Source organism: Agromyces sp. NPDC029043, from assembly GCF_055564615.1.
Genome location: NZ_JBVHVX010000001.1, coordinates 1 through 226,659, shown reverse-complemented (window position 1 = coordinate 226,659; position 226,659 = coordinate 1). Strand labels below are relative to the sequence as shown.

Annotated in this window: 208 protein-coding genes (1 of these 208 only partly in view); 145 read left to right on the top strand and 63 right to left on the bottom strand. The window is 72.4% G+C overall.

Features of this window, described 5'->3' with window-relative positions; all coding sequences use genetic code 11:
* From ACZ4TW_RS01040 to ACZ4TW_RS01020, 5 genes are all read right to left on the bottom strand, one after another.
* On the bottom strand, positions 1 to 16 hold the 5' end (the start) of the coding sequence (locus ACZ4TW_RS01040) for an NYN domain-containing protein (protein WP_465539300.1). Its footprint begins 1,070 nt before the window's first position; the window shows 16 of its 1,086 coding nt (coding positions 1–16); it begins with the start codon at positions 14 to 16; its stop codon lies beyond the left edge, outside the window.
* A 69-nt stretch (positions 17 to 85) separates the two neighbouring features.
* Positions 86 to 2,110, bottom strand: coding sequence for a CHAT domain-containing protein (locus tag ACZ4TW_RS01035; RefSeq protein ID WP_465539298.1), 2,025 nt, complete (start codon positions 2,108 to 2,110; stop codon positions 86 to 88).
* Positions 2,111 to 2,221: 111 nt separating this feature from the next.
* Entirely contained in the window at positions 2,222 to 3,916 is a 1,695-nt protein-coding gene (locus tag ACZ4TW_RS01030; protein WP_465539296.1) for a CHAT domain-containing protein, read from the bottom strand.
* 173 nt (positions 3,917 to 4,089) lie between these two features.
* Positions 4,090 to 5,061 carry a serine hydrolase domain-containing protein gene (locus ACZ4TW_RS01025; protein ID WP_465539295.1) on the bottom strand — a complete coding sequence of 324 codons (972 nt, stop codon included), beginning with the start codon at positions 5,059 to 5,061 and terminating at the stop codon, positions 4,090 to 4,092.
* Positions 5,062 to 5,082: 21 nt separating this feature from the next.
* Complete coding sequence (locus ACZ4TW_RS01020; RefSeq protein ID WP_465539293.1) at positions 5,083 to 6,039, bottom strand: 2-hydroxyacid dehydrogenase; 957 nt, start codon at positions 6,037 to 6,039, stop codon at positions 5,083 to 5,085.
* Positions 6,040 to 6,098: 59 nt separating this feature from the next.
* Between ACZ4TW_RS01020 and ACZ4TW_RS01015 the strand changes: the two genes are divergently transcribed.
* On the top strand, positions 6,099 to 6,653 hold the full coding sequence (locus ACZ4TW_RS01015; RefSeq protein ID WP_465539291.1) for a hypothetical protein: 555 nt from the start codon (positions 6,099 to 6,101) through the stop codon (positions 6,651 to 6,653).
* 15 nt (positions 6,654 to 6,668) lie between these two features.
* Here ACZ4TW_RS01015 and ACZ4TW_RS01010 read toward each other — a convergent pair whose 3' ends face one another.
* The 7 genes from ACZ4TW_RS01010 to ACZ4TW_RS00980 form a co-directional block, all read right to left on the bottom strand.
* Positions 6,669 to 8,099, bottom strand: coding sequence for a rhamnulokinase (locus tag ACZ4TW_RS01010; protein ID WP_465539289.1), 1,431 nt, complete (start codon positions 8,097 to 8,099; stop codon positions 6,669 to 6,671).
* Between the two features lie 106 nt (positions 8,100 to 8,205).
* Entirely contained in the window at positions 8,206 to 10,242 is a 2,037-nt protein-coding gene (locus ACZ4TW_RS01005) for a bifunctional aldolase/short-chain dehydrogenase (protein ID WP_465539287.1), read from the bottom strand.
* On the bottom strand, positions 10,239 to 11,183 hold the full coding sequence (locus tag ACZ4TW_RS01000; RefSeq protein WP_465539285.1) for an alpha/beta hydrolase: 945 nt from the start codon (positions 11,181 to 11,183) through the stop codon (positions 10,239 to 10,241). Before ACZ4TW_RS01000 ends, ACZ4TW_RS01005 begins: the two co-directional genes overlap by 4 nt.
* Before the next feature lie 117 nt (positions 11,184 to 11,300).
* Entirely contained in the window at positions 11,301 to 12,467 is a 1,167-nt protein-coding gene (rhaI, locus tag ACZ4TW_RS00995; protein WP_465539283.1) for an L-rhamnose isomerase, read from the bottom strand.
* Positions 12,464 to 12,862 carry an L-rhamnose mutarotase gene (locus tag ACZ4TW_RS00990; RefSeq protein WP_465539281.1) on the bottom strand — a complete coding sequence of 133 codons (399 nt, stop codon included), beginning with the start codon at positions 12,860 to 12,862 and terminating at the stop codon, positions 12,464 to 12,466. The genes rhaI and ACZ4TW_RS00990 overlap by 4 nt, the downstream gene beginning before the upstream one ends.
* Before the next feature lie 85 nt (positions 12,863 to 12,947).
* A complete protein-coding gene (locus ACZ4TW_RS00985) occupies positions 12,948 to 15,614 on the bottom strand; it encodes an alpha-L-rhamnosidase (RefSeq protein ID WP_465539280.1) in 2,667 nt (888 codons plus the stop codon).
* A 54-nt stretch (positions 15,615 to 15,668) separates the two neighbouring features.
* On the bottom strand, positions 15,669 to 16,697 hold the full coding sequence (locus tag ACZ4TW_RS00980; protein WP_465539278.1) for a LacI family DNA-binding transcriptional regulator: 1,029 nt from the start codon (positions 16,695 to 16,697) through the stop codon (positions 15,669 to 15,671).
* Positions 16,698 to 16,935: 238 nt separating this feature from the next.
* On the opposite strand from ACZ4TW_RS00980, the gene ACZ4TW_RS00975 reads away from it, so the two are divergent.
* Positions 16,936 to 18,258, top strand: coding sequence for an ABC transporter substrate-binding protein (locus ACZ4TW_RS00975; protein ID WP_465539276.1), 1,323 nt, complete (start codon positions 16,936 to 16,938; stop codon positions 18,256 to 18,258).
* 184 nt (positions 18,259 to 18,442) lie between these two features.
* On the opposite strand, the gene ACZ4TW_RS00970 is transcribed toward ACZ4TW_RS00975, so the two are convergent.
* Both ACZ4TW_RS00970 and ACZ4TW_RS00965 read right to left on the bottom strand, forming a co-directional pair.
* Complete coding sequence (locus ACZ4TW_RS00970; RefSeq protein ID WP_465539275.1) at positions 18,443 to 19,696, bottom strand: low temperature requirement protein A; 1,254 nt, start codon at positions 19,694 to 19,696, stop codon at positions 18,443 to 18,445.
* A 5-nt stretch (positions 19,697 to 19,701) separates the two neighbouring features.
* Positions 19,702 to 20,886 (bottom strand): acetyl-CoA C-acetyltransferase, encoded by a 1,185-nt coding sequence (locus ACZ4TW_RS00965; RefSeq protein WP_465539273.1) that lies wholly within the window; start codon positions 20,884 to 20,886, stop codon positions 19,702 to 19,704.
* A 153-nt stretch (positions 20,887 to 21,039) separates the two neighbouring features.
* On the opposite strand from ACZ4TW_RS00965, the gene ACZ4TW_RS00960 reads away from it, so the two are divergent.
* The 15 genes from ACZ4TW_RS00960 (at position 21,040) to ACZ4TW_RS00890 (ending at position 36,489) form a co-directional block, all read left to right on the top strand.
* Entirely contained in the window at positions 21,040 to 22,245 is a 1,206-nt protein-coding gene (locus ACZ4TW_RS00960; RefSeq protein ID WP_465539271.1) for a substrate-binding domain-containing protein, read from the top strand.
* 36 nt (positions 22,246 to 22,281) lie between these two features.
* Entirely contained in the window at positions 22,282 to 23,037 is a 756-nt protein-coding gene (locus tag ACZ4TW_RS00955; RefSeq protein ID WP_465539269.1) for an ABC transporter ATP-binding protein, read from the top strand.
* Positions 23,034 to 23,768, top strand: a complete 735-nt coding sequence (locus tag ACZ4TW_RS00950) for an ABC transporter ATP-binding protein (RefSeq protein ID WP_465539267.1) — start codon at positions 23,034 to 23,036, stop codon at positions 23,766 to 23,768. The genes ACZ4TW_RS00955 and ACZ4TW_RS00950 overlap by 4 nt, the downstream gene beginning before the upstream one ends.
* Positions 23,768 to 24,643, top strand: coding sequence for a branched-chain amino acid ABC transporter permease (locus ACZ4TW_RS00945; RefSeq protein WP_465539265.1), 876 nt, complete (start codon positions 23,768 to 23,770; stop codon positions 24,641 to 24,643). Before ACZ4TW_RS00950 ends, ACZ4TW_RS00945 begins: the two co-directional genes overlap by 1 nt.
* A gap of 8 nt (positions 24,644 to 24,651) precedes the next feature.
* Positions 24,652 to 25,740 (top strand): branched-chain amino acid ABC transporter permease, encoded by a 1,089-nt coding sequence (locus ACZ4TW_RS00940; RefSeq protein WP_465539263.1) that lies wholly within the window; start codon positions 24,652 to 24,654, stop codon positions 25,738 to 25,740.
* The gene (locus tag ACZ4TW_RS00935) at positions 25,733 to 27,313 is read left to right on the top strand and encodes a class I adenylate-forming enzyme family protein (protein ID WP_465539261.1); all 1,581 of its coding nucleotides are present in this window, start codon (positions 25,733 to 25,735) and stop codon (positions 27,311 to 27,313) included. Before ACZ4TW_RS00940 ends, ACZ4TW_RS00935 begins: the two co-directional genes overlap by 8 nt.
* Positions 27,310 to 27,972: a TetR/AcrR family transcriptional regulator gene (locus ACZ4TW_RS00930; RefSeq protein ID WP_465539259.1), complete on the top strand. Its 663-nt coding sequence runs from the start codon at positions 27,310 to 27,312 to the stop codon at positions 27,970 to 27,972. The genes ACZ4TW_RS00935 and ACZ4TW_RS00930 overlap by 4 nt, the downstream gene beginning before the upstream one ends.
* Positions 27,969 to 28,742: a 3-hydroxybutyrate dehydrogenase gene (locus tag ACZ4TW_RS00925; protein WP_465539257.1), complete on the top strand. Its 774-nt coding sequence runs from the start codon at positions 27,969 to 27,971 to the stop codon at positions 28,740 to 28,742. The genes ACZ4TW_RS00930 and ACZ4TW_RS00925 overlap by 4 nt, the downstream gene beginning before the upstream one ends.
* The gene (locus ACZ4TW_RS00920) at positions 28,739 to 29,671 is read left to right on the top strand and encodes an alpha/beta fold hydrolase (RefSeq protein WP_465539255.1); all 933 of its coding nucleotides are present in this window, start codon (positions 28,739 to 28,741) and stop codon (positions 29,669 to 29,671) included. The genes ACZ4TW_RS00925 and ACZ4TW_RS00920 overlap by 4 nt, the downstream gene beginning before the upstream one ends.
* Positions 29,668 to 30,441, top strand: coding sequence for a CoA transferase subunit A (locus ACZ4TW_RS00915; protein ID WP_465539254.1), 774 nt, complete (start codon positions 29,668 to 29,670; stop codon positions 30,439 to 30,441). Before ACZ4TW_RS00920 ends, ACZ4TW_RS00915 begins: the two co-directional genes overlap by 4 nt.
* Before the next feature lies 1 nt (position 30,442).
* The gene (locus tag ACZ4TW_RS00910) at positions 30,443 to 31,093 is read left to right on the top strand and encodes a CoA transferase subunit B (RefSeq protein WP_465539252.1); all 651 of its coding nucleotides are present in this window, start codon (positions 30,443 to 30,445) and stop codon (positions 31,091 to 31,093) included.
* Entirely contained in the window at positions 31,090 to 32,169 is a 1,080-nt protein-coding gene (locus ACZ4TW_RS00905; RefSeq protein ID WP_465539250.1) for an alpha/beta fold hydrolase, read from the top strand. The genes ACZ4TW_RS00910 and ACZ4TW_RS00905 overlap by 4 nt, the downstream gene beginning before the upstream one ends.
* 109 nt (positions 32,170 to 32,278) lie before the next feature.
* Positions 32,279 to 33,370, top strand: a complete 1,092-nt coding sequence (locus ACZ4TW_RS00900; protein WP_465539249.1) for a YihY/virulence factor BrkB family protein — start codon at positions 32,279 to 32,281, stop codon at positions 33,368 to 33,370.
* An 85-nt stretch (positions 33,371 to 33,455) separates the two neighbouring features.
* Positions 33,456 to 34,586 carry a flavodoxin-dependent (E)-4-hydroxy-3-methylbut-2-enyl-diphosphate synthase gene (gene ispG, locus ACZ4TW_RS00895; protein ID WP_465540235.1) on the top strand — a complete coding sequence of 377 codons (1,131 nt, stop codon included), beginning with the start codon at positions 33,456 to 33,458 and terminating at the stop codon, positions 34,584 to 34,586.
* A gap of 136 nt (positions 34,587 to 34,722) precedes the next feature.
* The gene (locus ACZ4TW_RS00890; RefSeq protein WP_465539247.1) at positions 34,723 to 36,489 is read left to right on the top strand and encodes a proline--tRNA ligase; all 1,767 of its coding nucleotides are present in this window, start codon (positions 34,723 to 34,725) and stop codon (positions 36,487 to 36,489) included.
* A gap of 54 nt (positions 36,490 to 36,543) precedes the next feature.
* On the opposite strand, the gene ACZ4TW_RS00885 is transcribed toward ACZ4TW_RS00890, so the two are convergent.
* A complete protein-coding gene (locus ACZ4TW_RS00885) occupies positions 36,544 to 37,353 on the bottom strand; it encodes a DUF1206 domain-containing protein (RefSeq protein WP_465539245.1) in 810 nt (269 codons plus the stop codon).
* A 233-nt stretch (positions 37,354 to 37,586) separates the two neighbouring features.
* Here ACZ4TW_RS00885 and ACZ4TW_RS00880 point away from each other — a divergent pair, with 233 nt between their 5' ends.
* Positions 37,587 to 39,632: a PhoX family protein gene (locus tag ACZ4TW_RS00880; RefSeq protein WP_465539244.1), complete on the top strand. Its 2,046-nt coding sequence runs from the start codon at positions 37,587 to 37,589 to the stop codon at positions 39,630 to 39,632.
* A 56-nt stretch (positions 39,633 to 39,688) separates the two neighbouring features.
* Here ACZ4TW_RS00880 and ACZ4TW_RS00875 read toward each other — a convergent pair whose 3' ends face one another.
* Entirely contained in the window at positions 39,689 to 41,194 is a 1,506-nt protein-coding gene (locus tag ACZ4TW_RS00875) for an alanine/glycine:cation symporter family protein (protein ID WP_465539242.1), read from the bottom strand.
* A gap of 172 nt (positions 41,195 to 41,366) precedes the next feature.
* On the opposite strand from ACZ4TW_RS00875, the gene nusA reads away from it, so the two are divergent.
* From nusA to rbfA, 4 genes are all read left to right on the top strand, one after another.
* The gene (gene nusA / locus ACZ4TW_RS00870) at positions 41,367 to 42,365 is read left to right on the top strand and encodes a transcription termination factor NusA (protein ID WP_465539240.1); all 999 of its coding nucleotides are present in this window, start codon (positions 41,367 to 41,369) and stop codon (positions 42,363 to 42,365) included.
* 57 nt (positions 42,366 to 42,422) lie between these two features.
* Entirely contained in the window at positions 42,423 to 42,668 is a 246-nt protein-coding gene (locus tag ACZ4TW_RS00865) for a YlxR family protein (RefSeq protein WP_376952336.1), read from the top strand.
* Between the two features lie 85 nt (positions 42,669 to 42,753).
* The gene (infB, locus tag ACZ4TW_RS00860) at positions 42,754 to 45,531 is read left to right on the top strand and encodes a translation initiation factor IF-2 (RefSeq protein WP_465539238.1); all 2,778 of its coding nucleotides are present in this window, start codon (positions 42,754 to 42,756) and stop codon (positions 45,529 to 45,531) included.
* An 81-nt stretch (positions 45,532 to 45,612) separates the two neighbouring features.
* On the top strand, positions 45,613 to 46,077 hold the full coding sequence (rbfA, locus tag ACZ4TW_RS00855; RefSeq protein WP_465539237.1) for a 30S ribosome-binding factor RbfA: 465 nt from the start codon (positions 45,613 to 45,615) through the stop codon (positions 46,075 to 46,077).
* A gap of 33 nt (positions 46,078 to 46,110) precedes the next feature.
* Here the strand turns inward: rbfA and ACZ4TW_RS00850 are convergent, their stop codons facing one another.
* Positions 46,111 to 47,040, bottom strand: a complete 930-nt coding sequence (locus tag ACZ4TW_RS00850) for a LysR family transcriptional regulator (protein WP_465539235.1) — start codon at positions 47,038 to 47,040, stop codon at positions 46,111 to 46,113.
* Positions 47,041 to 47,171: 131 nt separating this feature from the next.
* Between ACZ4TW_RS00850 and ACZ4TW_RS00845 the strand changes: the two genes are divergently transcribed.
* The 3 genes from ACZ4TW_RS00845 (at position 47,172) to ACZ4TW_RS00835 (ending at position 51,816) form a co-directional block, all read left to right on the top strand.
* A complete protein-coding gene (locus tag ACZ4TW_RS00845) occupies positions 47,172 to 48,542 on the top strand; it encodes an MFS transporter (protein WP_465539234.1) in 1,371 nt (456 codons plus the stop codon).
* Between the two features lie 134 nt (positions 48,543 to 48,676).
* Positions 48,677 to 50,407, top strand: a complete 1,731-nt coding sequence (locus ACZ4TW_RS00840; RefSeq protein WP_465539232.1) for an NAD(P)/FAD-dependent oxidoreductase — start codon at positions 48,677 to 48,679, stop codon at positions 50,405 to 50,407.
* Positions 50,404 to 51,816: an adenylate/guanylate cyclase domain-containing protein gene (locus ACZ4TW_RS00835; protein WP_465539230.1), complete on the top strand. Its 1,413-nt coding sequence runs from the start codon at positions 50,404 to 50,406 to the stop codon at positions 51,814 to 51,816. The genes ACZ4TW_RS00840 and ACZ4TW_RS00835 overlap by 4 nt, the downstream gene beginning before the upstream one ends.
* A gap of 13 nt (positions 51,817 to 51,829) precedes the next feature.
* On the opposite strand, the gene ACZ4TW_RS00830 is transcribed toward ACZ4TW_RS00835, so the two are convergent.
* Positions 51,830 to 52,723 (bottom strand): HhH-GPD family protein, encoded by an 894-nt coding sequence (locus ACZ4TW_RS00830; RefSeq protein WP_465539228.1) that lies wholly within the window; start codon positions 52,721 to 52,723, stop codon positions 51,830 to 51,832.
* A 57-nt stretch (positions 52,724 to 52,780) separates the two neighbouring features.
* Here ACZ4TW_RS00830 and ACZ4TW_RS00825 point away from each other — a divergent pair, with 57 nt between their 5' ends.
* Positions 52,781 to 53,374, top strand: a complete 594-nt coding sequence (locus ACZ4TW_RS00825) for a nucleoside/nucleotide kinase family protein (RefSeq protein WP_465539226.1) — start codon at positions 52,781 to 52,783, stop codon at positions 53,372 to 53,374.
* 21 nt (positions 53,375 to 53,395) lie between these two features.
* On the opposite strand, the gene ACZ4TW_RS00820 is transcribed toward ACZ4TW_RS00825, so the two are convergent.
* Positions 53,396 to 54,391 (bottom strand): ketopantoate reductase family protein, encoded by a 996-nt coding sequence (locus ACZ4TW_RS00820; RefSeq protein WP_465539224.1) that lies wholly within the window; start codon positions 54,389 to 54,391, stop codon positions 53,396 to 53,398.
* 96 nt (positions 54,392 to 54,487) lie between these two features.
* Between ACZ4TW_RS00820 and truB the strand changes: the two genes are divergently transcribed.
* Genes truB through ACZ4TW_RS00800 form a run of 4 tightly spaced genes read left to right on the top strand, consistent with a single transcriptional unit; the run spans position 54,488 to position 57,178 of the window.
* The gene (truB, locus tag ACZ4TW_RS00815) at positions 54,488 to 55,354 is read left to right on the top strand and encodes a tRNA pseudouridine(55) synthase TruB (RefSeq protein ID WP_465540233.1); all 867 of its coding nucleotides are present in this window, start codon (positions 54,488 to 54,490) and stop codon (positions 55,352 to 55,354) included.
* Entirely contained in the window at positions 55,351 to 55,719 is a 369-nt protein-coding gene (locus ACZ4TW_RS00810; RefSeq protein WP_465539223.1) for a hypothetical protein, read from the top strand. The genes truB and ACZ4TW_RS00810 overlap by 4 nt, the downstream gene beginning before the upstream one ends.
* Before the next feature lie 26 nt (positions 55,720 to 55,745).
* Positions 55,746 to 56,252: a hypothetical protein gene (locus ACZ4TW_RS00805; RefSeq protein ID WP_465539221.1), complete on the top strand. Its 507-nt coding sequence runs from the start codon at positions 55,746 to 55,748 to the stop codon at positions 56,250 to 56,252.
* Complete coding sequence (locus tag ACZ4TW_RS00800) at positions 56,249 to 57,178, top strand: bifunctional riboflavin kinase/FAD synthetase (protein ID WP_465539219.1); 930 nt, start codon at positions 56,249 to 56,251, stop codon at positions 57,176 to 57,178. The genes ACZ4TW_RS00805 and ACZ4TW_RS00800 overlap by 4 nt, the downstream gene beginning before the upstream one ends.
* Before the next feature lie 12 nt (positions 57,179 to 57,190).
* Here the strand turns inward: ACZ4TW_RS00800 and ACZ4TW_RS00795 are convergent, their stop codons facing one another.
* The gene (locus ACZ4TW_RS00795; RefSeq protein WP_465539217.1) at positions 57,191 to 57,871 is read right to left on the bottom strand and encodes a hypothetical protein; all 681 of its coding nucleotides are present in this window, start codon (positions 57,869 to 57,871) and stop codon (positions 57,191 to 57,193) included.
* A 22-nt stretch (positions 57,872 to 57,893) separates the two neighbouring features.
* Here ACZ4TW_RS00795 and ACZ4TW_RS00790 point away from each other — a divergent pair, with 22 nt between their 5' ends.
* The 8 genes from ACZ4TW_RS00790 (at position 57,894) to ACZ4TW_RS00755 (ending at position 66,683) form a co-directional block, all read left to right on the top strand.
* The gene (locus ACZ4TW_RS00790; protein ID WP_465539215.1) at positions 57,894 to 59,108 is read left to right on the top strand and encodes an MFS transporter; all 1,215 of its coding nucleotides are present in this window, start codon (positions 57,894 to 57,896) and stop codon (positions 59,106 to 59,108) included.
* A 62-nt stretch (positions 59,109 to 59,170) separates the two neighbouring features.
* The gene (locus ACZ4TW_RS00785; RefSeq protein ID WP_465539213.1) at positions 59,171 to 59,557 is read left to right on the top strand and encodes a hypothetical protein; all 387 of its coding nucleotides are present in this window, start codon (positions 59,171 to 59,173) and stop codon (positions 59,555 to 59,557) included.
* Between the two features lie 126 nt (positions 59,558 to 59,683).
* Entirely contained in the window at positions 59,684 to 60,628 is a 945-nt protein-coding gene (locus ACZ4TW_RS00780) for a sugar-binding transcriptional regulator (protein WP_465539211.1), read from the top strand.
* Between the two features lie 32 nt (positions 60,629 to 60,660).
* A complete protein-coding gene (gene deoC / locus ACZ4TW_RS00775; protein WP_465539209.1) occupies positions 60,661 to 61,668 on the top strand; it encodes a deoxyribose-phosphate aldolase in 1,008 nt (335 codons plus the stop codon).
* A 19-nt stretch (positions 61,669 to 61,687) separates the two neighbouring features.
* Positions 61,688 to 63,250 carry an aldehyde dehydrogenase family protein gene (locus tag ACZ4TW_RS00770; protein ID WP_465539207.1) on the top strand — a complete coding sequence of 521 codons (1,563 nt, stop codon included), beginning with the start codon at positions 61,688 to 61,690 and terminating at the stop codon, positions 63,248 to 63,250.
* The gene (locus ACZ4TW_RS00765) at positions 63,247 to 64,107 is read left to right on the top strand and encodes an aldehyde dehydrogenase family protein (protein ID WP_465539205.1); all 861 of its coding nucleotides are present in this window, start codon (positions 63,247 to 63,249) and stop codon (positions 64,105 to 64,107) included. Before ACZ4TW_RS00770 ends, ACZ4TW_RS00765 begins: the two co-directional genes overlap by 4 nt.
* A gap of 74 nt (positions 64,108 to 64,181) precedes the next feature.
* Positions 64,182 to 65,654 (top strand): SDR family oxidoreductase, encoded by a 1,473-nt coding sequence (locus tag ACZ4TW_RS00760; protein ID WP_465539203.1) that lies wholly within the window; start codon positions 64,182 to 64,184, stop codon positions 65,652 to 65,654.
* Between the two features lie 78 nt (positions 65,655 to 65,732).
* A complete protein-coding gene (locus ACZ4TW_RS00755) occupies positions 65,733 to 66,683 on the top strand; it encodes a glycerophosphodiester phosphodiesterase (protein WP_465539201.1) in 951 nt (316 codons plus the stop codon).
* A 13-nt stretch (positions 66,684 to 66,696) separates the two neighbouring features.
* On the opposite strand, the gene ACZ4TW_RS00750 is transcribed toward ACZ4TW_RS00755, so the two are convergent.
* Complete coding sequence (locus tag ACZ4TW_RS00750; RefSeq protein WP_465539199.1) at positions 66,697 to 67,266, bottom strand: O-acetyl-ADP-ribose deacetylase; 570 nt, start codon at positions 67,264 to 67,266, stop codon at positions 66,697 to 66,699.
* 4 nt (positions 67,267 to 67,270) lie between these two features.
* Complete coding sequence (locus ACZ4TW_RS00745; RefSeq protein ID WP_465539197.1) at positions 67,271 to 67,552, bottom strand: metal-sensitive transcriptional regulator; 282 nt, start codon at positions 67,550 to 67,552, stop codon at positions 67,271 to 67,273.
* Positions 67,553 to 67,662: 110 nt separating this feature from the next.
* On the opposite strand from ACZ4TW_RS00745, the gene ACZ4TW_RS00740 reads away from it, so the two are divergent.
* Complete coding sequence (locus ACZ4TW_RS00740) at positions 67,663 to 69,576, top strand: DUF2207 domain-containing protein (protein ID WP_465539195.1); 1,914 nt, start codon at positions 67,663 to 67,665, stop codon at positions 69,574 to 69,576.
* A 41-nt stretch (positions 69,577 to 69,617) separates the two neighbouring features.
* Here ACZ4TW_RS00740 and ACZ4TW_RS00735 read toward each other — a convergent pair whose 3' ends face one another.
* Positions 69,618 to 69,824: a hypothetical protein gene (locus ACZ4TW_RS00735; RefSeq protein WP_465539193.1), complete on the bottom strand. Its 207-nt coding sequence runs from the start codon at positions 69,822 to 69,824 to the stop codon at positions 69,618 to 69,620.
* Positions 69,825 to 70,100: 276 nt separating this feature from the next.
* Here ACZ4TW_RS00735 and ACZ4TW_RS00730 point away from each other — a divergent pair, with 276 nt between their 5' ends.
* The 6 genes from ACZ4TW_RS00730 (at position 70,101) to ACZ4TW_RS00705 (ending at position 77,107) form a co-directional block, all read left to right on the top strand.
* Positions 70,101 to 72,224: a DEAD/DEAH box helicase gene (locus tag ACZ4TW_RS00730; protein ID WP_465539191.1), complete on the top strand. Its 2,124-nt coding sequence runs from the start codon at positions 70,101 to 70,103 to the stop codon at positions 72,222 to 72,224.
* A 123-nt stretch (positions 72,225 to 72,347) separates the two neighbouring features.
* Positions 72,348 to 73,379, top strand: a complete 1,032-nt coding sequence (locus ACZ4TW_RS00725) for a 6-phosphofructokinase (RefSeq protein ID WP_465539189.1) — start codon at positions 72,348 to 72,350, stop codon at positions 73,377 to 73,379.
* Between the two features lie 4 nt (positions 73,380 to 73,383).
* Positions 73,384 to 73,881, top strand: a complete 498-nt coding sequence (locus tag ACZ4TW_RS00720; RefSeq protein WP_465539187.1) for an 8-oxo-dGTP diphosphatase — start codon at positions 73,384 to 73,386, stop codon at positions 73,879 to 73,881.
* 91 nt (positions 73,882 to 73,972) lie between these two features.
* Positions 73,973 to 75,151, top strand: coding sequence for an inorganic phosphate transporter (locus ACZ4TW_RS00715; RefSeq protein ID WP_465539185.1), 1,179 nt, complete (start codon positions 73,973 to 73,975; stop codon positions 75,149 to 75,151).
* Entirely contained in the window at positions 75,148 to 75,489 is a 342-nt protein-coding gene (locus tag ACZ4TW_RS00710; protein WP_465539183.1) for a peptidase, read from the top strand. The genes ACZ4TW_RS00715 and ACZ4TW_RS00710 overlap by 4 nt, the downstream gene beginning before the upstream one ends.
* 106 nt (positions 75,490 to 75,595) lie before the next feature.
* A complete protein-coding gene (locus tag ACZ4TW_RS00705) occupies positions 75,596 to 77,107 on the top strand; it encodes an NCS2 family permease (protein ID WP_465539181.1) in 1,512 nt (503 codons plus the stop codon).
* Here the strand turns inward: ACZ4TW_RS00705 and ACZ4TW_RS00700 are convergent.
* Positions 77,065 to 78,393, bottom strand: coding sequence for a uracil-xanthine permease family protein (locus tag ACZ4TW_RS00700; protein WP_465539179.1), 1,329 nt, complete (start codon positions 78,391 to 78,393; stop codon positions 77,065 to 77,067). The genes ACZ4TW_RS00705 and ACZ4TW_RS00700 overlap by 43 nt on opposite strands.
* Before the next feature lie 158 nt (positions 78,394 to 78,551).
* Between ACZ4TW_RS00700 and ACZ4TW_RS00695 the strand changes: the two genes are divergently transcribed.
* A complete protein-coding gene (locus ACZ4TW_RS00695; RefSeq protein WP_465539177.1) occupies positions 78,552 to 78,845 on the top strand; it encodes a hypothetical protein in 294 nt (97 codons plus the stop codon).
* Positions 78,846 to 78,932: 87 nt separating this feature from the next.
* On the opposite strand, the gene ACZ4TW_RS00690 is transcribed toward ACZ4TW_RS00695, so the two are convergent.
* From ACZ4TW_RS00690 to ACZ4TW_RS00670, 5 genes are read right to left on the bottom strand one after another with little or no spacing between them, the layout of a single operon-like run.
* A complete protein-coding gene (locus ACZ4TW_RS00690; RefSeq protein ID WP_465539175.1) occupies positions 78,933 to 79,754 on the bottom strand; it encodes a FadR/GntR family transcriptional regulator in 822 nt (273 codons plus the stop codon).
* A gap of 9 nt (positions 79,755 to 79,763) precedes the next feature.
* Positions 79,764 to 80,555, bottom strand: a complete 792-nt coding sequence (locus ACZ4TW_RS00685; protein ID WP_465539173.1) for a 3-oxoacyl-ACP reductase — start codon at positions 80,553 to 80,555, stop codon at positions 79,764 to 79,766.
* Between the two features lie 38 nt (positions 80,556 to 80,593).
* Complete coding sequence (locus tag ACZ4TW_RS00680) at positions 80,594 to 81,964, bottom strand: aldehyde dehydrogenase family protein (protein ID WP_465539172.1); 1,371 nt, start codon at positions 81,962 to 81,964, stop codon at positions 80,594 to 80,596.
* Entirely contained in the window at positions 81,961 to 82,752 is a 792-nt protein-coding gene (locus tag ACZ4TW_RS00675) for a gamma-glutamyl-gamma-aminobutyrate hydrolase family protein (RefSeq protein WP_465539170.1), read from the bottom strand. The genes ACZ4TW_RS00680 and ACZ4TW_RS00675 overlap by 4 nt, the downstream gene beginning before the upstream one ends.
* On the bottom strand, positions 82,733 to 84,100 hold the full coding sequence (locus ACZ4TW_RS00670) for a glutamine synthetase family protein (protein ID WP_465539168.1): 1,368 nt from the start codon (positions 84,098 to 84,100) through the stop codon (positions 82,733 to 82,735). Before ACZ4TW_RS00670 ends, ACZ4TW_RS00675 begins: the two co-directional genes overlap by 20 nt.
* 222 nt (positions 84,101 to 84,322) lie before the next feature.
* Here ACZ4TW_RS00670 and ACZ4TW_RS00665 point away from each other — a divergent pair, with 222 nt between their 5' ends.
* The 3 genes from ACZ4TW_RS00665 (at position 84,323) to ACZ4TW_RS00655 (ending at position 89,045) form a co-directional block, all read left to right on the top strand.
* Positions 84,323 to 85,891 carry an amino acid permease gene (locus tag ACZ4TW_RS00665; RefSeq protein ID WP_465539165.1) on the top strand — a complete coding sequence of 523 codons (1,569 nt, stop codon included), beginning with the start codon at positions 84,323 to 84,325 and terminating at the stop codon, positions 85,889 to 85,891.
* A gap of 98 nt (positions 85,892 to 85,989) precedes the next feature.
* The gene (locus tag ACZ4TW_RS00660) at positions 85,990 to 87,366 is read left to right on the top strand and encodes an adenylate/guanylate cyclase domain-containing protein (RefSeq protein ID WP_465539164.1); all 1,377 of its coding nucleotides are present in this window, start codon (positions 85,990 to 85,992) and stop codon (positions 87,364 to 87,366) included.
* A gap of 245 nt (positions 87,367 to 87,611) precedes the next feature.
* The gene (locus tag ACZ4TW_RS00655; protein WP_465540231.1) at positions 87,612 to 89,045 is read left to right on the top strand and encodes an aspartate ammonia-lyase; all 1,434 of its coding nucleotides are present in this window, start codon (positions 87,612 to 87,614) and stop codon (positions 89,043 to 89,045) included.
* A gap of 24 nt (positions 89,046 to 89,069) precedes the next feature.
* Here the strand turns inward: ACZ4TW_RS00655 and ACZ4TW_RS00650 are convergent, their stop codons facing one another.
* On the bottom strand, positions 89,070 to 89,945 hold the full coding sequence (locus tag ACZ4TW_RS00650) for a fumarylacetoacetate hydrolase family protein (RefSeq protein ID WP_465539162.1): 876 nt from the start codon (positions 89,943 to 89,945) through the stop codon (positions 89,070 to 89,072).
* Positions 89,946 to 90,040: 95 nt separating this feature from the next.
* Positions 90,041 to 91,489, bottom strand: coding sequence for an AlkA N-terminal domain-containing protein (locus ACZ4TW_RS00645; protein WP_465540228.1), 1,449 nt, complete (start codon positions 91,487 to 91,489; stop codon positions 90,041 to 90,043).
* A gap of 130 nt (positions 91,490 to 91,619) precedes the next feature.
* On the opposite strand from ACZ4TW_RS00645, the gene ACZ4TW_RS00640 reads away from it, so the two are divergent.
* From ACZ4TW_RS00640 to ACZ4TW_RS00600, 9 genes are all read left to right on the top strand, one after another.
* Positions 91,620 to 93,041, top strand: a complete 1,422-nt coding sequence (locus tag ACZ4TW_RS00640; RefSeq protein ID WP_465539159.1) for an FAD-binding oxidoreductase — start codon at positions 91,620 to 91,622, stop codon at positions 93,039 to 93,041.
* Positions 93,042 to 93,050: 9 nt separating this feature from the next.
* A complete protein-coding gene (locus ACZ4TW_RS00635) occupies positions 93,051 to 94,205 on the top strand; it encodes a PrsW family intramembrane metalloprotease (protein ID WP_465539158.1) in 1,155 nt (384 codons plus the stop codon).
* Positions 94,206 to 94,283: 78 nt separating this feature from the next.
* Positions 94,284 to 95,573, top strand: a complete 1,290-nt coding sequence (locus ACZ4TW_RS00630) for a GAF domain-containing protein (protein WP_465539157.1) — start codon at positions 94,284 to 94,286, stop codon at positions 95,571 to 95,573.
* Positions 95,574 to 95,680: 107 nt separating this feature from the next.
* On the top strand, positions 95,681 to 97,204 hold the full coding sequence (gene exaC, locus ACZ4TW_RS00625; RefSeq protein ID WP_465539155.1) for an acetaldehyde dehydrogenase ExaC: 1,524 nt from the start codon (positions 95,681 to 95,683) through the stop codon (positions 97,202 to 97,204).
* 215 nt (positions 97,205 to 97,419) lie between these two features.
* Complete coding sequence (locus ACZ4TW_RS00620) at positions 97,420 to 97,791, top strand: FKBP-type peptidyl-prolyl cis-trans isomerase (RefSeq protein WP_465539153.1); 372 nt, start codon at positions 97,420 to 97,422, stop codon at positions 97,789 to 97,791.
* 170 nt (positions 97,792 to 97,961) lie between these two features.
* Entirely contained in the window at positions 97,962 to 98,795 is an 834-nt protein-coding gene (locus ACZ4TW_RS00615) for a DUF4397 domain-containing protein (protein WP_465539150.1), read from the top strand.
* 5 nt (positions 98,796 to 98,800) lie between these two features.
* Positions 98,801 to 99,472, top strand: coding sequence for a class F sortase (locus tag ACZ4TW_RS00610; protein WP_465539148.1), 672 nt, complete (start codon positions 98,801 to 98,803; stop codon positions 99,470 to 99,472).
* A gap of 119 nt (positions 99,473 to 99,591) precedes the next feature.
* A complete protein-coding gene (locus ACZ4TW_RS00605) occupies positions 99,592 to 100,161 on the top strand; it encodes an RNA polymerase sigma factor (protein ID WP_465539146.1) in 570 nt (189 codons plus the stop codon).
* Positions 100,142 to 100,966, top strand: a complete 825-nt coding sequence (locus ACZ4TW_RS00600) for an anti-sigma factor (RefSeq protein ID WP_465539144.1) — start codon at positions 100,142 to 100,144, stop codon at positions 100,964 to 100,966. The genes ACZ4TW_RS00605 and ACZ4TW_RS00600 overlap by 20 nt, the downstream gene beginning before the upstream one ends.
* Here the strand turns inward: ACZ4TW_RS00600 and ACZ4TW_RS00595 are convergent.
* Entirely contained in the window at positions 100,953 to 101,303 is a 351-nt protein-coding gene (locus ACZ4TW_RS00595) for a protealysin inhibitor emfourin (RefSeq protein ID WP_465539141.1), read from the bottom strand. The two genes, ACZ4TW_RS00600 and ACZ4TW_RS00595, sit on opposite strands and share 14 nt — an antisense overlap.
* Before the next feature lie 55 nt (positions 101,304 to 101,358).
* On the opposite strand from ACZ4TW_RS00595, the gene fdhD reads away from it, so the two are divergent.
* Positions 101,359 to 102,195 (top strand): formate dehydrogenase accessory sulfurtransferase FdhD, encoded by an 837-nt coding sequence (gene fdhD, locus ACZ4TW_RS00590; RefSeq protein WP_465539139.1) that lies wholly within the window; start codon positions 101,359 to 101,361, stop codon positions 102,193 to 102,195.
* Positions 102,192 to 104,480, top strand: a complete 2,289-nt coding sequence (locus tag ACZ4TW_RS00585) for an FdhF/YdeP family oxidoreductase (RefSeq protein ID WP_465539137.1) — start codon at positions 102,192 to 102,194, stop codon at positions 104,478 to 104,480. The genes fdhD and ACZ4TW_RS00585 overlap by 4 nt, the downstream gene beginning before the upstream one ends.
* Positions 104,481 to 104,487: 7 nt before the next feature.
* On the opposite strand, the gene ACZ4TW_RS00580 is transcribed toward ACZ4TW_RS00585, so the two are convergent.
* Positions 104,488 to 105,636 (bottom strand): M4 family metallopeptidase, encoded by a 1,149-nt coding sequence (locus ACZ4TW_RS00580; RefSeq protein ID WP_465539135.1) that lies wholly within the window; start codon positions 105,634 to 105,636, stop codon positions 104,488 to 104,490.
* A 102-nt stretch (positions 105,637 to 105,738) separates the two neighbouring features.
* On the opposite strand from ACZ4TW_RS00580, the gene ACZ4TW_RS00575 reads away from it, so the two are divergent.
* Together ACZ4TW_RS00575 and ACZ4TW_RS00570 are read left to right on the top strand one after the other, a co-directional pair.
* Positions 105,739 to 106,584 carry a CPBP family intramembrane glutamic endopeptidase gene (locus ACZ4TW_RS00575; protein WP_465539133.1) on the top strand — a complete coding sequence of 282 codons (846 nt, stop codon included), beginning with the start codon at positions 105,739 to 105,741 and terminating at the stop codon, positions 106,582 to 106,584.
* Positions 106,581 to 107,585, top strand: coding sequence for an NAD(P)-dependent alcohol dehydrogenase (locus tag ACZ4TW_RS00570; RefSeq protein ID WP_465539131.1), 1,005 nt, complete (start codon positions 106,581 to 106,583; stop codon positions 107,583 to 107,585). The genes ACZ4TW_RS00575 and ACZ4TW_RS00570 overlap by 4 nt, the downstream gene beginning before the upstream one ends.
* Positions 107,586 to 107,689: 104 nt before the next feature.
* Here ACZ4TW_RS00570 and ACZ4TW_RS00565 read toward each other — a convergent pair whose 3' ends face one another.
* The 3 genes from ACZ4TW_RS00565 to ACZ4TW_RS00555 all read right to left on the bottom strand — a co-directional run bounded on the left by ACZ4TW_RS00565 (position 107,690) and on the right by ACZ4TW_RS00555 (position 109,854).
* Positions 107,690 to 108,049: a DUF488 domain-containing protein gene (locus ACZ4TW_RS00565; protein WP_465539129.1), complete on the bottom strand. Its 360-nt coding sequence runs from the start codon at positions 108,047 to 108,049 to the stop codon at positions 107,690 to 107,692.
* Positions 108,050 to 108,060: 11 nt separating this feature from the next.
* Entirely contained in the window at positions 108,061 to 108,816 is a 756-nt protein-coding gene (locus ACZ4TW_RS00560) for an SDR family NAD(P)-dependent oxidoreductase (RefSeq protein ID WP_465539127.1), read from the bottom strand.
* Positions 108,817 to 109,017: 201 nt separating this feature from the next.
* A complete protein-coding gene (locus ACZ4TW_RS00555) occupies positions 109,018 to 109,854 on the bottom strand; it encodes a hypothetical protein (RefSeq protein WP_465539125.1) in 837 nt (278 codons plus the stop codon).
* A 208-nt stretch (positions 109,855 to 110,062) separates the two neighbouring features.
* On the opposite strand from ACZ4TW_RS00555, the gene rpsO reads away from it, so the two are divergent.
* Together rpsO and ACZ4TW_RS00545 are read left to right on the top strand one after the other, a co-directional pair.
* Entirely contained in the window at positions 110,063 to 110,332 is a 270-nt protein-coding gene (gene rpsO, locus ACZ4TW_RS00550; protein WP_243556714.1) for a 30S ribosomal protein S15, read from the top strand.
* 173 nt (positions 110,333 to 110,505) lie between these two features.
* Positions 110,506 to 111,069, top strand: coding sequence for a type 1 glutamine amidotransferase domain-containing protein (locus tag ACZ4TW_RS00545; protein WP_465539123.1), 564 nt, complete (start codon positions 110,506 to 110,508; stop codon positions 111,067 to 111,069).
* An 84-nt stretch (positions 111,070 to 111,153) separates the two neighbouring features.
* Here the strand turns inward: ACZ4TW_RS00545 and ACZ4TW_RS00540 are convergent, their stop codons facing one another.
* Positions 111,154 to 111,714: a CGNR zinc finger domain-containing protein gene (locus ACZ4TW_RS00540; RefSeq protein ID WP_465539121.1), complete on the bottom strand. Its 561-nt coding sequence runs from the start codon at positions 111,712 to 111,714 to the stop codon at positions 111,154 to 111,156.
* A 93-nt stretch (positions 111,715 to 111,807) separates the two neighbouring features.
* Here ACZ4TW_RS00540 and ACZ4TW_RS00535 point away from each other — a divergent pair, with 93 nt between their 5' ends.
* The 7 genes from ACZ4TW_RS00535 (at position 111,808) to ACZ4TW_RS00505 (ending at position 118,907) form a co-directional block, all read left to right on the top strand.
* Positions 111,808 to 112,818 (top strand): EamA family transporter, encoded by a 1,011-nt coding sequence (locus ACZ4TW_RS00535; RefSeq protein ID WP_465539118.1) that lies wholly within the window; start codon positions 111,808 to 111,810, stop codon positions 112,816 to 112,818.
* A gap of 10 nt (positions 112,819 to 112,828) precedes the next feature.
* Complete coding sequence (locus tag ACZ4TW_RS00530; protein WP_465539117.1) at positions 112,829 to 113,716, top strand: LLM class flavin-dependent oxidoreductase; 888 nt, start codon at positions 112,829 to 112,831, stop codon at positions 113,714 to 113,716.
* Positions 113,717 to 113,748: 32 nt separating this feature from the next.
* Complete coding sequence (locus ACZ4TW_RS00525) at positions 113,749 to 114,363, top strand: hypothetical protein (RefSeq protein WP_465539115.1); 615 nt, start codon at positions 113,749 to 113,751, stop codon at positions 114,361 to 114,363.
* A 134-nt stretch (positions 114,364 to 114,497) separates the two neighbouring features.
* Positions 114,498 to 116,129: a M28 family peptidase gene (locus tag ACZ4TW_RS00520; protein WP_465539113.1), complete on the top strand. Its 1,632-nt coding sequence runs from the start codon at positions 114,498 to 114,500 to the stop codon at positions 116,127 to 116,129.
* A 51-nt stretch (positions 116,130 to 116,180) separates the two neighbouring features.
* Positions 116,181 to 116,981: a fructosamine kinase family protein gene (locus ACZ4TW_RS00515; RefSeq protein WP_465539111.1), complete on the top strand. Its 801-nt coding sequence runs from the start codon at positions 116,181 to 116,183 to the stop codon at positions 116,979 to 116,981.
* 73 nt (positions 116,982 to 117,054) lie between these two features.
* A complete protein-coding gene (locus tag ACZ4TW_RS00510; RefSeq protein WP_465539110.1) occupies positions 117,055 to 118,281 on the top strand; it encodes an LLM class flavin-dependent oxidoreductase in 1,227 nt (408 codons plus the stop codon).
* A complete protein-coding gene (locus tag ACZ4TW_RS00505; RefSeq protein ID WP_465539109.1) occupies positions 118,278 to 118,907 on the top strand; it encodes a CE1759 family FMN reductase in 630 nt (209 codons plus the stop codon). Before ACZ4TW_RS00510 ends, ACZ4TW_RS00505 begins: the two co-directional genes overlap by 4 nt.
* Before the next feature lie 28 nt (positions 118,908 to 118,935).
* On the opposite strand, the gene ACZ4TW_RS00500 is transcribed toward ACZ4TW_RS00505, so the two are convergent.
* Both ACZ4TW_RS00500 and ACZ4TW_RS00495 read right to left on the bottom strand, forming a co-directional pair.
* A complete protein-coding gene (locus ACZ4TW_RS00500) occupies positions 118,936 to 119,256 on the bottom strand; it encodes a YciI family protein (protein ID WP_465539107.1) in 321 nt (106 codons plus the stop codon).
* Between the two features lie 197 nt (positions 119,257 to 119,453).
* Positions 119,454 to 119,660, bottom strand: a complete 207-nt coding sequence (locus tag ACZ4TW_RS00495; RefSeq protein ID WP_465539105.1) for a dodecin family protein — start codon at positions 119,658 to 119,660, stop codon at positions 119,454 to 119,456.
* 213 nt (positions 119,661 to 119,873) lie between these two features.
* Here ACZ4TW_RS00495 and ACZ4TW_RS00490 point away from each other — a divergent pair, with 213 nt between their 5' ends.
* Both ACZ4TW_RS00490 and ACZ4TW_RS00485 read left to right on the top strand, forming a co-directional pair.
* Entirely contained in the window at positions 119,874 to 121,910 is a 2,037-nt protein-coding gene (locus tag ACZ4TW_RS00490; RefSeq protein WP_465539103.1) for a glycosyltransferase, read from the top strand.
* Between the two features lie 272 nt (positions 121,911 to 122,182).
* Positions 122,183 to 124,465 (top strand): polyribonucleotide nucleotidyltransferase, encoded by a 2,283-nt coding sequence (locus ACZ4TW_RS00485; protein WP_465539101.1) that lies wholly within the window; start codon positions 122,183 to 122,185, stop codon positions 124,463 to 124,465.
* A gap of 63 nt (positions 124,466 to 124,528) precedes the next feature.
* Here the strand turns inward: ACZ4TW_RS00485 and ACZ4TW_RS00480 are convergent, their stop codons facing one another.
* Positions 124,529 to 124,987, bottom strand: a complete 459-nt coding sequence (locus tag ACZ4TW_RS00480; RefSeq protein WP_465539099.1) for an Lrp/AsnC family transcriptional regulator — start codon at positions 124,985 to 124,987, stop codon at positions 124,529 to 124,531.
* Between the two features lie 166 nt (positions 124,988 to 125,153).
* Here ACZ4TW_RS00480 and pdhA point away from each other — a divergent pair, with 166 nt between their 5' ends.
* The 5 genes from pdhA (at position 125,154) to ACZ4TW_RS00455 (ending at position 129,538) form a co-directional block, all read left to right on the top strand.
* Entirely contained in the window at positions 125,154 to 126,278 is a 1,125-nt protein-coding gene (pdhA, locus tag ACZ4TW_RS00475) for a pyruvate dehydrogenase (acetyl-transferring) E1 component subunit alpha (RefSeq protein ID WP_465539097.1), read from the top strand.
* A complete protein-coding gene (locus ACZ4TW_RS00470; RefSeq protein WP_465539095.1) occupies positions 126,275 to 127,294 on the top strand; it encodes an alpha-ketoacid dehydrogenase subunit beta in 1,020 nt (339 codons plus the stop codon). Before pdhA ends, ACZ4TW_RS00470 begins: the two co-directional genes overlap by 4 nt.
* Entirely contained in the window at positions 127,291 to 128,709 is a 1,419-nt protein-coding gene (locus tag ACZ4TW_RS00465; protein WP_465539093.1) for a dihydrolipoamide acetyltransferase family protein, read from the top strand. The genes ACZ4TW_RS00470 and ACZ4TW_RS00465 overlap by 4 nt, the downstream gene beginning before the upstream one ends.
* A gap of 51 nt (positions 128,710 to 128,760) precedes the next feature.
* Positions 128,761 to 129,069 (top strand): 4a-hydroxytetrahydrobiopterin dehydratase, encoded by a 309-nt coding sequence (locus ACZ4TW_RS00460; protein WP_465539091.1) that lies wholly within the window; start codon positions 128,761 to 128,763, stop codon positions 129,067 to 129,069.
* Between the two features lie 142 nt (positions 129,070 to 129,211).
* Positions 129,212 to 129,538 (top strand): histone-like nucleoid-structuring protein Lsr2, encoded by a 327-nt coding sequence (locus ACZ4TW_RS00455; protein ID WP_465539089.1) that lies wholly within the window; start codon positions 129,212 to 129,214, stop codon positions 129,536 to 129,538.
* A gap of 7 nt (positions 129,539 to 129,545) precedes the next feature.
* Here ACZ4TW_RS00455 and ACZ4TW_RS00450 read toward each other — a convergent pair whose 3' ends face one another.
* The 3 genes from ACZ4TW_RS00450 to ACZ4TW_RS00440 all read right to left on the bottom strand — a co-directional run bounded on the left by ACZ4TW_RS00450 (position 129,546) and on the right by ACZ4TW_RS00440 (position 131,417).
* Complete coding sequence (locus ACZ4TW_RS00450) at positions 129,546 to 130,031, bottom strand: GNAT family N-acetyltransferase (RefSeq protein WP_465539087.1); 486 nt, start codon at positions 130,029 to 130,031, stop codon at positions 129,546 to 129,548.
* Positions 130,010 to 130,624: a TetR/AcrR family transcriptional regulator gene (locus ACZ4TW_RS00445; RefSeq protein ID WP_465539086.1), complete on the bottom strand. Its 615-nt coding sequence runs from the start codon at positions 130,622 to 130,624 to the stop codon at positions 130,010 to 130,012. Before ACZ4TW_RS00445 ends, ACZ4TW_RS00450 begins: the two co-directional genes overlap by 22 nt.
* A gap of 61 nt (positions 130,625 to 130,685) precedes the next feature.
* On the bottom strand, positions 130,686 to 131,417 hold the full coding sequence (locus ACZ4TW_RS00440; protein WP_465539085.1) for an MBL fold metallo-hydrolase: 732 nt from the start codon (positions 131,415 to 131,417) through the stop codon (positions 130,686 to 130,688).
* 57 nt (positions 131,418 to 131,474) lie between these two features.
* Here ACZ4TW_RS00440 and ACZ4TW_RS00435 point away from each other — a divergent pair, with 57 nt between their 5' ends.
* The 9 genes from ACZ4TW_RS00435 to ACZ4TW_RS00395 all read left to right on the top strand — a co-directional run bounded on the left by ACZ4TW_RS00435 (position 131,475) and on the right by ACZ4TW_RS00395 (position 141,884).
* Positions 131,475 to 132,038: a TetR/AcrR family transcriptional regulator gene (locus ACZ4TW_RS00435; protein ID WP_465539083.1), complete on the top strand. Its 564-nt coding sequence runs from the start codon at positions 131,475 to 131,477 to the stop codon at positions 132,036 to 132,038.
* Between the two features lie 128 nt (positions 132,039 to 132,166).
* Positions 132,167 to 133,774, top strand: coding sequence for a carboxyl transferase domain-containing protein (locus ACZ4TW_RS00430; protein ID WP_465539081.1), 1,608 nt, complete (start codon positions 132,167 to 132,169; stop codon positions 133,772 to 133,774).
* 5 nt (positions 133,775 to 133,779) lie between these two features.
* Positions 133,780 to 135,774: an acetyl/propionyl/methylcrotonyl-CoA carboxylase subunit alpha gene (locus tag ACZ4TW_RS00425; protein ID WP_465539079.1), complete on the top strand. Its 1,995-nt coding sequence runs from the start codon at positions 133,780 to 133,782 to the stop codon at positions 135,772 to 135,774.
* Positions 135,775 to 135,782: 8 nt separating this feature from the next.
* The gene (locus ACZ4TW_RS00420) at positions 135,783 to 136,943 is read left to right on the top strand and encodes an acyl-CoA dehydrogenase family protein (protein ID WP_465539077.1); all 1,161 of its coding nucleotides are present in this window, start codon (positions 135,783 to 135,785) and stop codon (positions 136,941 to 136,943) included.
* 10 nt (positions 136,944 to 136,953) lie between these two features.
* A complete protein-coding gene (locus tag ACZ4TW_RS00415) occupies positions 136,954 to 137,475 on the top strand; it encodes a MaoC family dehydratase (protein WP_465539075.1) in 522 nt (173 codons plus the stop codon).
* Complete coding sequence (locus ACZ4TW_RS00410; RefSeq protein WP_465539074.1) at positions 137,472 to 138,308, top strand: HpcH/HpaI aldolase/citrate lyase family protein; 837 nt, start codon at positions 137,472 to 137,474, stop codon at positions 138,306 to 138,308. The genes ACZ4TW_RS00415 and ACZ4TW_RS00410 overlap by 4 nt, the downstream gene beginning before the upstream one ends.
* A gap of 17 nt (positions 138,309 to 138,325) precedes the next feature.
* The gene (locus ACZ4TW_RS00405) at positions 138,326 to 139,102 is read left to right on the top strand and encodes an electron transfer flavoprotein subunit beta/FixA family protein (RefSeq protein WP_465539072.1); all 777 of its coding nucleotides are present in this window, start codon (positions 138,326 to 138,328) and stop codon (positions 139,100 to 139,102) included.
* A gap of 10 nt (positions 139,103 to 139,112) precedes the next feature.
* Positions 139,113 to 140,099, top strand: a complete 987-nt coding sequence (locus tag ACZ4TW_RS00400; RefSeq protein WP_465539070.1) for an electron transfer flavoprotein subunit alpha/FixB family protein — start codon at positions 139,113 to 139,115, stop codon at positions 140,097 to 140,099.
* A 3-nt stretch (positions 140,100 to 140,102) separates the two neighbouring features.
* A complete protein-coding gene (locus tag ACZ4TW_RS00395; protein WP_465539068.1) occupies positions 140,103 to 141,884 on the top strand; it encodes a cytochrome b/b6 domain-containing protein in 1,782 nt (593 codons plus the stop codon).
* Between the two features lie 104 nt (positions 141,885 to 141,988).
* Here ACZ4TW_RS00395 and ACZ4TW_RS00390 read toward each other — a convergent pair whose 3' ends face one another.
* The 3 genes from ACZ4TW_RS00390 to ACZ4TW_RS00380 are packed head-to-tail and all read right to left on the bottom strand — an operon-like array spanning position 141,989 to position 144,573.
* Positions 141,989 to 142,786, bottom strand: a complete 798-nt coding sequence (locus tag ACZ4TW_RS00390; RefSeq protein WP_465539066.1) for an ABC transporter permease subunit — start codon at positions 142,784 to 142,786, stop codon at positions 141,989 to 141,991.
* Positions 142,783 to 143,769, bottom strand: a complete 987-nt coding sequence (locus ACZ4TW_RS00385; RefSeq protein ID WP_465539064.1) for an ABC transporter ATP-binding protein — start codon at positions 143,767 to 143,769, stop codon at positions 142,783 to 142,785. Before ACZ4TW_RS00385 ends, ACZ4TW_RS00390 begins: the two co-directional genes overlap by 4 nt.
* Positions 143,770 to 143,817: 48 nt before the next feature.
* Positions 143,818 to 144,573, bottom strand: coding sequence for a TetR/AcrR family transcriptional regulator (locus tag ACZ4TW_RS00380; protein WP_465539062.1), 756 nt, complete (start codon positions 144,571 to 144,573; stop codon positions 143,818 to 143,820).
* A gap of 160 nt (positions 144,574 to 144,733) precedes the next feature.
* Here ACZ4TW_RS00380 and ACZ4TW_RS00375 point away from each other — a divergent pair, with 160 nt between their 5' ends.
* From ACZ4TW_RS00375 to ACZ4TW_RS00365, 3 genes are all read left to right on the top strand, one after another.
* The gene (locus tag ACZ4TW_RS00375; RefSeq protein WP_465539060.1) at positions 144,734 to 145,867 is read left to right on the top strand and encodes an aldo/keto reductase; all 1,134 of its coding nucleotides are present in this window, start codon (positions 144,734 to 144,736) and stop codon (positions 145,865 to 145,867) included.
* A gap of 78 nt (positions 145,868 to 145,945) precedes the next feature.
* Positions 145,946 to 147,331, top strand: a complete 1,386-nt coding sequence (locus ACZ4TW_RS00370) for a M16 family metallopeptidase (RefSeq protein ID WP_465539058.1) — start codon at positions 145,946 to 145,948, stop codon at positions 147,329 to 147,331.
* Positions 147,332 to 147,359: 28 nt separating this feature from the next.
* A complete protein-coding gene (locus ACZ4TW_RS00365; protein WP_465539057.1) occupies positions 147,360 to 147,965 on the top strand; it encodes a histidine phosphatase family protein in 606 nt (201 codons plus the stop codon).
* Positions 147,966 to 147,981: 16 nt separating this feature from the next.
* On the opposite strand, the gene ACZ4TW_RS00360 is transcribed toward ACZ4TW_RS00365, so the two are convergent.
* Positions 147,982 to 148,458, bottom strand: a complete 477-nt coding sequence (locus ACZ4TW_RS00360; RefSeq protein ID WP_465539055.1) for a GNAT family N-acetyltransferase — start codon at positions 148,456 to 148,458, stop codon at positions 147,982 to 147,984.
* 59 nt (positions 148,459 to 148,517) lie between these two features.
* Here ACZ4TW_RS00360 and dapB point away from each other — a divergent pair, with 59 nt between their 5' ends.
* Together dapB and ACZ4TW_RS00350 are read left to right on the top strand one after the other, a co-directional pair.
* Positions 148,518 to 149,267, top strand: a complete 750-nt coding sequence (dapB, locus tag ACZ4TW_RS00355) for a 4-hydroxy-tetrahydrodipicolinate reductase (RefSeq protein WP_465539053.1) — start codon at positions 148,518 to 148,520, stop codon at positions 149,265 to 149,267.
* Positions 149,264 to 149,707: a hypothetical protein gene (locus ACZ4TW_RS00350; RefSeq protein WP_465539051.1), complete on the top strand. Its 444-nt coding sequence runs from the start codon at positions 149,264 to 149,266 to the stop codon at positions 149,705 to 149,707. The genes dapB and ACZ4TW_RS00350 overlap by 4 nt, the downstream gene beginning before the upstream one ends.
* On the opposite strand, the gene ACZ4TW_RS00345 is transcribed toward ACZ4TW_RS00350, so the two are convergent.
* The 4 genes from ACZ4TW_RS00345 to ACZ4TW_RS00330 form a co-directional block, all read right to left on the bottom strand.
* Positions 149,679 to 150,584 carry a TIGR01777 family oxidoreductase gene (locus tag ACZ4TW_RS00345; protein ID WP_465539048.1) on the bottom strand — a complete coding sequence of 302 codons (906 nt, stop codon included), beginning with the start codon at positions 150,582 to 150,584 and terminating at the stop codon, positions 149,679 to 149,681. The genes ACZ4TW_RS00350 and ACZ4TW_RS00345 overlap by 29 nt on opposite strands.
* 2 nt (positions 150,585 to 150,586) lie before the next feature.
* A complete protein-coding gene (locus ACZ4TW_RS00340; RefSeq protein WP_465539046.1) occupies positions 150,587 to 151,012 on the bottom strand; it encodes an OsmC family peroxiredoxin in 426 nt (141 codons plus the stop codon).
* Positions 151,013 to 151,114: 102 nt separating this feature from the next.
* Positions 151,115 to 151,612, bottom strand: a complete 498-nt coding sequence (locus ACZ4TW_RS00335) for a DUF4395 domain-containing protein (RefSeq protein WP_465539044.1) — start codon at positions 151,610 to 151,612, stop codon at positions 151,115 to 151,117.
* Complete coding sequence (locus ACZ4TW_RS00330; protein ID WP_465539042.1) at positions 151,593 to 152,054, bottom strand: thioredoxin family protein; 462 nt, start codon at positions 152,052 to 152,054, stop codon at positions 151,593 to 151,595. The genes ACZ4TW_RS00335 and ACZ4TW_RS00330 overlap by 20 nt, the downstream gene beginning before the upstream one ends.
* A gap of 134 nt (positions 152,055 to 152,188) precedes the next feature.
* Between ACZ4TW_RS00330 and ACZ4TW_RS00325 the strand changes: the two genes are divergently transcribed.
* The 9 genes from ACZ4TW_RS00325 to ACZ4TW_RS00285 all read left to right on the top strand — a co-directional run bounded on the left by ACZ4TW_RS00325 (position 152,189) and on the right by ACZ4TW_RS00285 (position 161,892).
* Positions 152,189 to 152,998, top strand: coding sequence for a thymidylate synthase (locus tag ACZ4TW_RS00325; RefSeq protein ID WP_465539040.1), 810 nt, complete (start codon positions 152,189 to 152,191; stop codon positions 152,996 to 152,998).
* A complete protein-coding gene (locus ACZ4TW_RS00320) occupies positions 152,995 to 153,525 on the top strand; it encodes a dihydrofolate reductase (RefSeq protein WP_465539038.1) in 531 nt (176 codons plus the stop codon). The genes ACZ4TW_RS00325 and ACZ4TW_RS00320 overlap by 4 nt, the downstream gene beginning before the upstream one ends.
* 226 nt (positions 153,526 to 153,751) lie before the next feature.
* Positions 153,752 to 154,135, top strand: a complete 384-nt coding sequence (locus tag ACZ4TW_RS00315) for an endonuclease domain-containing protein (protein ID WP_465539036.1) — start codon at positions 153,752 to 153,754, stop codon at positions 154,133 to 154,135.
* Between the two features lie 195 nt (positions 154,136 to 154,330).
* Complete coding sequence (gene dapA, locus ACZ4TW_RS00310; RefSeq protein WP_465539034.1) at positions 154,331 to 155,305, top strand: 4-hydroxy-tetrahydrodipicolinate synthase; 975 nt, start codon at positions 154,331 to 154,333, stop codon at positions 155,303 to 155,305.
* Positions 155,306 to 155,425: 120 nt separating this feature from the next.
* Positions 155,426 to 157,102 (top strand): ribonuclease J, encoded by a 1,677-nt coding sequence (locus ACZ4TW_RS00305; RefSeq protein WP_465539033.1) that lies wholly within the window; start codon positions 155,426 to 155,428, stop codon positions 157,100 to 157,102.
* An 87-nt stretch (positions 157,103 to 157,189) separates the two neighbouring features.
* A complete protein-coding gene (locus tag ACZ4TW_RS00300; protein ID WP_465539030.1) occupies positions 157,190 to 157,681 on the top strand; it encodes a GNAT family N-acetyltransferase in 492 nt (163 codons plus the stop codon).
* Between the two features lie 105 nt (positions 157,682 to 157,786).
* Entirely contained in the window at positions 157,787 to 160,675 is a 2,889-nt protein-coding gene (locus ACZ4TW_RS00295) for an FtsK/SpoIIIE family DNA translocase (RefSeq protein ID WP_465539029.1), read from the top strand.
* 54 nt (positions 160,676 to 160,729) lie between these two features.
* Positions 160,730 to 161,335: a CDP-diacylglycerol--glycerol-3-phosphate 3-phosphatidyltransferase gene (gene pgsA / locus ACZ4TW_RS00290; protein WP_465539027.1), complete on the top strand. Its 606-nt coding sequence runs from the start codon at positions 160,730 to 160,732 to the stop codon at positions 161,333 to 161,335.
* Between the two features lie 11 nt (positions 161,336 to 161,346).
* Complete coding sequence (locus ACZ4TW_RS00285; protein WP_465540226.1) at positions 161,347 to 161,892, top strand: CinA family protein; 546 nt, start codon at positions 161,347 to 161,349, stop codon at positions 161,890 to 161,892.
* Here ACZ4TW_RS00285 and ACZ4TW_RS00280 read toward each other — a convergent pair.
* Both ACZ4TW_RS00280 and ACZ4TW_RS00275 read right to left on the bottom strand, forming a co-directional pair.
* Positions 161,878 to 162,561, bottom strand: a complete 684-nt coding sequence (locus ACZ4TW_RS00280; RefSeq protein ID WP_465539025.1) for a response regulator — start codon at positions 162,559 to 162,561, stop codon at positions 161,878 to 161,880. The two genes, ACZ4TW_RS00285 and ACZ4TW_RS00280, sit on opposite strands and share 15 nt — an antisense overlap.
* Positions 162,558 to 164,216, bottom strand: a complete 1,659-nt coding sequence (locus ACZ4TW_RS00275) for an ATP-binding protein (RefSeq protein ID WP_465539023.1) — start codon at positions 164,214 to 164,216, stop codon at positions 162,558 to 162,560. The genes ACZ4TW_RS00280 and ACZ4TW_RS00275 overlap by 4 nt, the downstream gene beginning before the upstream one ends.
* 188 nt (positions 164,217 to 164,404) lie before the next feature.
* Between ACZ4TW_RS00275 and ACZ4TW_RS00270 the strand changes: the two genes are divergently transcribed.
* From ACZ4TW_RS00270 to dapF, 10 genes are all read left to right on the top strand, one after another.
* On the top strand, positions 164,405 to 165,469 hold the full coding sequence (locus ACZ4TW_RS00270; RefSeq protein ID WP_465539021.1) for a Bug family tripartite tricarboxylate transporter substrate binding protein: 1,065 nt from the start codon (positions 164,405 to 164,407) through the stop codon (positions 165,467 to 165,469).
* Positions 165,466 to 166,056 (top strand): tripartite tricarboxylate transporter TctB family protein, encoded by a 591-nt coding sequence (locus ACZ4TW_RS00265; RefSeq protein ID WP_465539019.1) that lies wholly within the window; start codon positions 165,466 to 165,468, stop codon positions 166,054 to 166,056. Before ACZ4TW_RS00270 ends, ACZ4TW_RS00265 begins: the two co-directional genes overlap by 4 nt.
* On the top strand, positions 166,049 to 167,650 hold the full coding sequence (locus tag ACZ4TW_RS00260; protein WP_465539017.1) for a tripartite tricarboxylate transporter permease: 1,602 nt from the start codon (positions 166,049 to 166,051) through the stop codon (positions 167,648 to 167,650). The genes ACZ4TW_RS00265 and ACZ4TW_RS00260 overlap by 8 nt, the downstream gene beginning before the upstream one ends.
* Before the next feature lie 147 nt (positions 167,651 to 167,797).
* Complete coding sequence (locus ACZ4TW_RS00255; RefSeq protein WP_204393770.1) at positions 167,798 to 168,112, top strand: helix-turn-helix domain-containing protein; 315 nt, start codon at positions 167,798 to 167,800, stop codon at positions 168,110 to 168,112.
* Between the two features lie 64 nt (positions 168,113 to 168,176).
* Entirely contained in the window at positions 168,177 to 168,413 is a 237-nt protein-coding gene (locus tag ACZ4TW_RS00250; RefSeq protein WP_465539014.1) for a DUF3046 domain-containing protein, read from the top strand.
* Positions 168,414 to 168,686: 273 nt separating this feature from the next.
* Complete coding sequence (gene recA / locus ACZ4TW_RS00245; protein WP_465539012.1) at positions 168,687 to 169,757, top strand: recombinase RecA; 1,071 nt, start codon at positions 168,687 to 168,689, stop codon at positions 169,755 to 169,757.
* A 17-nt stretch (positions 169,758 to 169,774) separates the two neighbouring features.
* Positions 169,775 to 170,503, top strand: a complete 729-nt coding sequence (locus ACZ4TW_RS00240; RefSeq protein WP_465539010.1) for a regulatory protein RecX — start codon at positions 169,775 to 169,777, stop codon at positions 170,501 to 170,503.
* 41 nt (positions 170,504 to 170,544) lie between these two features.
* Positions 170,545 to 172,152: a tRNA (N6-isopentenyl adenosine(37)-C2)-methylthiotransferase MiaB gene (gene miaB, locus ACZ4TW_RS00235; RefSeq protein WP_465539008.1), complete on the top strand. Its 1,608-nt coding sequence runs from the start codon at positions 170,545 to 170,547 to the stop codon at positions 172,150 to 172,152.
* A 1-nt stretch (position 172,153) separates the two neighbouring features.
* Positions 172,154 to 173,074, top strand: coding sequence for a tRNA (adenosine(37)-N6)-dimethylallyltransferase MiaA (gene miaA, locus ACZ4TW_RS00230; RefSeq protein ID WP_465539006.1), 921 nt, complete (start codon positions 172,154 to 172,156; stop codon positions 173,072 to 173,074).
* Positions 173,075 to 173,119: 45 nt separating this feature from the next.
* On the top strand, positions 173,120 to 174,004 hold the full coding sequence (gene dapF / locus ACZ4TW_RS00225; RefSeq protein WP_465539004.1) for a diaminopimelate epimerase: 885 nt from the start codon (positions 173,120 to 173,122) through the stop codon (positions 174,002 to 174,004).
* A 36-nt stretch (positions 174,005 to 174,040) separates the two neighbouring features.
* Here dapF and ACZ4TW_RS00220 read toward each other — a convergent pair whose 3' ends face one another.
* Entirely contained in the window at positions 174,041 to 174,652 is a 612-nt protein-coding gene (locus tag ACZ4TW_RS00220; RefSeq protein ID WP_465539002.1) for a class I SAM-dependent methyltransferase, read from the bottom strand.
* Between the two features lie 41 nt (positions 174,653 to 174,693).
* On the opposite strand from ACZ4TW_RS00220, the gene hflX reads away from it, so the two are divergent.
* The 3 genes from hflX to metE all read left to right on the top strand — a co-directional run bounded on the left by hflX (position 174,694) and on the right by metE (position 179,825).
* Positions 174,694 to 176,223 carry a GTPase HflX gene (gene hflX, locus ACZ4TW_RS00215; protein WP_465539000.1) on the top strand — a complete coding sequence of 510 codons (1,530 nt, stop codon included), beginning with the start codon at positions 174,694 to 174,696 and terminating at the stop codon, positions 176,221 to 176,223.
* Between the two features lie 270 nt (positions 176,224 to 176,493).
* Positions 176,494 to 177,483, top strand: coding sequence for a methylenetetrahydrofolate reductase (locus ACZ4TW_RS00210; RefSeq protein ID WP_465538998.1), 990 nt, complete (start codon positions 176,494 to 176,496; stop codon positions 177,481 to 177,483).
* Positions 177,480 to 179,825: a 5-methyltetrahydropteroyltriglutamate--homocysteine S-methyltransferase gene (metE, locus tag ACZ4TW_RS00205; RefSeq protein ID WP_465538996.1), complete on the top strand. Its 2,346-nt coding sequence runs from the start codon at positions 177,480 to 177,482 to the stop codon at positions 179,823 to 179,825. Before ACZ4TW_RS00210 ends, metE begins: the two co-directional genes overlap by 4 nt.
* A gap of 109 nt (positions 179,826 to 179,934) precedes the next feature.
* On the opposite strand, the gene lexA is transcribed toward metE, so the two are convergent.
* Entirely contained in the window at positions 179,935 to 180,612 is a 678-nt protein-coding gene (lexA, locus tag ACZ4TW_RS00200; RefSeq protein ID WP_465540224.1) for a transcriptional repressor LexA, read from the bottom strand.
* A 272-nt stretch (positions 180,613 to 180,884) separates the two neighbouring features.
* Here lexA and ACZ4TW_RS00195 point away from each other — a divergent pair, with 272 nt between their 5' ends.
* The 6 genes from ACZ4TW_RS00195 (at position 180,885) to ACZ4TW_RS00170 (ending at position 185,376) form a co-directional block, all read left to right on the top strand.
* On the top strand, positions 180,885 to 181,265 hold the full coding sequence (locus ACZ4TW_RS00195; protein ID WP_465538994.1) for a LysM peptidoglycan-binding domain-containing protein: 381 nt from the start codon (positions 180,885 to 180,887) through the stop codon (positions 181,263 to 181,265).
* A gap of 97 nt (positions 181,266 to 181,362) precedes the next feature.
* On the top strand, positions 181,363 to 182,457 hold the full coding sequence (locus ACZ4TW_RS00190) for a histidinol-phosphate transaminase (RefSeq protein WP_465538992.1): 1,095 nt from the start codon (positions 181,363 to 181,365) through the stop codon (positions 182,455 to 182,457).
* Positions 182,458 to 182,491: 34 nt separating this feature from the next.
* On the top strand, positions 182,492 to 183,106 hold the full coding sequence (gene hisB, locus ACZ4TW_RS00185) for an imidazoleglycerol-phosphate dehydratase HisB (RefSeq protein ID WP_465538990.1): 615 nt from the start codon (positions 182,492 to 182,494) through the stop codon (positions 183,104 to 183,106).
* Complete coding sequence (hisH, locus tag ACZ4TW_RS00180) at positions 183,103 to 183,741, top strand: imidazole glycerol phosphate synthase subunit HisH (RefSeq protein ID WP_465538988.1); 639 nt, start codon at positions 183,103 to 183,105, stop codon at positions 183,739 to 183,741. The genes hisB and hisH overlap by 4 nt, the downstream gene beginning before the upstream one ends.
* 110 nt (positions 183,742 to 183,851) lie before the next feature.
* Positions 183,852 to 184,598 (top strand): bifunctional 1-(5-phosphoribosyl)-5-((5-phosphoribosylamino)methylideneamino)imidazole-4-carboxamide isomerase/phosphoribosylanthranilate isomerase PriA, encoded by a 747-nt coding sequence (gene priA, locus ACZ4TW_RS00175; protein ID WP_465538986.1) that lies wholly within the window; start codon positions 183,852 to 183,854, stop codon positions 184,596 to 184,598.
* Complete coding sequence (locus ACZ4TW_RS00170) at positions 184,582 to 185,376, top strand: SseB family protein (protein WP_465538984.1); 795 nt, start codon at positions 184,582 to 184,584, stop codon at positions 185,374 to 185,376. The genes priA and ACZ4TW_RS00170 overlap by 17 nt, the downstream gene beginning before the upstream one ends.
* A gap of 391 nt (positions 185,377 to 185,767) precedes the next feature.
* Here ACZ4TW_RS00170 and ACZ4TW_RS00165 read toward each other — a convergent pair whose 3' ends face one another.
* From ACZ4TW_RS00165 to ACZ4TW_RS00145, 5 genes are all read right to left on the bottom strand, one after another.
* Positions 185,768 to 187,483, bottom strand: coding sequence for a dynamin family protein (locus tag ACZ4TW_RS00165; RefSeq protein ID WP_465538983.1), 1,716 nt, complete (start codon positions 187,481 to 187,483; stop codon positions 185,768 to 185,770).
* On the bottom strand, positions 187,480 to 189,354 hold the full coding sequence (locus tag ACZ4TW_RS00160) for a dynamin family protein (protein ID WP_465538981.1): 1,875 nt from the start codon (positions 189,352 to 189,354) through the stop codon (positions 187,480 to 187,482). The genes ACZ4TW_RS00165 and ACZ4TW_RS00160 overlap by 4 nt, the downstream gene beginning before the upstream one ends.
* 104 nt (positions 189,355 to 189,458) lie before the next feature.
* Complete coding sequence (locus tag ACZ4TW_RS00155) at positions 189,459 to 190,619, bottom strand: IniB N-terminal domain-containing protein (RefSeq protein ID WP_465538979.1); 1,161 nt, start codon at positions 190,617 to 190,619, stop codon at positions 189,459 to 189,461.
* Positions 190,620 to 190,741: 122 nt separating this feature from the next.
* A complete protein-coding gene (locus ACZ4TW_RS00150) occupies positions 190,742 to 193,327 on the bottom strand; it encodes a LuxR C-terminal-related transcriptional regulator (protein ID WP_465538978.1) in 2,586 nt (861 codons plus the stop codon).
* Positions 193,328 to 193,368: 41 nt separating this feature from the next.
* A complete protein-coding gene (locus tag ACZ4TW_RS00145; protein ID WP_465538976.1) occupies positions 193,369 to 195,240 on the bottom strand; it encodes an Hsp70 family protein in 1,872 nt (623 codons plus the stop codon).
* A 327-nt stretch (positions 195,241 to 195,567) separates the two neighbouring features.
* Here ACZ4TW_RS00145 and ACZ4TW_RS00140 point away from each other — a divergent pair, with 327 nt between their 5' ends.
* The 4 genes from ACZ4TW_RS00140 (at position 195,568) to ACZ4TW_RS00125 (ending at position 203,923) form a co-directional block, all read left to right on the top strand.
* Positions 195,568 to 197,025: an alpha/beta hydrolase gene (locus ACZ4TW_RS00140; RefSeq protein WP_465538974.1), complete on the top strand. Its 1,458-nt coding sequence runs from the start codon at positions 195,568 to 195,570 to the stop codon at positions 197,023 to 197,025.
* Positions 197,026 to 197,098: 73 nt separating this feature from the next.
* A complete protein-coding gene (locus ACZ4TW_RS00135; RefSeq protein ID WP_465538973.1) occupies positions 197,099 to 198,520 on the top strand; it encodes a pyridoxal phosphate-dependent decarboxylase family protein in 1,422 nt (473 codons plus the stop codon).
* Positions 198,521 to 198,581: 61 nt separating this feature from the next.
* Positions 198,582 to 203,141 (top strand): ATP-dependent helicase, encoded by a 4,560-nt coding sequence (locus ACZ4TW_RS00130; RefSeq protein WP_465538971.1) that lies wholly within the window; start codon positions 198,582 to 198,584, stop codon positions 203,139 to 203,141.
* Positions 203,142 to 203,146: 5 nt separating this feature from the next.
* Positions 203,147 to 203,923, top strand: a complete 777-nt coding sequence (locus ACZ4TW_RS00125; protein WP_465538969.1) for a DNA-formamidopyrimidine glycosylase family protein — start codon at positions 203,147 to 203,149, stop codon at positions 203,921 to 203,923.
* Between the two features lie 7 nt (positions 203,924 to 203,930).
* On the opposite strand, the gene ACZ4TW_RS00120 is transcribed toward ACZ4TW_RS00125, so the two are convergent.
* Positions 203,931 to 204,302, bottom strand: coding sequence for a DUF1844 domain-containing protein (locus ACZ4TW_RS00120; protein ID WP_465540222.1), 372 nt, complete (start codon positions 204,300 to 204,302; stop codon positions 203,931 to 203,933).
* 293 nt (positions 204,303 to 204,595) lie between these two features.
* Between ACZ4TW_RS00120 and infC the strand changes: the two genes are divergently transcribed.
* From infC to ACZ4TW_RS00030, 18 genes are all read left to right on the top strand, one after another.
* Positions 204,596 to 205,213, top strand: a complete 618-nt coding sequence (gene infC, locus ACZ4TW_RS00115; RefSeq protein WP_465540220.1) for a translation initiation factor IF-3 — start codon at positions 204,596 to 204,598, stop codon at positions 205,211 to 205,213.
* A 53-nt stretch (positions 205,214 to 205,266) separates the two neighbouring features.
* Positions 205,267 to 205,461: a 50S ribosomal protein L35 gene (gene rpmI, locus ACZ4TW_RS00110; protein WP_067949205.1), complete on the top strand. Its 195-nt coding sequence runs from the start codon at positions 205,267 to 205,269 to the stop codon at positions 205,459 to 205,461.
* Positions 205,462 to 205,493: 32 nt separating this feature from the next.
* On the top strand, positions 205,494 to 205,880 hold the full coding sequence (gene rplT / locus ACZ4TW_RS00105) for a 50S ribosomal protein L20 (protein WP_465538966.1): 387 nt from the start codon (positions 205,494 to 205,496) through the stop codon (positions 205,878 to 205,880).
* A gap of 82 nt (positions 205,881 to 205,962) precedes the next feature.
* Positions 205,963 to 206,763: a TrmH family RNA methyltransferase gene (locus ACZ4TW_RS00100; RefSeq protein WP_465538964.1), complete on the top strand. Its 801-nt coding sequence runs from the start codon at positions 205,963 to 205,965 to the stop codon at positions 206,761 to 206,763.
* 70 nt (positions 206,764 to 206,833) lie between these two features.
* Positions 206,834 to 207,622, top strand: coding sequence for an amino acid ABC transporter ATP-binding protein (locus ACZ4TW_RS00095; protein WP_465538962.1), 789 nt, complete (start codon positions 206,834 to 206,836; stop codon positions 207,620 to 207,622).
* A 59-nt stretch (positions 207,623 to 207,681) separates the two neighbouring features.
* Entirely contained in the window at positions 207,682 to 208,557 is an 876-nt protein-coding gene (locus ACZ4TW_RS00090) for a glutamate ABC transporter substrate-binding protein (RefSeq protein ID WP_465538960.1), read from the top strand.
* An 87-nt stretch (positions 208,558 to 208,644) separates the two neighbouring features.
* Positions 208,645 to 209,292, top strand: coding sequence for an amino acid ABC transporter permease (locus tag ACZ4TW_RS00085; RefSeq protein ID WP_465538959.1), 648 nt, complete (start codon positions 208,645 to 208,647; stop codon positions 209,290 to 209,292).
* Positions 209,289 to 210,203: an amino acid ABC transporter permease gene (locus tag ACZ4TW_RS00080; protein WP_465538957.1), complete on the top strand. Its 915-nt coding sequence runs from the start codon at positions 209,289 to 209,291 to the stop codon at positions 210,201 to 210,203. Before ACZ4TW_RS00085 ends, ACZ4TW_RS00080 begins: the two co-directional genes overlap by 4 nt.
* A gap of 40 nt (positions 210,204 to 210,243) precedes the next feature.
* On the top strand, positions 210,244 to 211,284 hold the full coding sequence (pheS, locus tag ACZ4TW_RS00075; RefSeq protein ID WP_465538955.1) for a phenylalanine--tRNA ligase subunit alpha: 1,041 nt from the start codon (positions 210,244 to 210,246) through the stop codon (positions 211,282 to 211,284).
* A 4-nt stretch (positions 211,285 to 211,288) separates the two neighbouring features.
* Entirely contained in the window at positions 211,289 to 213,814 is a 2,526-nt protein-coding gene (pheT, locus tag ACZ4TW_RS00070; RefSeq protein ID WP_465538953.1) for a phenylalanine--tRNA ligase subunit beta, read from the top strand.
* Between the two features lie 47 nt (positions 213,815 to 213,861).
* Positions 213,862 to 214,275, top strand: a complete 414-nt coding sequence (locus ACZ4TW_RS00065; RefSeq protein ID WP_465538951.1) for a DUF1801 domain-containing protein — start codon at positions 213,862 to 213,864, stop codon at positions 214,273 to 214,275.
* 234 nt (positions 214,276 to 214,509) lie between these two features.
* Positions 214,510 to 215,553, top strand: coding sequence for an N-acetyl-gamma-glutamyl-phosphate reductase (argC, locus tag ACZ4TW_RS00060; RefSeq protein WP_465538949.1), 1,044 nt, complete (start codon positions 214,510 to 214,512; stop codon positions 215,551 to 215,553).
* Positions 215,550 to 216,707, top strand: coding sequence for a bifunctional glutamate N-acetyltransferase/amino-acid acetyltransferase ArgJ (gene argJ, locus ACZ4TW_RS00055; RefSeq protein ID WP_465538947.1), 1,158 nt, complete (start codon positions 215,550 to 215,552; stop codon positions 216,705 to 216,707). The genes argC and argJ overlap by 4 nt, the downstream gene beginning before the upstream one ends.
* A 17-nt stretch (positions 216,708 to 216,724) precedes the next feature.
* Positions 216,725 to 217,675, top strand: coding sequence for an acetylglutamate kinase (gene argB, locus ACZ4TW_RS00050; RefSeq protein ID WP_465538945.1), 951 nt, complete (start codon positions 216,725 to 216,727; stop codon positions 217,673 to 217,675).
* Entirely contained in the window at positions 217,672 to 218,868 is a 1,197-nt protein-coding gene (locus ACZ4TW_RS00045) for an acetylornithine transaminase (protein WP_465538944.1), read from the top strand. Before argB ends, ACZ4TW_RS00045 begins: the two co-directional genes overlap by 4 nt.
* Before the next feature lie 55 nt (positions 218,869 to 218,923).
* Positions 218,924 to 219,853 (top strand): ornithine carbamoyltransferase, encoded by a 930-nt coding sequence (gene argF / locus ACZ4TW_RS00040; RefSeq protein ID WP_465538942.1) that lies wholly within the window; start codon positions 218,924 to 218,926, stop codon positions 219,851 to 219,853.
* Positions 219,854 to 219,855: 2 nt separating this feature from the next.
* Positions 219,856 to 221,298 (top strand): argininosuccinate lyase, encoded by a 1,443-nt coding sequence (argH, locus tag ACZ4TW_RS00035; RefSeq protein ID WP_465538940.1) that lies wholly within the window; start codon positions 219,856 to 219,858, stop codon positions 221,296 to 221,298.
* Positions 221,299 to 221,327: 29 nt separating this feature from the next.
* Positions 221,328 to 221,981: a DNA-3-methyladenine glycosylase gene (locus tag ACZ4TW_RS00030; protein WP_465540217.1), complete on the top strand. Its 654-nt coding sequence runs from the start codon at positions 221,328 to 221,330 to the stop codon at positions 221,979 to 221,981.
* 42 nt (positions 221,982 to 222,023) lie between these two features.
* On the opposite strand, the gene ACZ4TW_RS00025 is transcribed toward ACZ4TW_RS00030, so the two are convergent.
* Positions 222,024 to 222,620 carry a hypothetical protein gene (locus ACZ4TW_RS00025; protein WP_465538939.1) on the bottom strand — a complete coding sequence of 199 codons (597 nt, stop codon included), beginning with the start codon at positions 222,618 to 222,620 and terminating at the stop codon, positions 222,024 to 222,026.
* Between the two features lie 67 nt (positions 222,621 to 222,687).
* The gene (locus ACZ4TW_RS00020) at positions 222,688 to 223,425 is read right to left on the bottom strand and encodes a DNA-binding protein (RefSeq protein WP_465538937.1); all 738 of its coding nucleotides are present in this window, start codon (positions 223,423 to 223,425) and stop codon (positions 222,688 to 222,690) included.
* Positions 223,426 to 223,550: 125 nt separating this feature from the next.
* Between ACZ4TW_RS00020 and tyrS the strand changes: the two genes are divergently transcribed.
* The 3 genes from tyrS to ACZ4TW_RS00005 form a co-directional block, all read left to right on the top strand.
* The gene (gene tyrS, locus ACZ4TW_RS00015) at positions 223,551 to 224,852 is read left to right on the top strand and encodes a tyrosine--tRNA ligase (RefSeq protein ID WP_465538935.1); all 1,302 of its coding nucleotides are present in this window, start codon (positions 223,551 to 223,553) and stop codon (positions 224,850 to 224,852) included.
* 9 nt (positions 224,853 to 224,861) lie between these two features.
* Positions 224,862 to 226,235, top strand: a complete 1,374-nt coding sequence (locus tag ACZ4TW_RS00010; protein WP_465538933.1) for a CoA transferase — start codon at positions 224,862 to 224,864, stop codon at positions 226,233 to 226,235.
* A 237-nt stretch (positions 226,236 to 226,472) separates the two neighbouring features.
* Positions 226,473 to 226,659, top strand: a 187-nt coding sequence (locus ACZ4TW_RS00005) for a hypothetical protein (RefSeq protein WP_465538931.1), incomplete at its 3' end; no start/stop codon positions are given.

Sequence of the window (226,659 nt, the reverse complement as noted above, 5' to 3'; positions counted from 1 at the left end):
CTGCCGAAGCGGGCATGAGGACCTTCCGTCGGGGTTCGACTCGATCGTAGGCCCGCGCCCGGCCGCGGCGACAGCGTCCCCGCCGTCACTGCGCGGGAACCACGGGATGCTTCCAGATCCGGACGGTGAACCCGCCCTCGTTGTCGGCCACGTTCGCCTCGTTGATGCCGAGCCAGAGGGTGCCCGCGTTCGGGCAGGTGTAGATCGACTGGGAACCGACCGCGTGGCGCTGATCGGCCTCGAAGCGCAGCCCGGCGAAGAGGGCGGCATTCCCGATCCCCGGCCTCGGACCCTGCTCACCGGCGACCCCGTCGGTACCGACCGGGGCAGAGCCCGGGCCTGCAGGGCGGACCTGCCCCTCGGCCGCGAACTCGAAACGGTCGTCGCCGACGCATGAGAGCCCGGTCGCCGTCCATTCCTCGTTGCCTGCGACCGAGACGGTCGCGTCGGGCGCGCGGGCCGGAAGGCCGGACTCGTCGCCCCCGTCGTCGCCGCCACCGCCGAGCGGCCCGGGCAAGGGGAGCGTGATGCCGGAGTCCTCGCCCACTCCGGTCAACCGCGGGATCACGATCGAGGCCGCCACGGCCGTGACCGCCGCCGCGATGAGGAGCACGACGGTCCAGGCCACCCATGCGGGCGTGCGTCGACGCCGCGGTGCCGAAGCCGGTTTCGCGGGCGGCCGTGATGTCGTCGACGTCGCCGGCGGACCCGTCGGTGGCACGGTCGCCGCGCGGGATGCCGACGAGCCGCTCGGTGGGGGCGCGGGCGGGCGCGCACTCGTGTGGGCGTCCATCGCGGAGGGCGCGGGCGCAGCTCGGAGCGGGGCTGCCGGCTGAGCCGTCGCCTTGTTCGTCACGACGGGAACGGCGTGCGGCGACATCCTGGCCGGTGCCGATGCAGCGAACGGCTGCGGTCTCGCGGCGGGTTCCGGCTTCGCGGCAGGAAGCTCCGCCTTGGCGCGCGGTGCCGGCATCGCTGGCGCGCCTGCCTCCGACGTGCTCGTGCTCGGCCCGATCTCGAACAGCCGCGTGTCCTCACCCCGCAGGTAGAGCACGGGCGTGACCCACTCGAGCGTCCCGCGACCCGTGCCGAGGATGCCGATGCGTCCGCTCCGCACGGCCTCGTCGATGCCTCGTCCACGTGCCAGGGCCGAGTAGAACCCGCGGGAGAACTGGATGGCCGCGGTGTCGCTGATCGAGAACTGCATCGCGGCGACCGCATGGATGCCGCTGTGCGCGAGGGCCGCCGCGGTGCCCGAGAAGAGGTCCTCGGTGCCCCCTGCACCGGACCGGCAGGAGTTCAGCAGCACGAGCCTCGGCGTCGGCTCGGCTTCGTCGAGGAGGTCGGCGAGGCTCGATGCGGGCACGTAGTCGGGACGTCCGTGGTCGTCGACGAAGGCCAGCACGCCCTCGTCGGTCTGGGTGTCGTAGTTGCCGTGGCCGATGAAGTGCAGGACGTGCCATTCGTGGTCGAGCAGCTTATCGTGGACGGCGGCCCACGTGACATCCGTCAGCCAGTCGATCTCGACGCGACCCGCGTCGATGTGCGATCGCAGGGCGTCGTTCAGGAGGTCCCGCTCGCGCTCGGCGTCGAGCGGCGGCAGTCCGCGCGGCGACGACACCATGGCCAGCACGCGGAGCGGCGGTTGGATCGCGAGTGCCGGCGGCGAGTACGTCGACGGCACGTGGCGCACGAGGGGGTCCTTGCGGCAGAGGTAGGCGCCCTGATGCGGGTCGAACAGCGCCTCCCACGGCAGGGCGGCAAGCCCGGGCGCGGTGAGCCGCAGGGTGACCTGCACGTCCTTGCCCCGGTCGGAGGCCACGGCGACGCTCGTCCGGTAGGCGTTGCGCACCTCGCCGACGAAGGTCGACTCGAAGAGCGCGCGGCCGACCTTCTGGATGGCCGCCTCGGTGTCGGTCATGACGCGACGAGCTGCGACCGCGGAGGCGAGCACGCTCGCCTCGAAGTCGGCCCTGCGGTCGACGAGGCCCTCCAGGTCGAGCGTGATCGTCTCCTCGGGCTCGCCTCCGCCGACGGACCGCAGCACTCGCACGGCGTACGTGCCCGGATCCGGCCCGGGCCCGATCTCCAATTCCAGCACCGTCTCCATGCGCGCATCCTTGCGCCGGCGGGCGCGCGAGCCCAGCGTGCCAGCACTGATCTTCGTCCCCGAGGCAGCCCTGATCTGAGGAATACGGGGGCGCGTCCGTCGTTGCCGGTGCTAGCCCTTCGGCCGGTGCGTGATCTCGGCCCAGAACTCGCCTTCGTTGCCATCAAGGCTGTTGTCGTTGACGCCGAGCGAGAGCCGGCCGGCGTCCGGACAGACGTACGTGGCCGCGTACCCGACGTAGAACGGCTCGTCGACCGTGTCGAGGGTGCCGATGAGCGCCAGGGTGTACTCCGAGGCGGCGACACGCGACTCTGCGTAGATGCCGGAAACCAACCCGTCGGGGCCCGAATCCCTTCCCTCGTAGTGGAAGTACGCTCGCCCACTCGCCTTGATGTTGAACGTGTCGCCGGCAGCGCACGAGACACCGGTGTCCGTCCAGGCTTCGTCGACCCGGATGGTGACCTCCGTCACGGTGACGCTTCCGCCCGCTTCCGAACCGCCGCTGGTGCCGTCGCCGCCCGGGCGCAGGAGGAACGATGCGGCGACGCCCGCGCCCATCGCGAGCACGGCCATCGCCCCCGCGACCAGCCACGGCTTCCCACGCGCGCGGGGCGCTCGCGGCTGCGGCGGCGAGGCCGCCGAGGGGGCCCGTCGCCGTCGCGCCGATGCGGGCGCGGCATCCGCGGTCGCGCCGCCAGGCGTCGGCGTCACGTCGAACAGGTGCGCGTCCTCACCGCGGAGGTAGAGCACGGGCGTGATCCACTCGAGCGTTCCGCGACTCAGGCCGAGGATACCGATGCGACCGCTGCGCACCGCCTCGTCGATGCCTCGCCCGTGCGCCAGCGCCATGTAGAAGCCACGGGCGAACGCGATCGCAGCGTCGTCGCTGATCGCGTACTGCATGGCCGCGACGGCATGGATGCCGCTGTGGGCGAGCGCCGCCGCGGTGCCCGAGAACAGGTCCAGCGTGCCCGTCGCACCCGACTGGCAGGAGTTCAGCACCACGAGGCGCGGCGTGGGTTCCGCTTCGTCGAGCAGGTCGGCGAGCCTCGAGGCAGGGACGAGATCCGCGCGGCCGTTGCGTCCGACGAATGCGAGCACGCCCTCGTCGGTCTCGGTGTCGTACCCGCCGTGGCCGATGAAGTGCAGGACGTGCCACTCCTGCTCGAGGAGCTTGTCGTGCACGCCCGCCCAGGTCACGTCGTCGAGCCAGGTCAGCTCCACCCGCCCGGCGTCGAGGTGGGGGCGGAGCGCCTGCTCGAGCCGATCGCGTTCGGCCTCGACGTCGAGCGCGGGCAGCCCGCCCGGCGAGGAGATCATGCCCAGGACCTTGAGCGGGGGCGCGAGCGTGAGCGCCGGCGGTGAGTGGGGCGCCGGGATGTGGCGGACGAGCGGCTCCTTGAGGCAGAGGTACGCCTGCGTCTCGGGGTCGAAGAGCGCCTCCCACGGCAGCGCGGCGAGGCCCGGAGCATTCAGTCGCAGCGCGAGCTGCACGCCCTTCCCTCGCTCGGCGGCGACGGCCGCGCTCGTTCGGTAGGCGGTGCGGATGTCTCCCGAGAACACCGCCTCGAACATCCGGACTCCCACCGCCTGCACCGCGGCCTCGGTCTCCGATACGACGCGCCGAGTGGACACGGAGGACGACAGGATGCTTGCCTCGACGAGCGGTCTCCGTGCGACGAGCTCCTCGACATCGAGCGAGACGGTCTCGATCGGTTCGCCGCCGCCGACGGAGTGGAGCACGCGCACCACGTAGGTGCCGGGCTCAGGGCCGGGCCCGACCTCCAATTCCATCGTCGTGTCCATGTGCATGTCATCCGCGTCGGGACATCCGCCGCATGGGGTGAATCATGGCTCCGAAGGCGCCTCCATCCCTACCGGGCCATCCCTGATCTCGGGGCGGGGGCGCCGCCGCAGAGGCCCCCGCAGACGTTCGATCGATTCTCAGCGTACGCCCGACCAGGGATCCCGGACAGACGTCAGGCCGCGGCCGCGGCCACCGCGTTGTGCAGCTCGTCGGCGTCGAGGTCGAACCGGCCGATGCCGCCGCCGACGTTCGTGAGGAAGACGAAGCAGACCCCGAGCGACGGCGTCATCCAGAACTCGGTGCCGGCCCATCCGCCGTGGCCGAACGTGTCGCTCGCGAGCAGGCCCGGCGCCGAGTGCCGCACGTTCCACGCGAAGCCCCAGTCCTGCCCGCGCGTCTCGATGTACGGCTCGAGCTTCGGCAGTCCGGCGGTCAGCGGGCGTCGCATCGCCTCGAACGTGAGTGGCGACACGGCCGACCCGTCGTTGCGCAGGAGCGCCGACCCGAGGCCGAGCAGGTCGGCCGCCCGGCCGAAGAGCCCCGCACCCGGATGGCGCAGCGCCGCGAACCGCGGCCAGTCCAGGTCGTGCTCCGCCGCGTCGAGCGGCGGATGGGGCGACACGTCGTCGAACGTGAGGCCGGAGGCATCCGCTCGCTCACTCACCTCGGCGACCGCGCTCTCCCAGGGTGCGCTTGAGGCGTCCTCGATCAGCGCGGCGATGCCCTCGAAGGCGATCGTCGAGTAGCGCGAAACCGTGCCCGCCACGAAGTCGCGACCCGGCGCGAGCAGCGACGCGCGGAGCCCGCGGGGCGTGTCGAGCGGCGGCTCCACGATGCCGGACGTGTGGCTCGCGAGGTGACGGAGCCGCACGACGTCGTCGCGGTCGGCGCCGAAGGCCGGGATGGCGCGGTTCAGCGGCGTCTCGGGCGTGAGGCGACCCTGCTCGATGAGGCGCAGGGCGGCGAGCCCGACGATCGGCTTCGTGATCGAGAACAGCGGGTAGTGGTCGTCGACCGATGCGGCGCCGAACGCGTCGAGCGCGACCACCCCGTCGGCCGTCGCGACGCCGAGCACGGCGGTCGGCAGCAGCCCGTCGGCGACGTGGCGGCGCACCCAGTCGAAGGCGTGGTCGAACTGCGGCATGCGGATGTTCCTCTCGGGTGGTCAGGTGCGGAGCACCACGTTGCGCGGTTCGTCGCCGCGCGACATCCGCTCGATCTGGTCTCGGAGGAGCCGCGCCATCCGCGGCATCATCGCGCTCGTGGCACCGCCGACGTGCGGCGAGACGAGCACGTTCGGCAGCGCGAACAACGGGTGGCCGTCGGGCAGCGGCTCGGGGTCTGTCACGTCGAGCGCGAAGCGCAGGCGGCCGGATGTCGCCTCAGCGACGATCGCGTCGGTGTCGGCCACCGGTCCGCGCGCCACGTTCACGACGAGCGCGCCGTCGGACAGCGCGGCGAGGAATGCGGCGTCCACGAGGCGCGTGGTCGCGTCGGTCAATGGCACGCCCACGACCACGATCTCGGCCTCGGGCAGCAGCCCCGGCAGCTCGTCGATGCCGTGGATGCGCCCGCGCTCGTCGTTGCGTGCCCGGCTGGCGACGCGCGTCAGCTCGACTTCGAACGGCGCGAGACGTGCCTCGATCGCCCGGCCGACGCCGCCGTAGCCGAGCAGCAGGACGCGGCGGTCGGCGAGGCTGTCGTGGCGGGCAGGCGCCCACCGGCCGTCGGCGGCCGCGCGCACGAAGTCGGGGATGCCGCGTTGCGCCGCGATCGCGAGGCCGACCGCGAGCTCGGCCGTCGAGGTCTCGTGCACCGAGGCGGCGTTCGCGAACACGTGCCCCGCCGGCAGCACGTCGGGGATGTCGTCGTAGCCGATCGACTGGGACTGCACGAGCCCGACCTCGACGCCCTCGAGCACGCCGAGACGCTGGGCCGCGCCCATGTACGGCGGCACGACGATGTCGATGCGCCGACCGGATGCCGCGGCCGGCGGCGGCCCGGCGAGATCCCACTCGACGGGCTCGACGCCGTCGGGAACGCCGCCCTTCGTGTTCTCGAGCGCGCGACGGAGCGTCGCGCCGGGAACGGTCACGAGGAGGGGGCGGGTCTGGTCGGTCATGCGTCGATCCTCGCAGAGCGGATGTCGCGGCGGCGCGGGGCGCTGCTAGCGTGACGCGCATGGAGGCTCCCGCGCCCGGCGCGGCCGAACCCCGGTCGCGCGTGCATCGTCGTTGTCAGGACCATCCGGTCGAGGAGCGGTCCGAGGCGCTCAAGGAGCGCGTCTACGCGACCTTCACGGGCCTCGCGATCGTGCTGGTGCAACAGGAGAACGTCGAGCACGTCACCGCGACGCGGGCGACGCTCACGCTGCTGGTCGGCATCGTCGCGATCACCGCCGCCGGGTTCGTCGCAGGGGTGGTCGCGCATGTCGCCTACCACTCCTCGTTTCCCCACCGCGAGGAGCTCGGACGCATGCTCCGCGTCTCCGGCTCGGCGATCGCGTCGGCGGCCGCGCCGCTGATCGTCCTCGGGCTCGCGGTGTTCGGCGTGCTCGAACTCGAGCCCGCGCTGGTCACCGCGTCGATCCTGTACCTCGCGGCGCTCGTCGTGGTCGGCTTGGTCGCGGTGCGGCGCACCAAGGCGGCCTGGTGGAAGCAGCTGGTGGCGCTCGGCATCCTGCTGGCGCTCGGCCTCGCCGTCGTCGTGCTGCAGCAGCTCGCGCACGGGCACTGACCCCTCCCGCTCCGCTCAGCGCCCCGACGGCTCGTACCGCACCGGCGCGAACGCCCGCGCGAGGAGCGCCCGCAGCGACTCGAGGTCGCCGTCGACGAGGCCCTGCGCCCGTGCCTGCACGAGCACGTTCCCGATCGCGGTGGCTTCGACCGGGCCGGCGAGCACGGGCAGGCCCGATCGGTCGCCGATGCGCCGGCAGAGCAGCTCGTTGAGCGCACCGCCGCCGACGACGTGGATCGTCGTGACATCCACGCCCGAGAGCACCGACGCGGTGCGCACCGTCTCCGCGAACGCCTCGGCGAGGCTCTCCACGATCGACCGGGCGAACTCGGCGCGCGTCTGCGGCACGGGCCGGTCGTGCTCGCGGCACCACTCGGCGATGCGACCGGGCAGGTCGCCGGGCGCGAGGAACCGCGGGTCGTTCGCGTCGAACACGGTGACGGGTGCAGTGACGGATGCCGCGGCCGCGAGCAGCGCGGGCAGGTCGATGGTCTCGCCGTCCCGCTCCCACCAGCGCACCGACTCGCTCAGCAGCCAGAGTCCCATGACGTTGTGCAGGAACCGCACGCGGCCGTCGACGCCGCCCTCGTTCGTGAAGTTCGCCGCGCGCGCGGCATCCGTGGTCACCGGCTGCTCGAGCTCGACGCCCACGAGGCCCCAGGTGCCGCACGAGATGTACGCGGCGGACTCCGCCCGCATCGGCACGGCGACCACGGCCGACGCCGTGTCGTGCGAGCCGACCGCGACGACCTCGAGGCCCTCGGGCGCGCCGAGGTCGGCCGCCACGTCGGCCCGCAGGCCACCGAGCGAGTCGCCGGGTGAGACGAGCGGGGCGAAGACGGATGGCGCGAAGCCGAGCCGGTCGATGAGCTCGTCGTCCCACTCGCCGGTTTCCACGGCGACCAGCCCGGTCGTGGACGCGTTGGTGCGTTCGGCGACCTTCATACCCGTGAGCAGGAACCCGATCAGGTCGGGCACCAGCAGCAGCGAGTCGGCGAGGTCGAGCCATCCGCCCGCCTGCTCGGCGGCCAGCTGGTAGAGGGTGTTGAACGGCAGGAACTGCAGGCCGTTGCGACGGTAGAGCTCGGCGAACGGCACCTTCGCGTGCACGGCCTCGACCGCGGCGTCGTTGCGGGCGTCGCGGTAGTGGAACGGCTCGCCCAGCAGGCGGTCGCCGCGGAGCAGGCCGTAGTCGACGGCCCACGAGTCCACGCCGACCGATCCCACGACGGGCTCGCGACGGAACGCGTCGGCGAGCCCGCGCGTGAGGTCGCGGTACAGGCCGGTGAAGTCCCAGTGCAGGCCGGACGCGAGCCGCACGGGCCCGTTCGGGAACCGTGCGACGTGGTCGAGCTCGAGCCGCCCGGCTGCCTGGTCGACGTGCCCGACGATCACCCGCCCGCTCGTCGCGCCGAGGTCGACGGCCGCGACGGCGCCCGCCCTCATCGCGCGCCGCCGTCGCGCTCGGCCGCGAGGGGTCGCGGAACGCCGTCGCGCGCATGGTCCACGCGGCGTGTTGCGACACCTCGCAAGCTGAGGAGGGCTACTCCGCTCATCGGAGGAACGCCGCCGCGACGCCGGAGTCGACCGGGATGTGCAGGCCCGTCGTGCGGCTGAGCTCGGGACCGGTCAGCACGTACACCGCGTCGGCGACGTTCTCGGGCACGACCTCGCGCTTGAGGATCGTGCGGTTCGCGTAGAACTGGCCGAGGTCCTCCTCCTTCACCCCGTACGTGGCCGCGCGGTTCGCGCCCCAGCCCGACGAGAAGATGCCCGAGCCGCGCACGACACCGTCGGGGTTGATGCCGTTCACGCGCACGCCGTGCTCGCCGAGCTCGACCGCGAGCAGGCGCACCTGGTGGGCCTGGTCGGCCTTGGTGGCCGAGTACGCGATGTTGTTGGGGCCGGCGAAGAGCGAGTTCTTGGAGGCGATGTAGATGATGTCGCCGCCGAGCTTCTGCTCGATGAGCGCCTTCGCAGCGGCCTTGGCGACGAGGAAGGAGCCCTTCGCCATGACGTCGTGCTGCAGGTCCCAGTCCTGCTCGGTGGTCTCGAGCAGCGGCTTCGACAGCGACAGCCCGGCGTTGTTCACCACGAGGTCGATGCCGCCGAACGCGAGTACCGTCGCGTCGATCGCGGCCTGCACGCCGTCGGCGTCGGCGACGTTCGCGGCGACGCCGATCGCGACGTCCGCATCGCCCAGCTCTGCCGCGGCGGCCTGCGCCTTCTCGAGGTCGAGGTCGGCGACGACCACGCACGCGCCCTCGGCCGCGAGGCGGGTCGCGATGGCCTTGCCGATCCCGGATGCCGCGCCGGTCACGAACGCGATGCGGCCCTGGTGGGTCTTCGGCTTCGGCATCCGCTGCAGCTTCGCCTCTTCCAACGCCCAGTACTCGATGCGGAACTTCTCCGCGTCGGAGATCGGCGTGTAGGTCGAGAGCGCCTCGGCGCCGCGCATGACATTGATGGCGTTGACGTAGAACTCGCCGGCGACGCGGGCGGTCTGCTTGTTCGCGCCGTAGCTGAACATGCCGACGCCCGGGACGAGCACGATGAGCGGGTCGGCACCGCGGATGGCCGGGCTCTCCTCGGTCGCGTGCGCGTCGTAGTACGCCTGGTAGTCGGCGCGGTACGCCTCGTGCAGCTCGTGCAGGCGCGCGAGCTGGTCCTCCACGGTCGCCGTCGACGGCAGGTCGAGGATCATCGGCTTGACCTTGGTGCGCAGGAAGTGGTCGGGGCAGCTCGTCCCGAGCTCGGCCAGGGCCGGCGCCTTCTCCGAGGCCAGGAACTCCAGCACCACGTCGGCGTCGGTGTAGTGGCCGACCATCGGCTTGTCGGTCGACGCGAGGCCGCGGATGGTGGGCGCGAGCGCCGCCGCCCGGGCTCGGCGCTCGGCCTCCGGGAGCGCCTCGAACCCGGTGCGGCGAGCGCCGAACGGCTCGGCCTTCCCGTGCTCGGCGATGTACGCGGCGGCCGTGTCGATGATCCACAGCGAGTTCGCCTCGGCCTCCTCGGACGTGTCGCCCCACGCGGTGATGCCGTGGCCGCCGAGGATCGTGCCGATCGCCTGCGGGTTCTTCGCCTTGATCTCGGCGATGTCGAGGCCGAGCTGGAAGCCGGGGCGCCGCCACGGCACCCACACGACCTTGTCGCCGAAGATCGTCGCGGTGAGCTCCTCGCCGTCGGCTGCGGTCGCGATCGCGATGCCCGAGTCGGGGTGCAGGTGGTCGACGTGGGCGGCGTCGACGAGGCCGTGCATGGCGGTGTCGATGGATGGCGCGGCACCGCCCTTGCCGTGCAGGCAGTAGTCGAACGCGGCGACCATCTCGTCCTCGCGGTCGACGCCCGGGTAGACGTCGACGAGCGCGCGCATGCGATCGAGCCGGAGCACTGCCAGACCCGATTCCTTCAGCGTGCCGAGGTCGCCGCCCGAGCCCTTCACCCAGAGCAGCTCGACGGGCTCGCCCGTGACCGGGTCGGTCTCGGAGCCCTTCGCCGAGGTGTTGCCGCCGGCGTAGTTCGTGTTCTTGGGATCGGCGCCGAGGCGGTTCGACCGCGCGATGAGGTCGGCAGCTGCCTGGTTCGTCATGAGGGGATTCCTTCGGTGGTGGAAACGGTGGTCTGTTGGTGGATGGCGTCGAGCCAGTCGACGACGCGGTCGACGGTGACGGATGCCGCGGGCTCGCCGGGTCGGTTGAGGTGCCCGTGCTCGGTTCCGGGTTCGGTCACCACCTCGACGGGTACGGATGCCTCGGCGAGCGTCGCGGCGAAGACCTCACCCGACACGCGGAGCTCGTCGGCCTCGCCGTTCACCATGAGCACGGGCGGGAAGCCCGCGACGTCGGCCGTCGTCGCGAGGCCGGGCACTGCCGCAAGCGGGGCGTCCTCGACGGGTCCGCCGACGTAGTTCTCGTACATGGCGCGCACGACGTCGGGTCCGAACCGGTCGGCGACGGGGTTCGCGTCGAGCATCGCCCGCAGCGCGGCATCCGGTGCCGGCTGCACGGCGAGCAGCGTGGGGTACGCGAGGAACACGCCCGAAGGGAGCGCCGCGTCCGCAGGCTCAGGAGCCGACGGAGTCGGCGCCGCGGAACCGGCTTCCCGTGACTCCGGGTCTCGAGACGGCGCGTCGCTCCTCGGCGCTCGAGCCCGCTCGAGGAGGCGGAGCACGGCGCCGGTCACGAGGTTGGCGCCGGCGCTCGCCCCGCCCATCGCGAGGCGGGCGGGGTCGACGCCGAGCTCGTCGGCGTGCGCCAGCGTCCAGCGCCAGGCGGCGAGCACGTCGTCGGAGGCGGCCGGGTAGCGCCCGCCCGCCGGTCCGGCGAGCCGGTAGTCGATCGAGACGACCGTGACGCCGCGGCCGGCGAACGCGCGGGCGACCCAGTCGGCCTCGGGCATGTCGAGGTCGCCCGCGGCGAAGCCGCCGCCGTGCGCCCAGACGAGTCCGGCCGTCGGGCGCGCGGTCGCGAGATCCGCGGGATACACCCGCACGAGCCCGTCGACCGCACCGTACGGCGCCTGTTGCGTCATCCGTCTGCCTCTCTCGGGTCGTCTCGGGTCGTCTCGGTCGTCAGGTGGGATCGAGAGGTCGCGGATGGCGAACGGCACCCGCCGAACGCGACGTCTCGGAGGAGGGATACGAGCGGCTCAGGCGCCCCAGCCGGCCTGGACACCGCCGACGCGCTCCTCGGCGATCCTGGCGAGATAGCCCGACTCGGCGAAGGCCCTCATCGGGTCGGCGGCGAGGCCACGCGACTCGCGCCACTCGGCGAGGGCGGGCCGCACGTCGGTGTAGAACGCGTCCATGAAGATGCGGTTCGCCTCGAGCACGTCGCCCGAGACCTGCGCGGCGCGCAGCGCGTCGGTGTCGACGAGCAGGGCGCGGGCGGTCATCTCCTGCACGTTCAGCACGGAGCGGATCTGGCCCGGCACCTTGTCTTCCACGTTGTGGCACTGGTCGAGCATGAACGCGACATCCGGGTGGTTCAGCCCGCCGCCCCGCGCGACCTCGAAGAGGATGCGGAACAGCTGGAACGGATCGGCCGCGCCCACGATGAGGTCGTCGTCGGCGTAGAAGCGCGAGTTGAAGTCGAACGAGCCGAGCTTGCCGAGGCGCAGCAGCTGCATGACGATGAACTCGATGTTCGTGCCGGGCGCGTGGTGGCCCGTGTCGAGGCAGACCATCGCCTTGTTGCCGAGCGCCGCGACCTGGGCGTACGACGTGCCCCAGTCGGGCACGTCGGTGTGGTAGAACGCCGGCTCGAAGAACTTGTACTCGAGCACGAGGCGCTGCTCGTCGCCGAGCCGCTCGTAGATGGTCGCGAGCGACTCGTGCAGCCGGTCCTGACGCCCGCGCAGGTCGGCCTGGCCGGGATAGTTCGAGCCCTCGGCGAGCCAGATCTTCAGGTCGCGGCTGCCGGTCGCATGCATGATGTCGATGCACTCGAAGTGGTGGTCGATCGCCTTCTGCCGGACGGCGGCGTCTTCGTGGGTGAGCGCGCCGAACTTGTAGTCGTCGTCCTGGAACGTGTTCGAGTTGATCGTGCCGAGCGAGACGCCCAGGACTTCCGCGTGGCGGCGGAGGTCGTCGTAGGAGTCGACCTTGTCCCACGGGATGTGCAGCGCGACGGTCGGCGCGAGCTTCGTGTAGGCGTGCACCTGCGCGGCATCCGCGATCTTCTCGTACGGGTCGCGCGGCGTGCCCGGCGTCGCGAACACCTTGAAGCGGGTGCCCGAGTTGCCGAATGCCCAGCTGGGCAGTTCGATCGACTGCAGCTCGAGCTGGTCGAGGACGGTCTGCGGAATGGTGCTCACGAGTCGCTTCCTTCTGTGTGGGTGACGGATGCCGCGTCGGCGCCGAGCGCGGCGAGCTGGTCTTCGAGGTGGAACACCTCGGGGATCCTGGGGGCGCCCTGGTCGGGTCGGGCGCCGTCGAGCGCGATGAAGAACTCGGCCATCTCGGCCTCCCACGGCGCGGTGCGCGGGTCGTTCGCGAGCGACGCCTGCGCAGCCTCGTCGTCGTCGACCTCGTAGTAGCCGATGAGGAGGCCGTCCTCGCGGAGGAAGAGCGAGTAGTTGCGGCGGCCGGATGCCGCGATCGCGCGCAGCATGTCGGGCCAGACCGCGACGTGGCGCTCGCGGTACTCGTCGAGTCGAGCGGGGTCGACCTGCAGCTGGAAGCAGACCCGCTGCGTGGTTCCTGTGCTCATCGTCGAGCTCTCCATTCTGTTGTGAATCGTTTCAAGAGTAAATGGCCGGATGCGTCCGCGCAAGTGCGGAATACGATTTCCGAATCTATGCCTCGATCAGCGCCAAGGGGTCGGCCACGCGGGCGTCCGTCACGAGGATGCGGTGCGCGCCGGGCGCGACCGTCGCCGGGCTCGCAGCATCCGTCACCCGGCCGTCGATGGTGATCGTCGACGTCGCCGTCGAGGGGAGGTCGAGCACCGCCTCCGCACCGTGGGGCACGCGCAGCTCGATCGCGAGGTCGCGCTCCTCCAACCGCCAGTCGATCGCGACCTCGCCCAGCCGCGACTCGACGCTCGCGCGCGCCCACGGGATGGTCGCCGTGGGCCGGGGCGCCACGACGATGCGGCGGTAGCCGGGGCGCTCCACGGTGGGAGCGATGCCGGCGACATGCCGGTAGATCCAGTCGACGACGGCACCGTACGCGTAGTGGTTGAACGACAGCATCCCGTTGCCCTCGGACATGTCGCCGGAGTGGATGGTGCCGTCGGGCGCGATCGCGTCCCAGCGCTCCCACACGGTGGTCGCGCCCATCTCCACCTGGTAGAGCCACGACGGCGGCGCCTGGCGCAGCAGCATGAGGTACGCCTCGTCGACGTGCCCCGAGTGCACGAGCGCGAACAGCACGAGCGGCGTGCCGAGGAAGCCGGTCGCGATGCGGCCGTGCTCGTCGCGCACGTTCCGGGCGAGCGCCTCGCCAATGCGGTCGCGCTCGGCGTCGGGCGCGATCCCGAACTCGAGGGCGATCGCGGCGCCGGTCTGCGTCGCGACGGCGGCCTCGCCCCACGCGGCCCAGGTGTCGCGCGCGACGCGCTCGGCGAGGGCGTCGGCCCGCCCGGCCCGGTCGGGGTCGCCGACCAGCCGCTCGGCGTCGGCGAGCAGCCGCGCGCTGCGGGCGAAGAACGCGTTCGCGACGAAGTCCGACGAGACCTTCGCCTCCCAGGGCTTCTCGCCGGGCGCGTCGGGATCGAGCCAGTCACCGAACTGGAACTCGGTCGGCAGCAGCCCTCGCTCGCCCGCGCGACGTTCGAGATGGTCGACCCACCGGCGCATCGAGTCGAGCTGGCGCTCGAGCACCTCGGTGCTGCCGTACGCCTCGTACACGGCCCACGGCACGATGGTCGCGGCATCCGCCCAGCCGGCCCGGCCCATGAGGACCCAGCCGCCGGGCATCGCCGTGTCCTGCGTGAGGATGTTCGGCACCACCGCGGCGACCGCGCCGTCGGCGTCCTGGTCGAGCTCGACGTCGCGCAGCCACGACATCCAGAAGGCCTCGACGTCGAACAGCGTCGACGCGGTCGGCGCGAACGCCTGCGCGTCGCCCGTCCAGCCGAGGCGCTCGTCGCGCTGCGGGCAGTCCGTGGGGAGCGAGACGAAGTTGTCGCGTTGCGACCAGGCCACGTTGGAGTGCAGGCGCTCGAGCCGCGGGTCGGCGCATGCGAAGGAGGAGCGCGGGCGGTCGGCGCTCGACACTGCGACGGCCGTCGCCGAGAGCACCTCGGCGCCGGTCACCTCGGCGTACTGGAAGCCGTGGAAGGTGAAGGTCGGCTCGAGCGTCGTCTCGCCGTCGTGCGCGAGCACGTAGCCGTCGGTCGCGCGCGCCGTGCGCAGTGCCTTGGTGTGGATGGAGCCGTCGAGCTCGAGTACCTCGGCGTGGCGCACCTCGACGCGATCGCCGGCCTTGCCGCGCACGACCAGCCGGAGCCATCCGGCGATGTTCTGCCCGGCGTCGAGGAACGTGCAGTGGCGACGCGGCTCCGGGTGGATCGCCCATTCCCCCACCGTGTGCACGCCGCCCGCGATGCGCGGTTCGACGACGGTGACGTCGACGTCGATCTCGCGGGCTGCGGCCCATGACGAGTCGTCGAAGCCGGGGGCGTCCCAGCCCTCGGGCTCGGCTCGGAGATCGATCTCCACGCCGTCGTAGAGACCCGCCGAGCGGATGGCGCCGGTCGAGGTCGTCCACTCCGGCGAGGTCGCGGCGCGAACGTGCGAGCCGTCGGCGCATTCGACGTCGAGCTGCACGAGGGCGGCGAGCTCGGCTCCGTACTGCTCGATGCCGTCCTCCCAGCCGAGGCGGCCGCGGAACCAGCCGTCGCCGAGCAGTGCGCCGAGGGCGTTGTCGCCGACGTGGAGCAGGTCGGTCACGTCCCACGTGCCGAGCACGACGCGGTCGTGGTACGCGGTCCAGCCGGGCGTGAGGTGCTCGTCGACGGCGCGGCGACCGTTGATCCGAAGCTCGCCGACGCCCCAGAAGGTGGCGCGGAGTCGTGCTCGGACGGGCTCGGCCGGCAGCGCGACATCCGTGCGCAGCAGCATGACCGGACCGTCGACGCGCTCGGACCCGCCGATGGGACGCGCCTCGAGCTCGGCCGGGTCGACGGACGCCTCGATCACGAGGTCGTCGCTCCATGCCGACCAGCCGGCCGCGGTGGCGATGCGCACGGCGTACCGGCGCTCCTCACCCGGCTCCAGCGCCGGGCCGGGGACGACCACGCCGATCGAGGCGTCGGAGGCGACCGGGTCGGCGAGTCCGGAGTGCGCGCCGGACCAGCGGACCTGGTAGCCGAGCTGCGGCGCCTCGGCGGAGCTGCGCCACGTGAGGCGCAGGCCGGTGCGGGGCACGCCGAGGAGACCGTCGGGATACTGCGAGGCGAGCGCAGCGACCCGGGCGGCCGGGTCGGTGGTCGTTGGCTTGGGCAGGTTCGTGGACATCCGCGTCCTTCCGTGGTGGTGCCGGCCGGCGGCCGGACGGGCCGCGCGGGGGAATCAGTGGGTGGGTTCGATCGGCGGCCTGGTGGAGCCGCGGGCCTTCAGGGTGGGCGTGACGGCGAAGTGGATGGGGTCGGTGCGGCCGGCGATGCGCTCGAGGAGCAGCTGGATCGCGCGCTCGCCCATGGCCTCGCCCGACTGGTCGACGCTCGTGAGCGAGATGGCCGGATGGCTCGCGATGTCGACGTCGTCGTAGCCGACCACCGAGACGCGATCGGGTGAGAGCCCGTACTCGCCGATCGCGCGGAGGGTGCCGAGCGCGAGTTCGTCGTTGCCCACGAAGATCGCCGTCGGCACCTCCTCGTCGAGGAGGGCGAGCGTGTCGAGGCGGGCGGATTCCTCGGTCATGCCGGTTCGTACGACCCGGATGTCGTCGGAGAACCCGGCGCCCCGCATGCTCGCGAGGTACTGCTCGAGCCGGACCGCGTGCGGGGTGCCCGAACCGGGCTGCGTGACATCCGCGCTGCGCGTGAGGTGCACGATGCGACGATGACCGAGCTCGAACAGGTGCTGCATCGCCAGTCGGGTGCCCTCGAGGTCGTCGCCGGTGACCGTGTCGTACGCCACGGACTCGTCGTGGCGACCGATCATCACGACGGGCACGCGCGCGGCGAGGCGCTCGAGCCATTCGGGGGAGACGAGCGGCGAGATCGCGACGATGCCGTCGACCTGGCGGTCGGCGAGGGCGCCGAGCGCGCGCACGCCCTCCTCGCCGTCGAAATCGGCGGGCGCGATGATGAGCTGGTACTCGGTGCCGTGGAGGGCGGCCGTGGCCCCGGCGACGATCTTCGTGAAGAAGGGGTTGCCGATGTGCGGCAGCTCGATGCCGAGCGTGAAGCTCGCGCCGCGCATGGCGCGGGCGGCGACCCGCGGGCGGTAGTCGAGGGTCTCGATCGCGGCGTTCACGCGCTCGCGCATGCCGGGGCTCACGCCGTACGCGTTGCGGATCACCTTGGAGACCGCGGCGCGCGACACTCCGGCTTCGCGCGCGACATCCTCGATGGTCGCTGCCCTGGCTCTGGTCACGGTCCCCCCTTTCGCCGTCGTTGGTTCATGGCGTCGCCTCGGTGTCACCATACACGCTGGAACGATCTGGGATAGACCGATCTACGAATGGACTCGCCGTCGAATATAAATCGTTTCAAAGAAATTGTGTAGATCGGTTGACAAACGGCGTCGGCACTCGTAACGTGGGCCCCGCCACAGCACCGAGCACCCGTCGGAGCATCCAACAGCGCAGTTGCTTTACATGGAGGTAAAGAGCATGGTCCCCCGTACCACACGACGCTCGATCGTCGCCCTCGGCGCAGGCGGTCTCGCCCTGTCGCTGGCCCTCGCCGGCTGTTCCGCCGGCGACTCCGGTTCCGCCGACGGCACGGTCGAGCTCACGTTCCTCGTCGACAACGGCGACGCGACGGTCGGCACGGCCGAGGCCCTCGCCGAGGCGTTCACGGCCGAGAACCCCGACATCACCATCGAAGTCGAGACCCGGCCGCAGGGCGCCGACGGCGACAACGTCGTGAAAACGCGTCTCTCGACCGGCGAGATGGCCGACCTGTTCCAGTACAACTCCGGCTCGCTGCTGCAGGCCCTCAACCCCGACCAGACCCTGGTCAACCTCGACGACCAGCCGTACATCGACAAGTTCGACGAGAACTTCATCGCGAGCGTCTCGACCGACAACGGCGTCTACGGCGTTCCGATGGGCCAGTCGATGGCCGGCGCGGTGCTGTACAACAAGGACATCTACGCCGAGCTCGGCCTCGAGATCCCCACCACCTGGGACGAGTTCATCGCCAACAGCGAGGCGATCAAGCAGGCGGGCGTCGCCGCCCCGATCATCCAGACCTACGGCGACACGTGGACGTCGCAGCTCTTCGTTCTGGGCGACTTCAACAACGTGCTCGCCGAGGACCCGGACTGGGCCGAGAAGTACACGAACAACGAGGCCAAGTACGTCGACCAGCCCGCGTTCGCCGGATTCGAGCACCTGCAGGAGGCCTTCGAGAAGGACCTCTTCAACGAGGACTTCGCCTCGGCGCTCTACGCCGACGGCGTCTCGATGGTCGCGACCGGCGAGGGCGCGCACTACCCGATGCTGACGTTCGCTGCCTCTCAGCTCGCGACCACCAACCCCGAGGCCGCCGACGTGGTGGGCACCTTCCCGCTGCCCGGACCGGACGCCGAGTCGAACGGCCTCACGGTGTGGATGCCGACCAACACGATCTACGTGCCGAAGTCGACCGAGGGCGAGAAGCTCGAGGCCGCGCAGAAGTTCCTGGAGTGGGTGACCACGCCCGAGGCCTGCGACATCCAGGCCGAGTCCAACTCGCCGCAGGGGCCGTTCGTGGTCGAGGGCTGCGAGCTGCCCGAGGACGTGCCGGCCATGGTCGCCGACCTCCAGCCCTACTTCGACGAGGGCAAGACCAGCCTCGCCCTCGAGTTCCTCTCGCCCATCAAGGGACCGGCGCTTGAGCAGATCACCGTCGCAGTGGGCTCCGGCATCACCTCGGCCGCTGACGGCGCTGCGCAGTACGACGAGGATGTCAAGAAGCAGGCACAGCAGCTCGGCATCGAGGGCTGGTAGGCCGCACTCCGTCGAAAGGCACGCCGCGGGGGGGGGGGTTTTTCCCCCCCCCCCCCCCCCCCCCCCCCCGAACACCCCCCCCCCCCCCCCCCCCCCCCCCCCCCCCCCCCCCCCCCCCCCCCCCCCCACCCCGCCCCCCCCCCCCCCCCCCCCCCCCCCCCCCCCCCCCCCCCCCCAACGCCGGTCAATCGGCGAGCGCCCGCTCCAGCGCGGCGGCCTGGTGCCGGTGGCCGACGGTCTCGTAGCCGACGACCACCACGATCGGCGAGAGCGCCGCGATCACGATGCCGGTGCCCATGCTCGCGCCGGCGGCGACCACCTGGACGGCCGCGACCAGCGGGATGATGCTCCCGATGAACAGCAGGACGTGGAACGGGTCGAACTCGCGGAGCAGGAGCGTGTAGAGCGTGAACAGCGCGATCGAGAACACGCCGACCGGCACGACGACGGTGAGCAGTGCGAGCGTGTCGTCGATGTGCGCGACGCCCTCGATCACGTATGCGGCCACGTGCAGGCCGGCGCCGGTCGCCGCGAGGGCGCCGAACAGCACGATGTGGCCGTAGCCCCACACCCAGCCCCGGCTGCGATGCCGGGCGAGCACCGTCGCGGAGGGCATGATGAAGTACACCCACCACAGCCCGAACGCGAGCATCGTGCCCCCGACGGTGACGAGCACCGCCTCGACGTCCCATCCCTGTTCCTCGACGACGGCCGAGATCGCGAGGATCGTGCCGAGCACGATCTCGCCGAGCGTGATGATCACGAGCAGGCCGTACCGTTCCGCGATGTGGTGCGGATGCCACGGGGTGGGGCCGCCGACGCGCTCGGCGATGATCGGACCGGCCATCTCGAACGAGACGAGCGCCAGCCAGGCCACCACCGCTGCCTGGAGCGGCGGGTTCACCATGAGCAACGTGACCCAGCCGACCTGCGCGATCGACACGAGCACGGCGTACGCGAGCGCGGTGCGGCGGTGCGCGGGGTCGTGCCGCGCCGCCCGCAGCCAGAGCGCGACGACGGCGACGCGCATGATCACGTAGCCGATCACGACGACCCGGTTCTCGAGCTCGCCGCCCTCGTCGATCGAGTGGAAGGTCTGCGGCAGGCCGAGGGCCAGCACGATGACGCCGATCATCTGCATCATCGTCGCGACGCGGAAGAAGACGTCGTCGTTGTCGTAGGCCGAGGCGAACCACGCGTAGTTGATCCACGCCCACGCGATCGCGAACACCGCGAACACGAAACCGAACGTCGCGGGCACGAAGTGGCCGAGCTCGAGCAGGTGCGCGGTCTGGCTGCCGGCCTGGCTGAACGCGGCCACGAAGACGAGGTCGAAGAACAGCTCGAGCGGTGTCGCCGAGCGGTGCGGCTCGGCGGGGTCGCGCGCCGTCATCCGGCGCAGCCGGTGGTCCAGTCCGGTGACGGCGCGCTCGCTCATGGTGTCTATCGTGACAGCAGCAGTGCCTCGCCCTGTCCTCCGCCGCCGCACAGCGCGACCGCGGCCTTCCCGCCGCCGCGGCGCGAGAGCTCGAGCGCGGCGTGCAGCGCGAGCCGGGCGCCCGAGGCGCCGATGGGGTGGCCGAGTGCGATCGCGCCGCCGTGCACGTTGACCTTCTCGTGGTCGAGCGCGAGGTCCTTCATCGACTGCAGCGAGACCGCGGCGAACGCCTCGTTGATCTCGACGAGGTCGAGGTCGGCGGCCTGCCACCCGTCGCGCTCGAGGGCCGCGGCGATCGCGTTCGAGGGCTGGGAGTGCAGCGAGTTGTCGGGTCCGGCGACCTGGCCGGACGCCCCGACCAGCGCGAGCCACGGCAGGCCGCGCTCCTCGGCCCACGCACGACTCGCGACGACGACCGCGGCGGCGCCGTCGGAGATCGGCGAGGAGTTGCCCGCCGTGATGCTGCCGCCCTCGGCGAACGCGGGGCGGAGCTTGCCGAGGACCTCGGGCGTCGAGTCGGGGCGGACGCCCTCGTCGGTCGAGACGACGACCGGGTCGCCCTTGCGCTGCGGGATCTCGACGGGAACGATCTCGTCGTCGAAGAGCCCGTCGGACTGCGCCCTGCCCGCGCGCACGTGCGACGCCGCCGCGACCTCGTCCTGTTCGGCGCGGCCGAGGCCGTAGCGCTCGTTGAAGCGCTCGGTCGACGCGCCCATCGACTCCCGGTCGAACGCGTCGGTGAGTCCGTCGTTGGCGGTGACGTCGATGAGCTCCATCGAGCCGTAGAGGTGACCCTTCCGCGACGCGGGGAGCACGTGGGGGGCGTTGGTCATGGACTCCTGGCCGCCCGCCACCACGACCTGCGCCTCGCCGAGGCGGATCAGCCGCGCGGCATCGGCGATCGCCACGAGGCCCGAGAGGCAGACCTTGTTGAGGGTGATCGCGGGCACCCGCCACGGGATGCCGGCCGCGACGGCGGACTGCTTCGCAGGGTTCTGCCCGGCCCCGGCCTGCAGCACCTGGCCCATGATCACGGCGTCGACGTCGTCGGGGGAGACGCCGGCCTTGTCGAGTGCGCCGCGGATGGCCGCCGTGCCGAGCTCGACGGCCGAGCGGCCTGCGAGGTTGCCCATGATGCGGCCGAACGGGGTGCGGGCGCCGGCGACGATGACGACGTCGGGGAAGCTCATTTCGGTCGGACTCCTTCGTCTCGGGGTGCGCGAGGGTGGGCGCACCCGCTTCGGGTTGCGCGTCGTGCGCGATCGACTCTAGTGTACGTTCCTGAGACCTGAACCACCTGTCAGGTTTCCACGACACCGACGTCATCCTGAGAGGCACACAGCATGCGAGTTACACCGAAGTACCTCGCGCCGGCGCTCGTCGCCGCCGCGGCCACCGCCATCACGCTGGCCGGTTGCGCACCGACCACCGCCGCCGGCGGGGGCGACTCCGAGGGCGCCGAGGCCGCCCCGGTCGCGATCGGCATGATCACCTCGCAGACCGGTCCGCTCGCAGCCTATGGCGAGGCCTACACCGCCGGCTTCGAGGCCGGGCTCGACTACGCCACCGAAGGCACCGGCGAGGTCGACGGCCGCGAGCTCGAGATCACCTGGGAGGACGACCAGGGCAACCCCGACACCGCGGTCGCCAAGGCCAAGGACCTCATCGGCCAGGGCACGAAGGTCATCGCCGGCACCGTCGTGTCGGGCATCGCGACCTCGCTCGCCGAGCAGGCCGAGCAGAACGAGATCCTGTACATCTCGGGCCCCGCCGCCACCGACGCGATCACCGGCGTCAACGACTACACGTTCCGCTCCGGCCGTCAGACGTACCAGGATGTCGCGACCGCGGGCACGTTCATCGGCGACGCCGAGGGCAAGAAGGTCGTCGTGTTCGCGCAGGACACCGCGTTCGGCCAGGGCAACCTCGCGGGCGTGCAGGCCGTGCTCGGCGGCCAGGGCGCCACGGTCGAGGGCGTGCTCGTCGCCGAGGACGCGACCGAGTTCACCCCGTTCGCGCAGCAGCTCGTCGCCGCGCAGCCCGACCTCGTCTTCGTCGCGTGGGCCGGCGCCTCCTCGGGCGCGATGTGGACCGCGCTGCAGCAGCAGGGGGTGTTCGACGCCGCACCGGTCGTCACGGGCCTCGGCGACGTGGCGACCTACCAGGCCTACGGCGACGCGTCGGGGAACATCTCGTTCCTCAACCACTACTTCGGCGGCGCCGGCGGCACCGACATCGAGGAGGCGATGATCGCGCACCTCGAGGAGAACGGCGCCGAGCCCGACCTCTTCTCGGTCGACGGGTTCGTCGCCGCGCAGATGATCGTGCAGGCCGTGCGCGAGGGCGGCGACGACGTCGCGGCCATGATCGACGCGCTCGAGGGCTGGACCTTCGAGTCCGTCAAGGGCGAGGTCACCGTGCGCGAGGAGGACCACGCACTCATCCAGCCCATGTACCAGGTCGCGCTCGTCGAGGGCGACGCCGGCTGGGAGCCCGAGCTCGTCGAGACCGTCGACGCCGAGACCGTCGCCCCGCCGGTCGCCGAGTAGCCGCCTCCGCATCGACGACCGGGAAGACCCACGCGAATGACCGACCACGTCGCGCTCGAACTCGAGCACGTCACCCTCCGCATCGGCGGCGCGCTCCTGCTGAAGGACGTCTCCCTCGCGGTGCCCGAGGGCGAGATGCTCGGGGTCATCGGCCCGAACGGCGCCGGCAAGACGACCCTGTTCAACGTCGCCTCGGGCGTGCTGCGCCCCACGGGGGGCGTCGTGCGCCTCGCGGGCGCCGACGTGACCGGGCATCCCGTGCACCGTCGCGCGGCCGCCGGGCTGGGCCGCACGTTCCAGACCTCGAGCCTGTTCCCGGCGCTCGACGTGCTCGAGAACGTGCGGCTCGCCGCCCAGGCACGCGAGGGCCGCGCGGCATCCGTGTTCCGCACCCCGCGGCGCACGGATGCCGCGACCCGGCGTGCGGCCGCGGCGCTCGAGGAGGTCGGCATGGCCCATCGGGCCGGCGCGACCGCCGCGGGCCTCGCGCACGGCGAGAAGCGCAAGGTCGAGATCGCCATGCTCATCGCGATGGAACCCCGCGTGATCCTCCTCGACGAGCCCATGGCGGGCGTCGGTTCGGCCGACGTCCCCGCCCTCACCGAGGTGATCCGCGGGCTCCACCGCGGTGGGCGCACGGTGCTCATGGTCGAGCACCACATGGACGTCGTGCTCGGCCTCGCCGACCGGGTCGCCGTCATGCACCACGGCGAGCTGCTCGCCGTCGACTCACCGGAGGCCGTCATGGCGAACCCCACCGTGCAGTCCGCATACCTGGGCAGCGCCGCATGAGCGCGAGCGCCCCCGTCGCGGCCGAGCCGATCCTCAGCGTCCGCAACCTGTACGGCCGGATCGCCGGCCAGCAGGTGGTCGAGGATGTCTCGTTCGACGTGCCCGCGACCGGCGTGACCGCGCTCCTCGGCCGCAACGGCGTCGGCAAGACCTCCACGATCAGGTCCGTCCTCGGACTCATCGACCGATCCGGCGAGGTGCGGCTGGCCGGCGAGCGCATCGACCGACTGCCCACGCACCGCATCGTGCAGCGCGGCGTCGCCTACGTGCCGGAGGACCGCGAGGTGTTCGGATCGCTCACGGTCGCGGAGAACCTGCGGCTCGCCGAGCGCGACCGGATGCCGCGGCGCGAGCTCGTGGCATCCCTGTTCCCCGACCTCCAGGCGCGACTCGAGCAGCGCGCCGGCACGCTCTCGGGCGGACAGCAGCAGATGGTCTCGCTCGCCCGCGCACTCGTCAACGAGAACCGGCTGCTGCTCGTCGACGAGCCCACCAAGGGACTCGCGCCGCGCATCGTCGACGAGGTCGCCGATGCGCTCGCCGAGGCCGCGCGCACCGCGCCGATCCTGCTCGTCGAGCAGAACCTGCTCGTCGTGCGGCGTCTGGCCGAGCGCGTCGTCGTGCTCTCCTCGGGTCGTGTGGTGTTCACCGGCTCGGCCGCCGAGCTGCTCGACGACCACGATCGCGTCCAGCGATTCCTCGGCGTGCACGACGAGCGGGAGGCCGCCTGATGGACACGCTCGTCCTGCTGCTCGTCACGGGCCTCGGCCTCGGCGCGCTGTACTTCCTGGTCGCCAGCGGCCTCTCCCTCATCTACGGGCTCATGGGCGTGCTGAACTTCGCCCACGGCGCGTTCCTCACGATCGCCGCGTTCCTCGGCTGGGAGGCCGGGCGCCGCATCTCCGACGGCACATGGACCGGGCTCGCGATCTCCGCGGTGGTCGGCATCCTCGTCGGCGCGACCGTCGCGGTGCTGACGGAGGTGCTCGTCATCCGCCGGCTCTACGAACGGCACATCGAGCAGGCGCTCGTGACCGTCGGGATCTCGCTCGCGGCCGTGGCGCTGTTCGAGGGCATCTGGGGGACCGACCCGATCTACACCGACCGGCCCGAGTGGCTCACGCAGACGACCGTGATCCTGGGGGCGCGCATCCCGAACGACCGCTTCCTGCTCATCGCGTGCGCGGCGCTCGTGCTCGGCGGCATCGTGCTCTTCCTCCGACGCACCCGGTACGGCCTGATCATCCGGGCGGGCGTCGAGAACCGCCACATGGTCACCGCGCTCGGCATCGACGTACGCCGTTCGTTCACGCTCGTGTTCGCGATCGGCGGCGCCGCGGCCGGCCTCGGCGGCGTGCTCGCCTCGGTCTACTACGGATACGTGTCGGCCCACCTCGGATCGGTGCTGCTCATCTTCGCGTTCATCGTCACCGTGATCGGCGGGCTCGGCTCGTTCACGGGCGCCGCGATCGCCTCGGTGCTCGTCGCCGTCCTGCAGCAGTTCGCGAACTTCTTCCTCGGCGGCACCGGCGATCTCGTGGTCGTCGTGCTCCTGGCCGCCGTGCTGCTCATCCGCCCGAGGGGACTCATGGGGAAGGCCGCATGAACCGTCGCATGACCGCCACGTCGCTCCGCCTGCTCGTCGGCGGCATCCTGCTCGTCGTCGTGCTCGCGGTGCTCCCGCTGTTCGCGATCGACATCCCGGGCGTGCTGCCCGGCCCGACGTACACGCCGGGCACCCTCCAGTTGCTCGCGTTCGCGCTGCTCATCGCGGCGCTCGCACTCAGCTACCGGATGATGTTCGGCCTGGCCGGGCTGCTCTCGTTCGGCCACGCGCTGTTCTTCGCCGCGGGCGCCTACGGCCTCGCGATGACGCTCGAGGCGTTCGGACCATCCGACTGGCCGAGCCCGGTGATCTTCGTGGCATCCATCGGCGCGACGCTCGTGCTCGGGTTCGTCCTCGCCGCGACCGTCGGCTCACTCGCGCTGCGCGTGACCGGCATCTCGTTCGCGATGGTCACGCTCGCCTTCGCGCAGGCCGGGTCGGTGCTCATCCGGCGCAACCCGGGCAGCGCCACGGGCGGCGACGAGGGCATCCCGCTCGACACCACGCACGTGCCCGCCGAGCTCGTCGGGGTGGTCGACACCCGCAACCTCTACTGGATGGCACTCGGTATCCTGGTCGTCGTCTACCTGGTCGTGCTCTGGGTCGAGCGGAGCCGCGCCGGCCACGTCGCCGAGGCGATCCGCGAGAACGAGCTGCGCGTCCGGGTCATCGGCCTGCGCCCCTACGACGTCAAGCTGCTCGTCTTCATCGTCGCGTCGGTGCTCGCGGCGGTGGCGGGCATGGGCTACCTGCTGCTGCAGTCGGGCGCCGCGCCGCGCATCGCCACCGCCGACTTCACCCTGACGCTCCTCGTGATCGTGGTGCTCGGCGGTGTGGGGGCGCGCTGGGGCGCCGTGGTCGGCGGTATCGTCTACACACTGCTCGACCAGCGCCTCACGGCGCTCGCCGGATCCGACGCGGTCGCCGCGCTGCCCGACGTGCTCCGGGTTCCGCTGTCCGAGCCCCTGTTCATCCTGGGCACGCTGTTCGTGCTCGTGGTGCTGTTCCTGCCCGGGGGCATCGCCGGGCTCCCCGGCCGCATCGCCTCCGGGCGGAAGCAGCACCCGGTGGAGCCGGAGGAGGCCGTCGATGCCTGACGGACTGAGGAGCGCCGACGGACCCGGCACGCTGGGGCGCTGGACCGCCGACCGCGCCCGCACCGCCCCCCACGCCGTCGCGATCGACGACCGCGGCGTGGTCGTCACGTATCGCGAGCTCGACGAACGAGCGGCGCGGCTGGCCGCGGCGTTCCGCGACGCGGGCTACGCGATCGGCGACCGCGTGGCGACGGTCACGGGCAACAGCGCCGACCACGTCGTGCTGTTCTTCGCGTGCGCCAAGGCCGGCCTCGCGCTCGTCCCGCTGTCGTGGCGGCTGTCACCGCGCGAGCTGGCCGAGCAGCTCGAGATCGCCGAGCCGGCGCTCCTGCTCGTCGAGGAGGAGTTCCAGTCGCCGGCTCGGGCCACGCTCGACCGGCTCGCGCGGCGGCTGCCGGTCGCGGCCCTCGGCGCGCACGGCGTCGAGCAGCGCGTGCCGCATCCGGCCGGTCGCGCGGAGGCCCCCGGAACGCGACTCGACGTGCGGGACGACGACGCCCTGCTCATCGTGTTCACCTCGGGCACCACGTCGCGGCCGAAGGGCGCCGTGCTCACCCACGCGAACTGCTTCTGGACGAACCTGTCGCTTTCCAAGACGATCCCGATCGCCGAGCACGACGTCGTGCTCGCCGTCATGCCCCAGTTCCACGTCGGCGGCTGGAACATCCAGCCCCTGCTGGCCTGGTGGGCGGGCGCGACGGTCGTGCTCGAGCGCACGTTCGACCCGGGCCGCGTGCTGCACCTCATCGCCGAGCGCCGCATCACGACCATGATGGGCGTGCCCGCGAACTACCTGTTCCTCGCGCAGCACCCCGACTTCGAGCGCACCGACCTGTCGAGCCTCGGCCACGCCGTGGTCGGCGGCGCGCCGATGCCGCCGGCGCTGCTGCGCACGTGGCACCGCCGGGGCGTGGCGCTCACCCAGGGGTACGGGCTCACCGAGGCGTCCCCGAACGTGCTCTGCCTGCCCGACCGCGAGGCCACCTCGCGCGTGGGCTCCGCGGGCCTGCCGTACGCGCACGTCGACGTCGCCGTCGCCGACCCGGCCACCGGCGAGCTCCTCGACGGCCCGGCCGAGGGCGAGCTGCTGGTCTCGGGTCCCGGTGTGTTCGCGGGCTACTTCCGCGACCCCGACGCCACGGCGGCCGCGCTCAACGGCGGATGGCTGCACACGGGCGACCTCGTCCGCCGCGATGCCGACGGCTACTTCACCGTCGTCGACCGGCTCACCGACGTCTACATCTCCGGGGGCGAGGGCGTCTCGCCGGCCGAGGTGGAGTCGGTGCTCATCGCCCACCCCGCGGTCGCGGATGTCGCGGTCGTCGGCGTGCCCGACGAGCGCTGGGGCGAGGCGGGCTCGGCGTGGGTGGTGCTGCGGCCCGGTGCGATCACGGATGCCGCGGAGCTGACGGAGTTCGCGCGCGGCTCGCTCGCCGGCTACAAGGTGCCGCGCGACATCCACTTCATCGACGAGATCCCGCGCGGTGCGGCGACCAAGACGCTGCGGCGGGTCCTCGCCGAGCGAGCCGCGCGGCTCGACGAGGCATCCCGGCCCGAGGGGATCGACGCATGAGCGCGGCACCGCGCACCGCCCGCGGCGAGAAGACCCGGCGCCGGCTGCTCGAGGCCGCCGAGCACGTGTTCTCCGAGCACGGCTACACGGAGGCATCCGTCTCGCGCATCACCGACCGCGCCGGCGTCGGCCAGGGCACGTTCTACCTGTACTTCGACTCCAAGCTCGAGCTGTTCGAGGAACTCGTCGAGGACCTGAACCACCGCGTGCGCCAGGCGATGAGCGAGGGCGCCGCGGGTGCGACGACCCGCCTCGAGGCAGAACGCGCCGGCTTCGCCGCGTTCTTCCGCTTCACGGCCGAGCATCCGGCGCTGTACCGGATCGTGCGCGAGGCCGAGTTCGTGTCGCCCGAGGCGCTGCGCCTGCACTACACGCGGATCGTGGAGGGCTACATCGACGGGCTCCGCCTGGCGCAGCTCGACGACGAGATCGGCGACATCGACCCGACCGTGGCCGCGTGGGCGCTCATGGGCATCGGCGAGATGATCGGCATGCGGTGGGTGCTCTGGGGCGACGGCGCGAACGGGAGCGGCGACGCCGCCGACCCGCTCGCCTCGGGTACCAGCGCGGTGCCCGACCACGTGCTCGACGAGATGATGCGGTTCATCGGCGGCGCCCTGGGGAGGGGCGCGCGCCGCGGCGATGAGGAGGATTCATGACCGAACCGACCGGATCGAGGGGGCCGGGCGGCCTGGCCGGACGCCGGGCGATCGTAACCGGCGGCGCGAGCGGCATCGGGCTCGCGTGCGCCGAGGCGCTCGCCGACGCGGGCGCGCACGTGACGATCGCCGACCTCGACGGCGAGGCCGCGGCGTCCGTCGCCGACCGGATCGGCGGCGAGGCCTGGACGGTCGACCTCGGTGACACCGCGGCGCTCGCCGAGCTGTCGCTCGAGGCCGACATCCTCGTCAACAACGCCGGGCTCCAACACGTGCGCCCCATCGACGAGTTCGAGCCCGAGCGCTTCTCGCTCCTCCTGCGCGTCATGCTCGAGGCGCCGTTCCTGCTCATCCGCGCGGCGCTGCCGGGCATGTACGACCGCGGCTTCGGCCGGATCGTCAACGTCTCGAGCGTGCACGGGCTGCGCGCCTCGCCGTACAAGGCCGCCTACGTGTCGGCCAAGCACGGCCTCGAGGGCCTGTCGAAGGTGACCGCGCTCGAGGGCGGTCCGCACGGCGTCACCTCGAACTGCGTCAATCCGGGGTACGTGCGCACGCCGCTCGTCGAGAAGCAGATCGCCGACCAGGCGAAGGTGCACGGCATCCCCGAGGAGGACGTCGTGGAGAAGGTCATGCTCACCGAGTCGGCCATCAAGCGCCTCGTCGAGCCGGGCGAGGTCGCGAGCCTCGTGCGCTGGCTCGCGAGCGACGACGCCCGCATGGTCACGGGAGCGAGCTACACCATGGACGGCGGATGGAGCGCCCGATGACCGACCCTTCTCCGTTCGTCGCATCCGTCCGGGGCGGCGAACTCGTCGGCGGCCAGTGGCGGGCGGATGGCGCGGGCACGCCCATCCTCGCCCTTCACGGCATCACCGCGACCCACCGGGCCTGGCACCACGTCGCCGATGCGCTGCCGGAACGCCGCATCGTCGCACCCGACCTCAGAGGTCGCGGACGCTCGAACGGGCTGCCCGGCCCGTGGTCGCTGCGCGACCACGCCGACGACCAGGCGCGCGTGCTCGACGCGCTCGGCATCGACCGGGCGTTCGTGCTGGGTCATTCGATGGGTGCGTTCGTCACCGTGCGCTTCGCCGCCGCGCATCCCGACCGGGTCGCGGGCCTCGTGCTCGTCGACGGCGGCCTGCCGATCCCGCACCCCGACGGGCTCGCACCCGACGAGGTGGCCGCGGCGGTGCTCGGCCCCGCGCTGGCGCGCCTCGAGATGCGGTTCGCCGATCCGGCCGCGTACGTCGACTTCTGGAAGGCGCACCCCGCGATCGGTCCCGCCTGGGACGACCATCTCGCCGACTACGTCGCGTACGACCTCGTCGGCACGCCGCCCGAGCTCCGCTCGTCGTCGGTGGCGGAGGCGGTCGCGCAGAACGTGCTCGAGCTCGACGGCAGCGACGGGTACGCCGACGAGCTCGCGTCGCTGGCCGCGCCGGTCGACTTCCTGCGCGCCGAGCGGGGGCTGCTCGACCAGCCCGAAGCCCTGTACCCTCGCGATCGGGTGGCGGCGTTCGCAGAACGGATGCCGGCGCTCCGCGTCACCGAGGTCGCGGGGTGCAACCACTACACGATCGTCATGACGGAGGCCGGGGCGGCGCAGGTCGCCGCGGTCGTCGCGCGGCGCCTGGCCGAGGCCGACGCCGCGACATCCGTCACCGCCGTCGCTGACAAGGAGGTCACACGATGACATTGGACAAGACCGTCGGATCCGCCGCCGAGGCGGTGGCCGACATCCCGGATGGCGCGTCGCTCGCCGTCGGCGGATTCGGGCTCTGCGGCATCCCCATGGTGCTGATCCAGGCGCTGCTCGAGCGCGGTGTCGGGGGGCTCTCGGTCGTCTCGAACAACTGCGGCGTCGACGACTGGGGACTCGGCGTGCTTCTGGCCGAGGGCCGCATCCGCAAGATGACCTCGTCGTACGTCGGCGAGAACAAGGAGTTCGAGCGGCAGTACCTCTCTGGTGAGCTCGAGCTCGAGCTCACCCCCCAGGGCACGCTGGCCGAGAAGCTCCGCGCGGGCGGCGCGGGCATCGCCGCGTTCTTCACGCAGACCGGCGTCGGCACGCAGGTCGCCGAGGGCGGCCTGCCGCAGAAGTACGCCGCCGACGGGTCCATCGCGGTCGCGTCGAAGCCGAAGCCCGTGCAGACCTTCACGGTGCGCGGCGAGGAGGCCGAGTTCGTGCTCGAGGAGGCCATCACGACCGACTTCGCGCTCGTGCACGCGCTGAAGGGCGACCGGCACGGCAACCTGGTGTTCGACAAGTCGGCCCGCAACTTCTCACCGCTGGCCGCGATGGCCGGCCGGGTGTGCATCGCGCAGGTCGAGGAGCTCGTCGAGCCGGGCGGGATCGACGCCGACGCGGTGCACCTGCCCGGCATCTTCGTCGACCGCATCGTCGAGGTCGGCAGGGGCATCGAGAAGCGGATCGAACGCCGCACGGTTCGAGAGGGGAACTGACATGGCGCTCACCCGCCTCGAGATGGCCGCGCGTGCGGCGAAGGAGCTCGCCGACGGCTCGTACGTGAACCTCGGCATCGGCCTGCCGACGCTCGTGCCGAACTACGTGCCCGACGGCGTCACCGTCGTGCTGCAGTCCGAGAACGGCATCCTCGGCGTCGGCCCGTACCCGACCGAGGACCAGGTCGACCCCGACCTCATCAACGCCGGGAAGGAGACCGTCACGGTGCTGCCGGGTGCGGCCTACTTCGACTCGGCCACGAGCTTCGGCATGATCCGCGGCGGCAAGGTCGACGCGGCCATCCTCGGCGCCATGCAGGTGTCGAAGGACGGCGACCTGGCCAACTGGATGATCCCCGGCAAGATGGTCAAGGGTCCCGGCGGCGCGATGGACCTCGTGCACGGCGCCCGCCGCCGCATCGTGCTCATGGAGCACGTCGCGAAGGACGGCTCGCCGAAGATCGTCGACGCGTGCTCGCTGCCCCTCACCGGCAGGGGCGTCGTCGACCGCATCATCACCGACCTGGCCGTGATCGACGTCACGCCCGACGGATTGAAGCTCGTCGAGGTGGCGCCCGGCGTCAGCGTCGACGAGGTCGTGGAGAAGACCCAGCCGCCGCTCGACACCTCCTCGGTGGAGGTGCTCGCATGACCGCGACGATCCTGCCGGGCATCACCGCGCACCGGGTGGCCACGCCCCGCTACACCGCCCAGGTGCTCGAACGCCCGGCGGATGCCGCGGCCGGCGCGCCGCGGACCGTGCTCTTCGTGCACGGCAACGTGTCGTCGTCGCTGTTCTGGCAGCCGACGATGCTCGCCCTGCCCGACGACGTGCGCGCGCTCGCGGTCGACCTGCGCGGCTTCGGCGGCAGCGACATCCTGCCCGTCGATGCGACCCGCGGGCTCGGCGACTACGCCGAGGACCTCGCGTCGGTGATCGGCGAGCTCGACCTCGACGACGTGCACCTCGTCGGCTGGAGCATGGGCGGCGGGGTCGTGCTGCAGGCCCTGCTCGAGCACGAGCCGCCCGTGGCATCCGTCACGCTCGTGAACCCCGTCTCGCCCTACGGCTTCGGGGCGACGGATGCCGCGGGGCGGCCGCTCACCGACGACGCCGCCGGCTCGGGCGGCGGGGGAGCGAACCCCGACTTCATCGCGCGCATCCAGGCCGGGGACCGCACGGATGAGGCGCCGGCCTCGCCGCGCTCGGTGTACCTGCAGACGTACGTGGCGCCGGGATTCAGCTCGGAGCACGACGACGTGTGGGTCGAGTCGATGCTCACCACGGCGATCGGCGAGCACAACTACCCGGGCGACTCCCGCACCTCCGACAACTGGCCGGGCTTCGCGCCGGGCGACCGCGGCGTGCTCAACACCATGGCCCCGACCAACTTCGACGTGAGCGGCGTCGCCGATCTCGAGCGCAAGCCGCCGATCCTGTGGATCCGCGGCGCCCAGGACGTCATCGTGTCGGACACGTCGCTGTTCGACCTCAACCACCTCGGCGCGCTCGGGGTCATCCCGGGCTGGCCGGGGGCGGAAGTCGCCCCGCCGCAGCCGATGATCGCGCAGACCCGGGCGGTGCTCGACCGCTACGCCGCGCGCGGCGGCGCGTACCGCGAGGTCGTCTTCGAGGCGTGCGGGCATTCGCCGCACCTCGAGGACCAGGCGCGATTCGTGGCCGAGCTCGTCGCCCAGCTGTCGGGAGAGGAGTCCGCCGCGGCGTGAACCCCGCAGGATAGGCGTCGCGCTCCGATGACGCCAGTCCCTCGCGCGGATCCGGCACCGCCTCGGAAGATGGGATGGCGACTGGGGGACGGGTGCCGGAGGAGGCATCATGACCGACCGCGCCGTCCGCGACGACCGCATCGCCCCCGACCCGGAGGATGCCCGGAAGCCGGATTCGCCGCCGGAGGTGTCCAAGCGGTCGTGGAAGTACGTGTTCCGCAAGACCTTCCGCGAGTTCATCGACGACGAATGCCAGGACAGCGCCGCGGCGCTGACGTACTACGGCGTGCTCGCGCTGTTCCCCGGCCTGCTCGCGCTCACCTCCCTGCTCGCGCTGGTCGGGCAGGGCGGCGGCGGGACGAACGCGCTGCTCGGCGTGCTCGAGGGCATCGCGCCGCCGCAGGTGCTCGACGTCCTGAGCGAGCCGCTGCAACGGTTCGCCGACTCGCCCGCGGCCGGCCTCGGGTTCATCACGGGTCTGGTCATCGCGCTGTGGTCGGCGTCCGGCTACGTCGGCGCCTTCGGCCGGGCCATGAACCGGATCTACGAGATCAAGGAGGGGCGGCCGTTCTGGAAGCTGCGGCCGATCCAGCTTGGGGTCACCGTGGCCTCGGTCCTCCTGCTCGCAATCGTCGCCGTGATCCTCGTGGTCTCGGGTCCGATCACGAATGCCATCGGCGACGCCCTCGGGCTCGGCGAGGCGGTCCGGACGGTCTGGGAGATTGCGAAGTGGCCGCTGCTGGCGTTCGTCGTGATCCTCATCGTCGCGCTGCTCTACCACGCGACGCCCAACGCGAAGCAGCCCAAGTTCCGCTGGGTGAGCCTCGGCGCCCTGCTCGCGATCCTCGTGCTGGTGATCGCGTCGGCGGGATTCGCGCTCTACGTCGCGAACTTCTCCAACTACGACCGCACGTACGGCTCGCTGGCGGGCGCGATCGTCTTCCTCCTCTGGCTCTGGATCGCCAACAACGCCCTGCTGTTCGGGGCCGAGTTCGACGCCGAGCTCGAGCGCGGCCGCGAACTGCAGGCCGGCATCCCCGCCGAGGAGCGCATCCAGCTGCCGCCGCGCGACACGCGCAAGATCGACAAGGCCGAGGAGAAGGAGCGGGAGGACATCGAGCTCGGCCGGAAGATCCGCGAGGCGCACGCCGATGACGCCGAACGCGAGGCCGCCGAGGAGTCCGGGCGCCGCGACCGCTGAGGCGACCGCCGAAGCATCCGTTCGATTGAGGAGGTCTCCAGCGGCCCGGTCCTAGACTGACACGGTGCCTGCAGTGAATCTCGGAATGCCCAAGGTCCCCGAAGTCCTCGCGCCCCGGCGCAAGTCCCGGCAGATCAAGGTGGGCAAGGTCCTCGTCGGCGGCGACGCCCCGGTGAGCGTGCAGTCGATGACCACGACGCCGACGCCGAACATCAACGCGACCCTGCAGCAGATCGCCGAGCTCACCGCGTCGGGCTGCGACATCGTCCGCGTGGCGGTTCCGAGCCGCGACGACGCCGAGGCGCTGCCGATCATCGCCAAGAAGAGCCAGATCCCGGTCATCGCCGACATCCACTTCCAGCCGAACTACGTCTACGCGGCGATCGACGCCGGGTGCGCGGCCGTCCGCGTGAACCCCGGCAACATCCGCAAGTTCGACGACCAGGTGGCCGAGATCGCGCGTCGCGCCAAGGCGGCCGATGTCTCGATCCGCATCGGCGTCAACGCGGGTTCCCTCGATCCGCGGCTCCTGCAGAAGTACGGCAAGGCGACCCCCGAGGCGCTCGTCGAGTCGGCCGTCTGGGAGGCGAGCCTCTTCGAAGAGCACGACTTCCACGACTTCAAGATCTCGGTCAAGCACAACGACCCGATCGTGATGGTCAAGGCCTACCGCCTCCTCGCCGAACGCGGCGACTGGCCCCTGCACCTCGGCGTGACCGAGGCCGGGCCCGCGTTCCAGGGCACGATCAAGTCGGCGACCGCGTTCGGCATCCTGCTCTCCGAGGGCATCGGCGACACCATCCGCGTCTCGCTCTCGGCTCCGCCGGTCGAAGAGGTGAAGGTCGGGCTGCAGATCCTGCAGTCGCTGAACCTGCGCGAGCGCAAGCTCGAGATCGTGTCGTGCCCCTCGTGCGGGCGAGCACAGGTCGACGTGTACAAGCTCGCGAACGACGTGACCGACGGGCTCGAGGGCATGAGCGTGCCGCTGCGCGTCGCCGTCATGGGCTGCGTGGTGAACGGCCCGGGCGAGGCGCGCGAGGCCGACCTCGGCGTGGCATCCGGCAACGGCAAGGGCCAGATCTTCGTCAAGGGCGAGGTCATCAAGACCGTGCCCGAGGCCGAGATCGTCGAGACCCTCATCGCCGAGGCCAACCGCATCGCCGACGAGATGGGCGTCGACGCGCCCGTGGGCACGCCGCAGGTGGTCACCTCCTAGTCCATCGTTGGCCGCCGGCCCTGCCGCGAGCAAGGTGAGCGGATCCGACCACTTCGCCATGGAGGACGAGGAGGACGACGACGAGGGCGTCTGAGCGGCGCGCGGGCGCGGCATCCGTCGTCAGTAGAATTCTCGGGTGCCCACACGCCTGACGAACTTCTTCCTCCGCACGCTCCGCGAAGACCCTGCCGACGCCGAGGTCACGAGCCACAAGCTGCTCGTGCGCGCCGGCTACATCCGGCGCCAGGCGCCGGGCGTGTTCGCGTGGCTGCCGCTGGGCCTGCGCGTGAAGGCGAAGATCGAGCGCGTCATCCGCGAGGAGATGGAGGCCGCGGGAGCGCACGAGGTGCACTTCCCGGCGCTGCTGCCGCGCGAGCCCTATGAGCAGACCGGCCGCTGGACCGAGTACGGCGACGCGCTGTTCCGCCTGAAGGACCGGAAGGAGGCCGACTACCTGCTCGCGCCGACGCACGAGGAGGTCTTCACGCTGCTCGTGAAGGACCTCTACTCGTCGTACAAGGAACTGCCCCTGACGATCTACCAGATCCAGGACAAGTACCGCGACGAGGCTCGGCCGCGTGCGGGCCTGCTCCGGGGCCGCGAGTTCACCATGAAGGATGCCTACTCGTTCGACGTGACCGACGCCGGGCTCGACGCGAGCTACCAGGCGCAGCGCGACGCCTACGAGCGTATCTTCGCCCGGCTCGGGCTCGACTACGTCATCGTGCAGGCCGACGCGGGCGCTATGGGCGGCTCGAAGAGCGAGGAGTTCCTGCACCCCACCCCCGTCGGCGAGGACTCGTTCGTCCGCACGGCGGGCGGCTACGCCGCGAACGTCGAGGCCTTCGTCACGCTCGCGCCCGAGCCGATCCCGTTCGACGGGCTGCCGCCGGCCGTTATCCTCGACTCCCCGAACACGCCCACGATCGCGACGCTCGTCGACCTCGCGAACGCCGAGTACCCGCGTCCCGACGGCCGATCCTGGACCGCCGCCGACACGCTGAAGAACGTCGTGCTCGCCCTCACGCACGTCGACGGCGCGCGCGAGGTCGTCGTCGTCGGCCTGCCCGGCGACCGCGAGGTCGACATGAAGCGCGTCGAGGTCGCGTTCGCGCCCGCCGAGGTCGAGGCCGCGACCGAGGAGGACTTCGCGAGGCACCCCGGGTTGGTCAAGGGGTACATCGGTCCGTGGTCGCCCGAGGGCGCGGTGCTCGGGGCGGAGTCCTCGACCGGCATCCGCTTCCTCGTCGACCCGCGCGTGGTCGACGGCACCGAGTGGATCACGGGTGCCAACCTCGACGAGAAGCACGTGTTCGGGCTCGTGGCCGGCCGCGACTTCATCGCCGACGGCACGATCGAGGCGGCGAACGTCCGCGACGGCGACCCGGCGCCCGACGGCTCGGGCCCGGTCGAGATCGCGCGCGGCATGGAGATCGGCCACGTGTTCCAGCTCGGCCGCAAGTACGCCGACGCGCTCGGCCTCAAGGTGCTCGACGAGAACGGCAAGCTCGCGACGGTCACCATGGGCTCGTACGGCATCGGCGTGACCCGCATCCTCGCGATCATCGCCGAGCTGCACAACGACGAGAAGGGCCTCGTGTGGCCCGCCGCGGTCGCGCCGTTCGACGTGCACGTGCTGGCCACCGGCAAGGATGCCGCGGCGTTCGACGCCGCCGAGCGCGTCGTCGCCGACCTCGAGGCGTCGGGCCTCGAGGTGCTCTACGACGACCGCCCCAAGCTCTCGCCGGGTGTCAAGTTCGCCGACGCCGAGCTGATCGGCGTGCCGAAGATCGTCATCGCGGGGCGTGGCGTCGCCGACGGCGTCGTCGAGGTCTGGGACCGCGAGTCGGGGGAGCGCACGAGCGTGCCGATCGACGGCGTCCGTGCAGCGCTCGGCCGCTGAGACACGAGAACGCCCCCGGCGCCCATCGGGCGACCGGGGGCGTTCTGCGCGAGATCACATCTTGGCGTAGCGCGCCCGCGCGAAGCAGAAGACGCCGTAGACGATGAGTCCGGCACCGACGAGCCAGAGGATGACGACGCCGAAGGGCAGTTCGGCGAGGCTCTTCAGGGCGTCGTCGAGCCCGCCGGCGGCCTCCGGATCGGCCGTGACCGCGGCGACGACGAAGAGCACGCCGACGATCGCCACGGCGATGCCCTTGGCGATGTAGCCGACCATGCCGAACGTGATGATGCCCTTGCGGGCCGGCCCACTGCCGGGCAGCAGGAGGCGCTTCTCGAACGCCCGCGTCGCTCCGCGGTACACGAACGCGATGCCGACGCCGAGGATGATCAGCCCGATGAGCACGAGCAGGACCACGCCGCCGGGAGCGGCCAGCAGCTGGGCGCTCAGGGTCTGCGTCGACTGGTCGGAGTCGGAACGCCCGCCGAGTGCGTAGACGAGCGCCGTGATCGCGATGGCGATGTACGCGATGGCCGTGCCGACGTACTTGACGCGGTAGCCCCACTTCTTCTTGTCGTCGGCCTCGCGGACGAGGAACGCCTCCGCGATCTGCCACAGCCCGAGCGCGAACAGGCCGATCGCGATGACCCAGAGGAGGAACAGGCCGAAGGGCCAGCTGGCGACCTGCTGCATCGCGCCGCCCTGGTCGGCCTCGCCACCGGCGCCCTGGGCGACGGAGATCGCGATCGCCCCGATCACGATGTGGACGATGCCGAGCACGACGAAGCCGATGCGGGCCAGCATCTCGAGGACGCGCGAGTTCTGCGCCGCGCTCGCGGCGGACTTGCCGGTTGCCGATGTCATGCCGCCAGCGTACTGAGGAAGCGCGCTCGGGAGGCAGACCGGTGCTCCTCCTTGCGCGGGGGTCTCCGGCGGTGCTAGGCCCCGGCCGCGCCGGAGGCCGTTCGCCCAGCGGTCCGCCCGCGTTCACCCGGCGGACGCCTGCGTGCCGCCATCGCGACACCCGCTCCCGAGAGGCTCGGCGCGTCCCTCCGGCCCGACGCGCGGCTGCCCCGCGCACTGAACGAGGAGCTGCCATGACCATCCCCGAACTCCGCCTCACCCCGGTCGCGCACGCGATCGGCAAGCGCTCGCCGGTGACCTGCCGGCTGAAGTGCGCCGACGCCTGCCTCGGTCCCGAGTGCAACACGTCCGACAACGCCCACTTCCGCGACATCGCGTCGCAGGCGATCTCGCGCCGGTCCGTGCTCGGCCTCGGCGTGGCCGGAGCGATCGGCCTCGTGCTCGGCGGCGCGGCGGGCGGCGGCGATGTCAGCCCCGCCTTCGCCGCGAAGCCCGGCACCGCCGGCCTCGCGTTCGATCCGATCGATCCCGTCGGCCGCCTGGTCGACGAGTTCACCGTTCCCGCCGGGTACCGCTGGCAGCCGATCATCCGCTGGGGCGACCCGCTGTTCGCATCGGTCCCGTCGTTCGACTTCGAGCACCAGACCGCTGAGGCCCAGGCCGGGCAGTTCGGGTACAACAACGACTACCTCGACATCATCGCCGACCCCAGCGGCAAGAGCGGCGTGCTCGTCACGAACCACGAGTACGTGAACCCGAACCTCATGTTCCCCGCGACGAGCGACCCCGACGAGCTGCGTCGCCGTGGCGAGATCTACAAGGCGGCGATGGGAATGGCCGTCGTGGAGGTGCAGCGCCGCCGCGTCGGCGACCCGTGGACGTACGTGGTCGACGGGAAGCGCAATCGCCGCCTCACGGTCGAGTCCGTCTTCGAGCTCACGGGCCCCGCCGCCGGCTCCGACCTCGTGAAGACCGCCGACGACCCCGAGGGCCGCTGGGTCAAGGGCACGCTGGGCAACTGCGCCGGCGGCACGACGCCGTGGGGCACGGTGCTCTCGGGCGAGGAGAACTTCAACGGCTACTTCGCCTGGGCTGCCGACACCGCCGAGCAGAAGCGGTACAGCGCCTCCTCGACCTCGACGACCTCGACGGGCTGGGAGCAGTACGACCCGCGCTTCGACGCGCACGACCCCGCGTTCGTCAACGAGCCGAACCGCTTCGGCTACATCGTCGAGATCGACCCGGGCGACCCGACGTCGACGCCGAGGAAGCACACCGCGATGGGCCGCTTCAAGCACGAGGGCGCGAACGTCACGATCGCCGAGGACGGCCGCGTCGTGGCCTACATGGGCGACGACGAGCGCAACGACTACCTCTACAAGTTCGTCTCGAAGGGTCGCTACACCGCCGCGACCTCGACCGGGGCGCGCAGTAAGAACATGCAGCTGCTGAGCGAGGGCGACCTGTTCGTCGCGCGCTTCGCGGGCAACTCGCCGGCCGGCGAGATCACCGGTGCGGGCACCCTGCCGTCCGACGGCGCCTTCGACGGCAGCGGCGAGTGGATCGCCCTGACCCGCGACGGCGAGAGCGTCGTGCCCGGCATGTCGACCGAGCAGGTGCTCGTCTACACGCGCCTGGCCGCCGACCTCATGGGTGCGACCAAGATGGACCGCCCGGAGGACGTCGAGCCGAACCCCCGCACGGGCAAGGTCTACCTCGCGCTGACCAACAACAGCAACCGCGGCCGCGCCGCGGCGCCCGTCGACGAGGTCAACCCGATCACGGGCAACCGCTACGGCCACGTCGTCGAGATCACCGAGACGGCCGGCCAGGCGGGTGAGACGTACGGCTGGAGCATCCTGCTGCTCTGCGGCGACCCGTCGACCACGGCGTACACGTACTTCGCCGGCTTCCCGAAGGAGCTGGTGTCGCCGATCTCGTGCCCCGACAACGTCGCGTTCGACTCCGAGGGCAACCTGTGGATCTCGACCGATGGAGCGCCGAGCACCATCGGCTACAACGACGGCCTGTTCCGGGTGCCGCTCGAGGGACCCGAGCGCGGGAACGTGCAGCAGTTCCTCTCGGTGCCCCGCGACGCGGAGACCTGCGGCCCCGTGATCCACGACCGCGAGGGCCTGGTGTTCGTCGCGGTGCAGCACCCGGGGGAGGACGGCTCCTACGACGAGCAGGTCTCGTTCTTCCCCGACTACGTCCAGCAGCACGGCGAGGGCACGGCGGCCGCGCCGCGCCCGTCGGTCGTGCAGGTCTGGAAGGGCTGAGCGCGGCGAACTCAGGGGGTGACGGATGCCGCGGCATCCGTCACCCCCTGAGTCGTTCACTCCTCGTGGTGCAGGTGGTCGCGGTGCTTGTCGGCCTGGTGCGCCGCGGTCGCCAGGTCGATCGGGCCCGTGACGGAGCGCTCGTCGACCCAGCACTCGATGCCCGTGACGTCGGGCAGCAGCGCGCGCGTGAACACGGGGTCGCGTCCCTGCCGGCGCTGGTGCGTGTAGTCGCGCAGCAGGCGGAACGCGACGCCCGAGAGCAGGGCGATCGCGATGAGGTTCACGAGCGCCATGAGGCCCATCATGCCGTCGGCGGTGTTCCAGACGAGGTCGGCGCCGGCGATCGAGCCGACGAAGATCGCCACCACCACGAGCGAGCGGTAGGTCGTGAGCAGCCAGGGCTTGGGCGAGATGAACTCGATGTTCGACTCGCCGTAGTAGTAGTTGCCGAGGATGGAGCTGAACGCGAGCAGGAACACGATGAGCGTGAGGAGCAGGCTCGCCCACGAGCCGAGGTTCGCGACCATCGCGGCCTGGGTCAGGCCGATGCCGCGCTCGGCGTTCGCGAGGTCGGGATTCGACACCAGGATGATGAACGCCGTGATCGAGCAGACGAGGAAGGTGTCGAAGTAGACGCCGAGGGTCTGCACGAGGCCCTGCTTGACCGGGTGGGTGACCGCCGCGCTCGCGCCGGCGTTCGGCGCGGAGCCGAGCCCCGCCTCGTTCGAGAACATGCCGCGCTTGACGCCGGTGAGGATGATCGTGCCGAGCGTGGCGCCGACGACCTCGTTGAACCCGAACGCCTCCGTGAAGATGGAGGCGAACACCTCGGGCAGGCGGGTGATGTTCAGGGCGACGATGACGAGGCCGACCACCAGGTAGATCAGCGCCATGAGCGGGACGACCGCCTGCGTGACGTGCGCGATGCGGCGCACGCCACCGAAGACGACGAGCCCGGTGAGCAGCGCGAGCACCGCGCCGACCATCCAGGCGATCCACTCGCCGCCTCCGTCGGGCGCGACGGCCCCGGTGAGCGAGGCGCTGATCGTGTTCGCCTGGAGCGACGAGAACGCGAACGGGAAGCACAGGATGAGGATGACCGCGAACAGGATCCCGGCCCACCTGGCCTTCAGGCCGCGCTCGATGTAGTACGCCGGACCGCCGCGGAACCCGTCCTTGTCGCGCACCTTGAAGAGCTGGCCGAGGCTCGACTCCACGAACGCCGAGGCGCCGCCGACGAACGCCATGAGCCACATCCAGAACACGGCGCCGGGCCCGCCGATCGCGATCGCCGTGCCGACACCCGCGATGTTGCCGACGCCGACTCGCGATGCCGCCGAGATGGTGAACGCCTGGAACGCCGACACCGACTGCGGACGGCCGCTCTCATCACGTGGCGTCTTGTCGGTGAGCGTACGGAACATCTCCGGGATCAGCCGGAACTGCACGACGCCCGAGCGCAGAGTGAAGTAGAGGCCGAGCACCACCACGACGGGCAGCACGATCCAGGTCCAGAGGGTGTCGCCCGCGGCGAGCACGAGGTCGTTGACGGCGTCCATCCGGCCAGCATGGCAGCAGAGCCGAGCGGGACTCGGCAACCACGCGGTCGGATGCGCGACCCGGGCTGGAGCGGGGCGGCCGCGCGGATGACCCGACGCCGCGTCATCCGCTACGCTTGAGTGTTCCGCCGACGAGGGGACGCGGAAGAAGAGCTGAATAGAGGAGGCCGGAATGGACATCGACCTCAGCGTGCTCCGCATGATGGAGCGCGAGAAGGAGATCCCGTTCGACGAACTGGTGCAGATCATCGAGCAGGCGATCCTGATGGCCTACCTCAAGCACACCAACCCCTCGCAGCACGGTCACGCGAACCCCAAGGGCGCCCGCGCGCACCTCGACCGCAAGACCGGTCACGTCTCGATCTACGTCCCGGAGTACGACGAGAACGGCGACGTCATCGGCGAGGCCGAGGACAGCCCGAGCGACTTCGGGCGCATCGCGGCGTTCGCCGCCAAGCAGGTCATCAACCAGCGCCTGCGCGACCTCGCCGACGACGCCGTGCTCGGCGAGTTCCGCGGGCGCGAGGGCGACATCGTCGCGGGCGTCATCCAGCAGGGGCCGAATCCGCGGATGGTGCACATCGACCTGGGCGCCGTCGAGGCGATCCTCCCGCCCGAGGAGCAGGTGCCGGGCGAGGAGTACCCGCACGGCCAGCGCATCCGCGTGTACGTCACGAGCGTCGCCAAGGGCGCGAAGGGCCCCTCGATCACGGTGTCGCGCACCCATCCCGCGCTCGTGCGCAAGCTGTTCGCGCTCGAGGTGCCCGAGATCGCCTCGGGCGTCGTCGAGATCGTCTCGCTCGCCCGCGAGGCGGGTCACCGCACCAAGATCGCGGTGCGCGCGAACCAGCCGGGCGTGAACGCCAAGGGCGCCTGCATCGGCGAGCTCGGACAGCGCGTGCGCGCCGTGACCTCCGAGCTCGGCAACGAGAAGATCGACATCGTCGACTGGAATGAGGACCTCGCGACGTTCGTCGCCAGCGCCCTCTCGCCGGCCAAGGTCACCAGCGCCTACGTCATCGACGAGAACACGCGTGCCGTGCGCGCGCTCGTGCCCGACTACCAGCTCTCGCTCGCGATCGGCAAGGAGGGTCAGAACGCGCGCCTCGCCGCCAAGCTCACGGGAGCGAAGATCGACATCCAGCCCGACTCGATCCTCGACCAGGCGTGAGGCCGGCCCGGGCCCCGCTAGGGCGGTGCGGCGGGGCGTCCGGGCCGGAGGTGTAGGATGGAACCCGTCAGAACGTGCATCGGATGCCGTTCGCGCGCTCCGCGGTCCTCGCTTCTGAGGGTCGTCGCCCAGCAATCCCGAGTCCTCGCCGATGAATCGGCGGTGCTCGACGGGCGTGGCGCATGGCTGCATCCGACGCTCGAGTGCTTCCGACTCGCCCAGCGACGGCGCGCCTTCGGGCGCGCACTCCGCGTGCAGGGCGAGCTGGACACATCCGATCTGGAAAAAAGGTTGAACGGCTAATGGACAACTCATGAGCGGCTCGAAATGAGACCCGTCCGCCATTGATGGTCCCCCTGTTTCGGGGCGGACCCGGAACAGGAGAGAAGTGGCTGCCAAACCACGCGTACACGAGATCGCCAGCGAGCTCGGCGTCGACAGCAAGGTCGCGCTCGAGAAGCTGAAGGAGATGGGCGAATACGTCAAGGGCCCGTCGTCCTCGATCGAACCCCCCGTCGCACGACGCCTTCGTGCCGCCCTCGAGGCGGCCGGCGGTGCGGCGAAGGCCGCCGAGGCACCCAAGCCCGCGGCCGCGAAGCCGGGCCCCAAGCCCGGACCGAAGCCTCCGGCCCCCGCGCCGGCGACGCCGGCCGACGCTCCCATGAGCGTCGCCGAGCGCCAGGCGCAGGCCGAGCAGAAGGCCGCCCAGGCGGCCGCCGAGAAGGCGTCCGCCGGCACCTCGGAGCAGCCCGCGCCGGCGGCGCCCGCCGCGCCCAAGCCCGCGGCCGCCGGCCCCAAGCCCGGCGACGTCGCTCGTCCCGCCGGTCCCAAGCCCGGCCAGGCCATCCCGCGTCCCGCGCCGCGACCCGGTGCGCCGCGACCCGGCAACAACCCCTACTCGAGCTCGCAGGGCATGGGGCAGCGCCCCGGCCAGCCGCGCCCGGGCAACAACCCGTTCGCCAGCTCGCAGGGCATGGGCCAGCGCCCGAGCCCGGGCAACATCCCGCGGCCCCAGCCGCCGCGTCCCGGCGCCCCGCGTCCGGGTGCGCCGCGTCCGGCCGGCGCGGGCGGTCGCCCCGGCGGCGGCGGCTTCCAGCGCCCCGGCGGCGGTGGCGGCGGTCCCCGTCCCGGCGGTGCCGGCGGCGGCTTCCGTCCCGGTGGTGCGCCTGGCGGCGGCTTCGGCGGCCCGCGTCCCGCGGGCGGCGGCGGCCGTGGTCGCGGCCCCGGCGGCGGCACGGCCGGCGCGTTCGGCCGTGGTGGCGGCAAGAGCAAGGCCCGCAAGTCGAAGCGCACGAAGCGGCAGGAATTCGAGATGCGGGAGGCCCCGTCGCTGGGCGGCGTGAGCGTTCCCCGCGGCGACGGCAACACCGTCATCCGACTGCGTCGCGGTGCCTCGATCTCCGACTTCGCCGACAAGATCGACGCGAACCCCGGTTCGCTCGTCACGGTGCTGTTCCACCTCGGTGAGATGGCCACCGCGACCGAGTCGCTCGACGAGGCGACGTTCGAGGTGCTCGGCGCCGAGCTCGGCTACAAGATCCAGGTCGTCTCGCCCGAAGACGAGGACCGCGAGCTCCTCGAGGGCTTCGACATCGACCTCGACCAGGAGCTCGAGGACGAGACCGACGAAGACCTCCAGGCCCGTCCGCCGGTCGTGACCGTCATGGGCCACGTCGACCACGGTAAGACGCGACTGCTCGACGCCATCCGCAACGCGAACGTGGTCGCGGGCGAGGCCGGCGGCATCACGCAGCACATCGGTGCGTACCAGGTGCACACCGAGCACGAGGGCATCGACCGGGCGATCACCTTCATCGACACCCCGGGTCACGAGGCGTTCACCGCCATGCGTGCCCGCGGTGCGCAGGTCACCGACATCGCGATCCTCGTCGTCGCGGCCGACGACGGCATCATGCCGCAGACGATCGAGGCGCTGAACCACGCCCAGTCGGCCAACGTGCCGATCGTGGTCGCGGTGAACAAGATCGACAAGCCCGACGCCAACCCCGGCAAGGTGCGCCAGCAGCTCACCGAGTTCGGCCTGGTCGCCGAGGAGTACGGCGGCGACGTCATGTTCGTCGACGTGTCGGCACGCGAGAACATCGGCATCCAGGAGCTGCTCGACGCGGTGCTCCTCACCGCCGACGCCGGGCTCGACCTGCGCGCGAACCCCGACAAGGATGCGCGCGGCGTCGCCATCGAGGCCAAGCTCGACAAGGGCCGCGGCGCCGTGGCGACCGTGCTCATCCAGTCGGGCACGCTCCGCGTCGGCGACGCGATCGTCGCCGGCACGGCGTACGGCCGAGTCCGGGCGATGAGCGACGAGAACGGCGAGCCCGTGGCCGCCGCGACGCCGTCGCGCCCGGTGCAGGTGCAGGGTCTCTCGAGCGTCCCGCGCGCCGGCGACACCTTCCTCGTCACCGAGGAGGACCGCACGGCCCGCCAGATCGCCGAGAAGCGCGAGGCCGCCGAGCGCAACGCGCAGCTGGCGAAGGCCCGCAAGCGCATCTCGCTCGAGGACTTCACGCGTGCGCTCGAGGAGGGCAAGGTCGAGGCGCTCAACCTCATCATCAAGGGCGACGTGTCGGGTGCCGTCGAGGCGCTCGAGGAGTCGCTCATGAAGATCGAGGTCGACGAGTCGGTGCAGCTGCGCATCCTCCACCGCGGTGTGGGTGCCGTCACCGAGAGCGACATCGACCTGGCGACGATCGACAACGCGATCGTGATCGGCTTCAACGTGCGACCCGATGTGAAGGCGCGCGAGCGCGCCGCCCGCGAGGGCGTCGACGTGCGCTTCTACAACGTCATCTACAACGCGATCGACGACATCGAGGCCTCGCTCAAGGGCATGCTCAAGCCCGAGTACGAAGAGGTCCAGTCGGGTGTCGCCGAGATCCGCGAGGTGTTCCGCTCCTCCAAGTTCGGCAACATCGCCGGTGTCATCGTGCGGTCGGGAACGATTACGCGCAACGCCAAGGCACGCGTCATCCGCGATGGCGTCGTCGTCGGCGACAACCTCGCGATCGAGTCGCTGCGCCGGTTCAAGGACGACGTCACCGAGGTCCGCACGGACTTCGAGGCGGGCATCGGCCTCGGCAAGTACAACGACATCCAGGTCGGCGACGAGATCGAGACCATCGAGATGCGCGAGAAGCCGCGGGCGTAGCAGCCACGGCACGGGGCCCCGTTCGTCCACCGCGATGAGCGGGGCCCCGACGCCTCACACACCACGGAAAGGCAGGCCACCATGGCCGATCCGCAGCGGGCCAGGAAGCTGGCCGACCGCATCAAGGAGATCGTCGCGCGGCGCCTCGACAAGGGCCTGCGCGACCCGCGGCTCGGGTTCGTGACGATCACCGACGTCCGCGTGACGGGCGACCTGCAGCACGCGAGCATCTTCTACACCGTCTACGGTACCGACGAGGAGCGGCGCGACTCCGCGCTCGCCCTGCAGGCCGCGACGGGCATGCTGCGCAGCGAGGTGGGTCGCAACATCACGGCCCGACTCACGCCGAGCCTCGAGTTCATCGCCGACGCGATCCCCGAGAACGCACAGCACATCGAGGAGCTCCTGCGCGAGGCGCGCCAACGCGACGCCGAGACCTCCGCGGTCGCCGCGACCGCGGAGTACGCCGGCGACGCCGACCCGTACGTCAAGCCGCGCGAGGCCGAGGAGGCCGAGGCCGAGTCCGACGAGGCCGAGCGGGCCTGAACCCCGCCGGGCTCGCGGTCGGCGCGGGCAAAGCTATCCGACCGGCCGCGCCGGGCCGCGCCCGAGCAGGGCGTCGGCGGCCTCCGCCATGCGTGCGCGCAGCGCGGCGATGAACGCGAGCGCCGTCGGCTGGCGCAGCGCCTCGGGCCGGCAGACGAGCCAGTACGGCAGCCGTTCCTCGACTTCGTCGGGCAGCAGCCTGACGAGGTCGTCGTGCGCGTCGGCGAGGAACGCGGGCAGGAGGCCGTAGCCGGCTCCGGCCCGCGTCGCCTCGACGTGCACGTACACGTTGGTGCTCGCCACGGCGTCGACCATGCCGCGCGTCGAGCGCCGCGCCTCGTCGAGCGCATCGACCTGCAGCATCGACTCGATGAAGTACACGAGCGGGGCGCCCTCGAGGTCGGTCATCGAGCGCGGCACGCCGTTCCGCTCCAGCAGGCTCCGGCTCGCGTAGAGGCCCAGCACGTAGTCGCCGAGGTGGATCGCCTCCGCGCGCTGCACGTGCGGACGACCGACGACGACCTCCAGGTCGACGCCCACCCGCTGCTGGGCAGCCCGGCGCTGGGCCGTCACGATCTCGAGCGAGACATCCGGATGCCGCTCCCGCAGCGCCGCCATCGCGGGCGCCGCGATGAACCCGCTGAAGCCGTCGGTGGCCGAGAGGCGCACGATGCCCGCCAAGGCGGGCGCGCCGTCGGGGGAGAGTCGGCGCAGTGCGCGCTCGACGTCCTCCGCGGCGGCGAGGGCGTGCTCGCCGAGCGGGGTGAGCACCCACCCGGCCGCGCCGCGGGCGAGCACGCGCCCGCCGAGCGACTGCTCGAGCGCCTCGACGCGACGCGCGATCGTGGTGTGATTCAGGCCGAGCCGCTCGGCGGCGCTCGTATAGCGGCCCTCACGGGCGACGGCCAGCAGCACGATCAGGTCGTCCGCGCTCGGGGCGCGGCGGGGCGGGGTCGGCGACACGATGTGCAGTTTCGCACATCGCAGTCGCACATCTCGCCATTGGAATGCAGAAGGATGCACGACAGACTCGGGCGTTGACGCGAGAGCGTCCGACATCCCCCTACGTCGAATTCCATGCAAAGGAGCATCGAATGACCCAGGCATCCGTCCGGGAGACGACCGCGGCCTCCGAGACCTCGGGGCTCCGCCGCGTCGTCACCGCGTCGATGGCCGGCACCGTCGTCGAGTGGTACGAGTTCTTCCTCTACGCCTCGGCCGCGACCCTCGTGTTCGGCACGGTCTTCTTCCCGCCGTCCGACGACCCGTACGCGGGCATCATCGCCGCGTTCCTGACCTACGCGGTCGGCTTCATCGCTCGCCCGCTCGGCGGGATCGTCTTCGGGCACCTGGGCGACAAGTACGGGCGCAAGAAGCTGCTGCAGTTCAGCATCATCCTGATCGGCGTCGCGACGTTCCTGATCGGCTGCCTGCCGACGTACGCGCAGATCGGCCTGCTCGCGCCGGCGCTGCTCGTGCTGCTGCGCTTCCTCCAGGGCTTCGCGCTCGGCGGGGAGTGGGGCGGTGCCGTGCTGCTGGTCGCGGAGCACAGCCCGTCGAAGAGCCGCGGCTTCTGGGCCAGCTGGCCGCAGGCGGCCGTCCCGGTCGGCAACCTCCTCGCCACGCTGGTGCTGTTCGTGCTGTCGTCCACGCTCTCCGACGAGGCGTTCCTCAGCTGGGGCTGGCGCGTGGCCTTCTGGCTCTCGGCCGTGATCGTGCTCATCGGCTGGTACATCCGCACCAAGGTCACCGACGCGCCGATCTTCCTCGAGATGCAGGCCGAGCGCGAGTCGGCCAAGGCCACCAGCTACGGCGTGCTCGAGGTCATCAAGCGCTACCCGCGCGGCGTCGTCACCGCCATGGGCCTGCGCGTCGCCGAGAACATCCTCTACTACGTGGTCGTCACGTTCTCGATCGTCTACCTCACGCAGGTCGTGCAGGAGGGCACCGCGAACACGCTGCTCATCCTCGTCGGCGCCCACGCCGTGCACTTCGCCGTCATCCCGGTCGCCGGTCGCCTCTCCGACCGCCTCGGACGCAAGCCCGTGTACGCGGCCGGCGCGATCCTCGGCGCCACCTGGGCCTTCTTCGCGTTCCCGCTCATGGACACGGCGAACCCGTTCGTGATCTGGCTCGCGATCGCCCTCGGCCTGGTCTTCCACGCGCTCATGTACGCGGCGCAGCCGGCCATCATGGCCGAGATGTTCCCGACGCGGATGCGCTACTCGGGCGTCTCGCTCGGCTACCAGGTCACGTCGATCTTCGCGGGCTCGCTCGCTCCCATCATCGCCACGAGCCTGCTCGGAGAGTTCGGCTCGAGCGTGCCGATCGCGATCTACGTCGCGGTCGCGTGCGTGATCACCCTCGTCGCCGTGGCCGCGGCGCGGGAGACGCGCGGCCTCGACCTCCGCGCCGTCGACGAGGCCGACCGCGAGCGGGCTGCGGCCGACGCGACCGCGAGCTGAGCACGACGGCATGACGGATGCCCCGGGGCGATCGGCCCCGGGGCATCCCCGTGCCTGTCGTCGGCCCGCCGGCCGGGAGTACTGTGTCCCCTGAGCGGCGGGGGAAGACCGTGTCCTGCCGGGGAGGAGTGGGCATGTCGAACGCGTCGCCACCGGTCATCCTCGTGGTCGAGCACGACCCCGAGGCGCGGTCCTCGATCGTCGCGGAGCTCTCGCGTCGCTACGCGTCCGACTACCGTATCGACGAGGCGACCGACGAGCTCGACGCCGCCCGGCGCATCGAGGCGCTCGCCGACGCAGGCGGCCTGCTCGCGCTCCTGCTCGCCGACCGGGCGGGCGAGGTCGAGGGCCGGTCGGTGTTCGCGGTCGCGCGGCGGGCCTTCCCCGACGTGCGCCGCGGGCGCCTCATCGAGTGGGGCCAGTGGGGCGACGCCGCCGTGCGCGCCGAGATCCTCTCGCTCATGGCCGCGGGCGAGCTGGAGTACTACGTCATCCGGCCGTGGCACTCGCCCGACGAGTACTTCCACCGCACGATCACGGAGTTCCTGCTCGAGTGGGAGCGTTCGATCGGCCTGCGGCCCCGCGAGGTCGCCGTGGTCGGCCGCGAGGGATCGCCCCGGACGCACGAGATCCGCAGCCTGCTCGCCAGGGGCGGCGTGCCGCACGAGTGGCTCGATCCGGCGTCGGATGCCGCGCGGGAACGGCTTGCTCGGGCGGGCATCACCGACGTGCCGGATGAACCGGTCGTGCTGCTGCTGGACGGCCGCGCCCTTCGCGACCCCGACAACGCCACGCTCGCGGCCGCGTACGGGTTGACGACGGCGCTCGACGCCGGCGGCGTGGCCGATGTCGTGGTCGTCGGCGCCGGCCCGGGCGGGCTCGCCGCCGCGGTGTACGCCGCGTCGGAGGGGCTCGACGTGCTCGTCATCGAGCGCGAGTCGATCGGCGGGCAGGCGGGGTCGAGCTCGCTGATCCGCAACTACCTCGGGTTCTCGCGGGGCATCTCCGGGTCCGAGCTCGCTCAGCGCGCCTACCAGCAGGCCTGGGTGTTCGGCGCGCGCTTCGCGCACGCGCGCGAGGCCACGGGCATCGAGCGGCGCGACGGGGGATTCGTGGTGGGCGTGGCTCCCGGCGACGAGATCCGGTGCCGGTCGGTCGTGCTCGCGACCGGCGTGTCGTACCGGCGGATCGACGTGCCGGAGCTCGAGCGGTTCGAGGGCGCCGGCGTGTTCTACGGCGCCTCCGCCATCGAGGCGCAGGGCATGGCGGGCAAGCCCGTGTTCGTGGTCGGCGGCGGCAACTCCGCGGGGCAGGCCGCGTTGCACCTGGCGCGGTACGCGTCATCCGTCACGCTGCTCGTCCGAGGAGCCGGCCTCGCCGAGAGCATGTCGCAGTACCTCATCGACCAGCTCGACGCCCAGGGCGTCGTCGTGCGCACGGCGTCCGAGGTGGTCGGGGGCGGCGGCGAGGATTCGCTCGAGCGCATCCTCGTGCGCGATCGCGGAACGGGCGTGGTGCGCGAAGAGGCCTGCCGCGGCCTGTTCGTGCTGATCGGCGCGTCGCCCCGGACCGATTGGCTGCCGCCGGAGATCCTGCGCGACCGCTGGGGCTACGTGCTGACCGGCCCCGCGGTGGTCGAGGAGGGCGGGCGCCGGGCGTGGCCGCTCGAGCGGGCGCCCTTCCCGCACGAGACGAGCGTGCCCGGCGTGTTCGCGGTGGGCGACGCGCGTCGCGACTCGGTCAAGCGCGTCGCGTCGGCCGTCGGCGAGGGGTCGGTCGTGGTGTCGTCGGTGCACCGCCACCTCGCCGACTCGGAGGCCGCCGCCGGGACCGCGGCCGGCACCGGGTCCGGGTCCGCGCGATGAGCGAGATCGCGCCGGGAACGGGCCCGGTGGCCCCGCCGCCGGCCCGGGGTTCCACGGCGCTCGTGGTCGTGGCGCTGGCGCTGCCGATGATCGGGCTCGCGATGCTCATCCTGCGCCCGGTGCTCGACCTCGAATGGGAGCATCAGCCGACGCACTTCTGGCTCGTGCTGGCGGTGGGCGCGATCAACGCGGCGCTCGCCTGGGCGGTCGGCGCGGCGGCCCGGCTGCGCCGGGATGCGCGACTGGTGCTCGTGTCGCTGTCGTTCCTGGCCGCGGCGGGCTTCCTCGCGCTGCACGCGCTCGCGACGCCGGGCGTGCTGCTCGCCGAGAGCAACACCGGGTTCGCGCTCGCGACGCCCGCCGGCCTCACGGTCGCCGCGGTGTTCGCGGCGTGGTCGAGCCTCGACCTCGACGGCGAGCGCGGCGCGAGGGTGGTGCGGCTCGCGCCCTGGCTCGTCGGCGGACTGGTCGCGCTCATGCTGCTCTGGGGGCTCGTGTCGCTGCTGCGGCTCGGTCCGCTCGACGCGGCCGCGCCGCCCGAGCGCACGACCGTGCCGTTCGCCGTGCTCGCCACGATCGGGCTCGCCTGCTACGCGTTCGCGGTCGTGCGGTACCTGCGGATGCCGCGGCACGCCGCATCGCCGCTCCCGCTGGCCTTCGCCGCCGCCTTCGCGCTCCTCGCCGAGGCCGAGATCGCGGTGGTCGTCGGCCGGAACTGGCACCTGTCGTGGTGGGAGTGGCACGTGCTCATGCTCGCCGCATTCGTGATCATCGCGATCGCGGCGCAGCGATCGTGGCGTGAGGAGCGCTGGGCCGGCCTGTACACGCGCGACACGGCGGCGGGCGAACGCGACGTCTCGGTGCTGTTCGCCGACCTCGCGGGGTTCACGCGCTTCTCGGAGTCGCACGAGCCGGCCGAGGTGACGGCGATGCTCAACACGTACTTCACCGACGCGATCCCGCCGCTCGTCGAGCGCTTCGGCGGCCGCATCGACCGGCTGATCGGCGATGCCGTCATGGCCGTGTTCGAATCGGATGCCGCGTCGGACGCCTCACACGCCCACCGCGCCGCGGGCGCGGCGCTCGCGTTGCAGCAGGCCACGGGCGCGGTCGCGGCGGCGCACCCGGACTGGCCGCGCTTCCGCGTCGGGGTGAACTCCGGGCGCGCGAACGTGGGGATCCTCGGCACCGGCGGAGGTCGGACGTACACCGTCATCGGCGACACGGTGAACGTGGCGTCGCGCATCGAGCACCGCGCGCCGGTCGGCGGCGTCGCGATCGCGGCCGGCACGCGGGATCGGCTCGGGGCGACGGCCATCACCGAGCCCCTCGGCGAGCTCGAGGTCGCGGGGCGTGCGGCACCCGTGGAGGCGCACCTGCTCGTGGGTCTCGTGGGCTCCGCCGGGTGAGCACGGCCGGCCGCTACGCGTCGGGCAGCGCGTAGCCTCCCTCGGAGACGACGGCGAGCCCGTCGGCGACGAGTCCGTCGAGTGCCCGCGCGAGCCGGGGGTCGTCGGCGAGCACGCGAGCGAGCTCCTCACGCGCGACGGGGTGGTGGGCCGTGCGGAGCTCGCGCATGACCATGCCCCGCGCCTGGCGGTCGCTGCCCTCGAATCGCGCCTGCCGGGTACGGCGGGGCCCGTCGTACTCGGGGTAGCCGGCGGCGCGCCACGCGCACCGATCGGCGATGGGGCACGCGTCGCATCGGGGTGCGCGAGCGGTGCACACCGTCGCGCCGAGCTCCATTGCGCCCGCGTTGAACCGGTGCGCCGCCTCGCGGTCCTCCGGAAGCAGCGCCTCCATCGAGGCGAGGTCGCGCACGGTCGCGGGCGGCCCGGCCTCGGCGTTCCCGTCGACGGCACGCGCGATGACCCGGCGCGTGTTGGTGTCGACGACGGGGTGCCGGTCGCCGAACGCGAACGCGGCGATGGCGCGCGCGGTGTACGGCCCGATGCCCTGGAGCGCGAGGAGGGCATCGAGGTCGCGGGGCACCTCGCCGCCGTGCCGCTCGACGATTTCGGTCGCGGCACGGTGCAGCCAAAGCGCACGCCTCGGGTAGCCGAGGCGGTCCCACGCGCGCACGGCCTCGGACGGCGGCTCGGCCGCGAGGGCCGCCGGCGTCGGCCAACGCCGCACCCATTCCTCCCAGCGCGGCTGCACCCGGCTGACCTGCGTCTGCTGCAGCATGAACTCGCTGACGAGCACCGCCCACGGCGACACGTCGGCCGCCCGCCACGGCAGCGGACGCGCCGCATCGGCGAACCATTCGACCACAGCCGGCGCGATCCCGTCGCGGACCTCGACGTGCACTGGCATCCGCCCAGCCTATTCGGACCCATCGACCCGGACGCCCGTCCGGCCTACGCTCGGATCATGCGACTGGTCACGACCCCGCGTACGACCTTCCTCCGCGAAACGGCCGACGAGCTGCTGTCGCGCACCGGGCGGGGCCGCGTGATCGTCGCGATCGACGGCCCGGTCCGCAGCGGCAAGACGCAGCTCGGCGACGACCTGGCCGACGTGCTCCGCGAGCGCGACCTCGACGTGTTCCGCGCGAGCGTCGAGGACTTCCACCGCTCGCGGGAGGCGCAGGCCGACTATGGACCCGACACGCCGGCCCGCTACTACGGCTACGGCATCGACGAGTCGGCGCTGAAGCGCACGCTCGTCGAGCCGTTCCGGATGGCGGGGTCCACGGCGTTCGTGACGCGCGCGTTCGACCTCGCCCGCGATGCCTGGATCGAGCCGAAGTGGCGCACCGGTCCGGCCGACGCCATCCTCGTGCTCGACGGCCGCTTCCTGCTGCGCGAACGGCTGCGCGACCTCTGGGACTTCGCGATCGCCGTCGACGGCGACCCGCTGGATGCCGCCGACCGCGTCGCCTATGCGACATCCGACCCGCGAGACGTCGCCTCGATCGTCGTCGACCTCGCCGACCCGGCGCACCCGCGCCGCAGCGCCGCCTGAGCGCGGTCGACCGTCTCGCCGTCAGCGCCGGAGCACCGCCAGCACGCGCTCGGCGGGCAGGTGCGCTCGGGTGCGCTCGACCTCGTGCACGAGCTCGGTGAGGGCGCGGTTGACCGGCGCCGTGAGCCCCGCGCGTGCCGCCTCGCGCACCACGGCGCCGTTCAGGAAGTCGATCTCGGTGGGCTGCCCGCGCCGCAGGCTCTGCTGCGTCGAGCCGAGGTTGGGGACGTCACCCATGCGCACTCGCATCGACCAGGGGAGCAGCTGGCCGAGCCCCAGCGGCAGTCGGGCGAAGAACCGCAGCCGCCGGTCGCCGAGGCCCTGCAACGACCCGAAGCGGATGCCGCGGGCCACGCCCACCCGGACCGTCTCGCGCATCGACGCGGCCACGACGCGCCGCAGGCCGCGATCGTCCACGACCTCCTGCACGCTCCGGCCGACGATGGCCGGGACGGCGTTCAGCATGTTGACGACGAGCTTGGTCCACTGCGCGCCGCGGAAGCCCGCGATCGCGACGACCGGCACCGCCTCGGAGAGCAGCGCGGCCACGCGCCGCACCTCGTCGTCGGGCTCGCCGTCGCCGCGGCCCAGGTAGCTGGCCGCGGTCGTCGTGACCCGCACGGCGCCGTGCTCGGTGTAGTTCGCCGCGATGATCGAGAGCATCCCCATGCACGACGAGGCGGGCAGGATCCGCTCGGCGGTCGCGACGCCGTCGAGCCCGTTCTGCACGACGACCACCGGCACGCCGTCGATGAGGGCCGCATTCGCGGCGAGGGCCTCCGCGGCATCCTGCGCCTTGGTGCACACGAGCACGAGGTCGGGGCGCACCGCCAGCCGCTCGCCCGCCGCGGGCCGCGCGTGCGCGTCGCCGTATCCGCCCGAGAGCCGGATGCCGCCCTCGCGGATCGCCGCGAGGCCGGCGCCGCGCGCGGTGACCTCGACCTCGTGGCCGGCCCGTGCGAGGAGCGCCGCGAACGTCCCGCCGAGCGCGCCCGCGCCGATGATGCCGATCCTCACCGAACCAGCGTAGGCCGCCGGAGGGTGCCATCCGCTCGCGCTGTTAGCCTGTACGGCGTGAACAGCGGCATCCTCCTCGTCGACAAGCCGCAGGGGATGACCAGCCACGACGTGGTCGCACGCATCCGCCGTCTCGCGGGGACGCGCAAGGTCGGGCACGCCGGCACCCTCGACCCGATGGCGACGGGCCTGCTGCTGCTCGGCGTCGAGTCGTCCACCCGCCTGCTGCACCACCTCGTCGGCCTCGACAAGGAGTACCTCGCGACCGTGCGGCTCGGCTGGGCCACCACGACCGACGACGTCGAGGGCGAGCCCCTCGACGCGGCCCCGCCCGAGGCGGTCGCCGCGATCACGCGCGAGGCCGTCCTCGAGCCGATGGCGCGCCTCACGGGCACCATCGAGCAGGTGCCGAGCGCGGTGAGCGCCGTCAAGGTCGACGGCAGGCGCGCATACCAGCGGGTCCGCGCGGGCGAGGCCGTCGAGCTCGCCGCGCGCACCGTCACGGTGTCGGCGTTCGACCTGCTCGACGTCCGGCAGGGCGACGGATGGCTCGACCTCGACGTGCGCGTCGCGTGCTCGTCGGGCACGTACGTGCGAGCGCTCGCACGCGACCTCGGCGCCGACCTCGGCGTCGGCGGCCACCTCACGGCGCTCCGCCGCACCCGGATCGGCCGCTTCGACGTCGCCGAGGCCGGCGCACTCGAGGGACTCGACGTCGCCGCCGCCCGGGTGGGCCCCGCGGAGGCCGCCCGACGGGCGCTGCCCGCCGTCGCGGTCGACGCCGCCGCCGTGCGCGACCTGCGGCACGGCAAGCGGGTGGATGCGCCTGCGGCTGCCGTCGAGGCCGCCGCCGGAACCCCGATCGCCGCGATCGGACCGGGCGACGTGCTCGTCGCGATCGTCGAGCGGCGCGGGCCGCAGCTCAAGGTGGTCACCGGGTTCCCGGCCGAGGAGGGCGCATGATCGAGTGGTTCGCGTGGACGCAGGTCGCGGTCGCGGTGGTCGCCGGGCTGCTCTGCGTCGTGCTCGGCTTCGCCGGGCGCGTGCCGAACGACCTCGTGCTCGGCTCGCTGGCGCTCGTCGAGGTGCTGCTCGTGGTCCAGGTGGTCGTCGCGCTCGTCGCGCCCGCGGCCGGCAACCCGCCGACCGGCAGCCTGCTCGAGTTCTGGGTCTACCTCGTGAGCGCCGTGCTGCTGCCACCGGCCGCCGCGTTCTGGGCGCTCGTCGACCGCGGTCGCTGGGCGACGGTGGTGTGCGGCGTGGCCGCGCTCGCCGTCGCGGTCATGGTGTACCGGATGCTCCAGATATGGACGGTGCAGCAGGCGTGATACGGCTTCTGGGAGAATCGACGGACATGAGCACGCCCACATCCGAACCGACCCGAACGACGCGTCCCGGGCGCCTGAGCGGCGTCGGCCGCGTGCTCGTCGCCGTCTACGGGGTCCTCGCGCTCGCCGCGACCGGCCGCTCGCTCGTGCAGATCGTCGAGAAGTTCGACGAGGCGCCGCTCGCGTACTCGCTCTCGGCGCTCGCCGCGGTCGTCTACATCGTCGCGACCATCGCCCTCGTGCGACCGGGCCGCACCTGGTATCGCATCGCGTGGGCGACCATCGTGTTCGAGTTCACGGGCGTCGTCGTGATCGGCGCGCTCAGCGTCATCCGCCCCGACCTGTTCCCGCACGACACGGTGTGGTCGGGCTTCGGGCGCGGGTACCTGTTCATCCCGCTCGTGCTGCCGCTGCTCGGCATGTGGTGGCTCGCCCGGCACCGGCCCGCTCCGGCCGATGCGGGCGGCATGGCCGGCGCGGCCGGTGCCGGCGACGCGGCCGTCGCGCCCGATGCGCGCGAGGGTGCCGCGTGAGGACCTTCACGGGGATAGAGGCGGTGCCGGCCGGCTTCGGGCCCTCCGCCGTCACGATCGGCAAGTTCGACGGAGTCCACCAGGGTCACCGTGCGGTCATCGCGAAGCTGCGCGAGATCGCCGAGGCCCGCCGGCTCGAGGCGGTCGCCATCACCTTCGACCGGCATCCCGCGGCGTTCCACGCCCCCGACCGGTGCCCGCCGCAGCTGGTCAGCACGCGGCAGAAGCTCGAGCTGCTCGCCACGACCGGGCTCGACGCGACCGTGCTGCTGCACTACGACGCCGGCCTCGCGTCGAACACGGCCGACGCCTTCGTGCGGCGCTACCTGGTCGAGGCGCTCGGCGCGCGCGTGCTGCTCGTCGGCCACGACTTCCGGTACGGCGCCGGGAACGAGGGCGACGTCGACCTCCTGCGACGCCAGGGCGAGGAGCTCGGCTTCGAGGTCGTCGTCGTCGAGGATGTGGTGCCCGAGGGCGGGCGACGCGTGTCGTCGACGTGGATCCGGGAGCTGCTCGACGCCGGCGACGTCGAGCACGCAGCCGAGCTGCTCGGCCACGTCCCGACCGTGAGCGGACTCGTCGTGCACGGTGCCAAGCGCGGTCGCGAACTCGGCTACCCGACGGCGAACCTCGCGCCCGACGCCGACGGGTTCATCCCCGGCGACGGCGTGTACGCGGGGTGGCTCGTCGACGGCGGCGTGCGGTACCCGGCGGCGATCTCGGTCGGGAACAACCCGACGTTCGAGGGCGTGCCGCGCAAGCAGGTCGAGGCGTACGTGCTCGACCGCGACCTCGACCTGTACGACCACATGGTGGCGGTCGAGTTCGCGAACCGGATCCGCGGCATGGAGAAGTTCGAGGGCATCGAGCCGCTCATCGCCCAGATGGCCCGCGACGTCGAGCGGGCCCGCGAGCTCGTCGGCTGAGCCCGAGCGCGCCTAGCCTCGCGACGCGGGGCCTGCGGCCTCGCCGGGCCCGGGCGGGTGCGGCGCGACCGAGCCGATCCCGGTGAGGAAGCGGAGCAGCCCGGCGGCCGTGTCGACGAGCGGGGCGCCGTGCCCGAACTCCCACCCGGCATCGGTCGCCCGCAGCGTGTGGCCCGAGATGACCGCTCGGATCTCGGTGGGCGCTGCCGCGGCGCGGCGCAGCGCCACGGCGCCCGACGCGACCGGCGACATGGGCACGTCGACGGATGCCGCATCGCCCACGAGCAGCGCGGCCACCACCACGTCGTCGAGCTCGACGACGCCTGTCGGGCGCCCGCGATCGCGGACGGCCCGCGCCCTGGCCTCGAGGGCGTCGGCCGCCTCGGCAGGACCGGAGAGCTTCGGCAGCTCGGCGAGGCGGCGCGCCTCGCCGCCGCGCACGAGGCGCTCGGCCGCATCGAGCGCACGGCGCGTGCGGGTGCGGTCGAACCCCTGCACGAGCTCGGCGACCACGTCGGCCACGCGCCATCCGGACCGCGTGGTCTGCGCCGACCACAGCTCGCCGCCGGTGCGCAGCACGCGCGCGAGCCCCGTCAGCACGTCGGCCGTCTCGGCGCGCCGGTCGGCCGTGACGCCCGACTCGTCGACGTCGGGCCGGCGGCTGAGCGGCAGGTAGCGGGAGAGGTCGGCCACGCGACCAGCCTAGACTTCGCAGGTGACGACCGAGCCCGCTCGCCCGCTCTGGACCGGACGAGCCCTCGCGCTCGTCGGGATCGTGCTCGTCGCGTTCACGCTGCGCACCGCGGTGGCCTCGCTCTCGCCCATCCTCGACCGGGTCGAGGAGGAGATCCCGCTGTCGACCGCCTTCGTGGGCCTGCTCGGCATGCTGCCGCCGCTCTGCTACGCGGTGTTCGGCATCCTCACGCCGGTCGTCTCGCGCCGGGCCGGACTCGAGCCGCTGCTGCTCGGCGCGCTCGTCGCGCTCGCGATCGGCCTCGCCGGGCGCGGCCTCGCCCCGTCGGCGGGATGGCTGCTGGCCGCGAGCGCACTCACGTTCGCGGCGGTCGGCGTCGGCAACGTGCTGCTGCCGCCGCTCGTCAAGCGCTACTTCCCCGACCGGGTGGGGCAGCTGACGAGCCTGTACGTCACGGCGCTGGGAGTGAGCACCTTCGTGCCGCCGCTCGTCGCGGTGCCGGTCGCGGAGGAGGCGGGGTGGCGCGCGTCGCTGGCGATGTGGGCGGTGTTCGCGGTGCTCGCGCTCGTGCCGTGGGCGGCGCTGCTGCTGCATCCGCGACGCACCGACCCGGCCGAGCTGCCCGAGGAGGCGGAGCCCGGGATGCTGCGGCGCGCCGTGCGGTCACCGCTGGCGTGGTCGTTGGCGCTCGTGTTCTCCGTGCCCGGATTCAACGCGTACGCGATCTTCGCCTGGCTCCCCGCGATGCTCGCCGACACCGCGGGCACCTCGCCGGCCGAGGCGGGCGCCCTGCTCGCCCTGTACGCGGCGGTCGGCGTGCCCGCCGCGTTCGTCGTGCCCGTCATCGCCGAGCGGCACGGTCGCATCCGCACGCTCATCGCCGTGGGCGTGGCCTCCCTCGTGCTCGGCTACCTCGGGCTGCTGATCGTGCCGGGTACGGCGACCTGGGTGTGGGTCGCGCTCGCCGGCACGGGCCCACTGCTCTTCCCGCTCTCGCTCGTACTCGTCAACCTGCGGACGAGGACGCACGCCGGGGCGGTCGCGCTCAGCGGATTCACGCAGTCGGCCGGGTACCTCATCGTGGCGGTCGCGCCGCTGGCGGTCGGCCTGCTGCACGAGTGGACCGGCGGGTGGACCGCCCCGCTGCTGCTCCTGCTCGCGTCGGCGATCCCCGCGGCGATCGCCGGGCTCGTCGTGGCGCGACCCGCCCACCTCGAGGACGAGCGGTGCGGCTGAAGGCGCAGCGCAGCGGCATCCCGCCCCTGTCGCGCCGGGCGTCGTCGCCCTAGACTGCGCGCATGGAGGGCGTGCTGGTGCTCGCCGAGGAAGCGAGCGGATCGGGCGGACCCAACCTCTGGGGCGCATTGGGCTGCGCCCTCGCCTACGCCGCGGCGCTGTTCGCGACGGTCGACGCCTTCGCCGACCTGCTGCTGACCCAGGCCGACACCCCCGACGGGCGGCTCAGCCCCGCCCTCCGGCTGAAGGCGGGCTCGAAGATCTCGGCGGGCGCCATCGCCGCCGTCTCGGCGGGCATCGTGCTCGCGCTCGACGACAACTGGTTCGCCTTCACCGCGCTGACGATCGCATTCGTCGTCCTCGTCGGATTGAGCGCGCTCGTGCTCGTCCGCCAGCGTGCGCTGGTCGCGCGGTGGGCGGCCGAGCAGTCCGAGCGTCGGGTCGCCTGATCGGTTCACCCGAGTGCGCGCACCGGTGCGCCGTACGTCCACCCGTTGCTCATATGAGCAGAAGTGCCTGCGCATGTTGCCGCCGTCACCGTGCGTGCCTACGCTGGATACGTCGGAAGGGGGCCAATGGACGAGACCGACGAACTCCTCTCGATCCGGGCTGCGGAGCTCTACTACGAAGAGAACAAGACGCAGGACGAGATCGGCCAGGCGCTCCGGCTCACCCGCTGGAAGGTCGGGCGCCTGCTCGCGCAGGCCAAGCAGCGCGGCTTCATCCGGATCGAGATCCTGCATCCGCGAGCCCGTCGCCTGCCGATCGAGCGCCGGCTCCGCGAGGAGCGCGGGCTCGACGACGCGATCGTCGTCTCCTCGGCCGGCGTGGTCTCGCCCGACGAGCTGCAGTCCCGTACCGCCCAGGCCGCGGCCGACTACCTCACGGCGCTCCGCCCCGTGCCGCGCACCCTCGGCGTGAGCTGGGGACGCACCCTGTTCGAGATCTCGCAGCACCTGCGCAACGGCTGGGCCACTGGCGTCAACGTCGTGCAGATCAACGGCGGAGTCAGCCTCAACCGGCGTCCCGGCACTGCGGCGGCCACCGCCGTCGCGATGGCGCAGAAGGGGGGCGGCAGCGCCACCCTGCTGCCGAGCCCCGCCATCCTCGAGCACCTCGCCACCAAGCAGGCGATCGAGTCCGACCGCGTCGTCGCCGGCGTCATCGACCTCGCCCGGTCGGCCGACGCCTACCTGTTCAGCGCCGGGCCCGCCGATCACACGTCCGTGCACATCGAGAGCGGCTACCTCACCGACGCCGACGTCGACCTCCTCGTGCAGAAGGGCGCCGTGGGCGACGTCGTCGGCCGCTACATCGACTCCGACGGCAACATCGTCGACCCCGCGCTCGACGCGCGCACGGTCGGGCTGACGCTCGACGACCTGCGGGCCGGGCAGCTGCGCATCGCGGTGATCGCCGGCCGCGCCAAGCACGCCGTCGCCGACGCCGTCGTGCGCTCCAGCCTCTGCTCGGTGCTCGTCACCGACGAGGCCACCGCACTCCACCTCCTCGACGGCTGATCCGCCGACACACGAAAGCCAGGTCACCACCCATGTCAGGCACCTCCCTCGTCACCGCGCGCGAGCGCGCGCTCGCCGTGCTGGGCGGCGAGCCCGACGACGCCACGCTGCGGCGATACCTCCACGGCATCGCCGGCGTCGACGCCGTCGGCCTCGAGCAGCGCGCCGCCGCGCTCGGCACCCGGTCCATCAAGACCACGTCGAAGCAGTGGGCCCTCGACCGCATCATCTCGCTGGTCGACCTGACGACCCTCGAGGGAGCCGACACGCCCGGCAAGGTGCGCTCGCTCGTCGCCAAGGCCGTGAACCCCGACCCGACGGATGCCTCGACCCCGCGCGTCGCGGCCGTGTGCGTCTACGGCGACATGGTCCCGTACGCGGTCGACGCGCTCGGCCCGCTCCACGGCGACCCCGACGACGGGCGGATCTCGGTGGCCGCCGTGGCCACGGCGTTCCCCTCGGGGCGCTCGTCGCTCGAGATCAAGCTCGCCGACACCGCCGACGCCGTCGCGGCCGGCGCCGACGAGATCGACATGGTCATCGACCGCGGCGCGTTCCTCGCGGGCCGCTACGGCCTGGTGTTCGACCAGATCGCCGCGGTCAAGGAGGCGTGCCGCCGGCCCGACGGCACGAGCGCCTCCCTCAAGGTGATCCTCGAGACCGGCGAGCTCGTGACCTACGACAACGTCCGCCGCGCGTCGTGGCTGTCCATCCTCGCCGGGGGCGACTTCATCAAGACCTCCACGGGCAAGGTGCAGCCGGCCGCGACCCTCCCGGTGACCCTGCTCATGCTCGAGGTGGTGCGCGACTGGCATCGCATGACCGGCCAGCGCATCGGCGTGAAGCCGGCCGGCGGCATCCGCGCATCCAAGGACGCCATCAAGTACCTCGTCACCGTCGCCGAGACCGTCGGCGAGGAGTGGCTGGTGCCGCACCTGTTCCGATTCGGCGCCTCGAGCCTGCTCAACGACGTGCTGCTGCAGCGCCAGAAGCTGGCGACCGGGCACTACTCCGGCCCCGACTACGTGACGATCGACTAGAACGAGAGCACCGAACACCATGAGCTTCCTCGAATACGCCCCCGCACCCGAGTCGCGGGCGATCCTGTCGCTCCGCGACAGCTACGGCCTGTTCATCGACGGCGAGTTCGTCGACGGCCGCGGCACCCCCTTCCAGAGCATCTCCCCGGCGACCGAGGAGCGCATCGCGATGATCGCGAGCGCGAACGCCGCCGACGTCGACGACGCCGTCGCGGCCGCGCGCCGCGCGTACGCCAACGTGTGGTCCCGCATGCCGGGCCGCGACCGCGGCAAGTACCTCTTCCGCATCGCGCGGCTCGTCCAGGAGCGGGCGCGCGAGCTCGCGGTCGCCGAGGCGCTCGACAACGGCAAGCCCATCAAGGAGGCCCGCGACGTCGACGTGCCGCTCGTCGCCGCGTGGTTCTTCTACTACGCGGGGTGGGCCGACAAGCTCGACTACGCCGGCCTCGGCGCCGATCCGCGCTCGCTGGGCGTGGCCGCGCAGGTGATCCCGTGGAACTTCCCGCTGCTCATGCTCGCCTGGAAGATCGCGCCGGCGCTCGCCGCGGGCAACACCGTGGTGCTCAAGCCCGCCGAGACCACGCCGCTCACGGCGCTGATCTTCGCCGAGATCGTCCAGCAGGCCGACCTGCCGCCCGGCGTCGTCAACATCATCACGGGCGCGGGCGACACGGGCGCTGCGCTCGTCGCGCACGACGGCGTCGACAAGGTGGCGTTCACCGGCTCGACCGCGGTCGGCCGGGCGATCGCGAAGCAGGTCGCCGGCACCGACAAGAAGGTCACGCTCGAGCTCGGCGGCAAGGCCGCGAACATCGTCTTCGACGACGCACCCATCGACCAGGCCATCGAGGGCATCGTCAACGGCATCTTCTTCAACCAGGGGCACGTGTGCTGCGCGGGCTCGCGACTGCTGGTGCAGGAGTCCATCCACGACGAGGTCGTCGAGCGGCTGAAGGACCGCCTCTCGACGCTCCGCCTCGGCGACCCGCTCGACAAGAACACCGACATCGGCGCGATCAACTCGGCCGAGCAGCTCGCGCGCATCACCGAGCTGTCCCAGGCCGGCGTCGACGAGGGCGCCGAGCGCTGGAGCGTGCCGTGCGAGATCCCCGAGAACGGGTTCTGGTACGCCCCGACGATCTTCACCAACGTGCAGACCTCCCACCGCGTCGCGCGCGAGGAGATCTTCGGGCCGGTGCTCTCGGTGCTCACGTTCCGCACGCCGCAGGAGGCGATCGCCAAGGCGAACAACACCCCGTACGGCCTCTCGGCGGGCATCTGGACCGACAAGGGCAGCAGAATCCTCGCGGTCGCCGACCAGCTTCGCGCCGGCGTGATCTGGGCGAACACGTTCAACCGGTTCGACCCTGCGAGCCCGTTCGGCGGCTACAAGGAGTCGGGCTACGGGCGCGAGGGCGGCCGGCACGGACTCGGCGCGTACCTCGCGCCGGCGAGTTCCGCTGCGGGTCGAGGAGTCGCGCAGCGCCGTCTCCAGGCCGCCGCCGCGGCATCCGCCGACGAGAAGCCGGCCCGCCGCGCCCGCCGAACCGCCCGCCCTGCGAAGAAGGGAGCCGCGCAGTGAGCCGCCTCGCCGTGCCCAAGACGTACAAGCTGTTCATCGGCGGCGCGTTCCCGCGCAGCGAGTCCGGCCGCACGTACGAGGTCGTGAAGGCCGACGGCAGTTTCCTCGCCAATGCCGCGAAGGCCTCGCGCAAGGATGCCCGCGACGCGGTCGTCGCCGCGCGCGCCGCCGTCGGCGGCTGGGCCCAGGCGACCGCCTACAACCGCGGTCAGGTGCTGTATCGCATCGCCGAGCTGCTCGAGGGCCGCCGCGCCCAGTTCGTCGCCGAGATCGAGGATGCCGAGGGCGTCTCGCGTGCGCAGGCGATGGTGCAGGTCGACGAGGCCATCGACCGGTGGGTCTGGTACGCCGGCTGGACCGACAAGTTCGCGCAGGTCGCCGGGGGCGCCAACCCGGTGGCCGGCCCGTACTTCAACATCTCGGTGCCCGAGCCGACCGGCGTCGTCGCGATCATCGCTCCCCAGGAGTCCTCGCTCCTCGGCCTGGTCTCGGCGATCGCACCGGCGCTCGTCGCCGGCAACTCGGTGATCGTGGTCGCGAGCGAGCGGTACCCGCTGTCCGCGATCTCCCTCGCCGAGGTGCTCGCCACGAGTGATGTGCCCAAGGGCGTCGTCAACGTGCTGACCGGGTCGCCCGCCGAGATCGCGCCGTGGCTCGCGAGCCACGCCGACGTGAACGCGCTCGACCTCGTCGGCGCCGGCGCGCTCGACTGGATCGACCTCGAGCTCGCGGCCGCCGACACGCTGAAGCGCGTGCTTCGTCCCGAGCAGGGCCCGGATGCCGCGGCCCCGACGCTCGACCGCATCTCGGCGTTCACCGAGACGAAGACGGTCTGGCACACCAAGAGCCTGCGCTGACCGGCCGGGCGCGCTCGGGGCATTCACAGCCGCAGTCCGGCCCGGCTCGCGAGCGCGCGGGCTAGGGTCGGGCCATGCGCATCCTCGTGACCGGTGCGACCGGCTACATCGGCGGGCGGCTGGTCCCGCGGCTCGCCGAGGCGGGCCACGACGTCCGCGTCATCGTCCGCCGGCCCGAGCGCCTGCGCGACATCCCGTGGGCCGGTCAGGTCGAGGTCGTCGAGGGCGACCTGACCGATGCCGAGGCGGTCGATCGAGCGATGCGCGAGGTCGATGTCGTGTACTACCTCGTCCACTCGATGGGCGGCCGGGGCGACTTCGCCGACGTCGAGGAGCGGATCGCGCGGAACGTCGCGCAGGCGGCGCGCGCGAACGGGGCGCGGCGCATCGTCTACCTGGGCGGCCTGCATCCGGCGGGCGCCGACCTGTCGCGGCACCTACGCTCTCGCGTGCGCGTCGGCGAGATCCTGCTCGCCTCGGGCGTGCCGACGATCGTGCTGCAGGCCGGGGTGATCATCGGGTCGGGCTCGACGTCGTTCGAGATGATCCGCCACCTCACCGAGGTGCTGCCGTACATGCCGGCGCCGCGCTGGGTGCGCAACCTCATCCAGCCGATCGCGGTCCGCGACGTGCTGCACTACCTGATCGAGGCGGCCGACGTGCCGCCCCAGGTGAACCGCGCGTTCGACATCGGCGGGCCCGATGTGCTTCGGTACGGCCAGCTCATGAACGGCTACGCGGTCGAGGCGGGACTGCGGCAACGGCCGATCGCCGCGTTGCCGGTGCTCACGCCGTGGCTCGCGGGGCAGTGGGTCAACCTCGTGACGCCGATCCCGCGCCGGCTCGCGGTGCCGATCATCGAGTCGCTGCAGTTCGACTGCGTGATGCGCGAGCACGACATCGATGCCGTCATCCCGCCGCCGCCCGAGGGGCTGGTCGGCTACCGCCGGTCGGTGCGCCTCGCGCTCGAGAAGGAGCGCCTGGGCGAGGTCGAGACGAGCTGGCGCAACGCGGAGGTCGCGGGGGCCCCGAGCGATCCGCTTCCGAGCGATCCCGACTGGGCCGGCCACACCGTGTACGAGGACCGCCGCGAGCGTCGGTCGGCGGCTCCGGTCGAGGCGCTGTGGTCGGTGATCGAGGGGGTCGGCGGTGAGAACGGATGGTACTCGTTCCCCCTCGCCTGGGCCATCCGCGGATGGCTCGACAAGCTGTTCGGCGGCGTGGGCCTGCGTCGGGGGCGCCGCGACCCCGACACGCTGCATCCGGGCGACGCGGTCGACTTCTGGCGGGTGGAGGCGATCGAGCGTCCGAGCTTCCTGCGGCTGCGCGCCGAGATGCGGGTGCCCGGCCGGGCCTGGCTCGAGATGTCGGCCGAGCCCGACGGCTCGGGCTCGACCTACCGGCAGCGCGCCGTCTTCTTCCCCAAGGGGCTCGCCGGCAGGCTCTACTGGTGGGCCGTGTTCCCGTTCCACGGCATCGTGTTCGCGGGCATGGCCAACCGCATCACCGCGGAGGCGGAGGCGGCGGAGTCCGACCCGGAAAGATAACGGAACGGTAACGCTCGTTGCTAGAGTGACCTGCACGGTCCGCGCGACGGCGCGCGGGGCCGGAGGAAGGTCCAACCCGTGCGTCATGCCCCCGACGCGGTCGACCCGGCGACCGCGCCCGCCCGAGCGCCCCTCGTCCCCACCGGCCTGATCCGCCCGCCCCGTCCGGCAGTGCGCATCGGACTGGCCGCGATCGGCGCCGCCGCGACCGCCGCGATGCTCTGGACCGTCTCGACGCCGACCGACGTGTACGCGATCGACGTGTTCGGCGCCCTGCGCCGGCCGGGGGAGGCCGCCGCCATCATCGGGCACCGCGGCGACCGGTCGATGGCCCCCGAGAACACGATGCCCGCGCTCGAGCTCGCCATGGACGACCTGGCGTACGTCGAGACCGACGTGCGGTTGACGCGCGACGGCGTGCCGGTGCTGTTCCACGACGTCGACCTCGAGCGCGTCGCCGGACGCGACGGGCGCATCGAGGACCTCGATCACGACGACGTCCGGCGCCTCGACGTCGGCGCCTGGTACTCCCGCGACTGGGCGGGGGAGCGCGTGCCGACCCTCGACGCGTTCCTCGACGCGCTCGCCGATCGCAATGGGGCTCGTGCCCTCGTCGAACTCAAGGCCGCGTGGACGCCCGACGAGGTGCGGCGCGTCGTCGACCTCGTCGAGCGCCACGGCCTCCGCGGCCGCGTCGTGCTCCAGAGCTTCAGCATCGAGACGCTCCAGTCCGTCCAGCGCGTCTCGCCCACCACGCCGCGGATCATGCTCATCCGCGAGCTGCCCGCCGATCCCGTGCCGCTCGCCGACCAGCTCGGAGTCATCGGGTTCGGCACCACCGCGACGTCCGTCACCGCCGCGCCCGGCGCGGTCGACCTCGCGCATGCGGCGGGCATCGCGGTGCTCTGCTACACCCTCAACAGTCAGGACACGTGGGAGCAGGTGCGCGCGCTCGGCGTCGACGGCATCATCACCGACCAGCCGAGCGACCTCGACGCGTGGATCGCGACGACCGCGCCGGGCACCTGATCGGCCGCCCCGGTCAGTCCACGATGTCGGCGTCGACGCCGAGCCGCCGAGCCGCGTCGGCGAACGTGCGGTGCATGTCGGCCGAGAAGAGCACGAAGCGGACGAGCGCGGGTGCGTCGGCCGCCTCCGCCGAGGTGCCGAGGGCGACCTCGGCGGCATCGTCGGCCGGCCAGCCGTAGATGCCCGCCGACACCGCGGGAAGCGACACGGATGCCGCGCCGAGCATCGCCGCGAGCTCCAGCGAGTTCCGGTACGCGTCCTCGAGCAGGGCGCGCCGCCGCGCCAGCTCGGGCCCGTGACCGGGCCACACGGGCCCGACCGTGTGCACGACCCAGCGGGCGGCGAGCCGCCCGGCCGTGGTCGCGACCGCCTGGCCGGTCGGCAGCCCATCGCGCAGCGTGGTCGCCCGCAGCTCGCGGCACGCCGCCAGGATCTCGGGCCCGCCCGCGCGGTGGATGGCGCCGTCGACCCCGCCGCCGCCGAGCAGCGACGAGTTCGCCGCGTTCACGATCGCGTCGACGCGCTCGCGAGTGAGGTCGCCGCGGACGAGCTCGATGCGGGTGGCCGACGCGGGTCGCGCCATCGGCTCAGCCCCGGTTGTTCGAGAGCTCGAAGATGCGCACCAGCTCGGCGACCGCCTCGTCGCGGCGGTCTCCGCCCTCCTCGTACATGTGCGAGACGTGCGTGCGCAGGTGGTTCTCGACGAGGAGCTTGTTCAGCGAACCGAGTGACTTCTGCACCGCGAGCGACAGCGTGATGATGTCGACGCAGTAGTCCTCGTTCTCGATCATCTTCTCGATGCCGCGCAGCTGGCCCTCGATGATCTTCGTACGGTGCAGGGCGCGCTTCTTGATGTCGTCGATCACCATGTCAGGATACGCCCGGCTCGCGATACCCGGCCCCGTATCGGTCGGGCCCCTCTCAGGGGTCGGGGCAGCCACGGATGACGCGGACGGGCCCGGTTCGCTACGGTGATCGCATGGCCGCCCCGCGCCCCATCCCGCGCCGTCCGATGCTGCGCCCGCTCGCCGTCGCCGGGGCCGCGGTCGCGCTGCTGGTCGGCCTGGGCGCGCCCGCCGCCGCGGCCGGCGTCACGACCGCCACGCCGGCCGCGGCCGCCCGCATCGCACCGGTCCAGGCGGTGCCCGCCGACGTCGACGACTTCACGTTCGCGCGGTTCGACGCCGTGTACGAGCTCGGTCGCGACGCCGACCGGCGCTCCGAGCTGCTGACCACCGAGACGCTCGTCGCGGTGTTCCCCGAGCACGACCAGAACCGCGGCATCCGTCGCGCAATCCCGCGCGACTACGACGGCCACCCGACCGACATCCGCATCGAGTCGGTGACGGACGGCGCGGGCACGCCCCGCCCGTACGAGACCGAGCGCAGCGAGGACGGCGCGTTCGAGCTCGTGACCATCGCCGCCGACGACTACGTGCATGGCGAGCAGACGTACGTCATCACCTACCACCAGCGGAACGTGACGTTGCAGCCCGACGACGGGCCCCAGCAGGAGTTCTACTGGGACGTCAACGGCACGGGGTGGGCGCAGCCGTTCGGGCGGGTCCGCGGCGAGGTCCGCCTCGAGACGGGACTCGCCGACGCCCTCACGGGCGAAGCCGCCTGCTACCGGGGATACGAGGGCTCCGACACGCCGTGCGAGCTGCTCACCATGGACCCCGGGGCCGACCCCGCGCTCGTCGCCCAGGCCACCACCCTCGGACCGTACGAGAACCTCACGCTCGCCATGGGCTTCCGGCCCGGTACGTTCGAACCCCGCGACGAGCGGTTCACGTCCTCGCCCGCGGCGATGACCTCAGCGGTCGCGGCGCTGCTCGCGTTCGGCATCGCCCTCGCCGCGGCGATCACGCGGGCATCCCGGTGGCGCGACCACCCCGGCCGCGGCATCATCGTCGCCGAGTACGAGCCCCCCGAGCGCCTCACGCTCATGGAGGCCGCCGACCTCGTCGGCGCGCCGTCGAAGGGCATCACGGCCACGATCCTCGCGGAGGCCGTCGCCGGACGGCTGCGCGTGGTCGAGACCGGGCGGAAGAAGTACGCGGTCGAGGTGGCCGGCCCCGTCGAGCCGGCCGACCGCGACGCGCAGTCGGTGCTGCGGGCGTTGTTCGGCCCGGTGCCCGTGCTCGGCACGCGGCGGGACCTGAAGTCGCGCGACACCTCGCTCGGCACCAAGTTGATGAACCTCCGGCGCAAGGTGCACACGCGCGTCGCGCGGGAGGGCCTGCGCCGGCGGCCAGACGCCCTGCTCCGCGTGCTGTTCGCGCTGCTCGCCATCGTCGCCGCAGTGATCGCGATCGTCTTCGGCTTCATCGCGCTCGACGACCGCATGGGCGGTGGGTGGCCGTGGCTGCCCATCCTGGGTGCTGGCGTCGCCGCCTTCGCGACCGTCTGGATCGTCTCGAGAGTGCGACCGCTGACCGAGCGCGGACGAGCGCTCCACGACCACCTCGAAGGCCTCCGCGAGTACATCCGTCTCGCCGAGGCCGACCGCATCCGCATGCTGCAGAGTCCGACCGGAGCCGAGCGGGTGCCCCTCGCCGACGCGTCCTCGGCCGGCGCCCCGGCCCGCCCCGACCCCGAGCTCGTGCTGCGCGTCACGGAGCGGCTGCTGCCCTACGCCGTGCTCTTCGGGCACGAGCGGAAGTGGAGCGACGAGCTCGCCGCGTTGTACGCCGCGCGGGGCGAGCAGCCGGGCTGGTACTCGGGCCGCGACGGCTTCAACGCGGTCGCGTTCTCGTCGGGCGTCAGCTCGTTCACGAGTGCGTCGAGCTCGAGCTGGTCGGGGTCGTCGTCGAGCTCCTCGTCGGGCGGGTCGGGCGGAGGCGGCTCGTCGGGCGGCGGTGGAGGCGGCGGAGGCGGCGGCGGCGTCTGACCGCCGGTCGTCGAGCGCCGGCGCGCGGGCGCCGCTGCGGCTCAGGACTCCTCGGCCGCGCCGCGCTCGTCGGGCAGGTTGACGCGGCGCTCCTCGTCGATGCCGGGCACGTCGTCGACCGGCTCCTCGCCCACGGCGCGCGCGTCGTCGTCGGCAGCCTCGGACTCGGGCGGTAGCTCGCCATCCTGTGCGATCTGGAACTCGTGGTCGTCGGCGATCTCGCCGCCGACCCCCGTCGACTCGTCCATGGATCGAGCCTAGCGCGAAGCCTCCGGCCGCGCCCGGGCGGATCCGCGCCACGTCCATTCGCGTCCGGGCCGCTACCGCGCGTAGAATGTCGTCGGCGCTCGACGAATCCGTTCTTCGGTCCGACGGCAGGGGATCTCCGCTCCGCCATGCTCGGCTCCCGGATTCGGCGCACCGCGACGACGGCTTCGACGAACGATCCCGTCCGGCGGTGCCGGCCACTGCACGCCGGTGGATCGGGGAGCCGATTCGCATCGGGCCCAGACAGGGGAGGACCATTGGCCCAGACGAGGCAGCGGCAGCGCACGCGCTCGCGTGACGACGACGCGCCCATCATCCCGATCCTCGCGCGCAAGGTCCGCGAGGTCGAGCAGAAGGCCCAGAAGAACAAGCTGGGCCCCACGAACCGCACGAAGTTCCAGGTCATCGCGCTGCTCATGCGGGAGGAGCGCGCCCGCGTGAAGGCCGACGCCGAGCTCGGCGACGCCGCGCGCGCCGAGCTGCTGAAGCGCCTCGACGGCATCGCGCAGATCCTCGCCAAGACCGCGGCGCGCGACACCAGCCTGATCAGCCTTCTCGAGCCGGATGCCTCGATCTCGACGGTCGCGCAGCGATTCCGGCGCGACTGGCTGCTCGAGTCCGGCGCGGACCTGAGCGACGACGAGCTCATCATCGTCCGCGAGCCCGAGCCCAAGCCCGAGCTCGCGGTGAACCAGGTGATCCCGCCGTCCGTGAAGTCGCGGCAGCTGGCGAACCCGTTCCTCGCGCCCGACTTCAGCCGCGGCGCCCAGCCCGTCGTGCCTATCCGCCGGCTCGCCAACTGGGAGCTGCTCGGGCCGCTGTTCAAGTCGTTCGAGTCGGGCTCCGGCGGCCAGGCCGCCTCCATGGACCTGCCCGAGGCGCCGAAGCTCGATCGGCTGTCGCCGCGAGGACTCGAGCTCATGCCTCACCAGGTGCGCTTCATCGAGTCCGCCCGGCAGGGCCACCGCACCTTCCTACTCGCCGACGAACCCGGGCTCGGCAAGACCGCGCAGTCGGTCCTCGCCGCCTCCGTCGCCGACGCCTACCCGCTGCTGGCCGTGGTGCCGAACGTCGTGAAGATGAACTGGGCGCGCGAGGTCGAGCGCTGGACCCCGCACCGTCGTGCGACCGTCATCCACGGCGACGGCGACAGCGTCGACGCGTTCGCCGACGTCGTGGTCGTCAACTACGACGTGCTCGACCGGCACATGGCATGGCTGTCGACGATGGGCTTCCGCGGCATGGTCGTCGACGAGGCGCACTTCATCAAGAACCTGCAGTCGCAGCGCTCGCGCAACGTGCTCGCGCTCGCCGACCGGATCCGCCGCAACACGCCCGGCGGCGACCCGCTGCTGCTCGCCCTCACCGGCACGCCGCTGATCAACGACGTCGACGACTTCCGGGCGATCTGGCAGTTCCTCGGCTGGATCGTCGGCGACCGCCCGTCGCCCGAGCTGCTCGGCAAGCTCGAGGAGACCGGTCTGACGCCCGCCGAACCGGGCTTCTACGCCGAGGCGCGCCGCACCGTCATCGACCTCGGCATCGTGCGCCGCCGCAAGAAGGACGTCGCGGCCGACCTGCCCGACAAGCGCATCGCCGACCTGCCCGTCGAGCTCGACGACGAGCTCGGCCGCTCGATCCGGGCCGCCGAACGCGAACTGGGCCACCGCCTCGCGAGCCGGTTCCGCGCGCTCGTCGAATCCCGGAAGCTGCGCGTGGGCGACCTCGACGAGCTCGAGCGCGACCAGTACATCCGCGCCGTGGCGCTCTCCGAGCTCGAGGAGTCGAAGTCGGCGAAGTCCGGCGAGAACGTCTTCACGATGGTCCGCCGCATCGGCCAGGCGAAGGCCGGCCTCGCGGCCGACTACGCCGCGCAGCTGGCGCGGTCGGCGGGCAAGGTGGTGTTCTTCGCCAAGCACATCGACGTCATGGACCAGGCCGAGGCCTCGTTCGAGGCGCGCGAGCTGCGCACGGTCTCCATCCGCGGCGACCAGAACGCGATCGCGCGCCAGCAGGCGATCGACGCGTTCAACACCGACCCCGAGGTGTCGGTGGCGGTCTGCTCGCTCACCGCGGCGGGCGTGGGGGTGAACCTGCAGTCCGCGTCGAACGTGGTGCTCGCCGAGCTCAGCTGGACGGCGGCCGAGCAGACGCAGGCGATCGACCGCGTGCACCGGATCGGCCAGGACGAGCCGGTGACCGCGTGGCGGATCATCGCGGCGCACACGGTCGACGCGCGCATCGCCGAGCTGATCGACCAGAAGCAGGGGCTCGCGCTCCGGGCGCTGGACGGCAGCGACATCGAGCCCGGCTCGGCCGACTCGGTCCAGCTCGACGCGCTCCAGCACCTGCTCCGCCAGGCGCTCGACGGCGCGCTGTAGGCGGTGGTCGCGGTCTCCGGCCTGCGCGACGTATGCCGCGACCCCGCTAGACTCCCCACGTTCGCGCCTCGATGAAGCGGCCCCCCGCGAACGTCCACCTCACGAGGAGTCAACCCAGTGGTCATGAAGATCGGCATTCTCACGAGCGGCGGCGACTGCCCGGGCCTCAACGCGGTCATCCGCGGCGCGGTGCTCAAGGGCGTCATCTCGCACGAAGCGGAGTTCGTGGGCTTCCGGTGGGGATGGAAGGGCGTCGTCGAGGGCGACATCATGCCCATCACCCGCCACGACGTGCGCGGCCTCTCCAAGCAGGGCGGCACGATCCTCGGCTCGAGCCGGACCAACCCGTTCGAGGGCGAGCAGGGCGGACCTGACAACATCCGCCGCATGCTCGAGGCCGAGGGCATCGACGCCATCGTCGCGATCGGCGGCGAGGGCACGCTCACGGCGGCCCGCCGGCTGGTCGACGAGGGTGGGCTGCCCGTCATCGGCGTGCCGAAGACCATCGACAACGACCTCGCCGCGACCGACTACTCGTTCGGCTTCGACACCGCCGTCGAGATCGCGACCGAGGCCATCGACCGGCTCCGCACGACCGCCGAGTCGCACAACCGCTGCATGGTGCTCGAGGTCATGGGCCGGCACGTCGGCTGGATCGCGCTGCACTCCGGCATGGCCGGGGGCGCGCACGCCATCCTGATCCCCGAGCAGCCCATGAGCATCGAGGAGATCTGCCACTACGTCGACTCGGTGCGCGAGCGCGGCCGTGCGCCCCTCATCGTGGTCGCCGAGGGCTTCAAGCTCGACACCATGGAGGAGGCGCACTCGCACCTCGGCCTCGACGCCTTCAACCGGCCGCGCCTCGGCGGCATCGCCGAGAAGCTCGCACCGATCATCGAGGAGCGCACGGGCATCGAGTCGCGCCACACGGTGCTCGGCCACATCCAGCGCGGCGGCGCGCCGTCGGCGTACGATCGGGTGCTCGCCACGCGACTCGGCATGGCGGCGGTCGATGCGGCCATCGACGGCGCGTGGGGCAGCATGGTCACGCTGCGCGGCACCGACATCGCGCGCGTCTCCATCGCCGAGGCGACGGGCGGCCTGAACCGCGTGCCGCAGTCGCGCTACGACGAGGCGCGGATCCTCTTCGGCTGAGCAGATGAGCGGTCTCCGGATGCCGCTGCCGCAGGTGTGCGTCTGCTACCTGCTGCGCGAGGCCGACGGACGGCTCGAGGTGCTGCTGGGGCGCAAGAAGCACGGCCTCGGGCAGGGCTATTTCGTCGGGCTCGGCGGCAAGCTCGAACCGGGGGAGACCGCCGTCGAGGCCGCGGTGCGCGAGGTGCACGAGGAGTCCGGCGTCACCGTGCGCGCCGCCGACCTCGAGGCGCGCGGGCGGCTGACGTACCTGTTCCCGCACCGCGAGGCGTGGAGCCAGGAGTCGAGCGTGTTCGTCGCGCGCAGGTTCACGGGCGAGCCCGCGCCGTCCGACGAGCTCGATCCCCAGTGGTTCGCGCTCGACGCGGTGCCGCTCGGCGAGATGTGGGACGACGCGCGGCGCTGGCTGCCGGGCGTGCTCGGCGGCGGCCGGGTCCGGAGAACGTACGTCTTCGGCGAGGATCTGGCAAGCGTGGTGCACGAGCAGGATCACGTCGCGTAGGATCGACGGGTCTCGGCGCCTGCCGAATTCCACAACCCGCCATCCGTGAACATCCGGCGAATCTCGTCGCCGATCGCACAGAAAGACGCCGGTGGATCTCACCCTCATCGTCGTGCTGGTCATCGCACTGGCGCTCTTCTTCGACTTCACGAACGGTTTCCACGACACCGCGAACGCGATGGCGACGCCCATCGCGACCGGCGCGCTGCGTCCGAAAGTGGCCGTCGCGCTCGCCGCGGTCCTGAACCTCATCGGCGCGTTCCTGTCGACCGAGGTGGCCAAGACCATCTCGGGCGGGCTCATCCGCGAGGGCGAGAGCGGCGTGCTCATCACGCCCGAGCTCATCTTCGCGGGGCTCATCGGCGCGATCACGTGGAACATGGTCACCTGGCTCCTCGGCCTGCCGTCGTCGTCGAGCCACGCGCTCTTCGGCGGGCTCATCGGCGCCGCGATCGTCGGGTTCGGCGTCCAGGCGATCGACGGCGCGGTGGTGATGTCGAAGATCATCCTGCCCGCCCTGCTGGCACCGCTGACGGCCGGCCTCGTCGCGTTCACGGCGACGAAGCTCGCCTACGCGATCACGCGCCGGTACGACGGCAAGCCCGACGGCCGCGACGGCTTCCGGCACGCGCAGATCTTCTCCAGCTCGCTCGTCGCGCTCGCGCACGGCACCAACGACGCGCAGAAGACCATGGGCGTGATCACCCTCACGCTCATCTCCGTCGGCGCGCAGCCGGTCGGCTCGGGCCCCGAGACGTGGGTCGTCGTCACCTGCGCGATCGCCATCGCGCTCGGTACCTACATGGGCGGATGGCGCATCATCAAGACCCTCGGAACGGGCCTGACCGACGTCAAGCCCGCGCAGGGCTTCGCGTCGGAGACGGCGACGGCGGCGACCATCCTCGCGTCGAGCCACCTCGGATTCGCGCTCTCGACGACGCAGGTCGCCTCCGGTTCGGTCATCGGCTCCGGACTCGGTCGGCGCGGCTCGAAGGTGCGGTGGCGCACCGCAGGCCGGATCGGCGTCGGCTGGCTGCTCACGCTGCCGGCCGCGGGCGGCGTGGGCGCGCTCGCCGCCGTGATCGCACTGACCGGCACCGCCGGGGTCATCATCGCGGCGATCGGCGCCGCGGCGGTGATCGGCGGCATCTTCCTCTGGTCGCGACGCGAGGAGGTCTCGCACCGCAACGTGCTGAGCGAGGTCGCCGACTCGGGTCGTGCCGTGAAGATCAAGCGCAACCCGAAGCCGAAGAAGAAGGTGGCCTCGTGATCGACTGGTTCTCCTTCGTGATCGTGCTCGTCGCCTCGCTGGTGGGTGCCGGCGTGGTCGTCAGCCTGTACTCGCTCGGCATCCGCCTGCTCACCGTCGCCGGCCGCACCCCGGTCGTGGCCCCGGCGGAGTTCACGGACGCGATCACGGTGATCACGCCCGAGGAGGCGGCGAAGGCCGCCAAGCGCGCCGAGAAGGCCGCCCGCAAGAGCCCGCTCACCGACGGGCAGAAGCGCCTGGCCCGCGTCGGCGCGTGGGCCTGCTTCGGCCTCACCGGGGTGGCGGTGCTCTACGGAATCTTCCTGATCGTCCCGGCGTTGCACGCCTTCGTGGCCTGATCCGGGCCGCTTCCGACACGGGCCGTCGTCGTCCCACCCGACCTCCCCGCTCAGTGCGAGCGGATCCGACCGGGTGCGCGCGCACCCCAGAGCTCCCGTGGATGAGATGACCCGCACCCGACCCGAGACCGAGACCGACCTGCGCGCCGAGGCGGCGCCCGACCCGGCAGCGCCCGCCCAGGCGGCCGCGCGCCCGGCATCGCTCCTCGACCGCGTGTTCGAGATCACCGCGCGCGGGTCGACCGTCGCCGCAGAGCTCCGCGGCGGTCTCGTCACCTTCGTCACGATGGCCTACATCGTCATCCTGAACCCGATCATCCTGTCGAGCGGCACGGATGTCTCGGGCGAGAACCTCGGCTTCGCCCAGGTCGCGGCGGTGACCGCGCTCACGGCGGGGGTCATGACCATCCTCTTCGGCCTCGTCGCCCGCCTGCCGTTCGCGTTCGCCGCAGGCCTCGGCATCAACTCGTTCCTCGCGGTGTCGGTCGTCGGCCAGGTCACCTGGCCCGAGGCGATGGGCCTCGTGCTGGTGAACGGGCTCGTCATCGTGCTGCTCGCCGCGACGGGCCTGCGCCGGCTCATCTTCAACGCCGTCCCGATCGAGCTGAAGCTCGCGATCACGGTCGGCATCGGCGTGTTCATCGCGTTCATCGGCTTCGTCGACGCCGGCTTCGTGACCGCGACCGGCGCCGCCTCACCGCCCGTCGGCCTCGGGCTCGACGGCTCGGTCTCGACGGTGCCGACGCTCGTGTTCGTCGCGACGCTGCTCGTCACGGGCGTGCTCGTGGCCCGCAAGGTCAAGGGCGGCATCCTCATCGGCCTGCTCGCTGGCACGGTGCTGGCGCTGGTGCTCGAGGCGGTCCTCGACCTCGGCCCGAAGGTCGGCGCCGATGGCGAGGTGAACCCGCAGGGCTGGGGCCTGTCCGTGCCCGAGTTGCCCGCGCAGTGGGTGAGCCTGCCCGACCTCTCGCTCGTCGGCCAGGTGAGCTTCGGCAGCTTCGAGCGCATCGGCGTGCTCGCCGCCCTCATGCTCGTGTTCACGCTCGTCTTCACGAACTTCTTCGACGCGCTCGGCACCATGACGGGGCTGTCGTCGCGCGCCGGCCTCGCCGACGCGAAGGGCGAGTTCCCGCGCCTGCGCTCGGCGCTGGTGGTCGAGGGCGTCGGCGCCGTCGCGGGCGGGTTCACCTCGAGTTCGTCGAACACCGTCTTCATCGAGTCCGGATCCGGCATCGGCGAGGGCGCGCGCACGGGCCTCGCGAACCTGGTCACGGGCGCGCTGTTCCTGCTCGCGATGTTCCTCACCCCCCTGACCTCGATCGTGCCGTCCGAGGTCGCGGCTGCCGCGCTCGTGATCGTCGGCGCCCTGATGATGTCGCAGATCCGCGACATCGACCTGTCCGACTTCTCGGTGCTGCTGCCCGTCTTCCTGACGGTCACCGTGATGCCGCTGACCTACTCGATCGCGAACGGCATCGGCGCGGGCTTCATCGGCTGGGTCGCCATCCGCTCGCTCGCCGGCCGTGCGCGCGAGATCAGCCCGCTGCTCTGGGTCGTCGCCGCGGGCTTCCTCGTCTACTTCGCGCGCGGCCCGGTCGAGGCGCTGATCGCGGGCTGATCGGCCGTGCCGCGGAGCCGTGCGATGCCTCGCATGAGGTGGTAGATCACGATCGCGGCGATCGTGCCCAGCGCGATGCCGTTGAACACGACGTCGCCGGCCGTGAACGTGAAGTCGGCCACGCCGATCACGAGCGCCGTCGCGGCCGTGAACTGGTTCACGGGGTTGGTGAAGTCCACGCGGTTGTCGACCCAGATCTTCACGCCGATGATCCCGATGAGGCCGTAGAGCGCCGTCGTGACGCCGCCCAGCACGCCCGGCGGGATGGTGTTGATGACGGCCCCGACCTTCGGTGAGAGGCCGAGCAGCACCGCGAACGAGCCCGCGACCCAGTACGCGGCCGTGGAGTACACACGAGTGGCCGCCATGACCCCGATGTTCTCGCCGTACGTGGTCGTGCCCGAGCCGCCGAAGAAGCCCGCGATCGTGGTGGCGAGGCCGTCCGCGAACAACGCGCGGCCCGTGAAGGCGTTGACGGACGGGTCGGTCATCTGCGCGACACCCCGGATGTGCCCGACGTTCTCGGCGACGAGCACGAGCACGACCGGGAGGAAGGCGGGCAGCAGACCCCACACCGCGGCGTCGGCGACCGGGTTCGCGGGCAGGTGGAACTGGGGCAGCCCGATCCAGTCGGCCTCGCCCACCGCGGCGAAGTCGACCTCGCCCAGCAGCACCGCGACGATGTAGCCGATGACGACGCCGAGCAGGATCGACATCCGGCCGAGGATGCCCCGGAAGGCGACGCTCGCGACGATCACCGCGAGGAGCGTGACGAGAGCCGTGAGCGGCGCCTCCTGGAAGTTCGACTTCGCGACGGGCGCCAGGTTCAGCCCGATGAGCGCCACGATCGCGCCCGCGACGACCGGCGGCATGAGCGCGTCGATCCAGCGCGATCCGGCGAACTGCACGACGAGGCCGACGATCGCGAGCAGCACGCCCACGACGACGATGCCGAAGAGCGCGGCGCCCATCGGGTCGGCGACGCCGTCGGCCGCCAGCGCCGCGGTGATCGGCGCGATGAACGCGAACGACGAGCCGAGGTAGCTGGGCACGCGGTTGCGCGTGAGGAGCAGGAACAGGATGGTGCCCACCCCGGAGAAGAACAGGGTGGTCGCGGGCGGGAAGCCCGTGATGATCGGCACGAGGAAGGTCGCACCGAACATCGCGACGACGTGCTGCGCGCCGAGTCCGACGGTTCTCGGCCACGACAGGCGTTCGCCGGGCGCGACCACCTCGCCGGGGGCGACGTGGGAGCCGTCGCCGTGCAGGGTCCAGGGCAGTGGCATGGGGTCTTCCGATCGTTCCGGGTGCGGGGGTCGGACGGATGCTACCGGTCGGCGGACGGTGGCGTCAGCCGCCCCGCCGATCGGGGGGTTCGCCCCATACCGGCGCGCTCCGGCGGTCCATAGCGTGGAGTCATCCTCACGAACAGGAGATCCAGACCATGACCACCGTCACCCCCGCACCCGCCGCGACCGAGGTCGAGCAGCGCGGATTCGCCGTGTCGAGCCTCGTGCTCGGCCTCGTCTCGATCGTCGCCGGCTTCACCTTCGTGGTGCCGGTGGCGGGCCTCGTCCTCGGCATCCTCGCGCTGCGTCGCGAGCCGTCGGCGAGGACCATGGCGATCTGGGGCATCGCGCTCAACGGCGTGATGCTCGCCGGAATCGTCATCGCGGGCATCGCGGCGGCTGCCTTCGGGCTCGCGATGCTGCCGCTGCTGCCGTTCGCCTTCGCCTGACCCGCGACCGGCGACCGCCCCGCCCCCGGCCTCCTCCGGCCGGGGGCGTCGCCGCGCCCCGCTCCGTCGTGACCGCCGCACGGGCGTTCAGCCGTAGAAGCCGCGCAGCAGCGCCTCCGTGCCCTCGAGGTGCTCCGCCATCGCGCGCGCGGCGTCGTCGCCCGATCCCCGCAGGATCGCGCCGACGATCGCGCGGTGCTGCTCGTCGGAGTGCGCGATGTTCGGCGCGAGCAGGGGGATGCCGTCGAGGAACGCGTTCACCCGCATCCGCACGTCGGCCATGAGCGGGATCACGCTCGGCGCGCCGAGCAGCTCGGCGATCAGCAGGTGGAAGCGCGAGTCGGCGACGCGGTACTGCTCGGGTCCGGCGTCGTGGCACTCGCGGTAGGCCTGCCAGAGGCGTTCGCGGTCGGATGCCGCGAGCGGGCGTTCCGCGGCCCGTCGCGCCGAACCGACCTCGATCACCGCGCGCAGCGCCAGCGTGTCCTCGAGCTCGGCCGCGAGCGCGACGGGATCGGCGGGCGGCGCGGGGGAGTGGGGCGTGGTGCGCTGCGGCGGCGTGTCGGCGACGAACGTGCCGCCGTACCTGCCGCGGCGGGCGACGACCCAGCCGGCCTCGGCGAGCGAGCCGATCGCCTCGCGCAGCGTGTCGCGGCTGACCTCGAGCATGCCGGCGAGCTCGCGCTCGGGCGGCAGCCGCTCCCCGGGCGCGATCAGGCCGAGCCGGATCGACTGCAGCAGCCGTTGCACCGTCTCCTCGAACGCGTTCGCGGGACGCGCGGGGGTGAGCAGCAGTCCCGCGCTCAGCACCTCGGCCGGCTCCGGGGCGGACCGCGGCACGGCCGCGGGCGTCGGCGGTCCGGCCGCGGCATCCGCCACCGCCCGCTCGTCGCCCGCGCCCGCTCGCATCATCCGAGCCTAGAGCGGCGTGACGTAGGCCGAGCTGATGCCGCCGTCCACGAGGAAGGTCGATCCCGTGATGAACGACGCGTCGTCGCTCGCGAGGAACGCCACCGCCGCCGCGAGCTCCTGCGGCTCGGCGAACCGGCCGACCGGAACGTGCACCAGGCGCCGCTGCGCGCGCTCCGGGTCCTTCGCGAACAGCTCCTGCAGCAGCGGGGTGTTCACGGGACCGGGGCACAGCGCGTTCACGCGGATGCCCTGACGCGCGAACTGCACGCCGAGCTCGCGGCTCATGGCGAGCACGCCGCCCTTCGAGGCCGTGTACGAGATCTGCGAGGTCGCCGAGCCGAGCACCGCCACGAACGAGGCGGTGTTGATGATGGACCCGCGACCCTGCGGGACCATGTGCCGCAGCGCCGCGCGCGAGCACAGGTAGACCGACGTGAGGTTGACGTCCTGGACCTTCTGCCACGCGGGCAGCTCGGTCGTCTCGATGGAGTCGTCGTCGGGCGGCGAGATGCCGGCGTTGTTGAACGCGATGTCGACCGAGCCGTAGACGCGCGCGGCCTCGTCGAAGAGGTGGTCGACCTGCTCCTGGTCGGTGACGTCGACCTGCACGAACAGGCCGTCGACCGCGGATGCCGCGGCCTCGCCCGAGGCGCGGTCGACGTCGCCGATCACGACCTTCGCGCCCTCGGCGGCGAGCCGCTTCGCGGTCGCGAGCCCGATGCCCGACGCGCCGCCGGTGATCACGGCGACGCGACCGGCGAGGCGCTGGGTGAGGTCGATCGGGGTGAGATCTGCCATGGTGCTCCTTTGTGCGTGGGTTCGATGCGCGCTTCGCACTACTCGACGATCGCTGGGTCGACGGCGAAGAAGACGTTCTTGGTCTCGGTGAAGGCGAGCGGCGCGTCGGGCCCGAGCTCGCGCCCGAGCCCCGACTGCTTGAACCCGCCGAAGGGCGTGCTGTAGCGCACCGACGAGTGCGAGTTGACCGAGAGGTTGCCCGACTCGACGGCACGGGCGACGCGGATGCCGCGGCTGAGGTCGCGCGTCCAGATCGAGCCCGACAGGCCGTACTCGGTGGCGTTGGCGAAGCGGATGGCGTCGCCCTCGTCGTCGAACGGGAAGACGGAGACGACGGGTCCGAAGATCTCCTCGCGAGCGGTGCGCGAGTCGCGCGACGGCTCGAGCACCGTGGGCGGGAACCAGAACCCCGGCCCGCTCGGGGCGCTGCCGCGGAACGCGACCTCCGTGTCATCCGGGACGAATCCGGCCACGCGCTCGAGGTGCGCGCGGGCCACGAGGGGACCCATCTCGGTGGTGGCGTCAGCCGGATCGCCGACCTTCACGCCCCGGACGGCCGGCTCGAGCAGCTCCATGAAGCGGTCGTAGGCGCTGCGCTCGACGAGGATGCGGCTGCGGGCGCAGCAGTCCTGCCCCGCGTTCTCGAAGACGCCGTACGGCGCCGTGGCCGCCGCCTGCTCGAGGTCGGCGTCGGCGAACACGATGTTGGCGCTCTTGCCGCCGAGCTCGAGGGTCACGCGCTTCACCTGCGCGGCGCATCCGGCCATGATGCGCTTGCCGACCTCGGTCGAACCCGTGAAGACCACCTTCCGGACCGTCTCGTTCGTGACGAACCGCTCGCCGACGACCGATCCCTTGCCTGCGATCACCTGGAACACGCCCTCGGGCAGGCCCGCCTCGACGCCGAGCTCGGCGAGCCTGAGGCTCGTGAGGGGCGTCCACTCGGCGGGCTTCAGCACCACCGCGTTGCCCGCGGCGAGCGCGGGCGCGAAGCCCCACGACGCGATGGTCATCGGGAAGTTCCACGGCGTGATCACGCCGACCACGCCGAGCGGCTCGTGGAAGGTCACGTCGAGCCCGCCGGCCACGGGGATCTGGCGGCCGGAGAGTCGCTCGGGAGCGCCGGCCGAGTACTCGAGCACGTCGCGCACGTGGCCGGCCTCCCATCGCGCCTGGCCGATCGGGTGGCCGGAGTTCGCGACCTCGATCGCGGCGAGTTCCTCGACGGCTCCGTCGACCGCGTCGGCGAAGCGCCGGAGCAGCCGGGCCCGGTCGGCCGGGGCGAGTCGGGCCCAGTCGCGTTGCGCGCGTGCGGCGCGCTCGATCGCGACATCCGTCTCGTCGATCGTGGCCGACGCGACGGTCGTGACGACGCTCTCGTCGGCCGGGTTGACGATGGTGTGGCTCATGCCATGCTCCTCTCCGCGCGCTGGGCGCGCGCGGCCTCGACGAGTCCGGCGAACAGCCGACGGTCGGCGGCGTCCTCCTCGGGGTGCCACTGCACGGCGAGGCCGAAGGCCGCGCCGTCGAGCTCGACGGCCTCGACGACGCCCTCGTCGGTGCGCGCGGTCACGCGCAGGCCGTCGGCCACCCGATCGATCGCCTGGTGGTGGTACACGTGCACGGGCAGCGTGCCGCGCGGCTCGTCGGCGTCGCCGAGGACCGCGTCGAGCCGGCTGCCGCGCTCGACGATCACCCGAGCCTCGCCGAAGACGGCGGGTGCGGGCTGGTAGCCCTCGTGGCCCACGACGTCGGGCAGGTGCTGCACGAGCGTGCCGCCGAGCGCGACGTTGAGCATCTGGGCGCCGCGGCAGATGCCGAGGAAGGGCACCTCGAGCTCGATCGCCGCGGTGAGCAGCGCATCCTCCCAGGCGTCGCGGTCGGTGCGCGGGGCGCCCGTGCGCTCGTGCGCCTCCTGGCCGTAGCGGCGCGGGTCGACGTCGGCCCCGCCCGAGACGATGAGCCCGTCGACCGACGCGAGGACGCGGCGCGCGACCTCGGGCGTCACCGGCTGCGGCGGCAGCAGCACCGCGATGCCGCCCGCGTCGGTCACCGCGTCGAGGTACACCTTCGGCAGGAACGACGCGGGCAGGTCCCACACGCCGGTCTGCGAGCGCTCGAGGTAGGTCGTCACGCCGATGACGGGCGCCGCGCCATCCGACGCGCGGGAACCCGCCTCAGAAGCGTTCGAAGCCACGGACCCGCTCCCAGTCGGTGACGGCGGCCTCGTACGCGGCGAGCTCGACGCGCGCGTTGTTGAGGTAGTGCTCGACGACCTCGTCGCCGAACGCCGCGCGCGCGATGTCCGACGCCGCGAACAGCTCGGCCGACTCGCGCAGCGTCGCCGGCACTCGCGCGACGTCGCTCTCGTACGCGTTGCCCACGAACACGTCGCCCGGATCGAGCTCGTGGTCGATGCCGTGCAGGCCGGCGGCGATGAGCGCCGCCACCGCGAGGTACTGGTTGACGTCGCCGCCCGGAACCCGGTTCTCGACGCGCATCCCGTGGCCGTGGCCCACGACGCGGAGTGCGCAGGTGCGGTTGTCGAGGCCCCACGCGATCGCCGTCGGCGCGAAGCTGCCGGCGACGTAGCGCTTGTACGAGTTGATGTTCGGCGCCGAGAACAGGGTGAGTTCGCGCATCGCCGCGATCTGCCCGCCGAGGAAGTGCTTGAACAGCGTCGACATGCCGCGCTCGTCGCCGGAGTCGGCGAACACCGCGCTGCCGCCCTCGCCGCGCAGCGAGATGTGGATGTGGCAGCTGTTGCCCTCGCGCTCGTTGAACTTCGCCATGAAGGTGAGCGCCTTGCCGTGCCGGTCGGCGATCTCCTTCGCGCCGTTCTTGTAGATCGAGTGGTTGTCGCACGTGCCGAGCGCGTCGGTGTAGCGGAACGCGATCTCCTGCTGGCCGAGGTTGCACTCGCCCTTCACGCCCTCGCAGTACATGCCGGCGCCGTCCATGGCGTTGCGGATGTCGCGCAGGAGCGGCTCCATGCGGGTCGAGGCGAGCAGCGCGTAGTCGATGTTGTAGTCGCTCGCGGGCGTCAGGTCGCGGTAGCCCTTGCGCCAGGCCTCGCGGTAGGAGTCGTCGAACACGATGAACTCGAGCTCGGTGCCGACGTGGGCGGTGAGGCCGCGCTCGGCGAGCCGTTCGAGCTGGCGCTGCAGGATGCGTCGGGGCGAGGCCTCGACGGGGTTCCCGTCGAGCCACTCGAGGTCGGCGGTCACGAGCGCGGTCGCCTCGAGCCAGGGCGCCATGCGCAGGGTCGAGAGGTCGGGCACGAGCGCCATGTCGCCGTAGCCGCGCTCCCAGCTCGACATCTCGTAGCCGTCGACGGTGTTCATCTCGACGTCGACCGCGAGGAGGTAGTTGCACGCCTCGGCGCCGTGCAGGGCGACCTCCTCGAGGAACAGGCGTGCCGAGGCGCGCTTGCCGACGAGTCGGCCCTGCATGTCGGTGAAGGCCACGATGACCGTGTCGACGTGCCCGTCGGCGACCGCGGAGCGGAGCCCGTCGAGCGTGAGGAAACCGGTGGGTGCCGCCATGTCGGCGCCTCCTCGCGTGGTGAATGGTCGGGTTCGGCGACCATTACACCACGTCGCCCCATTCGCGACCAGCAGTCCCGCGCCCTGTTTCCGCACGAGCGGGATCATGGCCCCCGGAAAAAGGTCTGTACGGGCGACCATTACGCCCATATCATGTGGCGCATCAGCATCGCACCCCGCGCCCGCCCCCCAGAGGCCCGCGCGATGACGAACAGGAGCGCCATGGCGAAAGACACCCTCAAGGTCTCGGGCGTGACGTACACGACCGCCGACCAGGGATACTTCGAGAAACGCAAGCTCACCCGCTCGGCGGGCGTGTGGGGCCTGTGGGGCCTCGCCGTCGCCGCGGTCATCTCCGGCGACTTCTCCGGCTGGAACTTCGGCATCGACTTCGCCGGCTTCGGCGGCATGCTCATCGCCTTCGCGATCCTCGTGGTCATGTACTACGGCCTGATCTTCTCGATCGGCGAGATGTCCTCGGCCATGCCGCACACGGGCGGGGCGTACTCGTTCTCGCGTGCGGCGATGGGCCCGTGGGGCGGGTTCGTGACGGGCCTCGCCGAGACGATCGAGTACGTCGCGACGACCGCGGTCATCGTCTTCTTCTCGGCGTCCTACGCCGACGCGATCACGAGCGAGCTGCTCGGGTTCTCGATGCCCGGATGGCTGTGGTGGATCATCCTCTACGCGGTCTTCATCGGCATCAACGCCGCCGGCGCGAACATCTCGTTCAAGTTCGCGATCGTGGTGTCCATCATCTCGATCGCGATCCTGCTCGTCTTCAGCGTCATGGCGATCTTCTCGGGCCAGTTCTCGTGGGACAAGCTCTTCGACATCGCACCCGATGCCGGCCAGACCGCGTTCCTGCCGCACGGCGTGCTGCCGATCCTCTTCGCGCTGCCGTTCGCGATGTGGTTCTTCCTCGGCATCGAGGAGCTCCCGCTCGCGGCGGAGGAGTCGCACAACCCGGTCAAGGACATCCCGCGGGCCGGCATCATCGCGCGCGCCACCCTGATCGTGACGGGCCTGCTCGTGCTCTTCCTCAACACGGGCGTGCTCGGTGCGGAGGCGACCGGCGTGGCCGGCGAGCCGCTGCTCGACGGGTTCCGCGCGATCGTCGGCGACGAGCTCGCCGCGGTGCTCGCCCTCTTCGCGCTCATCGGGCTGCTCGCCTCGTTGCAGGGCATCATGTTCGCCTACGGCCGCAACATGTACTCGCTCTCGCGCGCCGGCTACTACCCGAAGTTCCTCTCGCTCACCGGAAAGCGGCAGACGCCCTGGGTCGCGCTGGTGGCCGGCGCCGTGATCGGCTTCATCGCGCTCGTGGTCCTCGACGTGCTCGCGCAGGTCGACGCCGAGGGCGCTGGGGCTGTGGCGGGGGCGATCGTGCTCAACATCGCGGTCTGGGGCGCGGTGCTCGCCTACCTGCTGCAGATGGTGGCCTACGTGATCCTCAGGCGGAAGTACCCGAACGCCAGCCGGCCCTACCGCAGCCCGTGGGGCGTGCCCGGCGCGATCATCGCGGCGGCGATCTCGGCGCTCATCTTCCTCGGCTTCCTGCTCAACCCGACCTTCGTCCCGGCGATCATCGCGATCGCGGTCGTCTACGCCGTGATGCTCATCGGTTTCGGCGTCTACGGGCGCAACCACCTCGTGCTCTCGCCCGAGGAGGAGTACGCGGTCTCGGGCGGGCTCCACGGCGATCCGCAGGCCGAGGGCTACGGCGGCAAGGTCGAGGAGGAGATCCTCGCCTCCGACGGCGTCGACGCAACCGACGAGTCGAAGGGCTGAGCACACCATCGGGCGGTGGGACGTGGGGGCGTCCCACCGCGCGATGACGCCATGGCCGGCATCGCGGGATTACGCTGACGTTCGGGGGAGGGGACGCCATGGACCCGAGCGGACCGCGGGCACCGTCGTGGACGGCCGTCGCGCCCGAACCTGCGTACGCGAAGAGCGAGGACGGCTACGTCGCCTACCAGGTGTTCGGCCGCGGCGATCACGACCTCCTGCTCATCGGGAACTGGGCCAGCAACATCGAGGTGATGTGGGAGCACCCGTCGATGGCGCGGTACCTCGACCGCCTGGGCAGGTTCGCGCGCGTCATCTGCTTCGACAAACGGGGCGCCGGCATCTCGGACCCGGTCTCGATGGGGGCCCTGCCGACCCTCGAGCACTGGATGGACGACGCGCGCGTCGTCCTCGAGGCCGCGGGCTCCGAGGGCGCCGCGCTGCTGGGCGACGCGGAGGGCGGCCCGATGGCGATGATGTTCGCCGCGACGTACCCGCAGCGCACGCGCGCCCTCGTCCTGGTGAACACCTTCGCCCGGATGCTGCGCGCCGACGACTATCCGATCGGCATGCCCGAGTCGGTGGCCGAGCGCCTGCTCGTCTCGTGGAAGGAGGGCTGGGCCACCGACGCGGCACTGGGGCTCTCGGCCCCGAGCGTCGCCGACGATCCGCACCTGCAGCGCTGGGCCCGGCATTACATGCGGCTCTCGGCGACCCCGGCCACGGCGGCCCGGATCTACGGCTGGGTGCTCCAGGTCGACGTGCGGTCGGTGCTGCCGAGCATCCAGGTCCCGACGCTCGTGCTCCACAAGGCGGGGAACCGGCATTACCGGACGGCGATGGGGCGCTACCTCGCGGAGCACATCCCCGGCGCGCGGTACGTCGAGGTCGAGGGAGCCGACTGGTACCCGCCGTTCGTCGACGCCGAGGGAGTGCTCGACGAGGTCGAGGAGTTCCTGACCGGGGACCGGCCGGCGCCGCCCGACGACCGCATCCTCGCCACCGTCCTGTTCACCGACATCGTCGGGTCGACCGACTTCGCCGCGCGCGTCGGCGACCAACGCTGGCTCGACCTCAAGTCCGCCCACGACGAACTGGTCCGCGCGCACCTCGACCGGTATCGCGGCAGGGAGATCGCGACGACGGGCGATGGGTTCCTGGCGATCTTCGACGGTCCGGCGCGCGCGGTGCGGTGCGCGACCGAGATCGCCGCGGCGGTCCGCTCGCTCGGGATCGAGATCCGTGCGGGGCTGCACAGCGGCGAGGTGGAGCTCCAGGGCAGCCAGGTCGCCGGCATCGCCGTCCACATCGCGGCACGGGTCATGGCGCTCGCCGTCGGCGGGGAGGTGCTCGTCTCCGGGACGGTCAAGGACCTGGTGGTCGGCTCGGGCATCCGCTTCGCCGACCGCGGGTCGCACGCGCTCAAGGGCGTGCCCGACGAGTGGCGGCTGTTCGCGGTCGGGGGTCTGCCCTAACGCGACGCCGCCGCCGTGCACCGCGCGCACGATTCGTGCGAGCCGGTCGCGCTTCACGCACGAACCGTCCGCCCGCCGGCCGACGCCGCCGCGACCCCCGGCGGTAGGCTCGGAGGAAGATCCGCGCGGTGATCCCGCGCATCCCCGAGGCGATGGAGCCACCCGTGTCGATGACCCGACCACATGACCGCAGCGTCGAGACTCAGCGATCGGAGGACGAGGTGATCTCGCACCAGCAGGGGCCCATGCGCACCGAGACCGATTCGCTCGGCACGGTCGAGGTGCCCGCCGACGCGTACTGGGGCGTGCACACCAAGCGCGCACTCGAGAACTTCCCGATCTCCAAGCGCCCGATCTCGGTGTACCCCGAGCTCGTCGCCGCACTCGCGCAGGTCAAGCAGGCCGCCTCGCGCGCGAACAAGGAGCTCGGCGCCCTCGAGCCGCAGAAGCAGGTCTGGATCGACGAGGCCTGCCAGCGCATCATCGACGGCGAGTTCCACGACCAGTTCGTGGTCGGCGTGATCCAGGGCGGCGCGGGCACGTCGACGAACATGAACGCGAACGAGGTCATCGCCAACGTCGCGCTCGAGATCGCCGGCTACCCCAAGGCGCGCTACGACATCGTCCACCCGATCGACGACGTCAACCGCAGCCAGTCGACCAACGACACCTACCCGACCGCGATCAAGCTCTCGATGACCGCGTCGCTCACCACGATGCTCACCGAGCTCGACCAGCTGCGCATCTCGTTCGGCCGCAAGGGCCGGGAGTTCCACGAGGTCCTCAAGGTCGGCCGCACGCAGTTGCAGGATGCCGTGCCGATGACGCTCGGCCAGGAGTTCCACGGCTACGCCACCACGCTCGGCGAGGACATCGCGCGCCTCCGCGAGACGATCAAGCTCCTCTCCGAGGTCAACCTCGGCGGCACCGCGGTCGGAACCGGCATCACGGCCGACCCGGGTTACGCGGCCGCGGTCGTGCGGCACCTCAGCGAGATCACCGGCCAGCCGTTCGAGACCGCGCCCGACCTCGTCGAGGCCACGAGCGACACCGGCGTCTTCATGACCTTCTCGAGTGCGCTCAAGCGCAGCGCCATCAAGCTCTCGAAGATCTGCAACGACCTCCGCCTGCTCTCGTCGGGGCCGCAGGCCGGCCTCGCCGAGATCAACCTGCCCCCGCGCCAGGCGGGCTCGAGCATCATGCCCGGCAAGGTGAACCCGGTGATCCCCGAGGCCGTGAGCCAGGTGGCCTACGCCGTCGCCGGCGCCGATGTCACGGTCATGATGGCGGCCGAGGGCGGGCAGCTGCAGCTGAACGCGTTCGAGCCGGTCATCGCGCACTCGCTGCTGCAGTCGATCACGTGGATGCGCCAGGCGTGCTGGACCCTGCGCGTCAACTGCGTCGACGGGATCACCGCGAACACCGACCGCCTCGAGGCGCAGGTCGCGTCGAGCGTCGGGGTCATCACCGCGCTCATCCCGTTCATCGGATACACCGAGGCCGCGAAGCTCGCGAAGGTCGCGCTCTCGACGGGGCGCCCGGTGGCCGACCTCGTCGTGGAGTCGGGCCTCATGACCCGCGAGGACGTCACCCGCGAGCTCTCGCCGTCGCGCCTGTCGGGCGTCGCGCCGATCACGCAGGCGATCCGGATCGTCGAGCGCCACGCCGAGCCCGACTGATCCGAGCGGGCGGCGTCGGCTCGCTCAGACCACGCGGCAGTGCGTGGTCAGCGAGCCGATGCCCTCGATCGTGACCGTGACGGTCGAGCCGTCGTGCAGGAACACCTGCGGGTTCCGCGAGTAGCCGGCGCCGCCCGGGCTGCCGGTCGAGATGAGCGTGCCGGGCGGCAGCGTCGCGGTCTTCGAGAGGTACGAGATGATCTCGGCGACGCTGCGCACCATCTCGTTCGTCGAGGCATCCTGCAGGATGCGCCCGTCGACGTTGGTCGTGAGCCACAGGTCCTGCGGGTCGGCGACCTCGTCGGCCGTGACGACGACCGGGCCGGTGGGCGTGAACCCGTCGAACGACTTGCACCGCGACCACTGGGCCTCGCTGAACTGGATGTCGCGGGCCGTGATGTCGTTGACGACCGTGTAGCCCCACACGTAGTCGAGGGCGTCGCGCACGGGCACGTCCTTCGCGGGGCGGCCGATGATGACGCCCAACTCGGCCTCGTAGTCGACCTGGGTGGCGACGTCGCCGGCCCAGGTCGTGGTCATGCCGTGCCCGGAGAGCGAGTTGGGCCAGAGCGAGAAGATCGTCATGGCCGACTCGGAGCGCAGCTTCAGCTCGGAGGCGTGCGCGGCGTAGTTGGCGCCGATCGCGAGCACCTGCGCCGGCCGGAGCACCGCCGAGGAGTGCCGCAGCGTGGCGACCGGCGTCGCGGGCGTGCCGTTCGCGACCGCCGTATCGACGGCGGCGCGCACGTCGCCGAGCGCATCGGCGCCGCGCTCGATGAGGCACTGCAGGTCGGCGGGCGCATCGCCCATGACCTGGTCGAGGAAGATCGCGTTCTCGCCGATCACCGCCGCGAGTCGTGGGGTCGTCTGGCCTTCGACTCGGAGGTGTGCGAACTTCACCCGTCTAGGCTATCGGGCGCACCGCGCCGGTCGCTGTGCGCGGCGTACAACGAAACCGGCGGAACGCTCCCCACGGGCGACAAGGCGGCGGGTGGTCAGGCGGATGCCGCGGCGCGCCACAGGTGCATCGACGCGTAGCTGCGCCACGGTGCCCAGGCCTCGCCGCGCGCGGCGAGCGCCCTCGCCTCGCCCGGGAGCCCCAGCCGCACCGCGCCGTTGCGGAGCGCGAGGTCGGAGACGAGCAGTTCGTCGGGCTCGCGGGTCACGCGCATCGCCAGGTAGCCGGCGGTCCACGGCCCGATGCCGGGCACCGCGAGCAGGTCGGCCCGGAGTTCCGTGCGCTCCCGCTCGGGTGCCACGAGGAGCTCGCCCGCGGCGAGCCGCGTGCACACGTCGACGATCGTCCGGATGCGCGACGCCGGCCCGCGCAGCACGGCGTGGCCCTGCGCGGCGATCGCCTCGGGAGTGGGGAAGAGCGTGCGGGTGCGTCCGTCGAACTCGACCCGGTCGCCGAGCGCGTCGGCCAGCCGCGTCAGCGATGTGCGCGCGGATGCCACGGACACCTGCTGCCCGACGAGCGCGCGGACCACGAGCTCGTGCGGGTCGAGCGTCCCGGGCATGCGGATGCCCGGGACGGCGGCGACGGAAGGCGCCAGGACGGGGTCGGCGGCGAGCGCGGCGTCGATCGCGACGGCGTCGGCGTCGAGGTCGAAGAGCCGACGGACGCGCGCCACGAGCGGCGCGAGGTCGGCGAGGCTCGCCAGGCGCGCCTCGACGTCGAGCGCGGGGGAGTCGGGTGCCGCCGCGAGGCGCACGAGCGCCGGGCCGGTCGGCAGCGCGAGCGTGCGCTCGTAATGGCCGGGTCGGGCCTCTTCGACGCCCGGGAGCGCGCGGTCGGCGAGCCAGGCGAACACGCCCGCCGCGTCGAACGGGGGTCGCGCCGGCAGGCGAAGCCGCACGACGCCGGCGTCGGGCGCGCCCACCGCGGGCGGCTCGGCCGCTCGCGCCGACCGGGTTCGCGACGTCGCGCGCAGCTCGAGGGGGCTGCGCTCGTACACGGCGCGGATGGTGTCGTTGAACTGGCGGATGCTGCCGAAGCCCGACGCGAACGCGACGTCGGAGACGCGCATCGAGGTCGAGGTGAGCAGCGCCCGGGCGGTCTGCGCGCGGTGCGCGCGGGCGAGCGCGAGCGGACCGGCGCCGAGCTCGGAGGCGAGTACGCGGGTGAGGTGGCGGGGCGTGTAGCCGAGGCGTCCGGCCAGGCCGGGCACGCCCTCGCGCTCGACCACGCCGTCGGCGATGAGCCGCATGGCGCGGGCCGCGAGGTCGTCGTCGAGGTCCCACTCGGGCGAGCCGGGCACGGCGTCGGGCAGGCAGCGCTTGCACGCGCGCAGGCCCGCCTCGTGCGCCGCGGCGGCCGTGCGGTAGAAGGTCACGTTCGTCGGCTTCGGCGGAGCGGCCGGGCAGCTCGGGCGGCAGTAGATGCCCGTCGAGTGCACGCCAGTGATGAACTGCCCGTCGAAGCGGGCGTCGCGCGCGAGCATCGCGCGGTAGCGTTCGGCGAAGGCCGGGTCGGCGAGCGGGTCGGCGGTCGTGGTCACGCGTCCAGCGTCGCATGCGCCGACGACGAGCGGTAGCGGGAATCGGACATGGCTGCGCGGGTACGCTGGCGGCATGACCCATGACGCCGTCGGCCAGCTCAGCTCCCTCCTCGGCGACCGGGTCGTCGTCGACGGACCGGTGATCGACGCCGTCCGCGAGGACCGGTCGGGCTGGCGGAGCGCGCACCCGCCGCTCGCGGTCGTGCACGCGACATCCGTCGCCGACGTGCAGGCGGTCATGCGCGTCGCGAGCGCGACCGGAACGCCGGTCGTCCCGCGCGGCACGGGCACCGGGCTCGCGGGCGGGGCGATCTCGAGCGACGGCTCGATCGTGCTCGACCTCTCGCGCATGGACCGCATCCGCGAGCTGTCCGAGGTCGACGAGCTCGCCGTCGTCGAGGCCGGCGTGCTCAACGGCGACCTCGACCGCGCGGCACGCGAGCGCGGGCTCTGGTTCGCCCCCGATCCCGCGAGCCGCGCCATCTCCTCGATCGGCGGCAACATCGCGACGAACGCCGGCGGACTGCTGTGCGCGAAGTACGGCGTCACCCGCGAGTCGGTGCTCGGACTCGCCGCGGTGCTCGCCGACGGCACGCTGCTGCGCACCGGGCACCGCACCGTCAAGGGCGTGACGGGCTACGACCTGACGGCGCTCCTGACCGGGTCGGAGGGCACGCTCGCGGTCATCGTCGAGGCGACCGTGCGCCTGCGTCCGCTCGTGCGCGGCGACACCCACACCGTGGCCGCCGCATTCCCCGACGTGGAGGCCGCGGGCGCTGCGGTCGGCGGCGTCGCGGCCGCGCGCATCCGCCCCGCGCTGCTCGAGCTCATCGACCCGGTCGGCCTGGCCAGGGTGACCGAGCACCTCGGCGCCGCGGCGCTCGCCGGCACGCCACTGGCCGACTTCGCGCCGGGCGAGACCTTCCTCCTCGCCCAGTGCGACGCGGGCGACGCCGCCCACGAGGCCAGGGCGATCGCGCGCGTCTTCGAGGCCGCGGGGGGTCGCGTGACCCGGTCGACGGATGCCGCGACGGGCGAGCGCCTGCTCGACATCCGTCGCGCCATGCACCCGGCGCTCGCGGCGCGCGGCAACGTGCTCATCGAGGACGTGGCCGTGCCGCGGTCGCGACTGCCCGAGATGTTCCGGGCGATCGCCGAGATCGGCGCCCGCTACGGCGTTGAGATCCCCACCCTCGCGCACGCCGGCGACGGCAACCTGCACCCGAACTTCGTGTTCGAGGGCGACGAGGTGCCCGAGCGCATCTGGGCCGCGGCCGACGAGCTGTTCCGCACGGGCGTGCGGCTCGGCGGCACGCTGACGGGCGAGCACGGCGTGGGGCTGCTCAAGCGGAGGTGGCTCGCCGAGGAGGTGGGCGACGCCTCGGTCGACCTGCAACGGCGCATCAAGCAGGTGTTCGATCCGCGCGGCATCCTCAACCCGGGCGTGATGTTCGATCCCGCGGGGCGCGGCGGCGATGACGCCGGCGCTCGCTAGGCTGCGGGCGTGAGCCTCACGCCGCCGCCCGCCCCCGGACCCCAGTCGCACGTGCCCGCATGGCAGCCGGCCGCGCCGCCCCGCCGCGGCGTCGGGGCCGGCTGGGTCGTGGCGTTCGCGATCGCGCTGCTCGTCGGCCTCCTCGTGCTCGGCTACCTGGCGGTCTCGCTCGGCGTCTCGGTCGTGGCGACCGGAACGCTGCTCGCCCTGGTGCCGCTCGCGATCGTGCTGCTCGCGGTGCGCTGGGTCGACCGATGGGAGCCCGAGCCGCGCTGGGCCCTCTGGTTCGCCTTCCTGTGGGGCGCAGCCGTCTCGGTCGCCGTCGCCCTGGTCGTCGACCTCGGGGTGCAGCTGTTCAGCGCGCTCACGAGCCCGCAGGGCGTGACCGGCAGCGAGGTGATGGGCGCCGTCGTGCAGGCGCCGATCGTCGAAGAGCTCGCGAAGGGCGTCGGCGTGCTGCTGATCTACGCGTTCTCGCGCTCGCACTTCGACGGCCCGGTCGACGGGCTCGTCTACGCGGCTACGGTGGCGGCCGGGTTCGCGTTCACCGAGAACATCCTCTACTTCGGCGTCGCACTCATCGAGGGCGGGGCGGGCGAGCTCGGCATGACCTTCCTCCTGCGCGGCATCTTCTCGCCGTTCGCGCACGTGCTCTTCACGGCGTGCACCGGCATCGCGATCGGCATCGCCGCCCGGAGGGGCGGCGGAGCCGGCGTGATCGGCTGGTTCCTGCTCGGCCTGGCGGCCGCCATCCTGCTCCACGCGTTCTGGAACGGCTCGCTCGCCTTCGCCGACGCGTTCGCGCTCTACTTCACCGTGCAGGTGCCGATCTTCATCGCCGCGATCGTCGTGACGCTCCTGCTGCGCCGCGAGGAACAGCGCGTCACCCGGACCCGGCTGGCCGAGTACGCCGCCGCCGGATGGTTCAACCCCGACGAGGTCGAAGGGCTCTCGTCGCCGTCGGGCCGGCGCGCCGCGCTCGAGTGGGCGCGCGCGCAGCGGCCTCCTCGCACGGCCGAGGTGAAGCGGTTCATCGCGGATGCCACGCGCCTGGCGTTCACGCGGAACGCGCTCGCGACCGGTCGCGCCGACGTGCGGCGCTTCGAGGACGAGCGCGTGCTGCTCGACGCGGTCGCGCGCGACCGGCGCGCGATCTCGGCCTGATCCGACGCTCGGGCGAGCGCGCGCGCCGGTCTATGCTTGCGGCATCCGGAATCGAGGGCGATCGGAGACGGCGTGCGCGTGCCGAGCGATCCAGCGCGACGACGCGGGTCTGAAGACCTGCGCGAACGGCTGCTGCGCGCCCAGGAGGATGCGCTCGCGACGGGCGTCGTGCCGCTGAGCCTCCGCCCGGTCGTCCGGGAGTCCTGGGAACGGGCCATCCGCGGGGCCATCGACCCCGAACGCGCGCTGCCCGCCTTCGAGCTCGACGACGGCGCGTTCCGCGAGTATCGCGCCTCGCATGCGCTGGCGCCCGTCATGCCCGTCATCCGCCGGCTGCTCGTCGACGGAGCCGATGACGCCGGGCTGGTCGTCGCGGTCGGCGACGCGCAGGGCCGGCTGCTCTGGGTCGAGGGCGACCCGCACCTGCGGCGTCGCGCGGAGGACATGCTGTTCGTCGCAGGGGCCGACTGGTCGGAGGCGCGCATCGGCACGAGCGCTCCGGGCACCGCGCTCGAGCTCGACCGCGCGGTCCAGATCCGGGGCGCCGAGCACTACAACCGCATCGTGCACCCGTGGAGCTGCACGGCCGCGCCCGTGCACGACCCGGCGACCGGGGCGCTGCTCGGCGTCATCGACATCACGGGCACCGACCTCGCGGTCGCTCCACACGCGCTCTCGCTCGTGTCGGCCACGGTCGCCGCGGTCGAGGCCGAGCTGCGGATCGCGAGCCTCGAGACGGCCGTGCGCGCCACCATCCGCCGGTCGCGCATCCGTGCGGTGCCCGCGTCCGAGCGCACGCAGCTCACGGTGCTCGGCGAGCGACGTCCACGGCTCGGCGAGCACGAGCTCAGCCCGCGCCATGCCGAGATACTCACGCTGCTCGCGTCGGACCCGCGCGGCATCGGCGCCGAGCGCCTCGCGGCCCAGCTCTACGAACGCGATGCCTCGCCCGTGACCCTGCGTGCCGAGATCGCACGGCTGCGTCGCGTCCTCGAAGCGGCGGGTGAGCCGCCGCTCGAGTCGCGCCCCTACCGGCTCGGCCGCGAGCTCGATCTCGACGCCGCCCGGGTGGCCAAGCTCATCGGGCAGGGCGCCCTGCGCAAGGCGCTCGAGCGCTATCCCGGCCCGATCCTGCCCGCCTCGACCGCACCCGGCATCGTGGAACTGCGCGACGAGCTGGCCGGCCGGCTGCGCGAGTCGATGCTCGCCGATGCCTCACCCGACCTCCTGCTCGCTTTCGCCGAGCGCGACGAGCACCGCTACGACGCCGAGCTCTGGCGATCCCTGCTCGAGGTGCTGCCCGCGCGCTCGCCGCGGCGCGCGTCGGTCGTCGCCCATCTCGAGCGGATCGAGTCGGCCCTGCGCTGAGTGCAACCTCCCTGCAACCCTCGGGCAACCGGGGCGCAACGCCCACACGCCTAGCGTGGCGGACGCCCCACTCCGAGGGCATGACGACGACGTCACGAGGAGACACGATGACCGTGTACGCCGCGCCCGGCACCGCCGGCGCACTGATCGAGTTCAAGCCGCGATACGAGCACTTCATCGGCGGCGAGTGGGTGAAGCCCGTCGAGGGCGCCTACTTCGAGGACATCTCGCCCGTGAACGGCAAGCCGTTCGCCGAGGTCGCCCGCGGCACCGCGGCCGACATCGAGGCCGCGCTCGACGCCGCGCACCGCGCTGCGCCGGCATGGGGCCGGACGAGCGCCGCGCACCGCGCCGGCATCCTGAACGCCATCGCCGATCGCATCGACGCCAACCTCGAGCGGCTCGCGGTGGCTGAGACGTGGGACAACGGCAAGTCGATCCGCGAGCCCCTGAACGCCGACCTGCCGCTCGCGAGCGACCACTTCCGCTACTTCGCGAGCCTCATCCGCGCGCAGGAGGGCAGCTTCACCCAGCTCGACGAGGACACCGTCGCGTACCACTTCGACGAGCCGCTCGGCGTGGTCGGCCAGATCATCCCCTGGAACTTCCCGCTGCTCATGGCCGTGTGGAAGCTCGCGCCGGCGCTCGCCGCGGGCAACGCCGTCGTGCTCAAGCCCGCCGAGCAGACGCCGGTGTCGATCCTCGTGCTCATGGAACTCATCGCCGACCTGCTGCCGCCGGGTGTCGTCAACGTCGTCAACGGCTTCGGCGTCGAGGCGGGCAAGCCGCTCGCGTCATCGAACCGGATCCGGAAGATCGCGTTCACCGGCGAGACCACGACGGGCCGGCTGATCCTGCAGTACGCGTCGAACAACATCATCCCGTCGACCGTCGAACTCGGCGGCAAGAGCCCGAACATCGTGTTCGAGTCCGTCGCGGACCGTCGCGACTCGTTCTACGACAAGGCGCTCGAGGGCTTCAGCCTCTTCGCGTTCAACCAGGGCGAGGTGTGCACCTGCCCGAGCCGCTCGCTCATCCAGCGCTCGATCTACGACACGTTCCTCGACGACGCGATCGAGCGGACGAAGCAGGCCCGCCAGGGCAACCCGCTCGACACCGAGACGCAGGTGGGCGCGCAGGCCTCGAACGACCAGCTGCAGAAGATCCTCGGCTACATCGACATCGGCAAGCAGGAGGGCGCGAGGCTGCTGCTCGGCGGCGAGCGCGTCGACCTGGGGGGCGACCTCAGCGAGGGCTACTACGTCGCCCCGACGATCTTCGAGGGCGAGAACCGCATGCGGCTCTTCCAGGAGGAGATCTTCGGGCCGGTCGTCGCGGTCACGAGCTTCCGCAACTACGACGACGCGATCCGCATCGCGAACGACACGCTGTACGGCCTCGGCGCGGGCGTGTGGAGCCGCAACGGCAACGAGGCGTACCGCGCGGGGCGCGACATCCAGGCCGGCCGGGTGTGGGTGAACAACTACCACGCCTACCCGGCGGGAGCGGCGTTCGGCGGCTACAAGTCCTCCGGCATCGGCCGCGAGAACAACAAGCAGGCGCTGGCCCACTACCAGCAGACGAAGAACCTGCTCGTCAGCTACAGCGAGAACCCGCTCGGGTTCTTCTGATCCGGTCGGCGCGGGCCGCCGCCGCAGAGACCCCGCCACAGGGCGGCGTTCCACGCCTGCCGCACGAAAAAACTCGTCGCCCTGTGGTGTGGCAATGCCGACATCTCTACGGGGCGACGAGTCTTTAGGGCTTCAGACTGCAAGATGTTCGCCGTTGGCGCAAGTGCCGGGTGGACGGTTGTCCGCTCGGCCCGACTTCCGTTTGGATGGAGCCCATGACTGACACCAACAGCAAGCCCGAGGTCGACGCTCCCGAGGGTCCGGCCCCCGCCGACCTGGTCATCGAGGACATCGTCGTGGGCGACGGCGCCGAGGCCACGCCCGGCTCGACGGTCGACGTGCACTACCTCGGCGTCGAGTACGAGACCGGCGAGGAGTTCGACTCGTCGTGGAGCCGCGGGCAGTCCATCAACTTCCCGCTGCAGGCCCTCATCGCCGGCTGGCAGGAGGGCATCCCCGGCATGAAGGTCGGCGGGCGCCGCAAGCTCACCGTCCCGCCGCAGAAGGCGTACGGCCCGGCCGGCGGCGGCCACCAGCTCTCGGGCAAGACCCTGATCTTCGTGATCGACCTGCTCGGCGTGAGCTGACGCGTCGCGGCATTCACCCGGAAGGCCGGTGGACCCATGGTCCGCCGGCCTTCTGCATGTCTTCGGAAGAGATTTCCATTCAGGTGCATCCGATTCGCCGGGCCCCGCGGAAGTAGGTGGTGACAGGCAATCTCGACGCTCCGCCCCGCGGAGCCGACCTGGAGGGAACCATGAACAAGATCCTCGTCGCCGGGATCGGTGCGGGCGCGCTCATCGCGCTCGGCGCCGTCGCTCCGGCCAACGCGTCGGAGGACGCCGCGATGCTGTCCGTGCTGCACGGCGTTCCCGACCTGACCGTCGACGTCTACGTGAACGACGATCTCACGCTCGACGACTTCGAACCGGGCGACCTCGCGGGGCCGCTCGAACTGCCCGCGGGCACCTACTCGGTGGCGATCACCGCATCGGATGCCGCCGACGCCTCCGCGCCCGCGATCGGCCCCGTCGACCTGCCTCTCGAGGCCGGCGGCAACTACACCGCCGTCGCGCACCTCGACGCCGAGGGCAACCCGACGGCGACGCTCTACACCAACGACGTGTCCTCGATCCCGGCAGGGCAGGGTCGTCTGACGGTCCGCCACGATGCCGCCGCACCGGCTGTGGACGTGCTCGCCGGCGGCCAGGCGGTCATCACGAACCTGGCCAACCCCGACGAGCAGACGCTCGACCTCGCGCCCGGGACCATCTCGGCGGCGGTCGCCGCGACCGGCACCACCGAACCGGTCATCGGACCGGCCGATGTGACGGTCTCGGAAGGCACGCTCACGATCGTGTACGCGTGGGGCAGCCTCGAGGACGGCAACCTCGCGCTCGCGGTGCAGAACGTGACGGGCATGCACTCGAGCCCCGACGGCGTCCCGGCGGGAGCGGCGGGACTCGTGGCGACGAACTCGCCCGAGCAGCAGATGCGCGGGTGGGCCGCGGTCGGCCTCGCCGCGCTCGCGGCCATCGCGCTCGCGGCCGCCGTGGTCCGCAAGGTCACGACCGCGAAGGCGGAGCGCTGATCCGCATGGGGGAGAAGGAGGTCGCAACCGGGGTGTTCGGGTCCCTGGTCGCGGCCTCCGCCGTGGTCGGCCTGATGGCCGGGTGCGCCGCGTCGCCGCAGGGGATCGGCGGCGCGGCGACATCCGCCCCGCCGGAGGAGCCGTCCCGACCGGCCGCCGTCGCGCCGCCGGTGGCGGTGCCCGACGTCCCGCGCCAGTCGGCCGCCCTGAAGGACCAGCCCGTCGCCCCGCCGGCGCCGACCCGCCTGGAGGTGCCCGCACTCGGGATCGACGTGACCGTGCAGCCCGCCGGGCTCGATGGACAGGGCCGCATGGGCCTGTTCGACGATCCGGCGATCGCCGCGTGGTACCAGTGGGGCCCGGCGCCGGCGAGCGAGGCCGGGTCGACGGTCATCGCCGCGCACGTCGACTCGCTCACGTACGACGTGCTGCCGTTCGCCCGGCTGCGCGACGCCGGACCCGGCACCGAGGTCTTCGTGACGGATGCCGCGGGCACGCGCCACGCGTACGCCGTGGAGTCCCAGCAGGTGATCGAGAAGGCCGACGTCGACTGGGACGCCGCCTTCGACCGCTCGGGCGCACCGCGCCTGACCCTCGTGACCTGCGGCGGCGAGTTCGACTACGAGAACCGCCGCTACCTGTCGAATCTCGTCGTCACCGCCGTCCCACTCGGCTGACCGGATGGAGCGTCGATATGCTGATGCCGGTGCCGCACGCGACCGTCGTCGCACCGCTCCCGCCGGTCTCCACCGGTGAGGGCCTCCGGATCGGTCGGCGAAGGGGTGAGCGTCGCGCGGTGACCACGACCTCCTTCGCCGAGATCGACGACCAGGCGCTCGGGCGCGAGTTCGCCGCCGGCGACGAGCGCGCGCTCCGCGAGGCGTATGCCCGCTGGTCGCCGCTCGTCTTCCGGCTCGCGCTGCGTTCGCTCGGCGATCGCACCGACGCCGAGGATGTGACGCAGCAGGTCTACATCTCCGCCTGGCGCGGACGGCACACGTTCGACCTCGCCCGTTCGACGCTCAGCGCGTGGCTCGTCGGCATCACGCGGCACCGCATCGCCGACGCGCACGAGGCGCGCTCGCGCGCGCGGCGGCTCGAGGAGACGCTCGTCTCCGAGGCGTCGACCGCCTCCGAGGCCGTCGACGACGACCTCGCCGAGCGGGTCATGGTGGCCGAGGAGCTCGAGCGCCTCGAGCCCGTCCCGAGGCGCGTGATGCAGCTCGCGTTCTACGACCAGCTCAGCCACTCGCAGATCGCCGACGCGCTCGGCATCCCGATCGGCACCGTGAAGAGCCATGTCCGTCGCAGCCTGGCCAGGCTGCGAGCACGATGGGAGGTGGATGATGGACCATATCGAGCCTGATGAACTCGCCGTGCTCGCGCTCGACGGACGCGAACCAGACGACGCGGTCCGCGCCCACCTCGCCGAGTGCGCCGAGTGCCTCGCCGAGTACGACGCGCTGGCGCGCACGGTCGCGCTCGGGCGGGGCGGCGCCGACGTCGGCCTGCTCGAGCCTCCGCCGTCGTCGGTGTGGGCGGGCATCCACGCGGAACTGGGGCTCGCGCCCGAGCTCTCGGGCGATCCGCTCGCCGAGCGTCCGGTGGCCGAATCGCCCGCTGCCGAGCGGGCCCCCGCGCCACCGGTCGCGCCGGCCGCCACGCCGGCTCCGTCCGACGAGCCGCGACCCGTGGTCGAGCTCGCGTCGCGCCGACGTGCGTGGTGGCCGGTCGCCGCGGCCGCGGCGGTCGGCGGCATCCTCGCCGGCGTCGGCATCGGCGTCGCGATCGGCGGCCTCGCCGGCGATGGCGCACCCAGCCCGTCGCCCGCGGTCGTGCTCGCGAGCGCCGACCTGGCCGCGTTCCCCGGCTGGGAGGACGCGAGCGGCCACGCGAGCGTCGAGGAGGACGCCGACGGCGTCCGCTCGATCGTCGTCGACGTCGACGCCACGGTGCCCGAGGGCGACGTGCGCGAGGTCTGGCTGATCCGATCCGATGCCTCGGGCCTGGTGAGCCTCGGGCTCCTCGACGGCGACTCGGGCCGGTTCGTCGTGCCCGCGGGCGTCGACCTCGCCGAGTTCACGCTCGTCGACGTCTCGGCCGAGCCCGTCGACGGCGACCCCGCGCACTCGGGCGACTCGATCGTGCGCGGCGAGCTCAGCGCGACCTGAGGTCGGGGCGGCCCTCGTCGCGGCCGGGCGACGCCGGACGCCGACCGTCGGCGGGCCGGGGTCGGGCGCGCTCGGGCTCCGCGACATCGCGCACCCGGTCGACGAGGTCGCGCCACGGCCCCGTGACCTGCCGCTCGGCCAGGGTGGCCTCGTGCGGCTCGCAGCGGATCCGGTACGTGTAGCGGTCGGGCTCGGGCGGCGCGGGCGGCGTCTCGCTCCAGGGGAGCCGTTCGATGAGCAGCACCCATTCCTCGGGGTCGGGCTGGTCCTCGACGTTGACCGTCCACGAGATCCGCAGCCCCGCGATCCCACCGCTGCGCACGACCTCGACGTCCATGCCGCCGATGCTACTCCCGGTCGCCGGACCGAGCCGGGATGAGAGGATGGCGGGCATGGGCCGGATCACGGCGCGACGACGCGTCACCCGATACACGTTCGGCGAGCGGATCTCGCGACGCGAGGACGAGCTGACCGCCGAGGAGCCGCTCGAGGTCCGCGTCGGCGGGCGCGCGCTCGCCGTGACCATGCGCACGCCCGGGCACGACGTCGAGCTCGCGCTCGGGCTGCTCGTCTCGGAGGGCGTGGTACGCGGGCGCGACGACGTGCTGGCGGCACGGCACTGCGCGGGAGAGCCGACGGGCGAGGGCGAGTTCAACGTGGTCGACGTGACCGTCGCGGCGGGCGTCGTCCTGCCCGACGGCGCGCGGCACGCGCTGACCATGACGAGCGCGTGCGGGTTGTGCGGAAAGGACTCGATCGACGCGGTGCGCGCCCGCTCGATGCATCCGGTCGCCGACGACCCGGTCGAGGTCGATGCGGCATGGCTGGCCGCACTGCCCGAGCGCATGCGCGGTGCCCAGCCCGTGTTCGAGCGCACGGGCGGGCTGCATGCGGCCGCGCTCGTCGACGTCGACCGCGACGAGGTGCTCGTCGTCCGCGAGGACGTGGGCCGGCACAACGCCGTCGACAAGGTCGTCGGCTGGGCGGTCCATGAGGGGCGCCTGCCGCTCGCGGGAACCGCGCTGGTGCTGTCGGGGCGCGCGGGCTTCGAGCTCGCGCAGAAGGCGTCGATGGCCGGCATCCCCGTGGTCGCGGCTGTCTCGGCCCCCTCGTCGCTCGCCGTCGACCTCGCGAACGAGGTCGGGCTGACGCTCGCCGGATTCGTGCGGGGCGGCTCGATGGTCGTCTACTCGGGCGACCACCGCATCCGGCACGAGGCCGCCGCGTGAGTCGGCCGGTCCCCGAGCGCGCGGAGTATCCCGACCTCGAGGTGGGCCCGCCGAAGCGCGAGGCGGTCGGCGCCGAGGCGGTCGTGCGCACGCTGCAGTCGACCATCCGGGAGCTCGGGCCGGTGCGCGCGGCGCGCCTGCTCCTCGATGTCAACCAGACGGACGGCTTCGACTGCATGAGCTGCGCCTGGCCCGACCCGGGCCACCGCAACGCCCTGGAATTCTGCGAGAACGGCGCGAAGGCGATCACGTGGGAGGCGACGCCGCTCACGATTCCGCACGAGTTCTGGGCGAGCCATCCGCTCTCGTCGCTGCAGGATGCCACGGAGCACTGGCTCGGACGGCAGGGCCGCCTCGTCGAACCCGTGTACAAGCCCGCGGGCGGCGACCGCTACGAGACGATCACGTGGCAGCGCGCGTTCGAGCTCATCGGCGACCGGCTGAACGCGCTCGACTCGCCCGACGAGGCCGCGTTCTACACGAGCGGGCGCACCGCGAACGAGACGGCGTTCCTGTACCAGCTGTTCGTGCGGGCCTTCGGCACGAACAACCTGCCGGACTGCTCGAACCTGTGCCACGAGTCGACGGGCACCGCGCTGAACGAGGTCATCGGCGTCGGGAAGTCGACGATCGCGTACGACGACTTCGGGAAGGCCGACCTCGTCATCGTGATGGGGCAGAACCCGGGCACGAACCACCCCCGCATGCTGACGGCGCTCGAGGAGACCAAGCGGAACGGCGGCTCGGTCGTCTCGGTGAACCCGCTGCCCGAGGCCGGGCTCGTGCGCTACCGGAACCCGCAGAAGGCGCGCGGCCTCGTCGGTCGGGGCACCCCGATCGCCGACCGGCTGTACCAGATCCGCTCGGGCGGCGACCAGGCGTTGCTGCAGGCGGTGTCCCGGCGCGTGCTCGCCGCCGAGGAGGCCGCGCCCGGCACCGTCCTCGACCACGCGTTCCTCGCCGAGCACACCACGGGGCTCGAGGCGTTCGCCGCGCACCTCGCCGACCTCGACGAGGGCGAGGTGCTGCGGGCGACGGGTCTCACGGCCGAGGAGATCGACGACCTCGCGGCGCGCTACCTCGCCGCCGATCGCGTCATCGTCACGTGGGCGATGGGGCTCACGCAGCAGCGCCGCGCGGTCGACACCATCAAGGAGATCGTGAACCTGCTGCTGCTGCGCGGCAACATGGGCCGGCCCGGCGCCGGGGCGTCCCCCATCCGCGGGCACAGCAACGTGCAGGGCGACCGCACCATGGGCATCTGGGAGAAGATGCCCGATGCCTTCCTCGACGCGCTCGGCCGCGAGTTCGGCTTCGAGCCGCCGCGCACGCACGGGCTCGACGCGGTCGACACGCTCCGCGCGCTGCGCGACGGACGCGTGAAGGTCTTCGTCGCACTCGGCGGCAACTTCGTCGGCGCCATCTCCGACACGGTCGCGGCGGAGGCCGCGATGCGCGGCGCGCGCCTCACGGTGCAGGTCTCGACGAAGCTCAACCGGTCGCACGTCGTCACGGGCGAGGAGGCGCTCATCCTGCCCGCACTGGGGCGCACCGAGGTCGACCTGCAGGAGACCGGTGCGCAGTTCGTCTCGGTCGAGGACACCGTGTGCGCAGTGCACGCCTCGCACGGCTCGATCCCGCCCGTCGGCGACGACGTGCGCAGCGAGATCGCCATCGTGGCCGGAATGGCACGGGCGACGCTCGGCGATCGCCACGGCATCGACTGGGAGGGGATGGTGCGCGACTACGACGTCATCCGCGACCGCATCAGTCGCGTCGTGCCGGGGTTCGAGCACTTCAACGAGGACGTGCGCCGCTCGGGCGGGTTCGTGCTGCCGAACGGGCCGCGGGACTCGCGCACCTGGCGCACCGCGACGGGCAGGGCCCATCTGACCGTCAATCCGCTCGAGGCGATCGAGGTGCCGCCCGGCCGGCTGATCCTGCAGACGCTGCGGTCGCACGACCAGTTCAACACGACCGTGTACAGCCTGGACGACCGCTATCGCGGGATCCGTCGCGGGCGGGACGTCGTGTTCGTGCATCCCGACGACCTCGCCGAACGGGGCCTCGCCGACGGCGACCGCGTCGACGTGGTGAGCGAATGGCCGGGGGAGCCCGATCGAGTGCTGCCTGGGCAGCGCGTCGTCGCCTATCCGACCGCGCGGGGATGCGCGGCGGCGTACTTCCCCGAGGCGAACGTGCTGGTGCCGCTCGGCAGCACCGCGCTCGGCAGCAACACGCCCGTGTCGAAGGCGGTCATCGTGCGTCTGGAACGCGTGGGCTGAGCCGCGCTCAGTCGGGCTCGAGGCCCACCGCGCGCCATGCGCCCGCCACCGCCCGCGCCTCGCGCGAGGCGTCGCCGAAGCGCGCCTTCGCGGCCGCGAGCGTCGCCGGCGCGAACACCGCGAAGCCGTCGTCGGGCCCGAGCACGCCGCCGGTGAGCGTCTCGTACCAGACGCGGCCCACGTGCTCCCACGCGAAGCCGCCCAGCTCGACGGCCGCGAGCGCGAACGCGCGGTTCGGGATGCCGGAGTTCAGGTGCACGCCGCCGTTGTCGTCGCGCGTGCGCACGAAGTCGCGCATGTGCGCCGGCTGCGGGTCGCGGCCGAGCACGTCGTCGTCGTAGGCGGTGCCGGGCTCGATCAACGATCGCAGTGCGCGCCCCTGCACGAGGTCGGTGAAGACGCCCTCGCCGATGAGCCAGCTCGCGGCGTCGGCATCCTGGCCCATTGCGTACTGCTCGACGAGCGCGCCGAACACGTCGGACACGTGCTCGTTGAGCGCACCCGACTGATCGCGGTACCGCAGCCGCGCGGTCGCCTCGGTGACGCCGTGGGTCAGCTCGTGCCCGATGACGCTCAGCGAGTGCGTGAACCCGCGGAACACCTCGCCGTCGCCGTCGCCGAAGACCATGCGCTCGCCATCCCAGAACGCGTTGTCGTAGCGGTCGCCGAAGTGCACGGTCGCCTCGAGGGACGCACCACCGCCGTCGATCGCGTCGCGCCCGTACACTCGGTGGAAGAGGCGGTACACCTCGCCGAGCCCGTCGTACGCCTGGTCGACCGACGTGTCGCCGGTGTCGGGGTCGCCCTCGCGGCGCACCAGCCGGCCGGGGAGCGTCTCGAGGTGCTCGGCGTCGGAGATGCGCCGGTCGGGCGACGTCGGCGCGATGCCGGCCGCAGCCCCGGGCCTGGCCTCGGTCGTCGCGTGCACCGACGGCCACCGCTCGCGCTCGGGCTCGTGCGCCACGAGCGGCGGGTGCGCATCCTCCGCCCGGAGGTCGCGCAGCGGGCGATCGCGCACCAGCGACCGGCGCGCCGCGTCGGCTGCGACGTCGAAGCGGTCGGTCGCCTCGGCGACGCGCAGCAGCAGCCAGGGCGGCACGATGCCGCGGAACGGCGCAGGTTCGGGGGCAGGGGCGGCCGGCGGCATCCGGGTCATGGGTCGATCGTGTCATGCGCCGCCGACAGGGTCGCGCGCCCGCCGCCGCGAGTCGGCTCCGAGTCCGCCGCGACATCCGGCCCCGCATGGCAGGCTGGTCATGTGCCCGTGACCGCTCCCGCCCAGTACGAGGTGCGCACGCATCCCATCGCCGTCGTGCCCGCCCTCGTCGTGTGCTCGGCCGCGATCCTGCTGTTCGGGTTCCAGCTGAAGCTGCCCGGCTACGCGCTGCTGGTCGTCGGCCTCGCGATCGCGTGGCTCGTCGACCGCTCGGGGCGCACCGAGCGCCTCGCACCCGACCTGGCGCTCATCGCGATCGGCCAGGCGATCATCTCGACGATGCCGCTCGAGGCCGACATCTCGTTCCCGGCGATGGTGCGCTTCGCGCTCGTGCTGGGCCTCGCGGTCGTGGTGCCGTACGTGATCTCGCGCTACCTCTACGGCGACCGCGTGATCCGGTTCCCGTGGCGCACGGGCCGCCGGTGGACCCGCACGCAGTGGCTCTACCTCGTCGGCGTGACGGTGGCCGGATGGCTCATCCTGCCGTTCTACTTCATCACCTCGGGCGTCTACCGGAACTGGCCCACCGTGACCGAGCCGGGCGAGATCGCGCGCCTGTTCGTCGGCGTCAACGCGGTCGGCACGTGGGACGAGCTGTTCTTCATCTGCACCGTCTTCGCGCTGCTCCGCCGGCACTTCCCGACGTGGCAGGCGAATCTCCTGCAGGCGATCGTGTTCGTCTCGTTCCTGTGGGAGCTGGGCTACCAGGCGTGGGGGCCGCTGCTCACCATTCCGTTCGCGCTCATCCAGGGCTACACGTTCAAGCTCACCAAGTCGCTCACGTACGTGCTCGTCGTGCACCTCATCTTCGACGCGGTCGTGTTCTGCGTCATCGTGTACGCGCACAACGGGTGGCCCGCGATCTTCCCGCTGGTGCCGGGCGGGTGACCGGGGCATCGGCGCGTCCGTCCCGCATGCGGGCGGTGCGCTACGACCGGTACGGGGGTCCGGAGGAGCTGCGGCTCGTCGAGGCCGCCGTGCCGAGTCCGGGGCCCGGGCAGGTGCTCGTGCGCGTGCGGGCGTCGTCGGTGAACTCGTGGGACTGGGACCTGCTGCGCGGACGGCCGTGGTTCGTGCGCGTCGGCGCCCTCTCGCGCCCGGCGCACCCGGTGCTCGGGGCCGACCTGGTCGGCGAGGTCGTCGAGGCGGGGCCGGGCGTCGCGGCGTTCGCGGTCGGCGACGAGGTGTGGGGCGATGCCTCCGCGGCGGGCTGGGGCGGCTTCGCCGAGTTCGCGGCGGTGGATGCCTCGGCGCTCCGGTCGCGTCCGTCCGACATCGATCCGGTGGTCGCCGCCGCGGTGCCGCAGGCGGGCGGGCTCGCGTGGCAGGCGCTCGTCGACGTCGGGCGCGTGCAGTCCGGCGAGCGGGTGCTCGTCGTCGGAGCGGGCGGCGGCGCTGGGACCATCGCGGTCCAGCTCGGCCGGCATCTCGGGGCCGAGGTCGTCGCGGTCGATCGAGCGGCCAAGCTCGACCTGCTCCGTGGGCTCGGCGCGAGCGCGGCGGTCGACGCCGACGATCCGATCGTCGATCCGTTCGCCGACGGCGCGGATGCCGCGGCGTACGACGTGATCGTCGACCTGGTCGCGTCGCGCTCGCGCACGGCCTATCGGCGCGCCCTGCGGCCCGCGGGGCGGCTCGTCGTGGTCGGCGGCACGACACGGACGATCGGAGCGGTCGCCGCCACACGCGGCCGCGCCGACGACGAGGGTCGCACCCTGCACCTGCTGGCCGCCAAGCCGAACGGCGGACTCGACGAGCTCGGCGCGCTCGTGGCATCCGGTGCCGTCACGCCGGTGGTCGAGGAGGTGCTGCCGCTCGAGCGCGTTTCCGAGGCATTCGCGCGCCTCGGGGCGGGCGAGGTGCGTGGCAAGCTCGTGATCGTGCCATAGGGCCGTCGCACCGACTCGGCGGGGTCGCGCTGCGAGTCCGGTTCGCGGTCGCGGATTCGTCGATCGGCGGTCGTCATCGCAGTGTCACCTTCTCGGTGCGCTCGTCACCGCTCGACGGCCGCCCCGTGCGCGCCGAGCCACTCGAGCAGCACGGTCACGTGGTTCACCCGCTCGTCGCGCGCGCCGAACACCAGCGTGACGCGATCGTGGGTGCGCCCGGTCTCGAGCAGCGCCTCGGCCGCCGGGTTGGCGTCGAGCTCGTCGCGGTAGCGCCCCGCGAACTCGTCGAAGCGCGACGCATCGTCGCTGCGGTGCCACTCGGTGCGCAGGTCGGGGGAGGGCGCGACCTCCTTCGCCCAGTCGTCGAGCTCGGCCCGCTCCTTCGACACGCCGCGCGGCCAGAGCCGGTCGACGAGCACGCGGTACCCGTCGGAGGCCTCGGGGGCGTCGTAGACCCGCTTCATCGCGAACGCCATCAGATGGCCGACCACCCGCCGTCGGAGGCGAGCACCACGCCCGTCACATTCGCGGAGTCGTCGCTCGCGAGCCAGGTGATCGCGGCCGCCAGCTGCTCGGCGGTCGCGACGCCCGGGATGATCACCTGCATGAGCGGCCCGAGGCGTCCCTGCGCCCATTCCGAGCTCCACGGCGCCTCGATGTTCGTGGCGGTGGCGCCCGGCGCGACCGCGTTCACGCGGATCCCCTTCGGCGCGTACATGAACGCGGTGTTCTTCGTGTAGCCGATCACCGCGTGCTTCGACGTCGTGTAGGCGACGCCCGCCGCCGAGCCGCGCAGGCCCGCCTCGCTCGTGACGTTGACGATCGCACCGCTGCCCGCCTCGATCATCCGCGGAAGGACGGCCCTCGTCAGGCGCATGATGGCCGTCACGTTGACATCCATGACGCGCTCCCACGTCGCGTCGTCGACCTCGGCGGCGGGCAGGAAGGCGTCCATGATGCCGGCGTTGTTCACGAGCACGTCGATGCGCTCGCCGGCGGCCGCGACGAGCGCCTGTGCGGTCTCCTCGCTCGCGATGTCGCCCGCGACCGCGCCGACGTCGAGACCGGGATGCTCGGCCGTGAGCGCGTCGAGCCGCTCCTGCGAGACGTCGGTCGCGACCACTCGGGCGCCTTCGTCGGCGAGGCGCAGCGTCGTCGCCAGCCCGATCCCGGATCCCGCTCCCGTCACGATCGCCGTGCGCCCCCCGAAACGTGCGCTTGATGCTGCCATGTCGTGTCACTCCTCATCGTCGCGGGTCGCGCAGCACGCTACGAGGCGGGGAACGCGGCGGGTAGGGCACAAGGTACCGCCGCGATCATCGCCGAGTGGGGGCGAGCGGATGCCGCGTGCATGAGAGCGCGGCACCCGCCCGGGTCATCCGGCACGCTACGCCCGCTCCGCGCGCGCGGCAACCCCGCACGAGCCGCGTCGTCAGCCGAGGGTGCGCGTGATCTCGAAGGTTCCGTCCGCGTTCCATTCGACGACGAGCAGGTCGGAGCGCGACGCGTCCCCGGCGATGCCGTCGCCGTCGCCGTCGCGGCCCTCGCCGAGTCCGGCCGGAATCGGCGAGCGCAGCGACATCCCATCGCCCACGAGGCGCTCGACCGACGTGCAGTTCCAGACCATGCCGTTGGCCTCGAGGCGCACGATGAGGCACGCGATCGCGTCGTGCGAGACCGCGGCGTACACGCCCGCGCCGCGGATCGGAGCCTCCGGCCCCACGAGCTGGGCGACCCTCGCGACGGGGAAGATCTCGTTCAGCCATCCGGGCAACGATCCGTTGACCCGTGCCGGGTCGCGGAAGACGTCGAGCGCTTCCCCCGGCGGGAGGTCCTCGGCGCCCTCGATGCCATGCGTCGGCCGCGGCGAGAGCTCCACGCGCACCTCGGGCGTGCGGGCGGCGACATCGCCGATGGACGACCACGCGGCCGCGAGCCCGGCGCCGGCGAGCACGCCCGCGAGGGCGACGGCCGGTGCCGACCATCGCACGCGGTGCGCCCGCGCCGTCCAGCGCTCCGCCGCGGGCGCGCCGGGTTCGGGTGACCCCACCGACTCGAGCGGCTCGGACGGCTCGGACGGCTCGGATGTCGCGACCCCCGCCGTCTGCGGCGCACGGTCGCGCTCGGCCTGCAGCAGCCGCCACTCGCTGTCGGTGACGGAGACGACCCGCCCGGTGCGCGGATCCAGGCGATCGACGCGCGGGTCATCCGCCCCGGCGCGGGAGTAGACTCGCGCCTCGAGCTCCGACCGATCCACGTCGTCAGCCATGCTCGAACGCCCTCGGTCGGAGGCTACACCTGCCGCGACCCCGCAGGTAGGCCGCGAAGTGGGGGCGGCGCCCGGTCGTCGAGGATCGTCCGAGCCGCGGCATCCGCTCTGCTAGTATCGTGAGGTTGCCGTGAATCGGCCGCGCATCAAGAGAGCCCAGGCAGACGGCCCCGGGCAGCGCGCAACGAGAAGGAAGGGGATCCCATCTATGGCACTGGATGCAGAGACCAAGAAGGCGATCATCGAAGAGTACGCGACGCACCCCGGTGACACTGGATCCCCCGAGGTCCAGATCGCGATCCTCACCAAGCGGATCAAGGACCTCACCGAGCACCTCAAGGAGCACAAGCACGACCACCACTCGCGTCGTGGCCTGCTGCTCCTCGTCGGTCAGCGTCGTCGTCTGCTCGGCTACCTCGCCGACGTCGACATCAACCGCTACCGGGCGCTCATCGAGCGTCTCGGGCTGCGCCGCTAGGCGTCAGACCCGACGCGGCTCTCGCTGACACCGCGAACTTCTTGCGAAGGCCCCCCGCCCTGCTGAAGCAGGCCCGGGGGGCCTTCGTCATTCCCCGATACTGTCAACCCCCTGACGGGCGACCGCGGGCGCTGCCTAGCGTGGACACCGTTCCCGAGGGAAGGAGACACCGCATGACCGACCGACTGACCGGGAAGAAGGTCGCGTTCCTCATGACCGACGGATTCGAGCAGGTCGAGTTCACCGAGCCGTTCGAGGCGATCCGCGCCGCGGGTGCCGAAGTGGACGTGATCGCACCGAAGGCCGGCACCGTGCAGGGCATGAACCACGTCGAGGAAGCCGACACGTTCGACGTCGACCACGCCGCCGGCGATGTCGCCGCCGACCTCTACGACGCGCTCGTGCTGCCGGGCGGCGTCGTGAACGCCGACCACCTGCGCATGGACGGCGCCGCCGTCGCGTTCGCGCGCGGTTTCTTCGAGCAGCACAAGCCGGTGGCGGTGATCTGCCACGGAGCGTGGATCCTCACCGAGGCCGACGTGCTGCGCGGGCGCATCGTCACGTCGTACCCCTCGCTCAGGACCGACCTGCGCAACGCCGGCGCCCAGTGGGTCGACGAGGAGGTCGTCGTCGACCAGGGGCTCGTGTCGAGCCGCAATCCCGACGACCTGCCGGCCTTCATCGAGAAGGCGATCGAGGAGATCTCCGAGGGGGAGCACGCGGGGCAGGTCGCCTGAGGCGAGGCGCCGCGGGGGACGCAGACGGGATGCCGCGGGCGTGGGGTTCGCCCGCGGCATCCGCCCTGGTCAGACTGATCGGGCTCAGGCCGCGGGTGCGTCGCCGGCGCGCGCCCGGTGCGCACGAGCGGCCATGCGGTTGCCGCAGCGCACGCTGCAGTAGCGCTTCGACGCGTTCTTCGACAGGTCGACGAACACGCCCGTGCAGTCGTCGGCGTCGCACTGCGCCAGCCGGCGGGTCTCGTCGGCGCGGATGACGTCGACGAGCGCCATCGCGCCCTCGACGAGCATGCGCTCGGCGAGCGGCGACTCCTGCGAGACGGCGTGGATGTGCCAGTCGAGGTCGTCGTGTCGCATGAGCTTCGGCGTCGCGTTGGTCTCCTCGAGGATCGCGTTGACGACCTCGGCCATCTCGTCGCGCTCGAGGGTCCAGATCCCGCGCAGGCGGGCGCGGACGGCGCGCACCTCGTCGAGCTCGCGCCGGTCGCCGTCGCGCCGGCCCGAGAAGCCCCAGGCGTCGAGGAGGGAGGCGAGCTGCGCCGTCGTGGCGAGCTCGTCCTCGCCCGATTCGGACGCGCCGGGCACGGTGTCGGCGACCGCCGCCATGAACCCGAGGGCCGCCACCGTGTCATCGGTGAAAATCATTTGACTCCTGACATCCTGCAGAGTACTGTCACGAGCATAACGTCGTTCGCCCCTGACGGGGCGATGACATCCCGAACTCGGAGGGAGGCGGCCGTGCGCGCATCACGGGGACTCGTCGGCATCGCGCTCGGCCTCGGCGCCGGCCTCGCCTTCGGCGCCGGCGGCGTATTCGTCAAGCCGCTCCTCGAGAGCGGCTGGTCGCCCGGCGCCGCGGTGCTCGCACGTATCTCGATCGCGGCCGTGCTGCTCGCCGTCCCGGGCCTCATCGCCCTGCGGTTCGACCTCCGCCCGCTCTGGCGCGCACGATGGACGGTCCTGCTCTACGGCACGGTCGCGGTCGCCGGCGTGCAGTTCGCGTTCTACGCGTCGCTCGAGCGCATCCCCGTGTCGACGACGCTGCTCATCGAGTACCTCGCGCCCATCGCGCTCGTCCTCTTCGCCTGGGCGCGCACGCGACGGATGCCGCAGCTCATCGTGCTCGGCGGTTCGGTGCTGGCCATCGCCGGCCTCGTGCTCGTGATCGGGCCGGGCGGCGGCGACCTCGACCCGCTCGGCCTGGCCTTCGCCGCGGCCGCCATGGTCGGCGTCTGCGTCTACTATGCGATCGGCGAGTCGGCGACCGAGCAGGTTCCGCCGCTCGCGCTCATCGCCGCCGGCTTCGTGATCGGCGCGATCGCCCTCGCGATCGCCGGCGCGGTCGGGCTGCTGCCGATGGAGGCGACCTTCACCGACGTGCCGTTCCTGGGCGGCACTGCGCCGTGGTGGGTGCTGCTGCTGACCGTCGGCGCCGTGTCGACGGCCTTCGCCTACGTGGCGGGCATCGCCGCGATCCGCATGCTCGGCGCGCGGCTCTCGTCGTTCCTCGGCCTTTCCGAGGTCGTCTTCGCGGGCGTCGTCGGCTGGATCCTCCTCGGCGAGGCGCTCGGGCCGCTGCAGATCCTCGGCGGCGCCCTGATCCTCGGCGGGATCGTGCTCGTCCGACTGGAGCGCCGGCCCGCCGATGCGGCATCCGTCGCGCTCGACTTCGACCTCGTGCCCGTCGCCGTCGAGCCGTCACCGACCCGGCCCTCGCCGACCGGGCCGACCCCCGCGCGCACCCCGTAGGCTCGGCGCCATGCGCTTCGGACTCGTCATCCTGCCCCAGTACGAGTGGCCCGAGGCGGCCCGGCTCTGGCGCGACGCCGAGCGACTCGGCTTCGACCACGCCTGGACGTACGACCACCTCTCGTGGCGCGGCCTCGCGGGGGAGCGGTGGCACGCGACCGTCCCGACGCTCACGGCCGCGGCCATGGCGACCGAGCGGATCCGGCTCGGCACGTTCGTCGCGAGTCCGAACTATCGGCATCCGGTGCCGTTCGCGAAGGATGTCGCGACCCTCGACCAGATCTCGGGGGGCCGCGTCGTGCTCGGGCTCGGGTCGGGCGGTACCGGGTTCGACGCGTTCGTGCTCGGGCAGGGCGAGCTGACCGCGCGCGAGCGGCACGAGCGGTTCCGCGAGTTCGTCGAGGCGCTCGATCTGCTGCTGCGCTTCGAACGCGGGTCGGGGCAGGGGATCTCGTACTCGGGCGACTGGTTCTCGGCCGCCGCGGCACGCATGGTCGGCGATCCCGCCCAGGAGCCGCGCATGCCGTTCCTCATCGCCGCGAACGGGCCGAGGTCGATGCGGCTCGCCGCGCGGACCGGCTCGGGCTGGGTGACGACCGGTCCCCAGGCCGACACGGATGCCGCATGGTGGGCCGGCGTCGCCGAGCTCGTCGACCGGCTCGACGACGCGTGCGCCGCCGAGGGGCGCGACCCGGCCGACGTCGATCGCGTGCTCTCGCTCGACGACGAGCAGCGCTACTCGATGGTGAGCGTGGACGCGTTCGAGGACGCCGTCGGGCGGGCTCGCGAGCTCGGCTTCACCGACGTGGTCGCCCACCGCCCGCGCGAGCACGGCATCTACGCGGGCAGTGAGGCCGTGCTCGAGGCGATCGGGTCGCGGCTCGACGCGCTGCGCTGATCGGCCGCCCGGGCGACGGGTAGCCTGTCGTGGTGTCCGCGCCCCGCTTCGTGTCGCCGCTCCGCTGGGAGCCGCTGCCCTACCTCGTCCTCGTCGTGCTGCTGGTCCTGACGGGCGCCGTGCGACCCGAGTCGGGGCTCGGCTACGTCCTCCTGCTGGCGGGGATCGCGCTCGCGGCGGCGTGGCTCGTGGCGGGCTTCCTGCGGGAGCGCCGCATGCGGAACCCCGATCCGATGGGCGACCTGTCGACGTTGGACGACCTGCAGGTCGTCGACGCATCGTCGGCCCGCGCCGAGGTTCGCACGGTCGTGCCCGTGGCCGACGCGTACCGCCACCAGGCCGCGATCGAGATCGCACGCGTGAGCGGGGGCACCGACCAGTACGCGGTGCTCGTGCCGCGCGCGCGGCGCTGGCTGTCGCCGCGCTACCGCATCGGCGTGCAACTCATCGACAGCGGCCGCCCCCGCCACGCGGGCTTCCTGCCGGATGGCGCGGACGCGCGCTGGCGCGACCGCCTCGACGCGCTCCGCGCCGACGGCGTCTACGTGCGCGTGCCCGCGCGGATCGAGGGCGCGTCGCGGCCGTTCCGCGTCGACCTCGACCTCAGCGGGCTGCCCGCGGTGCTCGAGGCCGATCGTCCCGACTGAGCCCGTCCGTCCAGCCGAACGTCCCCCATATGCGGGACGTGCGTGGAAGTCAAGACTGTTTCTTCGTGTTGCGGCGGGGCTAGGGTCTCGCCTCAGGGGCTGTCGACGAGGACGCTCCTGAAAAAGGAGAGACGATGTATCGAACTGCAAGGCTTTCCCGCCGCGCAACGGTGCTGGCGACCGCGACATCCGTGGTCGGTGCACTCGCGCTGGCACCCGCAGGGGCCGCACTGGCGGCCCCGCCGGCGAAGGGCTGCGACGCCCGCACGAACAACACCTACGAGAAGTTGCTCGAATGCGTGAGCGTCGAGGGCATCATGGAGCACCAGCGGGCGTTCCAGGCCATCGCCGACGCGAACGGCGGCATTCGGGCCGCCGGAACCACGGGCTACGACGAGAGCGTCGAGTACGTCGTCGATCGACTCGAGGCGGCCGGATGGAACGTCGAGCTCGACGAGTTCCCGTTCACGTACGTGCCGCCGGCTGAACTCGAGGCCATCGTGCCCGACCTCGGGACGCTCGAGACCGGCATCTTCACCGGCACGGGGTACGGAGAGATCACCGGCAATGTGATACCCGTCGACATCGTGCTGGACCTGCCGCGCGATCCGGTCAACAGCGGGTGCGAGGCGGCCGACTTCGCCGGCATCGACTGGTCGGGCGACAGCGACATCGCGCTGATCCAGCGTGGAACCTGCGAGTTCGGCATCAAGGCCATCAACGCCCAGACCGCCGGCGCCGAGGCCGTCATCATCTTCAACCAGGGCAACACCGAAGCTCGCTCCGGGCTCATCACCGGGACGCTGTTCGGCGCGAACCAGACTCCGCTGTCGATTCCGGTCGTCGGCGCGAGCTTCGCCGATGGCGCCGCGCTCGCGGTCGACGGTGCGACCGCGCGGATCAAGGTGGATGAGCCGTCGCAGCGCCCCCAGCTGAACGTGATCGCGGAGCTGCCGGGAGCCAGCGGCGACTCCAACGTGGTCATGGCCGGCGCCCACCTCGACTCCGTCCAGCGCGGCCCCGGCATCAACGACAACGGAAGCGGCTCGTCCGCGCTCATCGAACTGGCGGAGCAGCTCTCGAAGCTCAAGCCGCAGAACACGCTCCGGTTCGCATGGTGGGGTGCAGAGGAAGCCGGCCTGCTCGGCTCGCGGGCCTACGTCGCCGAACAGCTCGAGCTCGGCACCCTCGATGAGGTCGGCCTCTACCTCAACTTCGACATGGTGGCTTCGCCGAACTACATCTACATGGTGTACGACGGCGACGAGTCGAGCTGGCCCGCCCCGGTCGTCGTCCCCGAGGGCTCGATCCAGATCGAGGACGTCTTCGAGAGCTACTTCACGAAGATGGGGATTCCCTACGACGACGCCGAGTTCAGCGGCCGGAGCGACTACCAGGCCTTCATTCAGAACGGCATTCCCGCCGGCGGCCTGTTCACAGGCGCCGAGGTCGTCAAGACCGAGGAGCAGGAGGCGATCTGGGGCGGAGAGGCCGGGGAGCAGTACGACCCCTGCTACCACCTCGCCTGCGACGACATCGACAACCTGGCGCTCGACGCCCTGGGCGTCAACGCAGATGCGATCGCGACCGCGGTGCTCACCTTCGCCTACTCGACCGAGTCGGTGAACGGCGTGGTCGGGAAGACGGTGCCGGGCGGATTCACCCTGCCCGCGCCGGTCGGCCCCGAGAAGACCGTGAACAACCCCGGTGGCGGAGGTCTCGCCCCCGACCACGATCACGATCACGAGCCGCACGAGGTGGACTGAGTCCAGCCCGGATCCGTCCCAGCGGGGCCCGTCGCGTCTGCGGCGGGCCCCGTGCTCGTACAGAAGACTGGGGCGGTGCAGACGATCGTGAAGCGCCGCGCCGACGCACCCGAGGGCTTCTTCGAGGCCGAGGCCGCGGGGCTGGCCTGGCTCGCGGCAGCGGGCGGCGTGCGCACCGCGCGCGTACCCGCCGTCGGTCCCGGATGGATCCAGCTCGAGCGCATCGACGAGGTGCGGCCCGACGCGGCCGCCGCGTCGGCGTTCGGCCGCGACCTCGCCCGCACCCACTCGGCCGGCGCAACCGCCTTCGGGGCGCCGCCCGACGGATGGCGGGGCCCGCTCTTCATCGGTCGTCGCCGCATGCCCGCGGCGGCAGAGGACCGTTGGGGCGCGTTCTACGCGCGCGACCGCGTGCTCCCGTTCCTGGAGATCGCCGAGCGGATCGGCGATGTGACCGCATCGGAGGCGACGCTCGTCCGTCGCGCATGCGACGCGATCGCCACCGGCGCCTTCGACGACGCCGAGCCCCCGGCTCGGCTGCACGGCGACCTCTGTAACGGCAACGTGCTCTGGTCGGCCGACGGCGTCGTGCTCATCGACCCGGCGGCGCACGGCGGTCACCGCGAGACCGACCTCGCGATGCTCGCGCTGTTCGGCTGCCCGTTCCTGGGCGAGGTGGTCGCCGCGTACGACGCGGCCGCCCCGCTGCGCGACGGATGGCGCGAACGCGTACCGCTGCATCAGCTGCATCCGCTCGCGGTGCACGCGGCCGGGCACGGGAGGGGGTACGGGCTCGCCCTCGTCGAGGCGGCCGGGGCTGTGCTCGACCTGGTCGAGCGCCGCCGGGAATAGACGGGGTGCGCCATCCGTTCTGACCAATTGCATGCAAACGCATGAAGTGAGACGAGGAGCCCAGGAGGGCGACATGCAGTTCGGAATCTTCACCGTCAGCGACATCACGCAGGACCCCACCACCGGTCGCACCCCGACCGAGGCGGAGCGCATCCAGGCCACGCTGACGATCGCCAAGCACGCCGAGGAGGTCGGGCTCGACGTCTTCGCGCTCGGCGAGCACCACAACCCGCCGTTCTGGTCCTCCTCGCCGACGACGACGCTCGCGTACATCGCGGGCCAGACCTCGACCCTCCAGCTGTCGACCGCGACCACGCTCATCACCACGAACGACCCGGTGAAGATCGCCGAGGACTACGCGATGCTCCAGCACGTGTCGGGCGGCCGCGCCGACCTCATGCTCGGCCGCGGCAACACCGGGCCCGTCTACCCCTGGTTCGGCAAGGACATCCGCCAGGGCCTGCCGATCTCGATCGAGAGCTACGAGCTGCTGCACCGCCTGTGGCGTGAGGACGTCGTCGACTGGGAGGGCAAGTTCCGCACGCCGCTGCAGGGCTTCACCTCGACGCCGCGCCCGCTCGACGGCGTGCCGCCGTTCGTCTGGCACGGCTCGATCCGCACGCCCGAGATCGCCGAGCAGGCCGCGTTCTACGGCGACGGGTTCTTCGCCAACCACATCTTCTGGCCGGCCTCGCACACCCAGCGGATGGTGGCCCTCTACCGCCAGCGCTTCGAGCACCACGGCCACGGCACGGCCGCGCAGGCGATCGTCGGACTCGGCGGCCAGGTGTTCATGCGCAAGAACTCGCAGGACGCCGTGAACGAGTTCCGCCCGTACTTCGACAACGCGCCGGTGTACGGCCACGGCCCGAGCATGGAGGACTTCACGCAGCAGACGCCGCTGACCGTCGGCAGCCCGCAGGAGGTCATCGACCGCACGCTCGGCTTCCGCGACTACGTGGGCGACTACCAGCGCCAGCTCTGGCTCATCGACCACGCCGGCCTGCCGCTGAAGACCGTGCTCGAGCAGCTCGACCTGCTCGGTGAGGAGGTCGTGCCCGTGCTGCGACGCGAGTTCGCGAAGGACCGCCCCGCCGACGTGCCCGACGCTCCCACGCACGCCTCGCTCGTGAAGGCCACCTACGGGGATGCCGCGCCGCGCCAGGCGACCCCGAACGCCAACCGGGGCGACAACCTCACGCTCGGCTCGCCCTACCAGGACGCTCCGGCGACGCCCGTCGGGGCGGCATCCGGCTCGGCCTTCGGCCCGGCCGCGACGCGGACGGCGGGTGCACGATGACCGCGAAGAAGATCGTCGTGGTCTCGGCTGGCCTCTCGACGCCGAGCTCGACCCGGCAGCTCGCCGACCGCCTAGCGGCCGACGCCGCCGGCATCCTCGCCGAGCGCGGCGTCGAGGTCGAGGTGCGCACGTTCGAGCTGCGCGACCTCGCGCACGACATCACGAACAACCTGCTGCTCGGCTTCGCCCCGCCGAAGCTCGAGGAGGCGCTCGACGCGGTGGCGTCGGCCGACGGCCTCATCGCCGTCACGCCGATCTTCACGACGAGCTATGCGGGCCTGTTCAAGTCGTTCATCGACGTGATCGACCCGCAGGCGCTCACCGACCTGCCCGTGCTGCTCGGCGCGACGGGCGGCACGCCACGGCACTCGCTCGCGATCGACTACGCCATCCGCCCGCTGTTCACCTACCTGCACGCGATCCCGGTCCCGACCGGCGTCTTCGCCGCGACGGGTGACTGGGGCGACGGCGGCGACGGCGTTCGCTCCCTGCCCGACCGCATCTTCCGCGGCGCGAGGGAGTTCGCCGAGCTCGTCGAGCGGACGGACCGCAGCGAGCTCGTGAGCGACCCCTTCTCGCTCGACCGTCCGACGGGTCACCTGCTGGGCGGGCTCGCGGGGGAGTAGGCGCCGACCCGCCGACGTCCGGCGCGCGTCACATCCCCGGCAGTTCGACCGCCTCGAGGATCTCGATCGTGCCGATCCTCAGGTGCGGATGGCCCTCCATGAGTGCAGCGGCGGCATCGGCGTCGTCGGCCTCGATCATCGAGTAGCCGGCCACAGTCGACGCGCCGCCGCCCTCGGCGCCGACCCGGCGTCCGTTCGCGAGTGGAGTGCCCAGGTCGGTGAGCGCGGGCCCGACCCGGCTCGCCCAGTCGTTCCACGCCTGCATCTCGGCCTGGCCGTCGGCCTCGGACTGCTGCATCTGCTCCTCCGCGCTCACGTCGGCGTGGTAGAGCACGAGGTACTTGGTCATCGTCGTCCCTTCGTCTGGGGCGGGGACGCCGCGCTGCGCGCACCGTCTGCCCGCACGCGACAACGCTACGCCGCTCGGGCGGCGGCGGGAACCGGTTCGATCAGCTGCACGATGGCCGGGCGGGGCACGCCGGGTGCAGGCCGGATGGGCGGCGTCGCAGCCGCCGCCCGGCCCGCAGGTCGGATCACGCCGGCGCGTCAGCCCTCGAGCACGAACGTGACTTCGAGCGTGACCGACCACTCGATCACGCGGTCGCCCTCGACCTTGACCTTCTGCTCCTTGACCCAGGCGCCCTTGACGCCGCGCAGCGTGGCCGCCGCGCGAGCGATGCCGACGGAGACCGCATCCTCGAAGCTCGTCTCGGAATAGGCGGTGATCGTGGTGACCCGTGCGACCGATGACATGGCGTTCCTCCTCGAGCGAATCGGGACGCATCGGACGGTGCGTCCGTGTGCCATGTAACTCCTGATGCCGGATTCGCGCGAGGGGTTGTGCGCGCGGATGTCGTGACCGACGCCTGACCGGACCGGGAACCGCGACCGGCGAGCCGGTGAACCCTCGGCGAAGTCCGGCGCCGCGGCGTGCGGGTGCGGCGCGCCGCCCGCACGCTGGGAGCCGTGAGAGTCGCACTGCTCGCCGAGTCGTTCCTCCCGCACATGAACGGGGTCACCCACTCCCTCCTCCAGGTGCTGCGCCATCTCGAGCGCCGGGGCCACGAGGCCCTCGTGATCGCCCCGCGCTCGGGACCGGTCGAGCACGGGCTGCACGGCGCGAGGGCCGCCTTCCTCCGGTCGGTGCCGCTGCCCCGCTACCCGGAGGTCCGCGTGACGTTCGCGAGCGCGCGCCGCCTGGCCGGCGTGCTCGCCGAGTTCGGTCCCGACGTGGTGCACCTCGCCTCGCCGTTCGTGCTCGGCTGGCAGGGCGTGCTCGCGGCCGAGCGGCTCGGCGTCCCGAGCGTCGCCGTGTACCAGACCGACGTGCCCGCGTACGCCGAGCGCTACCGCGTGCCGGGCGCCGCGCCCATGCTCGCCGGCCACGTCGCCCGGCTGCACGCGCGCGCGACGCTCACGCTCGCGCCGTCCTCGGCGGCAATCGCCCAGCTCGAGGGCTACGGCGTCGACCGGCTCCGCCGCTGGGCGCGCGGGGTCGACACCGAGCGGTTCCGCCCGGGTCGCCGCTCGCCCGCCTGGCGTCGCCGCTTCGCCGAGGACCACGAGGTGCTCGTCGGCTACGTGGGACGGCTGGCGCCCGAGAAGCAGGTCGAGGACCTCCGCGCGCTCGCCGGCATCGACGGGGTCCGTCTCGTCGTGATCGGCGACGGCCCGTCGCGTCCGGCACTCGAGGCGGCGTTGCCCGGCGCGGCCTTCACCGGCTTCCTCGGCGGCGACGCGCTCGCCGAGGCCATGGCGAGCCTCGACGTGTTCGTGCACCCCGGCGAGAGCGAGACGTTCTGCCAGACCGTCCAGGAGGCGCTCGCGAGCGGGGTGCCGGTCGTGGCCACCGGCCGCGGCGGGCCGGTCGACCTCGTCACCTCCAGTCGCGACGGATGGCTCTACCGCCCGGGCGACCTCGGCGAGCTCGCCGCACGCGTGCGCGACCTCGCGGGCGACGACGCCAAGCGGCGGGCGTTCGGACGGACCGCGCGAGAGGGTGTCGCCGGTCGCAGCTGGTCGAGCCTCGGCGACGAGCTGCTCGGGCACTACGCCCTGGCCGGCCGCTTGCACGCCTCGGCTGCCGACGCACGACCGGTCACCGCCGTGCCCCGGCCCGCGCCGGTCGGCGACCCCGCCGAGGGCGGCGAGCGGATGCCGCGTCCCAGCGCCGCAACGAGACCTCCGGCTCCCGGATGGCGCCGTTACGTCGCCGTCGGCGACTCGATCACCGAGGGTCTGTGCGACTCGTCGCGGATGGCGGCGGGGGAGTACCGCGGCTGGGCCGACCGGCTGGCGATGCTGCTGGCGGCCGCCGGCGACGGGATCGGCTACGCGAACCTCGCGGTGCGCAGCCGCCGGGTCGCCGACGTGGTGGGCATCCAGCTGCCGCACGCCGCGGACCTCGGTGCCGACCTCGTCACGGTGTGCGTCGGCGGCAACGACCTCGTGCGCGTGGACGCCCGGCCCGATGTGATCGCCGGGCGCCTGTGCGACGCGATCGAGTCGGTCCGGGGCAGCGGGTGCGACGTGCTGGTCGTCACGCCGTTCCTGCCCGCGCACGTCCGGCTCGCCGCGGTCCGAGCTCGCTTCGAGCGCTTCCGCGAACGGCTCCTCGCGCGCGCCGAAGCCGCCGACGCGATCGTGCTCGACGCCGCGCGCCACCCCGTCCTCGTCGGTCGGGGCGTCTGGGCCGAGGATCGCGTGCACCTGAACTCCTCCGGTCATCGCACGCTCGCGTACGCCGCGGCCGACGCCCTCGGCGTGCCGGATGCCGCGGCGCTCGCCGAGCTCGACGCGGTCCTCCACGGCGACGCCGATGAGCCCGACGCCCCGCCGCTGCGCACCACGGAGTGGGTCCGCCGGCACGCCGCGCCGTGGGCCGGGCGACGGCTCCTCGGGCGGACCGCGGGCGACGGCCGTTCGCCCAAGCACGTCGCCCTCGTCGACCTGCCGGGGCGACCGGGCGAGCGGTCGCGCGGCGGCCTGCGCTCGCCTCGCTAGGCCGCGACACGCCGGGGCTGATAGGCTCGCGAAGGATGTCGACGCGACATCCGCTCAAATCAACACGAGCTCGCGCCCGCTGACGGGCGCTACGGAGCAGGCCGGCAGGAAGCTGGTCCCCTGTGGTGGCTTACCAATCGAGAGCTTGGTGGACTTCTACTGGTGGCCAGCGCTGGCGAGTCATCGACGCGCTGAAATCTGCCTGTTCCCTGCTCCTTGTTCACCTCGCGCGCCACACGGGCGTGCGAGCCGAAACAAAGGAGAGAGACCTCTTGGAAGGTCCTGAGATCACGTTCGCCGAGACCGTCATCGACAACGGTCGCTTCGGCACCCGCACCATCCGCCTCGAGACCGGCCGCCTCGCCCAGCAGGCGCAGGGATCCGCGGCCGCCTACATCGACGACGAGACCATGCTGCTCTCGGCGACGTCGGTGTCGAAGCAGCCGAAGGAGCACTTCGACTTCTTCCCGCTCACGATCGACGTCGAGGAGCGCATGTACGCCGCGGGCCGCATCCCCGGCTCGTTCTTCCGCCGCGAGGGCCGCCCCTCGACCGAGGCGATCCTCACCTGCCGCCTGATCGACCGTCCCCTCCGTCCGTCGTTCGTCGAGGGCCTCCGCAACGAGGTCCAGGTCGTCGTGACGGTGCTCGCGATCGATCCCGACGAGCTGTACGACGTGCTCGCGATCAACGCCGCGTCGCTCTCGACGCAGCTCTCGGGCCTGCCCTTCTCGGGCCCGGTCGCCGGCGTGCGCGTCGCGCTGATCGACGGCCAGTGGGTCGGGTTCCCGAAGTACTCGCAGCTCGAGGATGCCGTCTTCGACATGGTCGTCGCCGGCCGCGTCGTGACCGAGGCCGACGGCTCGCAGGACGTCGCGATCATGATGGTCGAGGCCGAGGCCACCGACGGCGCCTGGAACCTCATCCAGGGCGGCGCCGTGAAGCCGACCGAAGAGGTGGTGGCCGAGGGCCTCGAGGCTGCGAAGCCCTTCATCAAGCAGCTCGTCGAGGCGCAGCAGAAGGTCGCTGCGACCGCTGCGAAGGAGACCGCCGAGTACCCGACGTTCCCGCCCTACCAGCAGTCGACGTACGACGTCGTCGCGGGCCTCGCCTACGACGAGCTCAAGGACGTCTACCAGATCGCCGGCAAGACCGAGCGCCAGGATGCCGACGACGCGCTCAAGTCGCGCGTCAAGGAGGCCGTGGCCGCGAAGGTCGAGTCGGGCGAGCTGCCCGAATCGGCGATCGGCGAGGTCTCCGCCGCGTACAAGTCCGTCACGAAGCTCGTGGTCCGCTCCCGCGTGCTCGACGAGGGCGTCCGCATCGACGGACGCGGGCTCGCCGACATCCGGCCGCTCGATGCCGAGGTGCAGGTCATCCCGCGCGTGCACGGCTCGGCCATCTTCCAGCGCGGCGAGACGCAGATCCTCGGCGTCACCACGCTGAACATGCTCAAGATGGAGCAGCAGATCGACTCGCTCTCGCCCGAGACGAAGAAGCGCTACATGCACAACTACAACTTCCCGCCGTACTCGACGGGTGAGACGGGTCGTGTGGGTTCGCCGAAGCGTCGCGAGATCGGCCACGGCGCGCTCGCCGAGCGCGCCCTCGTGCCGGTGCTGCCGAGCCGCGAGGAGTTCCCCTACGCCATACGCCAGGTCTCCGAGGCGCTCGGCTCGAACGGCTCGACCTCGATGGGCTCGGTCTGCGCGTCCACGCTGTCGCTGCTGAACGCGGGCGTGCCGCTCAAGGCGCCGGTCGCGGGCATCGCGATGGGCCTCATCTCCGACACCAAGGACGGCCAGACGCGCTACGCGGCCCTGACCGACATCCTCGGCGCCGAGGACGCGCTCGGCGACATGGACTTCAAGGTCGCCGGAACGTCCGAGTTCGTCACCGCGATCCAGCTCGACACCAAGCTCGACGGCATCCCCGCCTCGGTGCTCGCGGGTGCGCTGACCCAGGCCAAGGAGGCGCGCACCACGATCCTGCAGGTGCTCAACGCCGCCATCGACGGTCCCGACGAGATGGCGCCCACCGCGCCCCGCGTCATCAGCGTGCAGATCCCCGTCGACAAGATCGGCGAGCTCATCGGCCCGAAGGGCAAGACGATCAACGCGATCCAGGATGAGACCGGCGCCGAGATCTCCATCGAGGAGGACGGCACCGTCTACATCGGCGCGACCGACGGCCCCTCGGCCGAGGCCGCCCGCGCCCAGGTCAATGCGATCGCCAACCCCACCAACCCCGAGGTCGGCGAGCAGTTCCTCGGCACGGTCGTGAAGATCGCCGCCTTCGGCGCGTTCATCTCGCTGCTGCCCGGCAAGGACGGCCTGCTGCACATCTCCGAGGTGCGCAAGCTGGCCGGCGGCAAGCGTGTCGAGAACGTCGAGGACGTGCTCGGCGTCGGGCAGAAGCTGCTCGTCGAGATCACCAAGATCGACGACCGCGGCAAGCTCTCGCTCGCGCCGGTCGTCGCCGACGAGGCCGACACGAACGGCCGCGAGGCCGAGCGGGTCCACCCCGACGAGCCCGCCGAGGGCGCCGACGCGTAAGGCGTTCGCTCCGAGCCGCACCGGATGCCCGTCCCGACCTCGTCGGGGCGGGCATCCGTCGTCTCAGCGGGAGAGCAGCGGCGCGAGGCGGTAGGGCACCAGCTCGCCCATCGCGAGCGAGGTCTCGGTGCGCTCGACGCCGTCGATCGCGAGGATCTCCTCGTCGATCCGGAAGAGGTCGTGCGCGTCGCGGCAGACCACCCGCACGAGCAGGTCGATCGGGCCGGAGAGCCCGTGCGCCTGGATCACCTCGGGGATCTCCGCGAGCTCGCGCACGACCTCGGCGAGCACCTTCTGTCGCGCGTGCACCGCGACGAACGCCTCGAGGGGGTAGCCGAGGGGGGCCGGATCGATGCTGCGCTCGAACGAGAGGAAGGCGCCGGACGCCTCGAGTCGCGCCATCCGCGCCTGCACCGTGTTGCGGCTCATCTGCAGCCGGTCGGCCAGCGCCACGACGGTGGCGCGCGGATCGTCGGCGAGCGCTCGCAGGAGCGCACGGTCCACCGCGTCGTAGCCGTTCATAGCGCCACACGTTAGCACCGTGATGCGGCCGACACCATGCAATGTGCGCAACTCGTCCGCGCCTGCTTGAGCCGATTGCAAGATCGTCGTACGCTTCCGGTATCCGGCAACGTCGCCGGGTGCGAGGCTGCCCACGAAGCGGCCGAGCCGACACGGAGGTTCGACCATGACCCCTTCCGACCGAGAGGCGACCGGGCTGCTCACCCGCCCCGGCGACCTCGTCCAGCTCCTCGACGAGTCCGGCCACCGGCACGCGAACCCCGACTTCGATCCGTGGGTGGCCGACCTCGACGCCGACGCGCTGGTCGCCCTCCACCGCGACATGGCCGTCGTGCGCCGCCTCGACACCGAGGCCACCGCGCTGCAGCGCCAGGGCGAGCTCGCCCTGTGGCCGCCGCTCGCGGGCCAGGAGGCCGCCCAGATCGGCTCCGCGCGGGCGCTCCGCGCCGACGACTTCGTGTTCTCGAGCTACCGCGAGCACGCCGTGGCGTGGCTGCGCGGCGTGCAGCCCCACGAGCTGCTGAGCGTGTGGCGCGGCTCCGCGGCATCCGGTTGGAACCCCTTCGAGAAGCGGATGGCGATCCCGAACATCATCATCGGCGCGCAGTCGCTGCACGCCGTCGGGTGGGCCATGGGCGCGAAGTGGGAGGGCGCCGAGTCGGCGTCGATCGCGTACTTCGGCGACGGCGCGACGAGCGAGGGCGACGTCAACGAGGCGTTCGTGTTCGCCGCGAGCTTCGGCGCGCCCACGGTGTTCTTCTGCCAGAACAACGGCTGGGCGATCTCCGAGCCGGTCGGCCTGCAGTCGCACCAGCCGCTCGCGCGTCGCGCCGACGGCTTCGGCATGCCCGGCATCCGCGTCGACGGCAACGACGTGCTCGCGGTGCTCGCCGTCACGCGCTGGGCGCTCGAGCGCGCCCGTCGCGGCGAGGGGCCGGCCCTCATCGAGGCCGTCACCTATCGCATGGGCCCGCACACCACCGCCGACGACCCCAAGCGCTACCGCACCGACGACGACCTCGCCGCGTGGCGCGAGCGCGACCCGATCACGCGCCTGCACGCGCTGCTCGCGGCCTCCGGCGCCGACATGGAGGCGATCGACGCCGACGTCACGTCCGCCGCCGACCGTGCCGCGGCCGAGCTGCGCGCCGGCATCACCGCGATCCCCGATCCCGAGCCGATGAGCGTGTTCGACCACGTGTACGCCGAGCCCAACTCGCACCTCGAGCGGCAGAAGGAGCGGTTCGGCCGCTACCTGGCGATGTTCGACGACGAGGGGGCTGAGCGATGACCACCGTCACCTTCGGGAAGGCCATCAACGAGGGCCTCCGTCGCGCGCTCGCCGACGACGACAAGGTCGTGCTCATGGGCGAGGACATCGGCACGCTCGGCGGCGTGTTCCGCATCACCGACGGGCTGAAGGTCGAGTTCGGCGAGCACCGCGTGGTCGACACGCCCCTCTCGGAGGCCGGGATCGTCGGCACCGCCGTCGGGCTCGCGTACCGCGGGTTCCGCCCCGTCGTCGAGATCCAGTTCGACGGGTTCGTCTACCCGGCGTTCGACCAGATCGTCGCGCAGGTCGCGAAGCTCCACTACCGGTCGCGCGGCAGCGTGCGCATGCCGATGGTCATCCGCATCCCGTTCGGCGGCGGCATCGGCGCGGCCGAGCACCACTCCGAGTCGCCCGAGGCGTACTTCACGCACACCGCGGGGCTGCGCGTGATCGCGTGCTCGAACCCGGCCGACGCGTACGTCATGATCCGACAGGCGATCGCGAGCGACGACCCCGTGATCTTCCTCGAGCCCAAGCGCCGCTACCACGTCAAGGGCGAGGTCGACCTCGACGCCAACCTCGCCGACGCGCGCCCGATGGGCGTGGCCACGGTCGTGGCATCCGGCCGCGACGTCACCCTCGTGACCTACGGCGCGCTCGTGCAGACCGCGAAGGATGCCGCGACCGCCGCCGCGGAAGACGGGGTGTCGATCGAGGTCATCGACCTGCGCTCGCTCGCGCCCGTCGACTACGCCACGATCGAGGCGTCCGTGCGTCGCACCGGACGCCTGGTGGTGGCGCACGAGGCCGGCGAGCAGGGAGGCGTGGGCGCCGAGATCGCGGCGTCGATCACCGAGCGCTGCTTCGAGTACCTCGAGGCGGCGCCCGTGCGCGTGACCGGCCACGACATCCCCTACCCGCCCGCGAAGCTCGAGCAATACCACCTGCCCGACCTCGACCGCATCCTCGACGGCGTCGACCGCGCGATGGGCCGTCCCAACTCGCTCTCGGAGACCTCGGGGGTCGAGGCGTGAGCACCATCCGCGACTTCGCTCTGCCCGACCTCGGCGAGGGACTCACCGAGTCCGAGATCGTCGCCTGGCGCGTCAAGGTCGGCGACCACGTCGAGCTGAACCAGATCATCGCCGACGTCGAGACCGCGAAGGCGGTCGTCGAGCTGCCGTCGCCGTTCGCGGGCACCGTCACGGCGCTGCACGCCGCCGAGGGCGAGACCGTGAACGTGGGCGAGAAGCTGTTCTCGTGCGACACCGGCGAGGGGGCCGGGGCAGCCGAGGTGACGGCGCCCGCGCAGGCCGCGGCGGGCGCGCCGTCGCCCGCGGCGTCGGCGGGCGCGACCGAGGAGTCGCGCGAACCGACGCTCGTCGGCTACGGTGCGGGCGCCGAACGCGGACCGAAGCGCCGTCCCCGACGGCTCGGCGGCGGCGCCCTCGCGGCCGACCTCGTGCCGGCGCCCCCCGAGCACGACCGCATCGAACCCGACACCGCGACGCACTCGGTCAACGGGCTGCACGACGCCGATGAGCGTCCCGAGCGGCCACGCTCCACGCCGCCCGTGCGCAAGCTCGCGCGCGACCTCGGCGTCGACCTCGAGCGGGTCGTCGGCACGGGCGAGCGCGGGCTGATCACGCGCACCGACGTCGAGGCCGCGGCAACCGGTGCGCGCTCGCAGGTCGAGGAGCCCGCGCCGGTGGCGGGGGAGGCGGAGGTCGCGGCCGCCGCGAGCCGTCCCGAGGCCGAGCGCATCCCGATCAAGGGCGTTCGCAAGCACACCGCCGCGGCGATGGTGCGGAGCGCCTTCACCGCGCCGCACGTCACGGAGTTCCTCACGGTCGACGTGACCGCCACGATGGAGCTCCTCGCCGGCATCCGAGCCGACCGCGCCTACGCGGGGCACCGGGTGACGCCGCTCACGGTCGTCGCGAAGGCCCTCTGCATCGCCGCGGCCCGCACGCCCGAGGTCAACTCGCACTGGGATGAGGAGGCGCAGGAGATCGTGCGCTTCGGCCACGTCAACCTCGGCATCGCCGCGGCGACCGAGCGCGGCCTCGTCGTGCCGAACGTCAAGGGCGCGGAGGGGATGACGCTCATCGAGCTGGCCGACGCCATCGCGGCGCTCGCTGACACGGCCCGTGCCGGGAAGACCGCTCCCGCCGACCTGTCGGGCGGCACGATCTCGATCACGAACATCGGGGTGTTCGGCATCGACGCGGGCACGCCCATCCTGAACCCGGGCGAGGCGGCGATCCTCGCGATGGGCGCCGTGCGCCGGCAACCGTGGGAGCACCGGGGCGAGGTCGCCCTGCGCGAGGTCATGACGCTCTCGCTCTCGTTCGACCATCGCCTGGTCGACGGTCAGCAGGGGTCCCGCTTCCTCGCCGACATCGGACGCATCCTCCGCGACCCGGGCCTCGCGCTGACGATGGCGTGAGTTCCGCCGCCGGGGGTGGTGCGCCGCCCCCGGCGGGGCGAGGATGACGGCATGGACGAGCACACGCCGCTCTCGCGGCAGGATGTCGCGGCCGAACTCGCGGGAACCGGATTCCGTCACGACGGCGAACGATTGACCGCACAATTCCGCACCGACGATTTCGCGGGCGCCGTGCGATTACTCGACGCCGTGGCGATCGAGGCGGATGCCGCGAATCACCACCCCGACGTGCGACTCGGCTGGGGTCGCATCGAATTCGACCTCGTCTCCCACGACGTCGGCGCGGTGACCGCTCGTGACGTGTCGCTGGCCAGACGGATCCGCGCGATCGCCGACGCACAGGGCGCGACCGCGACCTGATATCCCCGGTGGTATTCGCCCTGAATTCTCCACAACTGCGCCCCGGAATTCGTGCACCGGAATTGCGGAGGGAATATGCTCGATATCAGCAAGTACCCCTCCCAGAATTCAGCGGCGAAATGCCGCGGAAAGGGCGTGACAAATGGCCAAGAGAGTGGTCGAGACGCTCATCGACGATCTCGACGGTTCCGACGCCGAGCGCACGATCTCCTTCACCATCGACGGCGACCAGTACGCCATCGACGTCTCCAAGGCGAATGCCGACAAGTTCGAGGCGGCGGTCGCCCCGTTCGTCAAGGCCGCACGCAAGACCGCGTCGGGCCGTGCGACCTCCGGCCGCGGTCGCCGCGGCGGTTCGTCCGCCGGCGACACGAAGGACGCCCGCGAATGGCTCCGTTCGAACGGGCACGAGGTCTCCGACCGCGGCCGCATCCCGGCGCCGCTCCTGGAGCTCTACCGCAACCGGTGAGGCGCGCTCAGCGCAGGATGAACTCGACCTGCTCGATCTCCTCGCCGCGGGCGTCGGCGTAGGCGCGCCCGCGGCCGACCTCGACGAACCCGAGTCGCGTGAGCAACGCGATGAAGGCCGCGTCGTCGGCCGCGGCGCGTGCCCGCAACGGGCGCGGTTGCGTGTCGAGGAACAGGCGCATGGCGCGCGTGGCGATGCCGCGACCCCAGTGTTCGCGATCGATCCAGCAGGCGACCTCGGGCGTGCGCGTCTCGGGGTCGATCCAGCTCGCGACCCTGCCCACGATCCGCCCGTCCGAGCGGATGGTGCGGGCGTCGGCGCCGTCTCGAGCGGCGAGTCGCGTCCACTGCGCGTCGAACGCGGCCCGGTCCGACGGGCCGTCGGCGATGGACGCGCCCACCCCGTTCGCGTCGGGATCGAGTCGGATGCGGTACAGCTCATCGAGATCGCCCGCGCGGGTCGCGCGCAGGGTCACGACGTGAGGCTCGACCATGCCATGTCCTCCAGGATGCTGCGGACCACCTTGTCCGCGGGTCGGCGCCCATGGATGCGGGCGCTGTGGGGGGTGGAGTTGATCAGGCCGAAGGCCGCGTGAGCCCTGATCCGATGCTCCGATTCGGCCCGGTCGGGCCTGAGGCGGGTGAGCACGCCCACCCACAGTTCGACGTACTCGCGCTGCAGCCGGCGCACCTCGTGCGCGTCGGCATCGTCGAGGCTCGTGAGGTCGCGGTCCTGGACGCGGATGACGTCGGCGTTCGCCAGTGCGAAGTCGACGTGGAAACGGATGAGCGCGCGCAGCGCGACCGCGGCGCCATCGGCGTCGGCGACCGTTCTCCGTCCGCCCTCGAGGAGCCCCTCGCTCGCGTCGGCGAGGATCGCGGCGAGCACCGCGGCCTTGCCCGGGAAGTGACGGTACACCGCCGGGCCCGAGACGCCGGCGGCCTGGCCGAGCTCTTCGAGCGTGACGCCGGCGTAGCCTCGGTCGGCGAAGAGCCGCGCGGCGGCGGTGAGCAGTGCGGCGCGGCGGTCGGCCTTGGCGCGGCCGCGCTCGGTGAGCGTGTCGCTCAGGGGAACCTCCCGGGGCATTCGGTGAATGCACACTAACCGACAGCCGCGACGACGGCAAGCGTCCGGGAGGCTCGGCGGGTCAGCGGGCGGAGGTCGCCGCCGCGTCGCGCACCAGCCGGACGGCCTCGGCGGCGCCGGCGTTCCAGGGCGTGCCGTGGCCCGGGAGCACCCATGTCGCATCGAGGTCGGCCAAGCGGTCGAGGGACTCGATCGCGACCTGCGGCTCGTCGGTGAACGGGGCCGGTCGCGGGCCGCGCCGGCCCGTGAGCACGTCGCGCGTCGTGAGCGCGTCGCCCACGCAGACGGCGTCGAGGTCGGGGGAGTGCACGGCGATGCTGCCGGGGGAGTGCCCGGGCATGCCGACGATGACGGGCGAACCGGGCAGGTCGATTCGGTCGCCGTCGGCGACGGTTCGCACGTCGGTGAGGTACTCGGTCTTCGCGCCGCCTCTGCCGAACGCGTACGCGAAGAACCGCACGAGCGGCCAGGGCCGCACGCCTCGACCGAACGAGGTCGCAGTGGGCTTCGCCTCGCCTCGGGCGCGCGCGGCATCGGCCTCGTGGACGTACACGGGCACGCCGTGCTCGCGACGCAGGCGCTCCGCGAAGCCGATGTGGTCGGTGTCGCCGTGCGTGAGGACGAGGCCGCGCACGTCGTCGAGGGTGCGGCCGGCTTCGCCCAGTTCGTCGAGCAGGTCGCGATAGTGGCCGGCGAGGCCGGCGTCGACGATCGTCACGCCGCGATCGTCGATGAAGAGGTAGCAGGCGACGATCTCGTTGCCGACGCGTCGAAGTCCGGGCTTGAGTTCCATGTCAGCTACGATACGTAGCTATGATGGCTACTGTCAATAGCCTTCAAGGAGGTCGTCATGCCCACCCCGGTCCGCATCACACCCGAGGCCCTCCGTGCGGCCGCACGCGAGGTGCTCGAACGCGACGGCCGTGACGGCCTCACGATGCAGGCCGTCGCCGTCGCCCTCGGTGTCCGCGCGCCGTCGCTCTACAAGCACGTGCGTGACCGTGATGCGCTCGTGCGCATCGTCGCCGAGGAGGTCGCGGGTGACCTCGGCGATCGGCTCGACGCGGCCCTCTCCCGCTCTCACGGCGACGCGGCCGCGGCGGCCGGGGTGCTCGCGGGCGTCGCCCGACGGTTCGCGCACGACCACCCGAACGGCTACGCGCTCGTGTTCGGGCCGCTGCCCGAGCCGGCCCGACCCGACCGCGACGCCCTGTCGCGCGGGAGCGCCGCGGTGCTGGAGGTCGCTCGCCGGCTCGCCGGCGAGGACCGGGCGCTGGACGCGGCGCGCACGCTCACGGCCTGGCTGCACGGCTTCACCACGATGGAGCTGGCAGGCGCCTTCCGCCTCGGCGGCGATGTCGAGGAGGCGTGGGAGTTCGGACTCGAGCGCGTCGTCGCCGCACTCGCGGACTGAGCCGGGCAGCCCCGGCGAGCGGCGCCGTGTTGCGGACTTCGGTGAATGGCCGCTAACATGAATCCCGGTTAGCGAGCGTTCACCGAACTCTCGCGTGCACGCCACGACGGAGAGGCGGACGGGAGCGGATGCACATCCTCACGAGCGCGGTCGACGCGGCATCCGACGCCGCCCGCGCCAATGCCGACGCCCACGCCGCGCTGGCCGACGAGCTGCGCGCGAAGCTCGCCCGCGCCGCCCTCGGCGGCCCCGAGGCATCCCGCGACCGTCATGTGGCGCGCGGCAAGCTGCTGCCCCGCCACCGCGTGGAGCGGCTCCTCGACGAGGCGAGCCCGTTCCTCGAGCTGTCGCCGCTCGCGGCCGACGACCTCTACGACGACGACACGCCCGCGGCGGGCGTGATCGCCGGCGTGGGCCTCGTGCAGGGCCGCCCGGTGATGGTCGTCTGCAACGACGCGACGGTCAAGGGCGGCACGTACTACCCGATCACCGTCAAGAAGCACCTTCGCGCGCAGGAGGTCGCACTCGAGAACGCACTGCCGTGCGTGTACCTGGTCGACTCGGGCGGCGCGTTCCTGCCCAAGCAGGACGAGGTCTTCCCCGACCGCGACCACTTCGGCCGCATCTTCTACAACCAGGCCAACCTGTCGGCGAGTCGCATCCCGCAGATCGCCGCCGTGATGGGCTCGTGCACCGCGGGCGGCGCCTACGTGCCCGCGATGAGCGACGAGACCGTCATCGTGCGCAACCAGGGCACCATCTTCCTCGGCGGCCCGCCGCTCGTGAAGGCCGCGATCGGCGAGGTCGTGACGCCCGAGGAACTCGGCGGCGGCGACCTGCACGCGCGACACTCGGGCGTGACCGACCACCTCGCCGAAGACGACGAGCACGCCCTCGAACTGGTCCGCGACATCGTCGCGACGCTCCCCGAGCCCGCCGACCGGGCGTGGGCGGCGCGCGAGCCGCGCGACCCCGCGGTCGACCCGTCGACGCTCACCTCGGTCGTGCCGGTCGACGTGCAGCAGCCCTACGACGTGCGGGAGGTCATCGCGCGGCTCGTCGACGGCAGCGAGTTCCACGAGTTCAAGCGCGAGTACGGGGACACGCTCGTGACCGGGTTCGCCTGGATCGACGGGCACCCGGTGGGCATCGTCGCGAACAACGGCGTCCTGTTCAGCGAGTCGGCCATGAAGGGCGCGCACTTCATCGAGCTCTGCGACCAGCGCGGCATCCCGCTCGTGTTCCTGCAGAACATCTCGGGCTTCATGGTCGGCCGCGACGCCGAGGCCGGCGGCATCGCCAAGCACGGCGCCAAGATGGTCACCGCCGTCGCGACCACCCGCGTACCGAAGTTCACCGTCGTCATCGGCGGATCGTTCGGCGCCGGTAACTACTCGATGTGCGGCCGCGCGTACTCGCCCCGGTTCCTGTGGATGTGGCCGAACGCGCGCATCTCGGTGATGGGCGGCGAGCAGGCGGCCTCGGTGCTCTCGACCGTCAAGCGCGATCAGCTCGCCGTGCGCGGCGAGCAGTGGTCGGCCGACGACGAGGCGGCGTTCAAGGCGCCCGTGCGCGAGCAGTACGAGACCCAGGGCAGCCCGTATCACTCGACCTCGCGGCTGTGGGACGACGGCATCATCGAGCCCGGCGAGACCCGCACGGTGCTCGCGCTCGCCCTCGAGCTCGCGAGCCGCACCCCGCTGCCCGCGCCCCGCTTCGGCCTGTTCAGGATGTGATCGAAATGTTCGAACGTGTCCTCGTCGCGAACCGCGGCGAGATCGCCGTGCGCATCATCCGCACGCTCAAGCGCCTCGGCATCCGGGCGATCGCCGTGTACTCCGACGCCGATGCCGGCGCGCCGCACGTCGCCCTCGCCGACGACGCAGTGCGCATCGGCCCGGCGCCCGCCGCCGAGAGCTACCTCGACCCCGCCCGCATCGTGCGCGCGGCGCTCGAGACGGGTGCGCAGGCGATCCACCCCGGCTACGGGTTCCTCAGCGAGAATGCCGCGTTCGGGCGCGCGTGCGCCGACGCCGGCATCGTGTTCGTGGGCCCCGGCGCGCTGGCGCTGGAGGTCATGGGCGACAAGATCCGAGCGAAGCGGCACGTCGAGGCATCCGGTGTGCCCGTGGTGCCCGGCGTGAGCGAGCCCGACGCGACCGACGACGAGCTGCTCGACGCGGCGCCGCTCATCGGGTTCCCGCTGCTCGTGAAGCCGTCGGCGGGCGGCGGCGGCAAGGGCATGCAGGTCGTGCGCGACCAGCGCGAGCTCGAGCACGCGCTGCCTGCCGCGCGCCGCGTCGCGCGGTCCGCCTTCGGCGACGACACGCTCCTGCTCGAGCGGTTCATCGAGCGCCCGCGGCACATCGAGGTGCAGGTGCTCGCCGACGCGCACGGCGACGTGATCCACCTCGGCGAGCGCGAGTGCTCGCTGCAGCGCCGCCACCAGAAGGTGGTCGAGGAGGCGCCTTCGCCGCTGCTCGACGCCGCGACCCGCGAGCGCATCGGCCGTGCGGCGTGCGATGCGGCGCGCAGCGTCGACTACCTCGGCGCCGGCACGGTCGAGTTCCTGGTGTCCGATGCCGCGCCCGACGAGTTCTTCTTCATCGAGATGAACACGCGACTGCAGGTCGAGCACCCGGTGACCGAGCTGGTCACCGGCGTCGACCTCGTCGAGCAGCAGCTGCGCATCGCGGCGGGCGAGCCACTCGCGATCGCGCAGGACGACGTGCGGATGACCGGCCACGCGATCGAGGCGCGCCTCTACGCCGAGAGCCCCGAGCGCGGATTCCTCCCGTCGACCGGCGAGGTCCTCGCCTGGCGACCCGCTGAGGGCCAGGGCGTGCGCGTCGACGGGGGCGTCCGCGAGGGGCAGCGCATCACCGCCGACTACGACCCCATGATCGCGAAGGTGATCGCCCACGGTCGCGACCGGGCGCAGGCGCTCGATCGGCTCGACGCCGCGCTCGCCGACACCGTCGTGCTGGGCGTCGAGACCAACACCGCGTTCCTGCGCGACCTGCTGGCCCACCCCGAGGTGCGCGCTGGCCAGCTCGACACCGGGCTCATCGACCGTCTTCCCGAGCCCCAGGCGACGGATGCCGCGGCCGACGCGCTGGTCGAGGTCGCGCGCCTGGCGCGCGAACGGGCCGCTCGGGCCGAGGTCGCGCACGCGAACGCGTGGCAGCGCGCCCGCGGCTGGCGCCTCGGCGCCGGGGCCGCCGCCGACCGCGATACCCGGGCCGCCGGCGACCTCGACCGCGCCGTCGTGCGCCTCGGCGACGACGGCACGGCGTGGGTGCACCTCGACGGCCGCGCCGCGGCGTTCCCGCGCACTGATCGCCGCGCCGCGCTCGACGAGCGCCTCGCGCAGCTCGAGCGCGGCGGCACCGCCGACCCCGACCTGCTCGCGCCCATGCCGGGCAGCGTCACGATGCTGCTCGTCGCCGACGGCGACCGCGTCGAGGCCGGTCAGGCGGTGCTCGCGATCGAGGCCATGAAGATGGAGCACCGCGTGACCGCCACCGTGTCCGGCGTCGTCCGCCTTCGCGTCGCGGCCGGTGAGCAGGTCGCCCGCGACCAGGTCGTGGCGCGCGTCGACCATGCCGCCGAGGGAGCCGACGCCGGCCCCGCGGCATCCGGAACCGACGCGGAGGCCGCGGCCGCGGCATCCGCCCCCGAACCCCGGGACGACGCCCACGAGGCCGTCGCCCGGACCGCAGCCCACCAGGAATGAGGAGTATCATGCACGACCTGACCGACGAGGAACAGCAGCTGTACGACATGGTCTGCGAGTTCGCCGACACCGTCGTCGCGCCTCAGGCCTACGAGGCCGACCGCACGCACGAGCTGTCGATGGACGTCGTCGCGCAGATGGGCGAGCTCGGGCTCTTCGGCCTGCCCTTCCCCGAAGAGGTCGGGGGCCAGGGCGGCGACTACATGGCGCTGTGCCTCGCGATCGAGGCGCTCGCCCGCGTCGACCAGTCGATCGCGATCACGCTCGAGGCGGGGGTCGGCCTGGGTGCCATGCCGATCTACCGCCACGGCTCCGACGAGCAGAAGGCCCGGTTCCTGCCCGACCTGGTGTCCGGACGGGCGCTGGCCGGCTTCGGCCTCACCGAGCCCGAGGCCGGATCCGACGCCGGTGCCACGCGCACGACGGCCGTGCTCGACGGCGACGAGTGGGTCGTCAACGGCTCCAAGCAGTTCATCACCAACTCGGGCACGCCGATCACGCGGTTCGTCACCGTGACCGCGGTGACCGGCGAGCGTACGCGGCCCGACGGGTCCGTATCGAAGGAGCTCTCCACGATCATCGTGCCGAACGGCACGCCCGGCTTCACCGTGGGGCCGGGGTACGACAAATCCGGATGGCGCGCCTCCGACACCCACCCCCTCACCTTCGACGATGTCCGCGTGCCGGCCGCCAACCTGCTCGGCGAACGCGGGCGCGGCTTCGCCAACTTCCTCCGCGCACTCGACGAGGGCCGCATCGCGATCGCCGCCCTGGCGACGGGTGCAGCGCAGGGATGCCTCGACGAGGCCATGGCCTACGCGAAGTCCCGCAACGTCTTCGGCGTGCCCATCGCGAGCCACCAGTACATCGCGTTCACTATCGCGGGGATGCAGGCCCGCGTGCACACCGCGCGCCTCGCCTGGCACGACGCGGCGCGCCGCGCCGATGCCGGGCTCCCGTTCAAGAAGGAGGCCGCGATCGCGAAGCTCGTCTCGAGCGACGCCGCCATGCTGAACGCGCGCGACGCGACCCAGATCTTCGGCGGCATGGGCTTCATGAACGAGACGACCGTCGCCAGGCACTACCGTGACTCGAAGATCCTCGAGATCGGCGAGGGCACGAACGAGGTGCAGCTTATGGTCATCGCCCGCGAGCTGGGGATCGGCTAGGAGGGTCGTCATGGCAGAGGTCCCGATGCGCGAGGTCGTCGAGCGCGGGCTCTGGTACGAGGAGTTCGAGACCGGGGTGCGCTACCTGCACCGTCCCGGGCGCACCGTGAGCGAGGCCGACAACGTGCTGTTCACGACGCTCACGATGAACCCCCAGCCGCTGCACCTCGACGCGGCGTGGTCGGCACGGCAGCCGTTCGGGAAGCCGCTCGTGAACTCGCTGTTCACGCTCTCGACCCTCGTCGGGCAGTCGGTGAGCCAGCTCACCCGGGGCACGCTGGTCGCGAACCTCGGCTTCGGCGAGGTGGCCTTCCCGAATCCGGTGTTCGTGGGCGACACCCTGTACGGCGAGAGCGTCGTCGAGTCCAAGCGCGAGTCGGCGTCGCGCCCGGGCCAGGGCATCGTGGTGCTCGGCCACACCGCCCGCAACCAGGACGGCGCGGTGGTCGCCACCGCCTCGCGCACGATGCTCGTCTGGACCCGCGAGGCGGGCGAGCGGCAGTCGCGTCCGGACGCCGAGGCGAGCCCATGACCCACCCGGCGTTCCCCTTCGGTCCCGCGCTCCTGTTCTGCCCGGCCGACCGTCCCGATCGCTACGCCAAGGCGGTGGAGCGTGCCGACGCGGTGATCCTCGACCTCGAGGATGCCGTGGCCGAGGTCGCGAAGTCGGCGGCGCGCGAGTCGCTCGTGGCGAACCCGATCGATCCCTCCCGCGTCATCGTGCGCGTGAACCCGGCATCCACGCCGCACCTCGCCGACGACCTCGCTGCGCTGCGCCGCACCGCCTATCGCACGGTCATGCTCGCCAAGTGCGAGGGCACCGGCGACCTGGTCGCGCTCGAGGACTTCGACGTCATCGCGCTGTGCGAGACGGCGCGCGGCGTGCTCGCCGCGCCCGACATCGCGTCCGTGCCGATCGTGTCCGCGCTCATGTGGGGCGCCGAGGATCTCGTCGCCTCCCTCGGCGGCGACTCCAGCCGGTCGGCCGACGGGCGGTACCGCGACGTCGCGGGGCACGCCCGGTCGCGGGTGCTGCTCGCCGCGCGCGCGCACGGCGTGGCGGCGATCGACGCGGTGCACCTCGACCTCGCCGACGCCGAGGGCCTCCGGGCGGAGGCCGAGGACGCCGCCGCCGTCGGCTTCACCGCGACGGCGTGCGTGCATCCGGGCCAGGTGGAGGTCATCAGGGCCGCGTACGCTCCCGGTCACGAGCGAGTGGAATGGGCGACTGCGCTGCTCGCCGAGGCCGCCGTGCGCGAGCGCGACGGCGTGTTCGCGTTCCGGGGTCAGATGGTCGACGCGCCGCTCCTGCAGCAGGCCGAGGCGGTCGTGCGACGAGCGCGTTCCCAGGGCACGCTCGAGTGAGGAAGGATTCCGATCCGATGAAGATCATCGTCCTCGTCAAGGAGGTCCCCGACACGTACGGGGAGCGCAAGCTCGACCTCGAGACCGGGCTCGCCGATCGCGCCGCGAGCGAGGCGGTGCTCGACGAGATCGGCGAGCGCGCGCTCGAGGTCGCGCTGTCGTACGCCGACGCGCACGACGGGGCCGAGGTGGTCGTCATGTCGATGGCCGCCGACAGCGCCGCGACGACCATCCGCAAGGGCCTGGCGATGGGAGCCGGGTCGGCCGTGCACATCGCCGACCCCGGCCTGGCGGCCGCAGACCTGGGCCTCACCGCGCGCACCCTCGCCGCGGCGATCCGACGCACCGGTTTCGACCTCGTCATCACCGGGAACCTCTCGACCGACGGCAGCGGCGGCGTGATCCCCGCCATGCTCGCCGAGCTGCTCGAGGTGCCGAACGCGACCGCGCTCTCATCCGTCGAGATCTCCGACGGCTCGGTGTCGGGAACGCGCGCCGTCGACGGCGGCACGATGCGGGTGAGCGCTCCCCTCCCGGCGGTCATCTCGATCACCGAGGCGCTCCCGGACGCCCGCTTCCCGAACTTCAAGGGCATCATGGCCGCGAAGAAGAAGCCGTTCGAGACCCTGAGCGCCGCCGATCTGGGCATCGACCCCGAGGATCTCTCGGTGCCCTGGTCGATCATGACCGCCGTCGCCGAGAAGCCGCCGCGCACGGCCGGGATCAAGATCACCGACGAGGGCGACGGCGGCACGAGGATCGCCGAGTTCCTGGTCGAGAACCGGCTGGTCTGAGAGGACGATCATGACCGACTACCCCGTAGACCCGATCCTGGTCGTGCTCGAGGCCACGCCGAGCGGTGAGCTCGCGACGAGCGCGGCCGGCCTCCTCGCCGCCGCCTCCGGAATCGGTACGCCCGTGGCCCTCGCCGTGACCTCGCCCGGCCGGGCGCAGTCGCTCGCCGAGCAGGCCGCGGCGCTCGGAGCCGAGCGCGTGCTCGCCGTCGAGACGAGCGCGACGCAGTCCGAGCTCACCATCCCGCACGTCGACGCGCTGGCCGCCGCTGCGGCGCGCATCGCGCCCGCGGCGGTGCTCATCTCCAACTCGATCGACGGGCGCGACATCGCGGGCCGATTCGCCGCCCGCACCGCCGCTCCGATCGCGGTGGACGCGGTCGGCGTCTCGCGCGACGACGAGGGCATCGTCGCCCATCACTCCGTGTACGGCGGCGCGTACGACGTCGACTCGGCCGCCACCTTCGGGCCGCTCGTCGTCACGGTGCGCCAGGGCGCGGTCGATGCCCGCGCCGAGGCGCGGCCGGTCGCCCTCGAGTCGCTCGAGGTGACGGCCTCCGGCGCGGCGTCGGCCACGATCGAGTCGGTCGAGCCCGTGACCGAGACGTCGAGCCGACCCGAGCTGCGTGGGGCGAAGCGGGTCGTGTCGGGCGGACGCGGTCTCGGCTCGGCCGAGAAGTTCGCGCTCGTCGAGGAGCTCGCCGACGCGCTCGGCGCCGCGATCGGCGCGTCCCGCGCCGCGGTCGACGCCGGCTACATCCCGGCGAGCCATCAGGTCGGGCAGACGGGCGTCGCGGTCTCGCCGCAGCTGTACATCGCCCTCGGCATCTCGGGTGCCATCCAGCATCGCGCCGGCATGCAGACGGCCGAGAACATCGTCGCCGTCAACAAGGATCCCGATGCGCCGATCTTCGAGGTCGCCGACTTCGGCGTCGTCGGCGACGTCTTCACGGTGGTCCCGCAGCTGATCAGCGCACTCGCCGAGCGGAAGCGGTGACCCGTGGCCGCGGTGCGGAGCCTGCGCAGGGGACTGCCTCGACGGCGCGGCGGCGAGCCGTGGCCGCCTCCAGGCGAGGCGACCGGCGACCTCGCCGTCGCCTCGATCGAGGCGCGCGCGGATGCGGCGACCGCCGAAGCGACGGTCGCCGCGGCTCCGGTCGCCCGGACGGCGCCGGCCGCGGTGCCGGCCGCGTCGTCCCCGGTGGCCCCGCCCGCGGCGTCCGCCGCGCCCGCCGCGCCGGCGCCGAGTCGGGGGCTTCGAAGCGGGCTTCCGCGCGTCCGGGGCGGCCGGCCTTGGCCTGAGGCCGGCGTGGCGAGCCCGGCTGCGAAGGTCGAGACGACGGATGCCGCGGCCGCTCCGCCGCGCGACGACGTCATCGAGCCCATCGCCGAGCCGGCAGCCCCTGCCGCCTCCGCGCGCCCGGCCGCGGCCGCCGGAGCGACCACGGCAGCGGTCGCGGCGACCGGCACCCGCCTTCGCCGAGGGCTCCCGAGGGTCGCCGGGGGAGACCCGTGGCCCACGACGGCGGTCGCACCGGCCGCCGAGCCCACCGCGTCTGCGTCTGCGGCGGTGCCGGCGGCGTCGGCACCGCCCGCCGAGACGGCGCCCGAGGCGTCGATCGGGGCGTCCGCACCGTCCGCCGCGGTCGCCGTTCCGTCGCCGGCCGTCTCCATCCCGGCCAGCCCGGCTCCCGCAGCACCCGACGCGGCAGCTCCCGCAGCATCGGTCGCCTCGGCTCCCGAACCACCCGCCCAGCCCGCGGCACCCGTCGCGCCGGCAACCGTCGCGCCGGCACCGGTCGCGCCCACCCGGCAGGCCGTACCGGCGCCCGCACCGTCCGTCGCACCGGAGGCCCCTGCGCAGCCGGGCCCGAGGCGGTACGGCCCGCTGACCGCCAGGCAGTGGGTCGGGGCATCCGTGGTCGGCGTGCTCGCCGTCATCGGCGCCGCGACCATCGTCGTGCAGCTCACGAGGTGGTTCCTCGGATTGGACGTCATGCGGGACTTCATGGCGACGTACCCGGGCGTGACGCCCCTGCCCGAGGGCGCGCCCGTGGGGATCCCCGCCTGGCTCGGCTGGCAGCACTTCTTCAACGCGTTCCTCATCGTGCTGATCATCCGCTCCGGCCTGCAGGTCCGCACCGAGCGGAGACCGCCGGCGTACTGGACGCCGCGCTGGTCGAAGGGCGGCCGGGGCAGGATCAGCCTGAACCTGTGGTTCCACCACTCCCTCGACATCCTGTGGCTCGTGAACGGGCTCGTCTTCATCGTGCTGCTGTTCGCCACCGGCCAATGGATGCGCGTCGTGCCGACCAGCTGGGAGGTCATCCCGAACGCGGTGTCGGCCGGGCTGCAGTACCTCTCGCTCGACTGGCCGCTCGAGGACGGTTGGGTCAACTACAACAGCCTGCAGGTGCTCGCGTACTTCGCGACGATCTTCATCGCCGCACCGCTCGCCGCGCTCACGGGGGTGCGGATGTCGGGCCTGTGGCCGAAGGACGCCACGACGCTGAACCGCGTCTACCCGGTGGAGTGGGCGCGCGCCGTGCACTTCCCGGTGATGCTGTACTTCGTGGGCTTCATCGTGGTGCACGTCGCCCTCGTCTTCACGACCGGTGCCCTGCGCAACCTGAACGCCATGTTCGCGGCGCGCGAGGCCGACGACTGGCTGGGATTCTGGATCTTCGTCGCCTCGATCGTCGTCATCGCGGCAGCGTGGATCGCCGCCCGCCCGTCGGTGCTCGCGCCCATCGCGGGACTGTTCGGCAAGGTCGGTCGATAGGCGCCGGCCGCGGCGCACCGTCCTGGCAAGGAGCGCGATGACGAGCGGATGCCGCGGCACGGCGCCCCGCGCGGGGCGAGTGCCGCGACATCCGCTCGGCTCGGTCAGACCGCGATGTCGCGGCGGCGGAACACCAGCCAGCCGACCAGCAGCAGCACCGCGACGACCGCGTAGGCGAGCCAGATCGTGCCGTTCCAGCCGTTCTGCATCGGCGACTCGCCGTAGGCCCAGCTGTAGGGGGACCAGTCGTGCAGCCACGCGAGATCGTCGCTCTGGTTGCCGAGCGCGTTGAGCGCGTACGCGGCGACGGCCACGCCCGCGCCGGCACTGACCGACCACGAGCGCCGGCCCGTGAGGCCGCCCACCGCGATCGCGGCCGCCGCGGCGAGTGCCACGAGCCCGAGGAACGCCGTCGCGGTGGCGACGAGGTTCGGGAACTCGATGCCGAGCTCGGCCGGCTCGTTCAGCATCGCCACGACCGCCACGCTCACGAGCGCGAGCCAGGCGAGCTTGACGAGGACGGCGGCCGTGCGCTCGGCGAAGACCTGCCCGCGCGTGACGCCGTGCGCCAGCGTGAGCTCGAGCTGCCCGTTCTCCTCGTCGTCGGCGATCGCGTCGGTGCCCCAGCCGACCGCGGCGATCGTCACGAGCACGAAGCCGATCAGGCCGAAGAAGGTCGCCTGCGCGTATCCCGGTCCGGAGCCGATCTGGTCGTAGTTGAGGGACCGGACCAACTCGGGCGGGAGCGAGTCGATGATCTGCTGCATCTGGCCGTTGCCGCCGAACGACGGGTACAGCGGCAGGTACAGGAACAGCGCGGCGAGGATGCCGACGGTCCAGCCGGCGAGGCCGCGCCAGCCGTCGAGGATCGACCGGCGGAAGAGGGGGAGCACGCGGTTCATCGCTTCGCCGCCTTCCGGCCGTCCTCGGCGGAATCGGCGCCGGACGAGAGGTCGGCGCCGTAGTACGCCAGCACCATCTCCTCCAGGTCGGGTTCCTCCATCGTGAGGTCGACGACCTCGAGGCGGGACACGGCCTTCACGAACGCGTCGACGTGGGCGTCCAGCGTCGCGGACAGCGCGATCGTCCCGGGCCCGTTCGCGATCGCGGTCACGCCCGTGACGCCGGGCAGCGCGTCGAGCGTGGCGCGCGCCGACGCGGCATCCGTCTCGGCGACGACGAGCCTGACGTGCCGCATCGCGTTCTCGCGGAGCGCCGAGACGGTCGACTGCTCCACGATCCGGCCCTGCTTGAGGATCGCGATCTCGTGCGCGGTCTGCTGCACCTCGCTCAGCACGTGGGAGCTGAGGAAGACGGTCTGCCCGTTGGCGCGCGCCTCGCGGAGCATCGCGTGGAACTCCTGCTGCACGAGCGGGTCGAGCCCGCTCGTCGGCTCATCCAGCACGAGCAGTTCGGGCTCGTGCATGAACGCCTGGATGAGGCCGATCTTCTGCTTGTTGCCCTTCGACAGGCTGCGGACCGGCCGGCCGAGGTCGACGCCGAGGCGATCGGCGAGCCCGTCGATCGCGGCCGGGCGCACGGGCCCCGAGATCTCGGCGTAGTGCGCTAGGAAGTCACGGCCCTTCACGCGTGTCGCGAGGTGCAGCTCACCCGGCAGGTAGCCGATGCGGCGTCGCAGCGCCGCGCCGCCGCCGCGCGGGGAGTCGCCCAGCACGCGGAGCTCGCCGCCTGACGGGCGGATGATGTCGAGCAGCAGCCGCATCGTCGTGGTCTTGCCGGCGCCGTTCGGGCCGATCATCCCGAACACGCTGCCGCGCGGGATGTCGAGGTCGATGCCGTGGAGCGCGGTGTGCGATCCGTAGCGCTTGACGAGGCCGCGCGTGGTGACGGCGGCGTCCGTCGTGGTGGTCGTGGTGGTGCTCATGCGGGTCCTTCCCGTGGTCGATCGACGAGGTGGCGGATGTCGCGGGCGTCAGGCGCTCGCGGCCTCGTCGATCGGCGGGTCGGGGTCCTGGTTCGGGTTGCCCGGTCCCTTGTCGGAGCGAACGCCCGGAACGGTGCGCGGCACGGCCCCGCGGGCGTCGCCCGCGGTCGCGCCGTCGCCCGAGATCGCGGTGCGCGCCGCCTCGAGCAGTCGCTCGTCGGCGTAGAGGCCGTGCGTGTAGAGCTCGAGCGTCGGCACGGTCATGCGCCGGAGCGTGGCGGGGGAGTCGAGGGGTGCGCCGAGGGTGCGTGCGAGCTGGTCTCGCAGCAGCAACGGAGCGATCCCGTACAGGGTGACGAGCACCGCCCTCAGCTCGGGATCGCTCGAGGGCCGCATGGTGCCGTCGGCGACGCCGGCGTCGAGCATGGCGCGCGTCTCGGCGAGGAGCAGGTCGAACAGGCGGGCGCCGCCGTCGGTGCCGTCGGCGAGCATGCTCGAGACGTAGTCGAGGTAGGGGCGGAATCGGCCGGGGTCGTCGAGCCACTCGCGGATGGTCGACGCCACCGCCGGGGCGTCGAGGCGTTCCTTCTCGCCCATGAGCCGGGCGACGAGCCAGTCATCGCACGCCTCGCGGAGCTGTGCCTTCGAGCCGAAGTGGTGGATGACGAGGGCGGGGCTCACGCCCGCATCGGCGGCGATGTCGCGCACGCTCGTGTGCCCGAAGCCGTTCGCACCGAAGCGCGTGACGGCCGCGTCGCGAATCCGGGCCCGCGTCGTGGCATCCTCAGCCGGCACTGAACGCATGTTCAACATGCTAAACGCTCGTTCAGCGCTGTCGCAATACGTCACGGATTTCGCACCTGAGGACTGTTCACCAACGATTGGGTAACGCTTCACCCGATCCGTCACGGACCGGGTTTCGGGCCCGCATACGCTCGATGGCAATCCTGGGGAGGAGGATCGCGTGGCACGGAAGCACGCACAGTACGGTCCGCGGCGCGCGGTGGGCGAGCCGGGGAGCGCCGACGCGCGCGCGACGACGGTGACGCTCGGGCCCGTCCGGCACGGCGAGGCGGGCGAGCGGCCGGAGGCCGGGACGGCGGCGGTCGAGGCACTGCCGACGCGCACGCCCACGACCGAGGAGATCGAGACCAACGCGTTCTCCGGTCCGATCACCGTGCCACGACGGGAACCCCTCGGCGAGACCGGACTCGCAGTGCACCCGCTGGCGCTCGGCGCCAGCACGTTCGGCTGGACGGTCGGCGCCCATGACGCGGCCGAGATCCTCGACCGCTTCGCCGGCGTCGGCGGCAATCTCCTCGACACCGCCGACAGCTATGCGGCCGGTCGCAGCGAGAGCATCATCGGCCGGTGGATGGCCGACCGCGGCGCGCGCGACCGGGTCCGGGTGATCACGAAGGTCGGGCGGCACCCCGACCGGCGGGGCCTCTCGCCCGAGTCGATCGCGGCAGCCGTCGACGAGTCGCTGACCCGGCTCGGCACCGATCGCATCGACCTGCTCTGCTTCCACGGCGACGACCCCGGGACGCCGCTCGAGGAGAGCCTCGGCGCCGTCGACGCGCTCATCGCCGCGGGCAAGGTGCTGGCGATCGGCGCCTCCGACTTCTCGCCCGAGCGGCTCATCGAGGCCCGCGTCCTCGCCGCGAACGGGCTCCCGCGCTTCCAGGCGCTCACCACCCGCTACAACCTCATGGAGCGGCGCGACTTCGAGGGCGCGCCCGAGCTCGTCGCCCACGCGCAGGGGCTCGCCGTGCTGCCGTACTTCGCGCTCGCGAACGGCTTCCTCGGCGGACGCGTGCGACGTCGCGCCGACATCCGGCGCGACGCGCGGGGCGAACGGCAGGCCCGCCACCTCAGTCGGCGCGGCCTCCGCGTGCTCCGGGCGCTCGACGAGGTCGCCGCCGCGCACGACACGGTGCCCGCCGCCGTCGCGATCGCGTGGCTCCTCGCCCGCCCGACGGTCGCCGCGCCGGTCGCGAGCGCGAGCCGCCCCGAGCAGGTCGACGCGCTCGTCGCGGCGGCCAACCTCGTCCTGCACCGCTCGGAGATCGTCGAGCTCGACCGCGCCTCGGCCTGAGCGGGCCCGGCCGCCGCGCGGCGCCACGCGCCGCCGCGCCGAGCCCCGGCGTCGGACCGGTGGCATAGGCTGGAGCGCGTGAACGGCGCCGTCGAACTGTCCCTGGGCGAACCCGAGCTGGAGTTCCGCGCCGCCGGAGACACCCTCGTCCGTCGCTCCGTGCTCCCGTCGGGCATCCGGGTGCTCACCGAGCGCGTTCCCGGCAGCCGCAGCGCCACGATCGGCTTCTGGGTCGCCGTCGGCTCGCGCGACGAGCACGCCGCCGACAGCGGTCATCCGGCCACCCACGGCTCGACCCACTTCCTCGAGCACCTGCTCTTCAAGGGCACCGAGACCCGCAGCGCGCTCGACATCGCCGTCTCGTTCGACGCGGTCGGCGGCGAGCACAACGCCGTCACGGCCAAGGAGTACACCTGCTACTACGCCAAGGTGCAGGATCGCGACCTGCCCATGGCGGTCGAGGTGCTCACCGACATGTTCACCTCCTCCGTGCTCGACCCGGAAGAGTTCGAGAGCGAGCGCCGCGTCATCCTCGAAGAGCTCGCGATGGCGGGCGATGATCCCGCCGACGTCGCCAACGAGCGCTTCTTCGAGGCCGTGCTCGGGCGCCATCCGCTCGCCCGCCCCATCGGGGGCGACCCCGCCGCCATCGACGCCGCGACGCGCGACGCCGTGTGGGAGCACTACCGCGCGAACTACCGTCCGCGCGACCTCGTCGTGACGGCCGCGGGCGCCGTCGACCACGACGCGCTGGTCGCCGGGCTCGCGAGCGCGCTCGACGGCGCGGGCTGGCGCCTCGACGAGGCGGGCGCGCCCGAACCGCGGCGCCCGACCGGGGCGGCACTGCTCGACGGCACCGCACCGCTCGCCGTGGTCGAGCGTCCCGGCGAGCAGGTGAACCTCGTTCTCGGCGTCCCCGGGCTCGTCGCGACCGACGAACGACGCGCGGTGCTCAGCGTGCTGAACACCGTCTTCGGCGCCGGCATGTCGTCACGGCTCTTCCAGCAGATCCGCGAGCGCCGCGGGCTGGCCTACTCGGTGTACTCGTTCGCGCCCGGCTATTCCGACGCCGGGGTGTTCGGCATGTACGCCGGGTGCGCACCCAGGAACGCGGCGACCGTCGCTGCCCTCATGCGCACCGAGCTCGAACGGCTCGCGCACCACGGCGTGACCGCCGAGGAGCTCGAGCGCGCCGCCGGCTACCTCGGCGGCGCATCAGCGCTCGCGCTCGAAGACAGTGACACCCGGATGTCGCGACTGGGCCGCGCCGAACTCGCGCTCGGCGAGTTCGCCGACCTCGACGAGGCGCTGCGCCGCGTCGCGCGCGTCACCGGCGACGACGTCCAGGCGCTCGCGGCCGACCTCGCCGACCGGCCCTTCTCGCTCGTCGCGGTCGGTCCCGTCCAGGAGCACGCGTTCCGCTCGGTCGTCGACCAACCCGAACCCCGCACCGACGTCGCCTGAGCGACGCACGACCAGACCAGGACCCGACGTGCCCCACCACCTCTACCTCGTCCGCCACGGCGAGCAGCTCGACGCCGAACACGGCCTGCCCGACGGGCCGTTGTCCCCGCGCGGCCGGCGCCAGGCTGAGCTGCTCGGCGAGCGGCTGGGCGGCATCCCGTTCGACGCTGCCTACCACTCGCCCCTGCAGCGGGCGGCCGAGACGGCCGACATCATCGCCACGAAGATGCCCGCGCTGCATCCCGAGCCCTCGGCGCTGCTCTTCGACTGCGTGCCGTCCGGGCCCGCACCCGAGACGCCCTCGGCCTTCGCGCCGTTCTTCGGCTCATTCACCGAGCTCGACTTCGAGGCGGGGCGGGCGCAGATGGCCGATGCGAACGCCGAGTTCCTCCGCTCGCACCGCGAGGACCGTCACGACCTGCTCATCACGCACAACTTCGTCATCGGCTGGTTCGTCCGCGAGGTGCTCGGTGCGCCCGAGTGGCGGTGGGCGACCATCAGCCAGGCCAACTGCGGCCTGACGGTGCTCACCCAGCGAGCGCCCGGCCGCCCGTGGACGCTCCTCGTCCACAACGACCTCGCGCACCTGCCGCCCGAACTGCGCACGGGCCTGCCCGAGCCGTTCGCGATCTGACCGCGAGGCGCGCGTCTCAGAGCTGCTTGCCGTACCAGTTCGTGGCGTTCGGATTGGCGTTGTACGGCTCGATGTCGACGTAGCCGCTCGAACGGTACAGGCCGCCCGCGGCCTCGAGGCTGGCGTTCGTGTCGAGCACGACCTCCTCGGCACCGAACTCGGCGGCGCGGCGCTCGAGCTCCCGGAGCAGGCGGCGGCCCTCGCCGAGGCCGCGGCCGTCGGGGGCGAGCCACAGGTGCTTCACCTCGAAGCGCACGCGCCCGTCGGCCGACGGCGGGATGCGACGGACCCCGCCGCAGCCGACCGCGCGCCCCTCGTCGTCGACGACCAGCAGGAACACGCCCGCGGGCGGCGTGAACTGGACGTCGTCGGGCCACGTCGGCCGGTACTCGCCCTGCTCGCGCGGGAACCCCGCCGCACGCTCGGCGAAGTACTCCCCGAGGAGACGATGGGCATCGGGATCAGTGACGGCGGCGTCGCGGAAGCGCAGCATGGATCCAGCCTAGGTGCGGCCGTCCGAGCCATCCGCCCCCGGTTGCTAGGGTGATCGTCGTGACGATCAGGGTGGCGGTGGCCGGCGCGACGGGCAAGATGGGGCGCCTCGCCGCCCGGTTGATCGACGAGGCCGACGACCTCGAACTGCACGCCGGCCTCGACTCGCGCTCGAGCCTCGACGAACTCGAGGGAGCCGACGTCGTGCTCGACGTCACCCATCCCGCGGCGAGCCCCGCGATCGTCGAGGCCGCGATCGAGGCGGGCATTCCGGTCGTCGTGGGCACCTCGGGCTGGTCGCGTGAGCGCATCGCCGAGGTCGAGCGGCGACTTCGCGACCTCGAGGATGCACCCGGCGTGATCTTCGTACCCAACTTCTCGGTCGGCAGCGTGCTCGGCTCCGCGTTCGCCGCGTTCGCCGCGCGCCACTTCGACTCGATCGAGATCGTCGAGGCGCACCACGCGGGCAAGGTCGACTCGCCCTCGGGGACCGCGGTGCGCACCGCCGAGCTGATCGCCGCAGCCCGCGGCGACGAGGGACCGGTGTCGGCCCCGCACGCCGACCAGCGCGCCCGCGGCCAGCTCGTCTCCGGCGTGCCGGTGCACAGCATGCGGATGGCGGGCCTGCTCGCCGACCAGCGCGTCGTGCTGGGCGGCGAGGGCGAGACCCTCTCGATCGCGCACACCACGATCGCGCCGTCGGCCTACGAGAAGGGCATCCTCCTCGCGCTGCGTCGCGCGACGACGTCCGAGGGCGTCACGGTCGGCCTCGACGCCCTGCTCGGGCTCGAGCTGCCCGGCGCGCGATGAGCGGCGCGAAGGCCGGTGCCGTCGTCATGGCGGTGCTGCTCGCGCTGTACGTCGCCCTCGTCGGATGGCGCGCGGTGCAGTTCGTCCAGACGGGCGAGCCCGTCGCGATCGCCATGGGCCTCGCGCTGATCGTGCTGCCCGTGCTCGCGGCCTGGGCCATCTGGCGCGAGCTGCAGTTCGGCGTCCGCTCGCAGCGGCTCGTCGAACGCCTCGAATCGGAGGGCGGGACCGACCTGGGCCTGCCGCTCCGGCCGAGCGGTCGCCCCGAGCGGGCGGCAGCCGATGCCGCATTCCCCGCGTACCGCGACGCGGTCGAGGCCGATCCCGACTCCTGGCGCGCCTGGCTGCGTCTCGGCCTCGCCTACGACGCGGCGGGCGACCGTCGGCGCGCGCGTCGTGCCGTCCGGAGGGCTATCGAGTTGGAGCGTGCTCGGGGCTGAGCATCGCGTCGATCGCCGACTCGAACGTGGGGTACCGGAAGCGGAAGCCGTCGTCGATGAGTCGCTGCGGGCGGACCTTCTGGCTCGACAGCAGCAGGTCCTCGGCGGCCGAGCCGAGCCCCAGCTTGAGCAGCGGCTCGGGCACGGGGATCACGTACGGGCGGTGCAGGCGCTCGGCGACCGCGGACATGATCCGATCGGCCGTCGCCGGCGTCGGACCCACCAGGTTCACCGGGCCGGCGACCGATCCGTGCAGCAGGTGGAGGATCGCGCCGACCTCGTCGTCGAGCGCGATCCACGGCCAGTGCTGGCCGCCCGTGCCGAGCCGGCCCGATGCCCCGGCCTTGGTCAGTCGCATGATGGGCTTGAACGCACCGCCGCGCCCGACGATGATGCCGGTGCGCAGCAGGACCGTACGCGTCTCGTGCGGGGCGAGTTGCGCCGCCGCCTCCCATCGACCGACGACGTCGGCGAGGAACCCCGCGCCCGGGCTCGAATGCTCGGTGAGCAGTTCGCCCGGCCGGTCGCCGTAGATGCCGACCGCTGAGCCGCTGAGGAACACCGACGGGGGCGACGCGGCCTTGCGCATGGCGTCGGCGAGCGTCCGCGTCGCCGTCACGCGCGACTCGAGGATCTCGTCGCGGTACCGGCGCGTCCACGGCAGGCGGGTCATCGACGCACCGGACAGGTTCAGCACCGCGTCGACGCGGTCCATGACCGTGAAGTCGATGATCCCCGACCCCGGCGACCAGCTGACCTCGTCGGCCGCCGACGCCCTGCGGCGCACGAGCCGCAGCACCTCATGGCCCTCCTCGGCGAGGCGGGACGTGACGGCGGTGCCGATGAAGCCGGAGGCGCCGGCGACGAGGACGCGCACCGCTACGCGAGCTCGGCTTCGATCGTGATGGGCGTGCCGCCCAGCGCCTTCGAGATCGGGCAGTTGGCCTTCGCGTCGTCGGCGATCCGCTCGAATTCGGCCTCGGTGATGCCGGGCACCCGGGCGCTCACGAGCAGGTGGCTGCCGGTGACGCCCTCGCCGGGCTGGAACGTGACCGCCGCGGTCGTCTGGATGCTCTCGGGCGTGTATCCCGCCTCCGTGAGCGCCAGCGAGAAGGCCATGGAGAAGCAGGCGGAGTGCGCCGCCCCCAGCAGTTCCTCGGGGTTGGTCGTGCCGGCCTCGCCCTCGGACCGGGCCTTCCAGTTCACATCGAACTCGGCGACCTTCGACGAGTCGAGGCGCGTGCGGCCAGACCCCTCGAAGAGCGTGCCGTTCCAGACCGTGGTGGATTCGCTCGTCAGTGCCATTCGGGTACTCCTCCTCGAGACAGGGGCTCCAGCCTACCGAGCGGATGCCGCGGGCGGCAGTTGCGGCGCGGCGTCGAGCCGCATCCGAGTGACGTCTCCCGGTCAGGCGGCGCGGATGACGCGGGCGCGCACGAGCAACAGGTAGATCTGGCAGCCCAGGCAGTAGCCGAACGCGGCGTTGAGGAAGGCCGCGAGGAACGCGATCGACGCCGCGATCGGAACGGCGAGCTCCAGTCCGAGGAGCCCGAGCACGACGCCCGTCCCGGTCACGATGAACCCCACGAGCTGCGCGAACGTGGGCGGGCGCGGGTCCTCGAGCTCGGACGGCGGCGCGAGCCTCGGACGCACGAGCGCGCGGAACACGAGCCCGAACGGGTTGCGCGCCACGCCCGCGACCGCGCTCCACGCGAAGACGGCCGCGATCGCGGCGAGGAGGAGGAGCGCCGCGAGGTCGAGGCCGCCGAAGCCGAGGACGGCCGTGAGGAGGAGGAGCGCGGCGGTCACGCCGGCGGTGAAGCGGGGTCCGCGCGGGTCGATGCCCTGGCGAGCCGCCGGGGACGGGGCCGAGGCGTCGGCGGGCTCAGGCGTGGTGCGCGACACGGTGCCTCCCGGTGAGGTCGTCGATGAGCGAGCGGAGGTCGTCGGTGCGCGGCACGCCCGCGACGCGACCCGCGGTCGAGCCGTGCGCGTCGAGCACGAGCACGGTCGGCGTCTGCGTCACGCGGAAGCGGTCGGCCAGCCCGGGGTCGTTCGTCAGGTCGATCTCGACGTGGCGGACGCCCTCGTATCCCTCGGCGAGCGCGCCGAGCGCGCGGGCCGTCGCAGGGCAGCGGCTGCAGTACTCGGTCGAGAACTGCACGAGCGTCGCGTCGGCGCCGAGCCGGTCGTCGAGCCCGAGGTCGTGCGCATCGCGACCGTCGAGGGCCGCGGCTGGGGCCGCGACCGCGCGGACGCGACCGTCCCGCGCCTTCCACGCCAGGCCGGCCGCGAGCGCCACGAGCGGCAGCCCCAATCCGGCGACGAGCGCGGGCACGAGATCCATGTCCCGGATGCTACGCGCGGCCGGCGCCGGCCCGCCCCGTTGTGACGCAGGGTGACGCGCGGCGGCGCGGCGCGCCATCCGCCCGACCGCCGCGCCTGCCGAGGGCCCGGCCGACCGGGCGTAGCCTTGAGCCCGTGGCCAGCGCGATCCCGACCCCGTACGAAGACCTCCTCCGCGACGTGCTCGCGAACGGCACGCCCAAGTCCGACCGCACCGGCACCGGAACGCGGAGCGTGTTCGGTCGCCAGCTGCGGTTCGACCTCTCGGAGGGCTTCCCGCTCATCACGACCAAGCGCGTGCACTTCAAGTCGATCGCGATCGAGCTGCTGTGGTTCCTGCGCGGCGACTCGAACGTGCGCTGGCTGCAGGAGCAGGGCGTCACGATCTGGGACGAGTGGGCGGATGCCTCGGGCGACCTCGGGCCCGTCTACGGGGTGCAGTGGCGGTCGTGGCCCACGCCGTCGGGCGAGCAGATCGACCAGGTCGCCCAGGTGATCGAGCAGATCCGCACGAACCCCGACTCGCGGCGGCTGATCGTCTCGGCGTGGAACCCGGCCGACATCCCCGACATGGCGCTCGCGCCGTGCCACGCGCTCTTCCAGTTCCACGTGGCCGACGGGCGCCTGTCGTGCCAGCTGTACCAGCGCAGCGCCGACCTCTTCCTCGGCGTGCCGTTCAACATCGCCTCGTACGCGCTGCTCACCCACCTGGTCGCCCAGCAGACCGGACTCGAGGTCGGTGACTTCGTCTGGACGGGCGGCGACTGCCACATCTACGACAACCACGTCGAGCAGGTGACCGAGCAGCTCTCGCGCGAGCCGTTCCCGTACCCGACGCTGCGACTCGCGCGCCGGCCCGACTCGATCGACGACTACCGGTACGAGGACTTCGAGGTCGTCGGGTACGAGCACCACCCCGCGATCCGCGCGGCCGTCGCGGTATGAGCGCGGATCGGGCGGATGGCGCGGCGCCGCGCATCGGCCTCGTCTGGGCCGAGGCGCACGGAGGCGTGATCGGTGCCGGCGGCGGCATGCCCTGGCACGTACCCGAAGACCTGGCGCACTTCAAGCGCACGACCGAGGGCGAGCCTGTCGTGATGGGTCGCCGCACCTGGGAGTCCCTGCCCGAGCGGTTCCGCCCCCTGCCGGGTCGCGCCAACATCGTCGTGACCCGACAGGCCGGCTGGAGGTCCGACGGCGCGGTGCGCGCCGCATCCGTCGACGAGGCGCTCGCGCTCGCGGCATCCGACGCCGAGGAGTGGATCTGGGTGATCGGCGGCGCCGAGCTGTTCGCCCGTACGATCGACCTGGCCCACCGCCTCATCGTCACCGAGCTCGACCTCGACGTCGACGGCGACACCTTCGCGCCCATCCGCACGCCCGACTGGCACGTGGCCGCGGTCGACCCGCCCACCGGATGGCACGACTCGCGCACCGGCATCCGCTACCGCTTCCTCACCTACGCCCGCTGACCCCCTCTGCTGCGGCTTCGCTCGCCCGCGCTCAAGCCGGGCTGGACGGGCGACTCCTCCTCCACAGGGGTGGGGGAATGGCCGCGACCGCACGGAGGTCTCGCTTGTCGACGCGCTGCTGCAGATCCGCGGATGCCTCGGCGAAGACGCCTTCTTCGCCACGCTCGAGTCGGCGTTGCACCAACGCGTGCTCGCCGAGCACGAGAGGGCCGAGCTTCGGGATCGGATGACCGAGTCGGCGCGATGGCTCGTCGACCTCGCGCGCACCGACGCCGAGAGCGGCCTCGAATCGCTGCTCCGGCTTCGCCTCCACCGCCTGGGGCTCACGCTGCACACCCAGGTCGAGATCGCCGGCGTCGGTCGTGTCGACTTCGTCGTCGGGGACCGTCTCATCGTCGAGGTCGACGGCCGGAACGGGCACGACGACCAGCCCGACCGGCACAAGGACCGGGTGCGTGATGCGGTCGCCTCCGCTCACGGCTTCGACACCATCCGTTTCGACTACGACCTCGTGATGCACGACTGGCCGACCGTCGAGGACGCCATCCTCGCGAAGATCGGGCGAGGCCTGCACCTCGACCCTTGGGCTGAGCAGCTCCGCTCCACCTGACCCGATCCCCATCCCCGCCCGCCGCACTCGCGCACACCGATCTCCGTCCGTCCAGAACAGCGGATATACGATCCGCCACCCCGGCGAGATGCAGTATCCATCGGGGCGCCGGATCGTATATCCGCCGGAATGGTCGCGGGGCGTGGGGGCAGCCCGCCGCGGCCCGGCGGGGCCGGAGCCGATAGCCTGTAGTGCGTGAGTGCAGAGAACCCCTTCGGACAGGTGCTGGTCGCGCTCGTCACGCCCATGACGGCGGACGGCGAGGTCGATTGGCCCGGGGTCGAGAAGCACATCGACGATGTCATCGGCGCCGGCGCAGACGGCATCGTGGTCACGGGCACCACGGGCGAGACGTCGACGCTCACCGACCCCGAGAAGATCCGCCTCGTCGAGGTCGGCAAGGATGTCGCGGGCGGCCGCGCCAAGATCATCACGGGCGGCGGATCGAACGAGACCGCCCACGCGATCGAGCTGTACAAGCACAGCGAGCAGGCCGGCGCCGACGGCATCATGATCGTCACGCCGTACTACAACAAGCCCACGCAGGCCGGCATCCTCACGCACTTCCGCATGGTCGCGGATGCCACCGACCTCCCGGTCATCCTGTACGACATCCCCGGGCGCACGGGCGTGCCGATCCGGTACGAGACGATCCTGCGGCTCGCCAAGCATCCGAACATCCTCGCCATCAAGGACGCCAAGGGCGACTTCAGCGAGGTGAGCCGCGTGCTCAACCAGACCGACCTCATGTACTTCTCCGGCGACGACGCCAACGTCCTGCCGCACCTCGCCATCGGGGCGACCGGCCTCATCGGCGTCACGGCGAACATCGCGCCGGCACCGTACCGCACCATCGTCGACGCAGTGAACGCGGGCGACCTGAAGGTGGCGACGGCCGAGCATCAGCGGCTCGAGCCGCTCGTGCGCGCGGTCATGACGCACGTGCCGGGCACGGTCGCCGCGAAGTACATCCTGCACGGACTCGGCCGCATCGGCTCGCCCAGGGTGCGACTGCCCCTCGTCGGCCCCGAGGAATGGGAGGCCGCGCTCATCGAGGACGAGATCGACCTCGTCCAGGGCATCCCCGGCGTCGACTTCCACAACTTCCGCCCCGACCGCAACGCCGCCGCGGGCGGCGCGCTGCCGAAGGTGGCCGGCACCACGCGCTGACGCGCGGCGTGCGGCGGTGCCGGATGGCGCGACGCACGCCCCGCCCGTCGAGCGCCCGCCCCGAGACATCCGCGGCCCCGAGGGTCGCACCGAACTGAACACCGAACGTGAGGAGGGCACATGCCCGACGAAGTCTTCGACCCCGCGCCGCTCGAACCGGGCACGCTCCGCGTCATCCCCATCGGCGGCCTCGGCGAGGTCGGCCGCAACATGACGAGCTTCGAGATCGACGGCAAGCTGCTCATCGTCGACTGCGGCGTGCTCTTCCCGGAAGAGCACCAGCCCGGCGTCGACCTGATCCTGCCCGACTTCGGGTTCCTGCGCGACCGCCTCGACGACATCGTCGCGGTCGTCCTGACGCACGGTCACGAGGACCACATCGGCGCGGTGCCGTACCTGCTGAAGCTCCGGGCCGACATTCCGCTCGTCGGCTCGCAGCTGACCCTCGCGCTGGTCGAGGCGAAGCTCAAGGAGCACCGCATCCAGCCGTACAGCCTCACGGTCAAGGAGGGCCAGCGCGAGAAGCTCGGCCCCTTCGAGCTCGAGTTCGTGGCGGTCAACCACTCCATCCCCGACGCGCTCGCCGTCGCCATCCGCACGGCTGCGGGCACGGTGCTCGCGACCGGCGACTTCAAGATGGACCAGCTGCCGCTCGACGGGCGTCTCACCGACCTGCGCGAGTTCGCCCGGCTGGGCCAGGAGGGCGTCGACCTGTTCCTCGTCGATTCCACCAACGCGGATGTGCCGGGCTTCACGCCGCTCGAGCGCTCCATCGGGCCCGTGCTCGACGAGGTCATCGCGCGCTCGCCGCGCCGCGTGATCGTCGCGAGCTTCTCGAGCCACGTGCACCGCGTGCAGCAGGTGCTGCACGCCGCGCACCAGAACGGGCGTCGCGTGGCCCTGCTCGGCCGCAGCATGGTCCGCAACATGACCATCGCCGCCGAGCTCGGGTACCTCGACGTGCCGCCGGGCGTGCTGGTCGACTTCAAGAAGGCGGGCGACATCCCCGACGACCGCATCGTCTACATGTCGACGGGGTCGCAGGGCGAGCCGATGGCCGTGCTCAGCCGGATGGCGAACCGCGACCACCAGATCGAGATCGGCGAGGGCGACACGGTGATCCTCGCGTCGAGCCTCATCCCGGGCAACGAGAACGCGGTGTACCGCGTGATCGACGGGCTCACGAGGCTCGGCGCCAACGTCGTGCACAAGGGCAACGCGAAGGTGCACGTGTCGGGTCACGCCGCCGCGGGCGAGCTGCTGTACTGCTACAACATCCTCCAGCCGAGGAACGTGCTGCCCGTGCACGGCGAGTACCGCCACCTCGTGGCCAACGCGCGCCTCGCGCAGGACACGGGCATCGCCGCGGAGCGCACGTTCCTCGCCGAGAACGGCACGGTCCTCGACCTGAAGGACGGCCGGGTCGAGATCGTCGGCCAGCTCGACCTCGGCTTCGTGTACGTCGACGGCTCGACGGTGGGCGAGATCACCGACGCCGACCTCAAGGATCGCCGCATCCTCTCGGAGGAGGGCTTCATCTCGGTGATCATCGTGGTCGACGCGACCACGGGCAAGGTGATCGTCGGCCCCGAGATCCACGCGCGCGGCTTCGCCGAAGACGATGCGGTGTTCGAGGACGTCAAGCCGAAGATCGTCGCGGCGCTCGCCGATGCCGCGCACCACGGCGTGCGCGACCCGCGGGCCCTGCAGCAGACCGTGCGGCGCACCCTCGGCAGCTGGGTGAACCGGCGGCTCCGGCGGCGGCCGATGCTCGTGCCGCTCGTCATCGAGGCGTAGCGGCCGGCTCGACGCGACGGCGGGCGGATGGCGCGCCATCCGCCCCTCGGAAACACCGCCGTAACACCGTGCGCGTACCCTCCGTGCATGGCGGACCACTCCATCCGACCCGCCGGCCCGGCGGACGGCGGTTTCCTCGCCGACATGGTCGTCGAGGCCGCGAACTGGCGGGCGGGCGCGACGCGTCCGCGTCCGGCGATCCTCGCCGACGCCCGTCACGGGGGCTACGTCGCCGGATGGCAGCGACCGGCCGATCGCGGCGTGATCGCGGTCGACTCCGACGGGCGTCCCATCGGCGCCGCGTGGTACCGGCTGTTCGGCGCGGACCGCCCGTCGATGGGATTCGTGGCCGCGGGCGTGCCCGAGCTCATCATCGGGGTCCGGCCGATCTGGCGCGCGCAGGGCGTCGGCCGCGCCCTCCTGCGGGCCCTCGCCGACCAGGCGCGGGCCGAGGGGTACGCGCGGCTCGCGCTCTCGGTCGAGCACGGCAACTTCGCGCACGACCTGTACCGTTCGGAGGGGTTCACGGTGGTCGCCTCCTCGCCCGGCCGCGACACGATGGTGCGACTGCTCCGCTGAGCGACGGATGGCGCGCGCCGCGGCCTCGCGCGCAGCGCGCGTCAGTGCGCCGACACTCGCGCGGCCTCCGCGCCCGGGTCGGCGGCGGGCCGTAACGTTGGACCCATGGCTACGAGCACCAGGTCGAACGGGCGCGCCTCGGGCGCGTCCGGGCGCGGCTCGTCGACGCGCACCGCACCCACGAAGAAGCTCCCGGCGCAGCGTTCGACTGCGCGCACCGCCAAGGCCGCGCCGGCGCCGAAGGAGGGCCCGGGCCTCCTGGTCCGCGCCTGGATGGGGCTCGCCCACCTCACCGGCGCCGCCGCCCGTGCGCTCGGCCCCGAGACGCTCGCGCGCGAGGAGCGCCGCGACGGCCTGCCCTTCTTCCTGGTGCTGCTGGCGGTGGCCGGCGCCGTCGTCGAATGGTTCCTCATCAACGACCCGGTCGCGCAGACGCTCGACGCCTACACGTTCGGCGGACTCTTCGGCCGTGTCGCCTTCGCGCTGCCGGTCGTGATGCTGATGTTCGCGGTGTGGCTGTTCCGCCACCCCAGCTCGGTGCACGACAACACGCGCATCGGCATCGGGCTCGGGATGCTGCTGCTCACCGTGTCGGCGCTCTGCCACCTGTTCGGCGGGCAGCCGGCGCCGAGCGAGGGCATGGCGGTGCTCGCGCAGGCCGGAGGCATCCTCGGCTGGATGCTCGCCCAGCCCCTCATCCTCCTCATCACCGAGGTCGGCGCCGCGATCGTGCTGGTCCTGCTGGGCCTGCTCTCGCTGCTCATCCTGACCAAGACCCCGCCCAACCGCATCCCCCAGCGCTTCCGGGAGCTCTACTCGTGGCTGTTCGGGGCCGTCGAGCCCGCAGGCGACGAGCCCGACGCCGGCGCGGCGAGCGAGAAGCCGAAGCGGCGCTCCCGCCGCGAGCGGGCCGAGCAGGTCGAGCTCGACGGCGTCGACGGCGACGGCGACGAGGGGGGCGGCGGGCTGCTGCCGTGGTGGCGGCGCAACGAGTCGAACCGCGAGGAGGATCCCGACTTCGCGGCGGCCGGAGCCGAGGGGCTCACCGAGGTGTTCGGTCCGGGCTCGGCGGCGGGCAGCTTCGAGACGCCGCTCGAGGGCGCGCGCCCGGGCGACGCGTACGGCGCCGGCGTGATCGACGAGCTCGAGCGGGCCGAGTCGGCGCTGCAGCGCTTCACGGGCGAGGTGCCGCACGGGGGCACGGGCCTGCACGGTGACGATCCCGACGCGGCGACGGGGCTCGGCGGGGCGGCGGCTGCGGTCGGCGGCGCGGCGGGGAGCGTCGCCGGAGGTGCGAGCGGCGACGCCGCGGCATCCGTCGCCGGCGATGCCGAACCCGAGCCCGACCGCCCGTACCACCTGCCCGCGGCCTCCACGCTCGCGGCGGGCGCGCCCGCGAAGACCCGCTCGGCGGCCAACGACGACGTGGTGCGCCAGATCACGGGCGTGCTCGAGCAGTTCGGGGTCGATGCGAAGGTCACGGGCTTCTCGCGCGGCCCCACGGTCACGCAGTACGAGATCGAGCTCGGGCCGGGCGTGAAGGTCGAGCGCGTCACCGCGCTGTCGAAGAACCTCGCCTACGCGGTCGCGTCGAACGAGGTGCGGATCCTGTCGCCGATCCCGGGCAAGAGCGCGATCGGCGTCGAGATCCCGAACGCCGACCGCGAGATCGTCACGCTCGGCGACGTGCTCCGCTCGGGCGCGTCGGTCAACGCGAAGCATCCGATGACGATCGGCGTCGGCAAGGACGTCGGCGGCGGGTACGTCGTGGCGAACCTCGCGAAGATGCCGCACCTGCTCGTGGCCGGCTCGACCGGCTCGGGCAAGTCGAGCTTCGTCAACTCGATGATCACGAGCCTGCTCATGCGCGCGAAGCCGTCCGACGTGCGCATGGTGCTGATCGACCCGAAGCGCGTCGAGCTCGCGCCGTACGCGGGCGTTCCGCACCTGATCACCCCCATCATCACGAACCCGAAGAAGGCGGCCGAGGCGCTGCAGTGGGTCGTGAAGGAGATGGACATGCGGTACGACGACCTCGCGTCGTTCGGGTTCCGCCACATCGACGACTTCAACAAGGCGGTCGTGGGCGACGAGATCGTGCTGCCCGCCGGATCCGAGCGCAAGCTCAAGCCCTATCCCTACCTCCTCGTCGTGGTCGACGAGCTCGCCGACCTCATGATGGTCGCCCCGCGCGACGTCGAGGACTCGATCGTGCGCATCACGCAGCTGGCTCGCGCCTCGGGGATCCACCTCGTGCTGGCCACGCAGCGTCCGTCGGTCGACGTCGTGACGGGCCTCATCAAGGCGAACGTGCCGTCGCGACTCGCCTTCGCGGTGACGAGCGTCACCGACTCCCGCGTCATCCTCGACCAGCCAGGCGCCGACAAGCTCATCGGCCAGGGCGACGGACTCTTCCTGCCCATGGGCGCGTCGAAGCCGATCCGCGTCCAGGGCGCCTGGGTCAGCGAGGCCGAGATCGAGAAGGTCGTGACGCACGTCACGCGCCAGGCACGTCCCGAGTACCGCAACGATGTTGCAGCCGCCGTCGAGAAGAAGGAGATCGACTCCGACATCGGCGACGACCTCGAGCTCCTGCTCGCGGCCGCCGAGCTCGTCGTCTCGACGCAGTTCGGCTCCACGTCGATGCTGCAGCGCAAGCTCCGTGTCGGCTTCGCCAAGGCCGGCCGGCTCATGGACCTGCTGGAGTCGCGGGAGATCGTCGGGCCGTCCGAGGGATCGAAGGCGCGCGACGTGCTCGTCACGCCCGAGCAGCTGCCGGGTGTGCTCGCCAAGCTGCGCGGCGAGGAACCAGTGGCCCCGGCCGCACCCGCCCCGGCGCCGGCCGCCGCTGCGCCGGCGCCGGGGCCCGCCGCGGCCGCCGAGTCGGGCGCCGACGATCGCTACGACGACCCCGTGGGTCGCATCCCCGAGGGCTTGGAAGAGGTCGACGCCGACTCCGACGAGGATGCCTGGGGGCTCACCGGGCGCGACTGAGCGCACGGGACCATGGGCCATCGGCGCCGGCGGGCCCGCAGCTAGGCTGAGGCCATGACCTCACCCGCGGGCCGGACCCGCTCGGCGAACAACTGGAACCTGCCGAACGCGATCACGGTCGTGCGGATCATCATGGCGCCGGTGTTCTTCTGGCTGCTGCTGGCCGACGCGGGCGAGTTCGGCGCGATGCGCTGGTGGGCCGCGATCATCTTCGTCGTCGCGATCTCGACCGACTGGGTCGACGGATGGCTCGCCCGCTCCCGCGGCCTCGTCACCGACGTGGGCAAGATCCTCGACCCGATCGCCGACAAGCTGCTGACGAGCGGCGCGCTCGTGTGCCTGTCGATGCTCGGCGAGCTGCCGTGGTGGATCACGATCGTGATCGTCGTGCGCGAGGTCGGCATCACGGTCTGGCGCTTCGTCGAGCTGCGCCGGGGCACGGTGGTGCCGGCGTCGTCGGGCGGCAAGCTCAAGACGCTCACGCAGGCGATCGCGATCTCGCTCTTCCTGACCCCGCTCTGGACGATCGTGGGCGAGTGGATCCTGTGGGTGAACTGGGCGTTCATGATCCTCGCGCTCGTGCTCACGGTGTGGTCGGGCCTGCTCTACGTGCGCGACGCGATCCGGCTCGCGCGCGAGCACCGCAGCGAGTCGACGTGAGCGACGAGCGGATGGCGCGCGCCGCCGGTCCGTCGACCGATCCGACCGCCGCGCTGCTCGCCGAGCTGACCCGCCGCGGCCTGCGGATCGCCGTCGCCGAGTCGCTCACGGGCGGCCTCGTCACGGGTGAGCTCACGCGGATCCCGGGGGCCTCTCTCGCGGTGAGCGGGGGCATCGTCGCGTACGACACGGCCGTGAAGCGATCGCTGCTCGGCGTGCCCGCCGACCTGCTCGAGGCCGAGGGCGCGGTGCACCCCGACGTCGCGCGGCATATGGCCGAGGGCGTCCGGCGTGCGCTCGCGATCGAGGGCCGGCCGGCCGACCTCGGCATCGGCACCACGGGCGCGGCCGGTCCGGACCCGCAGGACGGGAAGGCGCCGGGCACCGTGTACGTCGCGGTCGCGGACGCCGGGGGCACCGAGGTGGTGGCGCTCGCGCTCGAAGGCGACCGCGACGCGATCCGCCGCGCGACCGTGGCAGCCGCCGTCGAGGTCGCGCTCGCGCGCGTGCGCGCCGCCGAACTCGGCGACGACCGGCCGACGTCAGCGGCGCGGTAGCCGGTACCGGTGCTCCGGCCGTCCTGCGCTGCCGTACCGGGGTGCGACCTCGGCTGCCCCGCTCGCGACGAGGTGCTCGAGGTAGCGGCGGGCGCTGACGCGCGACATCCCCAGCGATTCGGCGATCTCCGCGGCCGACGCGTCGGTGGCGCACGCGGCGAGCCCGGCCGCCACGCGCTCGAGGCTCACCGACGACAGGCCCTTCGGCAGCACCGCCCCGCGGGTGGTCGCGATGCCGAGGACGCGGTCGACGGCCCGCTGGTCCAGCGTGGCGTCGGGCGCGGCACGGTCCGCGACGATGCCGCGTCGTACGTCGTCCAGTCGCTCGGCCAGGCTCGCGCCGGAGAACGGCTTGACGAGGTAGTGGCGCACGCCGAGCAGCCGCGCATGCCGGACGGTCTCGAGGTCGCGCGCCGCCGTGACGGCGATGACCTCCACGTCGTCGCCGCTCGCGCGCACTCGCCGGAGCACGTCGAGCCCGCCGACATCGGGCAGGTAGACGTCCAGCAGCACGAGCTGCGGGCGGTGCGACGCGATGGCGGCCAGGGCCTCCTCCCCGGTGTGCGCCTCGGCGACGACGACGAACCCGGGATGGGCGTCGACGAACGCGCGGTTCACGTGGGCGACCGCGAAGTCGTCGTCGACGATGACGACCCGGATGTCGCTCACGCGCCCTCCGCGTGCGCTGACACGGCCTGCGCCGATGCCATCGGCGGCCGCGGCGACGTCTCGCGCGCCGCCCCCGCCCACGGCAGTCGCACGACGAACCGCGCCCCGCCCTGCGGCGATTCCCCGACGACCACGTCGCCGCCCAGCCGCGCGGCGACGCGCTGCACGATCGTGAGCCCGATGCCGCGGCGCTGCTTGCCGGGGGCCGGGGACTTCGCGCTCACGTCGGGCTCGAAGATCGCCTCACGGCGGTCGGCCGGCACGCCCGGCCCGTCGTCGTCGACGCGCACGACGAGCACGCCCTCCTCCTCGTCATCTCGGACCGACAGGCTGATCCGGCCGCCCAGGGAGCACGCCTCGATCGCATTGTCGAGCAGGTTCCCCGCGACGGTCACGAGATCCGTGCGCTGCGCGGCATCCGCCACCGGCTCGAGATGCGAATCGGGCTCGACCTCCAGGCTCAGGCCGCGCTCCTGTGCGCGGGAGCGCTTGGCCAGGATCAGCGCGGCGGTCTCGACATCGGCGATGCCGTCGTGCTCGCCGAGCGTCGAGAGGGCGCCGCCGCTGCCGACGCGCTGGATGAACGCGATGGCCGCATCGACGTGGCCGAGCTCGAGCAGCCCGCTCACGACGTGCAGCTTGTTGGAGAACTCGTGGGACTGCGCACGGAGGCCCTCGGCCAGCCCTTGGGCCCCTTCGAGCTCGCGAAGCGTCGTCTCGAGCTCGGTGCGGTCGCGGAGGATCACGATCGAGCCGATCTCGCGGCCATCGACCCTGACTCGGTCGCCGTGCACGAGCAGCACGCGCTCACCCGCGAGCACGGGCGTCTCACGTTCCTCGCCCGAGGCGATGAACCGTGCGAGCTCGCGGTCGAGCACCTCGTCGACGGGCGTGCCGAGCACGTGGTCGGGCTCGTCGACGTCGAGCAGGCGTGCCGCGGCGTCGTTGATCAGCACGATGCGGCCCGTTTCATCGACGGCCACGAGTCCCTCGCGGATGCCGTGCAGCATCGCCTCGCGGGTCTCGAGCATGGTGCGGATCTCATCGGGCTCCAGGCCGTAGATGCGCCGACGGATGACCCGGCCGATCCACGCGGAGCCGACCACGCCGACCAGGGCCGCCGCGGCCAGCGCCGCCAGCAGTCCGCCGAGGCCGCCGAGGAAGTCCTCGCGCAGCTCGGACTCCAGGATGCCGACGGAGACCTGGCCGATCACCTCGCCGCCGTCGTCGAAGATCGGGACCTTCACCCGCCAGGATTCGCCGAGTGTGCCGGTCTGCGTGCCGACGTAGACCTGGCCGGACAGCGGGATCGCGGGGTCGGTCGAGACGCGTTCGCCGATGCGCTCGGGATTCGGGTGCGAGTACCGGATGCCGAATTCGTTCGCGACGACGACATAGGTCACGTCGGAGGCCTTCCGGATCACCTCGGCGACGGGCTGGATCGTCTCGGCCGGGTCGTCGTCGTCGAAGGCGTCCAGGATGACGGGCAGGCCCGCGACGGACTGCGCGACCGCGATCATGCGGTCCTGGTAGGCCTCGCGGAGCTGCCGCTCCTGGATGAGCATCGCCGTGACACCCGTGCCGACCACGGTGGTGAGCACGATCGCGACCTGCAGCAGGAGCAACTGCATGCCAAGCGTCATCGACCGGCTCACCAGTCCAGTCTGCCGTACCGGACCTCGTCGTGCGGCCCGCATTATACGACCAAAACGACCGAATCGACCAAAACGAACAGTACGATGAATATGACCGCAGCGTTCTCGCCGGACCTTCCGGGGGCCTAGCGTCTTCCGCACCGACGATCGTCGGCCCGGCACCGGAGCCGGGCGCTCAAGGAGGAGAATTGCGATCACACAGCAGGCCGACGCGGTCGGCCCACATCATCGGCATCCGCACGGCCGGCACCCGTACCGCGCTGGCCGGAATCGGCGTCCTGGCGCTCCTCGGGCTCGCGGCGTGCAGCCCGACCGACGACGGCGGCGACGCCGGCGAGGGCGAGGCCGTGACCCTCGACTCGGTCAACCTCGTCGCCCCGGCCGACCCCGGCGGCGGATGGGACCAGACGGCACGCGCCATGTCGGAGGTCCTCACGGGCGAGGACCTCGTCAGCTCGGCGCCGGTCGAGAACGTCCCGGGCGCAGGCGGCACGGTCGGACTCGCCGCGCTCGCCAACGAGCGCGATCCGGCCACCCTCATGGTCATGGGCCTCGTGATGGTCGGCGCGGTCGAGACGAACGCCTCCGAGGTCCGCATCGAGGACATGACGCCGGTCGCGAAGCTCACCGAGGAGCCGCTCGTCATCGTGGTCCCCGAGGGGTCCGAGTACGAGACGGTGGAGGACCTCGTGGACGCGATCGTCGAAGAGGGTGCCGACATCGCGGTGACCGGCGGCTCGGCGGGCGGCGCCGACCACATCCTCGCGGGCATGCTGCTCACCGAGGCGGGCGTCGACCCGGCCGATATCCCATCGACGCTCAACTACATCCCGAACGCGGGTGGCGGCGAGGCCGTCACGATGCTGCTCGGCAACACCGTGCAGGCCGGCATCTCGGGCGTCGCCGAGTTCGCCGAGCAGATCGAGGCCGGAGAACTGAAGGCGCTCGCCGTGTCCTCCGAGGAGCCGGCGGCGCTCCTGCCCGACACGCCGACGTTGATCGACGAGGGCTACGACGTGACGCTGACGAACTGGCGAGGCGTGCTCGCGCCCGGCGGCATCGAGGAGGCCGACGCCGCCGCGCTGCAGGAACTCGTCACCGAGATGCACGACACGGACGCCTGGGCCGCAACGCTGGAGGAGCGAGGCTGGGACGACGCCTTCCTCGTCGGTGAGGAGTTCCAGGAGTTCCTCGACGGGAACATCGCCGAGGTGACCGAGACCCTGCAGGCGATCGGCCTGGTCGAGTCATGACCGACCGTCACGCGGCACCCTCCGGCGCTCCGGCGCCGGAGGGTGCCTCCGGCGGCTCGGGCGCCGGCCCCGGCTCAACGCGTGACCGCCGCGGCATCATCGGCGAGTACGCCTTCGCCGGCGTCTGCGCGGCGCTCGGCGTGTACGCGATCCTCGGCGCCGGGTTCATCCGGGTGCCGCCGGGATCGGCGAGCGTCCTCGGACCGCGGTTCTTCCCGTACTTCGTGGGCACGATCCTGTTCGTCGCCTCGGTGGCCGTCATCGTCGACATCGCTCGGGGCCGCCGGGGCCAGCCGGAGGCGGAGGAGGACGTCGATCCGAACGCGAAGACCGACTGGCGAACGGTGCTGCTGCTCCTGCTGTGCTTCCTCTCCCTGCTCGTCCTGATCGAGCTGGCCGGATGGCCCATCGCCGTGGCAGTGCTGTTCGCCGGCGCGGCGATCACCCTCGGCGCCACGCGGTGGTGGGTCGCGCTGCTCGTCGGCCTCGGGCTCGGACTGGCCACCCAACTCGTCTTCGGCGCCTGGCTCGGGCTCTCGCTGCCCGCCGGCCCGCTCCTGGAGTGGATACCGATCTTCAATGGATAGCCTCAACGCGCTGCTCGAGGGGTTCGCCACCGCGCTGCAGCCCCAGTACCTGCTCTTCGCCCTGTTCGGCGTGTTCATCGGCACCGCGGTCGGCGTCCTGCCCGGCATCGGCCCGGCGATGACGGTCGCGCTCCTGCTGCCCCTCACGTACACGCTCGACCCCACGGGTGCGCTCATCCTCTTCGCCGGGATCTACTACGGCGGCATGTACGGCGGCTCCACCACCTCGATCCTCCTGAACACGCCCGGCGAGTCCGCGTCGATCGTCACAGCGCTCGAGGGCAACAAGATGGCGAGGGCCGGGCGCGGGACGGCCGCCCTCGCGACCGCCGCGATCGGCTCGTTCGTGGCCGGCACCGTCGCGACGGTCCTGCTCACGTTCCTCGCGCCGACCATCGCCGAACTCGCGGTGCAGCTCGGACCGGCCGACTACTTCGCGCTCATCGTGGTCGCATTCCTCACGGTCGGCGCATTGCTCGGTTCGAGCGTGTCGCGGGGCCTCACCTCGCTCGGGCTCGGCCTGCTGCTCGGACTCGTCGGCACCGAGGTGCTGTCGGGCCAGCAGCGGTACACGTTCGGCGTGCCCGCGCTCGCCGACGGCATCGACGTGGTCCTCATCGCCGTCGGCCTCTTCGCGATCGGCGAGTCGCTCTACGTCGCCTCCCGCATGCGGCACGGACCGGTGCGGGTCATCCCGGTGACGCGCGGCTGGCGCAACTGGCTCACCGGCAAGGACTTCCGGCGGTCGTGGAGGCCGTGGCTTCGCGGTACGGCGATCGGATTCCCGATCGGCACCATCCCCGCCGGCGGCGCGGATGTCGCGACTTTCCTGTCGTACGCCACCGAGCGACGGCTCGCGAAGGGAACCGCCAAGGCCGAGTTCGGTCGCGGCGCGATCGAGGGCGTCGCGGGGCCCGAGTCGGCGAACAACGCGGCCGCGGCCGGCGTGCTCGTCCCGCTGCTCACGCTCGGCCTGCCGACCACCGCGACGGCCGCGATCATCATCTCGGCGTTCCAGTCGTACGGCATCCGTCCGGGACCCCTGCTGTTCGAGAACCAGCCGGGCCTGGTCTGGGCGCTCATCGCCAGCCTGTACATCGGCAACGTGCTGCTCATCGTGCTGAATCTGCCGCTGGTGGGCATGTGGGTGAAGGTGCTGCAGATCCCGAGGCCCTACCTGTACGCCGGCATCCTGGCGTTCGCGGGCCTCGGCGCCTACGCGCTGCGCTTCAACGTCCTCGACATCCTGATCCTGCTGGTCATCGGCGTCGTGGGCTTCCTGATGCGTCGCTACGGCTACCCCGTCGCGCCGATGGTGGTCGGCGGCATCCTCGGGCCCATGGCCGAGGAGCAGCTCCGGAAGGCGATGGCGATCAGCCAGGGCGACATCCTCTACCTCGTGCAGAGCCCGTTCGCGATCGTCGCGTACGTCGCCCTCGGGGTCATCATCGCGACCGGCATCTGGCTGAAGCGGCGGCGGGCGCGGATCGAGGCCGCGCCGAAGCTCGTCCCGACCTCGGCGATCGCGGCGATCACCGAGGAGGACGAGGCGGCGCTCGGCGGCAGGCGATCGGGTCGGAGGCGCGGGGAATAGGCCACGTGAACACCCTGTTACAGGTGCTGGGTTCACAAGAAAACTCCAGTGACCACCGGTAGGCTCGGGGGACGGGAAGAGGCGCTAGACTGACCTCCCCGCACCGGCCCCCGGAGGGTGGTCGCAGGCAGAGAGAGGGAGGTTCCGATGGTTCTGGTTCGACAGGAGATCGGCGACGTGCTGAGGGACTTCCGCCTGCAGAAGGGCCGCACGCTCCGTCAGGTGGCGAGCAAGGCCAGCGTCGCGCTCGGGTACCTCAGCGAGGTCGAGCGCGGGCAGAAGGAGGCCTCGAGCGAGATCCTCGCCTCGGTGGCCGAGGCGCTCGACACGCCCATCTCGGTGATCATGCACGAGGTCGGCGACCGTATCGCGGTCCTCGAGGGGCTCTCGGCGCCGTCGGTGCCCGACAGCCTGCCCGACGACCTCGTCGCGGAGTTCGACGCGGACATCATGGTCCGCTGACCCAGTCACATCGTCGCGATCGGCCGGTCCTCGGACCGGCCGTTCGCATGTCCGGGAGAACCGAGTGAAGCGCAGTGAGTTCGACCTGGCGGTCGAGGAGGAGTTCGGCGCGGGGTACGCCAGCGTGGTGGTCGACGACCTCGTGCTCGGTGCGCTCGACGGGCGGACGGCTCGGCAGGCGCTGGCCGCGGGCGTTCCGCCGCGCACGGTGTGGCTCGCGCTCTGCGAGGCGACCGACGTCCCCGAGTCGCGCCGCCACGGCGCGGGTCTTCGGGCTCCGGGCGGGGGCCGCGAGTCCTGACACCCGAGCGCGTCCCCCGCCCGAAGACCCGTTCGACACGCCGCGCGTCGTATCGAACATCCGTTCGGTTCGCGGAGTAGGCTCCTCAACAACGGGAGGGATGTCGCATCCATCCACATCCGCGGTCCCTCGGGCACCGGATGTCGGTGGCCGGCCATACGGTCGAAGCGTCGGAACACACCGCAACCGCCTTGTCGCAAGACGTGCCGGGTCACGGCCTGGCACGCGGAACGACAGCCTAGAGGCCGCCGAACCCACCACGAAGGAGCACCGATGCCATCACCCGCTGACCGCGAGAAGGCCCTCGAGACCGCACTCGCCCAGATCGACCGCCAGTTCGGCAAGGGCTCGGTGATGCGCCTCGGCAGTGAAGAGCGCGCGCCCGTCGAGATCATCCCGACCGGTTCCATCGCGCTCGACGTCGCCCTCGGCGTCGGCGGCCTGCCCCGCGGTCGCATCATCGAGATCTACGGTCCGGAGTCCTCCGGCAAGACCACGCTGACCCTCCACGCGATCGCCAACGTGCAGCGCGCGGGGGGCATCGCGGCGTTCATCGACGCCGAGCACGCGCTCGACCCCGACTACGCCAAGAAGCTCGGCGTCGACATCGACTCGCTGCTCGTCTCGCAGCCCGACACCGGCGAGCAGGCGCTCGAGATCGCCGACATGCTGATCCGCTCGGGCTCGATCGACCTCGTCGTCATCGACTCCGTCGCGGCGCTCGTGCCGCGCGCCGAGATCGAGGGCGAGATGGGCGACTCGCACGTCGGCCTCCAGGCGCGCCTCATGTCGCAGGCGCTCCGCAAGCTGACCGGTGGGCTCAACCAGACCAAGACCACGGCCATCTTCATCAACCAGCTCCGCGAGAAGATCGGCGTGTTCTTCGGCAGCCCCGAGACCACGGCGGGCGGCAAGGCGCTGAAGTTCTACGCATCGGTCCGCCTCGACATCCGCCGCATCGAGACGCTGAAAGACGGTACCGAGGCGGTCGGCAACCGCACGCGCGTGAAGGTCGTCAAGAACAAGATGGCGCCGCCGTTCAAGCAGGCCGAGTTCGACATCCTCTACGGGGTGGGCATCTCGCGTGAGGGCAGCCTCATCGACTACGGCGTCGACCAGGGCATCGTGAAGAAGTCCGGGGCCTGGTACACCTACGACGGCGACCAGCTCGGCCAAGGCAAGGAGAACGCCCGGAACTTCCTCATCCAGAACCCCGACATCGCGGCCGACATCGAGAAGAAGATCCTCGTCAAGCTGGGCATCGGCCAGCCCGCCGGCGGCGCGGCCGCCGGGCCCGGCGTCGCGCCGGTCGAGTCGATCACCGCGAAGCGCAAGGGCGCTTGAGCTCGCCGGCCGGCCACATGAGCGATCAGTCGAACGAGCGCCTCGCGCCCGTCGCCTACCTGCCGTGGGTGGCGCCGTCGTCGGAGGAATCCGATCGCGGCGGCGCCGCTCCGGCACGCTCCGGCCGGCACCCTGCCGGGCGCGGGCTCGGTGTGCAGCCCGCGTCCCGACTCGCGGTCGTCGGCTCCGACGAAGCCCATGACGGCCTCGACCGCGAACCCGGCACACGCGTGGAGCGATCCGAGAGCCCCCGTGAGCGCGTCGAGACCGGCGTCGAGCGCGACGAGCGCATCGACCGGCTCATCGTGTCGCGGCTGCGGCGCTCATCGCTCTCCACCAGCGAGGTCCGGTCGGCGCTGCTCGAGCACGGGCTCGACGATGCCGAGGTCGAGGAGTGGATCGATCGCTACGAGCGGCTCGGCTACCTCGACGACCGGCGGCTCGCCGAGCAGCTCGTGCACAGCCACGGCGTGCGCCGCGGGCGGGGCAGCGGCGCGCTCCTGCACGAGCTCGGCCGGCGCGGCATCGACGCCGAGCTCGCGCGCGACGCGGTCGACGCGCTCGATCCCGAGGTCGAGCTCGAGCACGCCACGCAGATCGCCGACCGGCGAGCCAGGCAACTCGCCGGGCTCGACCCGAGCACGGCCCAACGGCGGCTGAGCGCGTTCCTCCTGCGTCGGGGCTACGGCAGCGAGGTCGTGCGCCAGGCGGTGCGGGCCGCGCTCGACGGCGACCGGCCCGAGTGAGCGGCGTCCTCTCCGGCATCGTTTCGTAGACTGGTCCGATCATGACCACCATCCACGAGGCCGCACGCGTGCCCGGCGGCGCCGTCGCCGACGAGTCGGCCGCGCCCCGCACCTACGAGGTCCGCACCTACGGGTGCCAGATGAACGTGCACGACTCCGAGCGGCTCAGCGGTTCACTCGAGGCGGCGGGCTACGTCCCCGCCGACGGCGCCGAACCCGACATCGTCGTGATCAACACGTGCGCCGTACGCGAGAACGCCGACAACAAGCTCTACGGCAACCTCGGCCACCTCGCGGGCGTCAAGCGACGTCACGCGGGCATGCAGATCGCCGTCGGCGGTTGCCTCGCCCAGAAGGACAAGAACGTCATCCTCGAGAAGGCGCCCTGGGTCGACGTCGTCTTCGGCACGCACAACATGGGCTCGCTGCCGAGCCTGCTCGAACGCGCCCGCCACAACGAGGAGGCGCAGCTCGAGATCCTCGACGCCCTCGAGGTCTTCCCCTCGACGCTGCCCACCAAGCGCGATTCCACCTACTCGGGCTGGGTGTCGATCTCCGTCGGCTGCAACAACACCTGCACCTTCTGCATCGTGCCGGCACTCCGCGGCAAGGAGAAGGACCGCCGGCCGGGCGAGATCCTCGCCGAGATCCAGGCGCTCGTCGACGACGGTGCCGTCGAGGTCACCCTCCTCGGGCAGAACGTCAACTCCTACGGCGTCGAGTTCGGCGACCGCCAGGCGTTCGGCAAGCTGCTGCGCGCCGCCGGGCAGATCGAGGGCCTCGAGCGCATCCGATTCACGAGCCCCCACCCCGCGGCGTTCACCGACGACGTCATCGACGCGATGGCCGAGACGCCCTCGGTCATGCCGCAGCTGCACATGCCGCTCCAGTCCGGCTCCGACCGCATCCTCAAGGCCATGCGCCGGTCGTACCGGTCCGAGAAGTTCCTCGGCATCCTCGATCGCGTGCGCGCTCGCATCCCGAACGCCGCGATCTCGACCGACATCATCGTCGGATTCCCGGGTGAGACCGAAGAGGACTTCCAGGAGACCCTCCGGGTCGTCGAGGCCGCGCGCTTCGCCTCCGCCTTCACCTTCCAGTACTCCATCCGTCCGGGCACCCCCGCGGCGACCATGGATGACCAGGTGCCGAAGGAGGTCGTGCAGGAGCGCTACGACCGCCTCATCGCGCTGCAGGAGCGCATCTCGTGGGAGGAGAACCGGAAGCTCCTCGGCCGTCCCGTCGAGGTGCTCGTCTCCACGGGCGAGGGCAAGAAGGATGCCGCGACCCACCGCTTGAGCGGCCGCGCCGAAGACAGCCGCCTCGTGCACTTCGAGGTGCCCGAGGGCTCGGAGCTGCCGCGGGCCGGCGACGTCGTCTCCGTCGTGATCACCCAGGCCGCCCCGTTCCACCTGCTCGCCGACTCGCCCGACGGCGCGCCGCTGCGCATCCGTCGCACACGCGCCGGCGACGCGTGGGACCGTGCGCAGGCCGACAGCTGCGGTGTCCCCGCCGCACCCGGAGCCGTGACATCCGCCACCGGCCGCGTCTCGCTCGGCCTGCCCACCCTGCGCATCGGTTCCGAGCCGCTGACGTCGCCGGGCGTCGGCACCATGCCGATCTACGACCCGTCCGACGGCCAGCGCTGACGTGACGCTCATCGCGGTCGTCGGCGCGACCGGAACGGGCAAGACCCGCTTCGCGCTCGACCTCGCGCACGCGATCGCGGCCACCGGGCGCCCCGCCGAGGTCGTCAACGCCGACGCCATGCAGCTCTACCGCGGCATGGACATCGGCACGGCGAAGCTCCCGCCCGACGAGCGCGAGGGCGTGCCGCACCACCTGCTCGACGTGCTCGAAGTCACCGACGAGGCCTCCGTGGCCGCTTACCAGGCCGAGGCGCGCCATGCGATCGACCGGATCGAGGCGCGTGGCGGCGTCGCGCTGCTCACGGGCGGCTCCGGGCTCTACGTCTCGGCCGTGATCCACGACCTGCGGTTCCCGGGCACCGACCCCGCCATCCGCGCCCGGCTCGAGCGCGAGCTCGACGAGGTCGGACCGGGGATGCTGCACCGTCGCCTGCGGGAACTCGACGCCGAGACCGCCGGGAGCGTCGATCCGCAGAACGGGCGCCGCATCGTGCGCGCCCTCGAGGTGATCGAGCTGACCGGCGAACCCAAGGCCGCCCGCCTGCCCGACCGGCCGGTCCCGTGGCGCCCGCACCGCATCGTGCACCTCCGGGCGGACCGCGCGACGCTCGTCGAGCGCCTCGACGCGCGCGCCGCCGCGATGTGGCGCGACGGGCTGCTCGACGAGGTGCGGTCGCTGATCCCCGCCGGGCTCGAACGCGGCGTCACCGCGCGCAAGGCCATCGGCTACGCGCAGGCCCTGGCCCAGGTCCACGGCCGCATGAGCGAGTCCGACGCGATCGCCGAGACGCAGGCGCTCACCCGCACGTACGCGCGACGGCAGGTCGGCTGGTTCAAGCGGTACGCCGCGGCATCCGTCGTCGACGCCGACGATCGCGACGCGGTCGCGGACGAGGTCGCCCGCCAGGCCGCGGCCGGCTGAAGGCGAGGGTCCGGAGCGGCCTCGCGCCATCCCTAGACTGAGGGGATGGCGTTCGATCTGCGCTTCACCAAGGGCCACGGCACGGGCAACGACTTCGTGCTCTTCAGCGACCCCGAGGGCGACCTCCAGCTCACGCCCGCGCAGATCGCGGCGGTGTGCGACCGCCACTTCGGCGTCGGCGGCGACGGGCTCATCCGCGCGGTGCGTTCCGACCGGCTCGTGGACGGCGCGGCCGCGATCGCCGAGAACCCCGATGCCACGTGGTTCATGGACTACTGGAACGCCGACGGCAGTCCCTCCGAGATGTGCGGCAACGGCATCCGCGTGTTCACGCGCTACCTCCTCGACCAGGGGCTGGCCGAGCTCCGCGACGGCGAGTGGATCGCGATCGGCACGCGGGCGGGCGTGCGGCGCGTGCGCGAGCTCGGCAACGGCAACTTCGAGGCCGACCTCGGGGTGTGGCGGCTCGACGGCGGCGAACCGCTCGTGCGCGCGAAGAACCTGCACGCCGCGCGTCCCGGGCTCGGCATCGACGTCGGCAACCCGCACGTGGTCGTGGCGCTCGCCGACGACGACGAGCTCGACGGCCTCGACCTCGCATACCTGCCGATCCTCGACCCCGAGCCGCAGGCCGGCGCGAACGTCGAGTTCGTGGTTCCCGCCGAGCCGCTCGTCGAGGGCGGCCGTGGGCGCATCCGCATGCGCGTGCACGAGCGCGGTTCGGGCGAGACGCTGTCGTGCGGCACCGGCGCGGTCGCCTCCGCGCTCGCGGTGCGGTACTGGGCCGGTGAGACCGCGCCCGACGAGTGGGTCGTGCAGGTGCCCGGCGGCGTCGTCGGCGTGCGCATGGCCGCCGAGCCCGACGGCGAGCACGTGCTGCTCTCAGGCCCGGCCGAGCTGGTGTTCGACGGGGTCGTCAGCCTCGCCTGAGCGAGCGGATGCCGCGGGGCGCCCGCGCGCGGAGGCTCAGCGCTCGCGGGTGACCGCGAGGACCCGGAAGCCCTTGGCTGACGCGGCGCGCTGGACGCGCCATCCGTCGCCGAGGTCGTCGACGAGCCAGCGCTGCAGCGAGTCGGCGCCGAGGTTCTTCTGCACGACGAGCCACGCGGTCGCACCGGCCTCGAGCCGCGGCAGCCATCGGCGCAGCAGTCCGTGCAGCTCGGCCTTGCCGATCCGGATCGGGGGATTCGACCAGATCGCGCCGAATCGCACGTCGTCGGGAACATCGTCGGGCAGTGCGGCGTTGACATTCGACAGCCCCGCACGCGCCGCGTTGCGGCGGACGAGGTCGAGCGCCCGCTCGTTGACGTCGACCGCCCACACCGTTGCATCCGGCGCCTCGAGGCCCAGGGTGAGCGCCACCGGCCCCCACCCCGCCCCGAGGTCGAGCAGGTGGCCCGCCGCCGGGGGAGCGGGCACCTCGTCGAGCAGGACCCTCGTGCCGAGGTCGACGTGACCCGGGCTGAACACGCCGCCGGCGGTGAGCAGCGACAGCTCTCGACCCGCGAGACGCGCCGTCACGGTGCGGAGCGCATCGTCGTCGGCGGGCTTCGACGAGAAGTAGTGCTCCTGCGGCATACACGGGAACCTATCGCACGAAGGGAAGTAGGCTGGACACGATGAGCGACGCGGAACACGAGACCCACGACGACGCGGTCCAGCGCGTGCTCCGGAGCGCGGACGTGCGGGCGGGCGTCTCCCGGTTCGGCGCATCCGAGGCCGCGTCGATCCAGCGCGACGGTCTCGCCGGCGACGGCGAGGGCGGCTTCGACGGCGAGCAGTACGACCGCGAGGAGCGGGCGGCGCTCCGGCGGGTCGCCGGCTTGTCGACCGAGCTCGAGGATGTCACCGAGGTCGAGTACCGCCAGTTGCGCCTCGAGAACGTGGTGCTGATCGGCGTGTACCCGCAGGGCTCGCTGGAGGATGCCGAGAACTCGCTGCGCGAGCTGTCGGCCCTCGCCGAGACCGCCGGCGCGCGCGTGCTCGACGGCGTGCTGCAGCGCCGCCCGCACCCCGACCCCTCGACCTACCTCGGCCGCGGCAAGACCGAGGAACTGCGCCACATCGTCGCGGCGCTCGGCGCCGACACCGTCGTGGCCGACACCGAGCTCGCGCCGAGCCAGCGCCGTGCGCTGGAGGATGCGGTGAAGGTCAAGGTCATCGACCGCACCGCCGTCATCCTCGACATCTTCAGCCAGCACGCCAAGAGCCGCGAGGGCAAGGCGCAGGTCGAGCTCGCGCAGCTCGAGTACCTGCTTCCGAGGCTCCGCGGCTGGGGTGAGTCCATGTCCCGCCAGGCGGGCGGCCAGGTCGGCGGCGCGGGCGCGGGCATGGGGTCGCGTGGTCCCGGTGAGACGAAGATCGAGCTCGACCGCCGCCGCATCCACTCGCGCATGGCGCGGCTGCGCAAGCAGATCGCGGGCATGAAGCCCGCGCGCGATGCCAAGCGGGCCAACCGCAAGCGCAACGCCGTGCCGTCGGTCGCGATCGCCGGGTACACCAACGCCGGCAAGTCCAGCCTGCTCAACCGCATCACCGGCGCGGGCGTGCTGGTCGAGAACGCACTGTTCGCCACGCTCGACGCCACCGTGCGCCGCAACACGACGCCCGATGGGCGCGTGTACACGATCGCCGACACCGTCGGATTCGTGCGCAACCTCCCGCACCAGCTCGTCGAGGCGTTCCGCTCGACGCTCGAGGAGGTGGGCGACGCCGACCTGATCGTGCACGTGGTCGACGCGGCGCACCCCGATCCGGCCGCGCAGATCGCGACCGTCCGCGACGTGATCGGAGAGGTGGGCGCTCGCGACGTGCCCGAGCTCATCGTGTTCAACAAGGCCGACCTCATCGGGCCCGAGGAGCGGCTCGTGCTGCAGGGCCTCGAGCCGAACGCGGTGTTCGCGTCGGCGCGCACGGGCGAGGGCGTGCCCGAGGTGCTCGCCGCGATCACGCGCATGCTGCCCGACCCCGCGGTCGAGGTCGACCTGCTCGTGCCGTACGACCGGGGCGACATCGTCTCGGCCCTGCACGAGACCGGACGCGTGCTCTCGACCGACTACGTCGAGGACGGCACGCGCATCCGCGCGCTCGCGTCGCCCGAGCAGGCGGCCCAGCTCGCCGAGTTCCGCGCGGCGGCCGCGCTGGCGTAGCACCGGCGGGCTCCGAGCGCCGCGGCCCTAGGTGCGCCCCGTCGCGCCATCCGGAACCGCCCGCCCGCGTCATCCTGCGTAAACCATGTTCCGGATGTCGCGTGCCCGGCGTATCGTCGCACCTGATCGTGGCGAGCGGCCGGATGCCGCCCGCCTGGAGCGACCGCCGAGCCCGGCACCCGCCCGCGAGACCCACCCGCCGTGACGGCTGGTCGGGCGCGGCGTGCCGTGACCTCGACCCGCCGGAGCGGCATCGCCACCAGGAGCACCATGACCGGAAGCGCGCCCGACGGCGACGGCTGTCGGCCGAGGCCGCCGATCTCGTTCGAGCTGTTCCCGCCGAGAACGGATGCCGCCGCGCTCGCGCTCGGCCGCACGATCGACCGCCTGGCAGAGGTCGACCCGGCGTTCATCTCGGTGACGTTCGGCGCGGGCGGCTCGTCGCGCGACCGTTCGCTGACGGTGCTGCGGTACATGCTCGAGCACACCGACGTCGAGCCCATGGCGCACCTGACCTGCGTCGGCTCCAGCCATGCCGAGGCGAACCGCCTCGTGCGGGAGTTCCTCGACGCGGGCGTGACCAGCTTCCTCGCGCTGCGCGGCGACCCGCCCGAGGGCGCCGACCCGGAGGCGGGCATCGGCGACCTCGAGAGCGCCGCCGAGCTCGTGCAGCTCATCCACCGGGTGCAGGAGGAGCGCGAGCCGTACGGGCAGGCCGGGATCCCCGGGATGCCCGGCGTGACGCGCATCCTCGAGCGACCGCGCCCCGAGCGCGTCGCGGTCGCCGCCTTCCCGACCGGGCATCCGCGCTCGCGCGGCGTGAACCAGGATGTCGACGTGCTCCTCGCCAAGGAGGTGGCGGGGGCCAACCTCGCGATCACCCAGCTCTTCTGGCACGCCGACGACTACCTCGGCTTCGTCGAGCGCGCCCGCGCGGGCGGGGTCACCATCCCGATCCTGCCCGGCATCATGCCCGTCACCTCGGCCGCCCGGCTCGGCCGCCTCGAGCAGCTCACGGGCGTGCCCGCGCCGAGTGAGCTCGCGATCGCGCTCGAGATCGAGCCCGACGCCGACGCGCTCTTCGAGCTCGGCGTCGACTTCGCGGCCGACCTCGCCGGCGAGGTGCTCGCGGGCGGCGCACCCGGACTCCACCTGTACACCTTCAATCGCCACGAGGCCGTGCTCGCCGTCCTGGACCGGCTCGGCCTCCGCACCATCCCCGCCCACGCGGGCACCGAGAGGAACACGAGAACACGATGACCGCACCCGCCTTCCCCGCCGGAACCATCCTCGGCTACCCCCGCATCGGGCGCCGCCGCGAGCTCAAGCACGCCGTCGAGGCGTTCTGGGCCGGCCGCATCGACGCCGACGAGCTCGAGCGCACCGCCGCCGGCCTGCGCGCCGCGACGCGCGAGCGCCTCGCCGCGCTCGGCCTCGGCCGCACCGACTCGGCGATCCCCGAGAGCTTCTCGTACTACGACCAGGTGCTCGACGCCGCGGTCGCGGTCGGCGCGATCCCGACGCGCTTCGCGAGGCTCCTGGACGCCGACGGCCGCCTCGATCTCGCCGGCTACTTCACGGTCGCGCGCGGCGAAGGGGCCGACGCGCCGCTCGAGATGACGAAGTGGTTCGACTCGAACTACCACTACCTCGTGCCCGAGATCGGTCCCGACACCGCGTTCGCCGCGCACGCCGACGCGCTCGTGGCGCAGGTGCGCGAGGCCCGGGAGGCCGGCTTCGTCACCCGCCCCGTGCTCGTCGGTCCGGTGACGTTCCTGCTGCTGGCCAAGGCGGCGGACGGCGCGCCCGAGGGATTCCGTCCGATCGACCGCCTCGACGACCTCGTGCCCGTCTACGCCGAGCTGCTCGCCGCGCTCCGCGACGCGGGCGCGGAATGGGTGCAGCTCGACGAGCCGGCGCTCGTGAGCGAGAGCTTCGACGAGCCGCGCGAGCGCATCCTCGAGGCGGTCGCCGCCGCATACGACCTGCTGGGTTCCGCCGAGGCGCGCTCGGCGATCTTCGTCGCGGCGCCCTACGGCTCGCTCGACGACGCGCTCCCCGTGCTCGCCGGCACGCCGGTCGAGGCCCTCGGACTCGACCTCGTGCGCGGCAGCGCGCCCGAGCAGCTCGATCCGGTGACCGAGGAGGCGCTCGCCGCGAAGACCCTGGTCGCGGGCGTCGTCGACGGCCACAACATCTGGCGAGGCGACCTCGAGCGCGCGTTCGTGCACGCCGAGGCGCTGCGCACATTCTCCGGCGATGTCGCGGTGTCGACGTCGACCTCGCTGCTGCACGTGCCGCACGACGTCGAGGACGAGTCCGCGCTCGACGCGCGCCTCGTGGGCTGGCTCGCCTTCGCCGACCAGAAGGTCGCACAGGTCGCGATCCTGGCGCGCGGTCTCGCCGAGGGCCGCGATGCGATCGCGTCCGAGCTCGACGCGGCATCCGCCTCGCTCGCCGACCGTGCCGCCGCGCCGGGCGTGCGCGTCCCCGCCGTGCGCGATCGCCTCGCGGCGCTCGACGCCGCCGCCTTCTCGCGGGCCGCGTACGACGCGCGCGTCGCCGCCCAGGAGGACCTCGCACTGCCGGCGCTGCCGACGACGACGATCGGGTCGTTCCCCCAGACCTCCGACATCCGCCGTGCCCGCGCCCGCCTCGTCAAGGGCGAGCTGACGGACGCCGCCTACCGCGAGCTCATGCGCGAGGAGATCGCCCGCGTCATCCGCCTGCAGGAGGAGCTGGGCCTCGACGTGCTCGTGCACGGCGAGCCGGAGCGCAACGACATGGTGCAGTACTTCGCCGAGCTGCTCGACGGCTTCGCCGTCACGCAGAACGGCTGGGTGCAGTCGTACGGCTCGCGCTGCACGCGCCCGTCGATCCTGTGGGGTGACGTGTCGCGTCCGGCGCCGATGACGGTCGAGTGGTCGGAGTACGCGCAGTCGCTGTCGGAGAAGCCCGTCAAGGGCATGCTCACCGGACCGGTGACCATCCTCGCCTGGTCGTTCGTCCGCGACGACCAGCCGCTCGGCGACACCGCGCGCCAGGTCGCGCTCGCGCTGCGCGATGAGATCACCGACCTCGAGGCGGCCGGGATCCGCGTGATCCAGGTCGACGAGCCGGCGCTGCGCGAGCTGCTTCCCCTCAAGCGCGCCGACCAGCCCGCCTACCTCGACTGGTCGGTCGGCTCGTTCCGGCTCGCGACGGGCGGCGCCGAGCCGGCCACGCAGGTGCACACCCACCTCTGCTATTCCGAGTTCGGCGTCGTCATCGACGCGATCCGCGAGCTCGACGCCGACGTCACCTCGATCGAGGCGGCGCGCAGCCGCATGGAGGTCGTCGACGACCTGTCGGCCAGCGGCTTCGACCACGGCGTGGGCCCGGGCGTGTACGACATCCACTCGCCCCGCGTGCCGAGCGTCGAGGAGGTGCAGTCGCTGCTCGAGCGCGCGGTCGGCGCGATCCCGGCCGGACGCCTCTGGGTGAACCCGGACTGCGGCCTCAAGACGCGCGGCTACGACGAGACGGTCGCGTCGCTCGCGAACATCGTCGAGGCGACGCAGGCGGTGCGCGCCGGCGTCGGGGTCGGGGCGACCGCGGGCTGAGCCCGGGCGCAGCCCGATCGAGGGGCGGATGTCGCGGCGCGAGGCCGCGGCATCCGCCCCTCGTCTCGTCAGACGTGCGGAGGACCGCTCAGGCCGCGCGCGGGACCGCTCAGACTGCGCGCAGGACCGCGACGACCTTGCCCAGCACCTCGGCGTGGTCGCCGAGGATCGGCTCGAACGCCGAGTTGCGGGGGAGCAGCCACGTGTGCCCGTCGCGCTGGCGGAGCACCTTGACGGTCGCCTCGCCGTCGAGCATGGCGGCGACGATCTCGCCGTTCTCGGCCGTGGGCTGCGAGCGCACCACGACCCAGTCGCCGTCGCAGATCGCCGCGTCGACCATCGAGTCGCCGACGACCTTCAGGATGAACAGCTCGCCCTTGCCGACGAGCTGGCGGGGGAGCGGGAAGACCTCTTCGACCTGCTGCTCGGCCGTGATCGGCACGCCGGCCGCGATGCGGCCCACGAGGGGCACCATCGCGGCGTCGCCGACCGGTGCCGGCTCGACGTCGGACGGGCGCGGCTCGGTGCCCGGCACGTCGATGAGCACCTCGAGCGCCCGCGGCCGGTTCGGGTCGCGCCGGAGATAGCCCGCGAGCTCGAGCTGGTTGAGCTGGTGCGTGACGCTCGAGAGCGAGGAGAGCCCGACCGCGTCGCCGATCTCGCGCATGCTCGGCGGGTAGCCGCGATCGGCCACCGAGCGGCGGATCACGTCGAGGATGGCGAGCTGCTTGGCGCTGAGCGTCTTGCGTCGACGGGACCGGCCGCCCGCGCCGCGTGCCTGGTCGATGTCGATGCTCACGGTGTCGCCTCTCGTCTCGGCCTCCGTCGGCCCGGATCGTGATGTCGGTGGTCGGTGCTGGACTGTCCCCGACATTCGAAACTGTATCCGCCTCGTACGCGCACGACAAACATCCGTTCGAGTGTGTCGCGGAAAACGACCGGTGATTCCCACCCGCCGGTCCTTGCAGCTTCGATTGTTCGAAGATATATTCGGAACACAGCTTCGCATCCGGCCCTCCCGGCCGAGGGCCGGATGCGGGGCTGTCGGGGAGGTGCGAGATGACTGCAGTGCTGATGGGAACCACGGTGGCACGGCCCGCGATGCCAGGCGGCGTCGTCCCGTCCGGTCGCACACGCCTCCGCCTCACGCGCCGTGGCCGTCTGGTCTTCACCGCGCTGGCGGCGCTGCCGATCGTGGTGGGCGTGCTGATCGGCTCGCTCGCGTCGGGCGGAGCGGTCGCCGGCATCGACGACGGCGCGGGTCCCGCGGTCTTCGACACCGTGGTGGTCGGGGCGGGCGACACCCTGTGGGGCATCGCCGAATCCCTCGCGCCCACGGCCGACCCGCGCGACGTGATCCACGAGATCATGCAGCTCAACGGGCTTCGCGAGCCGGTGGTGCAGCCGGGCCAGCGCCTCGCGCTGCCGGTCGTCGAGTAGCGGCGATCGGCGACTGGGCCGCCGGTGGGCACGGTCGTCGAGGTGGTTGGGGCGACGGGAGCCGAAACGTCGCTTCGCCCGCCGATACCATTGATCGGTGACGAGTCTCGACGACCTTCCCATCCGCGACGACCTTCGCGGCAAGTCTCCCTACGGCGCACCGCAGAAGGTCGTGCCCGTCGCACTGAACGTCAACGAGAACACGCATCCGATCCCCGAGGATGTCGCGCACGACATCGTCGCACGGGTCGCGGCGGCGATCATCGGGCTCAACCGCTACCCCGACCGCGAGTTCACCGACCTCCGGGTCGCGCTCGCACGGTACCTCGGCCACGGGCTGGAACCGTCACGGCTGTGGGCGGCGAACGGGTCGAACGAGGTGCTCCAGCACATCCTCCAGGCCTTCGGGGGCCCCGGCCGACGCGCGCTGGGCTTCGCGCCCACCTACTCGATGTACGGCCTGCTCGCCTCGGGCACCGGCACCGAGTGGGTCACCGCCGAGCGCGACGCCGACTTCGAGCTCTCGCCCGAGACCGCCGTCGACGCCGTCCTCCGCCACGATCCCGACATCGTGCTGCTGTGCGCCCCGAACAATCCCACCGGCACCCCGTTGTCGCTCGAGACCGTCGCGGCGGTGGCCGATGCCGCCCGGGGTGTGGTCGTGGTCGACGAGGCGTATTTCGAGTTCGCCGATCCGGGCACTCCGAGCGCGCTCACGCTGCTCGCGGGCCGGCCGCGGCTGCTCGTCTCCCGGACCATGAGCAAGGCGTTCGCATTCGCCGGCGCTCGCGTCGGCTACCTCGCCGCCGACCCGGCGGTCATCGACGCGCTCCGGCTCGTGCGGTTGCCCTATCACCTGTCGGCGCTCACGCAGGCCGCCGCGCTCGGCGCCCTGGCCCACTCCGACGAGATGCTCGCGATGGTCGACGAGATCCGTTCGCAGCGCGACCGGATCGTCCGCGAACTCGACGGGCTCGGCTACCGGCCCTATCGCAGCGGCGCCAACTTCGTGCTCTTCGGCGGCGTCGACGACCCGCACGCCGTCTTCGAGGCGCTGCTCGAGCGCGGCATCCTCATCCGCGAGATCGGCCTGCCCGGATGCCTGCGCGTCACCGCCGGCACCGAGGCCGAGACCACCGCGTTCCTCGAGGCGATGGCGGCGTTCACCCCTGCCCGCGTCGCCGCCCGCTGATCACCCTCACGACCACCCTGAATAGGATGACCGCATGACCACCGATCGCCCCGCGCGAACCGCGCGCGTGCAGCGCGAGACCAGCGAGTCGAGCATCGACCTCTCTCTCGACCTCGACGGCACGGGCACGAGCGACATCGAGACGAGCGTGCCCTTCTACGACCACCTCCTCACGGCGTTCGCGAAGCACTCGCTCACCGACCTCACCGTGCGCGCGAAGGGCGACATCGAGATCGACGTGCACCACACGGTCGAAGACGTCGGCATCGTGCTCGGCACCGCCATCCGCCAGGCGCTCGGCGACAAGCGCGGCATCTCCCGGTACGGCGACGCGCTCGTCCCCCTCGACGAGGCCCTCGCGCGAGCCGTCGTCGACATCTCGGGTCGTCCCTACCTCGTGCACGCGGGCGAACCGGCGGGGTTCGAGTTCCACCTCATCGGAGGGCACTTCACGGGTTCCATGGTGCAACACGTCTTCGAGGCCATCACGTTCAACGCCGCGCTCACCGTGCACGTCGACGTGGTCCGCGGGCGAGACCCGCACCACATCGCCGAGGCCGAGTTCAAGGCGTTCGCGCGCGCGTTCCGGCAGGCCAAGGCGTACGACCCGCTCGTGACGGGCATCCCGTCGACCAAGGGGGCTCTGTGAGCGCCGTGCGCCGCGTCGCCGTGCTCGACTACGGTTCGGGCAACGTGCACTCGGCCGCGAAGGCGCTCGAGCATGCCGGGGCCGAGGTCGAGCTCACGTCCGATCGCGCCGTGGCGATGGAGGCCGACGGCCTCGTCGTGCCGGGTGTCGGGGCGTTCGCGGCGGTGATGAGCCAGCTCCGCGCCGTCCGCGGCGACGAGCTGGTCGACCGCCGGCTCGCCGGAGGACGTCCGGTGCTCGGCATCTGCGTCGGCATGCAGGTCATGTTCGAGCACGGCGTCGAGCGGGGCGTCGACACCGAGGGCCTCGGCGAATGGCCCGGCGTGGTCCGAGAGCTGCCCTCCGACGTGCTGCCGCACATGGGCTGGAACACCGTCGAACCCGACCCGGGCTCCGTCCTCTTCGAGGGCATCGAGGACGAGCGGTTCTACTTCGTGCACTCCTACGCGGCGCAGGAATGGCATCTCGACGTGATGCCGCCGTTCCCGCAGCCCGCGCTCACCTGGGCCGAGCACGGCGGCCGCTTCCTCGCCGCAGTCGAGAACGGCCCGCTGTCGGCGACTCAGTTCCACCCCGAGAAGTCGGCGGAGGCCGGCATCCGCCTGCTGTCCAACTGGATCCGCTCGCTCGGTTGACGCCGGCGGGCCCGGTCCGTCATGGGCGGCGCGGCGGGGCGCCGGGCGGACTAGGATGCTGTGACTGTGCCGAAGTCGCGATCTGCGCGGCATCCGATTCGAGGACAGTGATGAGTGAGTTCAACAAGACCCCCCGCCTGGTCCTGCTTCCCGCAGTCGACGTAGCGGGCGGCAAGGCGGTCCGCCTGACTCAGGGCGAGGCGGGCACCGAGACCAACTACGGCGACCCCGTCGACGCGGCGAGCGACTGGGCCGAGCAGGGCGCCGAGTGGATCCACCTCGTGGACCTCGACGCCGCGTTCGGACGCGGCTCGAACGCCGGTGTGCTCAAGAAGGTGATCCGCCAGGTCCGCGGCGTGAACGTCGAGCTCTCGGGCGGTATTCGCGACGACCGCTCGCTCGAGCACGCGCTCGAGATCGGCGCCAAGCGCATCAACCTCGGCACCGCCGCCCTCGAGAACCCCGAGTGGGCGGCCTCGGTCATCGCCCAGTACGGCGAGGCGATCGCGATCGGCCTCGACGTGCGCGGCCACACGCTCGCCGCGCGCGGCTGGACCAAGGACGGCGGCGACCTCTGGCAGGTCATGGACCGACTCGAGGAGGCCGGCGCCGCGCGCTACGTGGTCACCGACGTCACCAAGGACGGCACGCTCCAGGGCCCGAACCTCGAGCTGCTGAGCCAGATCATGGAGCGCACGCGGCGCCCCGTCGTCGCGTCGGGCGGCGTCTCGAGCCTCGACGACATCGCGGCCCTGCGCCAGCTCGTGCCGCAGGGCCTCGAGGGCGCGATCATCGGCAAGGCCCTCTACGCGGGTGCGTTCACGCTGCCCGAGGCGCTGGATGTCGCATCCCACTGATCCCGGCGCGGACTCGGCCGGCCGCCCGTGGGCCGGCCGATCGTTCCAGGCCAACCCGCACGCCGCCGATGACGGACGCATGCCCGAGGAGCTCGGCGCGGCGCTGGCGCGGTTCCGCTCGGGAGACGGCGGGCAGGCCGACGTCGTCGCGGCCTTCGGCCGGGCGCGACTGCTGATCCCGCTGCTCGCGGAACTCGGCGACGGCGGGTCGGAGACGGGCGCCCACGGCCACGCGGTCGACAAGAGCCAGGAGCTCTCGATCGTGACGGTCGAAGGTCCCGACGGACGCCGCGTGCTGCCGGTGTTCGGATCCGTCGCGGCGATGTCGCGCTGGAACGCGACCGCGCGGCCGGTGCCCGCTGACGGCGTGCGCGTCGCGCTCGCGGCGGCCGACGACGACACCGAGCTCGTGGTGCTCGATCCGGGCTCCGAGACCGAGTTCGTGCTCAGGCGGCCCGCGGTGTGGTCGGTGGCGCAGCAGCTTCCGTGGCGACCGCCGTTCGAGGCCGAGGCCGTGCGCGAGGCGTTCGACCGGTCGATCGCGGGGGAGCTGGCCGTGCTCGGCATCGACCTCGACGCCGGCGACCCCGATGCGCGCCTCGCGGGCCCTGAGCTCGTCGTTCGGGTCCGGCTCGTCGCCGGGCTCACGCGCGCCGAGCTCGACGCCATGACCACGCGGCTCGCTCGCCGCTGGTCCGAGGAGGATGCGATCGCGACCGGCGTCGATTCGCTCGCCGTGCGACTGGTCGCCGACGTGCCGCCCGCATCGTCGACCTGAGCCGTCGTAGGCTTCTGGCATGACCGACGCATCCGGGGGGAATGCCGGCTCACGACCCGCGTCGAGCGAGCTCGACGGCGATGAGGAGGTTCCGCCCCCGCCCGAACGGCCGGCGCTCTCCGACCGACGGCGCCCGCCCGTGCGGAAGCCGGTGCCGCCGCCGTGGCCGCTGCGGACGGCGCGCGTGCTCTGGCTCGTGAGCTTCATCGCGAGCGCCGCGGCGATCCTGGTCGCCTTCCTGGCGCGCGAGGCCATCGAGGTCGAACTCGAGGAGACGCTGCTCCGCGTCGCGCCGAACTACGACGCGACCTCGATCGGTTCGCTCGTCGACGTGATCTACTGGTCGTCCGTCGCCGCGCTCGGCGTGGTCGTCGCAGCCGAGGCCGTGCTGCTAGCGTTCCTGTTCAATCGCCGCGGCGGGGCGCGCTGGCTGCAGGTGCCGGTGCTCGTCCTCCACGTGGCCGCGGCGCTCGCCGGCATCGCCTTCCTCGCGGTGGCCGAGTTCGGCGTGATCGTCGAGGTCCTGATCATCGCCGGGCTGCTCTTCGCGGTGCTCGGCTGGTTCTTCCCGCTCCTCCCCTCCGCGCACCGCTGGTTCCGCGGCGCGCGCCAGCCGCAGTCGTCGACGCCCGACTGACTCGGGCCCGGCGGCGACCACGAGCGCCTCGCACGTCCGCGTCACGACGTCGCACGCCTCGGCGGCGGCGCGGTCGAGCAACGGGCTGCCGGCGAGCGCCCGCCATCTCCGCAGCGCGTCGGTCGCGGCCCGATGGAGGTCCTCCGAGGGCGTCTCCTCGGCCAGGCCGAGTCGCGCGGGAAGATCGGTGCCCGAACCGCCGATGAGTCGTTCGGCCTCCTCCGACCGATCCCGCGGCAGGCCGATGCCCGTCGTGCGCGCAGCCGCGAGCACCGCGAGCTCGCGCAGCTCGTGCGCATTCGCCTCCAACCGCTCGATGGCGCTCGTGATGAGCGTCGCGGCCGGCAACGGGTGCTCCGCGAGGAGGGCCCTGAGCGCCGTGAGCGCGGAACTCGACTTCAGCACGTCCGCGCGTGAGCGGAACTGCCCGCCGACCAGGTGGACGAGGTCGTCGAGGCCGGAGCGCCGGTACAGCTCGTCCGCGAGCGCCGACGCGTCGTCGTATCCGGCCCTGATGGAGACGGTCGACATGCGGATGCCGAACATGCCGAACCGGTCGAGCAGTCGCCGGCGCATCTCGGAGGGGACGTCCACCGGCGCCTCGGCGCGAACGAAGCGGTCGACGGAGACCAGCATCCGCTCCCGAGCATCGCGGCGGAGCGAGGCGAGCCGGCGGAGCGCCTCGAACTCGCTCTCGCGGAGGGTTCGCGCGGACTGGGCGAGCAGTCCGGCGATGGGAACGACGTCGAGCGCCAGCGAGCGGAGGGTGCCGTCGGTGCGGTACCGCTCCGCGATGCCCCGAGCGGACAGGAGGGCGTCGATCCGCCCGGCGCCGATCTCATCGGCACGAGAGAGCACCGCGATCGCGTTGACCGTGCGCGAGCGCGTCACCGCCGGATCGTGGAACGCCGAGAGGAAGCCGAGATCGGCCGAGTGCATGTGGCGCGTGAGGTAGATGATCGCGTCGGCCGAGGAGGCGGATGCCTCCGGCGCGAGGAACGCCGCGGACCGCGCTGAGATCTCCGCCGACAGCGACCCGATTCCGGGCGTGTCGATCAGCGTGACATCCTCGAGTCGCCTCGACGGCCACTCGACCACGATGCGCTCGACCTGCTCGGGCGTCGCGGGCTCGAGGTCGATCTGAAGGCGACCGTCGAGGCGGCGCACCGGCAGCGACTGGGACTGCCCGTCACGGAGGTGCATCGTGATGCTCGGCGTCCGGGCGAAGCGGTACCACGTGATCACCCGCGTGCATTCGCCGGCGTCGGTGGGCGCGATCTCCTCGCCGATGATGGCGTTGAGCAGGGTCGACTTCCCGGCCTTGACCATGCCCGCGATCGCGACGCGGAGCGGCTCGCCGAGCCGCTCGCGCTGCTCGCGGATGCGCGCGAGCGCCTCGGCGTCGCCGCGGTAGTGGTCGGCCGCGACCTCGAGGAGGTCGCGCGTCTGCTCGAGCAGGCGAGCGCTCACGCGGGGCCGGCCCCGATCGCGGGCGTGGCGGACGCACCGGGCGTGGTCGCGTCGGGCGCTGTCGCGACGCCGTCGATCGCGCGCGCCCGGGTCGACAGCGCCTCGACCTTCTGCAGGTCGCGCCGCAGCTGCTGGACGCGTTGATCGCGCTCGCTGGCGAACATGTTCGCCGCCTTCTGCGCCGCGATCACCGAGTCGGCCAGCGACCGGTGGTGCTCGTCGGCGATCGCCGTGAAGTGGTCGCGCGTGACGCGCTGGACCAGCCTGAGCCGGTCGCGCAGCTGCTTGCCGACCTGGAAGATGATCTCGTCGACCTGGCGTCGGATGAGTCCCTTCGCCTCGTTGCGCCGGCGCTGCAGGCGGTTCTCCTGGTCCTCCTTGTACGCCTTCCGGCCGATGACCGCGCCCGCGGCGAGCGAGAGCGGGTTGATGATCGACATCCCGACGATGCCCGTGATGATGCCCACCATGAGCACGCCGCCGTACGACCCGCGCAGGCCGATGTAGAACTTCTGCATCGCGCCGAGGCGGCCCGAGTCGAGCTCGGACATGTCGTCGACCGAGTCGAGGACCTCCCGGGTGTCGTCGACGTGGATCTGGGGCAGCGCCACCTCCTCCTCGGTGAAGTGGCGGGCGACCTTCGCCGAGAGCCACTGGGCGCGCTCCTGGGTCCACACGAACGTGTCGGTCACGGCGGAGGAGACCCGCTGCTCGAACCATTCGACGAGCTCGTCCCAGACGGGCCCCGGGTCGCCCTCGTCGATCGCGTCCTCGGCCTCGCGCTGGATGGTGCGCAGGCGGTCGCGCAGGTCGTGCTCCATGTCGGCGATGAGGTCGGTCGCCCCGTCGTTCAGGGTGATCTGCCAGCGCGACGAGTTGCGGCGGAGCTCGTCGGCGCGGGCCTTCGTGGCCTCGAGCCGAGCGACGATCTCGGGCGTCCGCTCTGGGCTGAGCAGGGCGTCGAGCTCGGAGTCGATCGCGAGCCGGAGGTGCTCCGTGGTCGAGATGAGGTCGGCCGCCGCGGATCGGCGCTGCAGGAGCTCGGCCTGCCCGACGACATCCTTCCGCAGGTACGAGATGAGCGTCGCGAAGCCCGACTCGGTGTTCAGCTCGTGGTCGGACGCCTCGATCGCGGCCAACCGGAGGTTGGAGGAGACGGGGAACACCGGGATGTCCGGATCGATCGCCTGGAGGTGGCCACGGTCGAGCTCCTCGACGCGGCGCCACTGCGGGTACAGGTCGATCTTCGAGAGCACGCACGCGACGTTCGGCGAGATGCGCATCGCGTGGCGGAGGAACTGGATCTCGGGCTCCGTGTACTCCTGCGACGCATCGGACACGAACAGCATCGCGTGCGCCGACGGCAGGGTCGCGAGCGTGGTCAGCGCGTGCGCGGAGTTGAGGCCGCCCACGCCGGGGGAGTCGATCAGGGTGAGTCCGCTCTTGAGCAGCTTGCGGGGCAGCACGACCTCGGCGGCGGAGACATCCGAATCGGCGCCCCGCCCGCCGCGCTCCGACACGTACCTCGCGAGTTCGGCGATCGGCACCTCGGTGCGCTGCGATCGCCCGTCGGCCTCGAGCGTGCCGCCGATCGCCGAGGTCGACACGACGGATGCCGCGGCGCGCTCGCCGTACCGGACGGTGGTCGGCACCGCGGTGGCGATGTCGTCGTCGACGGGGCAGACCGGCGCGTTCACCAGGGCGTTGATCAGCTGGCTCTTGCCCTGCTTGAACTCGCCGACCACGATCACCCGGATGTTCGGATCCTGCAGCCGATCGCGCGTCTGCTCGAGCCGCCGGCGGAGGTCGGCGCGATCGCCGCTGCCGGCGAGCGCGATGCCCTGGTCGACCAGTCCGATGAGTTGCTGCACCTTTGCACCCCTCGTTGTCCGTTCTCAATACAAGCAGACGGCACGCGGATCCGGCCCGGTGCGGAGGACATCCGCGCCGGGCCGGACCGGTGCCGTGTGGGTGATCAGAGGGTGACGTCCTCGACCTCGACGTCCACGTCGACGTTGTCGCCGGGGCCCTGCTCGGTCTGGTTGTCGTTGAACGAGTCCTCGACCGCGACGTCGGTGAGGTCGCCGGGACCCGTCTCGACGTTGTTGTCGTTGAACGAGTCCTCGACCTCGACCTCGGTCGAGTTGTCCTGGAAGGAGTCCTCGATCTCGACCTCGATGGAGTTGTCCGTCGAGTTGTCGGTCGAGTTGTCCTGGAAGGAGTCCTCGATCTCGACGTTGGTCGAGTTGTCGGTCGAGTTGTCCACCGAGTTGTCCTCGTTGAAGGAGTCCTCGATGTCGACGTCGATCTCGGTCTCGTCGTTGTAGGAGTCCTCGTTGAAGGAGTCCTCGATGTCGACGTCGATCTCGGTCTCCTCGTTGAAGGAGTCCTCGATCTCGACCGAGTTGTCCGTCGAGTTGTCCGAGTTGTCGTTGAACGAGTCGTCGATGATCGTGGTGGTGGAGTTGTCGGAGTTGTCGTTGAACGAGTCCTCGATCTCGACCTCGGTCTCCTGGTTGAACGAGTCCTCGATGTCGACCTCGATGTCGGTGTTGTAGGCCTCGACGGCCGCACCCGTGCTCGCCGCGACCGCGCCGTCGCCGGACGCCGTGGTCACGTTGTTCTCGACGTTGTTCTCGACGGCGACGATGCTGTCCTCGGCCCAGATGTTCGTGTTCACCGAGGAATCGTTGACCACGTCGCGGTCGTCGATGTACGAGTAGTTGTTGACCACGTTGAGCAGCTTCTGGACCGCGACGTCGTAGTCGCCGTGCTTGTCGCCGCCGCCGTGGTGGCCGCCGCCCCAGCCGCCGCCACCGCCGGAGCCGCCACCACCGTGGTGGCCGCCGCCGCCGCCCCAGCCGCCGCCGCCACCGGAGCCGCCGCCCCAGCCGCCGCCACCGCCGGCCGAGCCGGCGCTGTTGATCGTGTTGCCGCCGGTGTCGTACTCGCGGTTCGCGACCGGCGCGAAGTCGAGGGCGACCGGCAGGACCGCGTCGACGTCGGCCGCGCAGATGCCGTTGAGCCCGGCGTTCGTGAGCGCCGTGTCAGGGTCCGCCGCGAAGTCCGCGCTCGCCTGCGGGTTGCGCAGCAAGCCCATCAGGAAGTCGAGCAGCGCCGTCGTGATGTTCGCCATGATGTGTTCTCCTCTTCGGTGAGGTCTCGATGGCCGACATCCGCGTCGGCCCCCCGCAACCCAGCGTGGCCGTTGCGCCGTCCCACGGCATCGGGGGCGGGCCCCCTCCGTGATCCCGGGGATTAGGGGATGTCGTGCTCGCCGCGCGTCGGGGTGCGGGGATCGTCGGTGTCGGACGGTCCATGCGTCCCGCGCTCGTCGGTCGCGGCCTCGTCGAGGGCGATCCGGAGCCTCGCGAGGAGGTCGGACCGCGTCGACGCCCCGAGGCGGCGACGCATGCGCGCGATGTGGTGCTCGGCGGTACGGGGCGAGATGAAGATCGCCTGGCCGATCTCGGCATAGGTCTTGCCCTCGAGCACCAACCGTGCGACCTCGCGTTCGCGCGCGCTCAGCCGTCCCCCGCCTCCCGCGCGCTCGGCACCGGTCGCGCCGTCGCCGCGATCGGCGGTGGCCGGGGCCGACGGCGGCTCCTCGGGGTGCAGGCTCCTGGCGAGGGCGAGCAGGTCGAGCGTGTCGCGGTGGTCGGTCGCGCGTCCGGCCGCATGCCCGGCGAGGCGCGCGGCGTCCCACGGGTATCCCGCCGCGACGAGGTCGCGCACCGCCCGCTCGACCTCCGGCACGGTGACCTCACCCGCCAATGCCGCCGCCCACGTGCGGCCGGCGCTCGCGAGCCGGCTCGCCGTGCGGTCGCCGCGTGCGGCGTCGAGGAGCGCCGCATTCCGTTCCACCGCATCGGGGTCGTTGCGCAGCAGTGCCGCCTCGAGCTCGGTCCACCGCAAGGGGGTGGTCCACGATGGGGGGTGGCCGATGCGTCCGAGGAGATCCCACGCCGCGGCGAGGTGGGTCTGCACGAGCGGCGCCTCGCCGAGCCTCGCGGCGGCCACGGCGAGCTCGCCGAGCACCGGCAGGGTGGTCAGGTCGACCTGCATGGCCGCGATCGCGGGGCGTGCGGCGTTCCACGCGCGCATGAGCACGGGGATCTCCCCCTGGTGCCGGGCGAGCCCGACGCGGACGGCGTAGGCGAGCAGCTCGTCCCTGAGGCCGAGCGGATGCCTGGCGGCCTCCTCCTCGGCGGCGTCGAGGTGTGCTCGCGCCCGCGCAGGCCGGTCGGCGCGGAGCGCCACGAGGGCGCGCATGAGCAGCAGCCGGGCGCGGTAGGCCGGACCACCCTGGCCGGCGGTGATCCCCGCGGCGAGCGCGTCGTCCGCGATGCCGAGCTCCCCGGCGTTCATCGCAACGATGGCGGCGTAGACGGCGGGCAGGTCGGGGAGCGGGATGAGTTCGGTCGATTCCGACATCACGGTGGTGGCGCGCAGCAGGGCGGCGAGCGCCCGGTCGCCCTCGCCCTCGATCGAGAGCAGGAGGCCTTCGGCGGCGAGGTCGGTCGCGACGTGCGAGGACGTCGGATAGGGGTCCCCAGGGGTGTCGGCACGGAGCGCGCGGGCCCGGTCGAGCTCGCCGACGGCGGCCAGGCACGTCACGGCGAGCGGCCCGAGCCCGCAGTGGTCGTCGGCGAGCCTCGCGTACGCGTCGGCGCTGCGCGAGAGCAGTCCCTGGCGGGCCCAGAGGGCCGCGGCCACGGCGACCGCCCGGCAGAGGTCGGTGCCTCCCGCTCGGGCGAGCATCCGGTCCACGAGCCGTTCGGCGGTCCGGACGTCGCCGCCGGCCCAGGCCGCCATGGCACGCGGCGCGTCCATCGCGGCCTCCTCGGCTCCCGCGTCGATGGCCAGCGAGTACAGGCGCCAGGCGGCCCTCGGATCCGCGGCGAGCACGGAGTCCGCTCGGGACTCCAGCGCGGCGGCGATGCGCACGTCACGGAATCCCTGTCGGGCGAGGGCGACGGCGGCGTCGTCGAGCGGCAGGCCGGCCGTCTGGAGCGCGTCGACGAGCTCGCGCCGGAGCGACCAGGCCTCGTCGGGCGGGGCCGTCCGCAGGATGGCCTCGCGGATCAGCGGGGACAGGGTGCCGTCGGGCGCGGTGAGTCCGCTCGACCGGGCGGCGCCCATGAGGGCGCGCGTGCCGTCGTGGGCGAACCGCGACGTCAGCGCGAGCGCCGGCGCGGAGGTCCCGAAGCCCACGGCGAGCGCGAGCAGGAACTCACGTGCCGCGGGCTCGAGCGCATCGCACTCGTCGGCGACGTAGGCGAGCACGGCCTCGGGGACGTCCGCCGTCGAGTCCGGCTCCCACGCGTCGTCGCGGACGGCGGTGAGCACGAGGTCGACGAGACGCGGGTTGCCGCGGGTCTGCTCGAGCACGCGGGCGATGTCGACGCCCGCGGCCCGGGCGCCGAGGAGCGTCGCGGCGCGTGCGCGCACGTCGCCCTCCGACATCGGGTGCAGCGTCACGAGCGCGGGTCGCCGCCCGGACTGCTCGAGTGCGTCGACGACCGGGACGGCGGGCGCCGGCCGGTACGCGATCACGATGTGCGGCCCGGGCTCCGCCACGACGTCGTCGAGGGCCGCCAGCTCGCCCCGTGCGAGATGGTGAGCGTCGTCGACGAGGAGCACGAGCCGGTCGCGCCCCACCGGGGGACCGGCCGAAGCATCCAGTCCGCGGACGACCTCGACGCCGCCCGCCCGAAGCTCGTCGGCCATGCGCTCGAGCAGCGTCGACTTGCCCGAGCCGCCCGGCCCGGTGACGCCCGCGATCACGCGGTCGGAGCCGTCGAGGATCAGGCGGACGAGATCGGCGCCGTCCGGCCAGCCCACGATGGCGGACGGCCCGGGTCCGTCCGTGCGTCGCGACCCGTTCATGGCGCCGGCGACGGGTCCGTAGTGGGCTCGGGTGCTGGCTCCGGCGCCGGTGCCGGAGCCGGTTCCGGTGCGGGTTCCGGTGCCGGTTCGGGTGCGGGTTGAGGTGCGGGTTCGGGGGATGGCTGCGGAGTCGGGTCTGGCACCGGCTCGGGCGAGGGCGCGGGACTCGGCTCGGGCGAGGGGGCCGGAGTCGGGTCGGGCGAGGGCGACGGCGACGGGTCGGTCGACGTGCTCGGACCCGGGTCCGTGGTCGGCGTCGGCGTCGGCGACGGGTCGGCCTGGCCGACGGGTTCCGGCGCGGCGGCGGACGAGTCGGTCCCCGAGGAGCCGCCGCTCGATGCGGCGGGCGACGGCGGCGCCGTCGCAGCGCTCTCGCTCGACTGGCCCGTCTTGAGGGGACCGGGGGCCTGGGCGCCCGGCTCGGACTCGTCGGCGCGCGTGAACGGGTCGTCGAAGGCACGTGCCGGGGCCGGCGCCTGCGCAGCCGCGGCGCCGGTGACGTATCGGCCCTCGGGCACGCCGTCCTCGCCATCGAGCGCATTCGCCCCGTCGCCCTGCTCCTCCGGCTCGCCGCCGGCCCCGAGGGGCGTGATCGGGATGAGGACCGCGAGCACGGCGGCCGCGACCCCCGCGAGCAGCGTCGCTCGAAGGCCCAGTGACATGCGAGCGGTCGCCTCGCGTTCGGCGGCGCCCGCGCGCGCGACCGTCGGCGGCGCACCGGTCGGGTCGGCGTGGGCAGCGTCCTCGCCGGCGGCCTCGGCCACGGCCGGCACCTCGACGGGCGCGAGGGCGGTGGCCGCGGCCGCGGCGGCGCCGAGGCTGATCGTGGCCTTCGGATCGGCGTCGATCGCGACCGGCAGCTCGAGCTCGGAGGAGATGAGCTGCGTCACCGCCGGGATCCTGGACGAGCCGCCGATCAGCAGCACGGCCGAGACGTCCTCCGCGTCGACGCCGGCGTTCGCGATGGCCTCCCGAAGCGTGTCGAGCGTGCGTCGGAGGTCCGGGGCGATCATCTGCTCGAACTCGGAGCGGATGAGTCGCACGCGTGCGTGCGACCCCGGAAGGGCGACGGGAACGGTGGTCTCGGAGTCGAAGGACAGCGCCTCCTTCGCCTCGGTGCACTCGCTCCGCACGCGGGCGAGCGCGAGGGCGAGCTCGGCGTCGTCGTCGGCCGGCTCGGCGAAGGCCTCGGAGGCGCGCGACCGGACGTGCTCGAAGACGAGCTGGTCGAAGTCGGCCCCGCCCAGGCGCTCCAGTCCGCGCGGCGCGCCCAACAGGCGGAGGTCGCCCTCGCCGTCGCGGCGGAGCAGCGCGACGTCGAACGTCCCGCCGCCGAGGTCGTAGACCGCCACCACCTGATCGGCGCCCACGTCGTGGTGATCGAGGTAGTGCCGTCCGGCGGCCTCCGGCTCGCTGACGAGCGCGGCCTCGGAGAGCCCGACGCCCGCGAGGGCGCGGCGCACCAGGCTGAGCCGGTGCTCGCCCCACGACGCCGGATGCGAGAGCGCGATCGCGGTCGGCGGAGCGCCCTCCTGCGCTTCGGCGCGCTCGACCACCCACTGCGCGAGGACCGCGAACAGGTCTTCGGGCGCCAGCTCCAGGTCGTCGACGATGATCGGCGTCTCGTCGCCGATGCGCCGCTTGAACTCGCGGACCACGCGTTCGGGCCGGTCGATGGCCCGCCGTTCGGCGGGCTCGCCGACCACGACGCTGCCGTCGTCGCCCAGGTAGACGACGGTCGGCACCGCCGACTTGCGCGTTCCGAGATCGAGCGCGTCGTAGCTGAGCGCGCCGCTCCCGTCCCGCCGTCCGAGCGCTGCGGCGGTGTAGGTCGTTCCGATATCGATTCCGAGTACGTAGGAGTTCAAGGACTCGCCCCCCAACGCGTGGCATCGGCACCTTCGCCGTTCGAGTCCATGCCACGACCCGTCGAGTATTGCGCGGTGCCGTACCGGCTGCAACCGCCCCTCCGGCCCCGATTCGGGGTACAGAGCGGCACGTCGGGTGGCCGATCCGCGCCATTCCGCGAGAGTGCCGGGGGACACGCCGCGCCCGACACGCCGACCCCCAGAACGGGGGGTGAGTCATCTCAGCGGTCCCCGTGATACTGGGTCACGATGAGGCGCGCGCCGAGGGGGGTGGTGCTCGCGGTACTCGGGGCGATCGCGTTCGCCGGGACCGTGAGCGGCTGCGGCATGTCCGTCTTCTTCCCGGTGGTCGACGAGTCGACGCCGACCGGCGAGGAGGTCGACGCCGCGCTCGAGCCGTTCTACGGCCAGGTGATCCGCTGGGAGGAGTGCGGCGAGTTCGAGTGCGCGACCGCACTGGCTCCGCTCGACTGGGATGAGCCGCGCTCGGGGGAGATCGAGTTGGCCCTCATCCGGCACTCCGCTCGAGGCGAGCGCGTCGGGACGCTCCTCGTGAACCCGGGCGGACCGGGCGTCTCCGGCTATGACGCCGTCGCGCGGTCGCTCGACCTCACCGCGACGGCGACCCTGCAGGACCGCTACGACATCGTGGGCTTCGACCCCCGCGGCGTCGGCCGCTCGACGGCCGTCGACTGCTATGGCGACGCCGGCCTCGACCGGGTCATCTTCGGCGTGCCCTCGGGCGTGCGCGGCACGAACACATGGCTGACGAGCCAGAACGAGCTGACGCACTCCTTCGGCCGCGCCTGCGCACAGGAGAGCGGCGCCCTGCTCGCCAATGTCGACACGCTGAGTGCGGCTCGCGACCTCGACATGCTGCGCGCCGCCCTCGGCGAGGAGCAGCTCGACTACCTCGGCTACTCCTACGGCGCCTACCTGGGGACCGTGTATGCGGGCAGCTTCCCGGCCCGTGTCGGCCGGATGGTGCTCGACGGCCCGATCGACCCGGGCATCGGCCAGTACGAGATCGCCCTCGCGCAGGCGAAGGGCCTCGAGGCGGCCCTCCGGTCCTACCTGGCCACGTGCATGCCGGCGGCCACCTGCCCGTTCCAGGGCACCGCCGACGACGCCATGGCGATCATCCGGGAGATGCTCGAGCTGGTGGGGAAGAACCCGATCCCGTCGACCGACGGTCGCGCCCTGACCTCCGACACCCTGCTGATCGCGATCGCGGCTCCGCTGTACGACCGGGAGGCCTGGCCGGTGCTCGACCAGGTGTTCTCGACGGTCGTGGCGGGCCAAGCGGAGTTCGCCCTGTCGGTCGTCGACGGCTACTACGGCAGGACCCCTGAGGGGCAGTACACCGGCAACCTCTTCGAGGCGCTCCGAGCGATCACGTGCATCGACTACCCCGCGCAGAACAACGTCGAGACGATGAAGGAGCAGGCGCGCCAGCTGAACGCCGCCGCCCCCTACCTCGGCGTGTTCCTGACCTACGGCGACATCGCGTGCCTGTCGTGGCCGCATCATCCGGAACAGCCGAGGGCGCCGATCGCTGCGCCGGGCGCGGCGCCGATCCTCGTCCTCGGCACGACGAACGACCCGTCCACGCCGTACGAATGGGCGGTCGCCGTGGGCACCCAGCTCGAGAGCGGCACGCTGGTCACCCGTGAGGGCGATGGGCACACGGCGTTCAACAAGGGCAACGCCTGCGTGGACGCCACGGTCGAGCAGTACCTCGTCGACGGGGTGGTGCCCCCCGCCGACGTGACCTGCCCGCCCTGACCCCGCGCGTTGACGGCCCATGTCGGGCGAGGCAGGATCGGGATGCGCGACGGCGCGCGGAATCAGGTGGATCATGCCCGACGACGACGAGGGGGCCGGCCGGACTCCCGGCTTCAGCCCGCACGACGAGGCCCTGCTGAGCCTCGCCCACCGTCATGCCGCGGCGTGGCTCGATGCGCTGCCGGAGCGGCCGATCCCGCCGCGTGCGTCGGTCGACGATGTCGCCGACGCGCTCGGCCGCGACCTGCCCGAGCACGGCGAGCCGGCCTCCGAGGTCATCGAGCGCCTCGCCGAGCGGATCGAGCCCGGCCTCATGGCGATGGGATCGCCGCGGTTCTTCGGGTGGGTGATCGGCGGCGCACAGCCGGTGGCGCTCGCGGCCGACTGGCTCGTCTCGACGTGGGACCAGAACACGCCGCTCCGCACGGTGACCCCGGGTGTCGTCGCCGCCGAGGAGATCGCCGGCGCCTGGCTCGTGGATCTGCTCGGCCTTCCCGCAGGCAGCGGGGTGGGCTTCACGACCGGTGCGACCACCGCGCAGACCGTCGCGTTCGCCGCGGCGCGCGACGAGGTGCTCCGCCGCGTGGGCTGGGACGTCGCCCGCGACGGCCTGGCGGGCGGTCCGCGCGTGCGGTTCATCGTCGGCGAGGAGGGCCACGGCACGGTCGACCTCGCGGGCCGGTACGTCGGACTCGGCGAACCGATCAGGGTTCCGAGCGACCAGCAGGGCCGCATCCGGGTCGACTTGCTGCGGCGCACGCTCGCGGAGGGCAGCGGACCGGCGATCGTCGTGCTCCAGGCCGGCAACATCCATTCCGGCGCGTTCGACGACCTCCGTTCCGGGATCGCCGTGGCGCACGATGCGGGGGCATGGGTGCATGTCGATGGGGCGTTCGGGCTGTGGGCGGCGGCGTCGCCGAGCCTGCGACACCTCGCCGCGGGTCTCGCCGCGGCGGACTCCTGGTCGACCGACGCCCACAAGACGCTGAGCGTCCCGTACGACTGCGGCGTCGCCATCGTCGCCGACGCGCGGGCGATGACCCGCGCGATGGGCATGCACGCGAGCTACCTGCAGGCCGACGGCGTCGTCGCCGATCCGCACGACATGGTGCTGGAGCTCTCGCGGCGGGCCCGCGGCATCCCGACCTGGGCGGTCCTGCGCCACCTCGGCCGTGAGGGCGTCGCCGAGCTGATCGACCGGCTCGCCGGCTCGGCGCGGATCATCGCCGACGGCGTCGGCGCGCTGCCCGGCGTCGAGGTGCTCAACGACGTGGTGTTCACGCAGGTCTGCGTCGCACTCCACGACGACGCCGCGACCGAGGCGCTGAGCGCGCGGCTCTGGGCCGACGGCGAGGTCCTCGCGATGACCTCGCGCTGGCACGACCGCGCCGTCGTGCGGTTCTCCGTGAGCAACTGGGGCACGGATGCCGCGCAGGCGCGACGCACGGTCGCCGCGGTGGAGCGCGCGCTCGCCGAGATCCGCTCCGGCGCGTGAGCGATCGGGCCGTGCACCGCAACCCGGCGACCGTGTCGGTGGCATCCGCTTGAATGAAGGAATGACCGGGGCGCTCGATTCGTTCGCGCCCGCGACGCGGGCGTGGTTCACCGAGTCGTTCCGCGAGCCCACGACCGTGCAAGACCAGGCGTGGCGTGCGATCTCGCGCGGCGACCACGCGCTCGTGGTCGCCCCGACCGGTTCGGGCAAGACGCTCGCGGCGTTCCTCTCGGCGATCGACCGCCTGCACCACGCGCCGCCCCCCGTCGTCGATCCATCGACCGGCGTGGTCGCCGACGCCGCGCCGCGGGCGACGCGCGTCGTGTACCTGTCGCCGCTGAAGGCCCTCGGCGTCGACGTCGAGCGCAACCTGCGTGCGCCGCTCGTCGGCATCGCCCGCACCGCCTCGGCCCTCGGCGTCGAGGTGCCCGAGGTCACCGTGGGGGTCCGGTCGGGCGACACGTCGCCGACCGACCGGCGCGCGCTCGTCAAGCGTCCGCCCGACATCCTCATCACGACGCCCGAGTCGCTGTTCCTCATGCTCACGTCGCAGGCGCGCGAGACGCTCGCGGGCGTCGAGACGGTCATCGTCGACGAGATCCACGCGCTCGCGGGCACCAAGCGCGGCGCGCACCTCGCGCTCTCGCTCGAACGGCTCGACGAGCTGACCGCCGCTCCGGTGCAGCGCATCGGCCTCTCGGCGACCGTGCGTCCGCACGAGGAGGTCGCGCGGTTCCTGTCGGGCACGCGCCCGGTCTCGATCGTGGCGCCGCCGTCGGGCAAGCGGTTCGACCTCCGGGTGACCGTGCCGGTCGACGACCTCGCCGACCTCTCGGGCGAGGCGGGCGGCTCGGTGTGGCCGCACGTCGAGGAGGCGATCCTCGACGAGGTGCTCGCGCATCGGTCGACGATCGTGTTCGCGAACTCCCGCCGCCTCGCCGAGCGGCTCACGGCCCGGCTGAACGAGCTGTGGGCCGAGCGCACGGCCGAGCCGGTGCCCGAGCTCGAACTCGAGGTCGCGGGCGCGCGCCGGCCCCCCGCCGACCTGCCGGGCGCGTCCGGCATCACGGCGGGCGCCGAGCCGATCATCGCGCGTTCGCACCACGGCTCGGTGAGCAAGGAGGAGCGGGCATTCGTCGAGGCCGACCTCAAGGCCGGCCGGCTGAAGTGCGTGGTCGCCACGTCGAGCCTCGAGCTCGGCATCGACATGGGCGCCGTCGACCTGGTCATGCAGGTGGAGTCGCCCCCGTCCGTCGCGAGCGGCCTGCAGCGCATCGGCCGCGCCGGCCACCAGGTGGGCGAGGTCTCGAAGGGGCTCCTGTTCCCGAAGCATCGCGCCGACCTGCTGCACTCGGCCGTGGTCGCCGAGCGGATGGTGGCGGGCGCCATCGAGCCGCTTCGCATCCCGACCAACCCGCTCGACGTGCTGGCGCAGCAGACCGTGGCCGCGGCGGCCGTCGACGAGTGGGAGGTCGAGCACTGGTTCGACGTGGTGCGCCGGGCCGCGCCGTTCCACACGCTGCCGCGCTCGGCGTTCGACGCGACGCTCGACCTGCTCGCCGGGCGCTATCCGTCCGACCGCTTCGGCGAGCTGCGGCCGCGCCTCGTGTGGGACCGCGACGCGGGCACGATCACGGGCCGCCGCGGAGCCCAGCGCCTCGCGGTCACGAGCGGCGGCACCATCCCCGACCGCGGGCTCTTCGGCGTCTTCATGATCGGCGACGCGGGGCCGGGGCGGCGCGTCGGCGAACTCGACGAAGAGATGGTGTACGAGTCCCGCGTCGGCGACGTGTTCGCGCTCGGCGCGACCAGCTGGCGCATCCAGGAGATCACGCACGACCAGGTGCTCGTCTCGCCCGCGTTCGGCGAACCCGGGCGCCTGCCGTTCTGGAAGGGCGACGGCATCGGGCGCCCCGCCGAGCTCGGCGAGGCGATCGGCGGATTCATCGGCGAGCTCGCGGCCGCCGAGCCGTCCGCCGCCCTCGAGCGCTGCGAGGCCGCGGGCCTCGACGAGCGCGCCGGGAGCAACCTCGTGCGGTTCGTCGCCGACCAGCGGGAGGCCACGCGGGTCGTGCCCGACGCCGTCAACCTCGTCGTCGAGCGCTTCAGGGATGAACTCGGCGACTGGCGCATCGTCCTGCACTCGCCGTACGGCATGCGCGTGCACGCGCCCTGGGCGCTCGCGGTCGACGCGCGCGTGCAGGAGCGGTTCGGCATCGAGTCGCACGCCGTGGCCAGCGACGACGGAATCGTGCTGCGGTTGCCCGACACGTCCGACGAGCCGCCGGGCAGCGAGCTGTTCGAGTTCGATCCGGCCGAGCTCGCGCAGCTCGCGACCGAGCGCGTGGGCGACTCGGCGCTGTTCGCCTCGCGGTTCCGCGAGTGCGCGGCGCGCGCGCTGCTGCTGCCGCGCCAGAACCCGGGCCGCCGCTCGCCGCTCTGGCAGCAACGGCAGAAGGCGTCGCAGCTGCTCGAGGTCGCCCGGGACTTCCCCGACTTCCCGATCGTGCTCGAGGCGGTGCGCGAGTGCCTCCAGGACGTGTACGACCTGCCCGCCCTGACCGGCATCGCCGAGCGGATCCGGGCCCGGCGCATCCGCTTCGTCGACGTCGCGACCGACACCGCGAGCCCCTTCGCGGCCAGCCTGCTGTTCGGCTACGTCGGCGCCTTCATGTACGAGGGCGACGCGCCGCTCGCCGAGCGCAGGGCCGCCGCGCTGTCGCTCGACCCCCGCCTGCTCGCCGAGCTGCTGGGCACGGTCGAGCTGCGTGAACTGCTCGACCCGATCGTGGTCGAGGAGACCGAGCGGATGCTGCAGCGCACGCATCCCGACCGTCGCGCCAGGGGCGACGAGGGTGTCGCCGACCTGCTTCGCGAGCTCGGGCCGCTCCGGCCCGCCGAGGTCGCCGAGCGGGTCGACGAGTCGACGGATGCCGCGGCATCCGTCGACGCCCTCGTGGCCGCCCGGCGCGCGGCCCGCGTCGGGTTCGCCGGCACCCAGTGGATCGTCGCCGTCGAAGACCTCAGCCGCCTGCGGGATGCGCTCGGGGTGCCCATCCCGCCCGGCCTGCCCGAGGCCTTCGGCGAGGCCGTTCGCGATCCGCTCGGCGACCTCGTCAGCCGCTTCGCGCGCACGCACGGGCCGTTCACGACCCCGGCGGTCGCCGACCGGTTCGGCATCGGCGTCGCCATCGCGCACGCGGCGCTCGGCAGGCTCGCGGGCGAGCGGCGGCTCGTCGAGGGCGCGTTCCTGCCGCACGGCTCGGGCTCCGAGTGGTGCGACGCCGAGGTGCTGCGGCGGCTGCGCCGCCGCTCGCTCGCGGCGCTCCGCGAGGAGGTCGAACCCGTCGCGCCGCGCGGGTTCGCCCGCTTCCTGCCCGACTGGCAGCACGTGGGCGGTCGTCTCCGCGGCGTCGACGGCGTCGCCGCGGTCGTCGAGCAGCTCGAGGGCGCCCGGATCCCGGCGTCGGCGTGGGAGTCGTTCGTGCTGCCGGCGAGGGTGGGCGACTACCGCCCCGAGATGCTCGACGAGCTGACCGCGAGCGGCGAGGTGCTCTGGGTCGGCCAGGGGTCGCTCGCGGGCGACGACGGCTGGGTGAGCCTGCACCTGGCCGACACCGCGAAGCTCACGATGCCCGCGCCGGTCGACCAACCGCTCGATGCGCTCGAGACCGAACTGCTCGCGACGCTCGGCGGCGGAGGTGCGTACTTCTTCCGCCAGCTCGCCGATGCCGTCGGCGCCACCGACGATGCGCCCGTGCTCGACGCGCTGTGGCGCCTGGCGTGGTCGGGGCTCGTCACCAACGACACCTTCGCACCCGTGCGCGGCCTGCTCACGGGCGGCGGCGCGCACAAGACCAGGGCGCCCGCCCCTCGCGCACGGCTCCGCGGACGATCGCTGTCGCGTCGCGCGCTCGCCTCGGCGGCCGCCGCCGCCGAGGGCGGGCGCAGCTCGCGATCGGCGCCGCCGCGCGCCGCCGGCCGCTGGTCGATCCTGCCCGTGCCGAGCGACGCGGCCACTCCTCGTGCCCACGCCCTCGGCGAGACCCTCCTCGAGCGCTACGGCGTCGTGACCCGGGGCTCCGTCGTGGCCGAGGACATCCTCGGCGGCTTCGCCCTCGCGTATCGCACGCTCGCGGGCTTCGAGGAGACGGGGCGGGTGCGACGCGGGTACTTCATCGACGGACAGGGGGGCGCGCAGTTCGCCACGAGCGCCGCGGTGGACCGCCTCCGACAGGCGCCGGCCGGAGGCGCCGTCGTGCTCGCCGCGACCGACCCCGCCAACCCGTTCGGCGGTGCGCTCGACTGGCCCGAGCCCACCGCCGAGATCGGGCACCGGCCCGCGCGCAAGGCCGGCGCGCTCGTCGCCGTCGTCGACGGCGAGGCGGTGTTCTACCTCGAGCGCGGCGGTCGCACGGCGCTCGTGTTCACCGATGACCCCGACACCCTCGCGGCGGCGACCACGGCCCTCGCGGAGGCCCTCTCGAGCGCGCGGGGCGCGAGGTTTCGCGTCGAGTCGGTCAACGGCCAGGGCGTCTACGGCTCAGCGCTCGAGCTGCCGCTCCGGGGCGCGGGGTTCCGCGAGACCCCGCAGGGACTGCGCTTCGATGCGAGGAGCTGAGCGGCATGCCCGAGGGTGACACGATCTTCCGCGCTGCGAACCGCCTCGACGCCGCCCTTGCCGGCCGCATCGTGACCCGGAGCGACCTTCGCGTGCCCGCGTACGCGACGGTCGACCTCGCCGGCGAACCCATCCACTCCGTCGCGAGCCGCGGCAAGCACCTGCTGATGCGGATCGGCGACGTGGTGCTGCACACCCACCTGAAGATGGAGGGGGAGTGGCGGGTGCTGCGCCCCGGCCAGAAGTGGCCGCGTCCGGCTCATCGCGCTCGAGCGATCCTCGAGACGGCCGATGCCACCGCCATCGGGTTCGACCTCGGGCTGGTCGAGGTCTTCCCCGCCGCCGAGGAGGCCGACCGGCTCGCCTACCTGGGGCCCGACCTGCTCGGACCCGACTGGGATGCCGTCGAGGCGGTTCGCCGCCTCGCGTCCGCCTCCGACGTGCCCGCGGCCGTCGCCCTCGGCGACCAGCGCAACCTCGCCGGCCTGGGCAACGTGCTCGTCAACGAGGTGTGCTTCCTACGCGGCATCCGGCCCGATCGGCCCATCGGCGAGGTCGATGCCGTGGCGGCCGTCGACCTCGCGCGTCGGGTCATCCACGCCAACCGCGATCGTCTCGAGCGCACGACGACGGGCGACACCCGACCGGGCAGGCGCCTGTGGGTCTACGGGCGCGCGGGCGAGCCGTGCCGTCGCTGCGGCACGCCGATCCGTCACACCCGGCTCGGTCGCAACGACGTCGAGCTCCGCGACACCTACTGGTGTCCGAACTGCCAGCCCTGAGCGCTCGCTAGGAGACGGGCCCGGTGTACTTCTCGCCCGGACCCTGGCCGATCGGGTCGGGGATCGTGGAGGCTTCGCGGAACGCCAGCTGCAGCGACCGCAAGCCGTCGCGAAGCGAGCGCGCGTGCATGTCGCTGATCTCGGGCGCCCCGGCCGTGATGAGGCCGGCGAGCGCGTTGATCAGCTTGCGCGCCTCGTCGAGGTCGGTATGCGACTCGGGGTCGTCGGCGAGCCCCACCTTCACTGCTGCCGCGCTCATGAGGTGCACGGCCGCCGTCGTGATGACCTCGACCGCCGGAACCTCGGCGATGTCGCGCGTCGCGTCGGCGACCGACCGCTCGGCGTCGTCGTCGTGGTCGGCGTGCTCGGGCGCACGCATGGGCTCGGGCGAAGTGTCGCTCACCGGGGGATTCCTCTGCTAGACTACTGCGGGCTCCGGGGCCAGTCCCCGGTACGAAAGTGGAGAGACTCCCACCCGCGCATACCGCTTCATCAAGGTTACCGGGTCGTTCGCACTCCGCTTCCCCGTTCCGACGGGGGAGTAGCAAGGGTGCCGCGTGAGCCCGCGGAACGCGATTCCGCGGGAGTCATCGCGTGGATTTCCGCTCTCGTCGTCGGGCGGCATCCGTCTCCCGACGAGCTGGAAGAGCAGTTCGAGTAGAGGAGACACGCATCAGCGATCCGCGTACCAATGACCGTATCCGCGTCCCCGAGGTCCGCCTCGTGGGCCCCGGCGGAGAGCAGGTCGGCGTCGTGAAGATCGAGGTGGCCCTGCGCCTCGCGCAGGAGGCCGACCTCGATCTCGTCGAGGTCGCGCCGAACTCGCGCCCGCCGGTCGTCAAGATCATGGACTACGGCAAGTACAAGTACGAGGCTGCGCAGAAGGCCAAGGAGGCTCGGCGCAACCAGGCGAACACGATCCTCAAGGAGGTTCGGTTCCGCCTCAAGATCGACAAGCACGACTACGAGACCAAGATGAAGCGCGCCGTCGGCTTCCTGAAGGCCGGCGACAAGGTCAAGGCGATGATCCTCTTCCGGGGTCGCGAGCAGTCGCGTCCCGAGATGGGCGTCCGGCTCCTGCAGCGCTTCGCGGAGGATGTGGCCGAGTTCGGCACCGTCGAGCACAACCCCACCATCGACGGCCGCAACATGGTCATGGTCATCGCTCCTCTCAAGAACAAGTCCGAGGCGAAGGCCGAGGCGAACGCACAGCGTGCTGCGGCGAAGCAGCGCCCCCCGGCCGAGGCCGAGGGCGACTCGTCGCAGACGGCCGAGGCCACCGAGGCCTAGGCCAGCACATCGTCCGCCACTCGCGTGGCGGCAGAACCAAGGAGAAACACGAGATGCCGAAGCAGAAGACCCACTCCGGGTCCAAGAAGCGCTTCAAGGTCACCGGCAGCGGCAAGATCAAGAAGCAGCAGGCCGGTATGCGCCACAACCTCGAGGGCAAGTCCTCGGTGCGCACCCGCCGTCTGAACCAGGACAAGGTCGCCTCGGCGCCCGACACCAAGGTCATCAAGAAGCTGCTCGGTCGCTGAGCGACGAGACCCGATAAGGAAGTAACAGAGCAATGGCAAGAGTGAAGAGGGCGGTCAACGCCCACAAGAAGCGTCGGGTCATCCTCGAGCGCGCCGAGGGCTACCGCGGCCAGCGTTCGCGCCTCTACCGCAAGGCGAAGGAGCAGGTCACCCACTCGCTCGTCTACTCGTACAACGACCGCCGCAAGAAGAAGGGCGACTTCCGTCGCCTCTGGATCCAGCGGATCAACGCCGCTGCGCGCCAGAACGGCATCACGTACAACCGCCTCATCCAGGGCCTCGGCCTCGCGGGCATCGAGGTCGACCGTCGCATCCTCGCGGAGCTCGCCGTCAACGAGCCGGCAGCCTTCGCCGGGCTCGTCGAAGCCGCCAAGCAGGCGCTCCCGAGCGACGTGAACGCTCCGAAGAGCGCGGCCTAGTCCGTCAGCTTCGCCGACGTCGACGGCCCGGCACCCCGCGTGGGTGCCGGGCCGTTCGTCGTCTCGTCAATAGAATTGCGGCATGCTCGAGAACCCGAGGTCGCCGCGCGTACGGGCCGTCGCGAAGCTCGCGAAGAAGCCCGCGCGCGTCGAGACGGGCATGTTCCTCCTCGAGGGGCCCCAGGCCGTCGCCGAGGCCCTGACCTTCCGGCCGCAGCTCGTCGTCGAGCTGTACGCGACGCCGACCGCCCTCGAGCGGTACAGCGACATCGGCGACACCGCGATCGACGCGGGCGTCGACGTCGAGTACGTCTCCGAAGAGGTCCTGAACGCGATGGCCGACACGGTCACCCCGCAGGGCTTCGTCGCGGTGTGCCACCAGTTCCCGACCGCGGTGAAGGATGTCTTCGCGGCCGCGCCGAGGCTCGTCGCGATCCTCGAGGAGGTCCGCGACCCCGGCAACGCGGGGACGATCGTGCGAGCCGCCGACGCCGCGGGCGCCGACGCCGTCGTGTTCACCGGACGGGCGGTCGACCTGTACAACCCGAAGGTCGTGCGATCGTCGACCGGCTCGATCTTCCACCTGCCCGTCGCGGTGGGCGCCGAGCTGGAGGATGTGCTCGCGCGGGCGCGCGAGGCGGGGCTCACGATCCTCGCCGCCGACGTCAAGGGGGAGGACCTGCTCGAGGCGCGGCGCGACGGCGTGCTCGCGCGCCCGACCGCGTGGCTCTTCGGCAACGAGGCGCACGGCCTGCCCGACGACAAGCTCGCACTCGCCGACCGTGTGGTCACCGTGCCGATCTACGGCAACGCCGAATCGATGAACCTCGCGACCGCGGCGTCCGTGTGCCTCTACGAGAGCGCGTTCGCGCAGCGCAGCTGAAGTCACGAATCGGTAACCCCCCCGCTCGGGCGGTGGCCGCGACCCCCGTCGGAGCCCTAGTTTTGGGGGTATGCCTCCGGCCGACACCGCACCAGCAACGTCGAACATCTCGGTCCGTCGTGGGGAGCCGCTCGTCGTCGTCGATCACGTCGACAAGCACTTCGGCGACCTCCACGTCCTGAACGACATCAACACCGTGGTGAACCGCGGCGAGGTCGTCGTCGTGATCGGCCCGTCGGGGTCCGGCAAGTCGACGCTGTGCCGCGCGATCAACCGCCTCGAGACCATCGACTCCGGCACGATCACGATCGACGGCCAGAAGCTCCCCGAAGAGGGCGCCGGACTCGCGAAGCTGCGCGCCGACGTCGGCATGGTCTTCCAGTCGTTCAACCTCTTCGCCCACAAGACGGTGCTCGAGAACGTCACGATCGCACCCATCAGGGTGAAGCGGATGTCGCGCAAGGAGGCCGACGCGAAGGCCATGGAGCTGCTCGAGCGGGTGGGGGTCGCCAACCAGGCGAAGAAGATGCCGGCGCAGCTCTCGGGCGGCCAGCAGCAGCGCGTCGCCATCGCACGATCGCTCGCCATGAACCCCAAGCTCATCCTCATGGACGAGCCGACGAGCGCGCTCGACCCCGAGATGATCAACGAGGTGCTCGATGTCATGATCGGCCTCGCCGAGCAGGGCATGACGATGATCGTCGTGACGCACGAGATGGGCTTCGCCCGCAAGGCCGCCGACCGCGTGCTGTTCATGGCCGACGGGCGCATCGTCGAGGAGGCGCCGCCGGCGAAGTTCTTCGACCACCCGCAGTCCGATCGCGCGAAGGACTTCCTGTCGAAGATCCTCGAGCACTAGACCTCCGCGGCCACGAGCGGCGGGGAACCCCGAACGAACCACGAGAGATGAGGCACGACATGAGACGCAGCAGAATCGCACTGGTCGCCGCAGCGGCCGCCACGGCGCTCCTGTTCAGCGGTTGCGCCGGCGATGCCGGCGCCCCGGGAGGCGACGAGGCCGAGCCGAGCGTCGAGGAGACGCCGGAGTTCGAGGAGGGCACGACGATGGCGTCGCTCGCCGAGGCGGGCTCGATCACCATCGGCACCAAGTTCGACCAGCCGCTGTTCGGCCTCGTCGGCCCCGACGGCGTGCCCGTCGGCTTCGACGTCGAGATCGGCAAGATCATCGCCGGCAAGCTCGGCATCTCGCCCGACAACATCGAATGGGTCGAGACCGTGTCGGCCAACCGCGAGCCCTTCATCGAGAACGGCCAGGTCGACATCGTGATCGCCACCTACACGATCAACGACAAGCGCAAGGAGGTCGTCGACTTCGCCGGGCCGTACTTCCTCGCGGGCCAGTCGATCCTGGTGCTCGAGAGCAACGACGACATCGAGAGCGAGGAGGACCTCGTCGGCCAGCCGGTGTGCTCGGTCACGGGCTCGACTCCCGCAGCGAACCTCGCCGCGCTCGGCGCGCAGGTCATCGAGACCGACACGTACAGCAACTGCCTCGAGCCGCTGCGCAGCGGGCAGGCGGTGGCCGTGTCGACCGACAACGTGATCCTCGCCGGCCTGGTCGACCAGAACCCGGGCGAGTTCAAGGTGGTCGGCGAGCCGTTCACCGAGGAGCCGTACGGCATCGGCCTCAAGAAGGGCGACGACGAGTTCCGCGACTGGATCAACGACGTGCTCGAGGAGTCCTACGAGGACGGCACCTACGAGGAGGCGTGGGACGCCACCGCCGGCACGGTGCTCGAGTTCCGCGAGCCGCCCGCCGTCGACCGGTACTGATCCACTTCGAGGGCCGGGCGCCGTCCGCATGACGGCGGCGCCCGGACCCGGGTCCGCTCCAGACCCGCTCGCACAGGAAGGACACTCGTGGACGCGATCTTCGACAACCTGCCCCTGTACCTCCAGGGCTTCGGCACCACGCTGCTGCTGCTGGTCGTCTCGGGGCTCGCCGCGCTCGTGATCGGCACGCTCATCGCGGCGATGCGGATCTCGCCCGTGGCGTCGCTGCGCGGCTTCGCGACGGTGTACACCGAGCTGGTGCGCAACACGCCGCTCACGCTGGTGCTCTTCTTCTGCGCGTTCGTGCTCCCGCAACTCGGGTCCCGGCTCGACTACGTCACCGCGGCGACGATCGGGCTCTCCGTCTACACCTCGCCGTTCGTCGCGGAGGCGCTTCGCTCGGGCGTGAACGGCGTGCCCGTCGGCCAGGCGGAGGCGGCCCGCAGCGTCGGCTTCGGATTCACGCAGACGGTCGGGCTCATCGTGCTGCCCCAGGCGTTCCGCATGACGATCCCGCCCCTGATCAACGTGTTCATCGCACTCACGAAGAACACGTCGGTCGCCGGTGGATTCTTCGTCGTCGAGCTCTTCGCGGTCGGCCGCACGCTCGCGAACGCGCGCGGCGACGCCGTCATCCCGATCCTGCTCGGGGTCGCGACCTTCTACCTGCTCATCACCGTGCCGCTCGGCCTCCTCGCGGCGCGCCTCGAACGACGTTGGGTGGTGCAGCGATGAGCGGATCGAGCGTCCTGTTCGACGCCCCGGGCCCCGTGGCCCGCCGGCGGTCGCTGATCGCCTCCGTGATCGGCGCATTCGCCATCGCGGGCGGCCTGCTGTGGATGTTCCTCACCCTCAACGCGCCGCGCGGCGACCTGCCGGGCTATTTCGACCCGTCACGGTGGGACATCTTCGCCGACCCGACGGTCTGGCGCTACATCTTCGTCGCCGGTGTCTGGGGCACGCTGCGCGCCGCGCTCACCGCGGCCGTGCTCGCGCTGATCCTCGGCATCGTGTTCTCGCTGCTCCGAAGCGCGCATCGCGCGTGGATCCGCGTCCCCACAGCCGTCGTGCTCGAATTCATCCGCGGCATGCCGGTGCTGCTCATGATGCTGTTCATCCTGCTCGTGCTGAACACCGGCTCGTTCTGGGCGGTCGTGGCGGCACTCGCGCTGTACAACGGCGTGCTGATCGGCGAGGCGCTCCGTGCGGGCCTCGCGGCGCTGCCCCGCGGCCAGCGCGAGGCCGGCCTGAGCCTCGGCATGCGCCCGATGCAGTCGAAGATGCTCATCGAGTTCCCGCAGGCGTTCCGGCAGATGCTGCCGATCATCATCGCCCAGCTCGTCGTGCTGCTGAAGGACACCTCGCTCGGCTACATCGTCGGCTACGTCGAGCTGCTGCGCGTCAACATGAACCAGCTCGCGAGCTTCTACGGCAACTACTACCTCTTCTCGTTCTTCGTCGTCACGCTCGTGCTCTACCTCGCGATGAACCTGTCGCTGTCGTGGTTCGCCCGGTGGGTGGCCCGGCGCACCGCGCGCCGTACGGGGCTGAAGCCGCCGAGCCCGGAAGACGAGGACCAGGCGATGCTCATGGCCAAGGCGGTGGCCGACGCGAAGCAGTCGCAGCAGACCGGCGGCGCCCTGTAGGCATCGGGATGGCGCGGCTCGCCCACTAGACTCGTTCTTCGTGTCCGAGCCCCTGCAGATCACCGAACCGGCCGTCGAGGCCGCCGTCGAGGCGGCGCTCGCGGCCATCGCCGCGGCCGGCGACTCCGCCGCGCTGAAGGCCGTGCGCGCCGAGCACACCGGCGAGAAGTCGACCCTCGCGCGGCTCAACGCGTCGCTGCGCAGCGTGCCGAACGACCAGAAGGCCGCCCTCGGCAAACTCGTCGGTTCCGCCCGCGGTCGAGTCACCCAGGCGTTCGCGGCGCGTGAGGCCGAGATCGTCGCCGCCGAGGCCGAGGCGCAGCTCGCCGCCGAGGCCGTGGACGTCACGGCGCTGCCGTCGCGCTTCACGCCCGGCGCGCGCCATCCGCTCGCCCTGCTGCAGGACAGGGTGTGCGACGTGTTCACCGGCATGGGCTGGGAGATCGCGGAGGGCCCTGAGGTCGAGAGCGAGTGGTTCAACTTCGACGCCCTGAACTTCGACGCCGACCACCCGGCCCGGGCGATGCAGGACACGTTCTTCGTCGACCCGCCCGAGTCGCACCTCGTGCTGCGCACGCACACGAGCCCGGTCCAGGTGCGCTCGATGCTCGAGCGGGAGGTGCCGATCTACGTGCTCGCACCCGGGCGCGTGTACCGCACCGACGAGTTCGACGCGACGCACCTGCCCGTGTTCATGCAGTTCGAGGGCCTCGCCGTCGACAAGGGCCTCACGATGGCGCACCTCAAGGGCACGCTCGACCACTTCGTGAAGTCGATCTTCGGCGACGACGCCAAGGTGCGCCTGCGCCCCAGCTTCTTCCCGTTCACCGAGCCGTCGGCCGAGCTCGACTTCTGGCACCCCACCTTCAAGGGCGGCGCGCGCTGGATCGAGTGGGGCGGCTGCGGCATGGTGCATCCCAACGTGCTTCGTGCGGCGGGCATCGACCCCGAGGAGTACACCGGGTTCGCGTTCGGCATGGGCATCGAGCGCGGGCTCATGCTCCGCAACGACGTCCAGGACATGCGCGACATGGCCGAGGGCGACATCCGCTTCTCCCAGCAGTTCGGAATGGTGGTCTAGAGATATGCGAGTGCCCCTGAGCTGGCTCGCCGAGTACGTCGACCTGCCCCCGGGCACCTCCCTCGAGGAGGTGCACGCCGCACTCGTGCGCGTCGGCCTCGAGGAGGAGGACGTCCACACGTTCGACCTCGAGGGCCCCATCGTCGTGGGCGAGGTCCTCGAGTTCGTCGAGGAGCCGCAGTCCAACGGGAAGACCATCCGCTGGTGCCAGGTCCGCGTCGCGCCCGAGGGCGAGACGGCGGCCGACGGCGGCGACGCCGTGCACGGCATCGTCTGCGGCGCCCGCAACTTCTTCGTGGGCGACAAGGTCGTGGTGACGCTGCCGGGCGCCGTGCTGCCGGGGCCGTTCCCCATCGCCGCGCGCAAGACCTACGGCCACGTCTCCGACGGCATGATCGCCTCCGCGCGCGAACTCGGACTGGGGGAGGACCACGAGGGCATCCTCCGGCTGTCGACGCTCGGCATCGACGCCCCCATCGGCACCGACGCGATCGCGCTCCTCGGACTCGACGACGCCGCCGTCGAGATCAACGTCACGCCCGACCGCGGCTACGCGTTCTCGATCCGCGGCGTCGCCCGCGAGTACGCCCACGCGACCGGTGCGGTGTTCCGCGACCCGGCCGGGCAGGTGCCGGCGGCGGATGCCACGGCCGACGCGTTCCCCGTCGACGTCCGCGACGAGGAGCCCATCCGGGGTCGCGTCGGCGCGAGCGTGTTCGCGACGCGCATCGTGCGCGACATCGACCCCACGCGCCCGACGCCGGCGTGGATGATCGCGCGACTGAAGCTCGCCGGCATCCGCTCGCTCTCGCTGCCCGTCGACATCACGAACTACGTGATGCTCGAGCTCGGCCAGCCCATCCACGGGTACGACCTCGACGCGCTGCAGGGCGGCATCGTCGTGCGCCGCGCCCGGCCGGGCGAGACGCTCGAGACGCTCGACGGCAAGGTCCGGTCGCTGCATCCCGAAGACCTCCTGATCACCGACGACCGCGGCGCGATCGGCCTCGCGGGCGTCATGGGCGGTGCCACGACCGAGATCGGCGAGGCCACCCGCAACGTGCTCATCGAGGCCGCGAACTTCGACCCGGTCTCGATCGCGCGCACGGCCCGCCGGCACAAGCTGCCGAGCGAGGCGTCCAAGCGCTTCGAGCGCGGCGTGGATCCCGCGATCGCCGGAGCGGCCGCGTCGCGCGTCGCGCAACTGCTCGTCGACCTCGCCGGCGGCACGGCCGATGCGGGCGGCTCCCTCATCCACGAGGCGCCCGAGCGCGAGGCGATCCTGCTCCCCGACGGGTACGTGGCCGAGCTCATCGGCGTCGAGTACACCGACGACGAGGTGCACGACGCCCTCGCAGAGGTCGGCGGCCGCGTCGCACGGGTCGACGGCGGGCTCGAGGTCGTGCCGCCCACCTGGCGCCCCGACCTGACCGCGAAGGCCGACCTGGCCGAGGAGGTCGCACGACTGCTCGGCTACGACCGGATCCCGTCGGTACTGCCGGTGGCCCCGCCCGGACGCGGGCTGACCCGCTCGCAGCGCGTGCGACGGGTCGTCGCCGACGCGCTCGCGGCCGCGGGGGCGACCGAGGTGCTCGCGTTCCCGTTCGTCACCGAAGCCGAGAACGCGCAGTACGGCTCGGTCGACGGTTCGCCCGTCGCGAGCGTGAAGCTCGCGAACGCGCTCGACGCGTCGACGCCGTTCCTTCGCCGCTCGTTGCTGCCCGGCCTGATCGGCGTCGCGCGCCGCAACGTGTCGCGGGGGCTGACCGATCTCGACGTGTTCGAGCTCGGGCTCGTGTTCCTGCCCGAGACGGGCCGCACCTACGGGAGCGCGGAACTGCCCATCGGCTGGGAGCGCCCGAGCGAGGCCGTGCTCCGCGAGTTGAACGCCGGCATCCCCGTGCAGCCGCGCCACGTCGGCGTGCTGCTCACGGGCGACCTGCGACCGAAGCAGCCCGGCCGCGCCGCCGAGCCGGCCGGCATCGCCGACGCGCTCGACGCGGTGCGTCGCATCGCGCACGCCGCCGGCGCCGATGTCGAGTTCGCCCAGGGCCGGCACCAGGCGCTGCACCCCGGTCGCACCGCCGAGGTGCGGGTCGCCGGCCGGGTCGTCGGATACGCGGGCGAGCTGCACCCGGCGCTCACCGCCGAGGCCGACCTGCCGCGCGTCGTCGCGGTCGCCGAGGTCGACCTCGACGCGATCCTCGCGTTGACCGATCCGTCGGTGGAGGCGCGCCCGATCGGCACGCTGCCGGCCGCGACGCAGGACCTCTCGCTCGTCGTCGCCGCCGACGTGCCCGCCGCGCGCGTCGCCGATGCGGTGCGCGAGGGCGCGGGCGACCTGCTCGAGGGCCTGCACCTCGTCGACGACTACCGCGGCCAAGGCGTGCCCGAGGGCGCCAAGAGCCTGACGTTCGCACTGCGCTTCCGCGCCGCCGATCGCACGCTCACCGCGGCCGAGGCGAGCGAGGCCAAGCTCGCGGGGGCCGCGCTGGCCGCCGAGCGCACCGGGGCGGCGATCCGCGAGTAGCGCCATCCGGGGCTGTCGCCGCATCGCGTGCGGCGGTACCGTGAGACATGGCCGAAGCGAAGACCCTTCCGACGGGGGCGTCGGTGTCCGAGTTCCTCGAGTCGGTCGAACCCGCGGGCCGCAGGGCCGACGGCTTCGAGCTGCGCGAGCTCTTCGACCGCGTGACCGACACCGACGCGGTCATGTGGGGCCCGTCGATCGTCGGGTACGGGCTGCACCACTATCGCTACGAGTCGGGCCGTGAGGGCGACTGGATGGTCGTCGGGTTCTCGCCGCGGAAGGCCTCGGTGTCGCTGTACGGGCTGCAGACCCCGGGCGCCGAGGAGCTGATCGATCGACTCGGCAAGGTGAAGGTCGGGGTCGGATGCCTCTGGATCGGCCGGCTCGACACGATCGACCGGCACGTGCTCGAGTCGCTCGTCGACCGTGCGTGGGTGCGAACGCGCGGCGACGACGTCTGAGTCGCGTCCTCCCGCGTCGTCCCGGTTTGCGAGTCGTCCTCACCGCTCGATAGGGTCGCTGCATGTCCACCGTCCGGCTCGAGCGCCCCGCACGCGTCACGCGTGCCGTCGTGGTGCGCGGCCGACGTCGGGGCGAGCGCCGAATCCAGGCGACTCCCGCGGCGGCCTGAGCCTGCCGTCCTGGGCGTCGCCGGAGCCGACTCACTCGACCCTTCAGCCCATAAGGTGGAATCCATGACGTTCACCGTCGCCGTGTCCGGCGCGTCCGGCTATGCGGGTGGGGAGCTGCTGCGCCTCCTCGCCGATCACCCCGAGTTCGAGGTGCGCACCGTCACCGCGCACTCGAACGCCGGCCAGCCGCTCACCGCGGTGCAGCCGCACCTTCGCAGCTACACGCACCTCACGCTCAAGGAGACGTCCGCCGAGACGCTCGCCGGGCACGACGTGGTCTTCCTCGCCCTGCCGCACGGAGCATCGGGCGCCATCGCGGCCGAGCTCGGCCACGACACGCTCGTCGTCGACTGCGGCGCCGATCACCGCCTCGAGTCCCGCGACGACTGGGCGGCGTTCTACGGCGGCGACTTCCACGGCACGTGGGAGTACGGCGTTCCCGAACTGCCCCGGCTGTCGGGCACGCAGCGCACGCGCCTGGCGTCGACCCGTCGTATCGCCGCACCGGGATGCAACGCCTCGACCGTGGCGCTCTCGCTCGCGCCCGGCATCCGCGCCGGTGTGATCGAGGACCGCGACCTCGTCTCCGTCCTCGCGGTCGGCCCCTCTGGCGCGGGCCGGGCGCTCAAGGCGCACCTGCTCGGCTCCGAGATCCTCGGCTCGACGAACCCGTATGCCGTCGGCGGCACGCACCGCCACATCCCCGAGATCCAGCAGTCACTGCGGTGGGCGGGCGCGGCCTCGCCGACGATCTCGTTCACGCCCACGATCGTGCCGATGGCGCGGGGCATCCTCGCCACCTCCACCGCCCGAGTCGTGCCCGGCACCGATCCGGCCGCGATCCGGGCCGCCTGGGAGGATGCGTACGCCGGCGAGCACTTCGTGCAGGTGCTGCCCGAGGGGCAGTTCCCGCGCACGGCCGACGTGCTCGGCGCCAACACCGCGTTGATGGGACTCGCGGTCGACGCCGCGGCCGGCCGCGTGGTCGTCGTCGCCGCGGTCGACAACCTGGTCAAGGGCACCGCGGGCGCTGCGATCCAATCGGCGAACATCGCGCTCGGCCTCGCCGAGGCGACCGGCCTCCCCGTGAACGGGGTGGCCCCGTGACCGTCACCGCGGCAGCCGGCTTCGAGGCCGCGGGCATCGCGGCGGGCATCAAGCGCACGGGCGCGCTCGACCTCGCGCTCGTCGTCAACCGCGGGCCCCGGCAGCACGCGGCCGCCGTGTTCACCTCCAACCGCGCCAAGGCCAACCCCATCCTGTGGTCGCAGCAGGTCATCCAGGACGGCACGGTCTCGGCGATCGTGCTGAACTCGGGCGGAGCGAACTGCTTCACCGGCTCCGAGGGGTTCCAGGTGACCCACCGCACGGCCGAGGCCGCCGCATCCGCCCTGCACGTCTCGGCCGGCGACGTGCTCGTCTGCTCGACCGGCCTCATCGGCGACCAGCTCGACGGCGAGGTGCTGGAGGAGGGCGTGCTCTCCGCGGCGAACCGACTCACGGCCGACGACGCGTCGGGTGCCGACGCGGCGCGCGCGATCATGACGACCGACTCCAAGCCGAAGACCACGTTGGTCGAGGTCGACGGATGGCGCATCGGCGGCATGGCGAAGGGTGCGGGCATGCTCGCGCCGGGCCTCGCGACGATGCTCGTCGTGCTCACGACCGATGCCGACCTCGCCCCCGCCGAGCTCGACGCCGCGCTGCGCCGGGCAACCCACGTCACCTTCGACCGGCTGGATTCCGACGGCTGCATGTCGACGAACGACCAGGTCACGCTCCTGGCCTCGGGCGCATCGGGCGTGGTGCCCGACGCGGCGACGTTCACCGAGGCGCTCACGACCGCATGCCGCGACCTCGCGCTGCAGCTGCAGGCCGATGCCGAGGGCGCGAGCCACGACATCGCGATCGAGGTGCGAGGCGCCGTCACCGAAGACGACGCGGTCGAGGTCGGCCGGTCGGTGGCCCGCAACAACCTCTTCAAGGCGGCGATCTTCGGCAACGATCCCAACTGGGGTCGCGTGCTCGCGGCGATCGGCACCACGTCGGCGCCGTTCGATCCGTACCTCGTCGACGTCACGATGAACGGCGTGCGCGTCTGCCACGCGGGCCGGCCCGACCGTCCGCGCGACGAGGTCGACCTCGCGCCCCGCTCGACGCACGTGCTCGTCGAACTGCACGCGGGCGAGGCATCCGCGACCATCTGGACCAACGACCTCACGCACGACTACGTGCACGAGAACAGCGCGTACTCGAGCTGATGATGGGCGAGGAGCAGATGACCCACGACGGCGACGCCAGGACGGATGCCGCCGCCGCCGCGCGCAAGGCCGAGACGCTCATCGAATCGCTCCCATGGCTGAAGCGCTTCCACGGCGAGATCATCGTCGTGAAGTTCGGCGGCAACGCGATGGTGAGCCCCGAGCTGCAGCGCGCGTTCGCCGAGGACATGGTGTACCTCCGGTACGCCGGCATCCGGCCGGTCGTGGTGCACGGCGGCGGCCCGCAGATCTCGTCGATGCTCGAGCGGCTCGGCATCCCGAGCGAGTTCCGCGGCGGCTACCGGGTCACCACCCCCGAGACCATGGACGTGGTCCGGATGGTGCTGTCAGGGCAGGTCAACCGCGAGCTCGTGAGCCTCATCAACGAGCACGGGCCGCTCGCGGCCGGGCTCTCCGGCGAGGATGCGGGACTGTTCCGCGGCCGCCGCCGGGGCGCGATCGTCGACGGCGAGGAGGTCGACCTCGGGCTCGTCGGCGACGTCGTCGAGGTCGACCCCGAGGCCGTGTTCGCGCAGCTCGAGGCCCGCCGCATCCCCGTGGTGTCCTCGATCGCGCCCGACCTCGACGAGCGCGGGCAGTCGCTCAACGTGAACGCCGACTCGGCGGCCGCGTCGCTCGCGGTCGCGCTGGGCGCCGCGAAGCTCGTGATCCTCACCGACGTCGCGGGCCTCTACCGCGACTGGCCGAACCGCGACTCCCTCGTCTCCGAGATCGCCGTGCCCGAGCTCGAGGCCCTGCTGCCCTCGCTGGAGTCCGGCATGATCCCGAAGATGGCGGCGTGCCTCGAGGCCGTGGCGGGCGGCGTGCCGAAGGCCGCGATCATCGACGGCCGCGTACCGCACTCGATCCTCCTCGAGATCTTCACCCGCCAGGGGATCGGCACCGAGGTCGTGCCGGCGGGCGCGGCGACGGCGACCGCCGCGACCGCGTCGGAGGTGATCGCATGAGCGACTGGCGCGACCGGTTCGAGCACCGCATGATGCGCACGCTCGGGATGCCCCTGCTCAAGCTCGTCCGCGGTGAGGGCGCGTGGGTCGAGGATGACGAGGGCAAGCGGTACCTCGACTTCCTGGCGGGCATCGCCGTCAACTCGCTGGGCCACGCGCACCCGGTCTTCGTCGAGGCGGTCTCGCGCCAGGCCGCGACACTCGCGCACGTCTCGAACTACTTCGCGACCGAGCCGACGCTCGAACTCGCCGACCGCCTCACCCGCCTCACGGGCGCGGGCGACGCCGGTCGCGTGTGGTTCGGCAACTCGGGCGCCGAGGCGAACGAGGCGGCGTTCAAGCTCGCCCGCCTGAACAACTCCGGCGGCGCTCGGACCCGCGTGCTCGCGCTCGTCGACGCGTTCCACGGCCGCACCATGGGCTCGCTCGCGCTCACCGGCAAGCCGGCCATGCGCGATGCGTTCGAGCCGCTGCCCGGGGGCGTCGACCACATCCCGTCGACGATCGAGGCCCTCGAGGCCGAGCTCGACGACGGCGTCGCGGCGCTCGTCATCGAGCCGATCAAGGGCGAGGCGGGCGTCCTCGACCTGCCCGCCGGCTATCTCGACGCCGCGCGGGAGCTGACCCGGCGTCACGGCGCCCTGCTGATCGTCGACGAGATCCAGACCGGTGCCGGCCGGACGGGCGAGTGGTTCGCCTTCCAGCACGACGGCATCGTGCCCGACGCCATCACCGTCGCGAAGGGCATCGGCGGCGGCTTCCCGATCGGCGGTCTCGTCACGTTCGGGCATGCCTCCGAGCTGTTCTCGAAGGGCCAGCACGGTTCGACGTTCGGCGGCAACCCGCTCGCGACGACCGTCTCGAACGCGGTGCTCGGCGAGATCGAACGCGCCGGCCTGGTCGAGAACGCCGCCCGCCGCGGCACCGAGCTGCGCGAACGCGTGCTCGCCCTCGGCTCGCCGCTCGTCGCCGGGGTCCGTGGCAGGGGCCTGCTCGCCGGCGTCGCCCTGACCGAGCCCGCCGCCGCGGCGGTCTCCGCCGCCGCGCTCGACGCCGGCCTCATCGTGAACGCCGCCAACGACGCGACCATCCGCATCGCGCCCCCGCTCACCATCGGCGACGCCGAGCTCGACGAGTTCGAGGCGCGGTTCTCGCGCGCGCTCGAGGCCGTCACCGCCACCGCCGCCCGCTGACTCCACCGACCTCATCGACCCGCCGCGCGCCCACCGCGCGCACGAACGGAGCCCCATGACCCGCCACTTCCTCCGCGACGACGACATCACCCCCGCCGAGCAGGCCGAGATCCTCGACCTCGCCGAGCGACTCAAGGCCGACCGCTGGTCCGAGCAGCCCCTCGCCGGGCCGCAGACCGTCGCGGTCATCTTCGACAAGTCGTCCACGCGCACGCGCGTCTCGTTCGCGGTCGGGATCGCCGACCTCGGCGGGTCGCCGCTCATCATCTCGACCGCGTCGAGCCAGCTCGGCGGGAAGGAGACGCCCTCCGACACCGCCCGCGTGCTCGAGCGGATGGTGTCGGCGATCGTCTGGCGCACGTACGCGCAGTCCGGCCTCGACGAGATGGCGGCCGGAACCACCGTCCCCGTCGTCAACGCGCTCTCCGACGACTTCCATCCCTGCCAGCTGCTCGCCGACCTGCTGACGATCCGCGAGCACAAGGGCCGGCTCGCGGGCCTCACCGTGGCGTTCCTCGGCGACGGCGCGTCGAACATGGCGCAGTCGTACGTGCTGGCCGGGGCGACCGCCGGCATGCACGTGCGGGTCGCCTCACCCGAGGAGTTCTCGCCCGCGGCATCCGTCGTCGCCGATGCCGACCGCATCGCCGCCGGCACCGGGGGATCGGTCGCGCTCTACACCGATCCGGCCGAGGCCGCGGCCGGCGCCGACGTGATCGTCACCGACACGTGGGTGTCGATGGGCAAGGAGGACGAGAAGGCGCACCGCGTCGCCACGTTCGGCGCGTACAAGGTCGACGACGAGCTGATGGCGCTGGCCAAGGCCGATGCGGTCTTCATGCACTGCCTGCCCGCCGACCGCGGATACGAGGTGACGGCCGAGGTCATCGACGGCCCGCGCTCGATCATCTGGGACGAGGCGGAGAACCGGCTGCACGCGCAGAAGGCGCTGCTCGTGTGGCTCCTCGCCAGGAAGGACGCGTGAGCATGACCGACGAGAACGGCGCGCACGGCACCAACGAGGGTTCGCTCTGGGGCGCCCGCTTCGCCGGCGGCCCGTCGCCCGAGCTGCAGCGGCTGTCGAAGTCGACCCACTTCGACTGGCAGCTCGCCCCCTACGACCTGGCGGGCTCGCGCGCGCACGCCCGCGCGCTCGCCGCGGCCGGCTACCTGGAGCCGGCCGAGCTCGACCGGATGCTGACCGGGCTCGACGCACTCGAGGCCCGGGTGCTCGCCGGCGACCTCGTCGCCGCCGAGGCCGACGAGGACGTCCACGGCGCGCTCGAGGCCGCGCTCATCGACGAGGTCGGCGCCGAACTGGGCGGCAAGCTCCGTGCAGGACGAAGCCGGAACGACCAGATCGCCACGCTCGTCCGCCTCTACCTCAAGGACCACGCCGCGACCATCGGCCGCCAGGTGGTCCACCTCATCGACGCGCTCGCCGCGCAGGCCGAACAGCACCGCGGCGCGATCATGCCGGGGCGCACGCACCTGCAGCACGCCCAGCCCGTCCTGCTCGCGCACCACCTGCTCGCACACGGCTGGGCGCTCTCGCGCGACCTCGAGCGGCTCATCGACTGGCTCCGGCGAGCGGATGTCTCGCCCTACGGCGGCGGGGCGCTCGCCGGGTCGACGCTCGGGCTCGACGCGGCATCCGTCGCCCGCGACCTCGGTCTGGCGGCGCCCGCCGAGAACTCGATCGACGGCACCGCGAGTCGCGACGTGGTCGCGGAGTTCGCGTTCGTGGCGGCGATGATCGGCATCGACCTGTCGCGCATCTCCGAGGAGGTCATCCTCTGGAACACGCGCGAGTTCGGCTTCGTCACACTCGACGACGCCTACTCGACGGGGTCGTCGATCATGCCGCAGAAGAAGAACCCCGACATCGCCGAGCTGGCGCGGGGCAAGTCGGGGCGGCTCATCGGCAACCTCACGGGCCTGCTCGCCACGCTCAAGGCGCTCCCGCTCGCATACAACCGCGACCTGCAGGAGGACAAGGAGCCCGTCTTCGACTCGGTCGAGACGCTCGAGGTGCTGCTCCCGGCGTTCACGGGCATGATCGAGACCCTGACGTTCCACACCGATCGCATGGCCGAGCTCGCGCCGGCCGGCTTCTCGCTGGCGACCGACGTCGCGGAGTGGCTCGTGAAGCGCCGCGTGCCGTTCCGCGACGCGCACGAGATCACGGGGGCGCTCGTCCGCCATGCCGAAGAGCACTCGCTCGACCTGCACGAGGTCGACGACGCCGCGCTCGCCGCGATCTCACCGCACCTCACACCCGACGTGCGGGCGGTGCTCACGATCGAGGGGTCCGTCGCGAGCCGCGACGGCATCGGCGGCACGGCGCCCGAGCGCGTCGACGCGCAGTTCGCGGCGCTCGCCGACCGCGTGCGGCACCTCGTGCACGGCCTTCCTGGGGGCGACGACTGAGCCACGACGACGTGACGACGGGCGAGCGGATGGCGCGCGGCGCCGGTCCGGCCGCGGGCGCTGCGCATGGCGCGGCGCTCGTGCGCCCGGATCAAGACTGGTTCCTCCGCGACTCGGTGGAGCTCGCGCCGCTGCTGCTCGGCGCCGTGCTCGGCTACGAGTCGCCCGAGGGGCGGGTCGCCGTGCGCCTCTCGGAGGTCGAGGCCTACCGCGGCGTGGGCGTCGACCCGGGCTCGCACGCGTTCCGAGGGCGCACGGCGCGCAACGAGGTCATGTTCGGCGAGGGCGGGCACCTGTACGCGTACTTCACGTACGGCATGCACACGTGCCTCAACATCGTCGCCGACGAGGCCGGGACCTCGGGTGGCGTGCTGCTGCGCGGCGGCACCATCGTCGAGGGCGCCGGCCTGGCGCGGGCGCGCCGGCCGCGGTCGGCGGAACGCGATCTCGCGCGCGGGCCGGCGCGGCTCGCGCAGGCGCTCGGGGTGCCCCTGGCGCGCAACGGCAGCGACCTGCTGGCGCCGCCGTTCGACCTCGTCGTGCCCCGGCAACCCGTGCCGCACCTGACCGGCCCCCGCACCGGCATCGCCGGCGCGGGCGGGGCGGTCGCGTACCCGTGGCGGTTCTGGATCCCCGGCGACCCCGGGGTCTCGGCGTACCGGCGCCATCCGAAGTCGCACTGACCTGCTCGTCGACGACGGCGCGGTCCGGGAAGCGGGCCCGGCTCAGCGGATCGCGAGGTGCACCGCGAGCGCCGCGGCGCACGCCCACGTGAGGCTCGCGAACGTGCCGATGATGAAGCGCTCGCGTGCCTCGGGCGCCTCGAGCTCGGTGAACCGGCCGACGCCCTTCACGGCGACGACGATCGCCAGCCCCTCGGGGAAGCCCGCGATGATGGAGCCTGCCGCACCGATTCGCTCGAGCACGCCGATGATGAGACCGCCGCGCAGGACCTCGCGCCTGGGCGGGAGGATGCCGGGCTCCCGCGGTTCGTCGGAGCGCACGGCCACCAGGATGCCGCCGTGGGCACCGGGTGCGGCGCTGCCGCCCATCGCGAGCTGTAGTGCGGTCGCCGCGGCGGGGCTGCCGCCGAATACGGCGACGGTGATACCGAGGAGGGCGATCAGCGGCGCCGCGACGGGTGGGGCGTCGGCGTGCGCCGTCGAGCCGGCGACCAGCGCCACGACGACCGCACCGCCGGCCACGTACAGGTACGGCGGCCGAGGTCGGTGGTACGCCAGCGCGGAGAACACCGCCGCGATCGCGAGCGAACCCACGATCACGATCCATCCGAGCGCCGACATCGCGTCGTCGAGGTTCACATGGGCCTCCGCTTCTCCGGGGTGGGTCCGAGATGCCCGGGGGGCAGGTTCGGGTCGTCGACCGAGCCTAGCGACCGCCGCGGTCATCGTCGCGGCGGTCGTCGGCGCGCGTCGCGGTCGTGTCCTCCGCCGCGTCCGTGCCATCCGGCGCATCCGTCTCCTCCGATGTCGAGACGGCGCTCGTCGCGCGGTCGAGCTCGGCGAGGAGGCGGACGAGGCCCCGCCGTGCCTCGTCGTCGACCGACCAGACGGCCGCCTTGAGGCGCTGGCTGACGGCGGCGTCGGAGATGCCGAGGCGCTCGGCCGCGCGCTTCTGGCTGCCGACCTCGCGCACGAGGTCGATCGCCTCCCACCCCTGCCGGCTGCGGCGGTCGCGCACGAGCAGGAGCAGCCGGATCAGCGGCTCGAGCTCGGCGGCGCCGAGCGGCGCGCCGGCGTGATCGGCGACCTCCGTGGAAGCGCTCGCGCGAAGGGCGAAGCGGCCGTCGGCGCGCTTGGCGGCGTCGACGGCCTCGCGCGCCGCGATGAACGCCCCGCCCGTGGCCTTGCGAACGGCGTCGGGCAGGGGAGTCCGGACGTCGCCCACGCCGAGGCCCACGCTCCAGTGCCCGTCGCGGCCGAGCACGAGCGCGACATCGAGGGCCGTGCCGGCATGGTCGGTGAGGAGCTGCAGCTCATCTCCCGCCGTCTGGTCGACCGGCAGCCGCAGCCGCGGGCCGAAGCGCCCCTGCAGCTCGCGCTGCATCGATGACGAGCGGTCGATGTCGGTCCGGCTGCCGACCTGGTCGGCGGTGATCACGAACATGGCGCCTCCCTTGGATAAGGTAGCATCCTTGGACAGGTCGATTCAAGGCTCATAGCTTGATCTGTTCATCCGAAGGTACCGGACTTGACCGGGGCGACCCCAGGCCCGCTGATAGCCTTGCTGTCGTGTCCGACCCCGCGATCCTCGCCACGCAGCAGAACGACCCGACGTTCGACGACATCTGGGAGGAGCTCCGCTGGCGCGGGCTCGTCCATGTCTCGACCGACGAGGCCGCGCTCAAGCGGCTCCTGGCCGGCGACCCGATCACCTACTACTGCGGCTTCGACCCCACGGCGGCCAGCCTGCACCTGGGCAATCTCGTGCAGATCCTCACGCTCCGCCGGCTCCAGCTCGCCGGACACAAGCCGCTCGGGCTCGTCGGCGGTTCGACGGGCCTCATCGGCGACCCGCGGCCCACCGCGGAGCGCACGCTCAACACCAAGGAGACCGTCGCCGAGTGGGTCGAGCGACTACGCGCCCAGATCAGCCGCTTCCTCTCCGCCGAGGGCGAGAACGCCGTCCGAATGGTGAACAACCTCGATTGGACGGCCGGCCTCTCGGCCATCGACTTCCTCCGCGACATCGGCAAGCACTACCGCGTCGGCACCATGCTGAAGAAGGATGCCGTCGCCTCGCGCCTGAACTCCGAGGCGGGCATCAGCTACACCGAGTTCAGCTACCAGATCCTGCAGGGCTTCGACTACCTCGAGCTCCACCGGCAGTACGACTGCGTGCTGCAGACGGGCGGCAGCGACCAGTGGGGCAACCTCACGAGCGGCACCGATCTCATCCACCGCGTCGAGGGCGTGCACGTGCACGCCATCGGCACGCCGCTGATCACGAACTCCGACGGCACCAAGTTCGGCAAGAGCGAGGGCAACGCGATCTGGCTCGACGCCGAGATGTGCAGCCCGTACCGCTTCTATCAGTTCTGGCTCAACACCGACGATGCCGACGTGATCGACCGCCTCAAGGTGTTCACCTTCCTCACGCGCGAGCGGATCGACGAGCTCGCCGAGAAGGTCGAGACCGAGCCGTTCCGTCGTGAGGCGCAGCGCGTGCTCGCGCACGAGGTGACGACCCTCGTGCATGGGGCGGAAGCGACGGCCGCCGTCGTCGCGGCGTCCCAGGCGCTGTTCGGGCAGGGCGAGCTCGCGGGCCTCGACCCCTCCACACTCGAGGCCGCGCTTCGCGAGCTCCCGAACACCGACGCCGAACCCGGAGTACCGATCGCACAGCTGCTGGTCGATACCGGGCTCGTCTCGAGCCTCAGCGAGGGGCGTCGCGCGATCGCGCAGGGCGGCGTCTCACTCGACAACGTGCGCGTCGACGACGAGGCCGCGACGATCTCCGATCGCGTCCCCTCGGGCGGCATGGCGGTGCTCCGCCGCGGCAAGAAGACCCTCGCGGGCGTCTTCGTCCGGTAGGCCGCGATGATGCGAGGGGGAGCCGCCGAGCGCCTCCTCGCACGCGTGTGGACCGAGCTCGGGCGCGACCCCGGCGAGCTCGTCGCGCTCGCACCGCTGCCCGAGGTGCCGTTGCCCGCACGCCTCGACGTGTCCGGCCTCGCCGCGGCATCCGTCGCCGCTGCCACCCTCGCCGGGTGGGGCAGAGCGGCCGGCCCGGGTTCGCTGCGCCTCGACGGCGCCCGCATCGCGACGGCGTTCGCGAGCGAGCGCGTCGCCGAGTTCGACGGTCGGGCGCCTGACGCCTGGGCGCCGCTCTCGGGGTTCCGTCGTACGCGTGACGGCTGGGTTCGCACGCACGGCAACTACCCGCACCACGCCGCCGCCCTGCGGCGCGTGCTCGGGCTGTCGGCGACGGATGCCGCGGTGCCGGCGCGCGTCGACGATGCCGTGGCCCGGTGGGATGCCGCGGCGCTCGCGCAGGCCGTCACTGCGGCGGGCGGCATGTGCGTCGTGGTCGCGCCCGAGGATCCCGCCGTCGACGCGCGCCTGGTCGCGACGCCGCTCGTCGAGGTGACGCGGCGGGCGGATGCGGCGGCGCCGTCGCGCACGCCCGCCGCGGCGTCCGGGCTTCCGCTCGTCGGCGTCCGCGTGCTCGACCTCACGCGCGTGATCGCCGGGCCCGTCGCCACGCGCACGCTGGCCCTGCTCGGCGCCGACGTACTGCGCATCGATCCCCCGAAACCGCCCGAGATCGGATGGCAGCACCTCGACACGGGGCCGGGCAAGCGCTCCGCAGTCCTCGACCTGCGGGTGGTCGACGATGCCGCGCGGTTCAACGCGCTGCTCGGCACGGCCGATGCGGTGGTGCTCGGCTACCGGCCGAGCGCCCTGCGGCGGCTCGGCCTCGAGCCCGCGGCACTGCTCAGCCACCATCCCGGCCTCGTCGTCGCGCAGCTCTCGGCGTGGGGCTTCGACGACGACGCCGTCGAGCGCGGGGGATTCGACAGCCTCGTGCAGGCGGCGAGCGGGATCGCGCTCATCGAAGGCGCGCCCGATGCGCCCGGCGCGCTGCCGGCGCAGGCGCTCGACCACGCGACGGGATACCTGCTCGCGGCGGCGGTCGCGACGATGCTCCAGCGGCGACGTGACGAGGGCGGATCCTGGGTCGCGCGGATGTCGCTGCGCCGGACGGCCGCGGAACTGCTCGCGATGCCGCGGCTCGCCGAGCCCGCGCCGGCGGGGCTGGATGGCCCTGCCCGTGCCGCTCACGCGAGCACCCTGGTCGGACCGGGCGGGAAGCAGCGGATCGCGCTTCCCGCGATCGCCTCGCCGGAGGGTCCGATGACGTGGCGCGAGGCCCCGCACCCGTGGGGCTCCGATCCGCCCAGATGGGCGGAATGACGGGCGACACGCCCGGGATGCAGGGCTGAGTTGCGGGAGGTCACGGATCTCCGTAAAGTATTCATTCGTTGCCCCACAGGAGCGAGAGAAGCGAAAGAGCTTCTCCTCCTCAAGCGGCACGATCCCGAACCTCCACGATCTCGATCGTCCAGGTTCGAAGCGTCCGGCACGGTCCCCTCGAGGATCACCGGATGAAGAACGAAACAGTCTCGGCTGATCGGCTCGCCTCAGGCGACCGTGACCCGGGTGCGTCCGTTTCTTGAGAACTCAACAGCGTGCACTATGTTCAATGCCAATTTTTTGAACCCCGGCCTCGTCTTCGGATGGGGTGGGTTTCCTTTGATTGATGGACAATTTGATTTTCGAGTCAGTTGTTTCTCTGTCAGTGATTTGAACTCCCTGATGCCTTCGGGTGTTGGGAACC

Bases quoted from the DNA above. Each gene is read 5' to 3' on its own strand.
- ACZ4TW_RS00340 (WP_465539046.1), bottom strand. From the start codon at position 151,012: ATGGCACTGACGAGCGAATCCACCACGGTCTGGAACGGCACGCTCTTC.
- ACZ4TW_RS00555 (WP_465539125.1), bottom strand. From the start codon at position 109,854: ATGGCTGACGACGTGGATCGGTCGGAGCTCGAGGCGCGAGTCTACTCC.
- exaC (WP_465539155.1), top strand. From the start codon at position 95,681: ATGACCGTGTACGCCGCGCCCGGCACCGCCGGCGCACTGATCGAGTTC.
- ACZ4TW_RS00240 (WP_465539010.1), top strand. From the start codon at position 169,775: ATGAGCGATCAGTCGAACGAGCGCCTCGCGCCCGTCGCCTACCTGCCG.
- ACZ4TW_RS00520 (WP_465539113.1), top strand. From the start codon at position 114,498: ATGTATCGAACTGCAAGGCTTTCCCGCCGCGCAACGGTGCTGGCGACC.
- deoC (WP_465539209.1), top strand. From the start codon at position 60,661: ATGTCAGGCACCTCCCTCGTCACCGCGCGCGAGCGCGCGCTCGCCGTG.
- ACZ4TW_RS01010 (WP_465539289.1), bottom strand. From the start codon at position 8,099: ATGAGGGCGGGCGCCGTCGCGGCCGTCGACCTCGGCGCGACGAGCGGG.
- ACZ4TW_RS00415 (WP_465539075.1), top strand. From the start codon at position 136,954: ATGGCAGAGGTCCCGATGCGCGAGGTCGTCGAGCGCGGGCTCTGGTAC.
- ACZ4TW_RS00255 (WP_204393770.1), top strand. From the start codon at position 167,798: ATGGTTCTGGTTCGACAGGAGATCGGCGACGTGCTGAGGGACTTCCGC.
- rbfA (WP_465539237.1), top strand. From the start codon at position 45,613: ATGGCCGATCCGCAGCGGGCCAGGAAGCTGGCCGACCGCATCAAGGAG.
- ACZ4TW_RS00875 (WP_465539242.1), bottom strand. From the start codon at position 41,194: ATGGACGCCGTCAACGACCTCGTGCTCGCCGCGGGCGACACCCTCTGG.
- ACZ4TW_RS00915 (WP_465539254.1), top strand. From the start codon at position 29,668: ATGACATTGGACAAGACCGTCGGATCCGCCGCCGAGGCGGTGGCCGAC.
- ACZ4TW_RS00990 (WP_465539281.1), bottom strand. From the start codon at position 12,862: ATGAGCACAGGAACCACGCAGCGGGTCTGCTTCCAGCTGCAGGTCGAC.
- ACZ4TW_RS00435 (WP_465539083.1), top strand. From the start codon at position 131,475: ATGCCCACCCCGGTCCGCATCACACCCGAGGCCCTCCGTGCGGCCGCA.
- ACZ4TW_RS00065 (WP_465538951.1), top strand. From the start codon at position 213,862: ATGGCCGAAGCGAAGACCCTTCCGACGGGGGCGTCGGTGTCCGAGTTC.
- ACZ4TW_RS00125 (WP_465538969.1), top strand. From the start codon at position 203,147: ATGCCCGAGGGTGACACGATCTTCCGCGCTGCGAACCGCCTCGACGCC.
- ACZ4TW_RS00880 (WP_465539244.1), top strand. From the start codon at position 37,587: ATGACCATCCCCGAACTCCGCCTCACCCCGGTCGCGCACGCGATCGGC.
- argH (WP_465538940.1), top strand. From the start codon at position 219,856: ATGACCGACGAGAACGGCGCGCACGGCACCAACGAGGGTTCGCTCTGG.
- truB (WP_465540233.1), top strand. From the start codon at position 54,488: ATGACCAGCCACGACGTGGTCGCACGCATCCGCCGTCTCGCGGGGACG.
- ACZ4TW_RS00655 (WP_465540231.1), top strand. From the start codon at position 87,612: ATGCGCACCGAGACCGATTCGCTCGGCACGGTCGAGGTGCCCGCCGAC.
- ACZ4TW_RS00885 (WP_465539245.1), bottom strand. From the start codon at position 37,353: ATGACATCGGCAACCGGCAAGTCCGCCGCGAGCGCGGCGCAGAACTCG.
- ACZ4TW_RS00405 (WP_465539072.1), top strand. From the start codon at position 138,326: ATGAAGATCATCGTCCTCGTCAAGGAGGTCCCCGACACGTACGGGGAG.
- ACZ4TW_RS00010 (WP_465538933.1), top strand. From the start codon at position 224,862: ATGCGAGGGGGAGCCGCCGAGCGCCTCCTCGCACGCGTGTGGACCGAG.
- ACZ4TW_RS00785 (WP_465539213.1), top strand. From the start codon at position 59,171: ATGGAGGGCGTGCTGGTGCTCGCCGAGGAAGCGAGCGGATCGGGCGGA.
- ACZ4TW_RS00910 (WP_465539252.1), top strand. From the start codon at position 30,443: ATGGCGCTCACCCGCCTCGAGATGGCCGCGCGTGCGGCGAAGGAGCTC.
- ACZ4TW_RS00610 (WP_465539148.1), top strand. From the start codon at position 98,801: ATGGGGGAGAAGGAGGTCGCAACCGGGGTGTTCGGGTCCCTGGTCGCG.
- ACZ4TW_RS00685 (WP_465539173.1), bottom strand. From the start codon at position 80,555: ATGGCAGATCTCACCCCGATCGACCTCACCCAGCGCCTCGCCGGTCGC.
- ACZ4TW_RS00045 (WP_465538944.1), top strand. From the start codon at position 217,672: ATGAGCGACTGGCGCGACCGGTTCGAGCACCGCATGATGCGCACGCTC.
- ACZ4TW_RS01015 (WP_465539291.1), top strand. From the start codon at position 6,099: ATGGAGGCTCCCGCGCCCGGCGCGGCCGAACCCCGGTCGCGCGTGCAT.
- ACZ4TW_RS00170 (WP_465538984.1), top strand. From the start codon at position 184,582: ATGTCGCATCCCACTGATCCCGGCGCGGACTCGGCCGGCCGCCCGTGG.
- ACZ4TW_RS00665 (WP_465539165.1), top strand. From the start codon at position 84,323: ATGGCGAAAGACACCCTCAAGGTCTCGGGCGTGACGTACACGACCGCC.
- argC (WP_465538949.1), top strand. From the start codon at position 214,510: ATGACGTTCACCGTCGCCGTGTCCGGCGCGTCCGGCTATGCGGGTGGG.
- ACZ4TW_RS00385 (WP_465539064.1), bottom strand. From the start codon at position 143,769: ATGAGCACCACCACGACCACCACGACGGACGCCGCCGTCACCACGCGC.
- ACZ4TW_RS00360 (WP_465539055.1), bottom strand. From the start codon at position 148,458: ATGCTGCGCTTCCGCGACGCCGCCGTCACTGATCCCGATGCCCATCGT.
- ACZ4TW_RS00720 (WP_465539187.1), top strand. From the start codon at position 73,384: ATGAGCGGTCTCCGGATGCCGCTGCCGCAGGTGTGCGTCTGCTACCTG.
- hisB (WP_465538990.1), top strand. From the start codon at position 182,492: ATGACCACCGATCGCCCCGCGCGAACCGCGCGCGTGCAGCGCGAGACC.
- ACZ4TW_RS00400 (WP_465539070.1), top strand. From the start codon at position 139,113: ATGACCGACTACCCCGTAGACCCGATCCTGGTCGTGCTCGAGGCCACG.
- ACZ4TW_RS00595 (WP_465539141.1), bottom strand. From the start codon at position 101,303: ATGGACGTCGAGGTCGTGCGCAGCGGTGGGATCGCGGGGCTGCGGATC.
- ACZ4TW_RS00705 (WP_465539181.1), top strand. From the start codon at position 75,596: ATGACCCGCACCCGACCCGAGACCGAGACCGACCTGCGCGCCGAGGCG.
- ACZ4TW_RS00495 (WP_465539105.1), bottom strand. From the start codon at position 119,660: ATGTCATCGGTCGCACGGGTCACCACGATCACCGCCTATTCCGAGACG.
- ACZ4TW_RS00425 (WP_465539079.1), top strand. From the start codon at position 133,780: ATGTTCGAACGTGTCCTCGTCGCGAACCGCGGCGAGATCGCCGTGCGC.
- ACZ4TW_RS00645 (WP_465540228.1), bottom strand. From the start codon at position 91,489: ATGCTCGCGCGCGACGCCCGCTTCGACGGGCAGTTCATCACTGGCGTG.
- ACZ4TW_RS00670 (WP_465539168.1), bottom strand. From the start codon at position 84,100: ATGGCGGCACCCACCGGTTTCCTCACGCTCGACGGGCTCCGCTCCGCG.
- ACZ4TW_RS00545 (WP_465539123.1), top strand. From the start codon at position 110,506: ATGACCGACCGACTGACCGGGAAGAAGGTCGCGTTCCTCATGACCGAC.
- ACZ4TW_RS00455 (WP_465539089.1), top strand. From the start codon at position 129,212: ATGGCCAAGAGAGTGGTCGAGACGCTCATCGACGATCTCGACGGTTCC.
- ACZ4TW_RS00390 (WP_465539066.1), bottom strand. From the start codon at position 142,786: ATGAACCGCGTGCTCCCCCTCTTCCGCCGGTCGATCCTCGACGGCTGG.
- ACZ4TW_RS00925 (WP_465539257.1), top strand. From the start codon at position 27,969: ATGACCGAACCGACCGGATCGAGGGGGCCGGGCGGCCTGGCCGGACGC.
- fdhD (WP_465539139.1), top strand. From the start codon at position 101,359: ATGGGCCGGATCACGGCGCGACGACGCGTCACCCGATACACGTTCGGC.
- ACZ4TW_RS00260 (WP_465539017.1), top strand. From the start codon at position 166,049: ATGGATAGCCTCAACGCGCTGCTCGAGGGGTTCGCCACCGCGCTGCAG.
- argF (WP_465538942.1), top strand. From the start codon at position 218,924: ATGACCCGCCACTTCCTCCGCGACGACGACATCACCCCCGCCGAGCAG.
- miaB (WP_465539008.1), top strand. From the start codon at position 170,545: ATGACCACCATCCACGAGGCCGCACGCGTGCCCGGCGGCGCCGTCGCC.
- ACZ4TW_RS00565 (WP_465539129.1), bottom strand. From the start codon at position 108,049: ATGAAGCGGGTCTACGACGCCCCCGAGGCCTCCGACGGGTACCGCGTG.
- ACZ4TW_RS00095 (WP_465538962.1), top strand. From the start codon at position 206,834: ATGCCTCCGGCCGACACCGCACCAGCAACGTCGAACATCTCGGTCCGT.
- ACZ4TW_RS00810 (WP_465539223.1), top strand. From the start codon at position 55,351: ATGATCGAGTGGTTCGCGTGGACGCAGGTCGCGGTCGCGGTGGTCGCC.
- ACZ4TW_RS00970 (WP_465539275.1), bottom strand. From the start codon at position 19,696: ATGAGCGAGCGCGCCGTCACCGGACTGGACCACCGGCTGCGCCGGATG.
- ACZ4TW_RS00680 (WP_465539172.1), bottom strand. From the start codon at position 81,964: ATGAGCCACACCATCGTCAACCCGGCCGACGAGAGCGTCGTCACGACC.
- ACZ4TW_RS00735 (WP_465539193.1), bottom strand. From the start codon at position 69,824: ATGGACGAGTCGACGGGGGTCGGCGGCGAGATCGCCGACGACCACGAG.
- ACZ4TW_RS01020 (WP_465539293.1), bottom strand. From the start codon at position 6,039: ATGACCGACCAGACCCGCCCCCTCCTCGTGACCGTTCCCGGCGCGACG.
- ACZ4TW_RS00380 (WP_465539062.1), bottom strand. From the start codon at position 144,573: ATGCGTTCAGTGCCGGCTGAGGATGCCACGACGCGGGCCCGGATTCGC.
- nusA (WP_465539240.1), top strand. From the start codon at position 41,367: ATGGACATCGACCTCAGCGTGCTCCGCATGATGGAGCGCGAGAAGGAG.
- ACZ4TW_RS00080 (WP_465538957.1), top strand. From the start codon at position 209,289: ATGAGCGGATCGAGCGTCCTGTTCGACGCCCCGGGCCCCGTGGCCCGC.
- ACZ4TW_RS00900 (WP_465539249.1), top strand. From the start codon at position 32,279: ATGACCGACCGCGCCGTCCGCGACGACCGCATCGCCCCCGACCCGGAG.
- metE (WP_465538996.1), top strand. From the start codon at position 177,480: ATGACCGCACCCGCCTTCCCCGCCGGAACCATCCTCGGCTACCCCCGC.
- ACZ4TW_RS00420 (WP_465539077.1), top strand. From the start codon at position 135,783: ATGCACGACCTGACCGACGAGGAACAGCAGCTGTACGACATGGTCTGC.
- ACZ4TW_RS00830 (WP_465539228.1), bottom strand. From the start codon at position 52,723: ATGCCAGTGCACGTCGAGGTCCGCGACGGGATCGCGCCGGCTGTGGTC.
- ACZ4TW_RS00930 (WP_465539259.1), top strand. From the start codon at position 27,310: ATGAGCGCGGCACCGCGCACCGCCCGCGGCGAGAAGACCCGGCGCCGG.
- rpsO (WP_243556714.1), top strand. From the start codon at position 110,063: ATGGCACTGGATGCAGAGACCAAGAAGGCGATCATCGAAGAGTACGCG.
- ACZ4TW_RS00780 (WP_465539211.1), top strand. From the start codon at position 59,684: ATGGACGAGACCGACGAACTCCTCTCGATCCGGGCTGCGGAGCTCTAC.
- ACZ4TW_RS00560 (WP_465539127.1), bottom strand. From the start codon at position 108,816: ATGGCAGCATCAAGCGCACGTTTCGGGGGGCGCACGGCGATCGTGACG.
- ACZ4TW_RS00090 (WP_465538960.1), top strand. From the start codon at position 207,682: ATGAGACGCAGCAGAATCGCACTGGTCGCCGCAGCGGCCGCCACGGCG.
- ACZ4TW_RS00805 (WP_465539221.1), top strand. From the start codon at position 55,746: ATGAGCACGCCCACATCCGAACCGACCCGAACGACGCGTCCCGGGCGC.
- ACZ4TW_RS00960 (WP_465539271.1), top strand. From the start codon at position 21,040: ATGCGAGTTACACCGAAGTACCTCGCGCCGGCGCTCGTCGCCGCCGCG.
- pgsA (WP_465539027.1), top strand. From the start codon at position 160,730: ATGACCTCACCCGCGGGCCGGACCCGCTCGGCGAACAACTGGAACCTG.
- ACZ4TW_RS00295 (WP_465539029.1), top strand. From the start codon at position 157,787: ATGGCTACGAGCACCAGGTCGAACGGGCGCGCCTCGGGCGCGTCCGGG.
- ACZ4TW_RS00825 (WP_465539226.1), top strand. From the start codon at position 52,781: ATGCGACTGGTCACGACCCCGCGTACGACCTTCCTCCGCGAAACGGCC.
- ACZ4TW_RS00845 (WP_465539234.1), top strand. From the start codon at position 47,172: ATGACCCAGGCATCCGTCCGGGAGACGACCGCGGCCTCCGAGACCTCG.
- ACZ4TW_RS00505 (WP_465539109.1), top strand. From the start codon at position 118,278: ATGACCGCGAAGAAGATCGTCGTGGTCTCGGCTGGCCTCTCGACGCCG.
- ACZ4TW_RS00450 (WP_465539087.1), bottom strand. From the start codon at position 130,031: ATGGTCGAGCCTCACGTCGTGACCCTGCGCGCGACCCGCGCGGGCGAT.
- ACZ4TW_RS00530 (WP_465539117.1), top strand. From the start codon at position 112,829: ATGCGCTTCGGACTCGTCATCCTGCCCCAGTACGAGTGGCCCGAGGCG.
- ACZ4TW_RS00480 (WP_465539099.1), bottom strand. From the start codon at position 124,987: ATGAACGGCTACGACGCGGTGGACCGTGCGCTCCTGCGAGCGCTCGCC.
- ACZ4TW_RS00745 (WP_465539197.1), bottom strand. From the start codon at position 67,552: ATGGTGATCGACGACATCAAGAAGCGCGCCCTGCACCGTACGAAGATC.
- ACZ4TW_RS00510 (WP_465539110.1), top strand. From the start codon at position 117,055: ATGCAGTTCGGAATCTTCACCGTCAGCGACATCACGCAGGACCCCACC.
- ACZ4TW_RS00315 (WP_465539036.1), top strand. From the start codon at position 153,752: ATGACCGAGTCGGCGCGATGGCTCGTCGACCTCGCGCGCACCGACGCC.
- ACZ4TW_RS00100 (WP_465538964.1), top strand. From the start codon at position 205,963: ATGCTCGAGAACCCGAGGTCGCCGCGCGTACGGGCCGTCGCGAAGCTC.
- ACZ4TW_RS01025 (WP_465539295.1), bottom strand. From the start codon at position 5,061: ATGCCGCAGTTCGACCACGCCTTCGACTGGGTGCGCCGCCACGTCGCC.
- ACZ4TW_RS00470 (WP_465539095.1), top strand. From the start codon at position 126,275: ATGACCACCGTCACCTTCGGGAAGGCCATCAACGAGGGCCTCCGTCGC.
- ACZ4TW_RS00600 (WP_465539144.1), top strand. From the start codon at position 100,142: ATGGACCATATCGAGCCTGATGAACTCGCCGTGCTCGCGCTCGACGGA.
- ACZ4TW_RS00940 (WP_465539263.1), top strand. From the start codon at position 24,652: ATGACCGCCACGTCGCTCCGCCTGCTCGTCGGCGGCATCCTGCTCGTC.
- ACZ4TW_RS00725 (WP_465539189.1), top strand. From the start codon at position 72,348: ATGAAGATCGGCATTCTCACGAGCGGCGGCGACTGCCCGGGCCTCAAC.
- ACZ4TW_RS00030 (WP_465540217.1), top strand. From the start codon at position 221,328: ATGGCGCGCGGCGCCGGTCCGGCCGCGGGCGCTGCGCATGGCGCGGCG.
- ACZ4TW_RS00905 (WP_465539250.1), top strand. From the start codon at position 31,090: ATGACCGCGACGATCCTGCCGGGCATCACCGCGCACCGGGTGGCCACG.
- ACZ4TW_RS00695 (WP_465539177.1), top strand. From the start codon at position 78,552: ATGACCACCGTCACCCCCGCACCCGCCGCGACCGAGGTCGAGCAGCGC.
- ACZ4TW_RS01000 (WP_465539285.1), bottom strand. From the start codon at position 11,183: ATGACGCAACAGGCGCCGTACGGTGCGGTCGACGGGCTCGTGCGGGTG.
- ACZ4TW_RS00920 (WP_465539255.1), top strand. From the start codon at position 28,739: ATGACCGACCCTTCTCCGTTCGTCGCATCCGTCCGGGGCGGCGAACTC.
- ACZ4TW_RS00750 (WP_465539199.1), bottom strand. From the start codon at position 67,266: ATGGCGCGACCCGCGTCGGCCACCCGCATCGAGCTCGTCCGCGGCGAC.
- ACZ4TW_RS00985 (WP_465539280.1), bottom strand. From the start codon at position 15,614: ATGTCCACGAACCTGCCCAAGCCAACGACCACCGACCCGGCCGCCCGG.
- ACZ4TW_RS00220 (WP_465539002.1), bottom strand. From the start codon at position 174,652: ATGCCGCAGGAGCACTACTTCTCGTCGAAGCCCGCCGACGACGATGCG.
- ACZ4TW_RS00285 (WP_465540226.1), top strand. From the start codon at position 161,347: ATGGCGCGCGCCGCCGGTCCGTCGACCGATCCGACCGCCGCGCTGCTC.
- rpmI (WP_067949205.1), top strand. From the start codon at position 205,267: ATGCCGAAGCAGAAGACCCACTCCGGGTCCAAGAAGCGCTTCAAGGTC.
- ACZ4TW_RS00740 (WP_465539195.1), top strand. From the start codon at position 67,663: ATGGCCGCCCCGCGCCCCATCCCGCGCCGTCCGATGCTGCGCCCGCTC.
- ACZ4TW_RS00580 (WP_465539135.1), bottom strand. From the start codon at position 105,636: ATGACCCGGATGCCGCCGGCCGCCCCTGCCCCCGAACCTGCGCCGTTC.
- ACZ4TW_RS00965 (WP_465539273.1), bottom strand. From the start codon at position 20,886: ATGAGCTTCCCCGACGTCGTCATCGTCGCCGGCGCCCGCACCCCGTTC.
- ACZ4TW_RS00955 (WP_465539269.1), top strand. From the start codon at position 22,282: ATGACCGACCACGTCGCGCTCGAACTCGAGCACGTCACCCTCCGCATC.
- ACZ4TW_RS00540 (WP_465539121.1), bottom strand. From the start codon at position 111,714: ATGATTTTCACCGATGACACGGTGGCGGCCCTCGGGTTCATGGCGGCG.
- recA (WP_465539012.1), top strand. From the start codon at position 168,687: ATGCCATCACCCGCTGACCGCGAGAAGGCCCTCGAGACCGCACTCGCC.
- ACZ4TW_RS00265 (WP_465539019.1), top strand. From the start codon at position 165,466: ATGACCGACCGTCACGCGGCACCCTCCGGCGCTCCGGCGCCGGAGGGT.
- ACZ4TW_RS00410 (WP_465539074.1), top strand. From the start codon at position 137,472: ATGACCCACCCGGCGTTCCCCTTCGGTCCCGCGCTCCTGTTCTGCCCG.
- pdhA (WP_465539097.1), top strand. From the start codon at position 125,154: ATGACCCCTTCCGACCGAGAGGCGACCGGGCTGCTCACCCGCCCCGGC.
- pheT (WP_465538953.1), top strand. From the start codon at position 211,289: ATGCGAGTGCCCCTGAGCTGGCTCGCCGAGTACGTCGACCTGCCCCCG.
- ACZ4TW_RS00835 (WP_465539230.1), top strand. From the start codon at position 50,404: ATGAGCGAGATCGCGCCGGGAACGGGCCCGGTGGCCCCGCCGCCGGCC.
- ACZ4TW_RS00155 (WP_465538979.1), bottom strand. From the start codon at position 190,619: ATGGCGAACATCACGACGGCGCTGCTCGACTTCCTGATGGGCTTGCTG.
- ACZ4TW_RS00660 (WP_465539164.1), top strand. From the start codon at position 85,990: ATGGACCCGAGCGGACCGCGGGCACCGTCGTGGACGGCCGTCGCGCCC.
- ACZ4TW_RS00950 (WP_465539267.1), top strand. From the start codon at position 23,034: ATGAGCGCGAGCGCCCCCGTCGCGGCCGAGCCGATCCTCAGCGTCCGC.
- ACZ4TW_RS00620 (WP_465539153.1), top strand. From the start codon at position 97,420: ATGACTGACACCAACAGCAAGCCCGAGGTCGACGCTCCCGAGGGTCCG.
- ACZ4TW_RS00210 (WP_465538998.1), top strand. From the start codon at position 176,494: ATGACCGGAAGCGCGCCCGACGGCGACGGCTGTCGGCCGAGGCCGCCG.
- ACZ4TW_RS00945 (WP_465539265.1), top strand. From the start codon at position 23,768: ATGGACACGCTCGTCCTGCTGCTCGTCACGGGCCTCGGCCTCGGCGCG.
- ACZ4TW_RS00640 (WP_465539159.1), top strand. From the start codon at position 91,620: ATGACCCATGACGCCGTCGGCCAGCTCAGCTCCCTCCTCGGCGACCGG.
- ACZ4TW_RS00320 (WP_465539038.1), top strand. From the start codon at position 152,995: ATGAGCGCGGATCGGGCGGATGGCGCGGCGCCGCGCATCGGCCTCGTC.
- ACZ4TW_RS00690 (WP_465539175.1), bottom strand. From the start codon at position 79,754: ATGCGAGCGGGCGCGGGCGACGAGCGGGCGGTGGCGGATGCCGCGGCC.
- ACZ4TW_RS00770 (WP_465539207.1), top strand. From the start codon at position 61,688: ATGAGCTTCCTCGAATACGCCCCCGCACCCGAGTCGCGGGCGATCCTG.
- ispG (WP_465540235.1), top strand. From the start codon at position 33,456: ATGCCCAAGGTCCCCGAAGTCCTCGCGCCCCGGCGCAAGTCCCGGCAG.
- priA (WP_465538986.1), top strand. From the start codon at position 183,852: ATGAGTGAGTTCAACAAGACCCCCCGCCTGGTCCTGCTTCCCGCAGTC.
- rplT (WP_465538966.1), top strand. From the start codon at position 205,494: ATGGCAAGAGTGAAGAGGGCGGTCAACGCCCACAAGAAGCGTCGGGTC.
- ACZ4TW_RS01030 (WP_465539296.1), bottom strand. From the start codon at position 3,916: ATGGACACGACGATGGAATTGGAGGTCGGGCCCGGCCCTGAGCCCGGC.
- ACZ4TW_RS00430 (WP_465539081.1), top strand. From the start codon at position 132,167: ATGCACATCCTCACGAGCGCGGTCGACGCGGCATCCGACGCCGCCCGC.
- ACZ4TW_RS00300 (WP_465539030.1), top strand. From the start codon at position 157,190: ATGGCGGACCACTCCATCCGACCCGCCGGCCCGGCGGACGGCGGTTTC.
- ACZ4TW_RS00120 (WP_465540222.1), bottom strand. From the start codon at position 204,302: ATGCGTGCGCCCGAGCACGCCGACCACGACGACGACGCCGAGCGGTCG.
- ACZ4TW_RS00700 (WP_465539179.1), bottom strand. From the start codon at position 78,393: ATGCCACTGCCCTGGACCCTGCACGGCGACGGCTCCCACGTCGCCCCC.
- ACZ4TW_RS00935 (WP_465539261.1), top strand. From the start codon at position 25,733: ATGCCTGACGGACTGAGGAGCGCCGACGGACCCGGCACGCTGGGGCGC.
- ACZ4TW_RS01005 (WP_465539287.1), bottom strand. From the start codon at position 10,242: ATGACGAACCAGGCAGCTGCCGACCTCATCGCGCGGTCGAACCGCCTC.
- ACZ4TW_RS00500 (WP_465539107.1), bottom strand. From the start codon at position 119,256: ATGACCAAGTACCTCGTGCTCTACCACGCCGACGTGAGCGCGGAGGAG.
- ACZ4TW_RS00840 (WP_465539232.1), top strand. From the start codon at position 48,677: ATGTCGAACGCGTCGCCACCGGTCATCCTCGTGGTCGAGCACGACCCC.
- ACZ4TW_RS01035 (WP_465539298.1), bottom strand. From the start codon at position 2,110: ATGGAGACGGTGCTGGAATTGGAGATCGGGCCCGGGCCGGATCCGGGC.
- ACZ4TW_RS00330 (WP_465539042.1), bottom strand. From the start codon at position 152,054: ATGGATCTCGTGCCCGCGCTCGTCGCCGGATTGGGGCTGCCGCTCGTG.
- ACZ4TW_RS00350 (WP_465539051.1), top strand. From the start codon at position 149,264: ATGAGCGGCGCGAAGGCCGGTGCCGTCGTCATGGCGGTGCTGCTCGCG.
- hflX (WP_465539000.1), top strand. From the start codon at position 174,694: ATGAGCGACGCGGAACACGAGACCCACGACGACGCGGTCCAGCGCGTG.
- ACZ4TW_RS00195 (WP_465538994.1), top strand. From the start codon at position 180,885: ATGACTGCAGTGCTGATGGGAACCACGGTGGCACGGCCCGCGATGCCA.
- ACZ4TW_RS00020 (WP_465538937.1), bottom strand. From the start codon at position 223,425: ATGTTCGTGATCACCGCCGACCAGGTCGGCAGCCGGACCGACATCGAC.
- ACZ4TW_RS00760 (WP_465539203.1), top strand. From the start codon at position 64,182: ATGCGCATCCTCGTGACCGGTGCGACCGGCTACATCGGCGGGCGGCTG.
- ACZ4TW_RS00460 (WP_465539091.1), top strand. From the start codon at position 128,761: ATGGACGAGCACACGCCGCTCTCGCGGCAGGATGTCGCGGCCGAACTC.
- ACZ4TW_RS00975 (WP_465539276.1), top strand. From the start codon at position 16,936: ATGGTCCCCCGTACCACACGACGCTCGATCGTCGCCCTCGGCGCAGGC.
- ACZ4TW_RS00440 (WP_465539085.1), bottom strand. From the start codon at position 131,417: ATGGAACTCAAGCCCGGACTTCGACGCGTCGGCAACGAGATCGTCGCC.
- ACZ4TW_RS00140 (WP_465538974.1), top strand. From the start codon at position 195,568: ATGTCCGTCTTCTTCCCGGTGGTCGACGAGTCGACGCCGACCGGCGAG.
- ACZ4TW_RS00615 (WP_465539150.1), top strand. From the start codon at position 97,962: ATGAACAAGATCCTCGTCGCCGGGATCGGTGCGGGCGCGCTCATCGCG.
- argB (WP_465538945.1), top strand. From the start codon at position 216,725: ATGACCCACGACGGCGACGCCAGGACGGATGCCGCCGCCGCCGCGCGC.
- dapF (WP_465539004.1), top strand. From the start codon at position 173,120: ATGGCGTTCGATCTGCGCTTCACCAAGGGCCACGGCACGGGCAACGAC.
- ACZ4TW_RS00135 (WP_465538973.1), top strand. From the start codon at position 197,099: ATGCCCGACGACGACGAGGGGGCCGGCCGGACTCCCGGCTTCAGCCCG.
- ACZ4TW_RS00865 (WP_376952336.1), top strand. From the start codon at position 42,423: ATGGAACCCGTCAGAACGTGCATCGGATGCCGTTCGCGCGCTCCGCGG.
- ACZ4TW_RS00130 (WP_465538971.1), top strand. From the start codon at position 198,582: ATGACCGGGGCGCTCGATTCGTTCGCGCCCGCGACGCGGGCGTGGTTC.
- ACZ4TW_RS00305 (WP_465539033.1), top strand. From the start codon at position 155,426: ATGCCCGACGAAGTCTTCGACCCCGCGCCGCTCGAACCGGGCACGCTC.
- ACZ4TW_RS00445 (WP_465539086.1), bottom strand. From the start codon at position 130,624: ATGCCCCGGGAGGTTCCCCTGAGCGACACGCTCACCGAGCGCGGCCGC.